This window comes from Streptomyces sp. NBC_00286, assembly GCF_036173125.1.
In the GTDB taxonomy this organism is placed as follows: Bacteria; Actinomycetota; Actinomycetes; order Streptomycetales; family Streptomycetaceae; genus Streptomyces.
In genome coordinates this window covers 3317070-3543349 of sequence record NZ_CP108054.1, presented here as the reverse complement: position 1 = coordinate 3543349, position 226280 = coordinate 3317070, and the positions used below count along the sequence as shown (strand labels likewise).

Below are 226280 nucleotides of genomic sequence, written 5' to 3'. Positions count from 1 at the left end.
GCATCTGTCCGCGCCGCCGCTGCGCACCGCGGACGACGTGTTCCTGCTGGCCGCCGAGCGCCCGGACATCGGAACGACGCGACAGCGCCTGCAGGAACTCGCTGAACTGGCTGAACTCGCCGATCCCAAGCGCCTCCTGTCCCTCCGTTACGGCGGGACGACGCCGACCCGTCGAATCACCGGCGTCGACGTCTCGGCCTCCTTCCTCGGTCGGCGCACATTCACCCGGTACGACGCCGAAGACGTCGTAGGCCAGGCCCTGGCGCGACGTCTCGGCGTCCCCTACCACTCTCGCCGTACGGGAACCGCGCCCCCGCCGGGAGGCTGCGGCTGGCGGCTGACCCTGGACGGTACGCGGGCCACGCTCATGCTGCGCCTCGACGACCGACCACTGCACCGCCGCCCGTACAAGCAGCACACAATCCCGGGCACCCTGCACCCACCGCTCGCCGCCGCCATGGCCGTGCTGGCCGACATCCGCCCCGGCCACACCGTCCTCGACCCGTGCTGCGGCGCCGGCACCCTGCTGATCGAGCCGGCACTGGCCCAACCCGACGCCCGCTTCCAAGGCTTCGACCTGTCCACGAACGCGCTCACCGCGGCCCGAGCCAACGCCGCCGAACTGCCCATCACCATCCGCCGCGCCGACGCCGCCCGCCTCCCCCTCCCCGACAACTCCATCGACCGCGTCCTGTGCAACCCACCCTGGGGCACCCAGGCCCCCGCCCGCGGCCTGCTCGCCACCGCCCCCTCCCGCTGGTGGACAGAACTGCGCCGCGTCCTCACCCCCGACGGCACAGCCGTACTCCTCCTCCCTCACCGCGAGGACCTGACCACCGCCATCCGGCACGGCTTCATCCCCGTACACATCCAACGCCTCCGCCTGTCCGGAGCCCAGCCCTTCCTCGCACACCTGACGCAGACGGACGCAGCCCGAGGCCGCCCGTCTCGCCAACGACCCGCAGGAGAAGGCCCAGTACGCTCCGGGCGCGGACCCGTGAGTGTCGCCGGTCGGGGCGGCGGGAAGAACCGCAGGCTCAACCGCCAGCACCCACCGTCGTGACCGCCGGAGCTGAATTCGAGGCCGGCGTGTCCTCAACGCTCGAGAGGATGCAAGCAGAGGAGGGTCGCTTGATCCTCGCTGTACTCCGGGTAGGCGAGCAGGTCCCCGGTGGGGCAACCCGCCTCCGACGGTTCTGTGACACGAAATTGCGCGTCGGACGAGCTGCAGGACACGGTCTTCAGGTCCTGGTCGCTCCAGGAGCCGTCGTTGCGGGCGCACGATCCGACCGTGAGCGGTTCCGGCCGGTCGTCTCCCTTGACCAGACCGATGACGAACAGCACCGGAACGGCCGCCACCACCACGGCCACCGCTGCCGCCACCGCTGCCAGCGGCACGGCGGCGATCAGCCCCGCCGGACGCTTCATCACCGGCTTGCCCGGATCAAGCGGCGGTCGCCAACTTGGACCCTGCGGCTCGGGTATGCGGCGCAAGGCGGACAGGGCGCCGAGGTTCATCAGCAAGGTGATGGGCGTGATGAAGGCGGACAGAGCACCCCACCAGCCCTGCAGCAGAGTGTCCGCCTGCATCTTCCGGAAGACGGCCAGCCCGCAGGTCCGGCAGAACACCCCCTCGCGCCGCAGGAAGCGCATGATCACGATGATGCCTTGGTGGCCGCGAATCGTTACGGGCGCCGCGGGCCCGGCCCCGCACACCTCGCACACGAGAGCGGGAGGTCCGCCCATGGGTGCCGCCCCGGCGTACGGCTGCGGCGGATACGGATACGCCGGGTACGGAGCGGAGGACTGGTGAGGAAACGCGGGCCCGCCCTGAGCCGAGTACGGTCCTCCGGGAAACGGAGGAGGGGATGCGGGCGGCGGTGTGCTCATCGATATCTCCGTAAGGTGATCAAGCGGAACCGACGAAGCACCCTAGCCCTTCGAGCTCGGGCTCCGGTCCGTCAGAGCAGGTGATCCGCCTTGCCCGCTTTGATGTCGCGGATGAGCGTGCGGAGGGCTTCGCGGGTGTCGGTGAGGTAGGTGTCCTCGGCGCCGGCTATGGCGATGTAGGCGTTGTCCTGGTCATCGGTGCCGATACGGAAGCAGCTGGCTCCCTCCCCGCAGAAGGGTTCTTCCCACGCGATGTGGTCCATCGGGCTTCTCCTCACAGGCTGCTGGCGATGTCGCGGATGAAGTCGCGCGAGGCCTCCGGTGAGAGGGCGATGCGCTCCATCCAGTCGAGGTGTGCACGGTACTTGGCCAACTGCGCTTCTTCGCCGAGGAATTCCGGCCCGTGTGCCCTGTCGACCTGGGCGGTGTCCAGCTGCGGCACGGGACCTTCGAGGTAGTTGACGGTCTGCCCGGCCCCAGGGAAGGTGCCCGCCGAGAACGGGATGACGAGCAATCGGACCGCCGGGCGCTCGGACACGGTGAGCAGGTGGTCGAGCTGGGCGCGAGCCACCTTGGGGCCGCCGAACTGCATGCGCAGCGCGGCCTCGTGAACGATGCCCACGTACTCGGGCGGGTTCTCGCCCTCCAGTACCTGCTGTCGCTCGGCACGGAAGGCGAGACGCAGGGCGATCTCATGCTCGGGCAGCGGCGGCAGCACGGCCCGGAAGAGTTCGAGGGCGTGGTCGCTGGTCTGGAACAGGCCCGGGACGTGCGCGGTGTGGGCGGTCCGCATACGTACGGCGTACGACTCCAGCTCGGCGATGTCCAGCAGGCCGGGGGAGAGGGAACCCCGGTAACGCTCCCACCAGCCACGGGCGTTGCGCCCCACCATGTTCACCAACGCCTCCACGTACGCCTGGTCCGAGCAGGCGCAGTTGCAGGCCAAGGTGCGTAGCCGCTCGGGGCTGATGGTGCGGATGCCGGTCTCGATATTGGAGATCTTCGCCCGGTCGAGCCCGAGCAGCCCGGCGGCTTGATCCGCCGTCATTCCCGCGGCCGTCCGCATCCGGCGCAACTCGCTGCCCAGACGCCTTTGACGCTCCGTGGGAGTGGTCCTCGGTGGCATGGACTTCCTTCCGTGATGGTCGCCAGCAGTCTGCCGCCCATCAGTACTGGCGGACCACGAACGGGTCAATTTCTTCGACTAAGTGGCAATGAAACCAAACTCTGCCCTACGTTGAGTAACGCGCAAGCTACTCACGGCAGTTGGAAGCGCATCGCCGAAGCCTGCCTGCGACGGGCCACCGACCGCCGCCACACCCCTTCCCTCACCTCATCCACCCGGAACGGAGTCCCCGCATGCCCGAAACCACCCCGACCCCCGCTCCCACACCCACTCCCACCTGGGAATGCCACCTCCACCTGACCAACAACCCCCGAGCCCCACGCATCGCCCGCCGCACGATCCGAACGGCCCTCCTCGACTACAACTGCTCCCTCGAACTGACCGACACCGCAGAGCTGTTGACCTCGGAACTGGTCTCGAACGCGGTAAAACACTCCGACGGCCCGGTAACCGTCAGACTCCGCACCCGCGCCGGAGTCGTACGCATCGGAGTCATGGACGACCACCCAGAACTCCCCGCCCCACTGCCCTGCACCCCCGACGAGGACTTCGGCCGGGGCCTGTACCTGGTGGACACCTTGGCGGACTCCTGGGGCCGCTACCCCATCACCGACCCTTCCCGAACGCCCGGTTGGAAGGTGGTGTGGTTCGAACTGGCCGCTGACCACTGGTAGGTAGTTCTGCGTGCAGCGCCAGAACCCGTGATCTGTGACGTTCCGTAACAGTGGAGCGGTCGGTAGAGCTGGTGCGGCTCCCCATGCAGTCACCTGAAAACTCTTCTCGCTTCCGCAACCCACGTCGCTGCCTCGGCGTCCAACTTCATGACGGTCGGCTGCGGATCACCCGGGAGAGCACGTGGCGAAGAAGGGCCAGACGACGGACGCGGCAAGGGAGAAGGACCGCGAAAAGTGGATGGCGCGTTTCCAAGTACGGCTGGCCATGCAGCCGGGCGTGGACCGGGCAGTCGTGCTCCAGGCGGTCAAGGACGTCACGGCGCATTGCGCGGATACGGGAGAGCACCCGCAGACCGCCTTCGGTGATCCGGACACCTACGCCGTGCAGGCCGCCGCGCGGCTGGTGCCGGCGGACCGCGCGGCGCACGCGAGGCGGCACAACGCCGTGGTGGACGCGTTCAGCTCGGTACTCAAGAGGGCCAGGGATGTCCCCGGTCTGTGATTCCAATCGTTGTTCGGGCAGCCGGGAGCCCGGCGGCGGCAGGCGCATGCGGCCTACTTGAACGGGATGTTGAGCCAAAGACCGCGGTGGCGCAGGACTTTGGCGGCCGCATCCCCGCCAGTAGCTCGCGGAAAGTGTCGGCCGCCTTGCCCTTCCAGTGCGAGGAGTGCAGCTGGCGCATGCCCCCGCCGACCTTGTCGAAGGCCTTCTGGAAGTCCTTCAGGTGCTTGGCGCTTTCGCGGATGCGTCCCGGGTTGCCGTGTACGAGTTCGTTCGCGTCCTCGGTCTGGCCGAGTTGCTGCTCGCCGGGGGTGGCGCCCAGGGCCGAGGCCGCTGTTGAACGCGTCGCGCCAGTCGGCCATCAGCCGGCGTCCCCGCGCTGCTGACCTTCGGCGCCCTGCGGTCCGTCGGCGCCCTGCGGTCCGTCGGCCTGGGCCTCGGCGGCTGCCGCACGCTCCTCGGGTGACGGACCGACCTGCCGGTCCACCAACGCCTCGTACTCCTCGTCGTTCAGGCCGGTCAAGCCCTGGATGTCGACGGGGAGCACATCCGACGTCATCACGTCACGGGGGGCGTCCTTCCAGCCCTGCTTGCTGTTCTCCCACGCCTGATCGAAGGACTCCCCGCTGTAATCCGGGTCGGCGAGCGCGTGGTTCCTCGCCAGGTCACCCCAGCCCATCTGCGTGACTTCCCCGTTCCCATCAGCCGCTTCGTGTACGTCCCTGGGGTCGCCGTCCGCCGCGTCCAGCGCGGCCCCGTCCGGCACGATCCCCCGCACCGGTGGAAACAGCGCCCCTCGCCCTCACTCCCGACATCCAGCGCCACCCCGCACGGCACCGGCATCGCGGGAATCGCCGCATCCAGCAACCGGGCGCCCAGAACACGGTCGTGCGCCCACTCCTGTGCCCCTTCACCCCGTGCGATGGCGAATCGGGCAAGCGTCGACTCATCCGAGAAGGCGTAGATCCACCGGATACCGCCGAACTCCGCGGTCAGCGGGGAGCTGTCCTCCCCGAGCGGCAACAGCACGGCCGTACGCCGGAATTCGCCCAGCAGGGCGGCGGCTTCGCGTCGGCGGAGGCGGCTTGCCTGGTCCTGCTCTGGCTCCTGTGCGCGCGATTGCTCCTCGGCCCGGTCCAGGCCCTGGCCCTGGTCCTGGTCCTGCGCCGGAGCGTCGGCCGTGGTCGTACGCGCGGGCGTGCCGACGGTCGTGCTCGCGGGCGTGCCAGCGGCCGCGCTCACAGACGCGCTCCGCTCGTACTCGCGTCAACGTCCTCTATGTAGTCCCAGATCCGGGACCTACGTATATGTCCCGCCCCCGCGCCGTCTCCCCCGTGATCAGACATGAGTGCGATCATGGCATCGCCCCGTTACCGAACGCAACGCGGCCAACCCGTCCCGGGGACCTCAACGCGCCCGCTATACGGCCGAGTTGAGGCATATGCGTCTCACGCTGTGTCGATCACCCTGCACCTTCGGTGAGTTGATCTCGGAGATTCGGTGTTGATCGGGCCATGCCGTGGATATGGTTCTGCTGCAAGACGACGTCACAGGGGCGATCTGAGGCGGTGGTCGTCCACCCCGCCGCAGTGGACGGGGTGGTGTGCAGCGTGCCGACCGCGATAGCAGTCACCAGTTCCGATCTGGTGCTCCCAACGCACGACCGGCAGACGCCGCCCGCCGCCGTCCAGCCCCTCGACAGCCTCGAAAGCTCCCTCACGGGCATGCACGGGCTCATCGAGCAGCACGGATATGTGATCGCGTTATACCCGGCGTCCGTCTCCACCGACGTCATCCGGAGACTGCACGCCGTACGTTCCGTACTCGAGAGCGACCGCATCGCCGTCCTCGGCATCGATCTGCCGCCGCTCGGCCTCGCCCTTCTCGCCCAGCAGCTCCGCCAGCTCTCCGTCTGCGACTTCAGCCCGGGCGTGCTCGCCTCCTCCGCACGGCTGCTCGCCCACTACATCTACTCCGGCGCCCTGCTCGGCTCCGTGGCCAAGCTCGACCGGATCCCGGTGTCCCTGAAGTCCCACGCCAAGTCGTGGGTGCCGGGCGCCCAGTTCGCCGTACTGGCCAATCCGCGGCCTCAGCTCATACGGCTCGGACAAACGGAAGAGAAGCTGGCCGGGCCCGAGTTCGGCACGCGGATGCTCATCGCGCCCGGGCAGCTGCCAGGCGACTGGATCACCACGACGCTCGCGCCCGCCTGGCGCGTACAGGGCGTCGCCACCGTGCCGCTGCCCGCCGAGTCGGCGCGCTGGTGGGGCACGGGGAAGGTCGCCGAGTTCGCCGCGGGACTGCACGACGTGTCCGTGCTCTACCAACTGGTCTCGTCCGTACGGCGCGAGGAGTGCCACTGGTGCGGCCTGGAACTCATCGGCGACCGATGCGGTTTCTGTGCGGCACCTTTGCTCCCGCCGCCGGAGCTTCCAAACGCCGCCGGACGGGCAGTTTCTTCTGTACGCGCCTTGCCACGAGGCACTACGTAAGTCACGTACGTACATCTGAACAGCCAGAGCCACAGCACCACGAACAGACCCTGAGCACCAGGCACGACCGCTAGACCCCCGCTGTCCCCGCCCCGATAGAGGTTGCCCGCGTCATGCTGCATCACCCTGGGGGACAACCCCCAGACCCCCGGCCGGAAAGGCATGGCCCGCTCAACTACCCGGTACGTCCCTACGAGGTGAGCTTTCAGTGAACTCACGCCAGCGCCGAGGCGTCATCCTGCTGGTCCTCTCGGTCCTGTGCGCCGTAGGCGCCTTCGCCGGAGTCCTCTCGGTGATCCGCGACGTGAACTCGAAGGTCGGCCCAGAGGTCGCGGCGTACCGCCTGAAGAGCGATGTCGCGCCCTACCGGGAGTTGTCGGCCAGCCAGTTCGAGAAGGTCTCGATGCCCGAGCGGTGGCTGTCCTCGACCGCCGTCACCGACCTCTCCGAGATCCGCGGCAAGATCGCGGTCACTCGGCTTGAGAAGGGCTCCCTGCTCCAGCAGGACATGATCGTGGAGCGGCCCGAGCTGGAAGCCGGCCAGCAGGAGATCGCGATCATGATCGACGCGGCGACCGGTGTGGCGGGCAAGATCAACCCGGGTGCGCGGGTCAACATCTACGCCACCTTCGAGGCCGAGAACGACAACGGCAAGGACCAGTCGAAGGTCATCGTCGAGAACGCCAGGGTCATCGACGTCGGCAAACTCACCGCCCTCGATCCCTCCCAGAACAGCGACGACCGCCGCCGCACCGCGACCGAGGCCGTCCCGATCACCTTCGCCCTCACCACCGCCGACACCCAACGCGTCGCCTACGCCGAGTCGTTCGCGACCCATGTACGCCTCGCCCTGGTCGCGGGCGGCTCCGACACCGTCGTCGCACCCGACGACCGCTCGTACACCCTCGACGAGGACAAGTAGGAGGCCGTGATGCGCTCAGCCCTCACGAAGGCGTCCACGACGGGGTGCCGATTGCCCACGAAGGCGTCCCCGAACGCATCCGCTGCATCCGCGGATGCAGCCCCGAAGGTGTGCCGATGACCATCCGCATCCTCCCGGCCGTCGGCGACATCGACTCGGCCCGCGCCCTCTCCACGCTGCTGAGCCAGCTCCCCGACGCCGAACCCGCCGCGCCGGTCCCGGACACGACGGCGCTCCTGGACACCCTGGCGCAGCTCGCGTCGGAGTCCCTGGACGAGTTGCCCGAGGTCGTCCTCGTCCATGAGCGGATAGGTCCGATGTCCGCGCTGGACGTCATCCGCGATGTGGTGATGCGGTTCCCGGCGGTCGGGGTCGTCCTCATCACCGCCGACACCAGTACGGGCGTACTGACCGCGGCGATGGACTCCGGCGCCCGCGGCATCATCGGCCTGCCCCTCGGATACGACGCCCTCGCCGAACGCGTCCAGGCCGCCGCCGCCTGGTCGCTCGGCATGCGGCGCCATCTCAGCAGCGGTACGCCGGAGCTGTACGCGGGGCCAGGGGGCACCGTCGTCACGGTCACCGGGGCGAAGGGCGGTGTGGGCGCGACGGTCACGGCGGTCCAACTCGCCCTCGCGGCGAGGGCATCGGGCCGTACGGTCGCCTTGCTGGACTTCGATCTCCAGTCGGGCGACGTGGCCTCGTACCTCGACGTGCAGTTCCGCCGATCCGTGGCCGACCTCGCCGGGATCAGCGACATCAACCCGCGCGTCCTCCAGGACGCCGTCTACACCCACGACACCGGGCTCGGGCTGCTGCTGGCCCCGGCGGAGGGCGAACGCGGCGAGGAGATCACCGACCGGGCGGCCCGCCAGGTCCTGCAGGCGCTGCGTACCCGTTACGAGATCGTGGTCGTCGACTGCGGCGCCCAGATGAACTCCGCGACCGCCGCCGCCGTCGAACTCGCCGACCAGGCCCTCCTCCTCGTCACCCCGGACGTCGTCGCCGTCCGCGCCGCCAAACGCATGGTCCGCCTCTGGGACCGCCTCCAGATCCGCAAGGCCGAGGAGACCCTGACGGTCGTCAACCGCGCCTCACGCGGTACGGAGATCCAGCCGTCCCTCGTCGAACGCGTCACCGGCACGAAGGTGGCTCACGTCGCGGTACCCGCCGCCTTCAAGGAACTCCAGTCCGTGGTCGACGCCGGCCGCATGCAGGACCTGGACGCCCGCTCCACGGTGAAGCAGGCGCTGTGGGCCCTGGCGGGCGAACTGGGTCTGGTGGCCGTCAAGGAAGGGGGCGGCGGCAAGCGCCGCAAGACCTCCTCGGACCGGGGTGCGCTGGCTCTGCGCCGCAAGGGCGGCGACCGGGGCGCGGTGACGCTGGAGTTCGCCGGGATGTTCCCGCTGCTGCTGGTCGTGATGACGATCCTTTGGCAGTGCGTGTTGTACGGCTACACGTACTCCCTGGCCGGGAACGCGGCGGATGAGGCGGCGCGGGCGGCTACGGCGGCGGCTGCTTCTGGGGCGGGGGCGGAGGGTGCTTGTGCGGATGCGGGCCAGGAGCACCTGCCCAACGCCTGGCAGGGCGCCCAAATCGGTTGCACGCAGGAAGGTGACGTCTGGAGGGCCAGCGTCAGAGCCGAAGTCCCGCTCTTCTTCCCGGGCTTCGACGCGGGCTGGACGGTCCAGGGCGAGGCGGGTGCGGCCGTGGAGGGGGAGGACGACGGATGAACGTACTCCGGAAACTGTGCAGGCGAGCCAGGGATGACCGTGGCGTCTCCATGCTGGAGTTCGCCGGCTTCCTGCCCATCCTGCTGCTCGTAGGGCTGGCCGCCATCCAGCTGGGCCTGGTCGGATACGCCGCCAACCAGGCCGGATCCGGCGCGCGCGCCGCCGCACGGGTCGCCTCACAGGGCGAGGCGGGCGAGGCGGCCGGGTACGCCGCGATGAGCGACTGGCTCGACGCGACCGTATCCGCTCCGGAAGGAGGCGGCGACACGACCACCGCCACGGTGACCGTGCAGGTCCCGCTGCTCATCCCGTTCGTAGGGGAGGGCTGGCAGGTGGAGAAGAAGGCCACGATGCCCAACGATGACGATGACGGCTGACCCTCGTACGGAACGACCCTCCCCCGGAAGGGAGTTGAAGACATGAGCCTCAAGGCCCGTATCGCCGCCCCCGAAGAGGGCGGAGCCGGCCGCGAGGACGGCCACCTCGTCGCCGTCTACCGTGCCAAGCTGCTCGAAGAGATCGACCTGGCTGAGATGTCCAGCCTCGCGGCGGCCGAGCGACGCATGCGCCTTGAGCGAGTACTCGGGCACATCATCAGCCGCGAGGGCCCGGTCCTGTCGTCCTCCGAGCGGTCACAGCTCATACGGCGGGTCGTCGACGAAGCGCTCGGGCTCGGCGTACTCGAACCCCTGCTCGCCGACGCGTCCATCACCGAGATCATGGTCAACGGACCCGACTCCATCTTCGTGGAGCGAGCCGGACGCGTGGAGCAGCTCCCCCTCCGCTTCGCCTCCAACGAGCAGCTCATGCAGACCATCGAGCGCATCGTGTCGACGGTCAACAGGCGCGTAGACGAGTCGAACCCCATGGTCGACGCCCGCCTCCCCACCGGCGAACGCGTCAACGTCATCATCCCGCCGCTCGCCCTCACCGGCCCGACCCTCACGATCCGCCGCTTCCCCCGCGCCTACACGCTCCCGGAGCTGATCGGCCTCGGCTCGCTCGACGAGCAGATGCTCATGCTGCTCGCGGCCTTCGTCCGGGCCCGCTTCAACGTCATCGTCAGCGGCGGTACGGGCACCGGCAAGACCACCCTCCTCAACGCCCTCTCCGGCCTCATCCCGGCCCACGAGCGCATCATCACCATCGAGGACTCCGCCGAACTCCAGCTCCAGCAGGAGCACGTGATCCGCCTCGAGTCCCGCCCCCCGAACGTCGAGGGCAAGGGCCAGATCACCATCCGCGACCTGGTCCGCAACTCACTGCGTATGCGCCCCGACCGCATCATCGTCGGTGAGGTCCGAGGCGGCGAGACCCTCGACATGCTCCAGGCCATGTCGACCGGCCACGACGGTTCGCTGGCCACCGTGCACGCGAACTCCGCCGAAGACGCCCTCATGCGCCTCCAGACCCTCGGCTCGATGTCCGAGGTCCAGATCCCCTTCGAGGCGCTGAAGGACCAGATCAACTCGGCCGTGGACGTGGTCGTCCAGCTCGCCCGCCACGCGGACGGCTCCCGCAAGGTCACCGAGATCGCCCTGCTCATCTCGCACGGCCGCGAACAGTTCCGTATCGCCCCCGTCACCCGCTTCGTGCCGCGCCCCACCGGCCCGGATCGCGTCGTCCACGGCCACTTCGAGCATCTCCCGCTGCCGCGCCCGGTCGCCGAGAAGCTGTACGTCGCGGGCGAGCCGCTGCCGCCCGCCTTCCGCGTGGCCGAGGCCATCGACGTACTCCAGACGAGGCAGGCCATCGGATGACCCCCACCACCACGACTGAGAGGAGCGAGCCATGAACAACCCCACCCTGCTCGCCCTCGGCGCCACCGTCCTGTGCGGCACACTCGCCGTCGCGGGCGTGCACACGTACGCGTCCGGTCGCGCCCAGCGCCAGGCCCTCGTCGACCGTCTCTCCGGCGGTCCGCTCCGCAGCGCCGCGGGCCGCGCCCGCCGTTTCGCGGCCGTCGACCGCCGACTGCGCCACACCCGCCTGGGCCGTGGCATCCATATGCGGCTCTCGGCCACGGGACTCGACCTGACGGCGGGCGAGTTCTTCACGTACGTCACTGCCGTCGTCGTAGCGCTCTGGCTGATCGCGGCCGCCGCCCTGGCCCCCTTCTTCGGCCCCATCGCGGCAGCGATCGGCATCTGGGGCTCCGCGATCTTCCTCAACTGGCAACGCCAGAAGCGCATTGAGGCCTTCATCAACCAACTCCCCGACGTGGCCCGCCTCCTGGCCAACGCCTCCGCCGCCGGCCTCGCTCTTCGTACGGCCCTGGCGATGGCCGCGGAGGAACTGGAGGCCCCGGCCGGTGAAGAACTGGCCCGCGTTGCCGACCAGTTGAGCCTCGGCCGCTCGATCGACGACACCCTCGGCGAACTCGCCGAACGCCTCCCGTCCCGCGAACTGGTCGTCCTGGTCACCACCTTGGTCCTCTCCAACAAGGCGGGCGGCTCCGTCGTCAACTCCCTCCGGAACCTCACCCAGACCCTGGAGGACCGCAAGGAAACCCGCCGCGAGGTCCGCACGATGCTCTCCGAGGTCAACGCCACCGCTTTCACGGTCCCGCTCCTGGGCCTGGGCTCGCTGTTGCTCATCAACTCCTCGAACGAGGGCGCCCTGGCCCGGGTGACCGGCTCCCCGGTAGGCCAGATCCTCGTCCTCATCGCCATGGGCCTCTACACGGTCGGCTTCTTCGTCATCCGCAAACTCGGCAAGATCGAAGTGTGAGGGGGGAGTTACGTTGCTGGCCTTGCTCCTCGCTCTCCTGTCGGGCCTCGCCGTCGCGGGCCTCCTCTTCGGCATCCGTATGCTCCGCGCGGAAGCCAAGCTCCCCGGCGACCTGGCCCTCGCCCTGGAAGTCGGTTCCACCCGCGTCTCCCAGGCCGACTCCGCGGTCGACCGCCTCGGCATGCGCTTCGCGCCCCTCGTGCTCCGCTTGATGGGCCCGCGCCGCGTCGACGCCAAACGCCGCCGTATCGACATGGCGGGCAACCCCGGCGGCCTGACCCTGGACCGTTACGCGGCCCGCCGGGCGGTCTACGGCATCTTCGGCGTCGTACTCGGACTGGTCTTCTACACCAACGGACAGCTCCTGTTCGCCGCCCTGACCCTGGCCTTCGGCCTGCTGGCCGCCGACGCCCTCATCTGGCAGGCCATCCGCGACCGCAAGGAGGTCATCGACCGCACCCTCCCCGACTTCCTCGACGTCCTCGCGGTCGTGGTCTCGGCGGGCCTCGGCTTCCGCCAGGCCCTGGACCGCGTGGCAGACCACTACGAGGGCCCATGGGCGGACGAGCTGAGAATCACCCTGCGCCAGATGGACATGGGCGTAAGCCGCCGCCAGGCCTTCGACGAGCTGCGCAAGCGCAACTCGTCGGAGCAGGTGGCCCAGTTCGTCTCGGCGTTGCAGCAGGGCGAGGAGTTGGGTTCCCCCATCGCGGACACCCTGATCCAACTGGCCACGGACATGAGGCGAACGGACGCCCAGAACTCCCGCCGCAGGGCAGCGAAAACGATCCCCAAGGCCACGATGGTCACGCTGGTCTTCATGCTCCCGGCGACGATGATCCTGATCGCGACGGGGATGTTCTTGGGGTCGGGGACTAACTTCGGCTCGATTTTGGGACGCTGAGATGGCAGGGGCTTGGGAACGCGCGCAGGAGTCTTGGCTAGCCCTTGCTAGTGGGCTGGGTGGTGCGCCCCGTAAGGGGCGCGGGGAACTGCGCGACCAGCCACGACGGACCCGAAGCGTCCGAACTGCCCTGCTTTTTCAGGGGCGCGGGGCTGTGACATTTGCGGCTCCGCCGCGTGGGCGCGAACAGCCCCAACGGACCCGCAGCGTCCAAACTGCCAAGCGAGCCGCAGGCTATTTCGCCGAGGACGCGGCAGCACCAAGCGTCCGCCTCCAGCTCAACGCCCTACAGGCCCTATGCCGCCAGGCATTCGCGGTCCGCCTGACCCTGATCGCAATCGGCGCCCCCTTCGCGATGGCCAACGCGACACAAGGCCCACCCCGCTACGGCGTACTAGCCGCGGCCGTACTCGGAGTCATGGGCTCATACGCCATGCTCCGAGACTGGGACCGCTTCGCCCCGCGACTCCTCGCCCACCCCACCCTCATGGCCGTGGACCTGATCTTCGGCGCGATCCTCCTGCTGACGGCATCCCCGGCCTCCCCCCTCGCCTACGCAGCCGTCTGCACCCCCCTCCTCTCTGGCCTCCTCTACGGCTGGCGCGGCTCCGGCATCTTCACCGGCCTCCAACTCATCGTCCTGCTCACGGTGTTCAGGGCCTGGGAACACCGCCCCGGCACCGGAGCCAGCACCCTCCTCATCGCCGGCTTCTGCATCGCGGCCGGCATCATCGGCGTAACCCTGCGCAATCTGATGTTCCACTTCGGCACCGCCAGCCAGGCACTGGCGGAGGCCAACTCACGCCTCGCGGTGGCGGAGGCCGTCGAGTCCGAACGCGCTCGCCTGGCCCGCGAGATGCACGACTCGGTGGCCAAGACCCTTCACGGCCTGGCCCTGGCGGCCGAGGCCCTCGCGGTCTCCGCCGACCGCGACACGGATCCACATGCCCTGAAGGACCAGGCGGCGACGGTGGCGAGCGCGGCCCGCCGAGCCGCGGCGGAGTCCCGCGACCTCCTGACGGACCTACGCCACCACACAGCCCTGTCGACCCCACCCACAGACCTGCGAACCGAACTGACGGCAAGACTGGACGACTTCGCATCCCGTACGGGCATCAGGGCGACCCTCGCCTACCGGGCAGCCCCCACCCTCGTACTCCCTCCCGGAGCCCCGCACCACCTCCTCGCGATCCTCTCGGAGGCACTGGAGAACACGCACCGGCACGCGACGAACGCGACGGACGCGACGGCGGTGGAGGTAACCCTCGATGTCGAAGCCGATGTCGACGCCGAAACCGACGCCTCGACCCTGCACCTGTCCGTACGAGACGACGGAACCGGCACGTCCGTATCCCTCGATGACGTACAACACCTGGCGAAATCCGGCCACTTCGGTCTGCTGGGAATGCTGGAGCGCGCAACGTCGATCGGCGCGGGCATCGAACTGCGCCAAGGCGAGCACGGAGGCACGGAGGTCAAGGTGGACCTCCCCCTGAAAACCTCGGGCACTCCGCTGCCCGTACCCCCCTCACACACGCCCCAAGAGGAGGCCGCACATGCCTGACCAGGCACTTCCCGGCCCGCCCTTACGAGTGCTCGTGGCCGACGACAACCCGGTCGTACGGGCGGGCCTCGCCGCCCTGCTCGACGCCCACCCCGACATCCGGGTCGTCGCGCAGGCGCCGAACGGAGCGGAGGCGGTCACGTACGCGACCAGTCACTGCCCGGACGTGGTCCTGCTGGACGTACGTATGCCCGGCACCGACGGCCTGACCGCGCTGCCCTCGCTGGCGCGCCTGGCGCCGGTGATGATGCTGACGTACAGCCGCGAACCCGAGGTGGTCGCGGAGGCGTTGCGCCTGGGTGCGGTGGGTTATCTGGTCCACGGCGAGTTCACGGCAGAGGAACTGATCACGGCGGTACGGGACTTGAGGGACCGTAGGCCTACGTTCACGGCGTCCGCCGCGGCTGTCGTTTCGGACGTACCTGTCTCGAATTCGGCGGTCCCCGAATCCGCCTCTGAAACTGTCTCGGAATCGCTCAGCGTTTCGTACGAACCGAACGAATTCCCTTCGCACATGCAACCAGTTATGGCACAGTCGTCGAAGGCCCGACTCGCCTACGCGGCGGGGCTCCACGGCCGCGACGACAACGGACGGGATTTCGGACTGAGTTCACGGGAGGTGGAGGTCATGGATCTCATCGCGGCCGGCATGAACAACCGCCAGATTGCCGCCACCTGCTTCATCAGCGAGAAGACCGTCAAGAACCACATCAACCGCATCTTCGCAAAGCTGCACAGTTCTTCGCGCAGCGAAGCGATCGCTTATTGGCTGGGTACGGCTCACGGGGGGTGGAACCGATGACTCCAGACTCGGGAAGTTGGGTCCCTGGGCCCACCCGGAGTGGGCGGGGTGTCACGTACGGTGCGCGGGACGGTAGTGGTGTTGTTGGACGGGAGGACAGCGGCCATGGTGGCGAAGATGTCGATGCACGGCGTCAAGCGCGGGCTCGGGACGTGGAGGCGGACCGTTGTCTCCCGGATGCGGGGGAGCGAGCGGGATCGCGGGGCGGGGTTCGTGGAGTATGCGGGGCTGATGATTCTGATTGCGGGGATCTTTACGTTGATCGACCAGTTGGGGTTGGACGGGTTGATCTCGGGCGCGATCGGCGACGCCGTCGACCGCGTGATCGGCGGCGGTGGCTGAGCAGTAGCAACCTTCGCAGCGACAGAGGGCAGACTCTCCCGATCTACATTTGGCTGACGGGGATTCTGCTCTTCGCTGCGTTCGCCCTCTTTGCGTTCGCCCAGGCAGCGTCCGCGCGGAATGGAGCTCAATCCGCGGCGGACGCTGCTGCGTTGGCGGCAGCGCAGGCGGATCGGGATGAGCTGATGGAGGGCCTTGAAGGCGCCATCGGGGTCGACGACAACTGGCTGGACTGGCTCGACCCGGATGAGGCCACGGGCGTCGGAGCTACCGCTGCGGCTCAGGAACTGGCCGCCGCCAACGACTCGACCCTCCAGGGCGGTGCCCAGCCCACAGAGGTGAACGGCTTCCCTGGATACGAGGTGGAGATCCAGACGAACTACACGGTCGGGGAGTCGCTCATCCCGGGCACGGAGACGCAGCAGGCGACGGCTCAGGCCACGGCCGTCATCGCACCGCGCTGCGACTTCGAGGCACCCGACGACCCCCTGGACGTCGTCGAACTCGACTGTGGCGGCGATGTCATCGAGATCGACCCCGAAGATTTCATTTCGAACGACCTACCCGACGCGTCCGTGCTGTTCTCTGTGTATCTGGCCGAGTGAAAGGAAGCCGGACCAATGGCATTTCGGCACACCATGAAGGGCCGCACGGTGCTGACCGCGGTGGCGATCACGTCTGGGCTGGTCCTCACGGTGGCCGGCTGCGGCGGGGGAGGCGATGAAGAGCCGAAGTCGGATTCGTCTGCTTCCTCCTCCTCCAAGGACAGCGGTGGAGACCAGAAGCAGTCCCAAGCACCGTCTGCGGACCAGGCGCTGGCGACTGCGAAGGACGGCGACATAACCGTCACCATCACCTCCGCTGTGCGGGAGCAGGGCGGCTTTGTCACCGTGTCGGGTCAGGTGGTGAACGGCGGTAGCGGCTCATGGCTGGGCGCCGAGTGGCAGAGCGACGAAACAGAGTTGGCGGGCAACGGCGGCTCCCTGTCTGGCGCGAGCCTGGTGGATGCGGAGGGCAAGAAGAAGTACCTCGTGCTGCGGGACACTTCCGGACGCTGCCTCTGCACAAAGTTCACGAGGCTGAGGGCGGGTGATTCGGCAACCTGGTACGCCCAGTTCCCGGCTCCTCCCGAAGGCACCAACCAGGTCTCTTTCCAGGTAGGTGGCATGCCCCCGGCTGACCTCGAACTCTCCGAGGGCGAGTAACCATGCCCCTCCCCTCATCCCTACGGATCACCGCAACCACAGCTACCGCCCTCACCGCCCTCGTCTTCATGACCCCCCTGACCCCCGTGTACGCCGACGAAGGCGACCCCAGCGAACCCCCGGGCAGCGTCACCGCCCCCAAAGCACCGGAGGTGGACGCCAACAGCCCCGGCCTGAAGCTCGCCGACGGTGCGACGCTCGCGCCCGCGCGGGTGCTGGACATCAAGTCGGTCGTCGAAGACCTGGGTGGCGAGGAACGTCGCGAGGACACGAACGAGGACGTGACGTTCGCGCTGCAGGCGGAGGTGCTGTTCCCCAAGGACAGCTCGAAACTGAACCCCGAGGCCCGGTCACGTATCCAGGCGATCGCGGATGAGATCAAGGCGCAGAAGGCGACGAAGGTCCGCGTCTTCGGCTTCACGGACAACCTCGGCTCGTACGCCCACGGCGTGACCCTCTCCAAGAACAGGGCCGAGGTGGTCCACGACGAACTGGCAGCCGCCGGCCTGGGCCCGGACGTCACCTTCGAGGTACGCGGCTACAGCGAGGACTACCCCATCGCCGACAACACCTCAGAACAGGGCCGCCGCAAAAACCGCCGCGTGGAGGTGACGTTCCCGAAGGGCGACTGAGAGTCATTCGTAGTGGTAGCGGGCCTGGAGCACGATCACCTCGCCGTCCCGGGGGAGGTAGATCAATCGGTGTTCGTCGGTAATGCGCCTGGACCAGGCCCCCGCCAGCGCGTGCTTGAGTGGCTCGGGCTTGCCGATGCCGTCGTAAGGGTCGCGGAGCGTGTCGTCGATGAGGCGGTTGACGCGCTTGAGGACTTTCCGGTCGGCGGTCTGCCAGTGGACGTAGTCCTCCCACCCTTGCGGGGTGAAGGCGAGCTTCACGGGCGGTCCTCGTCAGCATCGTCACGGATGAGCTCGCGGCTCTCGTACTCGCCGTCCAGGGCGTTCTGGTAGGAGCGCAGCAGACGGCGCGCGTTCGCGGGAGAGCGCAACAGGTACGCGGTCTCCCGGAGGGCCTCGTATTCCTCGGCTGCGACTAGGTACGCACTGCCGTTCTTGGAGACGATCTCTATGGCGCTCTGGTCACCGTTGACCTCTTCGATCAGCGGAAACAGCCGACGACGAGCCTCGCTGGCGGTGATGGACATGGAACCGCACCTCCTCAGCAGTGGTACAAGAAACGGTACCATCATCGATGGCGGGGCGCCCTCCCGCTGGAACACTTCCTGAAGGTCGACCAGGGGGACGCGTGATGGCCGGACACATGAGGTACAAGGCGCTGCGGGCTCGCCGACTGGAGGAGCAGAGCGAGGAGGTCGCCGCGCAGCTCAAGGCTCAGAGGGCCTACAGGCTTCAGGGTGATCTTGCCCAGATCTTCTACGACCGGCGTAAGGAGCTGGGTTACTCCCAGTCGGAGGCCGCATCCCGCTGCGGCATCACTCAGGCCAAGATGTCGATCATCGAGGGGGCGGGCGCTCACCCGACCCCCGCCCTGCTGGAGAAGATCTCCTGTGGGCTGGAAGCGTCCATCACGGTCGTCCATCACCGGGAGAAGGACCACGAGATCAGCCTCGTTCCCGAGGCGGCAGAGGACGCTGCGTGACGTCAACGGGATAAGGGCCAGGCTCGTCAGGTGCGAGTCGGATGTCGACCAGGTGACCTTCACCGGGCATCGCACCGACGCGGCTTGAGGGCCGCCGCGTGGAGGTGACGTTCCCGAAGGGGGCGTGACCGAGTGGCCCATGCGGCCGACGTCCCTCTCTGACGGGCCGGTGACGAGCCGACGGCCGTTACAGTTGCCGTCGCTCGACCTGCTCGATCACCGCCTGTACGACCGCCATGATCTGCGAGTCGCGATCGGCCAGGGGGAGCACGCGGTCGAGGTGGCCCGGGGCATCGACTACCCGTACCTGCTCGCGGGTGTGCTGGAAAGGCTCGCCCGGCTGCGGGCTGCGGGCTGCGGGCTGCGGGCTGCGGCGGGAGACGACACCGCTGCGAGACACCTGGCCGACGAGGCGGCTGCCGTTCCTTGTGGGGCAAACGACCGGCACACTCAGCGACCGAGCCGGGCTACTGTGCCCGTCATACAGGGCTGACACCGGCCGTGGCGGGCGCGCATGAAGCCGCTCTGGCATGTCCGGCTGTGTGGTCGGTCATTTCTGGAAACCATCGACTGTTCCAAGCTGCCGTATCGGACAGCTCTCGTTACCAGTGAGGTAGTAGTAGTGCACAAGGGACGTATCGTGTTCGCGGCTGCTCTGGCCACCATGGGGCTCGGGCTTACGGCCTGCGCCGGCGACGGGGGAGAGCCGGTGGCGCAGGATTCGCCGGCGGCGTCAGCCCCGGCCCCGGCCTCGTCCGCGCCGAGCAGCGAGAGCCCGGCTGCCGACAGCGGCGACGACAGTGCCCCGCCGGCCGAGGGTGACGTCGCCGCGCCGGGCACGGAACTCAAGGTCGGCGACAGGGCTGTCCTGCCCTTCGAGTACACGAGCGAGAAGAAGGGCACCATCGCCGTAACCGTCACGGCGATCGAGAAGGGCGCCGAGGCCGACATGGCCGCCTTCGGTGAGAAGGCGAAGGGAATGACGCCCTACTTCATCAAGATGAAGGTGGAGAACGTCGGCGGCACCGACCTGGCCTACGCGTCGCTGAAGCTGGACGGTGTGCTGGAAGGTGGCGCCGGGACGGGCGTCGTACTGTTCGGTGACATTCCGGGCAAGTGCGACCGCGAGGCCGCGCCCACCGAGTTCACCACCAAGGGTGCGTCGTACGAGACCTGCGCGCTCAGCGCCACGAAAAGCTCGCCCATCATCGGCGCCGCGTTCAAGGAGGGCGACGCGTACCGCGACAGCCCGGTCGTCTGGACCAACTGAGAATCGGCGCCGCCTGCACCTCGCTGGCCCGACCGCTGCAGCCGGTCCAGGTCGCCCTCGCCCGGTTGACCGGCCATGTCGTCCGGGCCGATTCCGGACTTCCGGCAGTGGCGACTGTGGTGCCGCCGCTGCCGGAGACGTCCTGCAACCCTCGGCCACGTCAGCGCATCCAGCCCGGTGACTCGACGCCCCCGAACTTGTTCCAGGCAAGGCAGTAGGCCCGCGACTCGGGGCCCACGTCGTCCCAGGCGTTGAGGAGCGCTTCAAAGAATGACCGAGGCGGTTCAGAGCCCTGCCCGGGTGAACGTCAGGTGCGTGACTCCGCTGGGCGAGGAGGTGGCCTCGACCTCGTAGTCCTTCTCGAGGTCCTCCAGTCCGTCCCAGAGGCGTGAGCCGCGGCCGAGCAGGATCGGGACCACCACGACGTGCATGTGGTCGATGAGCCCGGCGGCGAGGAAGCCGCGGATCACGGTGGCGCCGCCACCGATGCGTACGTCCTTGCCGTCCGCGGCCTCGCGAGCCGCCTCGAGCGCCTTGGCGGGCGACGTGTCGAGGAAGTGGAACGTCGTGCCGCCCTCCATCTCGATCGACGGGCGGGTGTGGTGGGTCAGGATGAAGGTGGGTGTGTGGAAGGGCGGGTTGGGCCCCCACCACCCCTTCCACTCCGGGTCCTCGTGCCATCCGGGGTAACCGAACTTCCCGGCGCCCATGATCTCCGCGCCGATCCCGGGCTCGAACCGCCGCGCGAAGGCGTCGTCGAGACCGCGGCTCCCGCCGGGTTGGCGGGTCATCTCGTGCCAGAACCCGGTGGCGAACATCCACTCGTGCAGCCGCTCCCCGGCGTGGCCGAACGGCGCGTCACGGCTCTGAGGCTCACCGGTGCCGAAGCCGTCGAGCGAGACGGCGAAGTTATGGACGCGGGCGAGTGACATGGCTGGCGACTCCTGTCCTTCTGCCGGACGAGATTGTGTCCCTACGGTAGACGTCGCGAGCCTGCTCTGCCGCTCTATACGGGCCTACGCCGGTGCCAGCCCAGCGGCACCCCGGAACCGGAGAGCGATTCGGTGATCGCCTGTTGGGCACCTCGCTAATGTGCGGGTCTCATTGTCAAGCTCCGGGACGTTGCACTTCATCAGTCGACCGGCCGGGCCGGTTCGATCACTCGCCGAAGCCGTCATCTGGAGCGTCGGTTGCCGGGGGTGTGCACTCGTGGCTTGTGATCCAGTGGCCGGCACCCTTCAGGAGGGACGCGGAGTCGTCCTCGGTCCAGAAGGTAAACGTGACGCCTGTCGCCTCGACCCGCAGGGCGAGCTGTCCGGGCGGTTGGTGGAGCGTCACGGGACTCAGGCGGCAGCCGATTGCGTCGAGCTCCGCCGTAACTTGATGGAGGGTGAGATGCCCGGCGAACGTGGCGAGCGTCGTCGTTCCCGGCACCGGAAGCTCGATGGCGTCGCGCCAAGTCTGCACACTGATCAGCGTGATGCGACGGCAGCGACAGACGCAGAACTCGGCGTCTCCATAGGAGAACAGATGGGGCCAACGCCGCCGCTTGCTCACGCGACCGATAGCCCACGGCGGTCCGAGCGTCGCAGCGATCTCGTTGAGCGTCGCGCCGCAGCGCAACGGCCCGATGGCCGCGGTGGAGCCGAACTCGGCCAGGGAGCGAAGGGCGGTCACGCAGCGGAGCGTGTCACCTGACCTGCTCGGACGTCCACTGAGTTGATCCCGCTCCCGGGGGTTGGCTGGGTCGCAAACGTGGACTCAGCCGACCTTCTCATCGAGGCGCGAGTTCAACCACGCGCGGGGGCCTGCCTGTTCGTGTACCAGAAGCCCACGTAGACGATGACGCTGAAAGCCACCGTCGGCCAGAGCTGCCAGCCGCCGTCGAGCGTGGCAAAAGGGAGAGAGCGAGTGCTCAGTCGTGCGGGACTTCCTCGTTCACCGTCTCCCTGAAGCGCCCCGAGCCCCGGTTGCCCGCCGCCTCCGCGCGCAGGCCCGCCTCCCAGGCGATCCGGGCGGCCCGGCGCTGAGACACGTCCGGGTAGTCCTCGGGGTGCACCTTGATGTAGCCGCGACGGTCGGCGGGGTACGTGCGCAGGGCCTCGCGCAGTTTCTCCTCCTGCTCGTCCTGTGTGGTGTGGTTGCGGGTGACGGTCTTGTACACCTTCCGCATCCCGGCCGACGGTTTCCTGTCGTCTCGTCGCTTCGCGGTGTCGGATCCGCGCCAGGTCATCCAGCCGACGGAGCCGAGTGCGGCGAGGGCGAGCGCTCCAGCGCCGATCAGCTCACCGGTGGCGTCCACGTCGCCCAGTGTCCTCGGTGCGAGCTCGCCCTCGGGATCCTCGATCACGGTCAACACCTGGCCGACGTCGTACGGGTCCGATGTCAAGTTCATCTCCGGCCCTCGGACCCGAGTGCCGTTCTGTCTCTCAAGGGTGTAGAGGGAGTGGGGACCTTCGCGTCCCGCAGCGGGGGTGGTCCGTTCCTTCGCCACCGTGGCTGTGACCCTCTCGCCGCGCACCTGAAGGGTGAGGTTGTCGCGCGCCACGTCGGTGGCCATCGCGCAGATCACCGACAGGATCACGATGAACAGCGCCGGATACTCACTCGACTCTTTGGCCCCCAGCTTGTGGATCAGCAGGCTGAGCAGCACAAGGTGCACGATCCACATGAGAAGCAGGAGCATGAACCCGGCATGATCCATCAGCAGGGACATGCCCGCTATCACGGCGAGCACGTAGCAGCCGATCCCGACTGCCAGCGCGATGGGGTGCCACGTACGCCTGTCCCGAGTCTCACCCTCCGTATCGGCGCTCATGCTTATCCCTCAATAGATGCCGCCTCCGCCGCGCATTGGTCGGCTCTATCGGCGCCCTGAAATCCCTCCGTGAACCGAAGACTCCGGAGCACGTCGGCCATGATCGGGGCGTAGCACTTCTCCCAGTGACCGACGTTGGGCGTGGAGAAGGCGAGGAGACACATGCGTCGGCCCTCTCCTTCGGCCTCGGGCGGGATCGGGGTGATGGCATGAAACTGGGCGGTGAGTACCTCGATTGCCTCACCGGTCGGTGAGAAGACGGGAGGGAGCCCGTAGCTCTGGCCCCCGGTGAAGACCGCAGTTGGTCCGCACGGCGTATCGATCACGGAGCCCGTCCATTCCGGTCCCCGTGATTCGAGGACACCTCGCAGGGTTCCGCGTGCTGCAGTGGCGGGGTCGGATCCGTAGGGGAAGTCCAGGACGGCGACGGCCAGCGTGCCCATTGACGGCTCACCGTGGAAGGAATGGAGGCAGTTGGCCGCGTACACCACACCGACTTCGTTGAGGAAGCACGAGATCTTTTGCAGCGCCTGCGCCATCTCGTTGAGCTGTTCCTGGTCGGGGGTGCCCATCAGAGATGTGTGTGCATTGTGCCTGTTCACCTCGGACCAAGCGGTCTCGAAGTCTGCGCCCAGGGGTATCTCTTCGAACTCGGCTGGTACCGAGAGGCTGACTCGCATCACGGCCCGCCTTCCTGACCAGGCTGCCGATCAGCAGGACCGTTCGGGTGTGGGGGCGGAGGCGGGGGCGGACCCACGTGCCCGTGCCGCTGTTGATCGTAGAGCCGTATCAGCTGCCGGTTCTTCTCATACCAACGTGTCAGCCACCGGGGAATCAAGACGGCCACCACAGCCAAGCAGACCGCCACCATCGACAGGATGATCACTCCGCCCAGCGAGCCACGCGCCACCCATGCAAGGGCGAGGAACCCAAGACTGAGCAACGCGGTCAGGACGACAAGGCCCTTGGCCCCGCTGGCTTCGTAAGCGGCGAGACGCCGCCGTACCGCTGCGATCTCGATGGCCGACTTGAGGCTGGTCGTGCCCGGCTGGGGACCAGGAGCTGCCCATGGGGCCAGGAGCGGACCGCCCGCGCGCAGCCGGTCCACAGTCTGCTGTGCACGTCGGCGAGCCGTCGGTGAGTCGTTGCGTTCATAGATCAGGCGCATCGTGCTCTTGCTCGGCGTCTCGGTCGCGTAGAGGTCGTAGCCGAACTCGAAGGCGAACGCCGTGATCTTGTCGGAGGACATGGCCTCGAAGCCACCGAGGAGGAACTCGGCACGGCCCCGGCCGTCGAATTGGGCCAGGATCTCTGCATCTTTCACCGTGCGATTCACCTTTCTTGCCTAGCTGCCCGGTCCTTCTCGCTGCCAGCCTTCCAGGCGTTCTCGAACGCGACAAGAAAGGGTCCCGCCCCGCCGGGGGTAATGAGTTCTAACTTCTGGCGAGTGTTTTGCGGGGCGAAGTAGCCAAGTGCTGTCGGATCGGCCATGAAAGCAGCGACGGTGTCCACCAGGCCGAAGTTGGCCGCAGTGTCCCCCGCGCGGCTGGCAGCGATCGTCTTCGAGACGCCTTTGAAGGCACCTCCGAATGGCAGCACACCGAGAGCGTCCTGGACCAGCGTCCGGTTGGAGACCACGGAGTCGCCACCGACCGACCGGGCGGTGGTGTGCAACCCCAGTGCGCCAAGTGCGAAGGCGCCTGAGCCGACCCCGATTGCTGTTGCGGCGCTGGCGACCAGGGGGCCGCCGGGCCGGTCATCGGGGAGAAGAGGAGGAGTACGAGCGAGATCGAGGCCAGCACGGCGCTCACGGTCGCGAGCACGTCACCGAGTGCGGCAATGGAGTAGGCGTGTTCCGAGAGCCACTTGACCGCTTCGGACACGGCCACGCTGACCGCCGCGGATATGACGTCGTCGAGTTTGCCCAGCGCCTTGCCGATGTCCACGATGGCGTCGCCCAGCTTGTCCAGCGCGCCCGGCTCGTCCGGTGCGATGTCCATTGCCTTGTCGAGGCGCCGCGCGATGGCCTGGCCCTCCAGGGCGTAGTCGCTCGCCAGCTTTCGGGCTTGTGCCCGTATCTTCTCGAGTTCCGCGTCCGCCGTGCTGGCCGCCAGCTCCGCGGAGGATCTGTCCTTCTCCGTTTTCTCCCGCTTGCGTGCTTCAGCGTCGTCCTTCGGCGGCAGGTCGATCAGCGGTTTGGGCGGCAGCCCGGACAGCCTCTCCTTCGCCGCTCGCTGTGCGTCACGGGCATCCTGCGCCCTGCCCTCCAGCACCAGCGCCCTGCGTTGCCAATCCGGCATCGCATCCGCCCATTCGCCCAGTGCCTTCGCCGCCCTGCTGAAGGACCGTTTCGCCGCATCCACCTTGGGCCGGAAGTCGTCGTCGAACTTCTTCCGGAACTCCTCGGCGTGGCGCCCCTTCCAGTCACCCTCGCCCGTGCCGTGCAGGACGTCCGATATCTCGTCCAGCGCCTTGGCGGTCCGCTTCACGATGGCGGCCACGTGCTTGGCCGTATGAGGCTCACCCGGGCACGGGACGAACTCGAGGGCCGGGAACTGGTCTTTGAGAGAAGAGGTCTGCGTAGGCGAGGCCCACGCGAACGGGTCGCTCATCAGCGGTCCTCACGCGACTTGCGCAGCTCGCGCTCGAGTTTGTCGTCCATCTCCTCGAACGCCCTCTGCATCTTGTCGAGGGTCTTGACAGCCGAACCGGAGAATTTCTTGATCTGCTTGATCCCGTACGACCACTCGTCCCCGAAGTCGTTCATGCGCGTGGCCAGTTCGGTGACTCCCATGGCGTTCCCGTCGACCTCGTCCATCTCCCGGCCGGGGCGTTCCATGATGTCGCCGATGCGCTTGATGTTGCTCCGGACCCGTTCGAGTACGGCGGAGTCGATGTAGATGTCGCTCACTGTGCCCCCGTCAGCGGTCTAGCGGTTGATGGACTGGATCTCCTGGACGTTCATGTCCTGGGTCGTCTCGAACGTGCCGTTCGGCAGGTCGCCCGCCGCACCGCCGGAGCCTTCCCAGGAAATCTCCCAGGTGACAGATGCCGTCAGCTGATACGGCTCTCCGCTGCTCGCGCGCAGGTAGGTGAGGCCACACGGTGGCGTCTTGCCGGCGTCGCCCTTGGTGTACGGAGTGCCGATCGAGCCGTCGTCGTTGATCTCGCAGTCGCCGGAGGCCGGGAAGGTCTGGGCGTCCTCGGTACCGGGCTCCAGATGCAGCGCGACCGGCTTCGCGGTGGTCTCTGCCCACACACCGGTGTTGGGGAGTTCGGCGCGGACCTTGACGTCCTTGAAGGTGGCCTTGTCCAGCCACACCCAAGTAGGCAGGTTCACTGTGGACTTGGCTTCCGGCTTCAGCTCGACGTCGGTGCCGGGGACGTGGATCTTGTCGTAGGCGTATGCGGCGAGGACGTCCGGGGTGGGAGCGCGCTCGTCATCGGGGATGGTGTTGGCGTCCTGCCAGAACAGCGTGCGCTCGCAGTCGTACGCATCGATGTCGTTCGCCATGTTCTTGTTGACGACCCCGCGCCAGAACATTCCGTCCTTGCCGACGTTGAAGTTCTTGTAGCCCTCTTCGCCGTCGCTCTGCTGGTCGCCCTTTTCGTAGTGGTTCACCATCAGGTCCTCGCCCCAGCTGAGCGAGGGAGTGACGCGCACCAGGTCCCCGCCCTTCTTGAGCTGTTCCACGCCGTTCTTCAGCTGCTGAGGCGTCGCGACCGGCTCGTACCAGCAGGGTGGGGGTGTCCAGTTGGGGTCCACCGGGGCGAGTCCCTTGGAGGAACTGCCCGACTTGCCGCCGCTGACCTGCGTGACCTTGATGCTGGTGGCGTCGGCCCTCGCAGTGAGCATGTTGCCGGAGGACCCGCCTGAGGGGCCCTGCGGAGGCGGGGTGGGAGCCGCGTCGTCGCCCTCGCCATAGCCGTATGCCGCCGTGGCGGATGTCATCATCGCAACTAACGCCGCTGACACCAGGTAAAGGGCCCTACTCGTCCTCTTCACTGGCCACACGCTCCCCGCTCGGTCTCCACTGAACGGGTCTTCCACACGCCCTCGGAGGTTTTCTCCAGCGTCGTGCGGTACTGAAGGTACGGACTCACGTCGGCGGGCGTACCCACGACCTTGTTCGTCTTACGGTTCTTGGTGGACGCCTCGCCTTCATCCACGCAGTAGAAGAGCACACCCAACCCCTGGCTGTTCAGGCGAACCTGGGAGTCGAAGACCCTTGCTTTGCCGATCAGGCTGTCGTCAGCGTCCACATAGCCCTTGATCCACTTCTGGGAGGACTCCAGGGCGGCGCCCGAGTTGTAGAAGGCCACGTAGTCGGCATCGGGGTCGGCTTCGATGATCGCCGCGTGGTTTGCCCGCAGCGCTTCCTTGCCGTCGTCCATGATGGCCTGCAACTTCGGGTCGCTGTTCGTCCAGCCCTCGAAGTTCATCTGGAACGAGTCCGGCAGCTTGATCTCCGGCTGCCCGGCACCACCTGGCAAAGCGGACGCACTGGCCTCAGTGGAAGCCTTTCCACCTCCTTGATCCGCGCCCTCGATCTTGTTGGAGGCTGAGTCATCACCCCCTCCCGAGCTACAGGCGGTCAGCAGCAGGGCCGCGGATGCGGTAAGCGCGGCCGTCACGAGCCGGGCAGGGCGGTTCACAGTCAACTCCGTTGAGGTGGGGGGTAACTCAAGCAAACCAACGCTATCCGTGACCGCATGGTGACACCAGGGCGGGGCCTGTTAGCCGATGGGGCAGATGAGATAGAGCACCACAAGACGGACTGGGATCAGAGCAGATGGTCGGCCTTCCCGGCCTTGATGTCGCGGATGAGGGTGCGGAGCGCTGCGCGGGTGTCCGTGAGGTAGTGGTTCTCTTGTCCGGCGAGGGCGATGTAGGCGTTGTCCTGGTCGTCGGTGCCTATGCGGAAGCAGTTGTTGCCTTCGCCGCAGTACGGGTCTTCCCAGTTGATGCCGGTCACGGTGTCTTCCTTGAAGTTCAGAGTTCAGAGTTCGCGGGCGACATTGCGGATGAGGTCGCGCGAAGCCATGGGCGGCAGCGCTGCGTTGACCATCCAGTCCAGGTGGGCACGGTACTTGGTGAGCTGCGTCTCGGCGCCGGTGAATTCCGGCTCGTGTGCGGAGTCCAGCTGGGCGGTCCAGTTAGGGCACGGCCTCGTCCGCGTACAACAGCGCGTGCCCGCACCCGGAACCCCCGCCGCGCGGGTTCCGGGTGCGGGCATCTCAGTGCGCGCTCTTGGGGGGGCGCTGCTCAGGCAGCGTGTCCCTCGAAACGGAACTCGGGGCTGGTGCGTGGGTCGATTCGTGCACCTGACTCAAGTGCGGTTGCCAGTTGCTCGAGGAGCTCGAGAGTCGGATCGACCCCGCTCTCTTCGATGGACTCGATGTTCTCTTCGGACATCCCGGCCCGGCGCGCCAGTTCAGCAGTGCTCCAGCCCAGGGCCGAGCGCCGGTCGTAGACCGCCTGGGCGAAGTCCATCCGCCGCCCCGCGGCGCGGTATGCGGGGTCTTCGCGGTGCTCGGACGGGACCTTCCACGTGGTGTGGTATCCGCTGCTCATCAGGCCTCCTCGCCCCTACTGTAGACGCCGTGTTCGCCCGCCGGAGGGTGCTCGGCCTCGCAGCGCTTTCGTGCTCTTTGCGCTCTCAGGACTTCGTCAGCCTCCCGCATCCTCGTCTTCCGGAAAACCGTGAGCAGCACTGCCCTCCGGCCGGGAGCCAGCCAGTACGTCACGCGGAATGCACCGATGCGCAACTCGCGCAGCCCGTCGCCGAGGTGGCTCGCCAAGGGAAACGGCAGAGCCGGACCGTCGGTCGCGAGTCGATCGGCGAATCGTTCGGCGGCCCTGTAGTCCGGAGGCGTGAGCGCCTCCAGCCACGCCCGCACCTCAGGCTCAATTTCGATTGTGTAGAGGTCGGGCGGTTCCGGCACTTTCGCTCCGTTCGTATTGGGCTTACGAGTCTTCGTGCTGGCGGTCAGCCATGCCCGGGCGCCTGGCCGACGCCCGGGCATGGTGGGAGGCCGCCCGACAGCTACTGCGTCCGACAGTGCGGGCATCCGCACGGCGGGTATGCCGACGTACGCGGCACCGGGCCGGTACGAGCACCGGCCAGGACCTCGACTTCACCCCGGTCCTCGGTCACGGCGCCCTCAGCGTTGACCTTGTAGACGCGGAGAGTGATGCGGGAGCGCCGGCGAGGGGTTCCTGGGAGTTCCAGTGGGTCGGTCATGGGTGGGTAGTGGTCGGCGCAGTCGGGGCAGGCGTAGACGTTGAAGCCGGGGCCTGTTGCTGCGTGTACCTCGTGGACGAGTACCGGTTCGCTTGTCGTGCGGTGGCAGCGGGCGCACATCCGCATGGCGGGGCGCGTCATCGGGTGGCTGCCGGTACGCGGATGCCGTGGATGTGGGTGGGGCCGACGTCGATGCCGAGGGTGGCGAGGTAGAGGGCGCGGCGGCGTTCGCGTTGGCGGCGGTGTTCGGCAGCGTCCAGCACGTAAGGGCGTACGAGACGGGACGTACTGCCGTCGAGCAGGTCGGTGAAACGGGGCGGCGGGGCAGGGAGGTATCGCAACGGTGGCAGCGAGCCGAGGCGGTGACGGCCTCGGGGGCGGGGCGTGCAGATGCTCAGCATCCAGGCCAGGAGTCGGAGAGTAAGGTCCAGCACGTCGGCGCTCCTTCGAAGCGTTCGGCCACGCCCCGGGACGGCCGGAATCCGTCGCCGGGGTCTTCAGGTTCTGGAGGAGCAACTTAGCTCGACTTGTATCGCTACGTATAGAGACGTATCTCAATGACAGAGACCTTATCTGTATGAGTAGCTTCCTGATCATGAACTTCCAGCCGGACGCTGAAATCGATCACGAGGGACCGGTTACGCCCTACCAGCAACTTGCGGGCATCTTGCGTGCCCGTATCGCGCGGGGCGACTGGCAGCCCAACCGGGCCATCTCCAGTGAGACCCAGCTCGTGCAGCAGTACGGGCTCGCGCGTACGACCGTCCGGCGCGCGATCGCGGTGCTTGTCGAGGAGGGGCTGGTCTTCACCGTTCCGCAGCGGGGAACGTACGTAGCTCCGCAACCGGAGGCCCCCGACGACGAGTGACCCGCAAAGCGTTGTGGCGATGCGCGATTCACCGACAGGGCCTGTGCGGTCCCGGAGTCGGCGTCCGTCGCCGCCACATGCCGCCCATTCCCATCGGTGTAATCGTCATCTCCCTTGGGGAGCAAGTGAGTTGAACATGCGGGCGGCTACGCCGCGATTGCGCCACACCAGCACGCCGGCGCGCGGCGCAAAAGCAGTTGTTCCTGTCGCGATCTCGGGTTAGGAAGAGGTCATGACTGCTCTCGGTGCCGTGTTCCGCCCCCAGTTGCCGCCCGAAAAGCTGCGAGACGTGGTTCGTGTCGCCGATGCTGCGGGGCTCGAGGAGCTGTGGTTGTGGGAGGACTGTTTTCTGGAGAGTGGGATCGCCACCGCTTCCGCCGCGCTTGCCTGGAGCGAGCGGCTTCGGGTCGGGATCGGGCTGTTGCCTGTGCCTCTGCGGAACGTTGCCGTCACGGCCATGGAGACAGCCACCCTCGACCGGCTGTTTCCCGGTCGCTTCACGCTGGCCGTCGGGCACGGGGTGCAGGACTGGATGGGGCAGGTGGGGGCGCGGGCCGAGTCGCCGGTCACGTTGCTGCGTGAGTATCTCGATGCGCTACGGGCCCTGCTGCGCGGCGAGCGCGTCACCACCGACGGGCGGTACGTGAAGCTGGATGACGTCGCGCTTGACTGGCCGCCGCCCACCGCCCCCGAAGTCCTCGCCGGGGTCACCGGCCCCCGCTCCCTGCGCCTGGCCGGCGAGGCCGCCGACGGCACGCTGCTCAGCGAGGCCAACCCGCCCGAGGCGGTACGCAAGGCGCGCGGGCTCATCGACGAGGGCCGCGCGGCGGCCGGTCGTACCGACCCGCACCGCGTCGTCGTCTATCTCCTCACCGCCACCGGGCCGGACGCCGTCGCCCGCCTCAAGGCCGAACAGTCCGTCGCCGGCCTGGACAAGGTCCCCGACCTGGGAGTCGCGGGCGACGCCGGTACGGTCGCCAAGGCCGTACAGCGCCTGGTCGACGCCGGTGCCGACACTGTCATCCTCGAGCCCACTGGCGACGAACCGGACCCCGAGGGCTTCGTCCGCTTCGCGGCGGAGGAAGTACGGCCACTCGTTCTGTAGGGCAATTACCCGTGGGCCCATGGGGCAGCTACGAGCCGTGACGCGGGAGTTCCGTCGTCGTGGCCGGAAAAATCCAGTCGTCGGCCGAGACGACCCGCTGCCACGATCAGCCTCATGAGCCAGTCAGCCCACTCAACCCCGTCACCCACCACCTTCGAAGACCTCGTCGCCGAAGCCGAAGCCGCCCCCACCGAGGGCTGGGACTTCTCCTGGTTCGAGGGGCGGGCCACCGAGGCGCGTCCGTCGTGGGGTTACGCGCGGGCCATGGGGGAGCGGCTGGCGAAGGCCGAAGCCGCGCTCGACATTCAGACCGGTGGCGGCGAAGTCCTCAACTCGGCGGACCGGCTCCCGCCCCTCACCGTCGCCACCGAGGGCTGGCCGCCGAACGTCGCCAAGGCCACCGCCCTGCTCCGCCCGCGCGGCGCGGTCGTCGTCGCGTCGCCGGAGGACGCCCCGCTGCCGTTCGCGGACGAGACGTTCGACGTGGTCACGAGCCGGCACCCGGTCGCCCCGCAGTGGGCGGAGATCGCGCGTGTCCTCAGGCCGGGCGGTACGTACTTCGCCCAGCACGTGGGCCCGAGGAGCGCCTACGAAGTGGTCGAGTACTTCCTCGGTCCGCAACCGCAGGGGCAGAGCGCCGACCGCCACCCCGACCGCGAACGCGCCGACGCCGAAGCCGCCGGGCTGGAGATCGTCGACCTGCGGGCGGAACGACTGCGGATGGAGTTCTACGACATCGGGGCCGTCGTGCACTTTCTGCGCAAGGTCGTGTGGATGGTGCCCGGCTTCACCGTCGACCAGTACCGGGACCGGCTGCGCACCCTGCACGAACAGATAGAGGCGGAGGGCCCGTTCGTGGCCCACAGCGCCCGCCAGCTCATCGAGGCCCGCAAGCCGTGAACCGGGGGCTCAGGTCTCGTCCCGCAGGCCCAGCCGCAGGTGCTCCACGTGATGCAACGCCTGGTCCAGCAGTTCGGCAACATGGTGGTCGTGCAGCGCGTACACGATCGACCGCCCCCGCCGCTCACCCGTGACGAGCCCGAGGTTCCGCAGCAGCCGGAGCTGATGCGAGCAGGCGGACTGCTCGAGGCCCGCTGCCTCCGCGAGTTCGCCGACCGCGCACGGGCCTTCCTGGAGGCGGGCCAGTATGCGCAGCCGCGAGGGCGTGGCCAGGGCCTGGAGCGTGGCGGCGACGTCCACGGCGCCTACGGCGTCCAGACGTTCGCGGGTGCTCTTCTCATCGACTCCGTGGCCCATGACGTCATCGTAACGACGCGGCCGGACAAGCGGCCGAAACCGTCGCGACGGTCGAGAAGTGGTCGAGAGGTGGTCGACAAGCGGGCCGGCTATGCGTGCGGGCCGACTGTCACCTTCCCCACCACCAACTCCGCACTGGCCCCGAGGACTTCACCCACCCGGTCCACCTGCTCCCTCAGCTCCCGCCGCTGCGCCGCGCTCAGCCGCCCCAGGGCCTCCACCGTCACCGTTGTCCGCTTCCCCTGCCGCCGCTGGTGCCAGACGCCGGCGACCACGCCGTCGACGAGCAGCACGGGATAGTTCCCCGCCTGGCCGCCCGCCAGGGCCCGCTGGTACGCGGCTCCGGGGAACATCCGCTCCCGGGGCTGCGCGGCGATGGTGTACGCGTCGAAGTACGGCAGCAGGCGTACCCCGCGTACGCCCTCCGAGGGGAAGCCGGTGTCGCCCGCCACGACCCAGGCGGGCGACCCCTCGAAGTCGACCTCCTCGATCCCGCCGGAGGCAGCCAGGGCGGCGAACAGATCGGCGGCCCAACTCTTCGGCCCGGCAACCCACTTGGCGAAATGCTGAGGGGTCGCCGGACCGTACGCGTGCAGATAGTGGCGTACGAGCGTGGCGAGGGCCTCCTGCGCAGGCAGCGGCTCGAAGCGCGGCGGGCGGGTGTACGTGGCCTTGCGGCCGCGGTTGGGGGCGAAGCACAGGGCCCCGGACTGGCCCGCCCGGTGCATCACCTGGCGCCAGCGGGGCCACTTGCCCTGGAACGCCTCCATCACCAGGTCACCGGCCCAGGGCCCGGTGCGCGCGACGACCTCCTCCGTCAGTTCGTCGATGGTCAGCTGCTTCCCGGCGAGGGCGTCACCGATCGCGGTGACCACCTCGTCCTCCTGCGCGGGCGTCATCCGCACATCCTGCGGGAATGGGCTCGGGCCCTCGGGGATCGCGGTCAACGCGGCGCTCCAGAAGGGGAGTTCTGCGGATGCGAGGAGGTGGATCGTGCCGCGCGGGCCGTACGTCTTCACCACGCTGCGGTCGTCCCACAGGGCCGCGCGTACGTCCTGCCGGGTGGCGCCGTCGAGTCGTAGGCCCACGGAGAGTTCGGCTGCGGAGAGGACCTGGGCGTGGGTGGCGAGCAGGGTGGCTACGACCTCGGCGGGTGGTGTGCCGGGTGGTGCGGGCGTACGCAGCAGTTGTCGCTCATAGCGGCGGGCGCTTGCCTCGTCCCAGGTGATCCTCGGTGTCATGGTGGTGACGCTAGTCCCGAATGAGGTCAGTCTGTCCTCTTTGTGCGCGCTGCGCGTGAGCGGGACCTGGAAGGCTCGCTCAGAAGTCCCGCACGGTGACCCGCACCCCGAGCCGCAGGCCCCACCCCTCCATCGCGCCGGCTTCCGCCTCCAGCACATGCCGGGCCCGGAACCTGGGCCGTCCGATACGTCCCGGACGCATCGTCCGCACCGCCAGGACCCGTAACTCCCGGTCCAGGTAAGCGACATCGATCGCGAACCGCATTCCCAGCGTGTGCACCGCGCTCGCGGGCGTCAGCAGGAGCGCACCGTCGATTCCATCGCGGCCGAGGAGGCCGCGGCGTCGGGCGCGGCGGGACTCGGCGAGTTCCAGGGGGATGGGGGTCGGGGTGTCCGGGGTGGTGAAGGTGGGCATGGCTGCGAAGTTAGCGACTGGCGTCAAGTGGGGTTCGTGGGCGGTTCACCCTTGTGGAGGACTCCGGAGAACATGGCACCGAAGACCCCGCAAGCGGTCAGAAACCCCTGAATTCCTCCTCATCCCACTCGTTCTCCTTGGATTCCGTTGTGATTCGGCCATGATCAGGCCCTGAATGAACGTCTCCGCACTCACCCCGGCGTTGTCGGATGGTTTCGGAGAGTAGTTATCTCATGCAGATGCACGCAGCAGCACTTACGAAGGGTTATGGTGGAACCCCCCCCTCGGGCCGGTCCGTCTCCCCCCCACGGACCGGCCCGTTTTTTGTCCGCATCCGGGTGGGGCTGGGTGTTGTCGCCCCCGCCGCCCTTACCCGCCCCATCCCGGGGCGCTGCCCCGCGCCCCGCTGGGGGCTCCGCCCTCAGACCCCCTTCGGGGCTCCGCCCCGGACCCCGTCAAGGGGTGCGCCCACGGGCACCGCTCGGGGCTTCGCCCCGGACCCCCCGTCGGCCTGGACGGCCTCGTCCTCAAGCGCCGGACGGGCTGGTTGGTGCGGGCCTGCGCTGGCGAGGCTCGGCCGCGCCGTTTTAGACCGCGGGCGGTCGGCCCCGACCCCGGCGGCAGTCAGCGGCTGCGCCCACGGGCCCCGGGTGGGGCCGCGCCCCGGGGATCCGCTCGGGGCTTCGCCCCGGACCCCCCGTCGGCCTGGACGGCCTCGTCCTCAAGCGCCGGACGGGCTGATTGATGTGGGCCTGCGCTGACACGGCTCGGCCGCGCCGATCAGACCTCGGGCGATCGGCCCCGGCCTGCGTCAGGGGCTGCGCCCATGGGCCCCGAGCGGGTATCCGTCCACGGGCCGCGCGCAGGGCGGCGCCCCCAACCCCATCAGCCTGAACGGCCTCGTCCTCAAGCGCCGGACGGGCTGATTGGTGCGGGCCTGCGCTGACACGGCTCGGCCACGCCGTTCCAGACTTCGGGCGATCGGTGCCGCCGCGCGGCTCGGGGCTGCGCCAAACCCGGACCTCGGGCGATGGCCGCGCAAAAATCAGCCCCTTGGGGGCACCTCTGGGGGAACCTCCCAGCGGTAGCTGGGGGAGTTTGAGGAGCGGGGGCCCGGGGGCTGGCCCCCGGAACGGGGTCCGGGGCGGAGCCCCGTGGGGGGTCTGGGGCGCAGCCCCGAGGGGGTCTGGGGGCGCAGCCCCCAGCGGGGTCCAGGGGCGGAGCCCCTTGGTATGGGACGGGTAAGGGCGGCGGGGGCGGAAAACCGCCCCTCGGCCCACGCGCAGGGCGCACACCCGGGTATCCCCAGCCCCCACAGCGGTAGGGTGTCGCCCTCGGGGGATCGCCATCTGCACGGAGGGGCTGACTAATAACGTGAACCTGCGCGACAACCTGCGCCGCTTGCTGCTCAGGGTCTACACACGCAGGGTGGAGGTCCACCTCGACCACGACCAGGTGCCCAAGCACATCGGGGTCATCATGGACGGCAACCGCCGCTGGGCGAAGGCGGCGGGGAGCACCACGGCCCAGGGTCACCGCGCCGGCGCGGACAAGATCGAGGAGTTCCTCGGCTGGTGCTCGGAGACCGACGTCGAGGTCGTCACCCTCTGGCTGCTGTCCACGGACAATCTGGACCGGCCGCAGGAAGAGCTGGTCCCGCTGTTCGGGATCATCGAGAACGTCGTCCGCACGCTCGCCTCCGACGGCCGCTGGCGCGTCCACCACGTCGGTACGGCGGACATCCTGCCCTCGCATGTGCAGACCGCCCTCAAGGAGGCCGAGCAGTCCACGGCCCATGTCGACGGAATAGTGGTGAACGTCGCGATCGGCTACGGCGGCCGCCAGGAGATCGCCGACGCCGTCCGCTCGATGCTCCTCGACCACGCGGACAAAGGCACCTCGATCGAGCAGCTCGCCGAGAGCGTCGACGTCGACATGATCGGCAAGCACCTCTATACGAGCGACCAGCCCGACCCCGACCTGGTGATCCGCACCAGCGGCGAACAGCGGCTGTCCGGTTTCATGCTCTGGCAGACGGCGCACTCCGAGTACTACTTCTGCGAGGTCTTCTGGCCGGCCTTCCGCAAGGTCGACTTCCTGCGCGCCCTGCGTGACTACGCGGCGCGACACCGGCGTTACGGAGGCTAGGCGCTCCGCTGGATATGCGGTTCGTTCGCCGCGGGCCGGTGAGGGCTGGTCGCTCCCCACTCTCGGCTTCTCCCCACTCTCGGCTTCTCCCCAACTCTCGGCTTCTCCCCCACTCTCGGCTTCGCTCGAGCGGGGGGACCCCCATGAGCGGGGGCCCCATGAGCGGGGGAACCCCCATCGCGGCGGAGCCGCAAAGTGTCACGCCCCGCGCCCCTACGGGGTGCCGATGAAACGCTGCGGGGGCGCCACCCGTGACGTATGTCATCTGGAGTTAACGCGCTCGCCGTCATATGCCGTGGCATGGCCGCGCCTCATCCAGGGCATAAGCCTTCCAGGTCGACACCCGAACCACGGGTGTCGTATCTCAGCGGACGGCACGGGGCCGTCCGCCCGGGAGGCCCTTTGCACCAGCCCGACCGTGCGGTCAGTACGGACGAAGCGGAGGGCCGGTCCTCGGCCCGTGCATCGGTGCCAGAGACCGGTCCAGTTCCTCTCCGTCGCTCCCCGACCTCATCCGAGGGGGTACGTCCTTCCGTGGTGACCAGCACAAAGCGCCGTATGCCAGACCGGCGCACCTATGTTCTCGACACCAGCGTCCTGCTGGCCGACCCGCACGCCATGAACCGCTTCGACGAGCATGAAGTAGTGCTCCCCGTCGTCGTGGTCACGGAACTGGAGGCCAAGCGGCACCATCCCGAACTCGGTTACTTCGCCCGGCAGGCCCTGCGTCTGCTCGACGACTACCGCGTGAAGTACGGCCGCCTCGATGCCCCCATTCCCATCGGGGACCTGGGCGGGACGATCCGTGTCGAGCTCAACCACTCGGACCCCAGCGTGCTGCCCACGGGCTACCGCCTGGGGGACAACGACTCCCGCATCCTCGCGGTCGCCCGCAATCTGCAGGCCGAGGGGTTCGATGTCACGGTCGTGTCGAAGGACCTGCCGCTGCGCATCAAGGCGTCCTCCGTCGGCCTCCTCGCCGAGGAGTACCGCGCGGAGCTCGCCGTCACGGACTCCTCCGGCTGGACCGGAATGTCCGAACTGACGCTGCCGGGCGAGCAGGTGGACATCCTCTTCGAGGAGGGGCATGTCTTCGTCCCCGAAGCCGCCGAGATGCCCGTGCACACCGGGCTGACGATCCACTCCGAGCGCGGCAAGGCACTGGGCCGGATGACGGCCGAGGGCAACGTCCGTCTCGTACGCGGCGATCGGGAGGCCTTCGGCATCAAGGGGCGCAGCGCGGAGCAGCGTATAGCGCTGGATCTGCTGCTCGACCCGGACGTCGGGATCATGTCGATGGGCGGCCGGGCCGGCACCGGCAAGTCGGCGCTGGCCCTGTGCGCGGGCCTGGAGGCCGTGCTCGAGCGCCGGCAGCACGAGAAGGTGATGGTCTTCCGGCCGCTGTACGCGGTGGGCGGGCAGGAGCTCGGCTATCTGCCCGGCACCGAGGCCGAGAAGATGAGCCCGTGGGCGCAGGCGGTCTTCGACACGCTGTCGGCGGTCACCAGCCGCGAGGTCATCGAAGAGGTCACCGCGCGCGGCATGTTGGAGGTCCTGCCGCTCACGCACATCCGCGGCCGGTCCCTCCACGACGCGTTCGTGATCGTGGACGAGGCTCAATCCCTCGAGCGGAACGTCCTGTTGACCGTTCTGTCCCGGATCGGGGCGAATTCACGGGTCGTTCTGACCCATGACGTGGCCCAGCGGGACAATCTCAGGGTCGGCCGGTACGACGGAGTCGTCGCCGTCATCGAGAAGCTGAAGGGGCATCCGCTCTTCGCGCATGTCACCCTCACCCGGTCCGAGAGGTCCCGGATTGCGGCACTGGTGACGGAAATGCTCGAGGACGGGCAGATCTGACCGAAGTGCTCAACTTCATAGCGGTTACGCGCTAGTTGGCGCCGTCCAGCAAAGGCACTGAGCCTAGTTGGGCGGCGCCTCGGCATGTGCGGGTTTCCGAATATCTCCTGGGCCAAACAAGGTGTGACCTTTCACACGCACCACAGAATTGCCTCCCGCCGTCGGGTTACGGCAGAGTCTCAGTCCTGTCAGGCCCCGCATACGACACACCTGTACCCCCAGCGGTACGGCACAACAGAAGTACCCCCAGAACTCCATAACGTCGTCGTATGCCGCCCGAGCACCAAGCGGCGCTCCCCGCAAGGGAGTTGCCCACCGGGCCCGCGCCTCCCGTGACCCCGCTGTTGGGAGGCCAGTGCCAGGGGCACGATTGCGTCCGCCAGGGTCACCGCGGCGGGCGATGCTGGAAGGAAACCGTGTGAGCCGGATTTCGGTCCGGGGATTCGCAGTGGCCTCGGCCACCGCGGTCACCACTGTCGGCAGTGTTGTCGGTGTTGCCTCGGGTAATACCACGCAGGCCCCGTCGGAAGACGCCGAGGCACTCGTCGGCAGCTCGACGCTCCTCGCGGACATCCCCGCGGGCCAGCAGGCCCAGGTGCAGACCGCATCCCTGACACAGCAGGCGGACTCTCAGGCCATCGCGGCGGACACCACCGCCAAGAAGGACGCCGAGGCAGCCGCGCGCAAGAAGGCAGCCGAGGACGCCGTCGCCAAGCAGAAGGCCGCCGAGAAGGCCGCGCAGGAGGCGAAGGAGCGGGAGAAGGCCCGGCAGGAGGCTGCCAGCCGCTCCGCGACGCGTGACTCGTCCAGCTTCGCGCCCCAGGCGTCGTACAGCGTCGCGGATGTCCAGGCGATGGCACGGCAGATGGTCCCGGCGGACCAGTTCCAGTGCTTCAGCGACATCGTGGAACGCGAGTCGAGCTGGAACTACAAGGCTGACAACCCCACCTCCGACGCCTACGGTCTGATGCAGGCGCTGCCGGGCTCCAAGATGTCCTCGGCCGGCGCGGACTGGGCGACCAATCCGGCCACCCAGATCAAGTGGGGCCTCAGCTACATGGACAGCCGGTACGGCAGCCCGTGCGGGGCCTGGAGTTTCTGGCAGGCCAACAACTGGTACTGAGCCGATTGCCGCTCAACCTCGCGGAGCCCCTCACCGTCCTTCGGTGAGGGGCTTCCGGCATGTACGGTCGGAGCCGAAAACTCCAGGGGGGAGTGGTGGGCGGCTCAGGGGGAAGAGGACGGATCATGTCGCGAGTGCCTGGGTGGCTCGGCCGCGTCGGTGCCGGGTTCACCCGCCTGGGAGAGCGCCTGGAGGAGCGGCGCCGAGCCGAGGCCGAGAAGGACATCCAGGAGGACTCCGAGGCCCCCGCTCCCGAGCACGTACCGCCCCCGCCTTCGTACGCCCCTGCCGTCGCCCCTCCCCGCCCCGATCCCGCGGCGGCCGTGCCGTGGGGGATGCGGGTCGCCGCCGAGGCCGGCTGGCGGCTGCTCGTCCTCGCGGGCACCCTCTGGGTGCTGATGCGGATCATCAGCGCCGTACAACTCGTCGTACTCGCCTTCGTGGCGGCGCTGCTCATCACCGCGCTGCTCCAGCCCACGGTGGCCCGGCTGCAGCGGCACGGGGTGCCGCGCGGGCTCGCCACCGCGCTCACCGCGATCCTCGGCTTCGTCATCATGGGGCTCATCGGATGGTTCGTGACCTGGCAGGTCATGGAGAACATCGACAACCTCTCCGACGAGATCCAGGACGGCATCGACGAACTGCGCCGCTGGCTGCTCAACAGCCCCTTCCATGTCACCGAGGACCAGATCAACGACATCGCGCAGAACCTGCGCGAGGCGATCAGCGAGAACACCGACGAGATCACCTCGGCCGGCCTGGAAGGCGTCACGGTCATCGTCGAGGCGCTGACCGGCATCCTCCTGACGATGTTCTCGACGCTGTTCCTGCTCTACGACGGCAAACGGATCTGGCAGTGGACGCTCAAGCTCGTCCCGGCCGCCGCCCGCCCCGGCGTCGCGGGCGCGGGCCCACGCGCCTGGCGGACACTCACCGCCTACGTACGCGGCACGGTCCTTGTGGCCCTGATCGACGCCGTCTTCATCGGTCTCGGCATCTTCTTCCTCGATGTCCCGATGGCCGTGCCGCTCGCAGTGTTCATCTTCCTGTTCGCGTTCATCCCGCTCGTCGGCGCCGTCGTGTCCGGGGCGCTGGCGGTGGTGGTCGCGCTGGTGACGCAGGGCGTCTTCACGGCCGTCATGACCCTGGTCGTCGTACTGGCGGTCCAGCAGATCGAGGGCCACATCCTGCAGCCCTTCATCCTGGGCCGCGCGGTACGCGTCCATCCCCTCGCGGTGGTGCTTGCGGTCGCGACGGGTGGCCTGGTAGCGGGGATCGGCGGCGCGGTGGTGGCGGTACCACTGGTCGCCGTGACGAACACGGTGGTCGGCTACCTGCGCGCCCACTCCCGAGAGGCGTCGCTACGGCACTCTCCGGCGCCGCACGGGGCAACGGCGACGGACGCGGCGCCCGGGGCGGGCCCGCGGCCGACTCCGCCGCCGACTCCGCCTCCGGCAGGGACTCCGGCTGCGGCCCCGGCGGAGGCGCCGCCTTCGGATACGCCGCGAGCGGAGTAGCTCTCGGGGCTACTCCGCTGGGCGGCCTCGGTGAAGTCCGGTGCGGTACGGCGCCCCGTAAGGGGCGCGGGGCTGTGACATGTGCGGCTCCGCCGCGATGGGGGGTCCCCCGCTCATGGGGGAGGAGCCGAGAGCGGGGGAGCGACCAGCCCCCACCGGCCCGCGGATTTTGTCACCGTTCTTCCAGCGGAGCGCTAAGCACCGCCTCCGCGTCCAGCGTGACCGCCACCGCCTGGACCACCGCCGCGATCTTGAACGCCTCCTGGATCGTCTCGCGGTCCACGCCGGCCTTGCGGAGCGCCCGCTCGTGGGAGTCGAGGCAGTCGCCGCAGCCGTTGACGGCGGACACGGCGAGGGACCAGAACTCGTGGTCCGTCCTGTCGACCCCCGGGTGACCGAGAACGTTCGTACGCAGTCCGGCCCGCAGGTTCCGGTACTCCGGATCGGAGAGCAGATGCCGGGTCCGGTGGAAGACGTTGGTCATCGCCATGGTCGCGGCGGCGGACTTGGCGGCCGTAAACGCCTCGGGAGACAGCGCCGCGGCGGCTTCCCGAGCCGCCTCACGCAGCACACGGGGCGAGCGCGAGGCGATCGCGCAGGCCAACACCGTGCCCCAGAGCCGCTGTTGGGGCAGCGGGCTGTCGCCGATCACGGAGTCGAGGTTCCGCCGCAGGTCTTTGGCGTAGTCGGGAATCGCGGACGTCAGCGCCTCGAGAGCCATGCGGCAACACTATGCCGGAGGGGCTGATTTCAGCCCCTCCGGCACTTTGGGAAGCGGGTCCAGGGGGCGGTGCCCCTTGTAGCTGCTCGGTGCGCTGTCCCTCCGGCCGTATTTCCGCCGCTCCGGCTTTTGGGGAGCGGGGAGGGGGGCAGGGGGCGGTGCCCCTGTACCTACTCGGCGCGCGGCCCCTCCGGCCGTATTTCAGCCCCTCCGGCTTTTGGGGAGCGGGGGACAGGGGGCGGCGCCCTTGTGGCTGCTCGGTGCGCTGTCCCTCCGGCCGTATTTCCCGCCCCTCCGGCTTTGCGGGAGCGGGGGTACAGGGGGCGGTGCCCCTGTACCTACTCGGTGCGCGGCCCCTCCGGCCGTATTTCAGCCGCTCAGGCGTTTGAGGAGCGGGGGTCATAGGGGGCGGAGCCCCCTATATCACTCCGTGCGCAAGCCCTCCGGTCGCATCAGCCGCAGCAGCGGCGGCAGGCTGAACAGCGTCACCACGAGGACGACCCCCGCGCCGATGCCCGTCATCGCGAGGACGCTCGGCCAGTCGACGCGTACCGAGGCGCTCGACATCTTCAGCAGGACCGCACCGAGGGTCAGACCCACCGCCGAGGCGAGGGCCAGGCCGAGTGCGATCGGGATCGCCGTCTGCCACAGTACCGACAGGCTCAGCGTGCGGCGCCGGGTACCGAAGGCGACCAGGGCGGAGAGGAGCTTCTTGCGCTCGCGCAGCTGCTCCAGTTGGGAGACGAGCAGGCTCGCGCCGATCAGGAGCAGGACGCAGGCCGCGCCGACGAACAGGCCCGTACGGATGGACGCGAAGCGCGGGGACTGAATGGTCGCGGACATGGTCATGGGGACCGCGAGCGGGTCGAACCGGGCAGCCGTGTTCCGTACGTACTCGCGGGCGTCCGGCACCGACGAGTCGAGCCTGAGGTAGACCCCGCCGGTGAGGGCCGGCGCGGCCTTCGTGGGCAGGGCGCCCGGGGTGGCCAGGATGCCCTCGCGCCCCCACCCTGACGGGTCATTGCCCTCTGTGGCCTGCCTGATGCCCTCGGGCAGAGCCCAGACGACCTCCTTGCCCGGGGAGTCGCCGTACGACGGGTCGATGTAGAGCTTCCGGCCGGGCTTGCCCAACAGCGGCACCCCCGTGTCCTGCTCGGCGTTCTGGACGGTGAAGACGTCACCGTCGCGGCATGAGGGCAGCTTGGCCACCTCGCGCAGCGCCGCGCAGTCGCCGACAGTCAGGTTCGCGGAGTTTTCGGGGTCCTTCCGCCGGTCGGCCACCGAACCGTCGGACAGGGCGAGCGTGTGCCGTACGCCCCTGGTCTGTTGGAACTGCCGGTCGGCCTCGGCGATGGGGACCTCGCTCGGCAGGCGAACCGACATCTGGGCGCGCGTGGTGTCCTGGCCAGAGTCCTTCGTGTAGTCGCCCTCGATGCCGGCGAACAGCATCTGCAGGGCGATCGCGCCGGCCACCGCCACGGCGATGCCGTTGACCATGCGGGCCGCCGTGCCGCTGCTCAACTGCAGGCGCCGTACGGCCAGTTGCCAGGCGACCGGGCCGGAGCCGAGCCGTGCGACGACCGCTTCCACGATCCAGGGCAGCAGCGCTGTGATGCCGACCAGCAGGAGGATGACACCGGCGGTCACCATGTACTGGTTGAACTCGCCGTTGTCCCGGCCTTGCCCGACCATCGGGTAGAGCAGCGCGAGTCCGGCCAGCGGCAGCAGCAGCCGCCACCACAGTCGGCGCCGCGCGGGCCGGGTCGTGCGCACCACGCCGAGTGGCTCGATGACGACCCCGCGCAGTGCGAAGAGGGTCACCAGGACCGCGGCCGCCGGAACGGCCACCGCGACCAGCAGGGCCAGTGCCGGAGTGGGGTTGAGATAGCTCGGGAACACGCTGACGGTGTAGACCTCGACCGAGCCCGCGATCTGACGTCCGATCAGGAAGAATCCGGCACCGAGGACCAGCCCGAGCACCGCGCCCGCGAGCGCCTCACCGGCGGCGATCCGCCGGGTCATCCGGCTGTCGGAGCCCACCAGCCTGAGAGCCGCGAGCCGCCGGTCGCGCCGCTCGCCGCCGAACCGTACGGCCGCGGCGATGAACACGGCGACCGGCATCAGCAGCACTACGAAGACCACGAGGATCAGAAGGAGCAGGACGGGGTCCATCGCTTCCGGCTCCTGCTGGGGCCCGAACCGGTCGATGCGAGCCACCCCGTTACGACTGCCCGGGTCGGTGAGTCCGTCGGAGCCCCGGTAGAAGGAGAGTTCGGCCGGGCCGATCACCCCGCTCTCGCCGATCGTGCCGACGATCCGCTGCGGCAGCCGCTCCCGCAGCAGCTTTCCGGAGTCGGACTCCAGAAGCTCCTTCAGCGCGGGGGAGACCACCATTTCGCCGTCCGCCGGGAACTCCTCGAGGCCGGGCGGCAGCGGGGCCCGCGGCCCTTCCGGCTTCAACTCCCGCCCCCGGACGTCCTTTTCACGGAAGGTCGTATTCGAGTGCGCGATCAGGAGCGAACGGTCCGACCTGGGCACCCCGGTGAGGGTGTCGCCGTAGTGGAGGTCGCTGCGAGCGTCCTCCCGGTCCTGCCGCACCGCCAGCGCGTTCGGGATCGCGGTGGTCAGTAGCAGCAGTGCCACGCCGAGCCCGACGCCGGTGGCCGTCAGCAGGGCCCGGACCCACCCCTCACGTCCGCCGGTGAACGCGAACCTGACCCCCAGGCCCAGGTCACGGGCCCACCCCCGCAGGTTCATACGATGCGCTCCATATCCCGCGACTTCCCGTCCCGTACGACGATCTCGCGGTCCGAGTACGCGGCCACGCGAGCCTCGTGCGTGACGAGGACGACAGCGGCGTTGGCGGACCGGGCGGCGTCCGTAAGCAGGTCCATGACACGCTCACCGTTGAGGGAGTCGAGCGCGCCGGTGGGCTCGTCGGCGAACAGCACACGCGGGCTGGTGACAAGGGCGCGGGCGACGGCGACGCGCTGTCCCTGGCCACCGGAGACCTCGCCGGGCCGCTTGCCCTTGAGGTCGTCGACCTCCAGGCGCTCCATCCACTGCAGGGCGGTGCGCTCGGCCGCCTTGCGGCTGGTGCCGTTCAGGCGCAGCGGCAGGGCCACGTTCTCCACGCAGCTCAACTCCGGTACGAGCTGGCCGAACTGGAAGACGAAGCCGAACTCCGAGCGCCTGAGCGCGCTGCGCCGGGCGTCGTTCATCGTCGTCATCTCCTGGCCGTCGTACGTGATCGAGCCCGAGTCGGGCATCACGATCCCGGCGAGACAGTGCAGCAGGGTCGACTTTCCGGAGCCGGACGGGCCCATCACCGCGACGACTTCGCCGGGGTGGATGGAGAACTCCGCGCCGTCCAGCGCGGCGGTCGGTCCGTACGTCTTGCGCAGGTCGACGGCCGCGAGCAGGGAACCTTCGGGGGTCATCGGATCACCGCCTCGGCGAGTTTGTCGAGGCGGGCGGCGGTGAGTTCCAGCCACCGCAGATCGGCCTCGAGGTGGAAGAGGGCATGGTCGCAGATCAGCTGGTCGGCGAGATCGCCTTTGCGCTTGCGGTCGGTGAGGATCCGCATCATGCGCAGATGCTCGGAGCGCTGCGCGTCGAGGATCTCGACGGCATTGCGGTCCGTGAGCAGCGCGAGGACGACTTTGGTGTAGAGGGTCGACTGGAGATACGGCTCGGGCTTCTCAGGCGTCCCGAGCCACCGCTGGACGTCGGTGACGCCCGCCTCGGTGATCGCGTACCGCTTCCGCTCCGGACCGTCGCCCGCCTCTACGCCGTCGACCTCCACGAGGCCGTTCTTCAGCAGCCGCGACATCGTCGAGTAGACCTGGCCGTAGTGCAGCGGCCGGTCGTGACCGAACTTCTCGTCGAAGGCCCGCTTCAGGTCGTAGCCGTGACGCGGTCCCGACTCCAGGAGCCCCAGAAGGGTGTGACCGATGGACATGCGGAGCACACTACACACCGCGTATACACCGCGTGTATACGCGCCGTGTGTAGACCACGGCAGGGCGTACGGGAGTGCAGGTCGGGGCCGATTGTCACGGTTCTGCTACACGGGGCGGGGGCATCCTCGAGGGGCGAGAGGGTCCGAACCGTCCGGTGCGAGACGGCTCACACGCAGGGGTGCAGGGCAACCTTCTTCCGCTTTCGGCCGTCGATTCCTTTGGGGTCGTTGTTGACGGGTGCTGATTGTCACGTCCGGAAAAGACCGGATCGGCAGTCCTATGTCACAACGCGTGGTGTTAGTTTGCTGAGCTGACTTGAATGGTGCACCTGTGTGACGCGTGAGTTGAACGGACACTGAAGGCGAAGCGGAGCGGATCGGACCCATGGGAAGAGCGGAAGAGAGACGGGCGCGGCAGGGCGGTGGCCGCCGCCGCGCCGCCCCGAAGCGCTCCGCCGAGCGCAGCGGCATACGCGGCTTCTTCACCTGGAAAAAGGTCCTGGGCTCGTTCTTCGGCCTCTGCCTGCTCGGTATGGCTGCCTTTGTCGTGATGTATCTGCTCATCGACGTGCCCCAGGGCAGCAAGGCCGCGGCGGCGGCGCGGCAGCAGAGCAACGTTTACCAGTACAGCGACGGCTCGATCATGTTCCGTAAGGGCGAGGTCAACCGAGAGATCGTGGAACTCGCCGAGGTTCCCAAGCCCGTCCAGAAGGCCTTCGTGGCCGCGGAGAACAAGACCTTCTACAACGACGGCGGCGTCGACTTCAAGGGCACCACCCGCGGTCTGATCAACACCCTCTCCGGCAAGGGCAAGCAGGGTGGTTCGACGATCACGCAGCAGTACGTCAAGAACTACTACCTCGAGCAGGACCAGACCATCACGCGCAAGCTCAAGGAACTGGTCATCTCGCTGAAGGTGGACCGCACGACGTCCAAGGACGACATCCTCGCGGGCTACATGAACACCAGCTACTACGGCCGTAACGCCTATGGCATCCAGGCCGCGGCCCAGGCGTACTACCGCGTCGACGCCAGCAAGCTGACGGTGTCGCAGGGCGCCTACCTCGCGGCGGTGTTGCAGGCTCCGAGCCAGTACGACTGGACGGAGGCCACGGACACGGGCAGGGAACTCGTCAAGCAGCGCTGGGCGTACGTACTGGACAACATGGTCGAGATGAACTGGCTCGACCCCGCCAAGCGCGACAGCCTGAAGTTCCCCGTGCCCAAGGAGCCGAAGGGCGCGCCGGGTCTGGAGGGGCAGAACGGCTATCTGTGGGACGCGGCCAACAGGGAGCTGCGGAAGCAGCTCATCGCCCAGGGCACGGCCAGTGACGCGGACGAGGCCCAGAAGATGGTCGACGCGGGCGGCTGGACCATCAAGCTGAACATCGACAAGAAGAAGCAGACGCAGCTCGAGAAGGCCGTCAAGTCGCAGCTCACTCGCAAGCTGGACCCCGAGAAGCGCAAGGTCGACGCCGACGTCCAGGCCGGAGCCGTCTCCGTCGACCCGAAGACCGGCAGGGTCGTCGCGCTGTACGGCGGCGTGGACTACCTGAAGCACTACACGAACAACGCGACCCGTACCGACTACCAGCCCGCCTCCACCTTCAAGCCGGTGATCCTCGCCGCCGCCGTGGAGGAGGAAGCCGAGACGCAGGACAGCATGCCGATCACGGCGGACACCATCTACGACGGCACCAGCAAGCGCCCCGTCAAGGACGACGGCAAGAAGGTCGGGTTCTCGCCCCCGAACGAGGACGACGTCGACTACGGCGACGTCACCGTGCAGACGGCGATGAACAAGTCCATCAACTCCGTGTTCGCGCAGATGGGCGTCGACGTCGGCATGGACCAGGTCATGAAGACCGCGAGCGATCTCGGCATGGACGACGCGGACCTGCAGGCCGTGCCCGCTCAGACCCTCGGCTCGATGGGCGCGAGCCCGATGGAGATGGCCGGGGTGTACGCGACCCTCGCCAACCACGGCAAGAAGGTCACCCCCTCCCTGATCAAAAGCGTCGAGCACAAGGACCGTACGGTCGACCTCCCGGAGCCGGTCGGCGACCAGGTGATCAGCCGTGAGGCCGCCGACACGGTCAGCTCGGTCCTTACCGGAGTGGTCGACGACGGTACGGCCAGGACGTCGGTCCGCGAGAACCCGGCGCGTGACGGCCAGCAGGTCGCCGGCAAGACGGGTACGTCCGACTGCAACAGGTCGGCCTGGTTCACCGGCTACACCCCGGAACTCGTCACCTCGGTGGGCCTGTTCGGCCAGGCGGCGAAGGCGGGCACCACGCGGTGCGAGAAGGACAAGCCGGCGGTGAAGGTCAGCGAGGGCGGCCAGGTCACGCTGTCCGGCGCGGCCGGCGGTGGCCGGGTCAACGGCGGTGGCTACCCGGCCGCGATTTGGGCGGCGTACACCTTCAACGCGATGGGCAACGTCACCAAGTTCGACCTGGAGACGGAGCAGGGCTCGGGCGTCCAGCCGACGTTCACCCCGCCGCCCCCGGAGCCGTCGCCGAGCCCCGAGGAGCCGTCGCCCGAGGAGCCCGCGCCGCAGCCCCCGTCCCAGCCGGAGCCGCCGGCGCCGGAGCCCAGCGCGGATCCGCCGTCGGACGAGCCCATCGAGCCGCCGTCGCCGGAGGAGCCCAGCCAGGACCCGGTCCCGCCGCCCGAGCCGCCCCCGGAGGACGGTGGCGGCGGAGACGGCGGCGCGGATACGGGCCCGGTCAACCCGTAGCGAAAACGGTGCCCCGCGCCTCTTCGGAGGCGCGGGGCACTGCTGTGTCCGCCCCAGCAGTGACCGCCGCTCCCAGCAGTGAACGCCGCTCACTGGCTGTCGGCAACGCGGGGACGCCGCAGGGCCACGCGGATCGCCGCGTTCACCCAATATTCACCCAAATGTCGCCATAACGGGACCGTTCGGTGGCACGAGCCTATGGTTGATCACATGTTTAGCCCGTTCCCGGCGGCGGCTCCATGCGGCACGCAGATGAAAGGTTGGACGAGCCATGGATCGTTCACTTCGAGAGCTCGCCGAGCGCACGGTCGGCACGCACGACTTCATTGTGGGCCTCGCGCGCGAACCGAAGGTCAATCTGGCCCGCCCCGACCACGCCACCGGGATTTCCGAAGCCGAATCAGAGGCGGAGTCTCCCGCCGACGGCTGCGCGTCGCTCTATGAAGCTATACGTGACATGAGTTCGTACGGCTCGGAAGTGGAAGCGGAAAGGTGCAGAGGTGGCGATGACGGAATTCCGCGCCGCCGGTGAGGAGGGTGTATTCGGCGAGGAGCTGAGTCGCGAAAACACGGCTCGGTGAGAGTGGCCGCCGTCGGGTGGGGGCTTTCATGAGCACGGGAAACCAGAGAAACGTCTCGTACCCGGAGGAACCCAGCGGGCGCACCTTAGGGGACAAGTACTTCAAGGAGTTCGTGAAGCTCGTACACCTGAGCGTGCGGAGCTGGTGGTGGGGCGAGCCGCTGTTCGCGTCCTTGGGCGGGGCGGGGGGCGCCTGGCTCGGACATGACGGTGACCTGCCCATCGAGGAGGCGCTGGGTGTCGCCGTCTCCATGGTGGGCGTCATCATCGGGTCCGTGTTCGCCATCCTGGCGATGATCACGCGCGCCTGTGACAACACCTTTCTGCGCAAGGCGAGAAAGGCGCGCATCCTGCCCATCACCAATTACCTGTGGCCGTTCTTCACGGTGATCGCCATGGGCATCCTGTCCACCATCTGCCTTCTGGTGGTGGCTGGAGTTCCCGAAGAAGCACCGACGCCTCTACGCATGATGGCCGGGGGACTGGCGGGATTCTTCGTCCTGTGGACGCTGGCCAGCCTTCCTCCCGCCTTGGGGGTGCTCATCGTGTTCACCCGCCTCGTTGAGAAAACCTCCGGCATAAGCGAATGAAGGAACGTGAGGGAGGGCGGCGGAAACGACGGCGGTGCGGGGACGCGCAACGCGACTCCCGCACCGACGGATGTGCCAGGTATTCCCCTCGTCATTCTTCGACGAGGAGGTCCAGATAGACGTATCGACCGTCGAGGGTGATGGTGCCGTCGCCGTAGGCGGAGCGGTATTGGCCCGTGCCGCCGATCCACTCGGACAGGCGAACGATCGTCACCACCCACGGGGCGGCCCGCGCCGCACGGCCAGACGCGTACGTGCGGAAGGTGTCCTGGATGCGCTGAGGGCGGCACCCCGGTCGTCGGCCGACCGGGGAACCGCCCCTACGCCCGTACCTCCTGCGCCGCTACGAAGCGGACGGCACCCCGAGTTCGAACCAGACCACCTTGCCCGCACTGAGCCGGGTCGCGCCCCAGCGCTTGGCCAGCTTGTTCACCAGGTACAACCCGCGTCCGCCCTCGTCCGTGGCGCGCGCCTGGCGCAGGCGCGGGAGCTGGGGTACGTCGTCGCCGACCTCGCAGCGCAGTACGTCCGTGCGCAACAGGCGCAGTGAGATGGGCCGTGAGGCATAGCGCACGGCGTTGGTGACGACCTCGCTGACGAGCAGCTCCACGGAGTCGCTCATGTCCTCCATGTCCCAGCGGGACAGCGCGCGCCGGGCGAGCCGCCGGGCCCGGCCGGGTGCCGTCTCCTCGGGGTCCAGATGCCAGTACGCGACGTCGCTGGGCGCGATGCCGTCGAAGCGGGCGGCGAGCAGCGCGATGTCGTCGTCCCGGTCGCCCGGGCCGAGCATGTCGAGGACCTCGTCGCACAGCGCCTCGAGCGGCGGCGAATGGTCCGCACCGGTCAACTGCGCGGTGGCGGCGAGCCGTTCGCGCAGCTGCTCTATCCCGGTCCACACATCACGCAGCCGGGACTCCACAAGACCGTCGGTGTAGAGCAGCAGGGTGGCCCCGGCGGGCGCGTCCAGTTCGACCGCCTCGAAGTCCACACCTCCTACGCCGATGGGGGCGCCCGGCGGCACCCGCAGCACCTCGGCCCGGCCGCCCAGGTGCAGCAGTACGGGCGGCGGATGGCCGGCGTTGGCGATGGTGATCCGGTGCGCGACCGGGTCGTAGACGGCGTACAGGCAGGTCGCCATGCGGTCCGTGCCCAGGCGCTGGGCCTGCTCGTCGAGGTGGTGCAGCACCTCCTGCGGCGGCAGGTCGAGCCCGGCGAGGGTCTGCGCGGTCGTGCGCAGCTGGCCCATGATGGCCGCCGAGGTCATGGAGTGGCCCATCACGTCCCCGACGACGAGGGCGACCCGGCTGCCGGGCAGCGGAATCGCGTCGTACCAGTCGCCGCCGACTCGCGCCGTCTCGGCCGCCGGGAGGTAGCGCGAGGCGAGCCGCACGCCCGTCGGGCGCGGCAGCGTCTCGGGCAGCATCGTGCGCTGCAACTCGTCGGCGATGTATGCCTCGCGGCCGTACAGCACCGCCTTGTCGATGCCGAGCGCGCTGTGCGTGGCGAGCTGGGCCGCGACGAGGAGATCGTCCGCCTCGAAGGCCGGCCGGTCGGGGCGGCGCAGGAAGAGCGCCGCGCCGATCACGCGCCTGCGACCGCGCAGCGGGGCGAGGATCGCGCGCTGGCCGCCCGGAACGGTCAGCTCCTCGCCGATCAGCTCGGGCAGCGCGGCGCGGGCGGCGGGCGCGTCCGCGAAGACGGGCCGTACGCCGCGCAGCACCTCGGCGAGCGCGCCGCCCGGCCGTACCTCGCACAGCTCGGAGGTCGCGCCGAGGTCGGGCTCGCTCTGCAGGGCGGGCAGCAGGAAGCCCTCGGTGTCCCGGTCCTCCGGGATACGGTCCGTACGCCGCAGCCGCAGTACGACGGGCCCGGTGGGCCGCTCGTCGCCGACCGGCAGCGGGTCGCGCAGATAGACGAGGATCGCGTCCGAGTAGGTCGGCACGGTGGCCCGGCACAGGCCCATCACGATCTCGTCGAGGTCTATGCCGCGGGCGATCCGCCGGGTGGCGGCCCCCACGAAACGCAGCCGGTCGCCGTCCCGCCGCATGGGCATGGGCGTACCGGGCGCCGGGCCCTGCCCCTTACGCCGGTCCGGCACGGCGGGCGCTTCCGACTGCGCCGGAATGGACCCCGGCACCGGGCGCGGCCGGTGCGGATCGGGTTCGGCGGCCGACGGCTGGGCGTGCTCGGGACCCGCCGACGCGGACGCGGGCGTCCCGGCCGGGCCGTGGCCGCCCGAGGGAGCGGGCGTGCCGTGGCCGCCCGCAGGCGTACCGGTGGCGGCGGAGCGGGCTTCGGCGGAAGCTGGGGAGCCCAGCGGACCGCTCTGTGCCGGTAAAGCGTTGGAACCGCAGCCCGGGGCGGGCAGCTCCGGGGTACGCAGCAGCGCCCCGCGGGGGTCCGCGGGGGCGGTGGGCCCGGCAGCTCCTGGCTGGTGGCCCTCGTGGGAGTTGGGGTGCTCCGTCACGCGTGTCGAATCCATCCGTCCGGGGCTGCGCGCCATGGCGGTTCGTCCCGCAGGAATGCCGATACCCGGATTACGTGCCCCAGGAACGGAATTCCCGCATGCTCAGACAGCCTCTCAGGGCCGGACCCGGCCGACGACGCCGACAGGGACAGCCCGTCCAGCCGTTTCCCAGCCGTACGACCGTACCCCTCGTACCCCTCGCTCACGTCCTGCCGCCCCTCGGTGACGTACGGTCAAGCCCAGCGCATGCCGCGGGAGTTGTTGCTGCTGTGCAGCCCTTGCGGAGGACGATCCTACGGTTGTACCACGGGGGCGCAACAAGGGTCTCATGTGGACACATGAGTGGGCGTACGGTCCCAGTCATCGGGCAACGACGGCACGGACCAGGCCGGATCCGGGCGCCAGTGCTGCCAGCCGTCCGAGAACGGCGGGCCCCAGGCGCGGATCACCTCCACCGCGGACCGCCCCGCCTCCCGTACATCTTCGGCCAGTTCCAGATCCATCAGACCGTCCCGCTGAGCCTGCGCGAACTCGTCCTCGTCGCGCCAGCCCCAAGTCCGGTCCGGGTACACGCAGATGTCCAGGAAGTGGTCCTCGGAGTCGACCCCACCGGCCCATCTGACCAGCGGTTCCTCCAAGTTGACGTACCAGTTCTTGAACTTCCAGCCCGGCTCCCAGAACAGCCACACCGACCACGGCTCACCGGGCCGCGCCAGCTTCAGCACTCCCGTGCCGAACCAGCGGTCGCGCTGTACGGTCCGCGGCCTGGTGTAACGGGACTCCAGCGGCTCCACATGCAGGGGCGTGCCGTCGGCGATCACCGGCCGCACGCACTGGGTGCCGGGTGCCATCCATACGGCGAGCAGCTCGGCGTCGTCCCGTACGACGGTCACCGGACGGCAGATGTGGACGCGTGGGCCGCCGTTCTCCCGGTACCGCCACAGGATCTGACTCCCGGGCGCCCAGAACGCCGCCGTTCCGCCCGTCTGCACGTCTGCCACCGCTCCACCCTCTGTCATGGCCGGATTTTAGGTGCCTGGCACATACGACGCTGCGGCGCGCGTCACGGTTCGCGCGTCTGGCCGCAAGGTGTTACGGCCGCGTCATACCCAGGACATCCAGCGCCGCGTCCAGCTGATCGAGGGTGAGATCGCCGCGCTCGACGTATCCGGACTCCAGGACGACCTGGCGGATCGTCTTGCGCTCGGAGAGGGACTTTTTGGCCACCTTCGCGGCCTCCTCGTAGCCGATGTATTTGTTGAGCGGCGTGACCACGGACGGCGACGACTCGGCGTACTCGCGGACCCGTTCGCGGTTCGCGGTGATCCCGTCCACGGTCCGGTCGGCGAGCAGCCGGGAGACGTTCGCCAGGAGGCGTACGGACTCCAGGACGTTCTTCGCGATGACCGGAAGCATCACGTTGAGCTCGAAGTTCCCGGCCGCGCCCGCCGCGGCGACGGTGGCGTCGTTTCCGGTCACCTGGGCGGCGACCATGAGCACGGCCTCGGGAATGACCGGATTCACCTTGCCCGGCATGATCGACGAACCGGGCTGGAGGTCCGGGAGATTGATCTCGGCGAGGCCGGTACGCGGCCCCGAGGCCATCCAGCGCAGATCGTTCGCGACCTTGGTCAGACCGACCGCGATCGTCCGCAACTGCCCGCTCGTCTCGACGATCCCGTCCCGCGCGCCCTGCGCCTCGAAGTGGTTGCGCGCCTCGGTGAGCGGCAGCCCGGTCGTCCGCGCGACCTCGGCGATCACGGCGGCGGAGAAGCCGGGCGGGGTGTTGATGCCGGTGCCCACGGCCGTTCCGCCGAGCGGCAGTTCGGCGAGCCGCGGCAGCGAGGCGCTGAGCCGCTCGATGCCGTACCGCACCTGGGCCGCGTATCCGCCGAACTCCTGGCCGAGGGTGACCGGGGTGGCGTCCATGAGGTGCGTACGCCCCGACTTGACGACGTCCGCGAACTCCTCGGCCTTCCGCTCCAGCGACGCGGCCAGGTGTTCCAGGGCGGGCACGAGGTCGCGGGTGACGGCGGCGGTGGCGGCGATGTGGATGGAGGAGGGGAAGACGTCGTTCGACGACTGCGAGGCGTTGACGTGGTCGTTCGGGTGCACGGCACGGCCGAGCCGCTCACTGGCGAGGGTCGCGATGACCTCGTTGGTGTTCATGTTGGACGAGGTCCCGGACCCCGTCTGGAACACATCCACCGGGAAGTGCTCGTCCCACCGCCCCTCGGCGACCTCGCCGGCCGCGTCCTGAACGGCCTCCGCGATGTCCTTGTCGACCACGCCGAGCTCGGCGTTCACCTTCGCGGCGGCCGCCTTGATCCGGGCGAGGGCTTCGATGTGCGCGCGCTCGATGCGCTGGCCGGAGACGGGGAAGTTCTCGACGGCGCGCTGGGTTTGGGCGCGCCACTTGGCGTGTGCGGGGACGCGGACTTCGCCCATGGAGTCGTGCTCGATGCGGTAGTCGGTCATGGGGGGTATAGCGCCCCCGCCGCCCCTACCCATTCCCGTCCCCTGGGGCTGCGCCCCAGACCCCACCAGGGGCTGCGCCCCGGATCCCGGCCAGGGGTTGCGCTGCTGGGACTCGCTCGGGGTTGCGCCCCGGATCCCGGCCAGGGGTTGCGCTGCTGGGACTCGCTCGGGGTTGCGCCCCGGATCCCGGCCAGGGGTTGCGCCCTTGGGCCCAGTCCTGGGGCTCTGCCGCAGAGCCCTTCGGGGCTTCGCCCCGGGCCCCGTTCGGGGGCCAGCCCCCGGACCCCCGCTCCTCAAACGCCGGAGTTGCTGAATTAAGCCCGTCCGGCGTTTGAGGACGAGGCCGCCAGGCCGATGCGGGGTCTGGGGCGGCAGCCCCAGCGGGGTCCAGGGGTGGAGCCCCTTGGTATGGGACGGGTAGGGGCGGCGGGGGCGGAGAACGCCTAGGCCAGCCCCGGGCCCCGTACCGGAATCGACGTGAACGTCGGCGCCGGCGCCGGGTCCTTGAAGAAGTCGTTGCCCTTGTCGTCCACCACGATGAACGCCGGGAAGTCCTCGACTTCGATCTTCCAGACGGCCTCCATGCCAAGCTCCTCGTACTCGACGACCTCGACCTTCTTGATGCAGTCCTGGGCAAGCCGGGCGGCCGGCCCGCCGATGGAGCCGAGGTAGAAGCCCCCGTGGGCGCCACACGCGTCAGTGACCTGCTGCGACCGGTTCCCCTTCGCCAGCATCACCTTGGACCCCCCAGCCGCCTGGAACTGCTCCACATAGGAGTCCATACGGCCGGCCGTCGTCGGCCCGAACGACCCGGACGCGTACCCCTCCGGAGTCTTGGCCGGCCCGGCGTAGTACACCGGGTGGTCCTTCAAGTACTGCGGCATCGACTCGCCCGCATCCAACCGCTCCTTGATCTTGGCATGCGCGATATCGCGCGCCACGACCAGCGGCCCGGTGAGCGAAAGCCGGGTCTTCACCGGGTACTTGGTGAGCTCCGCGAGGATGTCGTCCATCGGCCGATTGAGGTCGATCTTGACGACGTCACCCTCCTCGGAGAGGTGCTCGTCCGTCGTGTCCGGGAGGAAGCGCGCCGGGTCCGTCTCCAGCTGCTCCAGGAAGACACCGTCCGCCGTGATCTTCGCCGTCGCCTGACGGTCGGCCGAACAGGAGACGGCGATCGCCACCGGACAGGACGCACCATGCCGGGGGAGGCGGACGACGCGTACGTCGTGGCAGAAGTACTTGCCCCCGAACTGCGCCCCGATCCCGATCCGCTGCGTCAGCTCGAAGACCTTCTGCTCCAGCTCCTTGTCCCGGAAGCCGTGACCGAGCGGCGAGCCCTCCGCCGGGATCTCGTCCAGGTAGTGCGCGGAGGCGTACTTCGCGGTCTTCAGTGCGTACTCGGCGCTCGTACCGCCGACGACTATGGCGAGGTGGTACGGCGGACAGGCGGCCGTGCCCAGCGAACGGATCTTCTCCTCCAGGAACTTCATCATGGAGGCCTCGTTCAGGACGGCCTTCGTCTCCTGGTAGAGGAACGACTTGTTGGCGCTGCCGCCGCCCTTCGCCATGAACAGGAACTTGTAGGCGCCGCCGTCCGTCGCGTACAGCTCGATCTGGGCGGGGAGGTTGGAGCCGGTGTTCTTCTCCTCCCACATGGTGAGCGGGGCCATCTGGGAGTAGCGCAGGTTCAGGTTCAGGTATGCGTCGTAGATGCCGCGGGACAGGGCCTTCTCGTCCTCCCCTTCGGTGAGGACGTTCTGTCCGCGCTTGCCCATGACGATGGCGGTGCCGGTGTCCTGGCACATGGGGAGGACGCCCGCGGCGGCGATGTTCGCGTTCTTCAGGAGGTCAAGGGCCACGAACTTGTCGTTCGACGATGCCTCCGGGTCGTCGATGATGCGGCGCAGCTGGGCGAGGTGGGCCGGTCGCAGGTAGTGCTGGATGTCGTGGATGGCCTCCTCGGCGAGCTTGCGCAGCGCCTCCGGCTCGACCTTGAGGAAGGTGCGCCCGTCGGCCTCGAAGGTGGAGACACCCTCGGAGGTCACCAGCCGGTAGGGGGTGGTGTCCTCTCCCTGGGGGAGCAGATCGGTGTACGCGAACTCAGGCATCTCGCCCATTCCTCACTCGACAGACAGCCGACATGGCAGCCGCTGGCCTCCGTTGGCAGCGCCCACCAGCGTAGAACCTGCGTCTGACAGTGCGCTTGTGAGGTAAGGCTCAGTTCGTCGTCCACACCCCTAGTCGCGATCTATCGCGTTTGGGTACGCTGCTGTCGTGGACCTACAGAAGCGCCCCACCCAAGAGCCCTCGTCTCAGACCGAGTTGCGCGCCTCCGACGCCGACCGCGACCGCACCGCCGACATTCTGCGCGAGGCCCTCGCCGAGGGGCGTCTCACCGCGGACGAGCACGCCGAGCGGGTCGAGGAGGTCTACCGCGCCAAGACCGTCGGCGAACTCGAACCGCTCGTCCGCGACCTCCCCGGCGAGCACCGGACGCAAGCCCCGCGTGCGTACCAGCCGCCGCCCAACCAGCCCGCTCCGGGCGCGGTACCTCCGGTCGCCGACGAGAACGTGGTGGCGGTGCTGAGCTCCGCGACGCGCAAGGGTCGGTGGCGAATAGGTCGCCGCACCCATGCGTACGCCATCTTCGGCAGTATCGAGATAGACCTCAGCGAGGCGATCTTCGAGCACCGGCAGGTCGTCATCAAGGCCGTCTCGGTCTTCGGCAGCGTGGAGATACGCGTCCCGGAGAACGTCTCGCTGCGCGGCAACGGCGGCGGTGTGCTCGGCAATTTCGAGGTGCGCACGCTGGATTCGGGCGAACAGGACGCACCTGTTGTTTATGTGGACGGACTTGCTCTTTTGGGGCATATTGAGGCAAAGCCCAAGCGCGGCAAGGTGGTTGAGGACATCCTCGACCGTGTGAACGACAAGTTGCGCAAACATCTGGGGCATTGACGGTCGCGAATTCGAAGGCTGTTCGGCGGCAGCTCGGGGGCATTTCGGCGGCAAGCGGAGCGAACTGATCCGCTCGTACCCGCTCGGACCTGCGAAGAACTCCCGTGCTTCGGAACTCAGTGCATAGGCGCGCGCACAGCGGGTAGGCCTTGTCGCATCGTCGCTCGCTCGCGAAGCCGTCGTCAGGAGTAGACCGTGCTGCATCCGCCGCATCAGTCCCTGCAGGTCGCTGCCGTTCCGCCCCAGGGGGCCGCGGTACGTGAAAGGGACCAGGACGCCCCGTGGCATACGGAGGCCGTGTGCCGCCGCGACGAGGCCGGGCTGTTCTTCGCACCCTCGAAAGAACCCACAGCGGCCCGGCTGTCCCGCGAGGACGCGGCGAAGCGGGTCTGCGCACGCTGCCCGGTGATGGTCGAGTGCCGCGAACACGCATTGCTGCAACCCGAGCCGTACGGAGTGTGGGGCGGCCTCACCGCCGCCGAGCGCCGCGTGGTCCTGGCCCGACGCCGGCGCCGCGACCTCGAACTGAAGAAGGCGGCTCGCTCCACTGCGGGACAGATAGCGGCCGCTGGATAGTCGGACATGTGAATGGGGCGTCCCTCCGCACAAGGGGCGCCCCATTTACGTACGTACGACCGCTTGGGTGCGTACGGCTGCTGCTTCTGACTTCTAGTTCGTTCTACTTCGCCTTGTCGAAGTCGATCGTGCTGTACGCGCGCAGCTTGCTCAGCCGGTGCTCGGAGGTGATCTGGCGGACCGTGCCGGACTTGGAGCGCATGACGATCGAGTCGGTGGTCGCGGTCTCGGCGCGGTAGCGGACGCCACGCAGCAGCTCGCCGTCCGTGATGCCGGTCGCGACGAAGAAGACGTTCTCGCCGGAGACCAGGTCGTCCGTGAACAGGACGCGGTCGAGGTCGTGGCCCGCGTCGACGGCCCGCTGCTTCTCCTCGTCGTCCTTGGGCCAGAGCTTGCCCTGGATGGTGCCGCCCAGGCACTTGACCGCACAGGCCGAGATGATGCCCTCGGGCGTACCGCCGATGCCCAGCAGCAGGTCGATGCCGGTGCCCTCGCGCAGGGCCAGGATCGAGCCCGCGACATCGCCGTCCGAGATCAGCTTGATGCGCGCGCCGGTCTCGCGGATCTCCTTGATGATGCCCTCGTGCCGCGGCCGGTCGAGGATGACGACGGTGACGTCCTCCGGTGTGGACCGCTTGGCCTTGGCGACCCGGCGGATGTTCACGGACACCGGGGCGTTGATGTCGACGAAGTCGGCTGCCTCGGGGCCGGTGACCAGTTTGTCCATGTAGAAGACGGCTGACGGGTCGAACATGGTGCCGCGGTCGGCGGCGGCCAGCACGGCGATCGCGTTCGTCATGCCCTTCGCGGTCAGCGTGGTGCCGTCGATCGGGTCGACGGCGATATCGCACTCGGGGCCGGTGCCGTCGCCGACGGCCTCCCCGTTGAACAGCATTGGCGCCTCGTCCTTCTCGCCCTCCCCGATGACGACGACGCCGTTCATCGAGACGGTGGAGACGAGGGTGCGCATGGCGCGTACGGCGGCTCCGTCGGCGCCGTTCTTGTCACCGCGGCCGACCCAACGGCCGGCGGCCATCGCGGCGGCTTCGGTGACCCGGACGAGTTCCAGGGCGAGGTTGCGGTCGGGGGCCTCGGACGGGACCTCGAGCTCGGACGGCAGGTGGTGATGGTTCTCGGTCATCGGAGCGCACCTTTCTGATACGAGACAAAAACTGCGCCCGTAGGGCGTCCCTGGAAGGGCGGTGGTGGGAGACGGGTGGGCGGCCGGTGAGGGTTCTCGGCGACTCTATCCTCAGTCCGACAAAATGAGCAGGGGCCCCCACGGATGAGCAGACCAGTACACCTGCGACGATGAGGGCGTGGCAGGTATGAAAGGCAAGCAGACGGTCCGGGACATGGTGCTCTCCCTGGGCCTGATCGGAATCGTCGCGGGAGTCATCTACCTCTTCATTCCCCATGACGAGTCCGAGCCTCCGCTCAAGCGGGTGGACTATCGCGTGGAGCTCCTCACGGCACGCCGCGCGGCCACCTATCCGGTGGCGGCCCCGGAGGGCCTGTCCAAGGAGTGGACGGCGACGTCGGTGCGGTTCGAGGGCGACAACTTCGACGCCTGGCATCTTGGCTTCCACGATCCCGACGGGGAGTACGTGGCGGTCGAGCAGTCCACTCAGAAGCCGTCGACGTTCATCGACGAGGCCGGGCAGGGCGCTGAGGAGACTGACGTCACCGAGCGCATCGGGGGGCGGACCTGGACGCGGTACGAGGGGCCCAAGTACGACGCCCTGGTTCTGCGGGAGGAGGGGGCTACGACGGTGGTTACGGGTACGGCGTCGTTTGGGCAGCTTATGAAAATGGCTGCGGCGTTGAAGATGTCCTGACGGTTACTGGGGTTCGTCGCCCGATTCCTCGGCCGCGTCTTCGGCTGAGGACTCCGCTTCCTCTTCGGCCAGCGCCGCGTCCAGTCGCTTGCGTGCGCCGTCCAGCCAGCGGCGGCATACCTTGGCGAGTTCCTCGCCGCGCTCCCAGAGGGCCAGGGACTCCTCGAGCGTCGTACCGCCCGCCTCCAGGCGACGTACGACCTCGATCAGCTCGTCCCGCGCCTGCTCGTACCCGAGTGCCTCGTCCACCTTGCTGGTCATGCGCCCACCTTATGTTTCCACTCGGACAGTGCTGTGCTCTCCTCGGGGGCGCGGCATCCGACGGCGACTCCGCCGCGGGCCGGACCCTGGGGCAGGCCCACGTTTTCAGTCGGCCCGGACCACCGTGAACTCGCCCTCGGCCACCCGCGCCCGCAGTGGTTCCTCGGCCGCCACCTCGTCAGGGGTGCGGACCACGTGGCCGTCGGTCTTCTGTAGGACCGCGTAGCCGCGGCGGAGGGTCGCGGCGGGGGAGAGGCCCACCACGCGCGCGTGCGTGTGCGACAGCTCCGAGTCGGCGCGGTCGAGGAGGTGGCCGAGGCAGCGTCGGGCGCGGTCCAGCAGTGCGGCTACCTGGTCCTCGCGGTCGTCGATCATGCGGTGGGGGTCCTCTATCGAGGGCCTTGCCAGCGCGTTCGCGAGGCCGCGCTCCTCGCGCTCGATGAAGGACATGACGCTGCGGCGCGCTCGGTCCTGGAGGAACCGCACCCGTTCGTACTCCTCGCCTACGTCCGGCACGACCTTCTTGGCCGCGTCTGTGGGTGTTGACGCGCGCAGGTCGGCCGCGTAGTCCAGCAGGGGGTTGTCCGGCTCGTGGCCGATCGCCGAGACCACGGGCGTACGGCAGGACACGACCGCCCGTACGAGCTGCTCGTCCGAGAACGGGAGCAGGTCCTCTACGCTGCCGCCGCCGCGCGCCACGATGATCACGTCCACGTCGTCCAGCGCGTCCAGCTCTTTTACGGCCTGGATGACCTGGGGTACCGCGTGTACGCCCTGCACGGCGACGTTGCGTACCTCGAAGCGGACGGCCGGCCAGCGGTGTCGTGCGTTCTCCAGTACGTCGCGCTCTGCGGCGGAGGCTCGTCCGCAGACCAGGCCGATGAGCTGGGGGAGGAAGGGCAGTGTCTTTTTGCGTTCGGGGGCGAACAGGCCTTCGCTGGCCAGCGTCTTCTTCAACTGCTCCAGGCGGGCCAGCAGTTCGCCTACGCCTACTGGCTTTATCTCGGCTGCCCGGAGGGAGAGCTGGCCTCTGGGCGCGTACCACTCGGGCTTCGCGTGGACCACTACGCGGGCGCCCTCGCTGACGATGTCGGCCACCGCGTCGAATACCTGGCGGTAGCAGGTGACGCTCACGGAAATGTCGTACGACGGGTCGCGCAACGTCATGAAGACGACGCCCGCGCCCGGGCGGCGTGACAACTGTGTGATCTGACCCTCGACCCACACGGCGCCCAGCCGGTCGATCCATCCCCCGATGAGCCGTGACACCTCGCCGACGGGGAGCGGGGCGTCCGCGGATGTGTTCACAGCCATGCGCCCGAGAGTAACGGGCTGGACTGACAACCTCCGGGGGTGGGCGCCGGGCGCCTGTGGGGCGTTGGGGGTCGGGGCCGCGCCGGGGGTGTCCGTCCTCGGACCGGCGCGCGTTGCTGTCGGCTGGTAGAGGGTGCTCGGGGTGGCGCGCCGGCCGCTGCGGGCGCACACCCCCGCCCCGTCCCCTTCCCGCCGTGGGCGGCCTCGGGGCCATGGGGGTGCGCCTCCATGCCCCGGGGGCGCGCCCCCGGCTGTGTGCAGCGGCGATCTTTGGGTGCTGGGCGCGGCCTTACGATGGTTGGCATGACTGCTTCTACTGGCCGCCGTGTCCTGCTTGCCGCCCCCCGGGGCTACTGCGCGGGTGTGGACCGCGCCGTGATCGCCGTCGAGAAGGCCCTGGAGCAATACGGGGCCCCTATCTATGTCCGCCACGAGATCGTCCACAACAAGTACGTCGTGCAGACCCTGGAGAAGAAGGGGGCGATTTTCGTCGAGCAGACGGCGGAGGTTCCCGAGGGGTCGATCGTCATGTTCTCGGCGCATGGTGTTGCGCCTGTCGTCCATGAGGAGGCGGCGGAGGGAAAGCTCGCCACCATTGATGCCACGTGTCCGCTGGTCACGAAGGTTCACAAGGAGGCTGTTCGGTTTGCCCAGGATGACTTCGACATCCTTCTGATTGGTCACGAGGGGCACGAGGAGGTCATTGGTACCTCTGGTGAGGCGCCTGACCACATCACGCTTGTCGATGGGCCGAAGGACGTTGCGAATGTGGAGGTTCGTGATCCCTCCAGGGTTGTCTGGCTCTCGCAGACCACTCTGTCCGTGGACGAGACCATGGAGACGGTCGATGCCCTGAAGGAGAAGTTCCCGCAGCTCATCTCCCCGCCGAGTGACGACATCTGCTATGCCACGCAGAACCGGCAGCTTGCCGTGAAGCAGATGGGTGCCGATTCCGATCTGGTCATCGTGGTCGGCTCGCGGAACTCCTCCAACTCCAAGCGGCTCGTGGAGGTCGCCAAGCTCGCGGGTGCGCGTGAGGCGTATCTCGTGGACTTCGCGGACGAGATCGACGAGGCCTGGCTGGAGGGCGTCACTACGGTCGGCGTCACCTCGGGTGCGTCCGTGCCAGAGGTGCTGGTCGAGCAGGTCCTGGAGTTCCTTGCGGGACGCGGCTTCGAGGACGTGGAGATCGTCAAGGCCGCCGAGGAGTCCATCACCTTCTCGCTTCCCAAGGAACTGCGCCGCGACCTGCGGGCTGAGGCGGCGGCCCTGGTGGCGGAGCGGACGGCCGAAAAGTAGGCGGAAGGTACGGCTGAGAAGTGACTGTCAGTCGTACGTCGTAACGTGGGCCCATGCAGATCTTCGGCGTGGACATCGGTGGATCAGGGATCAAGGGCGCTCCCGTGGACCTGGAGCAGGGCGACCTTGCGGCTGAGCGGCACAAAGTGCTCACCCCGCACCCCTCGACCCCTGACGCGGTGGCCGACGGTGTGAAGGAGGTCGTCGGTCACTTCGGCTGGACGGGGCCCGTCGGGGTCACGTTCCCGGGCGTGGTCACCGGCGGCGCCACCATCCGTACGGCCGCCAATGTGGACAAGGGCTGGGTGGACGTCGACGCGCGTGAGTTGCTGAGCGAGCGGCTCGGCGGGCTCCCGGTGACGATCCTGAACGACGCGGACGCGGCTGGCGTGGCCGAGATGCGGTTCGGTGCGGGGCGTGACCGTCAGGGCACGGTCATCGTCCTCACCTTCGGTACGGGCATAGGCAGCGCCCTTTTCGTTGAGGGCGTCCTCGTGCCGAACACTGAGCTGGGGCATCTCGAACTGCACGGCCACGATGCTGAGAAGCACGCCTCCACCAAGGCCAAGGACGACCACGAGCTGAGCTGGGAGCACTGGGCCCGGCGCGTCCAGAAGTATCTCGCCCATGTGGAGATGCTGTTCTCGCCCGAGCTCTTCATCATCGGGGGCGGCGTCAGCCGCAAGTCGCACAAGTTCCTGCCGCTGATCGAGGGCATCAAGGCGGAGATCGTTCCGGCGCAGTTGCAGAACAATGCGGGGATCGTGGGGGCGGCCATGCGGGCGGCGAAGGCGGGGTAGCGGCTGGGGGGAGGGGGCTCCTCCGGCTCGTACGACTGTGGCGGGCCGTCTCGTACGACTCTGGAGTTGCTCGTCGGTGACGTGGGCGGGCCGGGCTGTTGCAGGAGACGGGGCGTGGGGCCTCGGGCTCGCGTCTCAGGCCGTGCGGCGTCTGGGGTGAGCTTGGGCCGGGCGCCTCTTCTGGGCCGGAGGCCGCGGGGACTGGGCTGCTGCCCGGCGCTGGGCCGCCCGTCGGCTCATCATGCGTACCTTGCGGACGGTCACGATGAGGCCGGCGATCAGTGTGCCGCCGTACAGCCAGCCCGCGTGCATCGCGAGGGCGGTGAACAGGCCCATCAGCCCGTCCCAGAAGCCTCCGTCGCTGTCGGCGATGGGCAGCAGGCCGAAGGCGAAGGCGATGGGCACGGCGATGGGTGCGGTGACGAGGTCGGCTCGGCGTACCCAGATTGCGGTCAGGGCGCAGACCGGCAGGAACAGCACCCCGTAGACGAGGAGTGACGATCCGAACAGCAGGCGGATGAGCAGGGCGAGCGCGAACATCGACGCGAGGCAGAACAGGCCACTGCCGAGGCCGGTGAGCCGCGGGTTCGGCATCCTGCGTACCGCCCGTACCAGCGGGGACACGGGCAGCGGGCCTCGGGCGGCGCCTGGTCGGAACTGCTGGGGCGTACGGGCTCCGCCGCGCGCTGCCTGCGGGGGAACGGGCGGGCCGCTTCGCGGTCGCGACGGCGGCCGGGGCTGGTGCCGGGGCTGAGGGGGACGCGTGCTGTGTTGCTCCACTGGTCCAACTTAGGTCGGTTTATGTGTCGAATTGCTGCCGGGACACGCGCTTTGATCGACCTTGGCCATGCGTTCGATACGTCGCCGGTCCGGGGTGTCGCACGCCGTAGACTGGTGGATCGGTCCGCCCGGGTCTCCTCCAATCTCAGTTACGGGAAGTCGCAACGTGTCGCTCACGATCGGAATCGTCGGTCTGCCGAATGTCGGCAAGTCGACCCTGTTCAACGCCCTGACCAAGAACGACGTGCTGGCGGCCAACTACCCGTTCGCCACGATCGAGCCGAACGTCGGCGTGGTCGGCGTCCCCGATGCCCGGCTGGCGAAGCTGGCCGAGATCTTCGGTTCGCAGAAGGTCCTCCCCGCCACCGTCGACTTCGTCGACATCGCGGGCATCGTGCGCGGCGCGAGCGAGGGCGAGGGGCTGGGCAACAAGTTCCTGGCGAACATCCGTGAGTCCGACGCGATCTGCCAGGTCATCCGTGCCTTCAGGGACGAGGACGTCGTACACGTCGACGGCAAGATCTCCCCGAAGGACGACATCGAGACGATCAACACCGAGCTGATCCTCGCGGACCTGCAGACCATCGAGAAAGTCCTGCCGCGCCTCCAGAAGGAGTCGCGGATCAAGAAGGACGTGGCGCCGAAGGTGGCCGCGGTCGAGGCGGCCAAGGAGATCCTGGACGCCGGTCAGACCCTGTTCGCCGCGGGCATCAAGCAGGACTCGGACCAGGAGGCCCTCCTCCACGACCTGCACCTGCTCACCGTCAAGCCCTTCCTGTACGTCTTCAATGTCGACGAGGACGAACTGACCGACGAGACCTTCAAGGCCGAGCAGCGCGCCCTGGTCGCCCCCGCCGAGGCGATCTTCCTCAACGCCAAGCTGGAGGCCGACCTCGCCGAACTCGACGAGGAGGACGCCCTGGAGCTCCTCCAGTCCGTCGGCGCCGAAGAACCCGGCCTCGCCACACTCGCCCGAGTCGGCTTCAACACCCTCGGCCTCCAGACCTATCTCACGGCCGGCCCCAAAGAATCCCGCGCCTGGACCATCAAGAAAGGCGCCACGGCCCCCGAGGCCGCCGGAGTCATCCACACCGACTTCCAGAAGGGCTTCATCAAGGCGGAGATCATCTCCTTCGAGGACCTGGTGGAAACGGGCTCGGTCGCCGAGGCGCGCGCCAAGGGGAAGGCGCGTATGGAGGGCAAGGATTATGTGATGCGGGACGGGGATGTGGTGGAGTTCCGGCACGGAGGAACCTCTGGAAGCGGGAAGAAGTAGTCCCCCGCAGGAGAGAACGACGGCTGACGATCCTCTGAACCTTGACGAGGCCGGCGAATGGGCTGGCCTGTGGTGGCTGCCGGACGACCCTGACGAGCAGGTTCCGGGCGTGCTCCGGTATGACCCCGAGAGCGGCCTCTCCCTCTCGTTGATCGGCGCGTTCGAGGACCGCATCACGTCGAAGGGGTGACCGCGTACCACGAGGGCACCAGGACGTGGGACGTCATCCACGGCGCGGCCGAGCAGCGCGAGATCACCCTCCTCGGCTGCGTCCCCACCGGCGGGAAGCGGACCATGTTCGCGCGGGTGAAGAGCCCCGACAAGCAGACCGTGGCGGCGACGACAGCGATCATCGGCGCGCACGTCAGCGGCGAGGAAGACGCCGCATTCTCCGCGGCCGGGGTCTCGGTCGAAGACCTGGGGCTCTGGGCGGCATCGTCCGTGTTCGAGGGCTTCCTCGGTGCTCCCGGCGGAAAGATCGACGGGACCGGGAGCATCTCCGTGAAGCCGGTCGCTGCGCAGTCGGTCGCGGTCGACGGGACCGAGTACCGCCTGATGCACACGCACACGCTGCCGTCCTTCGACCAGCGCAAGGGCGGAACCGTCGGACGTATGCGCGACACCGCCTCTGTCCGAGCGGTCCCGTCCGAGCCGTTCGCCCTGAGCGCGGCTCTGGAGACTGCCAGCCTGGTGCAGGACCTGATCGCCCTGGCGACGCACCGCGCGGCCGGCGTCATCCGGCTCCGGCTGGAGGTGGCCGGGACCGAGTCGGTCCTGCCGAACGGCCGGCCCGTGCCGCGCCGGCACGCGGACGTGCTCTACTCGCCCGCCGCGCTTGGCCACCACGACGCAAAGGCCGCGGACCACCGCCGCGTCTTCTTCACCTGAGAGTCGCTCCCGTTCAAGGAGGTCGTGCCCCGCTGGTGCGAGGCGCACGGCCGCCTGCAGGCGGCGACCAACATGATCCTTGGCCTGCGCTACGCGCCGGCCAGCTTCGTCGAGAACAACCTCCTGACGGCGGTGGGCGCTGCCGAGGTGCTGCACCGCGGCCTGCGCATCGACGAGAAGCCGTTCCCCAAAGCGGAATTCAAGGAGATGCGCGAGGCGATGCTCGCGCAGGTGCCAGAAGAGCATCGCGACCGGTTCCGGGGTCCGCAACGACCCGACGCTCCGGGACCGGCTCCACGCGCTCGCCGAGCGCCCCGACCAAGAAGCGATCGCGCTCCTCATGCCGGACATTGGCCACTGGGCGAGGAGGACGACGCGGGCGCGCAACGACCTCGCGCACGAGGGCAGGACGCCGAACCATTCCTTCGAAGAACTGATCGCCATCGTCGAGGTGACCACTGCGGTCGTGATCCTCAACGTGCTGCACGAGCTCGGTCTGCCGGCCGGGCGGCAGCGGGAGATCGTGCAGGAGCACCCGCAGTTGAGGGCGACGTCACGGACCGCGGGCGAGCGGCTGGCGGCCCCGCAGTCCGAAGCAGAGCGGTGTTCCGAGTCTGCGCTATTGGGGGATGGTGAGCAGGATGCGGCCGTGGCCACCGCCGGCGCCGACGTGGTCGTGGGCCTTGGCGATGTCGTCCAGCGGGTGACGGTCGCCGACGGCGACGGTGAGGGCGCCGACGGCGGCTGCGGAGGTGAGGTCGCGGGTGGCCTGGCGCTTGGCCTCGGCGGGGAAGTCGTCGCTGCCGAGCAGCCGCAGGGTGACGTTGTTGAACAGTAGAGGCCAGAAGGGGATCTCGGTGCGGTCCGCGCGGGTGGCATAGGCGGCGATGACGGCGTTGTTGGCGGCGACGGCGTTGTCGAGATCGGCGTTGTCGGACAGCGCGACCTTCGCACGGGTGGGACACCAAGCAACGAAGGTCCGACAAGCGCAGTGGTCACACCTCTTCGGAATCGCTTTCAAGCGGGCTCGTCTTGGCCCGCAGCCATGCCGTCAGCCGGCGGACGCGTACGTCTTGCTCGGGTGGTTGACGACTGAGGAGGTGGTAGCTGGTGCCGTCGGGGACGAAACCGAAGGGTGCGACGAGTTGCCCTCGCTCCAGGTCGTCGCGGACGACGGCATACGGGGCGATCGCGACCCCGACGCCGGCCGCGGCAGCCTGGAGAGTCAGGTAGAAGTGCTCCAGGGTCTGCTGGGAGGCGGGCTCTGCTTTCATGCCGGTGATGCCTCGCCAGTCGTCCCACGCCTGCGGTCGTGTACCGGTGTGCAGAAGGACTACCTCCGATATGCCGGCGCCGGTCAGGCGGGCCGCGAGATCGGGCCGGCAGACGGGTCCGATCCTCTCTGCGAACAAGCGGGTCCGGCTCACCTTTTCGGGAAACGGGAAGTCGTCTCGGCGGATCGCGAGGTCGATGTCGTCCCGCTCGAAGAAGACGGGGCCGCCGCCTGCGGACAGATGGACGGTGACGTCCGGCACGTTCACGGCCAGATCGGGCAGCCGGGGAATGAGCCACCGCATCAGGAGTGTGGGCTCGCACGAGAGGGTGAGCGGTCCTGCGGGTGTGCGCCGTGCGATCTGCCGGGCGGCCGCATCGATCTGATCGAGTGCGTCTCTGACGACGGCCGCCAGCTGGCGCGCCTGCAGGGTCGGGCGCAGGGCGCGTGTCTGCCGCTCGAACAGCGATATCCCAAGGGACCGCTCCAGGTTCTGGACCTGTCGGCTCACCGCGCCGTGCGTCACATGCAGCTCCTGCGCCGCCGCGGTCATGCTCGCGTGCCGGACGGTCGCTTCGAAGGGCAGCAGAGTATTCAGAGGAGGTAGACCCGACCATCGCATACGTGAATTTTACTCACAGGTCTCGTGAGAATGAATCGCTTGTCCAGCTCTTTTGCCTGCCTGACTATTGATCCAGTCACGGAAACGCTGACCAATGGAGAGGTGGGGCATGACATTCCGCAACGACGAGCGGTCGGGCATCGCCATCCTGGCGGATGACCTCACCAGCGCCGGGGACGGTGCCGCGCCGTTCCGCCGGGCCGGGCACGACGCCCGGATCCTGCTCACTGCCCCAGCAAGCGTGCCGCGGCACGCCGTGGGCGTGAGCGCGGTCGACCTGGGGAGCCGGGTGCTGGACGAGAAGGCCGCCGCTTCGCGTACGCGGCGGGCGGCCCGCCTGTTCGCCGGCTCTGAGTTGCTCTTCAAAACCGTGGATTCCACCCTGCGCGGTCATATCGCGGCAGAAGTCCGGGCCGCATGCACGGGATCGCGGAGGCGGACCGTCGTCATCGCCCCGGCCTTCCCCGCGGAGGGCAGAGTGACGGTGGAAGGGGTCCAGTACGTGCGGGGCGTACCGGTCCACGAGAGCGACTTCGCACGCGACCCGGTACACCCTGTGCGGTGCTCGGACCTCGCGACGCTGTTCCCGGAGGCCGTTGTGGCAGGGCCGGGCCGGGCGGCCGAGCTGCCCGAACTGATCGGCAACGGTGGCCTGATCGTCTGCTCCGCAGCGGGTGACGACGACCTCGACCGCCTGGTGGCAGCGGTGCCGCGCCTCGACAATGTGCTGTGGGTCGGCTCCCCAGGGCTGGCGGCCGCCCTGGCCCGAAGGTGCGCACGCGCTGCCGGCAGCGCTACTTCGGTGCCTGCGCCCGCCCGACGCCCACTGATCGTCGTCGGCAGTGCCAACGCGGCGACCCGGCGGCAGCTGGCCGCGCTCTCCGCCCGGGCGGATGTCCAAGGGATCACCGTCAGCGGCGATCCGGCCACGGCAGTGGAGACGCTGCGCGGCCTGACGGCCCCCGTCCTCACCCTCCAAACACCCGACGAACGCCACACGCCACAGACCGCGCAAGCACTCGCCCGCTCTCTGGCAGCAGTCGTCCAGGCTCTCACCGAAGAGCACACGATCGACGCGCTCATCGTCACCGGGGGAGAAACGGCCGCGACCGTGCTCCAGACCCTTGGTGCCACCGGCATCGGCCTGCTCGACGAACCCGAACCCGGCGTCGCCCGCGGAACGCTCCTCGGGCAGCTCCCCCTCCCCGTGCTGATCAAGGCGGGCGGCTTCGGCGACGACGCCACGCTCCTGCGCCTGTGCCACCTCATCCGACATCCCCTCGACCCAGGAGAGCACGCATGACCCCGATCGCCATCACCATGGGCGACCCCTGCGGAATCGGCCCCGAGGTCACCCTCAAGGCGTGTGCCGACCCCCGGCGCACCGTGCCGGTTGTCGTCATCGGTGACGTGGGCGTCCTCGCCCGCGCCGACCGGGTCGCCGGAACGGGCCTCACCCTTCGCCCCGTCGCATCCGTCGATCAGGCGGCGTTCGCGCCCGGCACGGTGGACGTCCTCACCGAGGACGGCCTTCCGGCCGACCTGCGCTGGGGCACACTCGACGCCCGCGCGGGAGCGGCGTCCTTCCAGTACGTCCGCCGCGGTATCCAGCTCGCGATGGCCCACGAGGTACGGGCCCTGGTGACCGCGCCGATCAACAAGGAAGCGCTGCGCATGTCCGGCGTGCCCTACCCCGGGCACACCGAGATCCTCGCCGACCTGTCCGGCACCAAGGACTACGCGATGATGATGGCCACCGACGAGCTGCGGACCGTCCTGGTCACCGTGCACCAGTCCCTGCGCACCGCGATCGACGCGATCACCACCGCACGCGAACTCGACATCATCCGCCTCACCCACCGCACACTCCAGCGCGGCGGCCTGCCCGCCCCTCGCATCGCCGTCGCCGGCCTCAACCCCCACGCAGGGGAGAACGGCCTTTTCGGCCGCGAGGACCTGGACATCATCACCCCCGCCATCGAGGCCGCTCAGAGCGAAGGCATCCAGGCCAGCGGACCCTGGCCCGCCGACACCGTCTTCATGCGAGCCCGCGCCGGAGCCTTCGACGCCGTGGTCGCCCAGTACCACGACCAGGGTCTGATCCCCGTCAAGTACCTCGGGATCGAACACGGCGTCAACATCACCATCGGTCTTCCGTTCGTCCGCACCAGCGTCGACCACGGCACCGCCTTCGACATCGCCGGTCTGGGCACGGCCGACCACACCAGCCTGCTCACCGCCCTGACTCACGCCGACCGCCTGTCCTCAGGGGCACCGGCCCGCCCCTGACCCACCGACTCACATCAACCCGGAACAAAAACCGGAACAGAAAGCCGAAGGACACCGTGGACTTCATCTTCATGCTCACTCGCGACGACCGCACCGTCACCGACTGCCTCGAGGTCCTCGACACCATCAAGGACCTCGGCATCACCCACATCGGATTCAAGGACATCGGCGTCGACCGCGACACCCTCACCCAACTGCACGCCCGCATCAAGGACATGGGCGCCACCACCTACCTCGAAGTCGTCAGCACCGACCGGGACCAGGCACTTGCCTCCGTACGGACAGCCACCGAACTCGGCGTCGACTGGCTGATGGGCGGCACCTGGATCGAGGAGACCCTCGATCTCCTGCAGGGCACGTCCATCGGCTACCTGCCCTTCGCCGGAGAACCCCTCGGGCACCCCACCCGCCTCGCCGGCGACCCGGACCGCATCGCCGACGACTGCCGACAGGCGGAAGCGGCGGGCTGCGCCGGCGTCGACCTTCTCGCCTATCGCGCCACCGATGCCGACCCCCTCGACCTGGTCCGCGCCGCCCGCGCCGCCACCACCGGCCGCCTGGTCATCGCAGGCTCCATCACCAGCACCGACCAGATACAGGCACTCGCATCAGCTGGAGCCGACGCCTTCACCATCGGATCCGCCGCCTTCGACGGCTCCCTTCAGCCCCACGCAGGAACCATCCGATCCCAACTGGCCCCCGTGGTGGGTCTGTAGCGAGAGCCGCCCCCGGGAGCCCAGAAGAAGCGACCGAGCAAGGTCACGGGCGGGGTGAGGTCGAGTCACACGGCCATCGGATGAATCTCTTGACTCCCCCCTAAGCCGCTGTCACTCTGTGCCGAATACCAGCATGCTGTACCACATTGTGGCACGATGGAAAGGGTCCGGGGCTGGGGTGGATCCCCGAACCCGGGACGCCTGCGAGCGTTGGGGCCCCAGGGCGCGCCCCCTTCAGTCGCTACCAAGCATCCTCACGCTCGGGGCCCAGTTGTGGCCCGGCGATACGAAAGGAAGTCCTGTGTCAGCTGGGAAGAAGCGTGTCGCCGTGGTCGGTGTGGGAACGATGGGCAGCCAGGCCGCTTGGCGGCTGGCGGCCCGGGGTGCCGAGGTCGTCGGCTACGACCGCTTCGCGCCCGGCCACGACCGCAGCGCCGCAGGCGGTGAGACCCGGGTCTTCCGCAGCGTGCAGACCCACGACAGCCGCTATGTGCCGCTCGTCCGGCACGCCGACCTTCTCTGGAAGCAGTTGCAGGCGGAGACCGGACGGGAGCTGCGCCGCCTGACCGGAGCCCTGGTCATGGGGCCGGCCGACCACCCCGAGATGCGTACCGTCATGGACGGCATCGCCGAGCACGGCCTCGACCACGAGGTGATCGACGCCGAGGCGATGGCCAAGCGCTTCCCACAGTTCCGCGTCGACGAGGGCGACCTGGTGCTCCTCGACTCCCACGCGGGCTTCATCCGCCCCGAGCTGACGGTCCAGACCGCGGCCCGACGTTCCGAGGAACTGGGCGCCCAAATCCGCCGCTACACCCCGGTGCGGGAAGTCACTCCCGTCCCCGGCGGAGGCGTGGAGATCCGCACCGACACCGACACCGAGCGCTTCGACGCCGCCGTCGTCACCCCCGGCCCCTGGGTGGGCGACCTGCTGCCCGACCTGCCGTGGGAAGTGAACGTCTACCGCGCGATCAGCGCCTGGTTCCTGCCCCACGAGGACCACCCGGCAGACGCCGGGCGTCCCGCCTTCATCCGCTGCGGCGACATCCCCTTCTACGGCATCCCGTCCCCGGACGGCCTGACCGTCAAGCTCGGCCTGCCCCAGCCCCACCACAAGCCCGTGGACGACCCGAACCGCCTGAACCGGACCGTCGCACCGGAGGAACTGGAGTCCTTCACCACGGCGGTGCGGCGCCACCTGCCCGGCCTGAACCCCGATCCGGTGCGCCTGTCCGTCTTCATGGAGGGCTACACCGACAGCACCAGGCCGCTGGTCGGCCCCCTGCCGGGCTGTGACGACATCGTCCTGCTGGCCGGCTTCTCCGGCCAGGGCTTCAAGCTCTCGCCCGCCATGGGCGACATCGCCGCGGACCTCGCCCTGGAAGGCCGCACCTCCCAGCCGATCGACTTCATCACCACAAACGGCCGCACCGCGGCCTGAGCCCGAACGAGGAAAGCCATGACGCTGACCATCGGCCCGCTGAGGGCCGAGCCCGGCCAGAAAACCCGCGGGAGCCTGCCCGCCGACCTAGGCACCACGACAGTGGAGGTGCCCCTGATCCTCGTCAACGGATCCCGACCCGGCCCCAGGGTCGTCATCACCGGCGGCGTCCACGGTGGCGAGTTCATCGGCGTCGACGCGGCCACCCGCCTGGCCGGACTGCTGGAACCGGACGACATCGCCGGCCAGGTCGTGATCTGCCCCGTGGCCAACCCCCCGGCCGTCTACGGGGGCAGGCTCAACATCTCCCCGCTGGACGGCGTCAACATCAATCGCGTCTTCCCCGGCGACAAGGACGGCGGCCCCACCGACCGGATGGCGGCCTGGCTGTTCGAGCACCTGATTGACGGCGCCGACGCTTACGTGGACCTGCACAGCGGCGGCATCGACCAGCATCTGCTCGACTTCGTCGGTTACCGTCTGACCTCCGACGACGAGCTGGGCGGGAAGATCAAGGCGATGGCCCACGCGGTCGGATACGACCGGGTCATCTTCGGCACCAGCCCGGACGGCGGCAACAGCCACGCCGCGGCGAACCGGCAGGGTGTCCCCGCGATCCTCGTCGAGACCGGGCAACTCGGTGACCGTGACCCCGCCACCGTGCGCAGGCTGCTCGACGCGCTGTACCGGCTGCTGCACCACCTCGGCGTCATCGAGGCGCCGCAGCACCTCGCACCGGTGACCGTGCAGCCGCGCGACTGGATCTGGACGGGCGAGGTCGAGTCTCCGGTCGCAGGCCTCTGGTACCCGGACGCGGCCACCGGTGACGAGGTGACCGAGGGGCAGACCATCGGCCGCATCATCGACCCGGTCGACGGCGCCGAGCACAAGGTCGCCGCCGTCTCCACCGGAACGATCATCTACTGCATGAACGGGCTCTCCGTCCGCCCCGGCACGCACCTCGCCGCCATCGCCACCCCCCACGACTGACGGGCCTCCTATCCGCCCACTGAACCGCCCCCATCCCACTGAGCTGGTCCCCATGCCCTACTTCCACAAGATTTGTCATGACTAATGCCCAGATCGGTCGTAGAGCGCTCCTGCGCGGAGCAGGCGGCCTCGCCGCCCTCGCCGCCGTGCCTTCGCTCGCCGCCTGCGACACCGGCACCAGCCGCGTGTCGTCCGAATCGGGTAAGGGTGGCGGGAAGACGGTGGTCGTCCGCGACAGTGGCGGTTCCTATGGTGCGGTGCCGCCTAGGGCTTCCTTCAGGGGACTCCACGTGCCCAAGCGATCGCCCATGACGGGCACGCCACACAGGGTCGGGAGCTCCCCCCGTGCTCCCGACCCGACCCGTCCCCCGTGGCCCGCCCCCCCGTTGTAGATGGGTGCCGCATGCGTTCCCCCGTTTTGGATCGCACGCGGCGCCCATCTACTTTATTTTACGGGCGCTCCCTCAGCATGCCGAGGTGCCTTCGGCTTGTCAATCAGACTTTACGTACTCGCGCCGCTATCCGCCTCCGTAAACTTGGGTGCACAGTGGAGGCGCGCAGTGCAGGCGTGGCCGCGATGAGCGACCAGTGTTGTCGACGGTGTCAGCGGCAAGGGGTGATCGGGTGGAGAGCCGGAGTCCGGCGAGCGGGCGCACCATCGCTCAGAAGCTCGACCACCTGATCGGCACGGTCCATCCCGCCGACCGGGGCCCGCTCAGCTATATGGAGATCGCCGAGGGGATCCGCACGAAGGCCGGGCCGGACGGGCCGACGGTGTCGCATGCCACGATCCAGAAGATCCGCAAGGGCGAGATCGTCGATCCGAAGGTCAGCACCCTCACTGTGATCGCGGGCTTCTTCGGCGTCCCCGTGACCTACTTCTTCGACGACGCGGTGGCCGAGCGGGTCGACGCCAAGCTCGCCCGGATCAAGGAACGGGTCGAGCTGACCCGGGCTCAGCGGGAGCTGGTGAAGATCCTTGAGGACAGTGACGTACGGGATGTCGCGCTGCGTATGAACGGCCTGTCGGCCGGCAGTATCCAGGCGATCCGCGGAGTCATCGATCAGGCACGCAAGCTGGAGGGGCTGCCCGAGCCGTCGCCCGGCCGCGCGCGGGACGCGAAGTCCTGAGGGACCACGTGCACTGATCGGACGCTCATACCGCAAGGACCCCCGAGGGCCTGGGGCCCGGGACGCCTGGTGCGCGAGGGAACGCGAGGTCCTGAGGCCCGGGATACCTGGTGCACGAGGGACGCGAGGTGCTGGGCGGTCGGCGCGCTCCGTGCTGAGGTGCGAGCTGCCCGCGGCCGGAATGCGCCGGTGCGCGGGGCGGTCGCCTCGGCGTGACTTGAGCGTCTGCACACCATCGCTTAGGCTCGCGCGGACATCTGTTCGCTCCGTTTGGCGGACAACGCTTCGGCGGAATGTCATGGACACCCGGGACGTACGGCCAGCCAGGATCTGCTCGGCCAGCGAGGACCGCATGTACATCACGCGCCGCCGCGCCCGTTGCGAGGCCGCCGCCGACGTGGTCGCCATCCCGCGCCCCTTCGACCTCGACGCCCTGTGCGAGGGCATCGCCGCCCAGCGCGGCCGTCCGTTGCGTCTGGTCGCCCTGGAAGGCGCCCCGAACAGCAGCATGCCTTGCGGGGTCCTGGTGGCCACTGAGAGCGCTGACCTCATCTTCTACGAGCCGGCGACCAGCGCCCTGCACAAGCTCCAGATCGTGCTGCACGAGCTCGCACACCTGCTCCTCGGCCATGGCGGGCCGGACTCCGAACGGCCCGCGTACGCCACCCGGTTGCTGCCGGGCGCCGAGGACGGCCAGGGCGACGGGGGCGCTGAAGAGGACGAGGACGAGGATCTCGGGATCGACCTCGACCAGGTGCTGCACATCCTCGGGCGCACGAGCTACAGCGACAACGAGGAGAAGGACGCCGAACTTCTCGCGACGATTCTCAGCCACCGCATCCTCGATCGCGAAGCCACCACGAACCCCGTGCTGGAACGGCTCGGCGATGCCCTCGGCCACCCCATCCGCACCTCCTCGGACACTCCCCGGGACCACAGATCGTGAGGGCGCGCGTATGACCACCGTGGTTCTGGTCCTGCTGTGGACGGTCGCCGTCTGGCGTGCCCCCTCGGCCGTACGGTCGTCGAAACAGCGAACCCTGTGGGTCGCCTTCGCCGCGCTGACGCTCGCCATGACCCTGCGCACCCCGGCCGTCATGCACGCCATCGACGGCGGCACGGGCATCAACAACCTGTCGACCCTGTTCAAGCACTACTTGGGCATCACGGCGGCGGGCGCCGTCCTGGAGTTCGTCTACGTCATATCCCGGCCCTACAGCCGCACCGGAGTACGGCGCCGGATGGCCGCCACCGGGGCGACCATGGCCGTGCTGACCATCCTGTTCGCCCTGGTACCGCGCCGGACCGAGGCCGAGGACTTCTTCGACCGCGCCGCCGGGTCCGTCCCGGCCACCGCCTACCTGCTCGTCTGGTTCGCCTATCTGGGCACCGCGATGGCCATGGCCACCTGGCTCTTCTCGGGCTCCAGCCGGCTCGCGGGCGCGGGCTGGCTGCGCACCGGCCTGCGGCTGCTCGGCGCGGGTACGGCGGCCGGGGTGGCGTACGCGCTGGCCCGGGCCGTCTACCTCGTACTGCGCCTCACCGAGGTGACCGGACCCGGCAGCGACGCGGACGCGAGCGCGGTCACGGACGTGATGAAGCACGCCGCCATCGGCCTGATCCTCGTCGGCAGCTCCGTACCGGCCGTCGGAGTGGCCTGGCGGGCGGCTCGGCACTGGCGGTACCTGCGCGCGCTGCGCCCCCTGTGGCAGGACCTGACCGAGGCCGTCCCCGAGGTCGTGCTGGGCGAAGAGCTGCGCCGCCAGGAGCTGCGGATGCGGCTGCACCGCCAGGTCGTCGAGATCCGCGATGCGATCCTCGCTCTCCAGCCGTACGTCTCGGCTGCCCAGCGGGACGCCGCCGAGGCCGCCGTGCCCGCGGGGCGGCGGGATCTCGCGGAGGCCTGCTGGATCGAGACCGCCCGCCACGCCAAGCTCGCCGACCGGGCCCCCGACGACGCCGTCCAGCGCCGCGCCTTCGGCTCCGCGGGCGACGACGCCGCCGACGCCGACCTCGATCTCGAAGCCGAGGCCCAGTGGCTGGAGCGGATCGAGGTGGCCCGGGCCGACGACACCGTACGGGACTTCGTCCGTGCCCACAGCGCGTCCGGGCACAGCGCGGCCGGACATAGCCCGTCCGGACATAGCCCGTCCGGGCACAGCACGCACGACAGCGATCTCGCCTCCCAGCAGAAAGCCCCCCAGTGACCAGCACACCAGCGACCAGCACACCAGCGACCAGCACCGAACCCGGTTCCGCCGCACCGCCGGAGTCCCGCGCCGCCCGGCTCGTCACCGACCACCTCGAGCCGAAGAACTGGATCCTCGCCGTCACCCTGCTCGTCGGCTGGCACAGCGACGGACTGGCCGGGGTCGGCTGGGGGCTGTTCGGCGCGCTGTTCGCGGCCGTCATCCCGGTGCTCTTCATCAAGCTCGGTATCCGGCGCGGCACTTGGGCCGACCGTCACCTCGGCAAGCGGCAGCAGCGGCTCGTGGTCATGGTCTTCATCATCTGCTCGGTCTCCACCGGAACCCTGCTGATGAGCGTCCTGGACGCCCCCTCGGCCATGATCGCGCTCATCGCGGCGATGGTCAGCACACTGGTCGTCCTCATGGCCATCACCTTCACCTGGAAGATCTCCGTCCACGCCGCCGTCTCCTCCGGCAGTATCGCCATCCTCGCTCTCGACTACGGTCCTTGGCTGCTGGCCGTCTACCCTCTGGTCGCCCTCGTCGGCTGGTCCCGCATCGCACTGCGCGACCACACCCCGGCCCAGGTCGTGGCGGGAGCGGTGCTGGGCGCGGTGGTGGCGGGGGTGACGTTCGGGCTGCTGCGGTGACGGGAGCATCACGGGAGGCGCAGTTTCGTACCGAAGTCGCCCCCTGATCTGCATTTGTGCAGGTCAATGGGCGATTCGCTGCCTGGACCCCTGCGTGCCCGGCCCCCGGCCGACGCATGACCGCCAGCAGCGGCGGCCGGGACCGTGTCCTGCTCGGAAGTCACACGGCGACCCTCGTCAGACCGAGGCGGCCCGGCCCTCCGTGCTCGCGCGCAGATAGCCCGAGTTCGCCACCTGACCGAGGTAGGTCAGCCGGGTGTCCGTGGCCATGTGCTTGTCGTAGGCCTCTTTGATGCCGGGCCACTTGGGGTGCCCGAAGTCGTCGAGTACGACGATGCCGCCGGGCGCGACGATCTGCTCGGCCCATGCCAGATCCGCGAGGACGCCGGGGGCGGAGTGGTCGCCGTCGATGATGATCACTCCGTAGGAACGGTCGGAGAGCAGGGCGCGTACCTCGGGGTCCTCGGAGAAGCCCTGCTGGATGCGGGCCGCGGTTCCGGCCGTGCCCGCCAGCGCCAGATTGGTGCGCACCGCGGGCCCGCGCACGGGTGTGCCCGTCGGGTCGCCCCGCTCGGTGGTGCCGGGCTGGAGCTGCAGGCCGGCGAGCGGGTCGACGATCGTCAGGCTCGGGTCGCGGCCCGCGCGCTCCATCATCCGGATCAGGGCCGCGCCGAACATTCCGTACAGGGTGCCGATCTCCAGGATCTCGTCGTTCGGCGGGTCGAGCAGCGGTACGGCGGCGAGCTTGCCGCAGATGTTCATGGTGCCGCCGGCGATCCGGCCGACTCCGAGCGCTTCCAGGGCGGTGAGCAACCGGAACGCCTGGGCGATATTGCGTTCCGCGTCGTCGCTGTCCCCGGTCATCAGCGCCAACTCGTCGATGCCGCGCTTGAGATGGACGTCGGCGGGGAGCCGCGACACTCCGCGTCCTGTTGCGTTGAACAGCAGCTCGAGGGGCTGCTGGCGCCGACGCAGCGCCGCCAGCTCGCGCTGCAGTTCCCCGTCGGGGTCCCTGATGGAGCGGCGGATCCGGCGCTCGATGCGCTGATCGATGAGGTCGGCGATCGGACGCAGGGTGCGCCTGGCGGCCTTGGTGGTGAGAAACCCTCGCATGGCTCTGTATCCCTCACAGGTAGAGGAGGAGCACCGCGTACATGTGGGGGAACAGAAGGTGTGCACGCCTTCCCCGTACGACAGTGGAGCGGGCGGCACAGTAGGAGCGTTCGAAGGACAGTAGAACGTAAAACGTCCACAGATCAAGCACCGCAGACAACGGCGTTCAGGCCAGGAAGAGGGGATGGTCCTCGGGCTACAAGAGGGTTACGGCATCAGGTCGTCAGGGTGGGCGGGGACCGGAAGCTCCGTCCTCGTTGGGCAGGAATCGGGCCGGCAGCGCCCAGCTTCGGCAAGGGATGGCGGGCCAGGCGGGCAGAGCGAGCCGTAGTCATTCACCGACCAGGTGACACAGCGTCAGACCTGAGGCACTAGTCTCGCGGGATGCGCGTAATGACCTGGAACGTCTGGGGTCGGTTCGGGCCGTGGCGCGAGCGGGCTCCGCTCATTCTGGCGATCCTGGAGACGCTGCAAGCCGACGTGGTGTGCCTGCAGGAGACGTGGAGCACTCAAGTTGGAGACCAGGCCAACGAGTTGGCAACGTCACTTGGTCTTCACGCGGTCTTCGGCCGGAGTCGGATGCCACGGCCCGAATCAGGTGACTCCGAGCATGTCCTGTGTGGCCTGGCGGTGCTCGGGCGGTGGCCAGTCCTCAGGCACCGACTGCACGTCTTGCCCGACGGGCCCGAGGGCAGCCCACCGGAACACGGTGCGCCTTCGGTCGCACTCGTGGTCACCTTCGACCACCCGGCCGGCCCGCTGCACGTCGTGACCGCCTGCCCCGACTGGCAGGCCGAACGTGAGGGTGCCAGGCTCGCCCAGAACCGCACCCTGGCAGCACTCCTCACCGACCCGGCTCTCGACGGACCGCTGCCGGTCATTCTTGCCGCCGACCTCAACTCGCGGCCCGACACACCGGAGTTCCAGCCCTTGGCCCAGGCTCTCGTCGATGCCTGGGCCACCACACATCCCGGTGAGCCGGGGTACACCTTCACCACTGACAACCGGTTCGTCGGCCCCGACGAGTGGCTGGCCGACGGACGAATCGATCACATCCTCGCCCGCTCCGGAACCCCCGGCCATCCCCTCGCCTTCCTTGCCACGGCGCTGGCCGGCACCGGCGACCCGGCCCCATCAGATCACTACGCCGTGGTAGCCGATCTCGACGGGTGACTACGGCGCCCCGTGTGAACCGCACCGCGCACCGCGCGGCGCCGAACTGGCGCTGCAGCACGCCGAGTTGGTGCCACAGGGCCAGGACGTCGTCGGCGCTGGATCAAGCCGTAGACGGCAGGCATACGACCCGACCCGTCAGGAATCGAATGCGTCCTCCCGAGTCTCCGGCAGGGCCAGCAGGCACAGGAGGCTCAGCAGGCAGAGGCCGCCTGTGTAGAAGCCCAGTACGAGTGGGGAGTCCCACTGGCTGTTCAGCCAGGTGGCGATGCTTGGGGCGAAGCCGCCGCCGAGGGTGTTGGCGAGGATGAAGGTGGCTGAGGCTCCGGTGTAGCGCAGGCGGGCGGGGAAGAGTTCGGCGAGGAAGGCCGCCATGGGGGAGAACATCAGCGCCAGCAGCATGAGGCCGATGGCGTAGGCGCCGGTGATCAGCAGGGCGTTGCGTGAGCTCAGCGAGGCGTACATCGGGACGGCCCACAGCACGCTGCCGATGGCTCCCGTCAGCATGACGGGGCGGCGGCCTATCCGGTCGGCCAGTCTGGCGGCCGGGAGGGTGAGGGCGATTCCGGCCGCCGCGCCGATGCTCGCCGCGGTCAGCATGGTGTTCCGGGAGATGCCGAGTGCCTGAGGCGCGTACGACAGGCTGTAGACGATCGTGAGGTAGTAGACGGCCGAGCCGCCGATCGCCGCGCCGGTGCCGAGCAGGAGCCGGCCGGGGTGCTGCTTGAGGAGCGTGCCGAGCGGGAAGCGGGACACGGGTGCGGGTGTCGTAGCGCCGGCCGCCGAGCTGAACACAGGTGACTCGGAGACCCTCGACCGCACCCACAGGCCGATCCCGAAGAGCACGATGCTGAGCAGGAACGGGATCCGCCAGGCGCCGTCCGCGAAGCCGTCCTGGCCCGCGATGTTGAGGGTGGGCAGGATGACGGCGGTGGAGAGGAGGAAGCCGAGCGACGGGCCGACGTTCGGGATGGCCGCGTACAGCGCTCGGCGTCCGGGGGGCGCGTGCTCCGCGGCGAGCAGTACCGCTCCGCCCCACTCGCCGCCCATGCTCACGCCCTGGAGCAGACGGAGCGTCACCAGCAGTACGGGAGCGAGGAGTCCGGCGGACTCGTACGTCGGCAGCAGTCCGACGCCGACCGTCGCCACGCCCATCAGCAGCAGCGAGAGGACCAGGGCCCGGCGGCGGCCCAGCCGGTCACCGATCGTGCCGAACAGTACGACGCCGAGAGGGCGGGAGAGGAAGGCCGCGGCGAACGTGAGGAACGCGGCCAGGGAGGAAGCGGTGGGGTTGTCGGAGGGGAAGAAGGCGGGTCCGAGGACGAGCGCGGCGGCGGTGCCGTACACGGCGAAGTCGTAGTACTCGATCGTGGTGCCGATCAGGCTCGCGACGGCGACCCGCGGCGCCTCGCCCTTCGCTGCCGCCGATGGTGCCTCGGCCGGTCTGGAGCCGGCGGACTCGGGAACGGTCTTCGACGTTGAATCGGGCATGGGGGGGTTCACTTCCGGTACGCCCGGAGCGAGCGAACGGTCCGGGTTCCAGGGGGACGGCCTCGCATGCAACACGAACCAGAGTGCGCCTGTCACCCTAATCCGCGGAATTCAATTCCAACAAGGATGACGCCACGTCCGATTTACCGAACAGGGCCGCCGAGGTCTACGCGGGATGCACGGAAGAATAAGCAGCCATTGACTCGTGGCTGACACGTGGCATCAACAGATAAGGCCTCGATAGGTTGCGAGCAGGGTAGAGCGCGATAGGGCGCAGTGCGCATACGGCGCGCTGCGCTCACCTTCTGGGCATTTAGTGCACAAACCGCTACGAACACCACACCTCGGCGCCGTCAACCCCCTCATTCCTGTCAATTCGCTGTCAATATTCATGCGGCTTGCGGCATAGAAATTCTTCGGCGGTCACATCTTGCCAACCGGCGATCACCCGTGAATGCTTACGCGGGACCAAACTTGAAAGTTCTACGACCATCATTTTTCGGACACCGGGGCCCCAAACGGGATGATGCTGTTCGACATTCCGAAGAGTTCAATCCAAGCCGCTGCCGGACCTTTTCCATGCAGCCTTTGGGCTGGGAAGGTGCATTATCCATGCTGAAAGCTGGCAAGCCATTGCGTCTGCGCAGACTGTCGCTGGCGGGTGATAACCGGTACCTGTTCGTCCCGCTCGACCACAGCGTTTCGGACGGCCCGCTCGTACCCGCCGGCCAATGGGACGATCTGTTGCGGGCGCTGGTCGGCGGAGGGGCCGACGGGATCATCGTCCACAAGGGACGGGCCCGGGCCCTCGCACCGGAGATCCTCAAGAGCTGCGCGCTCGTGGTGCACCTGAGCGCCAGTACCGCCTGCGCGGCCGATGTCGATGCCAAGGTGCTGGTCGGCGACGTCGAGGAGGCGCTGCGGCTCGGCGCGGACGCGGTCAGTGTCCATGTGAACATCGGCTCGGACACCGAGAGTCGGCAGCTCGCGGACCTGGGGGCGGTGGCCCGCTCCTGCGACGACTGGGGAATGCCGCTGATCGCGATGATCTACCCCCGGGGTCCCCGGATCGACAACCCGCGTGATCCCGCACTCCTCGCCCATCTGGTCAACGTCGCCGCGGACTTGGGTGCCGACATGGTGAAAACCTCGGTCGCCCTGCCGCTCGACCGGATGGCCGAGGTGGTGGCCCACAGCCCCATCCCAGTTCTGGCCGCCGGAGGGCCGCCGGACGGCTCCGACCTCATCGAGTACGGCAAGGCGGTGATGGCCTCCGGCTGTCAGGGGCTGGCGGTCGGCCGCCGGATCTTTTCGGCCCCCTCACCCGCCTCTCTGGTGGCCGGGCTAGCGGCGGTCGTACACGGCCGCGGCGGTGACGGCGGCACGCCGGGTGACAACGGGCAGGCGACGCGTCCACCAGACGGAACGACAAACGATGGCAGAGGCATGACTCACTATTCGACGATCGTGGCAGGTGTCGCATGAGGTTCGCGTGGATCGATCTCCGTGAAGTTCCACGGCCGCAACTCCAAGCGGTGGTGGACGCGGCCGTCCACACCCGGATGGCCGGAGTGCTGGCCACCGATGCCGAGCTGCTCGGGACGCTGCCTCCGACCATCACTCGGGTGCTGGTCTCCGCGGGTCCGGCCGCGGCCGGCGCGAAGAAGCCGAGTGACAAGAGCACCGGCGGCTCGAAGGATGCCAAGGGCGCCGAGGGCGCCAAGGAGGCGAAGTCCTCGGCCGCCGCCACCTCCTCGGCTCCGGCCTCCTCCCCGGCCGGAGCCGGAATCGACGTTCTGCTACGGCATTTCAGTACCCAGGAAGAGCTGGACACGGTCGCCGCGGAGCACCGTGCCAGTGGCGCCGAGGGTGCGACCGTCGCCGGTTTCGTCGATGTACGGGACGACCGCACCCTGCAGCTCTCCTGCGCGGGTGCCATGGCGTTGCCGTACACCGTCATCCACTTCGCCGATCCGACCAAGATCCCGCTGGAGATCGTGCTCGCGGCGGCCGAGCCCGCCGAGGGCAAGCTGGTGACCGTCGTCGACGACCTGGAGGAAGCCGGGATCGTCTTCGACGTTCTTGAGCGTGGCTCGGACGGCGTCCTCTTCTCGCCCCGCAGCGCCGACGAGGTGTTCGCGCTGGCGCGGCTGCTGGAGGCCACCACACCCCAACTGGAGCTGTCCACGCTGACGGTGGAGAGCATCCGGCACGTCGGGCTCGGCGACCGGGTCTGCGTGGACACCTGCTCGCACTTCGATGAGGACGAGGGCATCCTCGTCGGCTCGTACTCCTCCGGGTTCGTGCTCTGCTGCAGCGAGACCCATCCGCTGCCGTACATGCCGACCAGGCCGTTCCGGGTCAACGCCGGTGCCCTGCACTCGTACACGCTGGGGCCCGACAACCGCACCAGCTACCTGAGTGAGGTCGGCTCCGGGATGGCGCTGCTGGCGGTCGGCGCCGACGGTCGGACGCGGCGGGTCGTGGTCGGCCGGGCCAAGCTCGAATCGCGGCCGCTGCTTGAGATCCGTACCCATGCCGAGAACGGGCAGCTGGTCAGCCTGACCGTGCAGGACGACTGGCATGTACGGGTGCTCGGCCCGGGCGGGAAGGTCCTCAACGTCACCGAACTGCAGACCGGTGACGAACTGCTCGGCTATCTGGCCCGGGACCAGCGCCATGTGGGCCTGCCCATCGGCGAGTTCTGCAAGGAGGTCTGATGGGCGAGCTCGCGGACCTCGTGGATGACGTGGACGACGAGATGGGCCCTTTCATCCAGCGGCTGTTCGATGCGCGGGACGACGGACTGCCGTACCTGACGCATCAGCAGGAGACCGTCACCCGGGCCGAGTTGCGGGAACGGGTCGGCAAGCAGGCCGCCGTGTTCGCCGGGTACGGCATCGGTCCGGGCAGCACCGTGGGCCTGCGGACACCGCCCAGCTTCACCCAGGTCGAGGTGCTGCTCGCGCTGTGGCGGCTGGGCGCCCAGGTGCTGCTCTTCGACTTCCGGCTCAAACCGGCCGAGGTGGAGGCGCTCTGCGCGACCTGCCGGCCGCAGTTCATGGTCAGCGCCGGGGTCAACGTCCGGGCTACGTTCGGTTTCCGGCCCGACTACGAGGTCGTCACCGAGTGCTACGGCACCGGCTGGGCCGCCACCACCGGACACCGGCTGGTTCAGTTCAGCTCTGGCTCCACCGGGCGGCCGAAGGTGATCGGCAGGACCGCGCGTTCGCTCGCCGCCGAGGTGGAACGGTTCGCCGCGATTCCCGGGATGCCGGGGGAGGGCGACCGGCTGCTGCTGCTCAGTTCGACCGCGCACAGCTTCGGTCTGATCGCCGGGCTGCTGCATTCGCTGGCGGCCGGGGTGTCCGTGGTCTTCGCGCCCCGGGTCTCGGCGCGCGACATCCTGCGTACCGCCGTGGACCACCGGATCACCGCTCTGTTCGGGGTGCCGATGCACTACGAACTGCTCGCAGCCGCCATCGATCCTCCCGAACTGCCCGAGCTACGGGTCGCGGTGTCGGGCGGCGAGTTGATGCCTCCGGCGGTGGCGGCGCGGTTCGCCGAGCGGTACGGCGTGCCTGTCGGCGAGTCGTACGGGACCACGGAGACCGGGGTGGTCGCCATGGACGCCGGCGGCTCGCTGCGGCCGTCGGTCGGGCGGGCCACGCTGGGGGTGGTGGTGCGGGAGCACAAGGGCGAGCTGGATGTCGCGCTTGAGGAGTCGCCGTACCTCTTCGACTCGGGTGGCCGCCAGTACGAGGACGGGTGGCTGCACACCCGGGACCGGGCCACGGTGGACGGCACCGGAGCGGTGCGGGTGCACGGGCGTGCGGACTCCCTCGTCGTGATCGGGGGGCTCAAGGTGGATCTCACCGAGGTCGAGAACGTGCTGCGTGACCATCCGGCGGTTGAGCAGGCGGTTCTCGTCCATGAGGGCATGACCGAGGCGTTCGTTGCAGTGGCTGTCGGCCATGAGCCTCCCTCCGGCGAGGAGTTGCTGCGGTGGTGCCGGGAGCGGCTGGCGGACTACAAGCTGCCGCGGGTGGTGCGGGTTCTGGAGGCTTTGCCTCGTACGTCCAACGGGAAGCTGGTGCGCAACGCGGCGGCGCTGCGCTCTGCTGGGTGAGTTGGGGTGTTGCCGGTTGTTTGTTGTCTGCGGGTCCGTTGCGGCTGGTCGCTCCCCCACTCTCGAATTCGCTCGTGCGGGGGGACCCCCATCGCGGCGGAGCCGCAAATGTCACAGCCCCGTGCCCCTAACGGGGCGCTCCCCTCGGCGTCCGCGTGAACGGGCACGCCCCTGCGGCCGCACGACGGGGCGCGCTCACTCGGCGGAGCCGCACAGCGTCACTGCCTTGAGCCCCATCCGGTCGCTCAACTCACTTACCTGAACCGTTCAATGGAGATTCTGATCATGAGTACGTCAACCTTGGAAGACGAGATCCGCGAGTTCATCCTGACCTCTGTCATCGACGAGATGAACATCCTGACCAGCCGTGACGGCATCACCGACGAGAGCCCGGTGACCGTCGGCGGGCTGGATGTGGACTCGCTGAGTCTTATCGAGCTCACCCTGCGGCTGGAGTCGCGGTTCGGTGTGGAGATTCCGGACACCGATATCGAATCCCTGGCCTCACTGACCCTCGGCGGACTTGTCGCCGAGGTCGTCCGGCGCGGTGCGAAGGCATGAGCGCGGGGGCCACGGTGAACGACGCGGACTCCTCGGTGTCCGCCATCACCACCGACACCGTCCGGGAGCTGTTGTCGGACCGCAAGATCTTTCCCGGGCTGCCCGACGACCTCGGCGAGGATGCCGAACTGGTCTTGGATTCCCTCGGGTTGGTGTGGCTGCTGCATGTGGTGGAGGAGCGCTACGGCCTGGTCGTGGAGCCCACCGACGAGGACATCGCCGGGCTGACCTCGCTCCGGCGGCTCACCGAGTTTCTGCGCGCCGCCCAGACGGGCCGGGCGGAGGAAGGCGGCCGCGATGAGCGCTGAGGTGACGGTGACCGGATTCGGCGTACGCACCGCGTTCGGTACGGGCGCCGAGGCCCTGCGGCGTGGGGTCTTCGCGGGCGTCCCCTCGTTCGCGCCCACTACGAGGTTCGACACCGGCCCGTACCGTACGGCGATGGCGGCCGCCGCCCCGGACGGACCCGACGCGGTCGAGGACTGGGCGCTGCGGCACGCACTCGCCCAGTGCGGCGCGGAAGCCCTCGACATGGCCGGCCTCCGCCCGGGCACGGAGGCGGCGGTCCTGCTCGGCGTCGCCGGCGACCACACCAGCGTCACCCGCTACTGGCGAACCGCTGCCGAGTCCTCGTCCCCAACGCCCTTGCCGGACGGACCGGACGGGCCGGGCGACCCGAACGGTCCGGGCGGTGCGGACGCCCCGGGAGGTCCGGGCAGTGCGGACGGCTCGAATGGCCCGGGCGGTGCGGACGGCCCGTCCGGCCGGAACGGCACGGACGGCACGGACGGCACGGACGGCACGTACGGCACCAAGGACCGGTACGCCGACGCCGTCCCCGCCCACCTGGCCGAGTTGCTGGCCGGAGGCCTCCGCCTCACCGGGCCTCGGCTCACCTTCACCAATGCCTGTGTCGCCTCCGCCGCCGCGATCATCCACGCCTGCCGGCTGATCTCCTCCGGCCGGATCGATACGGCGGTCTGTGCGGGCGGATATCTGGTGGAGGAGGAGACGTTCGGCAAGTTCGACTCCGGTCGGGCGTTGTCGCGTGACGGCATGGTGCGCCCGTTCAGCGCCGACCGTAGCGGGCTGCTGCTGGGCGACGGCGTCGCGGCCGTCGTGCTGGAGTCCGCCGAGCACGCCCGGCGCCGCGGTGCCCGGCCGCTGACGACCATCGCGGGCTGGGGCGCGGCCACGGACGCGCACCACATCGCTCAGCCGCACCCGGAGGGAGCCGGCCTGGCCCGCGCGGCGCGGCAGGCGTTGCGGCTCGCCGGGGACCCGGACGGCGCGTCCCTCGGCTATGTCAACGCCCATGGCACCGGCACCAAGTACAACGACGGAGCCGAGACCCGAGGACTGCGAGCCGCCTTCCCGGAGCACGCCGAGTCGATACCGGTCAGCTCCACCAAGAGCACCACGGGCCACCTTCTGGAGGCGGCGGGCGTCGTGGAGTTCGTGATCACGATGCTGGCCCTGATGGACGGCGTACTGCCGCCGACCGCCGGATACGGCCGCCCGGACCCGGAGTGCGACCTGGACTACGTACCGAACCAGCCGCGCCAAGCCGACCCGCGCCGGGCCCTCAACATCAACGCCGCCTTCGGGGGCGCCAACACCGCACTCGTCCTGGAGCGGCCATGACGACCGAGAAGACGGTACTCCGCTCGCCCCTCGGCATCCTCGCGACCGCCACCGCGACCCACGGCACCGGGCGGTCCGAGCCCGACGAGGCCACCGGGGCCGATGCGGACATCCCGCTCCCGCGCCTCCCCGGCTTCGTGGAGTCGGCCTTCAGCCCGCTGGCCTTCGACGTCAGCAGGCAGTGCCTCACCGAACGGCCCGGCGACGGCGCACGTACGGCCGTAGTGCTGGCCACGTTGATGGGGGACACCACCACCGCGGACCTGGCCAGTCAGCGCATGGTGTCCGGGCGGGTCCACAACCCGCTGCTGTTCATGCAGGCCACCGCCAATGCCGTACTGGGCTATACGAGCCAGGAGTTCGGGATCACGGGGCAGACGTTCAGCCTCTCCACCCTCGACGACCCGGTGGCCGAGCTACTGACGATGGCCGATCTGCTGCTGGAGGACACGGAGTTGGACCGGGTCCTGGTGCTGGGCGTGGAGCTGGGCGGCAGCGAGCGTCTGGCCGCCATGTATCGGGAACTGGTCGCCGACAGCGGCCGCCCGGCCCCGGTCCCGGACCTGCCCGCGACCGCCGGCCTGGCGGCGGCGGTGCTGCTCGGCCGTCCCGGAGGCGAGGCACCGGTGTCGGTCCGGTCGGCCGAGGCGTACGACGCCGACGGGACAGAGGCGGCCGGGCATCCCGGAAGCATCCAGGGCCTGTTCGACCTGGCCGCCGCCCACCGGCGACTGCTGCGGGACGGCGGCAGCCAACTCCTGGTGACCGAGCCCCGGTCGCCCGCATTCATCCTCACCGCCGCCACCGAGTAGGGAACGAGACGGAGAACCATGCTCATCAGTAGGCAGGAGCGGGCACGGATCTGCTCCGACACCGAACTCGGCGCCGGTAATGTGCTGCACCGTCTGAAGGCGTACGACCGCCCGCTCGACGAGCCCGTACTGCGGACGGACGGCACCTGGCAGGCACCGGACGGCAGCCGCCCCGACGTACTGACCCTGCGTCAGCTCTGCGAGGCCGTCGAGACGTATGCCGGCTGGTACGCCGCCCACGGCGTGCGGCCCCGCGACCCGGTCGCCGTGCACTCCCACTCCAGTGCCGAGAACGCGGTGAACTATCTGGCCCTGACGTCTCTCGGCGCGATCCCGTCGCTCGTCAACGGCAACCTGCGCCCCGAGATCGCCCGCGAGTACGTGCGCCGTCAGGGTGCGGTGGGCGCGTTCACGGACGCCGCGCACCACTCCGTGCTGTCGGGCCCGGAGTCGGGGCTCGGCTTCTGCGTGACCGCCGACGGGATCGGGCCGGAGTTCCGCGAGCGGCTGCCGATGTCGTACCCGTACCGGCACGACCCCACCGACCCGGTGATCATCTCGCACTCCTCCGGTACCACCGGCATGCCCAAGGGAGTGCCGCACAGCCACCGGACGCTGATGTACTCGCAGGTACACCGGCTGCGCTACTCCACCGGAGCCGACATGGCGCGCACCCTGGTGGCGCTGCCGGGGCCGCACAACGCCTCCATCGCGACTCTTCTGTACTGCCTGCTGCTGCGCGCGGACATCAAGCTGCTCTCCAGCCAGCGCGGCACCGAAGTGCTCGACGCCATCGAGGAGTTCCGGCCGAGCACGGTACTGGCCTTCGCCGGAACCTTCGGTGAGATGGCCGGGGAGGACCTGGCGGCCCGTGACCTGTCCAGTGTCGAGGTGTGGTTCAACACCGGAGACGCGGCGCACGAGGCGCACATCCGGGCCCTGGTGCGGCACGGCGTTCGCGAGGAGATCAGCAGGGACGGCGGGGTTCTGCGCCGCAGCCGGGTCGAGGGGTCCGTCTTCATCGACGGGCTCGGCTCCTCCGAAGTCGGCCACTCGCTCTTCCACAACCGGCACACCAAGGACACCTCCGCGTACTCGCGCTGCATCGGCAAGCCGTTCAGCTTCGCCGAGGCCGCCGTGCTCGCCGAGGACGGCACCCCGTTGCCGCCCGGGGAGATCGGCCGCCTCGGCCTGAAGTCGCCGACGATCACGCCCGGTTACTGGAACGACTCGCTGACCTGGAACCGGATGCGGCTGGGCGGCTACTGGCTGCCCGGCGACCTCGCCTACCAGGACGAGGAGGGCAACTTCTACCACCTGGACCGGGCGACCGACGCCATCCGGACCCGCGACGGAATCCTGTTCAGCACCCGCACCGAGGAACTGCTGCTGCGGGAGCTGCCCGAACTGGCCGACTGCACCGTCGTCGGGGTCGCCCCCGAGGGCGTACGGGCGGACTGGGACGGCGACGGAGAGGCCGAGGCCTACGCACTGCTCCAGCTCACGCACGACGGCGACGGCGACAACGCCAACGACGACACCAACGGCGATGACCGCAATGAGGCGTGGACCGAGCGGGTCAACGCGGTCCTGTCGGGCGCCGGATTCCCGCCTGTGACCCGCGCTGTGCCGATGAAGCCCGAGGACGTGGCCAAGGGCGCCACCGGCAAGGTTCTGAAGCGCGTGATGCGCGACCGCTTCGCCGCCAAGGAACTCACGGAGCACGCATGAGTACGGAAACGGGTGCCGGCGAAGTCAACCACCGCGCCCGGGCATCGGAGGCGTACCGGCTGTGGTGGCAGCACGACGCCAACTGGTACCAGGGCGTGGCCGAGCGGTTCGGGCAGCAGGCCGCGAACGAGATCAACGCCGAGGCGATGCGCAAGGTCGCCCTCAAGGTCGCGCAGCAGGTCGCTCGCCGGAGCGGCCCCCTCCCCGGCAGCGGTGACAGCGGCAAGGACCTGGAGGAGCTGCGCCGCCGCTACGACGACTGCGGGGACCGTATGTTTCCGCCGGAACTGCGCAACGCGTCCACCGAGGTGGAGGGCGACGACCTGATCGTGCTCACCTTGCGGCGGAACTTCGCCATCACCATGGTGCGGATGTCCGGTTCGCTGGAGGGCTACCGGTGCCCGTGCACCGACATCCACGCGGGCTGGTCCGAGGGACTCGGCGTGACCCTGACGGAGAACCGGGCCGAGAGCTGTCTGCGGGACGGGGACAAGGCGTGCCGACTGCTGATGCGGGTCGCCACCCCCGTCGTCCCGCCCGTTACGGAGGATTGAGCAGTGCGTGTACTTGTCACCGGGGCCACCGGTGTGATCGGACATCCGCTGGTGGGCGCGCTGCGGGCGCGGGGCCATGAGGTGACTGCGCTGGTGCGTCAGGGGTCCCGGGCGCGGGCCCCGGAGGCGGACCAGGTCGTGGTCGCCGACGCCCTCGACCGCGAGGCCGTGTTGTCGGCGGTGTCGGACGCGCGGCCCGAGGTGGTCGTCCACCAGATGACGGCGTTGCGGGCGATGCACGACGACCCGCCGGGGGCCTTCGCACTGACCCGGCGGTTGCGCACCGAGGGCACCGCTCACCTCGTCGAGGCGGCGCGGGCGGTCGGTGCGCGGCGGTTGGTCGCGCAGTCCATCGCCTTCGCCGCGGCCCCGGCCTCGGTTCCGGTCGTCGACGAGGACGCGCCGCTGTATGTGGACGCCCCCGACCCCGGCTGGGCCTCCACCGTCCAGGCCGTCGCCGAGTTGGAGCGGCTGGTGCTGGGCAGCGGTCCGGACCTCGCGGGTGTGGTGCTGCGGTACGGCTCGCTGTACGGGCCCAAGACCGCGTACGCACGGACCGGCGGGACCGCGCAGGCGGTGCTGGCCGGGCGGTTCCCGTTGCCCGGGGACGGCGCCGGGATCATGTCGTTCCTGCATGTCGAGGACGCCGTCGCGGCGACGGTGGCGGCCATCGAGTCGGACGCCACCGGGGTGTTCCACGTGACGGACGACGACCCGGCCCCGGCCGCGCAATGGCTGCCGCACTACGCCCGTACGCTGGTCGGCCCGTCCCCGCGGACGATCCCGGCGGAGCTCGCACCCCGGATGCTCGGCTGGTACATGACCCATCAACTCACCGCGGCACACGGCGCGTCCAACGACCGGGCCCGTACGACGCTGGGCTGGAAGCCGCTGCGGCCCAGCTGGCGGGACGGGCTGGGCGGGGAATGACCGAGCCGGCACAGAGTGAGCCGGTACAGAGCGGGCCCGGTGACGCCCTCGTCATCTGTGTGATCGGTGCCGGTCCACGCGGGCTCTCGGTCCTGGAACGGATCTGCGCCAACGCCGACGGCATCGCCGGGGCCACCCGTCCGGTCGTGGTCCACCTCGTCGACCCGTACCCGCCCGGCGCGGGCGCGGTATGGCGTACCGACCAGCCGGACGAGCTGTTGATGAACACGGTCGCCTCCCAGGTGACCCTGTTCACCGACGACAGCGTGGACTGCGCGGGGCCGTCGGTGCCGGGGCCCAGCCTGTACGAGTGGGCGCGCATGGTCAGCCAGGGAGCGTTCGCCGAGGGCTGCCAGGACCGGGTCCTGGACGAGGCGCGGCGGCTCGGCCCGGACACCTACCCGACCCGGGCATTCCACGGCCATTACCTGAAGTGGGTGTTACGACACCTTCTGCGCACCGCTGCTCCCCGAGTGACGGTCCACACGCACCGGGCGATTGCGGTCGCGCTGGACGACGCCCCGGACGGGCGGCAGACGGTGACACTGGAGGACGGCGGCCTGCTGTCCGGGATGGACGCGGTGGTCCTGGCCCTCGGCCACGGGGAGCTGACCCCGAGCCAGGAGGAACGGGAGCTGCGCTCCTTCGCCGACCGGCACGGCCTGGCCTATGTGGGTCCCGCCAACCCGGCCGACGCCGATCTGAGCGGCATCCCGCCGGGCACGCGGCTGGCGTTGCGCGGTCTCGGGCTGAACTTCTTCGACCAGCTGGCGCTGCTCACCGAGGGCCGCGGCGGCACGTTCAAGGAGAGCCAGTCCGGACTCGTGTACCTCCCGAGCGGCAACGAGCCGGTCCTGTACGCCGGTTCGCGGCGCGGTGTGCCGTACCACGCGCGGGGCGAGAACGAGAAGGGCGCACTCGGCCGCCACCATCCCCGGTTCCTGACCCCGGAGGTCATCGCCGGGCTGCGGCGGCCGGCGGACGGCGGGCAGCCCGTCACCTTTCGCCGTGACATCTGGCCGCTGATCGACCGGGAGGTCCGCACCGTCTACCACGAGGCGTGGATCCTGGCCGCCCACGGGCCCGGGGCCGCCGATGAGTTCGTACGGTCCTGTCTTGCCGGGGCCTGTCTTGCCGGGGTCAGTCTTGCCGGGGCCGGGGAAGCGGCCCTGCTCGACCGGTACGCGGTGCCGCCCGGCGAGCGGTGGGACTGGCAGCGGATCGAGCGTCCGTACGGCGAGCGGACCTTCGCCGGCCGGGACGACTTCCGGCACTGGCTGCTGGACCACCTGCGGCGGGATGTCGCCGAGGCCCGGCTGGGCAATGTGAGCGGGCCGCTGAAGGCCGCGCTGGACGCCCTGCGGGATCTGCGCAACGAGATCCGGCTGGTGGTCGACCACGGCGGTGTCTCCGGTGAGTCGTACCGTGCCGAACTGGACGGCTGGTACACGCCGTTGAACGCGTTCACCTCGATCGGTCCGCCGGCCTTCCGGATCGAGCAGCTGATCGCGCTGATCGAGGCCGAGGTGCTGCACATGGTCGGTCCGGGGATGCGGGTGCGGCCCTCGGCGCGCGAAGGCGGTTTCCTCGTGGACGCGGAGCTGGTGTCCGCGCCCGAGGTGCCGGTGAGCGCACTGGTCGAGGCGCGGTTGCCCGTCGTCGATCTGCGGCGGAGCACGAATCCGCTGCTGCGGGGACTGCTGACGGCCGGCCAGTGCGGCCCGTACCGGCTGACCGGCTGGGAGACGGGCGGACTCGCGGTGACAGGGAGCCCGCCCCGGCTCGTGGACGCGGCGGGCCGGGCGCATCCGCGCCGGTTCGCCTTCGGGGTGCCGACGGAGGGCGTGCGCTGGGTGACGGCGGTCGGCATCAGGCCGGGCGTCGGCTCGGTGACGCTGGAGGACTCGGACGCGATCGCGCGGGCGGCTTTGCGAATGGCGGGGAACGAAGAGGCGTCGCCCGCCAGCACTTTGACCGTACGTCAGACAACAGGCGCAGGGGGCCGAAGAACGTGAACGGGATGTCCGTGGGCACCGATGCGGGTCTGCTCGCCCCGACCTGGGCGGGCACGCCCGTCGCGGCCGAGGTGACCGACGAGGCATGGCTGCAGGCGATGCTGGACGCCGAAGTGGCGCTGGCCCGGGCCCAGCACGCCGTCGGGCTGACGCCCGCCGCCGCGGTGGAGGCGATCGCCTCGGTGGCCCACGCGGACCGCCTCGACCTGGTCGCCCTGGCCCATGCGGCCCGGGCCGCGGCCAACCCGGTCGTCGCGCTGGTGAGCGCCTTCACCGAGGTGGTCGCCGCCAGTGACGCGGCAGCCGCCGAGTACGTACACCGCGGGTCGACCAGCCAGGACATCCTCGACTCGGCGGCCATGCTGGTCGCCCGCAGAGTGCTCGGCCTGATCGCCGCCGACCTGGAACGCACCGGCGCCGCCCTGGCCGCGCTGGCCGACACCCACCGCCACACCGTCCTGGCCGGGCGCACCCTGGCCCAGCACGCGGTGCCCACCACTTTCGGCCTCAAGGCAGCGGGCTGGCTCCAACTCGTCGCCGACGCCCTGGCCCGGGTCCGTACGGTCGCGTCCGCGCTGCCGGCCCAACTCGGCGGCGCGGCAGGCACCCTGGCCGCGTACCGGGAGTACGCGGCCTTGGACGGCGGGGTGGGTGAGGGCGGCGTCGAGTTGCTCGGCCCGTTCGCGGAGGCCCTGGGTTTGGCCGAACCGGTGCTGCCGTGGCACACCGTGCGCACGCCGATCGCCGAACTGGGCGCGGTACTCCAGCTGGTCACCGGAGCGCTCGGGAAGTTCGCGCTCGACGTGCAGACGCTGTCCCGTACCGAGATCGGCGAGGTGTCCGAGCCCGCGGCCGCGGGACGCGGGGCCTCTTCGGCGATGCCGCAGAAGCGGAACCCCGCGCTCGCCACGCTGATCGTGACGGCGGCCCGTCAAGTGCCCGCCCATGCCCTCGTACTGGCGCAGTGCATGCTCGCCGAGGACGAGCGGCCCGCCGGAGCGTGGCACGCGGAGTGGCAACCGCTGCGGGAGGCGCTGCGGCTGACGGGCGGGGCCACACACACGGCCGTCGAACTCGCGGAGGGGCTGATCGTCCACCCCGAACGGATGCTCGCCAATCTCGAACTGACCGGCGGCGCCATCGTCACCGAACGGCTGACGGTGGCGCTCGCCCCGGTGCTCGGCAAGGTACGGGCGAAGAAACTGCTGACCGCCGCCTCGGCCGAGGCCGCCGACACCGGGCGCACGATCGGCGAGGTGCTGTCCGGCCATCCCGAGGTGACGGCCCGGTTCACCCCCGACCAGCTGTTCGAACTGCTCGACCCGGCCCGCTACACGGGCGCCGCCGCCGCACTGGTCGACCGGGCGCTGCGCGGATACGGGCGGACGCCACCGGGGTGTTCCACGTGACGGACGACGACCCGGCCCCGGCCGTGCAATGGCTTCCGCACTACGCCCGCACGCCGGCCGGCCCGTCCCCTCGTACGATCCCGGCGGAGCTCGCACCCCGGATGCTCGGCTGGTACATGACCCATCAACTCACCGCGGCACACGGCGCGTCCAACGACCGGGCCCGTACAGCACTCGCCTGGAAGCCGCTGCGGCCCAGCTGGCGCGACGGGCTGGGCAAGGGGTAACTGGGTCGTCTCCCTCAGGACGAGTCCCCGTAGCGGTGGGCAATCGCGGACGCGCGGTCGCGCAGCGACGTACGCAACGACTGCGGGGACAAGGCTTCCGCGTCCATGCTGAGCTGCCACAGCGCCCATTCCGCGTGGCGGGAATCCTGGAAGGTCACCTCCAGCCGCAGCCAGCCGTCCGCGTCGGGTTCTTCCGCGCGGACGGCCAGCGCGGTGTCCAGCAGTTCCTCCCGCCGGGCCGGGTTCACCCGTAGCAGCACGGTGATGTGGTCGCCGCCGGAGAGGAACCGCGCGGAGCGTTCCCGCCAGATCCGGTCCAGGTCGACCCGGTTCGGTCGCTGTGCCGGTTCGGGGAGTTCTTCGGCGGCCAGCACCCGCGACAGCCGGTACGTGCGGTCCTCGCCGGATCGCGTCGCCAGCAAGTAGGCACGGTCGCGCACGGTGACCAGGCCGATCGGGTCCACTGTGCGCCACTGGGGTGTCTGGCCCGTGGCCGCGTAATGGATGCGCAGCTTGTGTCCGGCGAGCACCGCGCGCCGTACCTCGATCATCGTGGTGTCGGGCACCTCCTCGGTGACCAGCCGACGCGAGAGCAGATCGGTCTCCGGGTCTACGAGAAAACGCTGGGCCGCGTCGCTCGCGGTGGCCCGGTGGCTCTCGGGCAACGCGTCGACCACCTTCCGCATGGCCGAAGCGAGCGCCGAGCCGAGGCCGAACACCAGCTCGCCGCGCCCCGATCCGGCGGTCAGCAGGGCGAGCGCCTCGTCGTGATTCAGACCTGTGAGCTCGGTCCGGAAACCGGGCGCCAACGCGAAACCGCCGTGCCGCCCGCGTTCGGCATAGACCGGGACGCCGGCCGTGGACAGCGCCTCGATATCGCGCAGCACCGTACGGGTAGAAACCTCCAGCTCACGGGCCAGCGTGTCCGCGGTCAGCCGACCGCGCTGACGCAGCAGCAGGACCAGGGAGACCAGCCGGTCAGCGCGCATGCGCGAACTTTATCCAAATACGTGACGGTGGATGTCATGTTTTGTTGCGAAGCTCGTCCACACGACGTCGAAGCCGACGGCTACCGAGCCAATGGCCGCGTACGCACTCCCCCCACGCATCGAAACGAGCCGAAACGAATCGAATGGAGCTGACGTGGCAGTGGAACGAACGGCGGTCAACCCGGTGGCCTGGTCGGTGGAAATGGGCTTCAACCAGGGCGAGATCGTCTCCGGGCACACCCGCACCCTGTACATCTCGGGCCAGACCGCGATGAACGCCGACGGCAAGCCCGAGCATGACGGCGACATGGCGGCGCAGTTGGCGCTCAGCATCGACAACCTGGAGGCCGTGCTCACCGAGGCCGGCATGTCTCTCGCGAACCTGGTCCGGCTCAACGTCTACACGACCGACGTCGATCTGCTCCTCCAGCACTACGGCGTGCTGGCGGCCCGGTTGGGCGCCTCCGCGGTGGCACCGACCATGACGATGCTCGGGGTGACGCGGCTGGCGATCCCCACCCTGTTGGTCGAACTCGAGGGAACCGCCGTCGCGTGACGCGACTTCCGCCAACTGCCTTGCCGGGCCGCCCCTTTCTGTGAGTTCTGTGTGAGTCCTCGGCGGGGTGGACGCCGTGGCGTGGTCTTTTCCGGCGGGTGCGGTCTTCGGCTCCCATGGAGCGTTCAGACTCGTGCAGGCCAGGCCCAGACCGGTGGGTGAGCCTGCGGTGGTGCGTGCGGTGATCGCGCGCACCACCGCACACCACCATCGGTTCTGGAGGCTTGATGATCGACGTTCGCGGGCTGACCAAACGGTACGGCGATGTCCTCGCCGTGGACGGGCTGACCTTCGCCGTCCGCCCCGGTGAGGTGACCGGATTTCTGGGGCCCAACGGGGCAGGGAAATCAACGACGTTACGCATGATCCTGGGCCTGGACGCGGCCAACTCCGGCACCGCCACCGTGAACGGGCGGCCGTACGCCGAGCAGCCCGCGCCCTTGAAAGCGGTCGGGGCGCTGCTGGACCCGGGGGCGGTGCTGCCGAGCCGCACCGCGTACCACCACCTGCTGGCGCTCGCGGCCGGCAACGGCATCCCGCGAGGCCGGGTGGACGACGTACTCGCGGAAGTCGGCCTGGAGAACGTGGGCCGGCGCAGGGCCGGGACGTTCTCGCTCGGGATGCGGCAGCGGCTCGGGATCGCCGCGGCCTTGCTGGGTGATCCGCCGGTGCTGGTCTTCGACGAGCCGCTCAACGGGCTCGACCCGGAAGGCATCGTATGGATCCGTTCGCTCATGCGGCGGATGGCCGCCGAGGGGCGCGCCGTGCTGATGTCGAGCCACCTGATGAGCGAAATGGAACTCACCGCGGACCATCTCATCGTCATCGGCCGAGGCCGTCTGATCGCGGACATGACGATGAAGGCGTTCATCGAAGCGCACTCCGACCGCGAGGTCCTGGTCCGCAGCCCCCGGATCACCGAGCTGCGCCGGATGCTGGCCACGGCCGTGAACGTACGCACGGATGGCCCGGACGGACTGCTGGTGACCGGTCTGGAACCGGCTGAGATCGGGGCGCTGGCCGCGGCCGGCGATGTGGAGTTGCACGAACTGACAGCACGTCAAGTGTCCTTGGAGCAGGCGTTCATGGACCTGACGCGCGACGCGCAGGAATTCCGGACGGAGAGGGCGGAGACGGCGGAGTCGGCGGAGAAGCCGGAGACGGTGGAGAAGCCGGAGCAGGCGGAGACAGGGGTGGGCCGATGAGCAGGATGGCCACGCGGGCCCGGGTGAGGGTCACGCGCACGCAGTTGAGGGCACGGGGCGGTGCGCTGGCGCGATGGCGACGGCCGCGCCGTTCGCCCGCGGTCCCGAAGCCGACCGACCGGGCGTCGTTCCGGCACTGTCTGCACGCCGAGTGGATCAAGATTCGTACGATGCGGTCGACCCTGTACGTGGTGCTGGGCACCCTCGCGTTCTGTGTGGGCCTCGCCGCGCTGAACGGCACGTCCGCCGGGACCGAGTACGCGGACATGACGCCCGCGGACCGGGCCACCTTCGATCCTCTCGCCGTCAGTCTGCGCGGGTACCTGCTGGCTCAGATCGCGCTCGGTCTCCTCGGCGGTCTGGTGATCACCGCCGAGTACGGTGCCCGCACGATCGTCGGCACACTGACGTCCGTACCCCACCGGGGCCGGGTGCTGGCGGCCAAGGCCGTGGTGCTTGTGGGGGTGGCGTTGCCGGTCGGGGTGCTGGTGTCGCTCGCCGGGTTTGTCGTCGGGCAGGCGTCGCTGGCCGGGGCGGACGCGCCGCATCTGGGACTGTCCGACGGGCTGGCGCAGCGCGGCATCTGGGGCGGCGGCCTGTACCTGGCGCTGGCCGCGCTGTTCGGACTGGCTATCGGCACCGTGATCCGCAGTACTACCGCGACGGTGACGACGCTGTTCGGCGTGATGTTGATCGTGCAGGCGTTCGCGCCGGCGCTGCCCGGAGCGGTCGGTGACTGGGTGACGAAGTACTGGCCGCCCATTGCCGGGGGCCAGATCATCACCGGTTACCGTGATCCGGAGCTGCTGGGGCCCTGGCCCGGGTTCATGGTCATGGCGGGGTGTGTGGTGGGTCTGCTGACGGCGGCGTTCATCGTCTTCCGCGAGCGAGACGCCTAGCCGGCTGGGAGAGCGGTAATGGACCTGCGGGCCGGTGGGGGCTGGTCGCGCCCGCGCGGCGGAGCCGCACATCGATACAGCCCCGCGGGGTGCCTCCGGCGGTGGGGCGGCTGCGGGTCCGTTGTGGCTGGTCGCTCCCCCACTCTCGGCTTCGCTCGAGCGGGGGACCCCCATCGCGGCGGAGCCGCAAATCGATGCGGCCCCGCGCCCCTTACCGGGCGCTCAGCGGGCGGTAGTAGGGGAGATTGGGGCGGGACGATCGGTCGGGGACGGGACGTATGACGACATCGCAACGGCTGCTGCTGGTGGAGGACGAGCCGACGCTGCGTGAACTGTTGTCGGCGAGCTTGCGGCTTGCCGGCTTCGACGTGGTTTCGGCCGCGACCGGCGCGGAGGCGCTGGACGCGATGGGGGTCCCCCCGCTCGAGCGAAGCCGAGAGTGGGGGAGTGACCGGCGCCCCGACCTGATCGTCCTGGACGTGATGCTGCCCGACGTCGACGGTTTCGAGGTCGTACGCCGGCTGCGTGAGCGGCATCCCGCTCCAGGAGCCGGTCACCCGCCGGTGCTGTTCCTCACCGCACGCGACGCGGCCGAGGACCGGATCAGCGGGCTCAGGGCCGGCGGGGACGACTACGTCACCAAGCCGTTCAACCTCGAGGAACTCATCCTGCGTATCCAGGCAGTGTTACGCCGCACCAGCGGCCGCCACCCGGACGGCCGGCTGATCGTCGGCGACCTGGAACTGGACCCCGACAGCCACCAGGTGACGCAGGGCGGGCAGCCCGTGCAGCTGTCCCCGACCGAGTTCAACCTCCTGCGGGTGCTCATGGAGAACGCCGGGCAGGTGCTGTCGAAGCCCCAACTCCTCGAACTGGTCTGGCACTACGACTTCGGCGGCGACGACAGCATCGTCGCCTCCTACATCAGCTACCTGCGCCGCAAGATCGACGCAGGCGAACCGAAGCTGATCCACACGGTGCGCGGCACCGGCTACGTACTGCGCAGGCCCCGGCCGTGAGCGCGTGGCGGTTACGCGGCCGGGGCGGACGACTCTCGCTGCGCGGCCGACTGGTGATCATCTCCCTGTCGCTGCTCGTGGTGGCCCTGCTCGGCAGCAATGCCCTGCTCGTCGCCCTCCTTCAGCGCAGCCTGGTCCAGCAGTTGGACGACCGGCTGCACACCGCGGCCACGGTGGCGGCGCGTCTGCCGGATGTGCCGGACCTGTCCGAGACACCGGGCGATACGGCACCACAGGTGCGCGACACCGTGGAACGCGAACTGACCGGAGACGTCCATCTCGCCTACCTCGCCCCGGACGGACACATACGGCGCATCCTTCGGCCGGCCACCGGCAGCGCACCCGAGCTGCCGACGCTCGACGCGGCCGCGGTCGACGCACGCGACGGTCAGCCCTTCGAGGCCCCGGCCGAGAACGGCGGCGCTGCCTGGCGAGTGATCGCCGCACCCTTGCGCGCGCCGGATGACGAGCGGCAGGGGCAACGCGCAGTGGCCGCGCAAGGCAGCGGGAGTGTCGTCGTCGCCGGCTCACTCGCCCAGGTAAACGCTACGATCCGTCAACTCGGCGTCCGCGTACTGGTCATCGACTCCCTGGTGCTGGCGCTGCTCGGCGGGGTCGGCTGGTTCGCCGTACGCGCCGGGCTGCGCCCGCTGCGCCGGATCGAGACCACCGCCGCGGCCATCGCGGGCGGCGACCTCTCCAGCCGCGTACCGACGCCGGCCTCGACCCGAACCGAACTGGGCCGCCTGTCCGCCGCCCTCAACGGCATGCTGGACCGGATCGAGGAAGGCGACGCCGCACGGGCCGCCACCGCCGAACGCATGCGCCGCTTCACCGCGGACGCCAGCCATGAACTCCGTACGCCCCTCTTCGGCATCAAGGGCTTCACCGAGCTGTACCGGATGGGCGGCATGCCCGAACGTACCGACGTCGACGCCGCGATGAGCCGTATCGAGCGCGAGTCCGCCCGGCTCGTCCGGCTGGTCGAGGACCTGCTGCTGCTCGCCCGCCTCGACGAGGACGCCGCCGCCGCGGATCTGCCCCTCCGGCTCACCCCCATGGACCTGCGCACCCTGGCCGCCGACGCCCTGCACGACCTGCGGGCTCTCGACCCCGGCCGCCCGGTCTCCCTCACCGGCCCGGGCGGCGGCCCGCCCGGCGGGGCACCGGTCCTGGGCGACGAAGCGCGACTGCGCCAGGTCACCTCCAACCTCGTCGGCAACGCCATCGCCCACACCCCGCCCGGCACCCCGGTACGGATCGGCGTCGGCACCCAAGACGGCCTGGCGGTCCTGGAGTTGTCCGACGAGGGCCCCGGAATGTCGCCCGAACAATCCGCCCGCGCCTTCGACCGCTTCTACCGCGCGGACACCGCCCGAGGCCGAGCAGAGGGAGGCGGAGCGGGCCTCGGCCTCGCAATCGTCGATTCCCTGGTGACAGCCCACCACGGCCGGGTGGAGATCAGCACGGCCCCGGGCGCGGGCGCCACGTTCCGCATCCTGCTGCCGCTGCATCCGTAGCGGGACGGCGATCTCGTGGCGCCAGGCCTGTTCAGGTGACCAGGCCTTGGCGGTAGGCGTACACGACGGCTTGGACGCGGTCGCGGAGGTCGAGTTTGGTGAGGATGCGGGAGACGAAGGTCTTGACGGTCTCCGGGCTGATCACGAGAGCTGCGGCGATCTCGCTGTTGGAGAGGCCGTCCGCGATGAGGCGAAGGACCTCCAGCTCGCGGGGAGTGAGCGGGATGTCGTGCGAGGTGCCCTCGGCGGGGCGGATGCGGGAGGCGTATCTGCCCACGAGCCGGCGCGTCACCTCGGGGTCCAGCAGCGCCGCGCCCGTGCCCACGGTCCGGATCCCGTGGAGCAGTTGGGCGGGTGGTGCGTCCTTGAGCAGGAATCCGCTGGCCCCTGCGCGCAGGGCCTCGTAGACGTACTCGTCCAGGTTGAACGTGGTCACCACGAGCACCTTGACGGGATGCGGCACCCCGGCACCGGCCAGCAGGCGGGTGGCCTCGATGCCGTCGAGTACCGGCATGCGTACGTCCATCACCACGACGTCCGGGTGCACCTGGCCGGCGAGGTCGACCGCGGCCTGCCCGTCCCCGCACTCGCCGGCCACCTCGAGGTCGGGCTGAGCGTCGATGATCGTCACCAGCCCGGTGCGGATCAGCACCTGGTCGTCACAGACCAGGACCCGGATCGGCGCGGTCACGACGGGCTCCCCGCAGGTATGCGCGCCCGTACGACGAAGCCACCGGCCGTCTGCCGGCCCGCGCTGAAGTCGCCACCCAGGACGTCGACCCGTTCGCGGAGACCGGCGAGGCCCCGCCCGCTGCCGCCGGGGGAGGCGGCCTGCGAGCCGGAACCGTCCGTACTGACCTCCACGGTGATCTCCCTTTCGGCGTGGCGCACCTGAACCGAAGTGCGGCTGCCGTGAGCGTATTTGAGGGCGTTGGTCAGAGCCTCCTGCACGACCCGGTAGGCCACGAGTTCGGCGCTGCCGGTCGATTCCGGCGGCGTGCCCTCCTCGGTGAATTCCACCGGCTGCCCGGCCCGGCGCGTCTGCTCCACGAGGGTGAGCAGTCGGCCGACGGCCGGCGTCCTGGCCTCGGCATGGTGGTCGCTGCCGTGGTCGGGGTTGAGCAGATCGAGCAGGTGCCGCAGGTCGGTGATGGCCCGTCGGCCGGTGTCGGTGACGGTGGTCAGGGTCTGGTCGAGGCGATCGGGCGCGGCGGTCAGGTAGCGCGCCGCCTCGGCCTGCACGACCATCGCCGTCACGTGATGGGTCACGACGTCGTGGAGCTCGCGGGCAATGCGGGTGCGTTCGGCGGTACGGGTGTCCTCGGCGACACGGAGGCGGCGTTCGGCCTCCGCGACCCGGGTGGAGCGCAGCCATGACCCGATGCCCCACGCGAGGACCAGCGCCAGGTAGAACATCACGAACCCGCTCAGCGGCTCGCCCGAACCGAGCCGGGAGAGCGCGACCGCCAGCAGCACATACGCCACGGAGAAGAGGAGCGCGGTGGTACGCCGGTGCCGTTCCAGATGGGCCCCCACGCTCAGCAGCGCGATGGGCAGCGCGGTGCCCGCGAGCGAGTGGTAGCCGCGGAGCTGGTCGACGGCGAAGCCGAGCGACACCAGGGTGAGACAGACGACCGGCCACCGCCGGCGCACGGCGAGCGGGAGGCATTCGAGGGCGATCGCCATGACGGCCAGCGCGTCGAAGGGACGGTCCGGCACGCCGCCGAGCTGCGTCCCGCGGGTGTAGAACGCCGGCAGGAGCGATGCGGAGAGGCACAGTACTCCGAGCAGGAGATCCCGGACCGTGACGTCGGACCGGCGCCACCAGTCCGGGACCCGTCGAAGGCTGATCATCGGGGGAGTTTCGCGGTGGCGTCGATCCGCTCGGCGCGCCGACGGCGGGGCACCACATGGCCACGCCGGTAGGCCAGCCACATGAACACGACCGTCGCCAGTACGCAGAACAGCACCGAGTACACACTTCCCTCCGGGCCGAAGTCTCCGCCGGTGAGCAGCACCGGGCCCGAGGTCGCGGAGTCCAGCAGTCCCTGGGGGGTGTCGTTGCCCGAGACCTCGGTGCTGAAGATGCCGGACGCGGCGAAGTTCCAGCCGAAGTGCAGGCCGATCGGCACCCACAGCTTGCGGGTGGCGACGTACGCGGCGGTCAGCATGCCGCCTGCCTCGATGGCGATGGCGGTGGCGCCCCACAGGCTGGCGTCAGGGTTGAGCAGGTGCGACAGACCGAACAGCGCACCGGTCAGCACCAGCGCGATCCACGTGCCGATGCGTTCTTCGGTGATCCGAAACAGGACGCCGCGGAAGATGAGTTCCTCCGTCACCGCGGCGGCGGCCATGAAGCCGAACAGCCCCACCGCGCCCGTCACCGAGCCCAGGCCGTCGACCTCGTAGTACCCGGAGGTGAAGAGGTTCACCATGACGGCCCCGAACAGCGCGGCGCCGATCAGCGTTCCGCGGACTGTCGCGGTCGCGGACCCCTCCAGGGCCACCTCCGTGGACGGGCGGTGCTCGGTCCGCCGTACCACCCACCCGTAGACAAGCACCGCGAGCACGGCTGTCGGGACGCCGACGACCAGTTGGAGCCACGGTTTGTCCTCCGCCGCGGCAAGCCCCTGACCACCGAGGAAAGCGACCGCCGCGACGGCCACGAGTTGCCAGACCAGCCTCATCAGAACTCCTACGCAAGATCCGCGACGGAGTGCCGCGGGCTGCGCAGAACGCTATGGATTCGACGGCCCGGAATCGTCACCACTCGGTGGACATCTGCGCGTAGCTCGCACGGGGGACAGACCCCACGGACCGGCCTGCCGCCGGCTCGTCAGCGGGTGAGCAGCAACGCGTCACCCACCGCCCGCTTGGTGCCGTCCGACGGCGAGTTGATCACCTTGCGGTGAGGATCTGCTGGACCTGCCGGGCCCGCCGGAAGGTGTCGTCCGGGACCGGCAGCCACGCGTAGAACCCGCCCAGATACTGTTCCATCTGCTTGTGGTGCGCAGATGATCGTGCGGAGCGGACGACCTCCAGGTCCGTGACCTCGTACTTCACGCCGGCTGCCGCAGGCCGGCCAGCGTCCTGCGGGCGGCGTGCGGCGGCGTCAGGTGTCGTAAACCGTGGAGCGATGTCCGACGTGGACGATCCACACCACCAGTTCTCCGTTGTCGATGGTGTAGACGACCCGGTAGTCCCCCACTCGCAGGCGGCGGCGATCAGGTTGGGACACGAGGGCGGTGGTGTTGAAGCCGAGGGGGTCGCTCTCCAGTTCCGTTAGTTTGGCGAGAATGCGAAGGGCCATTTCGCGGGGGATCTTCCGGAGCTCAGCCTGCGCCTCGGGGCGGAAGACGGTGCGGTATTCACTCACTGCGTGCCAGCGTCTCCTTCATCACGTCCTCGATTGGGACGCCGGCCGAGCGATTCGCCATACGCTCGTCGATGATCCGGTTGATCTCTCGCTCTTCCCATTGCTGGTACTGACGAAGGACATCAATCGAAACGACGGCGGCGACTTGCTTGCCTCGCCGTGTGATGACTGTGGGTTGGTCGTCGCGGTCGGCCCTCTCGACAACCTCGGCCAAGTGCGCGCGGACATCACGGATGGACTCTATGGGCATCTGCGTCATGCGCCCAAAGGTACCGAATGTTCCGTGTGTACACAACAGTGGCACTGGTGGGATGGCCGCGCCCAGCCCAGGGGATGGTGGTCCGTCGCGGACGTACCGCCGCCTCCAAGACCACCCCGCCACTGTCAGTCCCCCATGGAAAGATGTGCCTCCACCGCGGCAGACAGCACACAAGCGGTACAGAAGCGGCACAAGTACGGGGCAAAAGGGGCGGCATGGCAGTCGGTGAGGGGGCGGACAGCGGCCCCGTGTTCGCGCCTGTGGGGCGGAAGGCGCGGCAGGTTCTGGCGCGAGGCGAGCGGCTGCACAGCGACGCTCGGGCCGTGCTCGACGATCACCGGCGGGCGGTCGAGGAGATCCGGGCCGCCCTCACGCCGATCCAAGCCGACCTTGTCGTCGAGGAGTTGGCGGGGATTCCCGTTGCGCGGCTGAAGGATGCCACCGAGGGGCGGTTGCGGATTGCGGCCCTGGAAGCGGCCGGGATCGGGTCCGTGCGGGAGGTGTACGAGGCGAGCCGGTTCGAGTTGCGGCAGATTCCGGGGGTCGGGGCGCAGACCGCCGATCAGGCGCTTGCCGCGGCGCGGCAGATCGCGCGGGCGGTCGAGGAGACCGTGTCCGTACGGATCGATGTCGATCACCCGGAGCCCCGCACCACCGCTCTCGTGATCGCGCTCCGCCGGCTCGTCGAGGCCGGCCCCGAGCTGCGCCGCGCCGTGGACGCCGCCGAGCGCCTCGACCGGAAGCTGAAGGTGCTGCTTCCGGCGGCCCGGCCCGCCGGCGGGCGGCTGCGGATGGCGCTGACCAGGAAGGCCCGGCGGGAGAGCGCGCTCGTCGCGGTCGCGGAACTGCATCAGCTGACGGCCGATTCCAGGGACGTACGATTGCTGCTGGCGCAGGCCTCCACCGATCTGCTGCGCGAGTCCGCCTCCGAGGCCGAGGCATGGGTCGACTTCGAGCTGCGTTCCACGGAGTACTACAGCCAGCTCGCCGAAGTCGCCGGCAGCGCTCCCGACGTGGCGGCCGCCGAGGGCTTCCTGCCGGCGGAGGTTGCCGAGCGGGTGCATGCGCAAGGCCTCGACGACACCCACCGTCGGGTCTCGCTGCGCGGCTACCAGTCCTTCGGCGCACGGTTCGCACTCGCACAGCGGCGCGTGGTGCTCGGCGACGAGATGGGGCTCGGCAAGACGGTCCAGGCCATCGCCGTACTGGCGCACCTGGCGGCGCACGGGCACAGCCACTTCTTGGTGGTCTGCCCGGCGAGCGTACTGATCAACTGGACCCGCGAGATCCGCTCGCGCAGCACCCTGCGGGCGGTGCCCGTGCACGGTCCCGAGCGGCGGCGCGCGTACGCGGAGTGGAGCGAGCGCGGCGGCGTCGCGGTCACCACCTTCGACGTGCTGCACAGCCTGCCCACGCCGGACAGAGCGACCGCACCCCCGGCCGCACTCGTCGTCGACGAGGCCCACTACGTGAAGAATCCGGACGCCCGCCGTTCCCGCGCCGTCGCCGCCTGGACCGACCGGTGCGAACGGGTCCTGTTCCTCACGGGGACGCCGATGGAGAACCGCGTCCAGGAGTTCCGTACGCTCGTCCGCTACCTCCAGCCCGAGCTGGTGCCCCAGATCCAGGGAGGCGACGCGGTCGCGGGCCCGCACACCTTCCGCAAGTCCGTCGCCCCCGCCTATCTGCGCCGCAACCAGCAGGACGTACTCACCGAACTGCCCGCGCTGCTCCAGGTCGACGAGTGGGAGGAGTTCAGCGCCGCCGACCAGGATGCCTACCGCGAGGCGGTCGCCGCCGGGAACTTCATGGCGATGCGCAGAGCCGCGTATGCGAACGCCGAGCAGTCCGCGAAGCTGCAACGCCTGCGCGAGCTGGTGGCCGAGGCGGCCGAGAACGGACTCAAGGTGGTCGTGTTCTCGTACTTCCGCGACGTACTCGCCGTCGTCCAACAAGCCCTGGGCGACGGCGCGTTGGGACCACTGGCCGGTGGCGTACCTGCCGCTCGCCGACAGCAACTCGTCGACGAGTTCACGGCCGCCTCCGGCCACGCCGTGCTGCTCTGCCAGATAGAGGCCGGCGGCGTCGGCCTCAACCTCCAGGCGGCGTCCGTCGTGATCCTGTGCGAGCCGCAGGTCAAACCCACCCTGGAGCACCAGGCCGTGGCCCGCGCCCACCGTATGGGCCAGGTCCGCCCGGTCCAGGTGCACCGCCTCCTCGCCACGGACAGCGTCGACGACCGCCTGCTGCGCATCCTGGAGAACAAGTCCCGCCTCTTCGACGCGTACGCCCGCCGCAGCGACGTCGCCGAGGCGACCCCGGACGCCGTCGACGTCTCGGACGGCACCCTGGCCCGCCGCATAGTCGAGGAGGAGCAGCAGCGCCTGGCCGCCTAGGCGCTCCGCTGGATGCCGTTCGTTTGCTGCGGGCCGGTGGGGCTGGCCGCTCCCTCACGCTCGGCTTCTCCCCCACTCTCGGCTGCGCTCGAGCGGGGACCCCCATGAGCGGGGGACCCCCATGAGCGGGGGACCCCCATGAGCGGGGGACCCCATCGCGACGGAGCCGCACATGTCACAGCCCCGCCCCTTTGGGGCGGTGACGAACCGCACCGGACTCGCCGGATCCGTTCAGCGGATCCTCAAACTCCCTTACTTCGCCCGGCTCATCGCCCTTCGGCGCGATCCGCACGTACCGCGCTTTCGTGCTCGGCTCGTACGGCCGCCACCGCGACGGATGCCTGGAGGAGGGAGAGGAACGCGGCCGCGAGAAGAGGGGCGAGCGGACGGCGAGGGGTCACCGTCCGACTCTGCGGCGGCGGACGCCCCGGCACGGCACGCGCGCCGGGGCATCCCACGTACGGAGGCCGGAGCGGTTCCGGGCCGCCGGGGTCAGCCGATGCGGTCGGCCGGGCCCACCTCCAGCCATGTGCTGTGATTCTCCCCTGTGGATGTGCCGCTCGACTCCAGCATGTGGCCGGTCTCCGGGTCGATGACGCAGCGGACGGTTTGCCAGAAGAAGGTCCGCTTGCCCCCGTCGGCAGGGTGGACGATGACCTTCAGCGCTTTCGTGATCGCGGTGCCCGAGCGGCCCCTGCCGTCCTTGACCCCAGGGGTCAGCGTCACCCCGGGGGTGTCCGCGATGACGCGGAAGAGCGCGGAACGCAGCTCGGGGCTCGCGGGCGACGACTCCAGCAGATGCACGACCTCGTAGAAGCGCACCGCGGGGTCCTTCGCGAAGCGTGCTGCCAGCGCGTTCGGGTCGGTGGGCAGCTTGTCGAGTTCGGGCCAGATCAGGTGCCGGCCACCCACCCGCCACTTGGCGTGGTTCTCGGCCCACTCGCGCGCCTTGCCGTTCGCGTCCACGATCCAGGTGCGACCCGCACGGTCTACGTACCAGGTCTCCGCCCTCTTCTTGCCGCCCTTCACCGTCTCGGCATGGACCCTCCAGTACTTCGCCTGTGTCGCCGGGGCGTCTTCCGAGACCTCCGCCATGTCGTTCAGGAACGCCGAGGCCGCCGAGGCTGTCGAAGCCGGCTTTCCGCCCACGTTCAGCACGGGGTAGGCGACGGTGCCGACGGCGATCGCGGCCACCGCCGCCGCGGCGATCAGAACGCGGCGGCGGCGCGTGATGCGGGAACGCCGGGGGGCGGCGCCCGGTTCTCCGAGGGGGCCGGGGGTGGCGAGGACGACCACCGGCCTGTCGGGCGGCGGCGCGAGCGCGGCCGTCGGTCCGTCCCGGCGCGCGGCGGCGGGTACGACCTCCGTGCCCGTCTCCGGGACGTCAGGCACGGCCATGGTGTCCGAGGCGCGCGACAGCCGGGCGTCGCGCTCGGCCGCCTGCGCCAGCAGCGTCCGTACGGCCGTCGTCTTCTCCGCGGACGGGGGCGTCACCCGCCCCGCCAGGATCAGTTCGTCCGCTCCGGGAAAGTCGAGAAAGTCGTCGTGCTCGCTCATGCCAGGTCTCCAGTCAGTTTGAGAGGGGTGCCCGCGCGCATGCGGTTACGGGCCCGGTGGAGCCGGGAGCGGGCCGTCCCGGCGGGTATGCCGACCACGGCGGCGGCCTCCGTGGGCGTCAGCTGCTCCCAGGCGACCAGGAGGAGCAACTCCCGTTCGTCGGAGGGAAGTCGGGCGAGCTGGGCGCGCAGCCGGGGTGCCACGGCCGCCGCGTCGAGACGGTTGTCCACCGCCTCCCACGGGTCGTCGTGTGGGGCGGTCCCCTGCAGGCCGGGCCGGGCCGCCGCGGTGCGTCGCCAGTGCGCGGACAGTACGTTTCTGGCCACTCCGAACAGCCAGGCCCGCGCAGGCCCCCGGCCTGCGTCGAACCTGCTCCGCGTCGCGTACGCCTGAAGCCACAGCTCGGCGAGCAGATCGTCGGCGGCGCCGGGCGCGCGGCGCGCGAAGTAACCGTGCAGTGCCGCCGAGTGGCGTACCACCAGCGGTTCGAAGGCTGCCGGGTCCCGCGCCGCGCGGGCCAGCAGCTCCTCGTCGTCCAGGTCCGTGGTCACGAGACCTCCGTCTCCGGACCGCCGGTCGGCGGTCTCGTCCCTACTTGGCGGAACCCGCCGACAGCGTTCGCGCTCAGCTGGAAGGGCGGCATGCACCACCCCTGTTCGCGCCCCTCCCGCAGAAGCCATCCGGCACTGGAGTCATATGCGCAGGTTAGATGCGCCGTTTGGTGACGTTGTGTCATGACCGGTGGATGGCGCCTGCGTTACGTCCGTGCAGGGCCCTTGTGCAATTCCTGTGGAAGCCTCAATCTTTCGGCTGACGCACAGGGTTGTCACCGAACTTGGCATGACCCTGTCTTCTTTTGCGTGCCCGCACCAGCCCGCACCACCTGCGTGTGCTCCACCGGCACCACCCCCCACCAACGCGCCACCGATTGAGGAGGATCCCTCAGATGGCAGTGATGCGTCATGCCCGCCGAAGACTTGCCGGAATCGCCACCGGAATCAGCGCGACAGCCCTCGTCGCCGGCCTCGTCACCGCTCTCCCCGCCCAGGCCGCAGCGGCACCCGTCGGCCCCGTCCAGTACGCGGGCGCACCCGGGACGATCGCGAACAGCTACATCGTCACCCTCGACGCGGACGCCGCGAAGGCCGGTTCCGCCGAGGGCAGGGCACTCGCCAAGGAGTACGGCGCGACGATCGAGCGTACGTACAAGAAGGCGCTGAACGGTTACGCCGTCGAGGCCACCGAGGACGAGGCGAAGAGGTTCGCCGCCGACCCGGCCGTCGCCTCCGTCGTCCAGAACCGCACCTTCACCATCAGCGCGACCCAGCCCAACCCGCCCTCCTGGGGCCTGGACCGCATCGACCAGGCGGCCCGCCCGCTCAACCAGAGCTACACCTACGACGACACCGCCGGCGAGGGCGTCACCGCCTACGTCATCGACACCGGTGTCCGCATCTCCCACACCGACTTCGGCGGCCGGGCCGTCAACGGCTACGACGCCGTCGACAACGACAACACCGCCCAGGACGGCCACGGCCACGGCACGCATGTCGCCGGTACGGTCGGTGGCACCGCATATGGCGTCGCCAAGAAGGCGAAGATCGTCGGCGTCCGCGTGCTCAACAACTCCGGGCAGGGCACGACCGCGCAGGTCGTCGCGGGCATCGACTGGGTGACGAGCAACGCCGTCAAGCCGGCCGTCGCCAACATGAGCCTCGGCGGCCCCACGGACACCGCGATCGACGCCGCCGTACGCAACTCCATCGCCTCCGGCGTCACTTATGCCGTGGCGGCCGGCAACGAGTCGACGAACGCCTCGACCCGCTCGCCCGCCCGCGTCACCGAGGCGATCACCGTAGGCGCCACCACGAACACCGACGCCAAGGCCAGCTACTCCAACTTCGGCACCGTACTGGACGTCTTCGCGCCCGGCTCCTCCATCACCTCCACGTGGAGGACGAGCGACAGCGCGACGAACACCATCTCCGGTACGTCCATGGCGAGCCCGCACGTGGCCGGAGCCGCCGCCCTCTACCTGGCGGACAACCCCACCGCCACCCCGGCTGCCGTCCAGACCGCCCTGGTCAACTCCGCCACCACCGGAGTCGTCACCAGCCCCGGCACCGGCTCGCCCAACCGCCTCCTGCGCGTAGGCAGCGGCGGCGACACCACCCCGCCGCCCACCGGCTCACGCTTCGAGAACGGCGACGACTACGCGATCAGCGACAACGCCACGGTCGAGTCACCGCTCACGGTCACCGGCGTCACGGGCAACGCACCCGCAGCCCTCAGCGTCCCGGTCAGCATCGTCCACACGTACATCGGCGACCTCCAGGTCCAGCTGATCGCCCCCGACGGCACCGCCTACACGCTGAAGGCCTACGGCGCGGGCGGCTCCACCGACAACATCAACACCACATACACCGTGAACGCCTCCTCGGAGACCGCGAACGGCACATGGAAACTCCGGGTCAGCGACAACGCGGCGCAGGACACGGGGCGGATCGACTCGTGGGCCCTGCAGTTCTGAGCCCTGATCAGTAACGCACCTTCAGTAGCTCATCATCAGTAACCCCCGTCCTCGCGGTACGGCTTCGGGTCCGTGACCCAGCCCGCCGCGAGGACGAGGCGCGAGGTGCGGTGGACGGCGAGGAAGGCGAAGGGACGGTCGAAGGCGGCCCTGATCGTGGTAGTCACATGGCCGGGATCCAGTCGCGCGCTGCCGGGTGCAGCGGCGACGGCCGTGACCGCCGCCGCGCGGAAGCCAAGGGCACCGAACCTCGCCATGGTGGACTGCTGGGCCGATCCGATGGCCAGCGGGGAGCCGCTGATTCCGGGGAAGTGCCCGTACGCGGTGTCACGCGCCGTCGTGAGACCGAACAGCTTGTGCAGCTCCAGCAGATCGTGGTGCGCCGCCATGTCGTACGCCATCGTCGTGACGTCGAGAGTCGGCAGCCGGGGGCTCATGCAGCGTTCCTTGTCGACGCGCAGGCCGGGTCCCGCTTCGCCGTACGGGAGTTGAGAGCCGGATGTGACCGGGTGCCCGTGGTTGAGGAGGCTCACGCCCGCACTCAGCACCTGCCCCGGAGTCATCCGCTCCTCGCCGAGCAGGAGATGGACGTCGATACCGGTCGTGCCCGGCACCTTCAGCTCGGTGACGAATCCCTCCGGTGTGTCCGCCACGCCGATCGGGTCCAGCAGGACGCTGCTACGGCGCAGCCCCAGGAGCGTACGCCCATACCACGGTCCCGCCTGCGGCCTCACCGGCCACTCCTCGAAGGGGTGCTGCCATTCCGTACGCATGGCCAGCGCACTCGCCAGGACCAGCTCGGTGTCCGGCGTCAGCACAACCGGCATACGCTCGATCAAGCCACCGGTCCGCTGCACCGACCACGCGTCAAGGGCGGCGTGATCGGCCCCCTCGTCCCCCGTGAGCACCCCGTGCGTCTGCGCCGGCAGCCCTTGCGCCCACGCCTCCCGCAGCTCCAACGTCCGCTTCGTCCACAGCCCAAGGGCCGAATCCAGCCCCCGCATCCCGCCCAGGGCCCCCATCAACTCCCGCCCCGCGGCCGCCGCTTCCTCGGCCGGCAGCCCCACCGCCTCGGCCAGCTCCGCGCGCGCCGCACCACCGGCACCGTCCGCCAGAAAGGCGAGCAACGGCCAGACTCCGGCGGCCGAGAAGACCGTGTCGCCACTCGCCGCCCCGGCCCACCGCGCCGTCAGCCCGTTGACCGCGCCGACCGTCGTCCCGGCCAGCACACCTGACGCGCTCGTCATCCGCGTTCCGCCCCCCTCAGCCCCACACATACGATGCGCCTGTCGTACGTCAGTTCCCGCACCGCTCGGACGAGGAGCACGGTACTAGTGGCCATACCTCCGCCCCCTGGGCCCCAGCAGCCCCCAGGCGGCCAGTACCCGCCTCCACCAGGCCCGTACGGCGCGCAACCCGGCCCCGGACAGGGACCGTACGGCTACCAACCCTGGGGCCAACACCCCCCGTACGCCCCCTTTCCTCCCCCTCCCGCTTCCCTCAACGGCTTCGCCATCGCCGCACTCGTGCTCGGCATCCTCTGCTTCCTCCCGCTGATCGGGCTGATCCTCGGCCTCATCGCGCTGGTGCAGATCAAGAAGAAGGGCGAGCGCGGCAAGGGAATGGCGATCGCCGGCGTGATCCTCTCCTCGCTCGGCACCGCCTTCCTCGTGTTCGCGTTCGCGAGCGGCGGGGCGGCCAAGTTCTGGGAGGGCTTCAAGGAAGGCGCACGGGAGGGCGCGACCTTCTCCGTCGACAAGGGCGAGTGCTTCGATACGCCGGGCGGCTCGTTGGAGGGCATGGCGTACGACGTCGAAAAGGTGCCGTGCGCGGGTAAGCACGACGGCGAGGTCTTCGCGAACTTCCAGATGGACGACGGCGATTACCCGGGAGACGCCGCCATCAACCAGGCCGCAGACGACAAGTGCTACACGCTCCAGCACGCATACGCGATGGACTCCTGGGCCGTGCCGGAAAACATCGCCATCTACTACTTCACCCCCACCCGCCAGAGCTGGGACCTGGGCGACCGCGAGATCAGCTGCCTGTTCGGCAACACGGACGCGTCGGCGGGCCTGACCGGCTCACTGCGCAACGACGAGACCACGCTCGACGCCGACCAGCTCGCGTACCTGAAGGCGGATCAGATCCACAACGAGGCAATGGAGTCGGCGCCCGCGGAGGCGTACCCCGAGGACGACCTGCCCGGTCACAAGCAGTGGGCGACACGCGTCTCCGGCGCCCTGACCGAACAGGTGGACATGCTCCGCGCCCACGACTGGGACGCCGAAGCCCAGGGCCCGGTCGCCACGCTGGTCAAGGACCTCGACACGGCCCGGAAGGAATGGCAGCAGGCCGCCAAGGCCACCGACCCGGACACCTTCTACGAGCACTACGAGAAGGGCGCGACCCTCACCGACCCCCAACAGGCCGTCACCGCGCGCAAGGCCTTGGGCCTGGCCACGGACCCGCCGAGGTACTACGAGGACGGAGAAGACGCCGGAGGCGGCGGCGCCGAGGTGTGACGCTCGGCCATATCGGAGAGAAAGCCCCTGGTAAAGACCCACCCTGCCCCGCTTCATCACATCGAGTGATTCTCTGGCCTTTACTTGCTCGGTACAACCCTCGGTTGCCACCCTGTTGCTGTCTGTACAACCTGATGGGAGCGGCCAGTGGCATTCGGTGAGCAGCCGGCGTACCTCCGCGTCGCGGGTGATCTCCGCAAGAAGATCGTCGACGGCTCCCTGCCACCCCACACCCGGCTCCCGTCCCAGGCCAGAATCCGCCAGGAGTACGGGGTTTCGGACACGGTCGCCCTGGAGGCCCGCAAGGTGCTGATGGCCGAGGGCCTGGTCGAAGGCCGCTCGGGATCCGGTACGTATGTCCGCGCGCGTCCCGTGCCGCGCCGCATCGCCCGCTCCGGGTACCGGCCGGAGACCGGCGCCACGCCCTTCCGCCAGGAGCAGGCCGATGCCGAGGCGCGCGGCACGTGGGAGTCGCACAGTCGGCAGGCCGAGGCGAGCGCCTCGATCGCCTCGCGGCTGGCCATCGCTCCGGGCGATCGCGTGATGTGCACGCAGTACGTGTTCCGGGACGCGGGGGAGCCGATCATGCTCTCCACGTCGTGGGAGCCGCTCGCCGTAACCGGCCGTACGCCCGTGATGCTCCCCGAGGAGGGGCCCCTCGGGGGCATGGGCGTGGCCGAACGCATGGCGGCGATCGACATCGTTGTGGACAACGTCACGGAGGAAGTGGGCGCGCGGCCGGGGCTGGCCGAGGAACTCGCCGCCCTCGGCGGCGTTCCCGGCCACGTGGTGCTGATCATCCAGCGGACGTTCTTTGCCTCCGGCCGGCCGGTGGAGACGGCGGACTTGGTGGTACCTGCTGACCGGTACCGGGTGTCTTATCACCTGCCGGTTCGGTAGCTGGGCTACCTCACCGGAGGGTGGGTCTGGGAGCCCACGGGGGTGGTGGGTTCGGTTCATGGGCGACTGCGGGCCCATCGTGGGTGGTCGCGTATTCCCCAGTCCCGCCCCTTCCCGGCTGTGACAATTTGCGGCTCCGCCGCGTGGGGGGTGGGGGGGCTGCGCCCCAGGCCCCGCTGCCTCCGGCGGGGCGGATGGGGCGCCTTCGGCGGGTGGGTGGGTTCTTGGGGTGGGTGGGGAGCCTGCCGCGGGTGGGTGGGGTGCCTACCGGGGTGGGGGGTGACAGTGGTGTCGCGGCTGCGGGTGCGTTGGGGCTGGTCGCGCAGTTCCCCGCGCCTAAAGGCAAAAGCCTGCGACTGCCCGTGGCCGGGAAGGCGCCCGCACTCGAGCAGCCCGTGGCCGGAAAGGCGCCCGCACCCGGGCAGCCCGTGGCCGGGAAGGCGCCCGCACCCGGGCAGCCCGTGCCCGGAAGGCGCCCGCGCCCCGAGCATGCCCGCGGTCCGAAAGGCCGCCGGGGGGGAGCCCGCGCCCCCATGGCCCCGCAGCCGCCCACGGCGGCAAGGGGACGGGGCGGGGGTGTGCGCCCGCAGCGGCCGGCGCGCCAACACCGGCACCCCCTACCAGCCGACAGCAACGCGCGCCGGTCCGAGGACGGACACCCCCGACGCGGCCCCGCACCCACCACGAACCCCAAGGGGCGCGGGGCTGTGACATATGCGGCTCCGCCGCGTGGGCGCGACCAGCCACACTCAACCCGCAGCCGCCCCACCGCCGGAGGCACCACGCGTGGGCGCGACCAGCCACAACGGCGCCGCCAGCCGACAATGAACCCAACCGCCCAACCGCCGGAGGCACCCCGCGTGGGCGCGACCAGCCACAACGGGGCCGTCAGCCGACAGCGAACCCAACCGCCCAACCGCCGGAGGCAACCCGCGTGGGCGCGACCAGCCACAACGGCGCCGTCAGCCGACAGCGAACCCAACCGCCCAACCGCCGGAGGCACCCCGCGTGGGCGCGACCAGCCACAACGGCGCCGTCAGCCGACAACGAACCCAACCGCCCAACCGCCGGAGGCAACCCGCGTGGGCGCGACCAGCCACAACGGCGCCGCCAGCCGACAACGAACCCAACCGCCCAACCGCCGGAGGCAACCCGCAATCCACGAACCCAATCTGTTAAAACCCATGCGCGCAGCGTGAAGGTTAGGCGTAGGCTCGGGCATATGCGGATTGCGGTTTCCTTAAGGGGCGGGTCAGAACGCGGAGCGCGACGCAGAGGGGGAGCGCGATGAGCGACAGCGGCACCAGCACCCTGCCCTGGCTCGTCGTGCGGCGCGACGACAACGGCAACCGCTACACCGTCAGCCGATGCGCCACCAGGATCGAGGCCGAGAAGATCGCGGACCGTCTCGACCGCCACGGCAAGAACCACAGCCACAACCACAACAACAACCACCTGTACTTGATCGAGCGCATCGAACAGAGCAACGGCGGCGACCCCCAGAACCGCCGAAACGGCACCCCGTAGGCACCCCATAAACTCCACCGCATGACGGAACGGACCGTGGTGGTAGGAGCCGCCGTACTGAGCGACGACGGCCGCCTACTCGCCGCCCGCCGCAGCGCACCCCCGGACCTGGCCGGCCGCTGGGAACTCCCCGGCGGCAAGCTCGAACCCGGCGAGACCCCCGAACACGCCCTCGTACGCGAGCTGCGCGAAGAACTCGGCGTAGCGGCGGAGCCGGTCACGCGCATCCCGGGGGAGTGGCCCCTGAAGCCCCCGTACACCCTCCATGTCTGGACCGCCCGCCTGCTCCCCGGCTCCGCCGACCCCAAACCCCTTGAGGATCACGACGAGTTGCGCTGGCTGACTCAGGACGAGATCTGGGACGTCGACTGGCTGGATCAGGACGTACCGGCCGTCATGGAGGTAGCCCGCCACACCTGGGCAGCCCCCGCACGGGAGGCGTGAGCCCTGCCCCAAGGGGTACGCGGATGCCGCCACACCTGTGACATACACAACGCCGCACGCTGACGCGCGCAAGCGCAGGAGGCCGTGCGCGCGGGCCGCTGGGCCCGCGCCGGCACGCCACGGGGCCCAGCGGCCCCGTGCGACGCAGGCACGCGCCTCGTACGCCACGCAGGCACGCACCCCAAGCGTCACGCGGGCACGCGCCCGACACGCGCAAAAGGCCCCCACACGCCCTGCGTGCCACAGCAAGCCCCACCGCACGGTACTGCGCCCCGCATACCGGGTATATCCCCATTAACCCCACGAAACCGGACTGCATCCGCTTCAAGCCCGGGAGTGATCCGCGTGATCCACACCGATGGCAAAGTTGCCGAGTGGACCTTCCCCGCGGATCCAGGCTCCGTAAAAACCGCCCGTTCCTTCGTGCGCAGCCAGCTGCACGCCTGGGGCCTCGATTCCCTGGGTGACGTGACCGCGCTGTTGGTCAGCGAGCTGGTCACCAACTCCCTACAGCACGCCATGGGCCCCATCGACGTACGCCTCGTACGCCCCACAGGCCCCCGCGGCGGCCTGCTCGTGGAAGTGTCCGACCCCCTGCCGGACCTCCCGCACGAGCGCGCCGCGCACGCCGATGACGAGGGCGGACGCGGTCTCCACCTGGTGGCGTGCTCCTCGCGGCGCTGGGGAACCCGGCCCGGTGCGACGGGCAAAACGGTGTGGTTCGAACTGGCCCCGCCGGGCTGAACGCGAGCCGCTCGCGAGCCGCTCGCAGGCCGAGCGGATGCGCTTTGCGAGCCGACGGGGACGGTGCGGAACTGTCCGGTCCTGAGGGCTTACAGAAGTCAGTGATTCGACGGGGTGCGCCCTGGTTAGAAGACTGGGAGTGTGTGTCGCGGCCGGTCCTAAATACATCGGGACCGTGCTGTGATCGTGAACACCGTGTTGTGCGGCGCCGTACTGCTGGATACTGCGGGCAGCCGCCCCCGGTGACCGATGCCGGACGCGGTGAGCTGGAGGGGACGGTTCGCGTGAGCGAGATACCAGCGAAGGCCACGGAGACTTCGGAGTCCAAGGAGTCGAGGGAGTCCAGGGAATCCATGGACTCCGCGGCTCCGGGGGGCGGCGCGATGGCCGTCGGCGCGACGACCGCCGGCGCCATGGCCGCCGGTGCGTCGGCCGACGCACCGCTCGGTGGCGTCGACGGCGAGATCGACGGCGTGGTGTGGCAGAGCAGCCCACCCGGCTCGATCTACGACTACATCAAGGTCGCCTCGTTCTCGATCGGCCCCGACGGCCTCGTCGACCAGTGGAGTCTGCGCGCGGAGAAGCTGTTCGGCATCAAGTCCGAGCGGGCCGTGGGCATGGACCCCATCGAAGCCTTCGTCGACCCCGATCTGCGCGAGCGCGGCCAGCGGAAGATGGCCGAGATTCTCGACGGCCGGGAGTGGACGGGTGTCGTGCCCTTCCGGGTGCCGGACGACGCGGAGTCCGGTGCGGGTATGGAGGGACTCGCGGAGGTCTACGTCATGCCGACGCGCACGGAGGAGGGCGAGCGAGCCGCCCTGTGCATCGTCGTGGACGTCCGCACCCTGCGCGGAATCGAGACGGATCTCGCCGCCGCGCAGGCGGTTTTCGGCCAATCTCCGTTCGGCTTTCTGCTGATCGACACGGAGTTGAGGATCCGTCGGGCCAACGAGCGGTTCGCCATGGTCTTCGGCGGCACCGTGAACGACCACCGCGGACGCGGCGTCAGGGACTATCTGGTCCCCCACGAGGCCGAGCGGGTCTCCGCGACGCTGCGCCGCGTCCTGGAGACGGGCGAATCCGTCTCCGACATGCAGGTCACGGGCACCGTGCCCGGCTCCCCCGAGCGCCGGAACTGGTCCGTCAACCTCTATCGCGTGGAGAGCGGTGCGGGCCGGGCGATCGGTATCGCCTGGCTGGGTATCGATGTCACCGCGCGCCGCGCCGCCGCCCGAGAGGCCGCCGCCGCCCGGCGCAATCTCGCCCTTCTGAACGAGGCCGGTGCGCGCATCGGCAACTCCCTCGACCTGGAGACCACGGCCCGCGAACTCCTCGACGTGGCCGTCCCCGGCTTCTGCGACCTCGCCTCCGTCGACCTCTACCAGGGGCTGCTCGCCGGCGACGAGACCCCGCCCGGGCTCGCCGACGGCAGCGCCGAGCTGCGCCGGGTCGCCGTTGCCAGCGCCGTCTCCGACGCGCCCTTCATCGGTGGACCCGAGCCGGTGAACGTAGGCGCCGTTCACCACTTCGCATTCAACTCGGAGTGCGCGGACGCCCTGCGCACCGCCCGCCCGAAGACCGTTCCGGGCGAGGAGGGTGGCCTGATCCAGTCCACGCTCGCCGTTCCGATGGTCGCGCACGACACGGTCGTCGGCTTGGTCCAGTTCTCCCGTACGAAGGGCAGCGAGCCGTTCGGGGAGCGGGACCGCGGGCTCGCGGTCGAGCTGGCCGCCCGCGCCGCCGTCTGTATCGACAACGCCCGCCTGTACCGGCGCGAGCACCAACGCGCGTTGATACTCCAGCGCTCCCTGCTGCCTCCGGGCGACCCGGAGGCCTCAGGGCTGGACATCGCGTGTCGCTACCTCCCCGGGAACGCGGCGACGGAGGTGGGCGGCGACTGGTTCGACGTCATCGAACTCCCCGGCCACCGCACGGCGTTGGTCGTCGGCGACGTGATGGGCCGCGGACTGCGCGCCGCCGTCGCCATGGGTGAACTCCGTACGGCCGTACGCACCTTGGCGCTGCTCGACCTCGAACCCGCCGAGGTCCTCTCGGCGTTGGACGAGATCGCCCGCGGCCTCGGCACACCCGGCGGCATCCAGCAGGCCACCCGCACCGCGGGCCGCCAGTCGCAGCGCGACGCCGACCTCTCCGAGGTGTACCTCGCCACCTGTGTGTACGCGGTCTACGACTCCGTCACGCGCCGCTGCACCTTCGCCAACGCGGGCCATCTGCCGCCCGTACTGGTGGAGCCCGGCGAGAACGCGCTGATGCTGGACGTGCCGCCGGGCATGCCCCTCGGCGTCGGCGGCGAGCCCTTCGAGGAGGTGGAAGTCGAGCTTCCCGAAGGTTCTCTTTTGGCGCTCTACACGGATGGACTGGTCGAATCGCGCGATCACCCGCTGGACGAGGGCCTGCAGGCGTTCGTGGGCGCCCTGACCGACGACCCGTCACCCGGTCCCCACTCGGCGGCGCGGCGCGCCAACACCTCCCGGTCCCTTGAGGACGTCTGCGACCACGTCCTCAACACCCTCGACACCCATCACGGCGAGGACGACATCGCGCTGCTGATGGCCCGTGTCCAGGGGCTGCCCGCCGAGTCCGTCGGCGACTGGACGCTGCCGCGCGAGCCGCGCAGTGTGGGCCGGGCCCGCGAGTACGCCCGTGGCCAGCTCCTGAGCTGGGACCTCGAACCCCTCGTCGACACCGCGGAGTTGCTGGTCAGCGAACTGGTGACCAACGCCCTGCGCTACGGCGAGGGCGAGATCAGGCTCCGGCTGCTGCTCGACCGCACGATGGTCTGCGAGGTCTGGGACGCCGGCCTGGTCCAGCCCCGCCGCCGCCGCGCCCGCGACACGGACGAGGGCGGCCGGGGCCTCCAGCTCGTCGGGCTGCTCAGCGCGGCGTGGGGCTCGCGCCGCACGCCGCGCGGCAAGACGGTCTGGTTCGAACTCCCCCTGCCGAACGGCGACACAGGCCTCGCAGACCCGGCAGAAGCCTTGCTGAGCCTGTTCTAGGAGCGGCTGAGCGGTCTGGGGGAAGTGTGGCACCCAACAGGGGGACCGCCCACTTCCCCGAGACCGCTCAGAGGTCCAGGAGTCAGTCCAGGAGGCCTAGGAGGTACGCCTCCTGATCTTCGACCCCAGCCAGACCAGCGGATCGTACTTGCGGTCAACCGCCCGTTCCTTCAAGGGGATCAGGGCGTTGTCCGTGATCTTGATGCCCTCGGGGCAGACCTCCGTACAGCACTTGGTGATGTTGCAGTAGCCGAGGCCGTGTTCGTCCTGGGCCGTGCTCTTGCGGTCAAGGCCGCTTTCGGACGCCGCGTCCAGCGGATGCATGTCCAGCTCCGCCACCCGCATCAGGAACCGGGGCCCCGCGAACGCCGGCTTGTTCTCCTCATGGTCCCGGACCACGTGACAGGTGTCCTGGCACAGGAAACACTCGATGCACTTGCGGAACTCCTGCGACCGGTCCACATCCTCCTGCATCATCCGGTACTCGCCGGGCCCGAGGTCGGCGGGCGGCACGAAGGACGGCACCTCGCGCGCCTTCGTGTAGTTGAAGCCGACGTCGGTGACGAGATCACGTACAACGGGAAACGCCCGCAAGGGAGTCACCGTGATCGTCTCCTCGCGCGAGAACACCGACATCCGCGTCATGCACATCAGCCGCGGCCGGCCGTTGATCTCCGCCGAACACGAACCGCACTTGCCCGCCTTGCAGTTCCAGCGCACGGCCAGATCCGGGGTCTGGGTCGCCTGGAGGCGGTGGATGATGTCCAGCACCACCTCGCCGTCGTTGACTTCGATCTTGAAGTCCTCCAGGCCACCGCCCTCGGCGTCCCCGCGCCACACCTTGAAGCGGGCCTCATAGCTGCTCACTCGTACAGCTCCTCTTCGGCGAGGTACTTGACCAGCTCTTCCTTGTCGAAGAGGGCGAGCAGGTCCTGGCGGATGGGCTCGGTGGTCTCGCGGACGAGCCTGATCTGGCCGCGTACCGGATCGGTGGCCGCCAAGCCGCCCGTGGGGTCGGTCGGCTGGCAGAGCAGGTTGATCCGCCGCCACTCCCGCTCCATCGTCGGATGGTCCTCACGGGTGTGGCCGCCGCGCGACTCCGTACGCTCCAGGGCGGCGCGCGCCACGCACTCGCTGACCAGCAGCATGTTGCGCAGGTCGAGCGCGAGGTGCCAGCCGGGGTTGAACTGCCGGTGCCCCTCGACCCCGGCCCGCCGCGCCCGTACGCGCAGATCCGCCAGCTTCTTCAGCGCCGACTCCATCTCCGCCTCCCGGCGGATGATGCCGACGAGGTCGTTCATCGTCTGCTGGAGCTCCTGATGGAGGGTGTACGGGTTCTCCGGCGGCCGTCCGGCCTCCTCCGCACCCGCCTCGGGGCCCTCCGCCGAGAACGGCCGCAGCGCTTCGGCCGCCGCCGCGTCGATCTGGCCGTCGTCCACCGCGGGCCGCTCGCCCAGACCGGCCGCGTACTGAGCCGCGTGCAGCCCGGCCCGCCGTCCGAACACCAGCAGGTCGGAGAGCGAGTTGCCGCCGAGCCGGTTGGAGCCGTGCATACCGCCCGCGACCTCCCCGGACGCGAACAGCCCCGGCACCCCGCGCGCCGCCGCCGTGTCCGATTCGACCGCGATCCCGCCCATCACGTAGTGGCAGGTCGGCCCGACCTCCATCGCCTCGGCGGTGATGTCGACGTCGGCGAGCTCCTTGAACTGGTGGTACATCGACGGCAGCCGCCGCTTGATCACCTCGGCGGGCATTCGCGTCGACACATCGAGGAAGACCCCGCCGTGCGGCGAACCACGGCCCGCCTTGACCTCCGCGTTGATGGCCCGCGCCACCTCGTCACGCGGCAGCAGTTCGGGCGGACGCCGGTTGTTGTCCGGGTCCTCGTACCAGCGGTCGCCCTCCTCCTCGGACTGCGCGTACTTCTCCTTGAACACGTCCGGGATGTAGTCGAACATGAACCGCTTGCCCTCGGAGTTCCGCAGCACCCCGCCGTCCCCGCGCACCGACTCGGTGACGAGGATGCCCTTCACGGACGGCGGCCAGACCATGCCCGTCGGGTGGAACTGCACGAACTCCATGTTGAGCAGGGGCGCCCCGGCAAGCAGCGCCAGCGCGTGTCCGTCCCCGGTGTACTCCCACGAGTTCGACGTCACCTTGAAGGACTTGCCGATGCCACCCGTGGCGATCACGACCGAGGGGGCTTCGAGGACGAAGAAACGGCCGGACTCCCGCTCGTAGCAGAAGGTCCCCGAGACCCGGTCCCCGTCCTTGAGGACCCGGGTGACCGTGCACTCTTGGTAGACCTTCAGCCGCGACTCGTAGTCCCCGGTCTCCTTGAAGTCCTCCTGCTGCAAGGACACGATCTTCTGCTGGAGCGTGCGGATCAGCTCCAGGCCCGTACGGTCGCCGACGTGCGCGAGCCGCGGGTACTCGTGCCCGCCGAAGTTGCGCTGGGAGATCCGCCCGTCCTTCGTACGGTCGAAGAGGGCGCCCCAGGTCTCCAGCTCCCAGACGCGGTCCGGGGCCTCCTGCGCGTGCAGCTCGGCCATCCGCCACTGGTTGAGGAACTTGCCGCCGCGCATGGTGTCGCGGAAGTGGACCTGCCAGTTGTCGCCGGAGTTCACGTTGCCCATGGCCGCCGCGATGCCGCCCTCGGCCATCACCGTGTGCGCCTTGCCGAACAGCGACTTGCAGATCACGGCCGTACGCGCGCCCCGCTCCCGTGCCTCGATCGCGGCCCGCAGCCCTGCGCCGCCCGCGCCGACCACGACGACGTCCCACTCCTGCCGGTCAACTACGGGCATCAGAACAACCTCGGATCGTCAAAGGCACCGGACGCGACCAGATACACGTAGAAGTCGGCGAGCGCCACGCTCACCAGCGAGGCCCAGGCGAGCAGCATGTGCCGGGCGTTGAGCTTGCCGACCCACTGCCACATCCGGTAGCGCACGGGGTGCTTGGAGAAGTGTTTGAGCTGCCCGCCGACGATGTGCCGGCACGAGTGGCAGGAGATGGTGTACGCCCAGATCAGCACGATGTTGACCAGGAAGACCAGGGTGCCGAGACCCATGTGGCCCCACTCGTAGTGCTCGTCGCGGAAGGCGAGCACGGTGTCGTACGTGAGGATGCCGGCGACCAGGATCGCGGCGTAGAAGAAGTAGCGGTGGATGTTCTGCAGGATCAGCGGGAAGCGGGTCTCGCCGGTGTACTTCTTGTGCGGCTCGGCGACCGCGCAGGCCGGAGGTGAGGCCCAGAAGCCCCGGTAGTAGGCCTTGCGGTAGTAGTAGCAGGTCAGCCGGAAGCCCAGCGGGAAGATCAGGATGAGCAGGGCGGGGGACAGGCCCCACCAGCCACCGAAGATCTCCCAGTTCGGGCCCGCCCGCATCGGCTCGCAGTTCTCCGCCAGACACGGCGAGTAGAACGGCGAGACATACGGCGCCGCGTAGTAGTCGGTGTTCGCGAACGCCCGCCACGTCGAGTAGACGATGAAAGCCAGCAGACCGGCCGCGGTGGCTGCGGGCTGCAGCCACCAGCGGTCCGTCCGCAGATGCTGGGCGGCGATCGCGGCGCGCGTGGGAGTTCTTACGCCGCCGCTGTTCAGTTCGGGTTCCGTACCAGTGGCCAAGGGGGTGGACTCCAGTCGGATCAGGGTGCGTGCCGGTCGCGGGCGCCGAGACCCTCGTCGTCCGAGTCCGTCCACAGAGTGCTGTCGTACGGGGTGTCGGGGATGGACACGAGGTCGGGACGCCGCGGTGTCTTGAGGCCGGGGGCGGCCTCGCGCAGCAGCGCCACACTCTCGCGCAGGTGGTCGGCGTCGGTGCGCACACGGCGCATCTCCAGACCGCCACCGATCTGCTGTTCCAGGCGCCCCACTGACCGGTACAGGTCGTCGAGAGCGCGCTGGACTGTTGTCAGGTCGTCTTGCACGGACATGGCGTGCCCTCACTTCCACGGACCCTGTGGTCCAAGGCGGCAACGTTCATGCGCCTGCGAGTGTCGCGCGTCACATCGGCCCCTGTGAAGGGATCTGCATGGATTAACCGATCGTGTCGCGTATTCACGCCACACGCGCGCCCCCGCCGTCGGCAGTGCGCCCTTTGCTAGGCCGCATGGGTGAGCTTTCGCGTACCCATCGCCGTGGCGCCTCTGTGACCCGGGGGCCAGCCCCTTCAGTAGGGCGATAGATCTGATCAACTCCATAATACGGCCAAACGTGATCTAACTCACCAAACGCGACAATCCGCGTGTTCCGCCCCAGTGATCAACCCGTGCGTTCAGCCACGTGATCAGAACCGCCCCGGAGGTATCAGTCATGTCCCACCACGGCGTCGGACCGCGCGCGGCCATGCGCTCGGTCGCGTTCCTCACGGCGGGCGTGCTCGCGGTGCCCTCTCTCGCCGCGTGCAGTGAGGAGGACCCGGCCACCCGGCGACCCCTCGCCGGTCAGGACATCGCCCCCGCGGAACGCGACCGGATCGCCGACGGCGGCACTCTGCGCTGGGCCGTGGACACGGTCCCGGCGACCCTCAACACCTTCCAAGCGGACGCCGACGCCACCACCTCCCGGGTCGCCGGCGCGGTCCTGCCCTCGATGTACCGGATCGACCAGCGGGGCCGGCCCGAGCGCAACCCCGACTACCTGGAGTCCGCGGAGATCATCGAGCGCGAGCCCCAGCAGGTCGTGCTCTACAAGCTCAACCAGCAGGCAGTCTGGAGCGACGGCCGCGAGATCGGCGCCGCCGACTTCGCCGCCCAGTGGCGCGCCCTGTCCGGCAAGGACACCGCGTACTGGACCGCCCGCAACGCCGGCTACGAACGCATCGAGAAGATCGAACGCGGCGACAGCGACCTCGAGGTACGGGTCACCTTCAGCAAGCCGTACGCGGACTGGCGCTCGCTGTTCTCGCCGCTGTACCCGAAGGACGTGATGGGCACCCCGGACACCTTCAACGACGGTGCCCGCCGCAAGCTGAAGGTCACCGCCGGTCCCTTCAGGATCGACAAGATCAACCGCAAGGCCGGCGAGGTCCGGCTGGAGCGCAACCCGCGCTGGTGGGGCCACAAGCCCAGGCTCTCCGAACTGGTCCTGCGCGCCGTACCGCGCAACAAGCGCGCCGCCGCGCTCGCCGCCGGCCGGCTCGACCTCGCCGAGATCGACCCCTCCGCGGCCCGGCGCATCACCACCGCCGCCGACGCCAAGGGCTCCGCCGGGGCGCCCTTCGCCCACGGCCCCGACACCGAGCTCACGCCCGCGCAGGCGCTGCGCTCCTGGGCGATCGCGAACGGCTCGGACGAGGAGGCGGCCGACGAGGAGACCACCGCCCGCGAGCGGCGGAACAAGGCGCTCGCGAAGTACCGCGAGCAGCAGTTGGCGCTGCGCCGTTTCGAGGTCCGCAAGTCCCTGGAACCCGTCTACACCCAGCTCGCCCTCAACGGAGCCGAAGGCCCGCTTGCCGACGAACGCGTCCGCCGAGCCGTGGCCCGCGCCCTCGACCGCGACGAGCTCGCCAGGGTCGTACTCCAGCCTCTCGCCCTGCCTGCCGAACCCGTCGGCAGCCACCTCGCCCTCGCCGGACAGGCCGCGTACGCCGACAACAGCGGTGCCCTCGGCGAGCAGGACACCGAGGAGGCACAGGCGCTGCTCGCGGACGCGGGCTGGAAACGGGGCGGGCCCATCAAGGAGAAGAAGGGGGAGAAGGCGGCGAAGGGGGCCGGCAGCGAGGCCTCCGAGAATTCGGGGGGCTCCGAGAAGTCCGACGACGATACGTACGTCGTGGGGGAGGACAACAAGCCCGGTGCGGCGTACGACCCGGCCTCCGGCGAGGCGTCGTACGGCGAAGTTTCCGAAGGCTCCGATGGCTCTGAAGGTTCCGGCGACGACGGCAAGCCCGCCGAGTACGGCACCTCCGCCGTGCTCGCGCCCGCGCCCATCGCCCAGCTGCGCACGGCGCTCCTCGACCAGGCCGCCGCGCAGGACGAGAAGGCCGACGGGTCCGACGGGTCCGACGAGTCCGACGAGGAAAACCAGGAGCTGGCGCAGGAGGGGGAGGTCAAGCGCGGCGGGGCGTCAGGGGCGTACGCGCCGAAGGGCACCGCCGCTCCCGCAGGTGCCGCGGCCGGGCCGCTGGCCAAGGACGGCAAGCCGCTGTCGCTGCGCTTCGTACTCCCCTCGGGACCGGGTACGGAGTCGCTGCGGGCGGTCGGTGAGCGCATCGCGCGGATGCTGGACGACATCGGCATCCGTACGGAGATCTCCAAGGTCTCCGACGCGAGCTACTTCAAGGACCACATCGCCTCGGGCCAGTACGACCTGGCGCTCTACTCCTGGCCCGCGTCCGCCTTCCCCGCCACGGACGCCCGCCCCATCTACGCCAAGCCGGTACCGGCCGCGGACGGCTCCCTCAACGTCGAGCAGAACTACACGCGCGTCGGCACCGACCAGGTCGACCAGCTCTTCGACCAGGCCGCCGCCGAACTGGACGAGAGCAAGTCCCGCTCCCTGGTCCGCAAGGCGGACGCCCGCATCTGGGCCGCCGCCGGCTCGATCCCCCTCTACCAGCGGCCCCAGCTTGTCGCTGCCCGGAAGAACCTGGTCAACGCGGGCGCGTTCGGCTTCGAGACACCGGTGTACGAGGACATGGGCTACCTCAAGAAGGGCACAAAGCGGACGTCCTGAGTCGGCGCCCGACCCGTCCCCCACTTCCGCGTATGAGGGGCTGTGGGACCTGCTTCCCACAGCTCCCCTTACGATGGGGTAAGGCCGTGGCATGTTCCGCCCGGCAGGGCCCGCGTAAACAAGATCTGCGCGTCGGCCGTTCACTCACCCCGGGAGAAGCGCCTCACTATGGCCACGCGCCACGACATTCGTAACGTCGCCATCGTCGCCCACGTCGACCACGGCAAGACCACACTGGTCGACGCCATGCTCAAGCAGGCCGGCTCCTTCGCCGCGCATGCCGCCGAGTCGCTCGACGACCGCATGATGGACTCGAACGACCTGGAGCGTGAGAAGGGCATCACGATCCTCGCCAAGAACACGGCGGTGAAGTACCACCCGAAGGCCGGCGGCGACGTCATCACCATCAACATCATCGACACCCCCGGCCACGCCGACTTCGGCGGTGAGGTCGAGCGCGGTCTGTCGATGGTCGACGCGGTGGTCCTGCTCGTCGACGCCTCCGAGGGCCCGCTGCCGCAGACCCGTTTCGTGCTGCGCAAGGCGCTGCAGGCCCGGCTGCCCGTCATCCTGTGCATCAACAAGACGGACCGCCCGGACTCCCGTATCGACGACGTGGTGAACGAGGCGTACGACCTCTTCCTGGACCTCGACGCCGACGAGGACCAGATCGAGTTCCCCATCGTCTACGCGTGTGCACGCGACGGAGTCGCCTCGCTGACAAAGCCGGAGGACGGCACCGTCCCGGCGGACAGCGACAGCCTGGAGCCGTTCTTCTCCACGATCCTGGAGCACGTCCCGGCCCCGGTGTACGACGAGGAGGCCCCCCTCCAGGCGCACGTCACCAACCTGGACGCGGACAACTTCCTCGGCCGTATCGCGCTGCTCCGCGTCGAGCAGGGCGAGCTGCGCAAGGGCCAGACGGTCGCCTGGATCAAGCGGGACGGCAGCGTCAGCAGCGTACGGATCAGCGAGCTGATGATGACCGAGGCGCTGACCCGCAAGCCCGCCGAGAAGGCAGGCCCCGGTGACATCTGCGCCGTCGCCGGTATCCCCGACATCATGATCGGCGAGACCCTGGCCGACCCCGAGAACCCGGTCGCGCTGCCGCTCATCACGGTCGACGAGCCGGCGATCTCGATGACGATCGGTACGAACACCTCGCCGCTGGTCGGCCGTGGCGGCACCGGCAAGGGCGCCGACGCGAAGACGGCCGTCAAGGACCGCAAGGTCACGGCCCGTCAGGTGAAGGACCGTCTGGACCGCGAGCTCGTCGGCAACGTCTCGCTGCGCGTGCTGGACACCGAGCGTCCTGACGCCTGGGAGGTGCAGGGCCGCGGTGAGCTCGCGCTCGCGATCCTCGTCGAGACCATGCGCCGTGAGGGCTACGAGCTGACGGTCGGTAAGCCGCAGGTTGTCACCAAGGAGGTCGACGGCAAGCTGCATGAGCCGGTCGAGCGGATGACGATCGACGTCCCCGAGGAGCACATGGGCGCGGTCACGCAGCTCATGGGTGTCCGCAAGGGCCGGATGGACAACATGTCCAACCACGGCTCGGGTTGGGTCCGCATGGAGTTCGTGGTGCCGTCCCGGGGCCTCATCGGCTTCCGTACGGAGTTCCTGACGAGCACGCGCGGCACGGGCATCGCGCACTCCATCCACGAGGGCCACGAGCCGTGGTTCGGCGCCCTCCAGACCCGTAACAACGGGTCGTTGGTCGCCGACCGCGCCGGCGCAGTCACCGCGTTCGCGATGACGAACCTTCAGGAGCGCGGCGTGCTCTTCGTGGAGCCCGGCACCGAGGTGTACGAGGGCATGATCGTCGGCGAGAACTCGCGCGCCGACGACATGGACGTGAACATCACCAAGGAGAAGAAGCTCACCAACATGCGGTCGGCCTCGGCCGATTCGTTCGAGGCGATCGTCCCGCCGCGCAAGCTCTCCCTGGAGCAGTCCCTGGAGTTCTGCCGCGACGACGAGTGCGTCGAGGTGACCCCGGAGGCCGCCCGCATCCGCAAGGTGAAGCTGGACGGCCGGGAGCGCGCCCGCGCCGCGAGCCGCGCCAAGCACGGCTGACGCTCCTTCACCGAGGGCTGCTGAAAGGCCGGTTGACCCGGTTCTCCGCTGCGAGGAGAGCCGGGTTTCCCGCGTGCCCTCAAACCCCGTGCGGCGGAGGTATTGGCGTGATCACATGGGCGTGCTGTCCGCTCACTGTCAGCGGCGTTCGACTATCGGAGAGCGATCGATCAAGTTTCGGACATGTAAACAGAAAACACTCCCTGTATGTCCGTTATGGGGGAATTCCGTCTCACCTGTCAAGCGCGATGAGGTGTCAGTCTTCGCAATTTTTGCTCAAAATATTGACGGTAGGGAGATCCCTATGTCTTCCGGGCTTGACGCGCGTTGACTCCCTTGGCGAAAGTTCCCCCAAACCACAGAACCTGCCGGTATCTGTGCTGCGCTCAACTTTCCGTCCCCCGGGGGAAGAACACACATGACAAGTCCAACCAAGGCCGAGGGCCCCGGCCCGTCGGTCGCCTTGGACCCTGAGCTGTCGGCGACCACCGAGGCCGTCGTGCCCAAGAAGCTTGAGGGCCGTTCCCCCGGCCAGCTGATGTGGCAGCGCTTCAAGCGGGACCGTACCGGGATGTTCTGCGCCGGGGTAGTGATTTTTTACTTCGTGATCGCGCTGTGTGCCCCGCTGCTCACCGCGATCAGTGGCACCAACCCGTACACGCTGTACGGCCAGGACCCCACCTACGCGGACGACCCCGTGCTGGACGACTTCGGTCTGCCACTCGGCTATCTCGGCGGCGTCTCCGGGGATCACTGGTTCGGCGTCGAACCGCAGCTCGGCCGCGACCTGTTCGCCATGCTGGTGTACGGCATGCGCACCTCGCTGTTCATGGCGCTGGGCGTGACCACGCTGCTGATGGTCACTGGCGTCATCATCGGCATGGTAGGCGGCTACTTCGGCGGGCGGACCGACTACTGGCTCGGCCGGGTCACCGACTTCTTCCTCTCGTTCCCGCAGCAGTTGTTCTTCATCGCCTTCATGCCCGTCGTGACCTCGTTCTTCGTGGACCCGCGGGAGGAGACCCCCACGTACTTCCGCGCGGTGGCGATTCTGATCGTGCTGTGGCTGCTGGGCTGGATGGGCATGGCGCGCATCGTCCGCTCCACCGTGCTGTCCCTGCGTGAGCGGGAGTTCGTCGAGGCCGCCAAAGTCTCCGGCGCGTCGCCGGGGCGGATCGTCCGCAAGGAGATCCTGCCGAACATCGTCTCGCCGATCCTCATCCAGTTCACGTATCAGCTGCCCAGCGTCATCCTCACCATCGCCTTCCTCTCCTTCGCCGGGGTCGGTTTCGTCGAGCCGACTCCGGACTGGGGACGGCTGTTCGCCGCCGGCGCCAAGTACGCCGAGCAGGACCCGGCGTTCATGTTCTTCCCGGGCGTGGCGTTGGTGATCTTCATCCTGTGCTTCAACCTCCTCGGAGACTCCGTACGGGATGCCTTCGACCCCAAGTCCGGGCGCTGATCGTCCATTTGTGGGGGGTGAACTGCCGCCCCCTCGTCGGCCTACCAGCCGCGTCAGGCAGTACTCATGGATAACAACCGACAGGTAGGTGCTTACACCGCATGAAGTCGCTCACCTCGCGCAGAGCGCGCGCCATAGTGGTCGCGATCGCGGCCGGATCACTCGCGCTCACCGGCTGCTCGGAGAACAAGGGCACGGACTCCAAGGAGAACACCGCGGACGACCAGAAGGCGGCCGCTGCCCAGTCGAAGCCAGTCACCTACGCCGACGCGGCAGCGTCGACCGGCCCCGCCGAGGAGGTGCCCGGCGCCAAGCCCGGCGGCACCATCCAGGTCTACCAGGAGGCGGGCCTGTCCCACATGGACCCGGGGCAGATCTACGTGTCCGACGCCGGCCAGGTCGCCAACCTGGTGTTCCGCGGTCTGACCAACTTCGAGGAGGACGGAAAGGGCGGTGTCGCCGTGGTCGGTGACCTCGCCACCGACTCCGGTCAGTCCTCCGACGACGGCAAGACCTGGACGTTCAAGCTCAAGGACGGCGTCAAGGACCAGAACGGCAACGAGATCACCTCGGCCGACGTCCGCCACACCATCGAGCGCACCTACGCCGAGTTCATCTTCGACGGACCGACCTACCTGCAGACCTGGCTGAGCGGTGCGGACTACCGCAAGGCCCTGCCGGACGGTGGCTTCGGCAACAAGCACCTGCCGGATGACGTCCTGGAGACCCCGGACGACAAGACGATCGTCTTCCACTTCGACGTGCCGCGTCCGGACCTGCCGCAGACGCTCGCCATGCCGGGCTACTCCATCGTTCCGGAGGAGACCGACACGAAGGAGAAGTACGACAAGGCGCCGGTCTCCCTCGGCCCGTACAAGATCGCCGAGTACAAGGTCGGCAAGTCCCTCAAGCTCGTCAAGAACGACCAGTGGGACCCGAAGACCGACTCCGTGCGCCACCAGTACGTGGACGGCTTCAACATCGACTTCGGTGTCACCGAGTCGACGCAGACCAAGCGTCTGATCGCCGACCAGGGCGACGCGAAGAGCGCCATCCAGCTCACCGGCAGCGTCGAGGCCACCTCGATCCAGGACGTCATCAGCGCCTCGTCCGTCAACCAGCGCACGATCAAGGGCTACCAGCCCTACGTCCAGGTGCTGAACTTCAACCTGGACCGGGTCAAGAACAAGAAGGTCCGCGACGCCATCACCTACGCGGTGAACTCCAAGTCGCTCATCGCCGGTGAGGGAGGCGCGTACGGTGGCGACGTCGCCCCCAACCTGTTCGCCCCGACCCTGCCGGGCTACGAGCCGAACTACGACCCGTTCGAGCGTCTGAAGAACCCGAGCGGCAACATCGAGAAGGCCGAGGAGCTCCTGAAGGACGTCCCGGCCGCCGAGAAGAAGCTCGTCTTCGCCTACGCCAACTCCGAGGCCGGGCAGAAGCGCAAGGTCGCCGTCGAGGACGCCCTGACCAAGATCGGCATCGACGTCGTCGCCAAGGAGATCGACCAGGCGAGCTACTACGAGCAGATCGGCAAGATCAAGAACCCGTACGACATCTACATCAGCGGCTGGGGCCAGGACTGGCCGTCGCCGGGCACGGTCGTCACGCCGGTGTACGACGGTGACCAGATCGCCGACGGTTCGCCGAACTACTCGCACATCAACGACGCGAAGGTCCAGGAGCTCATCAAGAAGGCCGTGACCCAGGAGCCGACCGAGGCCGAGAAGACCTGGCAGGAAGCGCACCACCGCATCCTGGAGGAGATCAACCCCGCCGCTCCGCTGTGGTACACCAAGCAGATCCAGCTCTACGGTTCGAACGTCGGCGGTGCCCGCTACAGCACCGAGTCGAGCTACATGGACGTCACCCGACTGTTCCTGAAGTCGTAACTCTCTACGGCTGATCGCGAGGGTGCGCACCAGGCGGAGCGCACCCTCGCGGTTCCGTGAAACCGCCCTTCCGTCTCCGCAGAGAGCAGCCTCCCCGCCATGCTTCAGTTCATCCTCCGGCGCTTGGTCGGTGCCTTCGTCACCCTGTTCCTCATCGGTGCCGTCACCTTCTTCCTCTTCGTCGCCGCGCCATCCGACTACGCGTCTCTGGCCTGTGGCAGGGACTGCTCCCCAGCGAGACTGGAGGACATCCGCGAGGCGCTCGGCCTCAACCTGCCCGTCAGCCAGCAGTTCTGGGACTTCATGTCCGCCATCGTGGTGGGCCGTGACTTCCCGGACGGCCACTGCCCGGCTCCGTGCCTGGGCCAGTCGTTCTACTCGGGCGACCTGGTCTGGGACACGATCATGGACCGCTTCCCGCTGACCATCTCGCTGACGATCGGCGCCATGTGCGTATTCCTGACCGTCGGCATCGGCGCGGGAATGCTCGCCGCCTACCGGCGCGGATCCGTGGTCGACAAGGTCGCCACCGGTACGTCCATGGTGCTCAGCTCGTTCCAGATCTACTTCCTCGGTCCCATCGTGCTGCTGATCTTCGTCTACAGCACCGGCTGGGTGGAGGACCCCAAGTACGTGCCATTCACGGACGATCCGTTCGGCTGGCTCGCCGGGCTGTGGATTCCCATGGCCGTGATGGCCACCATCTTCACCGCCCAGTACACGCGTATGGCGCGCGCCTCCCTCATCGAGCAGCTCGCAGAAGAGCACGTGCGCACCGCCCGGGCCAAGGGCATGCCGAAGCGTTACGTCTTCTTCCGCTATGCCTGGCGCGGTTCGCTCATCCCGATCGTCACCGTCCTCGGAATCGACCTCAGCTCGCTGCTCGGTGGTGGTGTGGTCACCGAACTGACCTTCTCCCTCCAGGGCATCGGACGCCTCGCAGTGGACGGCGCGGTCAACAAGGACCTCCCGCTGACGATGGGCGTCATGCTGGTCGGAGCCTGCGTCATCCTGATGCTGAACATCCTCGTCGACATCGTGTACGCCTGGATCGACCCGCGCGTCCGGCTCTCCTAGGAAGAACCAACCACCGTGACCACACTGACCAAGACCGAGGACGCCCCGGCCCCGACCGGGCCGGAGACCTTTCTCTCGGTCCGCGATCTGAAGGTGCAGTTCTCCACCGAGGACGGCATCGTCAAGGCGGTCGACGGCCTCTCCTTCGACGTCGAGCGCGGCAAGACCCTGGGCATCGTGGGCGAATCCGGCTCCGGCAAGTCCGTCACCAACCTGACGATCCTCGGCCTGCACAACCCCCGGTCCACGACCGTCGACGGCGAGATCGTCCTCGACGGCAAGGAACTCGTCACCGCCACCGATGCCGAGCTGGAGAAGCTCCGCGGCAACAAGATGGCGATGATCTTCCAGGACCCGCTGACGGCCCTGTCGCCGTACTACACCGTGGGCCGGCAGCTCTCCGAGCCGTTCATGAAGCACACCGGCGCCTCCAAGAAGGAGGCCAAGGAGCGGGCCATCGAGATGCTGACGAAGGTCGGCATCCCGCAGCCCAAGGAGCGCTTCGCCGACTATCCGCACCATTTCTCCGGCGGTATGCGCCAGCGCGCGATGATCGCCATGGCGCTGATGTGCGACCCCGACCTGCTGATCGCCGACGAGCCGACCACCGCGCTCGACGTGACCGTACAGGCGCAGATCCTCGACCTGCTCAAGGATCTGCAGCAGGAGTTCGGCACAGCGATCATCTTCATCACGCACGACCTGGGCGTCATCTCCAACATGGCCGACGACCTGCTGGTGATGTACGCGGGCCGGGCCGTGGAGCGGGGCGCCGTCCGGGAGGTCCTCCGCGAGCCGAAGCACCCGTACACCTGGGGGCTGCTCAGCTCCATGCCGCGCCTGGACGGCAACATCCACGAGATGCTGACGCCGATCCCCGGCACCCCGCCCTCGCTGCTCAACCCCCCGTCGGGCTGCCCCTTCCACCCGCGCTGTACCTTCACGGACAAGGTCGCGGGCAATCGCTGCACCGACGAGCGACCCCCGCTGGCCGACGGCCGCGCCGCGGCCTGCCATCTGACGGCGGAGCAGAAACAGACCATCTTCATCGACCAGATCCAGCCCCGGCTGCGCTAGGGAGAACCGAGACATGAGCGACAACCTCACCCTCCCCGCACCACAGGGCTCCACCGGGACGTCGGCCGAAACGCTGCTCGAGGTCGAGGGCCTGACCAAGCACTTCCCGATCTACGGCGGCTTCCCGATCAAACGGAAGGTCGGCGCGGTCCAGGCCGTCGACGGGGTCGACCTGACCGTCGGTGTCGGCGAGAGCGTCGGCCTGGTCGGCGAGTCCGGCTGCGGCAAGTCGACCACCGGCCGGCTCATCACCCGGCTCCTGGAGCCGACCGCCGGCAAGATCACATACGCGGGCCGGGACATCACGCACGCCTCGCGCAGGCAGTTGGCCCCCGTACGGTCCGAGATCCAGATGATCTTCCAGGACCCGTACTCCTCGCTGAACCCGCGGCAAACCGTCGGCACCATCATCAAGTCGCCGATGGAGGTCAACGGCATCGAACCGGAGGGCGGCCGTGAGAAGCGCGTACGCGAACTCCTGGAGCTCGTCGGCCTCAACCCCGAGCACTACAACCGTTTCCCGCACGAGTTCTCCGGCGGTCAGCGGCAGCGCATCGGCGTGGCCCGAGCCCTCGCCCTGAACCCGAAGCTGATCGTCGCGGACGAGCCGGTGTCGGCGCTGGACGTGTCGATCCAGGCGCAGGTCGTGAACCTGCTGCAGAAGGTCCAGAAAGAACTGGGCATCGCCTTCCTCTTCATCGCCCACGACCTCGCCATCGTGCGTCACTTCACGCAGCGCGTCGCCGTGATGTACCTCGGCAAGGTGGTGGAGGTCGGCGACCGCGACTCGATCTACAACCGCCCCCGGCACCCCTACACCCACGCCCTCCTCTCGGCGGTCCCCGAGGTAGCCACCGAGGACTCCGAGGACCGCGAACGCATCCGCCTCGCCGGCGACGTACCCTCCCCGATCCACCCCCCGTCCGGCTGCCGCTTCCGCACCCGTTGCTGGAAGGCCCAGGACAAGTGCGCCAGCGAGGAACCCCCGCTGATCCAGCTCTCCGGCAACCGAGGCGGCCACCTGACGGCCTGCCACTTCCCGGAGGAGCCGACGACGGAGGCGCGAGACGAGGACGTGGTTCTGGACCCGGCCCTGAAGGCACTCGAGGCGGACGCCACCGAGGGCTCCTCCGCGAAGGTCACGAAGGCCTGACCCAGGCATTCGTCGGGAGGCGGTGGCGTACGCACGAAAATGTGACAGTCCCTGGGGGGACTGGCACATTCCCGCGCGCACCGCTGCCGCCCGGAGGGCGAACCGTTCGCGCGCAAGGGCGCCCGTCGGGACGCGGTTCACCGTGTACTGGTACTGGCCGGTGTCCAGCGCAGGGTCATGTCGGGCAGGTTCTCCATGTTCCGGTGGCCATCGCTCGTGTCGACGACAGTGAAGCCGTGGAGGTCGTAGAACGCGCGGGCATCGGTGTTCTGCTGGAAGACGTGCAGGGACACCCCGTCAGGGCTGTGCCGTTTGATCTCGTCGAGCAGCAGCGTGCCGATGCCCTGGCGGCGGACGTCCGGTCGCAGATAGAGGTGCTCGAGCATGTCCCCCTCGAGAGCGGCATAGCCGAGGATTTCTCCACCACGCACCGCCACCCACGTCCGGCACGACTTGAGCAGGACATCCTCGATCCACCGGGCGACCTGGTCGTGACTGCGCTTCTGCGGCGGCAGGTACGGCATCGTCACCACCCGAGAGGCCATGTGGATACGAGCAATCACCGCCGCGTCCGCCGCCTCCGCGAGCCTGATCTCTGTCACGCCGACATCACTCACGGCGGGAACCTACAGGGCCGGCCGAAACGCAAGCCAACGGATAAACCGGTGGCCCAGCCCCGACCGAATATGTGATGCACGCCATGTCGGCTCGGCTCTAGGGTTGCGCCCATGCCGACGACTGCCTCGCCGCTGTCCGCGTATCCCCCCTTGAACGTGCAGGTGCACACCCCCCGACTGTCCTTGCTGGGAGCGACAGATGAGCTCCTGGAGCGCCTGGTCCCGACGGTCCGCAAGGGAGTAGCCACGGGGCCGCCCTGGCCCTTCGACGACCCGATGTCCCTCTATGAGGACAGCCCCGAACGCGAGTGGCGCTGGCTCCGGAGCGTGTGGTCGGGCCGAGGCCGGGTCAGTGCCGGCTTCTGGCGCCTCTACTTCGTCGTGGTCATCGACGGCGAGCCGGTGGGGATGCAGGACCTGATCGGCACCGACTTCGGCACGTTCGGAACGGTCTCCACGTTCTCCTGGCTCAGCCCCGACGTGCGCGGCGGCGGCTTCGGCAAGGAGATGCGCCAGGCGGTGCTGCATCTGGCCTTCGAGGGGCTCGGGGCCCGCGAGGCGACCAGCGACGCGTTCGTCGACAACCACGCCTCGAACCATGTCTCCCAAGCTCTCGGCTACGTCCCGAACGGCGTCAGCTGGGACACCCGGCGCGGCGAGCCAGGCGAAATCAAATGCTGGAGGCTGACGCGCGACCAGTGGATCGAGCGTCGACGCGACGACATCGAACTCGTCGCCGTCGCCGACTGCCTGCCAGTCCTTGGAATCGACCCGTCACCGCAGAACTGATCCGGTCTTGCCGTAGCGGCGAAAGGCGGAGGTCTCCACCGTCCAGGGGCCGAAGGGCACGGCGTCTCCGAAGATGTACGGGTCCTTGTGCTGGTAGCGGTCCTTGCACGGGTCGGAGTGCACCTCAATGGTGGTGGCGCAACTCGTGTGGCGGAAATCAACGTTCAGCGAGCCCGGCTCCGACACCTGTGTCGAACTCGCCCTCGCCCCCACCGGCACCGTGCACCTCCGTGAGAGCGAAGCTCCCGGTGCCGTCGCCAACGCCGCTCCGTCTGCCGTCGCGGCGCTGCTCGACGGGATCAAAGGTGGGATGCTGCCGTCCCTTCAAAGGCGGCCCAGCCACCGTGCGCCGTAACTGGCCGCTCGGGGTCAAGGCATAACCCCGTCGCGGAATTGGCAGATGCTGGCCACTCCTGACCGTGGAAGGTCCCCGGTCGTAACCAGCTGAGCCGCTTTGTCGTGCGGCAGCGTGAGGACGTCATGAGTGCGGCCATCCAGCTCGTGAGCGCGCCGTGAGCGCGACGACGGCCGTAAGCGCGTACCTGGCCCGAGGAGGATCTATGAGTGCACGGCACGCCGAGACACCGCATGCACCGCTGCCGCACCTCAGGACCGTGGCCGACATCCGCGCCGCGCTCCGGGACGGGCGGGGTTTCCCAGGCGACGCCGAGAGTTTTGAGGCCGACCTCGCTCGCGCCCTCGACACTTCCACGGCCACCGACCTCCACCAGGTCGCCGACGTCATCAAGACCTATGCCGGCAGCATCCGCGCCTTCAGCGACCCCGAGTTCGACGATGCGCTGCAGGAGGGGCTCGACCTCATCGCCGAGATCAAGAAAGGCAGCCGGGAGTGAGCCGAGCCACTGCTGCTCCGTCCGCCCTCGTGGCGCTTCTTGTCGGAGTCAAGTCCGGTGTGATTCGGCGGAGTTGATCCCTGCGATCAACCGCTCGAACCGTCGCCGACCAGTCCGCCGTAGCGTCACAGCAGCGTGGGCTTGCCGTCCGGAAGTCCCGTAGGGAGTCGACCGGCGGAGCTGCCTCGGGTGTCGAAGCCGCCGTCGATGGCATCCAGGTAGGCGTCCATGGCGGCATCGTCCTCGGGGGTGGCGGCGAGCGAGATGTCGTCGGGCGCGCTCTCCTCGGCAGCGCGGCTGACCGCGTCCACCTCCGCGAACCGGTCCCGGATGCGCTGGCACCGCGCCACCTCGGCGAGTGCCGCCGTGCGTAGGAATGCGGAGAGACCGAGACCGTAGTCGGCCGCGGCCTCGCGGATCGCGGTGTCCTCACCAGGGCCGACGGGGTGATGCGGTGTTTCGCCATGCTTCCACCGTAGGGCGCTCTCGCGAACGGCGTCTGTTCGGCGGTCGCACGCGTCCTCACGTACACGTCCGGAGAGGAGCGGGCCGAACCGGACCGGTTAATCGTTCGACAGGGAGACGGCGACCGGGGAATGCTCGCCTCGGCAACAACAAGCCGTCTGAAGGAGCCAGTTGAACCCCGTCATCCGCCACATCACTTTCGACTGCACCGGAGATCCGTACGATCTCGGGCTGTTCTGGAGCCAGTTGCTCGGGCGGCCGCTGGCCGACGACGACAAGCCCGGCGACCCTGAGGCGCTCATCGCGGACCCCTCCGGTGGTCCGGGCCTGCTGTTCGTCCGCGTGCCGGAGCCGAAGACCGTCAAGAACCGGGTGCATTTCGACCTGCGTCCGCAGGGGCGCACCCGTGCGGAGGAGGTCGAGCGGGCGATCAGGCTCGGGGCCCGGCTGGTCGCGGACCACACCCGGCCGGACGGCCGGGGCTGGGTCACACTGGCCGACCCTGAGGGCAACGAATTCTGTGTGGAGCGGGGCGAATTGGGTTAGACGTGGCTGGTGCTGTGACCGAATGGTTCGCTGCCGACCGGTGGGCGTGTGCCCCTCTGTCGGTTGGATGTGACGTCACTTTCAGCGGGTGCTGGGAGGCGCAGCTGCCTGCAAAGGATGTCTTGCAAAGAAATCGTTGCAACGCATCCTCCGCATCTTCGGGTCCCGTACAGTCGGCATAGCGGCACAAATGGGCATCAACTTCGTTAACACATAAGCAACTTCACTGACCCGATACCGATATACGGACGCGTCAGTCTGAACAACGTACGGCCGTGCGGGTGCCGTAGACCGGCCGGGGCGCGCCATGTCTCCCCGGCCGGTCGCCCCTTTTTGCGCCTAAACCGGCGCCGCTCTCGCGGACCTGGTTGGTGCTTCGTCGTGGTTCCTCAATTGATGGTTGCGGTGCTCGGCGGATTCTTGCAGCTCAGCCCAGCTTCAAAGCCCGGCGTAGGAAGTCCACCTGTAGCAGCAGCAGGTTCTCCGCCACCTGTTCCTGTGGGGTCATGTGCGTGACTCCGGAGAGTGGCAGCACCTCGTGGGGGCGGCCGGCGGCCAAAAGCGCCGACGACAGGCGCAGGCTGTGGGCCACCACTACGTTGTCGTCGGCCAGGCCGTGGATGATCATCATCGGGCGGGCGGGTTCGGCTGCGCCTACCAGCCCGTTGTCGTCGATCAGGGAGTTCGCGGCGTAGACCTCGGGCTGGCGGTTCGGGTCGCCGAGGTAGCGCTCCGTGTAGTGGGTGTCGTACAGGCGTTGGTCGGTGACCGGGGCGCCCACGACGGCCGTGTGGAAGACGTCCGGGCGGCGCAGCACCGCGAGGCCGGCGAGGTAGCCGCCGAAGGACCAGCCGCGGATGGCGACCCGGTTCAGGTCCAGCGGGAAGCGTTCGGCGAGTGCCTGGAGCGCGTGGATCTGGTCGTCCAGGACGATCGCGGCCATGTCGTCCTTGATCGCCTTCTCCCAGGCGGGCGACCGGCCGGGCATCCCGCGCCCGTCCGCGACGATCACCGCGAAGCCCTGGTCGGCGAACCACTGGGAGGTGAGGTACGGGTTGTGCGCCGCCAGCACCCGCTGACCGTGCGGGCCGCCGTACGGGTCCATCAGGACCGGCAGCGGACCGCCGGTGTGGTCCTTGGGGAGCAGGACGGCGCACGGCACCCGGCGCTCGCCCGCCTCCGTGAGGCTCACGCGCGGGCTCAGTCCGGGGTCTTCGGCGTACGAGGCCACAGTCGCCGCCGCCTTGCCCTCGTGCAGCACCCGCACCTGGGCGCCGGGGCGGTCGGGAACGGCCGAGACGAGCACCGTCACGGGGCCGGAACGGACCGCCGAGTGCACCCCGGGCTCCTGCGAAAGGCGTTCCACGCCAAGGTCGTTGACCCGGTAGACGTGAACCTCACCGATCTCGGGCGTGGCCGCCGCCTCGCCCGCCGACGCGGACACCAGCACATCGTCGTCCGAGACGTCGAGCACCGCCCGTACGTGCAACTGCGGCCCCGTCAGCGGACGTTCCCCCACCGCGAGCACCCGCGCCCCGCCCTCGTCGGCGATCCGCACGAGGTGTCCGCCGGGGCTCCAGCACGGCACGCCGGGGAAAAGATCCAGCCATTGTGGATCTTCGTCCGCGTGCACCATCCGGGTCGCCCCGGTGTCGGGATCCACGGCCAGATAGAGCTGGCTCCGCTGGTCCCGCGCCTGTACGAGGAGGAGCGGGGCCCCGGCCGCTGACCAGTGCACTCGTGCCAGATAGGGGTAGCGTGCCCGGTCCCACACGACCTCCGTACGCGCCCCGTCGAGGGCGAACACGAAGAGGCGTACGTCCGCGTTGTCGGTTCCGGCCGCCGGGTACGCGACCTGCTGCGGCGCCTGTTCCGGCCGCGCGGGGTCGGCGATCCACCAGCGGCGTACGGGCGCGTCGTCGGCCCGCGCGACCAGCAGCCGGTCCGAGTCGGGCGACCACCAGAAGCCGCGCGAACGGCCCATCTCCTCCGCCGCGATGAACTCGGCGAGGCCGTACGTCACCGTCTCCGACTCGGGTTCGGCGAGCGCCCGGTCGCTTTCACCTTCGGCGCCTACGACGCGCAGGGCGCCCCCGGTGACGTACGCCACGAGCCGTCCGTCGGGGGACGGGCGCGGGTCAAGTACCGGACCGGGAACGGGCAGTTCACGTGCCGTACCGGCGCGCAGTTCGGCCGTGAAAAGCCGCCCGGACAACGCGAAGGACGCCAACTCCACCGCCGTGTCCGTGGCATAGCCGACGATGCCCGCGCCGCCCTCCCGGCTGCGCTCCCGGCGCGCTCTCTCCTCGGCCGACAGCCGCTCGGTGGCGCCGCCGAGCAGCGCCTGTGGGTCGGCGGCCATACGTTCCTCGCCGTCCGCCACATCGAGGACCCACAGCACATTCGCCCGGTCCGTACCCGAGCGGGACCGCAGGAACACGACCCGGGAACCGTCGGGCGCCACGGTGAAGGCGCGGGGCGCGCCGAGCGTGAAGCGCAGGGTGCGCGCCTGCCGGCGTGGAAAGGAGAGAGGCTCGGTGGTCATGCCCCGACCATATTGGCCATGCGCCCCCTTGTGCGGCCGTGCGCCGATCGATGCGCACGGATGGATAGTTATGATCAATGGCGCTGCCTGGGTATGAACCCGCTGGCTGCCGTACTGACCCGTACTGACCCGACGCGTCCCTGGGAACCTTGGAGGTGAACCGCCGTGGCACTCTCGATTTCGGCGGTGGTGCTGCTGGCGATCATCGTCTTCCTGCTGGTCAAGAAATCGGGACTGAAGGCCGGTCACGCGGTCGTCTGCGTCCTGTTCGGCTTCTATCTGGCCAGCTCGACGATCGCGCCCACGATCAGCGAGGTGACGAACAACATCGCGGGCATGATCGGGGACATCAAGTTCTGAGCGGCCTCATGAGCCGCGCCTCATAGGCATGCGCCGGGGCCCTGTGGGGGCGGGGCCCCGCCTCTGGCCGACCCGAACGCCGCCTATGCCAGTGCCGGGCAGTTCGGCGAGGTCCTGGCCGAGGAGATCGTCCGCGACCTCCAGTCCGCCCTGAACGAGTTCACGGCCATCGCCCGCGTCCTGGGCGGCGAGGTCGACGTACCGGAGGCCGAGGTCGAGTAGTCGGGGCGGCGAGTCAGCCTTCGGACGCGTACGGCACGAAGTCGGCCCACGCCTTCGGCGACAGCGCGAGCTGAGGGCCGTTGGTGTTCTTGGAGTCGCGGACGTGGACGGTGCCGGGGGTGGTGGCGAGTTCGACGCAGGTGTCGCCGTCGGGGCCGCTGCTGTAGCTGCTCTTGAACCATGCCAGGTCGGAGGCGTCCCTGGCGGAGGTGTTGCGGATCATGTTTCTCCCAGCAGTTGCTCAATGAGGGCCAGCGACTCCCCAGGTGGAAGAGCCTGCGCCCGGATGGTGCCATAGCGCAGTTCAAGGATGCGTAGCTGCCTGAGGTCGGAGACCGGACGGCTGTTGAAGGCACCATCGGAACGCCCAACAGCCGTACCGTCCTCGAACTTCAGCAACTCGATCCTGCCGCTCATGCCGGGGTGCGCCGCACTGTCCATCGGCATCACCTGCAGTGTGACGTTACTCAACCGTCCCACCTCCAGCAGGCGTTCGAACTGCTGTCGCCGCACCATTGTGCCTCCAACGTTGCGACGCAGAGTTGCTTCTTCCAGGACGAAACCGAGGGCGGGTGCGGGCGACCGCTCGAAGACGGACTGCCGGGCCATACGGGCGGCTACTCGTCGTTCCAAGTCCTCCGGTGAATAGGCCGGCTGCCACGATTCCAGCAGGGCTCGCGCATACTCGGACGTCTGCAGCAGACCGGCGATGTTGCTGCACTCGTACACGCCGATCTCGACCGCCTTGGCCTCCAGGTTCCCCAGCTCCCGAACCCGCTTCGGGTACCGGACCTTCTTCACGTCCTCCCACGTCGCGGCAATGAGCCCGCCGGCCTCCAGCACCTCGTCGGCTTTGATCAGGTACTCCTGCCGGACCCGGATGAGGCCCGCGCCGACCTGGCGCTGGCCACGCTGTCCGACCATCACTCACGCGAAGGATCCGGACGTCGGTGGGATAGTCAACTACCCGACGCTAAAGCGGCGGGCTTGCACAACGGGCATCACTGGCGGTGATGCGTCGTTTGCGTCCAGTCCCACTCCGAGGTGTCCGGGGTGGGGCAGGGGCCGTTGACTGGGCCCCGCGTCGCCACAACTCCCACGCGCGTGCGCGGATGTTGCGGGAGCCGTTCCGGTCCGCGTGATCAACGAATCCGCAGTTCCGGCACGCGAACCAGGCCTGGGAGACCCGGTTCGCTCTGTCGATGTGGCCGCATTCGGCGCAGGTGCGGGAGGTGTACGCCGGATCGACGCGCACCACCGGTACCCCCGCACGGCGGGCCTTGTACGCGATGAACTGTCCCAGCTGGGCGAAGCCCCAGCTGTGCAGGGTGGCCCGTTGGGGCTTTCGAAGCCGTACCCGCTCGCGGATCCCTGTGAGGTCTTCCAGGGCGATCCCGCGACCGGTGCGTTCTGCCTCGGCCACCACATGTTTCGCGATCTTGTGGTTGATGTCCTTCGCCCGCCGCGCCTCCTTGCGCCGCCGCTTCTTCAGCCGGCGTTTCGCGGACGGGGTGTTCTTCTTCTGCAGCTTGGTGCGGAGTTTCCGTTCCCGGGCCCGGATGCGGTTGAGTTCGCGTCCGGCCAGCATCTCGCCGTCCGAGGTGGTGGCGATGTTCACGATGCCCAGGTCGATGCCGAGGAAGTCCACCGGGTCGGTGTTCGGCTCGGCCGCGGGGACCTCGCAGGTGGCGTTCAGGAACCACATGCCGTCCCGCTCCAGCAGGTCGGATTCGCCCTGGCGGTACAGCGCCAGGGTGGCCAGCTGCTCGGGCGAGGCGGTGAACGCCACATTCTTGACCCGCCCGGAGACCGTCCAGATCGACACCGTCCGGTCCGGGATCTGCCAGGACAGCATCCGGTCGTCGTAGGGCTGTGCGCCGTGGGGGCGGAAGGCGATCGGCTTCTCGGTCGCCCGCCGGTAGCGTTTCGAGCCGGGCCGGCCCAGGTTTCCGGCCTTCAGGTTCGCTTTGAGCGTGGTGTACGCGTCGCACGTCTTCTTGATGACGTGCTGGGCGGCCTGCGCGCCCAGCTGCCACCGGGTCTTCACCTCGCTGTAGGCGAGCTTACGCAGCGCGAAGTTGTTCTTCACATCCTTTTCGAAGGCGAGGCGGCTGGCCCAGGTGGCGGCCTCGTTGCAGGCGTGCAGGGTCGCCTCAAGTGCTGCCGCCTGTACGGGCGTCGGCAGCAGCTTCACCTGCACCACCAGCTTCACAACCGGGACGCTACCCGGCCACCCTGGGCCTTGCATTCGAACACGGGAAACTCTCGCCTGCCCGCCTGCCCGCCTGCCCGCCTGCCCGCCTGCCCGGCTCTCCGCGCCAGACGCCGCCTCGGTGCTCCGCACCGCTCGTGCGAGGATGCGATTCCTCCCGGGCGTGAACGCCCGGGGTTCCTCGCAAGAATCCGCTGAAGGCCCTGTCCACTGCTCTGCAGGACGTGTCCGAAGCAGTCGCAGACCCCATCATCGAATTCACCGCACAAGGCCTGAGCGGCAACCGCCGGGCCGGAGAACTCTGGAGGAACCTGGTGGCCGTGGACCTCTCCTTCTACAAGTCGTACATCTCCGAAGAGATCCGCGACGAGGGGCGTGCCCAAGGGCGTGTCCAAGGGCGTGTCCAGGGGCGTGCGGAGGACATCCTGCTCGTCCTGGCGGCACGCGGCCTCGACGTCCCCGACGAGATCCGCGAACGCATCGTCGGCTGCGACGACCCGGACCTCCTCCGCCGGTGGCTCACCCGAGCCGTCACCGCGTCGTCCGCCGAAGAGATCTTCATCGAAGAAGACGTCTGATCCTCGCGCGCCCAAGCCCGGAACTCACCGGGTTTGACGGCTCCCGCATCCGGATGGACGTGATCCGGAAACGGAGAGGGTCGGAATCAGCCACCTTCGTCCGAGCTGGCTCGACCGGCTTGACTGACCCCCGTGCGGCTCGGGAACGGTGATCGTCGTAGAGATCGTGACGATGAGTTGCCGGGGGTCACGGTGCGACGGGGCAATGTCGGTGACGGGCAGCCTGGAAGCCTCGTACGAACGGGGCCCAGGGAGCCGCGTACCGCTGTGGCTCATAGGGTGGGCCCATGACGGAACTGCCCGGCCGCCGATTGCTCCTGGTGCACGCGCACCCGGACGACGAGTCGATCAACAACGGCGCGACCATGGCCCGGTACGCGGCCGAGGGCGCCCACGTCACCCTGGTGACCTGCACGCTGGGCGAGCGCGGCGAGGTCATTCCGCCCGAGCTCGCCCATCTGACCGGCGAGGCTCTCGGCAGCCATCGCCGCACGGAGCTCGCGGCCGCTATGGATGCCCTCGGTGTGCGCGACTTCCGCTCCCTCGGCGGCCCCGGCCGCCACCAGGACTCCGGGATGATGGGCCTGCCCGACAACGACGACCCGCGCTGCTTCTGGCAGGCGGACCTCGACGAGGCCGCCTCGGAACTCGTCGGCGTGATCCGCGAAGTGCGGCCGCAGGTGCTGGTCACCTACGACCCCAACGGCGGTTACGGCCACCCCGATCACATCCAGGCCCACCGCGTCGCGATGCGCGCCGCGGATCTGGCCGCCGAGCCGGACTTCCGCCCGGATCTCGGCACACCGTGGGCGATCACGAAGATCTACTGGAACCGCGTACCGCGCTCCGTCGCCGAAGAGGCCTTCGCGCGTCTGAAGGACGTACTGGACGAACTGCCCTTCCCCGCCTCCGCCGCCGTCGAGGATGTGCCGGGTGTGGTGGACGACACCCTGATCACGACGGAGATCGACGGCACGGCGTACGCCGCCGCCAAGGCCGCCGCGATGCGCGCGCACGCCACGCAGATCGAGGTCGTCGAGCCGTGGTTCGCGCTGTCGAATCAGCTCGCGCAGCCGATTTTCCTCGTGGAGTACTACGAGTTGGTGCGGGGGGAGCGGGGTGGGGCGGCTTCTGGGGCGTCGGAGACAGACCTGTTTGCGGGGATTTCGGGGATTTCGGGGACTTCTGAGGTGAGTGCGCGATGAGTACGGCGAACAGGGCGAACAGATCGAGTGCGCGCAGCTCCGGCTCCGGTGGTGCGGGGAGCATGCTCGCGCAGCCGTTGGCGCCGCCCTCGGGGGCCCGAATTGCCGCCTACCTGGGGCTGTTTGCGCTGGGTGCGGTGGTCGGGGCGGCCGGGGGGCTGGTCCAATCCGGCTGGTTCCCGGGCGGGTTGCTGCTCGCGCTCGCCGGGGCGGCCGGGCTCTTCCTGGGCGGGGCGCGGGCGCTCGGCAGCCGGGCCGGGGCGGTGGCGCCCGCGGCCGGGTGGATGGTCGCCGTCATCCTGCTCACCGCCAGCCGCCCGGAGGGCGACTTCCTCTTCGCCGCGGGAGCCGGGTCCTACCTGTTCCTGCTCGGCGGGATGGCTGTTGCTGTGATGTGCGCCACCCTTGGTGTGGGGCGGCAACCACCTGGCTCTGCCGCCCGACTTGGCAAGTGACGTACTACTTCGCCGCAGAAAGCGCGTGGGGGTCCGGTGTGGGTTTCCTCAGCGGTCGCCGGATAAGCGCCAGAGGTGGCCAGTATGGTGGTGCGCGCCGCCGAGCCGCCCGAAACGAGGTTGAGGTCGAGTACACGGGCGGCGGAGCCAATCGGGAGAACCTGCCTTGAGTCGTGAAACTGACAGTTCGTCCTCCGGGCCCAACGGGCGCGGCGGAACCGCCTACCCGTCGGGTACGCCGCCGTACGGGACCCCTACGGGTTCCGAAGACGGTGCCGACGCGGGGCGTTCCGCCGGTGAACGGCCGGAGGAGGTCAAAACCGAGACCACGCTGACGACGCGGATCCGGATCAACATCCCTGGATCCAGGCCCATTCCGCCGGTCGTCGTGCGGACGCCCGTCGCGGACGCCGAGAAGTCCGACAACGGCTCGAAGAGCACGAACGGTGCGAACGGGTCGGCCGGCTCGGCGGGTTCGGCCAGACCGGCTTCGGTTGCGGCCGATCCGGGGCCGAGTGCTTCCTCGGGTGCGCCCAAGTCCCCGGAACCCGCGCCGTCTTCCGGCTCCGGCGCTGCCGCCGAGGAGAAGACGAGCGACTGGTTCGCTCCTCGTAAGTCCGGTGCGCCCAAGGGCGGTCAGGGCGGTGGCTCGACCAACGGGGCGGGCGCCTCCGGCGGTTCGGCGGGTACGGGCTCGGGTGCCCCGGGCGCTACTGGCCCTCGTCCCGGGAATGCGGGTACGCGTCCCAGTGGAGCGCCTCGGCCCGGTGGCGCGAACGGTACGAACGGTGCGGGGCTGCCCGGCGCGGGCGGCACCAGTGCTGTGGCGCCGGGGCATGGTGGCGGTACCGGGTCCTTCGACGTGTCCGGTGTGCTGGCGGCGGGACCGCTGGGGGCCACCGGTAGCGGGAGTGGTTCCGGGAACGCGAAGGGTGCGAACGGGGCCGGTGACGACGCCTCGCGGCGCGATGATCTGCCGTACTTCTCCGAAGGCGGCCGGAGCGGCCAGGGTGGTCCTGGCGGACCGGGCGGACCGGGCGGACCGGGCGGTCCCTCCGGGCCGACCGGTGGACCGGTCACCGGGGACGGCCCGATGGCGGCGCCTGGTGGTGCCGGGCGGCCGGGCGGCCAGGGAGGACCTGACAGTTTCGGTGGGCCTGGAGGGATCGGGGGCCAGGGAGGTTCCGGGAGCCATAGGGCTTTCGGTGGACCGAACGCTACTGGCGGACCGGGCGAATCGGGTTCTCCGGCCGGTGACCCTGGTCGTCGCGGGGGTCCGGGTGGCCCTGGTTCCCTGAGTGGTCCGAATGGTCCGAATGGTCCGGGCGGTCCCGGTGGACCCGGCAGTCCGGGGCGGCCTGGGGGTCCCCGTTCCCTGAGTGGACCGAGCGGTCCTGGTGGCCCGAACGGGCCTGGCGGATACGGTGCTCCGGCCGGTGGCCCTGGGGGTTCGGGTGGTCCCAGTTCCCTGAGTGGTATGAGCGGGCCTGGTGGCCCGAACGGTCCTGGCGGTTCCGGCGGTCCGGGGCGGTCCGCGGGCGCCGGTGGCCCTGGTTCCTTGAGCGGGCCGAATGGTCCTGGTGATCCCAACGGTTCTGGTGGCCCGAACGGTCCCGGTGGCTCCAGCGGTCCCGGGCGGTCCGCGGGCGCCGGTGGCCCTGGTTCCCTGAGTGGGCCGAATGGTCCTGGTGACCCCAACGGTCGTGGTGGTTCGAACGGGCCTGGCAGCCCCGGCGGATCCGGTGCCCCGGCCGGTGGCCCCGGGGGCCCGGGTGCTCCCGGTTCCCCGAGTGGCCCCGGCGGCCCGAACAGCCCCGGCGGCCCGGGCGCCCCGGCCAGCCCTGGCAGCGGCCCCGGCGCATCCGGCACCCCAACCGGCACCCCCGCCGCCCCCGGCGCCGGCATGAGCGACGACACCGCCATCCTCACCCCCCAAAAGCCCGCCCCCGAACCCCCCGGCTACGGCGGCGGCCCCGGCGAGAACGTCTCCGGGCACACGCTGACCAGCGGCATTCCCGTCGTACCGGCGCACCAGAACCCGTTCGGGCCCGGTGCGCCCTCCGACGGACCGATGCCGCACCAGCCCCCGAAGCTGCCCGAGCCGGTCTCGCCGACCGTGCCCGCGGCCTCGAAGCCGAAGAAGAAGGGGCGCAGCAAGCTGGTGCTCCTGGGGGTCGGCGTGGTGGGCGTCGCCGGTATCGCGTACGGCGCCGGGCTGCTCATGAACCACTCCGATGTGCCCAAGAACACCACCGTGCTCGGTGTCGACATCGGCGGCGGCACCCGCGACGAGGCCGTCAAGAAGCTCGACGACGCCTTCGGGAAGAAGATGGACCAGCCGTTGAAGCTGTCCGTCGACGGCGAGACGGTGTCGCTGCAGCCGGACCAGGCAGGCCTCCAGTTCGACACCCAGGCCACGGTGCGGTCCGCCGCGGGCGCGGACTACAACCCCGTGTCGGTGATCGGTTCGCTGTTCGGCGGCGAGCGCGTCGTCGAACCCGCGATGCCCGTCGACGAGGAGAAGCTGCGGGCCGCACTGGAGCGCGCCGCCGGCGGCGCCGGAACGGCGACAGAGGGCACGATCAAGTTCGAGGGGGGCAAGGCCGTCCCCGTGTACGGCAAGGCGGGCAAGGGCATCGCCGTCGCCCAGTCGACGAAGGCCGTCGAGGAGGCGTACCGCAGGCAGGTGGCGACCGGCGATCCGGGCGCCGTTCAGGTTCCGACCACGACGAAGGAGCCCACGGTCACGAAGGCCGAAGTCGACCGGATGATGAAGGAGTTCGCGGAGCCGGCGATGTCCGAGCTCGTCACCGTTCAGACCGACGCGGCGAACAGCATCCAGTTCGGACCCGTTTCACTGCCGAAGATCCTCGGTTTCAAGGCCGTCAAGGGCAAGCTCGTGGAGACGTACGACCTCGAGGCGCTCGAGGAGGCGTACGGCACGACCTTCGACGGCGTGCAGATCGAGGGCGCGAGCGGGAAGCGTGAGGTCATCCCGCAGGACGTCGCCAGCGCGCTGGGCAAGGCTCTGCGCGGAAAGACGCCCGAGGAGCGCATCGGAGTCATCGACACCAACCCGAGCTGACCGCTTCGGCGGAGTTCAGTTGAGCATCGCGCGGGCCGCGCGCGCCTGTTGGCGCACGCGGTCCGCTGCGGGTTCGTCGACCGGGGCCACGATGTCGGCGTACGCGTCGAGTTCGGTGGCGCCCGCAAGGAAGTCGCCGTGTTGGACGAGCAGTTGAGCGCGGTCGTAGCGGAGGCGCGCGGGGTGGGACGGGAGCAGTAGCGAGAGGTCCACGGCCCACAGGGCGACGTCGCCGCGTTCGGGGCGGGCGGCGGCCCAGGCGCGAATGTTGTTGAGGATGCGCAGGACGACGTCGAGCGGGTCGGCGGGGGTGAGCATCGACGGGTCGAGGGGCGCACCGGTGGCGCCCGCGACGAGCAACTCCGCGTCCGAGCCGGTCAGTACGCGCCCGCCGTCGAAGGGGTCGGCCAGCACCTGCTCCTCGAAGTCAGTACCGGGCGAGGCTCCTTGACGACCGAAGCCCACCACGAAGTGGCCGGGGAGGGCGACCCCGTACACATGCGCGCCCGCCCTGCGTGCGACCTCCATCCACACGACCGAGAGCAGGATGGGCAGCCCGCGGCGCCGCCGCAGCACCTCGTGCAGGAGCGAGGACTCCAGCCGCTGGTAGTCGCCGGCCGTGCCGCGGAACCCGCAGTGCCCGCCGAGATGATCGGCCAGCGCCGTGGCCCAGGCCTGAGGCCCGCCCGGCCGGAACGGCAACTCCCCGGCCAGCCGGTCCAGTTCGATCTGCGCGGCGTCCATCCCCGCCTCGTCGAGCGTTCCGTCCGCCTCGGCCCCGATGAGCAGGCACAGCGTCGCGAGATCGGGCCGCTCGGCCCGCGCCTCATCGGCGAACCACCGCCGCCACGCGGCGCTCCGCTCCGGCCCGGGAGGATGAGGTCGACCCATAAATGCCTCGTGCCCTTTCACACCGATCGCTACCGCCGCGCGGCTCCAACCACCAGTCTCACCGCACCACCGACCTCCGTCGCGCTACGGCTGCCGGTAGTGGTGGTACGTGTGATGCGCCGCGAGCCCCATCCCCCCGTACAGCGCCCGCGCCCCCGCGTTCTCCGTCTCCACCTGCAGCCAAGCCGCCGAAGCGCCCTCGGTCAGTGCCTGCCGTGCCAGGGCGCCCATCACCATGGTGGCCAGTCCCTGGCGGCGGAGGGACGGATCCACCTCGACCGCGGCGAACCCGGCCCAGCGACCGTCGATCACACAGCGGCCGATCGCCGCCGGGGACCCCGGATCGTCGCCGGGCACCGTCGCGAACCACACCGAAGGCCCGCTGCCCAGCACCTTGAGGGCCACCTCGCTCATGCCCTTGCGCTGGTAGCGGCAGAGCCACGCCTCGTCCGCCGTACGGGAGAGCAGCACCGGACGCCCAGGGTCCGGAAGATCACCGAGCGGTGCCAGCGCGCCCGTCCACAGCTCGGCGCTCACCTCACGCGTCCACCCCCGCTCCTCCAACTGCGCACACAGCAACTCCTGCGTGCCCTCGGCACCGGTCGCGGTCTGGACGTACGCGGGCAGACCACGGGCCGCGTACCAGTCCCGTACGAGCGACAGCGCCTCGTCGAGCGGTACGCCCGGGTCGCCGAGCGGCAGCACCGAGTTCGCCCGCCGGGTAAATCCGGCGGCGGCCCGCAGCTCCCAGTCACCGAGACGTTCCCGCTCCACCGGCTGCCAGCCTCGTGAGGCGATCCGCGCCAGCTCCTCGTACGACGCTGAAGGGCCCCGGCGCCGGGCAGGTGCCGAGGGGACCACCTTGCCCGCGACCAGCGACGCCTCCGCGATACGGACCCGTTCCCCGGACCGTCGTGTGATCAGCAACACGCCGGCGTCCCATGATGTGAGAACGCCAACCGTGTCGGTGAACCTCTCACCCTTGGGGGCGTCTTCGTTCAGCTGCCGTACCGAGACACGTTTGCCCACGTCAGCAGGGGTGACACGAACTTCGAGCCGTATATGCGAGGAGAAATCCACAGCTCAGTACAACCCTCCTGTTCGGATCATGCCCGGGAACGGAGATACTAGGTGCGGGCATCGACGACGCCGCGCTCCCGCGCGCCAGGCGGCGGAGCCTGAGGAGGCCCGCCAGCGCCCTACCGAGGAGGAACGACAGCGTGACCTACGTCATCGCGCAGCCTTGTGTCGACGTCAAGGACAAGGCGTGCATCGAGGAGTGCCCGGTCGACTGCATCTACGAGGGCTCCAGGTCCTTGTACATCCACCCGGACGAATGCGTCGACTGCGGAGCCTGCGAACCGGTCTGCCCGGTCGAGGCGATCTTCTATGAGGACGACACTCCCGAAGAGTGGAAGGACTACTACAAGGCGAACGTCGAGTTCTTCGACGAGCTCGGCTCGCCCGGCGGCGCCAGCAAGCTCGGCCTGATCGAGCGCGACCACCCCTTCATCGCAGCGCTGCCGCCGCAGAACCAGTAAGCGGCGCCCGCATCCGCGCCGCCTCGGTCCCGTACGCCCTGATCACCTTGATCGTCGTACGGGACCGAGGCGTTTGCCCAAGCGGCAAGAGCGAAAAGAGCGGCCGAGCGCCCAGGCGCAGCCCGAGCAGAAAGTGAAACCCGTGTCCGCAGTCTCCGACCGGCTTCCCACCTTTCCCTGGGACAAGCTGGAGCCCTTCAAGGCGACGGCCGCCGCCCACCCGGACGGCATCGTCGACCTGTCCGTCGGCACCCCGGTCGACCCGGTGCCCGAGCTGATTCAGAAAGCTCTGGTGGCGGCGGCCGACTCGCCCGGCTATCCCACGGTCTGGGGCACACCGGAACTGCGGGACGCGATCACGGGCTGGTGCGAACGGCGACTGGGCGCGCGTGGCCTCACCCACCGAGGCGTCCTGCCGGTCGTCGGCTCGAAGGAACTGGTGGCCTGGCTGCCGACCCAGCTGGGCCTCGGCCCGGGGGACAGGGTGGCGTATCCGCGCCTCGCCTACCCGACGTACGAGGTCGGGGCCAGGCTGGCCCGCGCGGACCACGTCTCGTACGAGGACCCGACTGAGCTGAACCCGGAGGGCCTGAAGCTCCTCTGGCTCAACTCTCCCTCGAACCCCACCGGCCGCGTCCTGTCCAAGGACGAGCTGACCCGGATCGTCGCCTGGGCGCGCGAACACGGCATCCTCGTCTTCTCCGACGAGTGCTACCTCGAGCTGGGCTGGGAGGCCGACCCGGTCTCGGTCCTGCACCCGGATGTGTGCGGCGGCTCGTACGAGGGGCTCGTGTCCGTCCACTCGCTCTCGAAGCGGTCGAATCTCGCGGGCTACCGGGCCGCGTTCCTGGCCGGCGACGAGGCGGTCCTCGGCGACCTCCTCCAGATCCGCAAGCACGGCGGCATGATGACGCCCGCGCCGACCCAGGCCGCGGCGGTCGCAGCTCTCGGCGACGACACGCACGTACGGGAACAGTGCGAGCGTTACGCGGCCCGCCGTACGGCCCTGCGCGAGGCCCTGCTGCGGCACGGTTTCCGCATCGAGCACAGCGAGGCGAGCCTGTACCTCTGGGCGACGCGGGACGAGTCCTGCTGGGACACGGTGGCCCACCTGGCGGAGCTGGGCATCTTGGTCGCGCCGGGCGACTTCTACGGGCCGGCGGGCGAGAGGTTCGTCCGGGTGGCGCTGACGGCGACGGATGAGCGGGTATCGGCGGCAGCGGAACGTTTGGCTCGGGGTGCGCCCCGGTAGGGGCGCGGGCGGTGTCAATATGCGGCTCCGCCGCGTGGGCGCGACCAGCCCAGAACCACCCGCGCGTACCCACTGCCGGTAGGCGCCTGGCACAGGCGGAGGGGTCCAGGGAACTTCCCTGGACCCCTCTGCCGTACGAGCGTGCTGTCAGCCGAGCGGCAGCGTCTTCGCGCCGGGGAGGCCGCCCTTGGTGAGGCCGTCGGCCTGCTTGACGGCCTTGCCCGTGGTCTTGACGGCCTTGCCGGTCGTCTTGTCCGCGCCCGGCACGGCCTGGTTGCCGGCGTCGCCCGCGAGGTCGGTGGCGGACTGCGTGGCACCGTCGACGGTGGTGCCCGCGTTGTCCAGCGAGGACACCCCGCCGAGGTCGGGGGCGGCGGGCAGTTGGGGCGCCGCGCTGGCGGAGCCGGCCGCACCGACCCCGGCAGCCGCTCCCGCTGCGACGAGCAGCGCGGTACGGGCGATCCGGCGGGTCAGGGGGAGGGACATGATGCTCCTTAGACGGGGAGAAAACAGGTGAAGTGTGCGACCGGGCCCGGGAGTTGGCGGTGGCCGACTGGATGTCGGCCGACTGGCTGCAGCTGATCGTTCCGGGCTCGGACGCAGTGACTACCGCTCGAAGTCCGCGAAGGTTGCGGTGGCCCGCCGTAAAGAGTTGGCAATGCGTCGCATTATCGGCTGCGGAGAAATCCGGGCAAAGAACACCCGGTGCGAAAGTCTGCTGAATCCTTACCGCCCTTGACTCCCAAGGGATTCGGTCGATTCGCGCGTGGGCGTACGAAGTCCCGTGCGCGCCGTGGACATGGCGCGCACGGTGTCCTCCGAACGGGTGAGGACGCGTACTACCGCCCCGTGACGACGCGGACTTCGTCCGTGGAGTTACGGGACTTCGAGGCCTCTGCGCGCCACTCGCTGCGGGTGTGCCCGGCGATCCAGACCCGACCCGCGTACGAGACCCGCTTGATGTGCAGCGCGGAGGCGTTGGCCACCGCCCAGTGCGCCAGCCCCCAGCCGCGCTGTCGCTGCCCGCCCTTGGTGGCCGGGGCGTCGGGGACCGGGATGGTCACGGTGCGGGGGTTCGCGGGACCGCCCGCGCCGGACGACGCATCCGACGGAGTGGCGCCCGTCTCCGGCCCCAACTTCCGCTCCGCGCCCGCCGCTTGGAACATGTCCTGCCCGAAGTCCCGTACCAGCGCGGCGCGCACCGCATCCGGACCGACCTGCCGGCGTTGCTCGGGCCGCATGTCCGGGCGCCCTTCGCAGGTGAGCGTGCCCGCCGCGCGCCCCGTCAGTGCCGCGGCCAGCAGGCCGGCGTCCGTTTCATGCTTCGCGTACGCGTCCGGGAAGCCGCTGCGCTGTACGCGCTGGGCGGCGACCGTGAGCGGCAGCTCCGCGTAGTCCGGCACCTTGGCCAGGTGCTCGTAGAACTCGCTCGCCGCGTACGCCGGGTCCATGACCTGCGTTTCCGTGCCCCAGCCCTGCGAGGGCCGCTGCTGGAACAGGCCCAGCGAGTCCCGGTCGCCGTGGTCGATGTTGCGCAGGCCGGACTCCTGGAGCGCCGTCGCGAGGGCGATCGTGACGGCCCGCTCGGGCATGCCGCGGTTGGTGCCGACCACCGAGATCGTCGCCGCGTTCACCGCCTGCTCCGCAGTGAACTCGTACTCGTACGACGCGCCGTCGCCTCTGTCCGAGACGACCGTGCACCGGGGAGCGCCCGTGCCCCCGGAGACGTACTGGAAGGTGAGGTACGCCGCGAGGGCGAGCAGCATCGCGAGGGCCGTTCCGAAGCGGGGGAGGCGGCGGCGACGGACGTTACTGGTGGGTTCGCGCACGCTTATCAAGGTAGCGAAGGGCGCGGGGTCGGATGACCGGACTATGGACATTTGGTCAACAGGCTGTGGGGGATGTCTCAAAGCAGTCGACGTGGGGGCGGTCCGTGCCGTCGCGCTAGGGTCGACCGTATGGCTGACACCCCGCTTGACCTCAGTGTTGACGCCGCCCGGCTCACCGCGCGGCTCGTCGATTTCCCCTCGGAGAGCGGCAGCGAGAAGCCCTTGGCGGACGCCGTCGAGACCGCGCTGCGTGCCCTGCCGCATCTGACGGTCGACCGGTACGGCAACAACGTCGTCGCCCGTACGAATCTGGGGCGGGCCGAGCGCGTGATCCTCGCCGGGCACATCGACACGGTGCCGATCGCCGGCAACGTGCCCTCGCGCCTCGACGACGACGGCGTGCTATGGGGCTGCGGCACCTGCGACATGAAGGCGGGTGTCGCCGTGCAGCTGCGGATCGCGGCCACCGTGCCCGAACCCAATCGAGACCTCACATTCGTCTTCTACGACAACGAAGAGGTCGCCGCTCACCTGAACGGTCTGAAGCATGTCGCCGAAGCCCACCCGGACTGGCTCGAGGGCGACTTCGCGGTGCTGCTGGAGCCCTCGGACGGGCAGGTGGAGGGCGGTTGCCAGGGGACGCTCCGGGTGCTGCTGAAGACGCGCGGCGAGCGCGCCCACTCGGCGCGCAGCTGGATGGGCTCCAACGCGATCCATGCGGCCGCCCCGATCCTCGCCCGCCTGGCCTCGTACGAGCCGCGCTATCCGGTCATCGACGGGCTGGAATACCGCGAGGGCCTCAACGCCGTCCGGATCGAGGGCGGAGTGGCAGGCAATGTCATCCCCGACGAGTGCGTGGTGACCGTCAACTTCCGCTACGCGCCCGACCGTAGCGAGGAGGAGGCGCTGGCCCACGTACACGAGGTGTTCGCGGACTGCGGGGTCGAGGAGTTCGTCATCGACGACCACAGCGGGGCGGCGCTGCCCGGCCTGTCCCACCCGGCGGCCGCCGCGTTCATGGAGGCGGTCGGCGGCACCCCGCAGCCCAAGTACGGCTGGACGGATGTCTCCCGCTTCAGTGCCCTCGGGATCCCTGCCGTCAACTACGGCCCTGGGAACCCGCACTTGGCGCACAAGCGGGATGAACGGGTCGAAACGGGGAAGATTCTGGCGGGGGAGGAGCGGCTGCGGGCCTGGCTGACGTCCTGACCCGTATCCAAATCCAAGGTCCTGTGCTTGAGGTCTTGTATCTCAGGTCCCGTATCTCAGGTCCTGCCCCGTACCTGAGGGCGGTTCACGGCGGACATGCCGACGTACCCCCTCCGTAACCCGCGTAGACCTACGCTGGGGTGGAACCACCCTTCCCCAGCTCTCGGCTCCGCTCGAGCCGGGGAGACCCCAATCCCGGAGGGAGCGGACATGGCCACTGGCGACCCGGAGGGCAAGAAGCAGCCACCGGAGGAACAGCAGCTCGGCCCCGTGCTGCGCAGGCGCGGCCAGGTGCAGGCGAGCACGACGGACCAGCGGCTGCTGGACGCGGGCGGGCCCTCGGACTGGGTGCACACCGACCCCTGGCGAGTGCTGCGCATCCAGTCGGAGTTCATCGAGGGCTTCGGCACGCTGGCCGAACTCCCGCCCGCGATCAGCGTGTTCGGCTCGGCTCGTACGCCGGCCGGGTCGCCGGAGTACGAGGCCGGGGTCGCGCTCGGCCGGGGCCTGGTGGAGGCCGGGTTCGCGGTCATCACGGGTGGTGGGCCGGGTGCCATGGAGGCCGCCAACAAGGGGGCGTGTGAGGCGAAGGGCATCTCGGTCGGACTCGGCATCGAGCTGCCCTTCGAGCAGGGGCTGAACCCGTACGTCGACATCGGCCTCAACTTCCGCTACTTCTTCGTGCGCAAGATGATGTTCGTCAAGTACGCGCAGGGGTTCGTGGTGCTGCCCGGTGGCCTCGGCACGCTGGACGAGCTCTTCGAGGCGCTGACTCTGGTTCAGACCCAGAAGGTCACGCGCTTTCCCATCGTGCTCTTCGGTACGGAGTACTGGGGCGGGTTGGTGGACTGGCTCAAGAACACGCTGATCGCGCAGGGGAAGGCGTCGGAGCAGGATCTGCTGTTGTTCCATCTGACGGACGACGTGGATGAGGCGGTGGCGTTGGTGTCCAAGGAGGCGGGCAGGTAGGGCGAGGGGGGTTTCTCGCCCCGGCCGCCCTTACCCGTCCCATACCAAGGGGCGCTGCCCCTGGGACCCTGCTGGGGGGCTCCGCCCCTGGGACCCTGGGGGGCTCCGCCCCTGGACCCCGCTGGGGCTGCGCCCCCAGCCCCCTCGGGGCTCCGCCCCTGCGACGCCGATCGGGGCTGTGCCCCAGACCCCCCGCCACGGGGTGGGAGTGACACTGCGTGTCGCGGCTGCGGGTTCGTTGTGGCTTGTCGCGCAGTTCCCCGCGCCCCTCAAGGGGCGCTTCTGCGCAGCTCAGCTACTCAGGCGGGCCGGCACACTTCAGCCCGTCCGGCGTTTGAGGACGAGGCCGTTCAGGCCGATGCGGGTCTGGGGCGGCAGCCCCAGCGGGGTCCAGGGGCGGAGCCCTTGGTGGGGTTCGGGGCAACGCCCCGAGGATGGGACGGGTAGGGGCGGCGGGGGCGAAAAACCCTCCCCGGCGTCACCCCGCCAGGGCTACGCCAGCCCTCGCCGGGCAACCGCCGGTGGCCGGTGGCCGGCGATCGCCGCGACCATGTCGAGGATCTGGCGGGTCTCCGCGACCTCATGGACGCGGTACACCCGCGCCCCCAGCCACGCCGAAACGGCCGTCGTGGCAAGGGTCCCAAGGACCCGTTCCTTGACCGGCTTGTTCAAGGTCTCGCCGACAAAGTCCTTGTTGGAGAGCGAGACCAGCACGGGCCACCCCGTGGAAACCATCTCGCCCAGCCGCCGCGTGGCCTCCAGACTGTGCCGAGTGTTCTTCCCGAAGTCATGCCCAGGGTCGATGAGCACAGACTCCCGCGGCACCCCGAGCGAAACCGCCCGCTCGGCCAGCCCAAGGGTGACCCGCAAGATGTCGGCCATGACATCGTCGTACGCCACCCGATGCGGCCGCGTACGAGGCCGCGCACCCCCCGCGTGCGTACACACCAGCCCTACCCCGAACCGCCCGGCGACCTCCGCGAGCCGCGGATCGACCCCGCCCCACGCGTCGTTGAGCAGATCCGCGCCCGCCTCGCAGACCGCCTCGGCGACCTCGTGCCGCCAGGTGTCGACGCTGATGATCACGTCGGGGAACCGACGCCGCACCTCGGCGACGAAACCCACCGTGCGTCGCGCCTCCTCCTCGGCCGTCACCTCCTCCCCGGGACCGGCCTTGACCCCACCGATGTCGATGATGGCAGCACCCTCTGACATCGCCTCTTCCACGCGCGCGAGCGCCGGCTCGTCGCGAAAGGTGGCCCCTTGGTCGTAGAAGGAGTCGGGGGTCCGGTTCACGATCGCCATGATCACCGGCTCATGCGCGTCGAATTCGCGCCCGCCCAGCCTGAGCATCCCCTGTGACCTCTCCCAGTCGTTCGCAGTGGTCGCCGTTCCGCCACCTGGATCGGCCGCCTGCGACCCTAACTGTCAGAGTCGCATGGCACGATCGGAGCCTGACAGTTTCCGTGTCGACGCGTACCGCGTCGGCAACAGCCGGTGGCAGCCGGTGACAGAGCGTGGGGGACCGCAGCGATGTTCATGTTCTTGTTCCTGGTCGTCGCCCTCGTCGTGGTCGTCGCCGCGGTGACCCTCTCCGTGGTGGGCGGCGGCGACAGCACCGCCCTGCCCGAGGCCCCGCCCGAGCGCCTCGTGGACCCCCTGCCCCTGGACCGCCCGCTGCATCGCGGCGACGTGGAGCTGCTGCGCTTCCCGGTGTCCGTCCGTGGCTATCGCATGGCGGACGTCGACGACGCCCTCGGCCGCCTCGCCGCCGAGCTCGCCGAGCGCGACGCCCGGATCGCCGACCTGGAGGCCGCGCTGGCCGGAGCGAGAGCGGACCGGGACACCTCCCTGGAGCAGCACCCGGAGGATGACCACCGGTGAGCGAGGCACTGAAAGGACCCGACGGAGCGCTGCGCTGCCCCTGGGCCCTGTCGACCGAGGACTACGTGACGTACCACGACGAGGAATGGGGCCGCCCGGTCCACGGCGACGACGCGCTGTACGAGCGGTTGTGCCTGGAGGCCTTCCAGTCGGGCCTGTCCTGGATCACGATCCTGCGCCGCCGCGAGGGTTTCCGCGCGGCTTTCTCCGGCTTCAAGATCGCCGAGGTCGCCGCCTTCACGGACGCCGACAAGGAGCGGCTCCTCGCCGACCCCGGGATCATCCGCAACAGAGCCAAGATCGAGGCGACACTCGCCAACGCGCGCGTGCTCGCCGACTGGCCCTCCGGGGAGCTGGACAAGCTGATCTGGTCGTACGCACCGGACCGCGCCGCACGTCCCGCTCCGAAGACCCTCGCCGACGTCCCGGCGGTCACCGACGAGTCGACCGCCCTCTCCAAGGCCCTCAAAAAGCGAGGCATACGCTTCGTGGGCCCGACGACCGCGTACGCCCTGATGCAGGCGTGCGGACTGGTCGACGATCACCTGGAGGCGTGCGTCGCACGCCTCCAGTAGGCGGTGTCGGCGCAGGTCACCGCCCCACGTACGTCGGCTTCTCCTTGTTGACGAAGGCCTGCACCGCGATCGCGTGGTCCTCCGAGGAGCCCGCCCGCGTCTGCAACTCGTCCTCCTTGTCCAAGGTCTCCGCCAAGGAGTGCGTCAGCCCGTAAGCCACCGACTCCTTCAGCGCCGCGTAGGCCACCGTCGGCCCCTCGGCCAGCGCCCGCGCCACCTTCTCGGCCTCGGCGCGCAGCTCGGCGGGCGGCACGAGCCGGTTCGCGATGCCCAGTTCGTACGCCTCCTGGGCCTTGATGCTCCGCGGGAAGAGCAGCAGGTCGGCGGCGCGCCCGGGGCCCACGACCCGCGGCAGGGTCCACGAGATGCCGGAGTCCGCCGTCAGGGCCACCCCCGCGAACGACGAGTTGAAGGCCGCCGTGTCCGCCACGATCCGGTAGTCCGCCGCGAGCGCGAACCCGAAGCCCGCCCCGGCCGCCACCCCGTTCACCGCGGCGACCACGGGCTTCGGCGCTCCGGTAAGGGCCCGCACAATCGGGTTGTAGTGCTCCCGTACGGTGCTCATGGTCTGCCCCGAGCCGGCCTCCCGGTCGGCGGCCAGCAGCCCGATGTGCTCCTTCAGGTCCTGCCCGACGCAGAACGCCCGGTCACCGGCGGCGGTCAGCAGCACGGCCCGTACGGCGTCGTCGGATGCCGCTGACTGGACCGCGTCCCGGAGGGCGACCTTGGTCTCGATGTTCAGCGCGTTCATCGCCTCGGGGCGGTTCAGCGTGATCGTCGCGAGTCCGTCGCTCACCTCGTAGAGCACGGTGTCAGCCATGGTGGGTCCCCTCCGGTGTCGCGGCTTTTTCGTCGTCTTCGTAGCGTCTCGTAGTCGTCCGAGGACAGCATGGCGTAGATCATGAGCAGGGTCTGCGTTCAGAGATGTGACCTGCGTCAAAGAATTCCGGCGCCCGAAAGTCGATGCGGTGGCGCAGTATCGCAGTCACATCGCCGAATTGAGTGGTTTTGCTCAAGCGCGTTGCGCAAGCGATGCCGACTGATGTTGGTCATCGGGTCCTGAGATGCGGGATAATGGCCTGGAAGCAATGTGTTCGATGCCGGTGACGCGTGTCCTGGAAGAAGGACGTGTGCCCTCGAAGGGGCCGTCGGCGACGATGAGCTGGTTTCAGGAAGGGGAACGAGCATGGCGGCCATGAAGCCGCGGACGGGTGATGGCCCGCTCGAGGTGACCAAGGAGGGGCGGGGCATCGTCATGCGCGTTCCGCTCGAAGGCGGCGGTCGGCTCGTCGTCGAGCTGACCCCTGACGAGGCCGACGCGCTCGGCGACGCCCTTAAGAAGGTCGTCGGCTGACGCGGGAGCGACAGAACGTTTTGAGCCGCCCCGGCGCCGCGAATTGGTGCCGGGGCGCTGTCGTTCCAGGTCTACGACCCGTAACCAGGCCTACGGCACGTAACGGCTCAGCGCTTGACGGCGCACAGCAGGCCGTCGCCGACCGGCAGGAGCGAGGGTACGAGGTCCTGGTTCTCGCGGACCGTGCGCAGTAGCTCGCGCTGGCGCAGTACCTCTGTCGGCTGTGGGCCCGAGTCCACTGTCCGGCCGTTTGAGAAGACGCCCTCGAAACAGACAAGGCCGCCGGGGCGCAGCAGGCGCAACGATTCAGCGAGATAGTCGAGATATTCCAGGCGGTCCCCGTCGCAGAAGACGAGGTCGTATCCGGAGTCCGCGAGCCGGGGCAGGACATCCAGGGCGCGGCCCGGAATGATGCGCGCGCGATTACTGGCGAAGCCGGCGGCGCGGAACGCCTGCCGGGCGAACTGCTGGCGCTCCGGCTCCGTGTCGACGGTGGTCAGTACACCGTCCGGCCGCATGCCGTGCAGCAGATGAATTCCGGAGACTCCGGTTCCGGTTCCGATCTCCGCCACCGATTTTGCGCCCACGGTGGCGGCGAGCAACCGCAGCGCGGCGCCGGTGCCGGGCGACACCGAGCGCAGCCCTGCCTCCTGGGCCCGGTCCCGGGCCCAGCGCAGCGCGTCGTCCTCGGCGACAAAGGCGTCGGCGAACGCCCAGCTCGTCTGCCGGTTGCCGCTAATGACCCTCTCCCGTCCCCGTGGTTGCCTGGGCGTGACTGTATCCGTTGCCGTCGGGAACCCGCAGATGGGACCGGGCGTTTAAAGGGGTGCGGAACGACGCGGGGGGTAGCCGATGGACAAGGACACCGAGCAAGTGCTGACGCAATCGCGGAAGCGCGTATCAATTTCTCGTAAAACCGCTTATCCGGAGCTAACGGGCGAGGTGGCTATGGTAGGGGCTCCACTGGACACCACCAGAGCCGACAGGGGAGGTGCGGCTGCGCCTGGGGATCGAGGAGGGGTGCTGAGGCGCCTGCTCAGATCCGCGGGTGAGCCGAAATCCGTGACCGACACCGCTGACAAGTACCGTGCTGCCGATTCCGCTCAGACCGCGACCTTCACGTCCGACGCGGACTCGCAGGCGTGGACTCCGCCCACCTGGGAGGAGATCGTCAGCATGCACAGTGGCCGGGTGTACCGGCTCGCCTACCGCCTGACGGGCAATCAGCACGATGCCGAGGACCTGACCCAGGAAGTCTTCGTCCGGGTCTTCCGCTCCCTGTCGACCTACACGCCCGGCACCTTCGAGGGCTGGCTGCACCGCATCACCACCAACCTCTTCCTGGACATGGTGCGCCGCAAGCAGCGCATCCGGTTCGACGCGCTCGGCGACGACGCGGCCGAGCGGCTGCCCAGCCGTGAGCCATCCCCCCAGCAGGTCTTCAACGACACGCACTTCGACGCGGACGTCCAGCAGGCGCTCGACACCCTCGCACCCGAATTCCGTGCCGCGGTCGTCCTGTGTGACATCGAGGGGCTTTCGTACGAGGAGATCGCCGCGACCCTGGGCGTCAAGCTCGGCACGGTCCGCAGCCGGATCCACCGCGGCCGATCCCAGCTCCGCAAGGCCCTCGCCCACCGGTCGCCCGAGGCCCGCGCCGAGCGCCGTGGCCTCGTCGTCACCGGGGTGCCCGCTCTGGGAGGAGGGGGCGCGACCGCGTGAGTGGATCACGTCCTACGCCGGCAGAGCAGCACCTGGGAGACCGACTCTCCGCCCTGGTGGACGGAGAGCTCGGTCATGAGGCGCGTGAGCGCGTCCTGGCCCACCTCGCGACGTGCGCGAAGTGCAAGGCCGAGGCAGATGAACAGCGACGACTGAAGAACGTATTCGCGGAAGCGGCTCCACCACCGCCCTCCGAGAGCTTCCTGGCCCGCCTCCAGGGGCTGCCCGGGGGAAGTGACGGGGACGGGGGCGGCTCCCGGCTGGGCGGAGGATCCTTCGGGTCGTCCGGCGCTTTTGGTGTGCGGCACGATTCGGGTTTCGGTGTGCGGCACGACCCCTTCGAGTATGTGCCGAGCGGTCCGCATGCCGCCGTGCTGCCCTCGGAGCAGCGCGGGTTCCGTATCCATGACATCAGCAGACGCGAGGCCGATCGTTCGGCCTCACGCGGGCTGCGCTTCGCGTTCGTGGCGGCCGGGGCCGTATCGCTGGCTGCGGTCGCGCTCGGCGGGGTGTCGACCGGTGTGCCCGACAGCACGGAAGCACGGGCCGGGTCCGGCTCGGGCAGCAATGTGACCCCGGCGCGTACGCCGGGCACGGGCGCGGCGACCACTCCCGAGCAGCGCCGCCGCGGCTTCGCGCCGCTGCTCGCCCAGGGGCAGCGTTCCTTCACGGCGGAGCAGGTCGCGCCGACCGCGGTGTCCGCGCCGCTGCTGCCGGGAATGCCCCCGCCTGCCGGTCAGCAGGTCGCGCGTCCGCCGCACGCGCTGACCGCGCCGGTGGTGGGCGGTGCAGCCGCGATGTCCCCGCTCATACGTCCCCTCGAGACGCACCCGCCGGTCACGCTGACCTCGTGGGCGACGACCTCTCAGTTCGCGACGCCCGGGCTTTCGGCCATCGTGCCGCTGCCCGAGTCGTCCGCCTCCCCCTCGCCTCCCACCGCCCGCTGAACCCGCCCTCTGCGCGGCGGCCGGCGAACCTGGTTGAATCCAGGGATGGGCCGCGCCCACCGGAGGGACCCGGGGCGCGGAGTCGACAATCCGCGGCGCCGCCGACGCGCCGTGCTGCGGGCCAGGTGTGGGGAGAGCATGGACGAGGGGAAGCACTCCGCTTCCGCGGGGGACGGGACGAATCCAGCCACGCCTGACGGCGCCCCGACCCCGCTCGGGCACCCGGAGAACGCCACGAGCGGACTCCGCCGGGAGAACACCGAGGGCGACTTCGAACTGGAACGGCCTGCGGGCGCCGCGCCTGTACGTGGCGCGGGCGACGGTGAGCCGTCCGTGGTGGCGTACGGGGTGGGCGGTGCGCCGGAGGGTGGTCCGGTGTCTGGTGGCTCCGCGTCTGGTGAGCGGGCCGAGCCTCTGCGCGGCGCGGATTCGTCCGGGGTGGCGTACGGGGTGGGCGGCGCGCCGGAGAGCGGCCGGGGCTCCGGTGGCTCCGCGTCCGGTGAGCGGGCCAAGCCCCTGCATGATCCGGATCCGTACAGCACGCCTCCGTATGGAGAGCCCGGGCCCTACGCGCCCGCGCCGCCGGTCCAGCATCCGGGGACGACTCCCGCGCGGGGCACGGCCGTTCCGGCGCCGACACCTGGGCACGGCACCGGCACGCCTGGGCCGACCACCGGCACCGGCGTGCCTGGCGCGGGCCCTGCCGTCCATGGCACCGGCACTCCCGGAGCGGCTCCTGCCGTCCATGGGGGCGGTGTGCCTGGAGCGGGCCCAGCCCATGGCGCCGGCACACCCGGCACGACCACCGGCCATGGTGTGCCGGGACAGGCGGCGACTCCGCCGCAGAACGGTTCCGTCGGCCCGGCGGCTTCCACGCACGGCGTCGGCGCGCCTGGCGCGGGCCCTAACGTCCACGGCACCGGCACTTCCGGAGCGGGCGCCACTGCCCACGGAACTGGCACGTCTGGAGCGGCTCCTGCCGTCCCCGGCACCGGCGTGCCTGGCGCGGGCCCTGCCGTCCATGGCACCGGCACTCCCGGAGCGGCTCCCGCGGTCCATGGCACCGGCGCGCCCGGAGCGGCTCCCGCGGTCCAGGGCACCAGTGCGCCCGGAGCAAGCCCAGCCCACGGCGCCCACATACCCGCACCCGCACCTGCCCCCGCAGCGCCCGTACCTCGCCCAGCCCAGGCCCCTGCCCACCACCCGAGCCCGAGCTCGGCCTCGGGCCCCCAAGCCCAATCCCCGCAATCCCTCCAAGCCCCAGCCCAAGTCCCCCCACCCACTCAAGCCCCCCAACCCCCAACCCCCTGGCAGCACTACGACCCCTGGGCCGCCGCCCCCCTCCAGCAGAACGGTGCCGGCGTCGACAGCGAGAGCCGGCGGCGTAAGCGCGTCCGGCGGTTGCTGGTTCTCGGAGCCGTACTCATCGCGCTGCTGGCCGGAGGCCTCGGCGGCGCGGTAGGGGCGTATCTCGAGCGGAATGGGGGGATCGAGAACGTCGAGTTGCCGCAGGCCGGGACGGAGGCCAAGGGGCGGGCGCCGGACAGTGTGGCCGGGATCGCGGCCAGTGCGTTGCCCAGCGTGGTGACCCTGCATGTGAGCGGGGCGGATGCGCAGGGCACGGGCACCGGCTTCGTGCTCGACGAGCGCGGGCACATCCTCACCAACCACCATGTCGTGGATGCCGCCGGAGCGAGCGGCGACATCTCCGTGACGTTCAGCGGGGGCCAGAGCGCCAAGGCGAAGCTGGTCGGAGGCGACACCGGTTACGACCTCGCCGTGGTGAAGGTGAGCGGCGTCAGCGGCCTCAAGCCCCTGCCCCTCGGCAACTCCGACAACGTCCAGGTCGGCGACCCGGTGGTGGCCATAGGCGCACCCTTCGACCTCGAGAACACCGTGACCTCCGGAATCATCAGCGCCAAGGAACGGCCGATCACCGCCGGCGGCCAGTCGGGCGACCGCAGCGACGTCTCGTACGTCGACGCCCTGCAGACCGACGCCCCGATCAATCCCGGCAACTCGGGCGGCCCCCTCGTCGACTCCAAGGCCCGCGTCATCGGCATCAACAGCGCCATCCGTTCCGCCGACAGCGGCTCCGACCTGGAGAGCGGCCAGGCAGGATCGATCGGCCTGGGCTTCGCCATCCCCATCAACCAGGGCAAGCGGGTTGCCGAGGAACTGATCAACACCGGCAAGGCCACGCACCCGGTGATCGGTGTCACGCTCGACATGGACTACGCGGGCGACGGCGCCCGCGTCGGCACCAAGGGTGGCGAAGGCGGCTCGCCGGTCACCAAGGGCGGCCCCGGCGACCGGGCCGGCATCAAGGCGGGCGACGTGATCACCGAGGTCGATGGCCGGCCCGTCCGCTCCGGCGAGGAGCTCATCGTCAAGACCCGCGCCCACCGCCCCGGCGACCGCCTGGAACTGACCGTCGAGCGCGACGGCAAGGAGCGGAAGATCAGCCTCGTCCTCGGCTCCGCCGACGGCGACTGACCGGCAGTGGACGGGGCGGACGGGGCCCCAGAGGGGACAACAACAGACGGGAACCAACAGGAACCCATCACAAACTGACAGGAACGGCAGGAGTAAGACGCCGGGACAGTACCGGACAGACAGGAACGGCGGGTACCGTGGATCCGGCCCGGACCACGGAAGAATCCCGCCGAGGCCGAGGACATCCCAAGGAGCTGCAAGGTGTTCAATGACATAGGAGCCCTCGAGCTGGTGGCGCTCGTTGTCCTTGCTGTGCTCGTCTTCGGCCCGGAGAAGCTCCCGAAGATGATCCAGGACGTCACGCGCACCATTCGCAAGATCCGCGAGTTCTCGGAGAGCGCCAAGGCGGACATCCGTGAGGAACTGGGCCCCGAGTTCAAGGACTTCGAGTTCGAGGACCTCAACCCCAAGACGTTCATCCGCAAGCAGCTGGACAACGATGACCTGGGGCTCAAGGAGATCCGTAACGGCTTCGACCTGAAGAAGGAGATGGCCGAGGTCACGGACGCTGTCCACGGCCGCGACTCAGAGTCCGCCGTGTCTTCCTCCACCTCGCCGTCCTCCGGCGGCACCGTCGACATGACGAAGAAGCGCGAGCAGCTCGAACCGGCCGAGCGCCCGCCATTCGACGCGGACGCGACCTGAGGCGTACGGGCCTCAAGGCGCACGCGTACGTATCTGAGGCATACGGGCTTCAAGGCGCACGCGTACGTATCTGAGGCGTACGGGCCTCAAGGCGCACGCGTACGTATCTGACGTGTACGGGCCCGAGGCGCACGCCCCCTCAGCCGTTTGCTCCCGAGCTACAAGAACCCCGTACCACCGAGTTCTCCCTGCTCACAGCGGCGCGAGCGGACGCGTACCCGCCCCACCCGCCGACCGGTTTCACAGCTCGCTGTCGACCTGTGGCTATCCTGCCTAGTTGTTGTGCGGACCGGAGGGACGCCCGATGGGGGGCGGGCCGTTTCGGTCCGACGAGAGCGAGGAGGCGTCCGGGCAATGGAGACGACAAGTCGGGTAGGCGCGCAGGCGTCGGACGCGGAGGGCGGACAACGACCCGTGCCCTCCGCCCGGGGCACGGTCGACGGCTACCTGCTGGCGCCCTTCCCGTGGTACGGCCTCGACGAGGCCTTCACGGGACCGCGCTGGCTGATGAAGGTCGGCACCTCGGCCGATGGCGCCGTGGAGCACGGCTCGATCGGGCACGGCGACGAGCCGTCCGTACGCAGTGAGTCCACGACGGACGACAAGGAGCGCTTCGCGGTGGTGGTCACCGTCGCGTCCAGCCCCGTGCGGCGCAGCGCCGACGGCACCGGGCTCCTGGAGGCCACCTCGGTGTCCTCCGCGGCCTGGCTCGCGGGCGTGGGACTGCTGAACTGCACCTGGCCCGGTCAGATGGACCACACCCTGCGCGACGACTGGCTGGACCAACAGACCGAGACGGCGTGGGTCCTCGCGGACGACCTGACCGGTCCGGACTGGTCCAGCCTCTCGCTCCCCGTGGACGGCGTTCCGGCGTCCTTCCACTACCGCGAGTCCGAGTTCGGCTGGGTTCTCGCGGGCTCCACGCAGCAGGGCGTCCACCTGGGCGCGTACGGGCGCGGGATGAGCGCGTACGGTCTGGGCTTCTCGGTGGTCAAGGACATCACCGCGTACGTCTAGCCAGTACGTGGGTGGGGGCGCCGTCTCGCGAGACGGCGCCCCCACCCACGTAACGACGTCAGAACTTGTTGCGCGGGGTGATCCCCAGCGACATGCCCGACAGCCCGCGCTGGCGTCCCCCCAGCTTGCCCGCGATCGAGCGCAGGGCCGTGCCCGCCGGGGAGTCGGGGTCGGTGAGGACGACCGGCTTGCCCTCGTCGCCGCCTTCGCGGAGGCGGACGTCGATCGGGATGCTGCCCAGCACGGGAACCGTCGCGCCGGTCGTCCGGGTCAGGCCGTCGGCGACGGCCTGACCGCCGCCCGTGCCGAAGACGTCGACCATCTCGCCGCAGTGCGGGCAGGGCAGACCGGACATGTTCTCCACCACGCCCACGATCTTCTGGTGGGTCTGGACGGCGATGGAACCGGCCCGCTCGGCGACCTCCGCGGCGGCCTGCTGGGGCGTCGTCACGATCAGGATCTCGGCGTTCGGCACCAGCTGCGCGACCGAGATCGCGATGTCGCCCGTGCCCGGCGGGAGGTCCATGAGGAGGACGTCCAGGTCGCCCCAGTACACGTCCGCCAGGAACTGCTGAAGTGCGCGGTGGAGCATCGGGCCGCGCCAGACGACCGGTGCGTTGCCCGGGGTGAACATGCCGATCGAGATGACCTTCACGCCGTTCGCGGACGGCGGCATGATCATGTTCTCGACCTGGGTGGGATGCCCGTCGGCGCCCAGCATGCGGGGCACGGAGTGGCCGTAGATGTCGGCGTCCACGACACCGACCTTCAGTCCGTCCGCCGCCATCGCCGCCGCCAGGTTCACGGTCACGGACGACTTGCCGACGCCGCCCTTGCCGGAGGCGACCGCGTACACGCGCGTGAGCGAGCCGGGCTTGGCGAAGGGGACCTCGCGCTCGGCCTGCCCGCCGCGCAGCGCGGAGGCCAGCTCGCGGCGCTGCTCGTCGCTCATCACGTCCAGCGTGACGTCGACGCGCGTGACACCGTCGACCGCCTCGACCGCCCTCGTCACGTTGTCCGTGATCGTCTGGCGCATGGGACAGCCGGAGACGGTCAGGTACACGGTGACCGCGACCGCGCCATCCGCCCCGATCTCCACCGATTTGACCATCCCCAGTTCGGTGATGGGTCGCTGGATCTCGGGGTCGTTCACCGTCGCCAGCGCTGCGCGCACCGCGTCTTCCGTAGCCATACGACCGATGGTACGGCGCTTCCACCCACCCTCGGAAAGCCTGTCAGCGGTCGCTTACGTCACGTCCGCGCGGGTGTTCCGCCGGGAATGCGCCCCGTCCGTTCGGCAGCCGGTCCTCCAGTTCCCTGACCAGGTCCTCGAGTTCGGAGCGGATCCAGTCGCGGGTGGCGACCTCACCGAGGCCGGTGCGCAGCGCGGCGATCTCGCGGGTCAGATACTCGGTGTCCGCGATCGACCGCTCGTTCTGCTTGCGGTCCTGTTCGAGATTGACCCGGTCGCGGTCGGCCTGCCGGTTCTGGGCGAGCAGGATCAGCGGGGCGGCGTACGAGGCCTGGAGCGAGAGCATCAGGGTCAGGAAGATGAACGGGAACTCGTCGAAACGCAGGCCGTTGGGCGCCGCGACGTTCCACAGCACCCACATGATGACGACGACGGTCATCCAGACGAGGAACCGTCCGGTGCCGATGAACCGCGCGATCCGCTCCGACAGCTTGCCGAAGGCCTCCGGGTCCCACTCGGGCACCAGCCTGCGGCGCGGCGGCAGCGGCTGGTCGAGCCGGATGCGCGGGCGTGCGGTGACGCCCATGGGGACCCGCTCGCGGGGGTCGCGCTCAGGAGCCATGCGAGACCCCCTGAGCCTCCACGTCCAGATGGAACTCCGTCTCGCGCCAGTCCTCCGGCAGCATGTGGTCGAGTACGTCGTCCACGGTCACCGCGCCGAGCAGCGAGCCGCTCTCGTCGACCACGGGCGCCGCGACCATGTCGTACGTCGCGAAGAAGCCGGCCACCACCGGCAGCGCGTCCTCCGGTCGGAGCGCCTGGAGATCATCGTCGAGAAGCGCGCTGACCAGCGTGTACGGGGGGTCGCGCAGCAGCCGCTGGAAGTGCACCGTGCCGAGGTACTTGCCGGTCGGCGTCTCGTCGGGCGGGCGGCACACGTACACCTGGGCGGCCAGCGCGGGGGAGAGGTCGGGGTTGCGGACCCGGGCCAGCGCGTCGGCGACCGTCGCGTCCGGCTGCAGCACGATCGGCTCGGTGGTCATCAGACCGCCGGCCGTCCGCTCCTCGTACGCCATCAGCCGCCGTACGTCCGCCGCCTCGTCCGGGCGCATCAGCGTGAGCAGCCGCTCCTTGTCCTCCTCCGGTAGCTCGGCCAGCAGGTCGGCCGCGTCGTCGGGGTCCATCGCCTCCAGGACATCGGCGGCGCGCTCCTCCTTGAGCTTGCCGAGGATCTCGATCTGGTCGTCCTCCGGCAGCTCTTCGAGAACGTCGGCGAGCCGGTCGTCGTCCAGGGCCGCGGCCACCTCCGCGCGCCGCTTGGCCGACAGATGGTGCAGTACGTTCGCGAGGTCGGCCGGACGCAACTGCTCGAAGGTGGCGAGGAGACTCTCGGCGCCCTGCCCCTGCTCCTCGAGCGAGAACCCGGTCACCGCGGACCACTCGACGGTCAGCGTCTCCCCCTTGGACCGCCGGAAGGTGCCGCCCTTCCCCTTGCGTACGAAGACCCGGTCGATCTCCCAGTCGCGGCGGGCCGGCAACTGCTGGACCGACACATCCAGAACCGTCACCTCCTCACCGGACTCGACGAGATGTACGCGTCGGTCGAGCAGTTCCCCGATGACGAGCCGTTCGGTGGGCCGCTGCTCGAAGCGCCGTACGTTCAGGACGCCGGTGGTGATGACCTGGCCCGACTCGATGCCGGTCACCCGCGTCATCGGCAGGAAGATACGGCGGCGCGTCGACAGCTCGACGACGAGGCCGAGCAGTCGGGGCGGGCGCTGCCCGACCCGCAGCATGGCGACGAGATCGCGCACCCGGCCCACCTGGTCGCCGTTCGGGTCGAAGACGGCGACACCGGAGAGGTGCGAGACGAAGATCCGGGGAGCGCCAGCGGCCATGCCGCACACCTCCTCCCTGCTCACCGATCTCTTATCGATATATCCGTATTTGCGGGCTTCAGGCTAGCCCGTACCGACTGGACCCGCCCCGGCGGCGGACCTGTACGGACTGCCTCCGGAGTGCGTGGACGGCACAGGTACGCTGCCGTACGCCGCCCAGGACTCCCGAACGAGAGGTGCCCCCACCCGTGACCGTATTTCCCCAGGGCCGTAGCCACCGGGCCGCACTCATCAGCGCCATGTGCGCACTGGTCGTGACGGGGACAGGACTGACGGGGTGCGGCGCCGAGGACCCGAACGCGGGCACCAACGGGGTCGGCAAGCTCCCCGCCGACGAGATCCAGGCCAGGACGAACAAGGCGGCCCGGGGCGCGAACGCCGTCCACCTCTCCGGCTCGGTCGTCAGCAACGGCCGTACGTACAAGCTCGACATGCGCCTCAAGGCCGACGGCGGCACCGGTTCCGTCACCACCCAGGACACGACCTTCCGGCTGCTGCGCGTCGGCGAGCACCTGTTCCTGAAGGCTGACACGGACTTCTGGGCGGACGAGGAGGACAAGGGCGGTGAGGGCGCTGAGGGCAGCGGAGGCAAGGACAGCGACGCGGACGCGGAGGCCGCCGAAAAGCTCGACGGCAAGTACGTGAAGGTCCCGCAGGGCGACCCCGCCTACCAGCGCTTCACCGGCTTCACCGACAAGGACGTCCTCCTCGACGGCCTCCTCACCCTCCACGGCACCCTGGCCACGGACGGCCACCACGAACGCTTCGGCATCCGCACCATCCGCATCACCGGAGACAAGGGCTCAGGCGGCACCCTGGACGTCTCCCTTGAGGGCAAGCCCTACCCCCTACTCCTGGCCCGAGCAGGCAACGCGGGAACGATCCGCCTGACGGACTGGGGCAAGGACTTCCCCCTGGAGGAACCGGAGAAGAACGAGATGGTGGATTACGGGCAACAGCTACCGGAGTCGTAGGGGCAGGGCCCCGAAGGGGCGCGGGGAACTGCGCGCGCAACCACAATCCGCCCGCAGCGTGCACACACGCCCCGCCGCCTCAGGGGCGCGGGGCTGTATCAATGTGCGGCTCCGCCGCGCGGGAGCGACCAGCGCCCCGTTAGGGGCGCGGGGAACTGCGCGATCGCCACGACGCACCCGCAGCTTGGAACCGGTCTGCCGACGCAGCTAACGGCGCTTGCGCCCACGGAACAGCAACCGTTGCAGCCCCGCAGGGATCGGCTGCCGCGTAGTCGCCGGCGAAGGCGCCGGCACAGCCGCAAGCGACCCGTCCGGCAACGGCGCCGTACCCCCCGTCGGCTCCAAGCGGAGCACCCGGCACTCCCGAGCCCACCGCTCAGTCATGGCCTCACCATCCGGCGCATTCAACCGCTTGCCCTTGAGCTCGCCGACCACGGCGTCCCACTCAGGCGACCCGGGAGCGAGCTCCACGACCCTCGCCACCCACGAAACCAACCGCCCGCCCTTGTCCTTGCTGCGCACGGTCACCACCGCCTCGCCCCCATCGACGAGCCCCGGCAGCGGCTGCTCCCCGCCCCCGTCGCCGACCAGGCACACCGCCCCGTCGAACCACACATGCCACAGCGCCCGTTCCGGCACCGGTGCCCCATCACCCCGCACCCACACGAGCGCGGACTTCTTGGAGGCCTCCTCGACGAGGGCCTGGCCGAGCAGCTCATCCGTCATGGCAGCAAGGGTATCCAGCCCACTCACACCAGTCCGGACCGCTCACCGCAGTCCGGGCCCGCTCACAGCCACCCGTTGCGCTTCAGCGTGCGGTGGATCGTGAAACAGATCCCCACCGTGATGCCCAGCACCAGCGGGTACCCGAACTTCCAGCGCAGCTCCGGCATGTAGTCGAAGTTCATGCCGTAGACGCCACACACCATCGTCGGTACGGCGATGATCGCCGCCCACGACGTGATCTTGCGCATGTCCTCGTTCTGCGCGACCGAGGCCTGCGCGAGATTGGCCTGGAGGATCGAGTTGAGCAACTCGTCGAACCCGACGACCTGCTCCTGGACCCGGGCGAGGTGATCGGCGACATCACGGAAGTACTTCTGGATGTCGGGGTCCACCAGCCGCATCGGCCGCTCGCTCAGCAGCTGCATGGGCCGCATCAGCGGGGACACCGCCCGCTTGAACTCCAGTACCTCACGCTTGAGCTGGTAGATCCGCGCCGAGTCGACACCGCGCGCGGTCCCGCCCTTGCGCCCCGGCGAGAACACCGCCGTCTCGACCTCGTCGATGTCGTCCTGCACGGCGTCCGCGACCGCGATGTACCCGTCGACGACATGGTCGGCGATCGCGTGCAGCACGGCCGACGGCCCCTTGGCGAGCAGCTCGGGGTCGTCCTGCAGCCGGTGCCGCAGTGCCCGCAGCGAGCCCTGCCCGCCGTGCCGCACCGTGATGAAGAAGTCCCGGCCGGTGAAACACATCACCTCGCCGGTCTCCACGATCTCGCTGGTGTCGGTGAGTTCGTCGTGCTCGACGTAGTGGATGGTCTTGAAGACGGTGAACAGCGTCTCGTCGTAGCGCTCCAGCTTGGGCCGCTGGTGGGCGTGCACCGCGTCCTCGACGGCGAGCGGGTGCAGCCCGAACTCGCTGGCGATGACGGCGAATTCGTCCTCCGTGGGCTCGTGAAGACCGATCCAGGCGAAGCCGCCGTCACGGCGCACCTGGAGCATCGCCTCGTGCGGCGTGAGGGTGACGGGGAAGGGGACGCGGGCGCCGTCGCGGTAGATGGCGCAGTCCACGACAGCCGAGTTCGTCCCGGCCTCGCGAGTGCTGTCGTACGGGCCGCCGTCCTTGCGCAGCGAGGGGCGGACCGCGGCGCGCAGGTCTCGGATCATCGACATGGCAGGCTCCTTCGCGTAGAAGCCGCCCGGCAACGGTTGGAACTGCCCGGAATGGGGACGTCCTGACTGGGGTCTCCGGCCTTTGAAAGCCGGGATGTTTGGCACGTCCGCAAAGCGGGGAGCACCGCACCGTCGCGGTGGCAGCTTCGCTACTGATACAGATCAGACAGATCAGACAAAAACGAAGTGCTCTTCCGTCGTGCACCGACACGCATGACGCGAGTACGGGAGGCGGCAGCCAATAGAGCTCGGATTATGAGAACTCAGCAGCCGGAAGAGCGGGTAGTACTACACGGTCGACTTCGATCCATGGAGCCCCACCTCCTCCGGCCGGTCCCCCGTAGGGGAGATCCATCCCCCGTGGGGGAGTTTCCGTGCGTCGAGACTCGAGAGCGACGCTTCTGCGTGCTGCCCCGACCAGCGGCCAAGACTATCAGCCCACCGGCCTGTCAAGCCGCCGCTTCGCCTTTGTCGCTCCCGGAAACCAGGGCAGAAGTCCCCAAAAAGGCGCAGCCTATGCTCACCGTATGGCTGATGTTCTTCCTTTGGTGGAGGCCCGGTTGCGTACCGCACTGGGCGAACCGGACGCGCGCGCAGCGGTCACCTTCCTCGGCACGGACCGCATCGAGGTGCTCCGCTTCAGCGGCGGAGCCGCCGGGGAAGAGATCGTGCGCTACGCCACGCTCGGCATGTCCGCCCAGCCGATGACGGACCCCACGGCAGCCCTCGCCGACCCGGTCAAGGGCCCGCGCGCCGAACTCGTCCTCTCCGTACGCGCCGGCGTCGCCGACACCGACAAGGTGCTCCGCCCGCTTGCCGTACTGGCCGCGTCTCCGCAGGTGGAGGGCCTGGTCGTGGCCCCCGGAGCCTCGCTCGACGTCGGTGAACCCCTGTGGCCGGGCGCCCCGTTCACCTCCGTACTGGTCGCCGAGCCGGGCGGCCTCGTCGAGGACCTGGAGCTGGACGAGCCCCTCGATCCCGTACGTTTCCTGCCGCTGCTTCCGATGACGCCGAACGAGGCGGCGTGGAAGCGGGTGCACGGCGCGGCGGCCCTCCAGGAACGCTGGCTCACGGGCGGAACCGACCTGCGCGATCCGTCACGCAAGTCTGTGTCTCTCGACTGAACCCAACCTTCCGCTGGAATCGTCCAGTTGGGAATGTCACACTCGTTCAATCGGCGGCGACGGGGCTCGCCGGACGGGTGATCGTCCTTGACGCGGCGACAGCCGGGGAGGACCGTTGGGGCCTATGAGGGGCGAACCCAGTTGCCCGAAGTGTGGTGGCCGGGTCAGGGCTCCCGGACTCTTTGCCGACTCCTGGCAGTGTGATGTGCACGGACCCGTGCACCCACTGCAGCCCGTGATCCCGCCCAGCGTCGAGGCCCTCAGCGTCGTGGTGCACCGTGCGCGCGTACCGGTGTGGATGCCATGGCCCCTGCCCGTCGGCTGGCTCTTCACGGGTGCGGCTTTCGCGGGCGACGACCGCAGCGGCGGCCGTGCCACCGCCGTGGCCTGCTCGGGCCCGGGCCCGCTCGGCGGCGTAGGAGAGCTGGTGCTCGTTGCCGAGGAGCTCGGCGTGGGCCTCGGCGCGCGCTACGCGGGAATCGACGGCCCGGACCCCGGCCCGTACATGAACGTCGAGAAGCCGGCCCAGGCGAAGGTCCTCGCGGCGGGCCGCCCGACCCCCCTCTGGCTGGTCTCCGGCACCCCCGACGACCGCGCCGTCTTCGCCGGAGAGGCCCGCGGACTGTGGCTGTGGGCGGTCGTCTGGCCCGAGCAGTCGGGCCTGCTGATGTACGACGAGCTCGTACTGACCGACCTGCGGGACGCGGGCGCGGAGGTGGACCTGCTGCCGTGCGGGGCGCTGTCGCCGCGCATCCTGGAGCCCTAGCTAGGCCCTGTCTCCCCGATCTTCGCGGGCGCACGACGCCTGGCACGGCTCCCCCACGCTCGGCTTCGCTCGCGCGGGCGGTGCCCCCACCGCCGCACGGCCGCATCACCCAAGTACGTCCAGTACGAGGGCGATGCGGCCGCACGCCGATGCTCCCCCACTGCCTGAAGGGCGTGGGAGGTGCCCCCAGCACCAGACGCCGCGCGCTGATCCGCGAAGATCGGGGAGCCAGGACCTAGAGGACTCGGGCCGGGACGGGTGCGGCCCCCGTTACCCTGGAGTGTCCCTTCCGCCCGGTCAGAGCCTGGAGTCCTCGTACGTGCGCATCGATCTGCACACCCACTCCACCGCTTCCGACGGTACGGACACGCCCGCCGAGCTGGTGCGCAATGCCGCCGCGGCCGGTCTGGACGTCGTCGCGCTGACCGACCACGACACCACCCGCGGACACGCGGAGGCCATCGCAGCGGTCCCGGAAGGCCTCACCCTCGTCACCGGAGCCGAACTCTCCTGCCGCCTCGACGGCGTGAGCCTGCACATGCTGGCGTACCTCTTCGATCCCGAGGAGCCCGATCTGCTGCGTGAGCGTGAGCTCGTACGCGACGACCGGGTGCCGCGGGCCCACGGCATGATCCGTAAGCTCCAGGAGCTGGGCGTGCCGGTGACCTGGGAGCAGGTGGCGCGGATCGCGGGCGACGGGTCCGTGGGGCGGCCGCACATCGCGACCGCGCTGGTCGAGCTGGGCGTCGTGCCCAGCGTCTCCGACGCCTTCACACCCGACTGGCTCGCCGACGGCGGCCGGGCCTACGTCGAGAAGCACGAGACGGACCCCTTCGAGGCGATCCGGCTGGTCAAGGCGGCGGGCGGCGTGACCGTCTTCGCGCATCCCGCCGCTTCGAAGCGGGGCCAGACCGTGCCGGAATCCGCGATCGCCGAGCTCACGGCGGCCGGACTCGACGGCATCGAGGTCGACCACATGGACCACGACCCGGCGACCCGGTCCCGACTCCGCGGCCTGGCGGCCGACTTGGGGCTGCTGACGACGGGCTCCAGCGACTATCACGGCAGCCGCAAGACGTGTGTACTCGGGGAGTTCACCACGGACCCCGAGATCTACGGGGAGATCACGCGGCGGGCCACCGGGGCGTTCCCGGTGCCGGGTGCGGGCGGGGCCGCGGGAGTCTGACCCTCTCCTGTCCCGGGGGCTCTGCCCCTGCCTGTCGCACCCCTTCCCACACCAAGGTTCCCCGTGTTCGACCTCGCCGTCTTCGGCTCACTCTTCCTCACGCTCTTCGTCATCATGGATCCCCCTGGGATCACCCCGATCTTTCTCGCGCTGACGTCCGGACGGCCGGCGCGGGTGCAGAAGCGGATGGCGTTCCAGGCCGTCTGCGTGGCCGGCGGTGTGATCACCGTGTTCGGGCTGCTCGGGCACCAGATCCTGAACTACCTCCATGTGTCCGTGCCCGCGCTGATGATCGCGGGCGGTCTGCTGCTCCTGCTGATCGCCCTCGATCTGCTCACCGGCAAGACGGACGAGCCCAAGCAGACCAAGGACGTCAACGCCGCCCTCGTACCCCTGGGCATACCGCTGCTCGCGGGACCGGGCGCGATCGTGTCCGTCATCCTCGCGGTGCAGAAGGCCGACGGCGTCGCGGCGCAGACGGCGGTGTGGACGGCGATCCTCGCCATCCATGTCGTGCTGTGGCTGGTGATGCGCTACTCGCTGCTGATCATCCGCGTCATCAAGGACGGCGGCGTCGTCCTGGTGACCCGGCTCGCGGGCATGATGCTCTCCGCGATCGCCGTGCAGCAGATCATCAACGGGGTCACTCAGGTGATCAAGTCCAGCTGAACAGAGCCGAACACGCAGAACCCCCGTACGGCATCGATGCCGTACGGGGGTTCTGAAGTGTGCTGTCGGGCGTCCGCGCGTTACGAGGCGGGGGCTTCGGCCGGGCGGATCAGAATGCGCTGGCCGATGGCGGCGGCCTGCTGCACGATCCGGTTGACGGAGGCGGCGTCCACGACGGTCGTGTCCACGGCGGTGCCGTCGACGTCGTCGAGGCGCATGATTTCGAAGCGCATACGGCTTCTCCCTTCGTCTGGTCATCCTCCTGAAGGAGAACTACTGGTAGGTGGAACATGGGGCGTCTGTGCCACGGGTTCCACAACGAGTCAACGGGATGCTGATGACAAACATTCCCTACGCTAAATAAATTTTTCGCACGCCTAATTACTTGGTGATACTGGACCGCTTGTGTTCACACAGTGACGTCCTGCGACAATGAGGCGCATATGAATGACGACTTCGCGGGAACCGACGCTCTGGCCGCCCTCGGTGCGCGCCTGGACCGCACGAACGAGCTGCTCCAGCGCGTGCTCGCCGAGGTGGCCAAGACGCCGTCGACCCATGCGATCTTCGTCGACGCCGGTTATCTGTACGCGGCCGCCGGGCGGCTCGTCGCCGGTACGGAGGACCGCCGGGCCTTCGATCTGGATGCCGAAGGCCTCATCGAGGCGCTCATCGACAGGGCGCGCACGATCTTCGCGGACAGCAGGCTGCTGCGCGTCTACTGGTACGACGGCGCGCGTCGCCGCATCCACACGGCGGAACAGCAGTCCATCGCCGAGCTGCCCGACGTCAAGGTCCGGCTGGGCAACCTCAACGCCAACAACCAGCAGAAGGGCGTCGACTCCCTGATCCGCAGCGACCTGGAGTCACTGGCCAGGCATCGCGCCATCAGTGACGCCGCCCTCATCGGAGGCGACGAGGACCTGGTCTCCGCGGTCGAGGCGGCGCAGGGGTACGGCGCGCGGGTCCACCTCTGGGGCATCGAGGCACCCGAGGGACGCAACCAGGCGGAGCCGCTGCTCTGGGAGGTCGACAGCCAGCGGACCTTCGACCTGGAATTCTTCAAGCCGTACGTCTCCCGCCGGACCGCCGCCTCCTACGAAGCCTCGGCGGGGGCGCGGCCCACCCGGGAGGACGTGCGGTTCGTGGGGGCGCAGGTCGCCGCGCAGTGGCTGGGCGCGCGGGGGCGGGAGGCACTGGCGGATCTGCTGCCCGGACATCCGTATCTGCCCGGGCCCGTCGACCAGGACCTCCTGGTTGAGGCGGAGGGCCTGCTGCAGTACTCGCTACGCGGCCAGGCGGATCTGCGACGGGCCTTGCGGGACGGGTTCTGGGGGCACTTGCAGGCGCAGTACTGAGCCTTTACGTGGTTTGGTCGGTCTGCTTCCAGAAGGCGGCCAGGGCTTCGGCCGTTTCCAGGGGGCGGTCCGTGTTGGGGGAGTGCTCGGCTCCGCGTACGACCGTGCGGTGGGCCTTGAGGCGTACGGCCATGTCGTCCAGGAGCGGCACCGGCCAGGTGCCGTCCTCTTCGCCCGACAGGACGTGAAAGGGGATCGGTACGGCGGCCAGCTCGGCGACGCGGTCCGGTTCCGAGCACAACTGGCGCCCCGCGGCGATGAGTTGAGCGGGGCTGTTGCCGAGCCAGCGTTGCCTGAGCACTTCGAGGTCATCGAGTCCGGCGTCCAGGTCCTGCTGGTCGGCCGCGTCCTCCGGAGGCTCCAGTGCCTGGATCGCGTCCCACACCTGCGCCATGTCCATCACGGCGAGAGCGTCCCGCAACAGCTTGACCCGTAGCTGCTGCGAAGCGGAGATCTCGGCCGGCCCCGAGGCGATGAGCGTGAGCGAGCGGAAGCGGGCGGAGTCCAGCAGTACGGCGGCCCGGGCGACCTGTCCGCCGAACGAGTGGCCGACGAGGTGCACGCGTTCCTGCGGCGTCTCGGTGACCGCCTCGACCTGGGCGAGTACGTCCCGCGCCAACTCACCTTGCGCATACGGGGCTTCGTCGTCTCTTGGGCCCGGCGTCTTGTACTGGCCGCGTCCGTCCACGGCGACGGTCCGGTATCCGGCCGCGGCCAGGGGTTCGTGCAGGGAGATGAAGTCCTCCTTGCTGCCGGTGAACCCTGGCAGCAGCAGCGCGGTTCCCTTCGCTTCGACGCCGGGCGCCACGGGGGCGTCGATCACGGCGAACTCACCGCGCGCGGTGCCGAGCCGATACGCACGGGCGCCGGGCGGGGGGACAAAGGTGGCGGGCCTGCTCATGAGGAGGAGGCTAGCCAAGGAAGCTGTCGAGCGGGTTGCAGGGCGGCGTGACTTTTAGCGCTTCCGGAATGGCGACGGCCCGACCTCAAGTGCTGGGGCCGGGCCGTGGGAGAGAGGCTCGCTCTCGGTGGCTGCTGCCTCGGCCGGGTTGCGGGGTGGCGTGACTTTTCGCGCTTCCGGAATGGTGACGGCCCGGCCCCAAGTGCTGGGGCCGGGCCGTCGGAGTGAGGCTCAGCTCTCGGTCGCCTCGGTGGCTGCTGCCGCCTTCTTGCGGGTGCGGCGGCGGGGCGCCGCCTCCGGCGCATCGGCCTCGACGGGCGTGGCCGCCGCCTTACGGGTGCGCCGGGGCTTGGCCGGGGCCTCGTCCGTGACCGACTCGGCCGCCTGAGCCGGGATACCGGCCTCCGCAGCCTTACGCGTACGGCGGCGGGGCTTCGCCTCGGTCGCCTCGACGGTGTCCACGGCTGCCTCAGCAGCGGCCGCGGTCTTGCGGGTGCGACGCGGCTTCGTCTCCGTCGCCTCGACCGCTGTGCCCTCGGCCGTGTCCAGCGCGGCCTGTGCCGCCTTGCGCGTACGGCGGCGCGGCGTGGCCGCCGGCTCCTCCGTCGCGGTCGCCTGGGCCGGGATGCCTGCCTCGGCGGCTTCGGCGACCTTTCGCGTACGGCGCCGGGGCTGCTTTGCCTCGGTCGCCTCGGCGGTGTCCACCACTGCCTCGGCCGTCGCCTTGCGGGTCCGGCGCGGCTTGGTCTCCGCCACCTCGACGACCGTGCCGTCCGCTGTGTCCACGGCGGTTTCGGCGGCCTTACGGGTGCGACGGCGGGGCTGGGCCTGGGTCGGCTCGGTCACCTCGGTTGCCGTGGTCGTGCCTTCGGCGATTTCCACGGCCTTACGGGTGCGACGGCGGGGCTGCGCCTCGATCGTCTCGGCCACCTCGGTCGCCACGGTCGCGCCTTCGGCCGTTTCCGCGGCCTTGCGTGTGCGGCTGCGGGGCTTGGTCACAATCGCCTCAGCGGCCTGCGTGGCCTCCTCGACGACGGTGGCCGCCGACTCGACGGTTTCCACGGCCTGCGCCGTCTCCGCCGTCTTGCGCGTACGACGCCGACGTGTCTTCGGCTCGGCCGACTCCACAAGCTCGGCTGCCGGCTCGGTGGCCTCCGGCGCGGTGCCCTCCACCGTGGCGACGGCCGTCTCGGCCGACTCCCCGGCACGGGTCCGGCGACGGCGCCGCGGGCTGCGCGCCTCGGCGGCCGGAGCCTCAGCGGTGGCCGCCGAGTCCGTGCCGTCGACCGGCGCACCGTTGCGCATACGGCGGCGTCGACGCGGCGTACGCGCCGGGCGCTCACGCTCGCGCTCGCGCTCGGGAGCCGCGGAACGGCCACCGCGACCGCGCGCGCCACGCCCGCCGGTCTCGCCGAGGTCCTCGACCTCTTCGGCCGCGAGCCCTGCTCGGGTGCGCTCGGCGCGCGGCAGGACGCCCTTCGTGCCCGCCGGAATGCCCAGCTCCTCGAAGAGGTGCGGGGACGTGGAGTACGTCTCCGGCGGATCGTTGAAGCCAAGCGCCAGCGCCTTGTTGATGAGCTGCCAGCGCGGGATGTCGTCCCAGTCGACGAGCGTGATCGCGATGCCCTTGGCGCCCGCCCGCCCCGTACGGCCGATGCGGTGCAGGTACGTTTTCTCGTCCTCGGGCGACTGGTAGTTGATGACGTGCGTAACGCCCTCGACGTCGATGCCGCGCGCGGCCACGTCGGTGCAGACGAGCACATCCACCTTGCCGTTGCGGAACGCCCGCAGCGCCTGCTCACGCGCGCCCTGGCCGAGGTCGCCGTGGACCGCGCCGGAGGCGAAACCGCGCTGCTGCAGCTGGTCGGCGAGGTCCGCCGCCGTCCGCTTCGTACGGCAGAAGACCATCGCGAGCCCGCGGCCGTCGGCCTGGAGTATGCGCGAGACCAGCTCGGGCTTGTCCATGTTGTGCGCGCGGTAGACGAACTGCGCGGTGTTCCGGACCGTCTGGCCCTCGTCGTCCGGCGCCGTGGCGCGGATGTGCGTGGGCTGCGACATATAGCGGCGCGCGAGACCGATGACCGCGCCCGGCATGGTCGCCGAGAACAGCATCGTCTGACGGCGGGCCGGCAGCATGTTGATGATCTTCTCGACGTCGGGCAGGAAGCCCAGGTCGAGCATCTCGTCGGCCTCGTCGAGGACGAGCGCGCGCACATGCTTGAGGTTGAGCTTCTTCTGGCCCGCGAGGTCGAGGAGACGGCCCGGGGTGCCGACGACGACGTCGATGCCCTTCTTGAGGGCCTCGACCTGCGGCTCGTACGCCCGGCCGCCGTAGATGGCGAGAACGCGTACGTTGCGGACCTTGCCCGCGGTGAGCAGGTCATTTGTGACCTGGGTGCACAGCTCGCGGGTGGGGACCACTACGAGTGCCTGCGGGGCGTCGGTGAGCTGCTCGGGCTGGGCCCGGCCCGCCTCGACGTCCGCGGGGACGGTGACGCGCTCGAGGAGCGGGAGGCCGAAGCCCAGCGTCTTGCCGGTGCCGGTCTTGGCCTGGCCGATGACGTCGGTGCCCGAAAGGGCGACCGGGAGCGTCATCTCTTGGATGGGAAAGGGGTTGATGATGCCGACGGCTTCGAGCGCCTCGGCTGTCTCGGAAAGGATTCCGAGCTCTCGGAAAGTAGTAGTCAGGGTGCTGCCTCTTCTGTGTACGCGACACGAGGCGAGCGCGGGGGTCGTTGAACCGTGCCGGGGACGTCGGCCGCTTGAAAGGCGGGCCTTGGTGGCACGGGACCACTGCCGACGCTCGAGCGCTCTTGCCGCTGAGGGTCTCTCCGGACGCCGTGCGCACTGTGCCGTACGGACGAGGAGAGCTGTCGGGTCGGAGCCGATCGGGCCACCGACCGGGCATCCTCATTCATATGGCCCGTTGAGATACGTAGATCAGCTCAGCGGGCTCATTACCACCATACCCCGGAATCGCGCATATGCGATGGTCGATTTGGTCACGTAGTGGTCGTCACACTGGCTGACCAGGGACTTACGCCTCGCTGTGAGCGGGCTATTGTGCGCTTTATGACGACGCCCGACAACACCGCCGACACTGCCGCCGACAGCTCCGCCGAACACACCGGAGTCGCCGCCCAGGACTGGACGAAGGCCTCCGTCGATCCCCAGTACCGCGCCGCGGTCGTCGACCTGCTCGGAGCGCTCGCGTACGGGGAGTTGGCGGCGTTCGAGCGGCTCGCGGAGGACGCCAAGCTGGCGCCGACGCTCGCCGACAAGGCGGAGCTCGCGAAGATGGCCTCGGCGGAGTTCCACCACTTCGAGCAGTTGCGGGACCGGCTCGCCGCGATCGGGGCGGAGCCGACGGAGGCGATGGAGCCGTTCGTCGCGGCACTCGACGGCTTCCACCGGCAGACGGCGCCGTCGGACTGGCTGGAGGGCCTGGTCAAGGCGTACGTCGGCGACTCGATCGCCAGCGACTTCTACCGCGAGGTCGCGGCACGGCTCGACTCCGATACGCGGGCGCTGGTCCTCTCCGTACTCGACGACACGGGGCACGCGAGCTTCGCCGTCGAGAAGGTACGCGCCGCAATCGATGCGGACCCGCGCGTGGGCGGACGGCTTGCGCTGTGGGCGCGAAGGCTGATGGGCGAGGCGTTGTCCCAGTCCCAGCGGGTGGTCGCCGACCGGGATGCGCTGTCGACGATGCTCGTCGGCGGGGTCGCGGACGGGTTCGATCTCGCGGAGGTGGGGCGGATGTTCTCGCGGATCACGGAGGCGCACACGAAGCGGATGGCTGCGTTGGGGCTGGCCGCCTGAGCACCGGGTTCGACTGCGGGTGTGTGGGGGCTGGTCGCTCCCCCACTCTCGGCTGCTCCCCCACTCTCGGCTTCGCTCGAGCGGGGGGACCCCCATGAGCGGGGGGACCCCCATGAGCGGGGGGACCCCCATCGCGGCGGAGCCGCATATGTAACAGCCCCGCGACCCTGACGGGGCGCGCTTCAGTGGGCGTCCGTTGGTTCGGAGCCGTCAGGAATCCCTGTCTACACCGTCGCCGAGTGGCGGCGGAGTCTTCCCGCCGGGCGGAGGAGCAGGGAGACGGACGCCGTGGCTACGGTCGCCGCGCCGATGAGCGTCAGCAGTAGGGTTCCGCTCAGCGCGCTGTTGGTGAGGAACGCGCCGAAGAGGCCGCCGGCTGCGCCCGTTGACAGGACGAGGCGGCCGGCCGGCAGGCGGTGCGACAGGCGGTGCATGGCCAGCCAGGCCACTGCCAGACCGAGGATCACGGAGCCGAGCGCTTCCAAGAACATGGTGGGGTCCCTCCCGCACGGCCGTGTGCATTTCGGTCGTAGCCCGTCTTACCCGTGGCCCCCGGAAGGCAATCCTTCCCTGTGGGTGATCTGTGCTCCGTCTGAGGGGATCGCGTGAGAGCGCATGAGCCTGAAAGTGCGGTTCCGCGCAAGGGCCGACATGAACAAGGGCCCCGTGGCCTGAAGCCACGGGGCCCTGTCGCGACGTAACTACAGCGCGCCGAAGCCCACCTTGCGCGGGGCCGGCTCGCCGATCTCGACGTACGCCAGACGGTCGGCCGGGACCAGGACCTTGCGGCCGTGGTCGTCCACGAGGCTCAGCAGCTGCGACTTGCCGGCCAGCGCTTCGGACACCGCCCGCTCGACCTCCTCGGCGGTCTGACCGCTCTCCAGAACGATCTCGCGAGGCGCGTGCTGCACGCCGATCTTGACCTCCACGGCTATGTCCCTCCGACGGTCACTGATGTGCGCGTTCGTCCGCGCCGTACGCAGCACACATTAGCCCGGTGAGGGGACACACACGCTGCGTCCAAGAACGCCAGGAGCGAACAGCGGACGGGAACAAAGGGATGGCCCCCGCCGCTCGCGAGCCGTCAGTGGTGCTCGCTGCCGTGCAGCGGGAAGCCTGCGATGCCGCGCCAGGCCAGCGAGGTCAGCAACTGCACCGCCTGGTCGCGCGGCACGCTGCGGTCGCTGTGCAGCCAGGAGCGCGCCACCACCTGTGCGAGTCCGCCCAGCCCCGAGGCGAGGAGCATCGACTCCGCCCTCGAGAGGCCGGTGTCCTCCGCGATGACGTCGCAGATCGCCTCCGCGCACTCGAATGTGACCTTGTCCACGCGCTCCCGCACCGCGGGCTCGTTCGTCAGATCCGACTCGAAGACCAGCCGGAACGCGCCGCCGTCGTCCTCGACGTACGCGAAGTACGCGTCCATCGTGGCCCGTACGCGCTGCTTGTTGTCGGTCGTCGAGGCCAGGGCGCCCCGCACCGCCTGGAGCAGGGACTCGCAGTGCTGGTCCAGCAGGGCCAGGTAGAGGTCGAGCTTTCCCGGAAAGTGCTGGTAGAGCACCGGCTTGCTGACTCCCGCGCGCTCGGCGATGTCGTCCATCGCGGCCGCGTGATATCCCTGCGCGACGAACACTTCCTGGGCTGCGCCGAGGAGCTGGTTACGTCGGGCACGGCGCGGCAGGCGTGTGCCCCGCGGGCGCGCCGCCTCTGTCTGCTCGATGGCTGTCACGCCGCCTCCCAAAATCGTCCACGTGCGGTGTGCGCCGCGCGGCCATCGTACTTTTCAGTAACCGTGCTGTGCGCGGTGCGAAGGCAGAATTTCACGGACCGGACGCCGCTGAAAACAGGGCAGAGCACATCAAATACGGGCATTCCTGGCAGTCCAGCCCCCGGTGACCGCCTCCGAGCGGTCACCGGTCATCGTGCCGTTTCCGCCTCACCGGTGGTCGTCCGCGTCTTCGGCGTCTTCACCGGTAGTCGTCCTCGTCGAGTTCGACGATCCTTGCCTGCTCCGCGCGGTCCGCCTCGTTCGCGTCGGCCAGGTTGCCCGCGTTTGCGCCGGTCAGCGGCTCGTCACGGTGGGGTGCGAGCTCCGCGTGCTGTTCGGCGGCGTCGGCCTCGGGGGCCTCCACGTCGAATTCGGTGGATTCGGTGGTCGTGGAATCGGCTTCGTCGAGAGTCTCGGGGTCGTTGGGGTCGACGGTCATGGAGTCCTCTTCCCGAGCGGTGCGAGTGCCTGCTTGCACAAGTACGTGTGCCCTCGTTCAGGAAGCGTATGAGAGCGCGGATCGAGTCGCTACGCGATCCCAGGGCGGTCCGTCGCGATACAGCCGGGTTCACGGAATTCGATGGGGACTTGTGATGGCGAACACACGATCCACCACGTGATCGTCTCGTAACATTGCTCCATGTCTTCGACCGAACTGCCGTCCGTCCTCGCCACCTCTGTCGCGCCGAAAGTCGGTGCCGTCAGGGTGGCGGCGGGGGAGCGGCTGCGCTCGGTCGGGTTGCCCGGGATCACGCTGACGATCCGGTCGAGACCGCCGGCCCGTGAGGGGCTGCCGCCCGCGCTGTATGTGCATGGGCTGGGCGGTTCCTCGCAGAACTGGTCGGCGCTGATGCCCCTCCTGGACGGCCTCGTGGACAGCGAGGCCGTTGATCTGCCGGGCTTCGGCGACTCGCCGCCGCCGGACGACGGCGACTACTCGGTGACCGGGCACGCGCGCGCGGTCATCCGCTATCTCGACTCGGCCGACCGCGGCCCCGTGCACCTCATCGGGAACTCGATGGGCGGCGCGGTCACGACGCGCGTCGCGGCCGTACGCCCCGATCTCGTCCGGACGCTCACACTGGTGTCGCCCGCGCTGCCCGAGGTCCTGGTGCAGCGCTCGGCGGTGCCGACAGCCCTGCTGGCGCTGCCCGGGGTGGCGAGCGCCTTCACCCGCTTCACCAAGGATTGGTCCGCCGAGCAGCGCGTACGGGGCGTCATGGCGCTCTGTTACGGCGATCCGACCATCGTGACCCCCGAAGCGTTCCGCAACGCGGTCGAGGAGATGGAGCGGCGGCTCGCCCTCCCGTACTTCTGGGACGCCATGGCGCGCTCGGCCCGCGGCATCGTGAACGCGTACACGCTGGGCGGCCAGCACCGGCTGTGGCGTCAGGCCGAGCGGGTGCTCGCCCCGACGCTGCTCATATACGGCGGCCGTGACCAGCTCGTCTCGTTCCGCATGACCCAGCGCGCGGCCCGGGCTTTCCGCGATTCCCGGCTGCTCACGCTGCCGGACGCGGGGCACGTGGCGATGATGGAGTACCCCGAGACCGTGGCCACCGCCATCCGGGAACTTCTCGCAGACACCGGCGAGTTGGCCGACGCCGACAGCGCGACGACCGGCACCATGAAGACCGGAACAACGAAGAGTGCGGGGAGCTGAGGCGGCGCGTGGGACGTCACAGCCGACGTGGGTCGGCCCGCAAGGGCGACACCACCGACACCCCGGTGGTCGCGGGAAGCCGCCCGGAACCGGCCACCGGACGCCGCCGGGCTCCCTCTGGGCCGCAACCCCAGCCGCAGCCGCCACCGACGAGGGGCGGCGGTCCCGGCACTCCGGCGGGTGGGGTACCTCGGCTGCCTGATGGGTGGGTGCCGCGGCCGGACGCGCAGGGGGTTCCGCGCTTCCCTGACGGGACGCCTGCGGGCGGAGTTCCGCGGTATGCGGATGGCACACCGGCTCGTGGCGTTCCGCAGTACGCGGACGGCACTCCGGCGCATGGGGTTCACCGGCTGCCGGACGGTACGCCCGCGCAGGGGGTTCCGCGGTTGCCTGACGGATCGCCAGCTCACGGCGTACCTCGGTTCTCTGACGGTACGTCGGCTCATGGCGTCCCGCGGCTTCCTGACGGGACGCCCGCTCATGGCGTTCCGAGGTACCCCGATGGCACGCCTGCTCACGGTGTCCCCCAAGTCCGCGGTGCGCATCCCGAGCAGCGGGAATCCGGCGGTGGCTGGGGGGTGTTCAGCGGGGCGCCCGGATACGGCGCGCCTCAGGGGGCGTACCCGGGGAGACCGGGCGCATCGCAGGCCGAGGGGCCCGGGCCCGCCATACCGCAGCAGCGGCAGGCGCCGCATCCCGCGCAGGGTCCCCGCCAGGACTACGTCGACGCCTTCGAGCGGGACGACAACGTCTTCGCGTCGCGTACCGGCGACCAGGCCCTCCGCTCGGACCCGTACTACTCCGCCGTCGACTCCACCGACCGGTACCTCGACCCCGCGGAAACCGAGCACAAGGCGCCCTCGGAGCCCTATCTTCCGGATGCGCCCTCGGAGCCGTATCTGCCGGAGAAGGCCAAGGGCGGCAAGGGCTGGACCTTCACCGGGGTCGCGGCCGCCGCCGTCACCACCGTGCTCGCCGTCGTCGTGGCCGGGCAGGTGGTCACCGACGGGCGCGAGGACACCTCCGCGCGCCCGCCGACCGTGGGCGGCGCGGACCGGGAAGCCAAGGACGCCGCGGCGCGCGGCGACACCAGGCCGACGCCTCCGTCCGAGGTGGAGGGCGCGACTCCGCCGTCGTACGCGCAATTGGTGGCGAAGAAGTACCCGCTGGCCGCGAACCTCAAGGGCGGCGGGGAATTCGAGGCGATCCGCGGTGTCGACCAGGCGCCCGGCACGGGACAGAAGATCACCTACCGCGTCGACGTCGAGAAGGGCCTCGGCCTCGACGGCACCCTCTTCGCGCAGGCCGTGCACAAGACTCTGAACGACGAGCGGAGTTGGGCCCACGACGGGGCCCGTACCTTCGAGCGGGTCTCCACCGGGCAGCCCGACTTCGTCATCACGCTGGCCAGCCCCGGCACCACGGCGGTCTGGTGCGCCAAATCGGGCCTGGACACCACCGTGGACAACGTCTCCTGCGACTCCGCGGCCACCGACCGCGTGATGATCAACGCGTATCGCTGGGCTCAGGGCGCCCAGACTTACGGCGACAAGATGTACGCGTACCGGCAGATGCTGATCAACCACGAGATCGGCCACCGGCTCGGCTACGGCCATGTGACCTGCGACAAGGACGGCGAACTCGCGCCCGTCATGCAACAGCAGAGCAAGTTCCTCGAGCACGACGGAATCCGTTGCCGGGCCAACCCCTGGCCGTTTCCCGGGGCTTGAGACGCTTGCGGCACGTACGCGATTGATCTCTTAGCGCGACGAAACGCGATTCGCACGGGAAAGTTACGACCGTTCACCCCTTTTGGTGGCGCGATGGACAACCGTCCATCGCGCCACGGTCATGTCCGCGTACGTTCGTCCCGCTGTGAGTCGCCGGGCAACGGCGGCTCCCCATACGGAAGATCAGGGGTGCACTCGTGCGCATCGGACTGCTTACGGAGGGTGGCTATCCATATCTGAGCGGTGACGCCAGGCTCTGGTGCGACCGGCTTGTACGCGGGCTCGGGCAGCACGACTTCGACGTCTACGCGCTCAGCAGGAGCGAGCGACAGCAGGGCGAGGGCTTCGTCGAGCTGCCGCCCCAGGTGGGCCGCGTGCGCACGGCGCCGTTATGGACCGCGGGCGATGACGGCGTGGCGTACGGCCGCCGGGCGCGGCGGCGGTTCGCCGAGTGCTACGGGGAGTTGGCGGCGGCGGTCTGTGCGGGGGATGCCGTTATGGAGGGCGCTGCATCGGCCTCAGGGGATGGCTCATTGGATGTGGCGGACCGTTTCGGCAGTGCGTTGTACGGGCTTGCCGAACTCGTCCGGGATGCGGGCGGCGGCCTGACCAGTGCCCTGCGTTCCGAAACCGCTGTGCGTGCCCTCGAGAGCGCCTGCCGCGCGCCCGGCGCATTGCGCACCGCGCGCGGGGCGCGCGTCCCGGATCTGCTCACCGTCGCCGACCGGATCGAGCGCACCCTGCGCCCCCTGTCGCTCGACTGGTACGGCGAGCAGGACGGACTCGGCTCCGTCGACCTGTGCCACGCCACGTCCGGGGGAGCCGCGGCCCTGCCCGGGCTGCTGGCCCGGCACTTCTGGGGCGTGCCGCTGTTGGTCACGGAGTACGGCGTGCGGTTGCGGGCGCACTACTTGGACTCGCGCGAGGAGTCAGGGCCGGTGCGGGCGCTGCTCGCGGCCTTCCACGGCCGGCTCGCGGCCGAGATGTACCGGCAGGCCGCCCTCATCACGCCCGGCAATACGCACGCCCGCCGCTGGCAGGAGCGCTGCGGCGCCGACCGCGCCAAGCTCCGTACGGTCTATCCGGGCATGGAGGCCTCCCCCTTCTGGGAGGTGGGCGAACGAGCGGACTGTGCCGATCCGGACACGCTGGTCTGGGTCGGGCGGATGGAGCCCGACAAGGACCTCGTCTCGCTGCTGCACGCCTTCGCGGCGGTCCGCAAGGAACGGCCGAGGGCGCGGCTGCGGATCATCGGCGCGCCTGTCGAGGGGCCGGCTGGGGCCGCGTATCGGGCGGACTGCAAGATGCTGGCCGCGCGGCTCTTCCCCGATGAGGTGGGAGGCGTACGCGAGATCGGTGGCCGTCCGGGGTCGCGGGTGCCGCCTGTGTCGTTCGAGGAGATCGGCGGGCCGGAGGTGCCGAGTCTCGCGGAGGCGTACGCGGCCGGGGCCGTGGTCGTGCTGTCGAGCGTCGTCGAGGGCTTCCCGAACGGCCTTGTCGAGGCGATGTTCTGCGGGCGCGCCACGGTGTCCACGGACGTCGGCGCGGTCGTGGAGGTCATCGGCGGTACGGGTCTGGTGGTGCCGCCGCGCAATCCGCGGGCGCTCGCCGAGGCGTGCGTCGCCCTGCTGCGCGACCCCGAGCGCCGTGCACTCCTCGGCGCGGCGGCACGCGCGCGTGCCCTCGAACTGTTCACCGTCGAGCAGAACATCGCGGCGTTTCATGGCATTTACCTGGAGATCGTCTCGCACAGCCCGGTCCGCCGAGCCGCCACCGATGAACCGCTGCCCTTCGCGGTACCGGCCGAGGCCCATGTGCGGGCTCGCTGGGCCGAGTCCGGAACCCGGCCTGCGTCGGTGAGCGGTCCGCGGTGGGCCGTGGGGGTTGCGGGGGCGGCGGGCGCTCTGCCGGGATCCGGGGCTGCGGGTGCTCGGCTGGGTTCTGGGGCGGCGGGGGTTGCGGCGAGGTCCGGGGCGGCGGGCGCTCTGCCGGCATCCGGGTCGGCGGGCGCTTGCCCTGGGTCCGGGGCGGCGAGTGCCGGTTCCGGCGCGGCGCAGGAGCCGGTTCCCGCCGGGAAGGGGACGCGATGAGCGGGCGGCAGCGCGACGTGGACCTGCCGGGGGCGCCGGGCGGTGCCGCGGTGCGGGATGCGGTCGCTTCCGATGAGGAGTGGCTGGTGACGGCTGGAGCGCTGAGCGCCCCGGATATCCCGGGGGCGCGGGCCTCGTCGGACGAGTCCAGCAGCCAGGTCGCCGTGGACCCCGTGAAGGCGCTGATGCACCGTCACCGGGAGCTGTGCGAACGGGCCGTGGATCCGCTGGAGATCGCGGCCGGTTTGGAGGCGCACGGGGTGACCGACCGAACCGTGGCCCGGTTCCGGCACCGTGACGTGTTCTCGCTGGCCGAGGAGATCTACGCGCGCGTGCCCCGCGACGGCGAGACCAGTCCCAGCGCGCCTGCCGTCAACCTCCCCAAGGCGCAAGTCAGTTGGGCCGTGCTCACCCTGCTGCCGGGCGCCGTATGCGCGGCGGCGGTGACTGGGCTGCGCCTCACCGAGGCCCGGCTGCACCTCGCCGTCACGGTCGCCGTCCTGGGCGTACTCGCCATCGCCCTGTGCCTGCGCCTGGCCCTTGGCCGCGGCCCCCTGCACGCCCCGCGCGCGGGGCGCACGACAAAGGGCACGTGCGCGTGGATGTGCTGGCTGCTCGCATACGCCCTCCTCGGCGACGGTCTGCTCGGCGCCGCCCTCGCGGGTGGCCCGTACAGCTGGCCGAACGGTGACGCTGACAGCCCCTGGCCCCTGCCCGTCGCGTCGGTGACGGCCCTCTCCCTGGCCTGCGCCCCGGCCGCTTGGTGCGCCCACCTCTTCGCCGTGCGCGCCCGGCGCAGACTGGCCGCCGGCCGAACTCTCAAGGAGTTCGCCGCCTCCGTACGCCCTCTGCTCCTGGGCGTGTTCGGGCTGTTCCTCTGCGCCCTGGGCGGCCTGCTCGTGCTGTGCGAGACCCTGCTGGACGAGCCCGCCGATCCCGCCGCGTACGCCGGAATCGGCGCCCTCGGCGCGCTCCTGCTGCTCGCCCGGCTGCTCACCGTGCGCGGCTTCCGGCACGCCCCGGCCGTCGTACTGGCCGCCGCCGGTGCGGCCGAGGTGACGGCTGTGGCGAGCGTCTTCGCGGGCCGCCTGCCCGGCTGCTCGTTCCTCGCCGTTCCCATCGAGACCGTGACCGCCGCATGGGGGCCCGGTGTCGTGCCGGCCCTCGTATGTGGGGCCGCGGCGCTCGTACTCCTGGTCCACGCGACCAGGACCCTCACCCGGGCCTCGGCCCACGCGTATGACGGTGGGGCGCCGTGAACCACACCCCGGGCCCGCCACCCGGCCGCCGTGCCGAGCCCGGCCCTCCGGCGGGGCCGACACCGCGGCCCTCCCTGACGAACCATCGCAACACCCTTGAAGGAGACACAAGATGATCACCCTCCGTATCGGAGAATCCACCCCGGGAGCCGCCCGATGAGGGTGCTGCTGATCGGAGCCAACGGATTTCTGGGCCGGTACGTCGCCGACCGACTCCTCGCCGACCCGGCCGTGCAGCTCACCGCGCTCGGCCGGGGCGACGACGCGGATGTACGGTTCGACCTCTCCAGCGGCAGCCCGGGCGCACTGACCCGCTTCCTGGACGCGGTGCACCCCGGCGTCGTCATCAACTGCGCCGGCGCCACCCGAGGCGGCGCCCGCGAACTGACCCGGCACAACACCGTCGCCGTCGCCACCGTCTGCGAGGCCCTGCGCCGCAGCGGCTGCGGCGCGCGCCTCGTGCAGATCGGCTGCGGCGCGGAGTACGGCCCCAGCCAGCCCGGCTCCTGCACGGCCGAGGACGCGACGCCGCGCCCCGGCGGCCCGTACGGCGTCAGCAAGCTCGCCGGCACCGAACTCGTCCTGGGCTCCGGCCTGGACGCCGTCGTCCTGCGGGTCTTCTCGCCCGCCGGACCCGGCACACCCGCCGGCTCGCCCCTCGGCCGCCTCGCCGAGGCCATGCGTCGCGCCATGCAGTCCGGCGACGGCGAACTGAAGGTGGGCGGACTCGGCATCCAGCGCGACTTCATCGACGTACGCGATGTCGCGCGCGCCGTCCATGCCGCCTCCCTCTCCGCCGCACAGGGCGTCATCAACATCGGCTCCGGACGTGCCGTACGCCTCCGGGACGCAGCCGCCGTCCTCGCGCGCGTGGCCGGCTACGGCGGGGCGCTGCACGAACTCGACGCCCCGCCCGGAATCGTCAGGCCATCCATCGGCCACCCCCGCTCCGAATCCGAGCACACGGCCCCGGCCGCTTACCCCTATCCCGACGGCTGCGGCAGCTGGCAGCAGGCCGATGTGCGCACCGCACGCGACCGGCTCGGCTGGCGGCCCCGGATCCACCTCGAAGAGTCCCTCGCCGATATCTGGATGGAGGCGGCATGCCGCATCTGACCCGCACCGCGGTAGGCACCGCGAGCACCGACATACGCTTCGGCTTCGGCGTCCCCGGCTATGCGCACCCCCTCGTCGCCCCTCTCGAATGGGGCCAACTCACCCGCCCCGGCACTCCCTTGCACTGGGTCGTCCTCAACGTCGCCGACGGTCCCGGCATCCGGCCCGACCCGCACTGCCTCGCCGCGGCGGGGCGACTGCGCAACGCGGGCGTCCGGGTCCTGGGACACCTCGATGTGAGATACGGCGCACGCACCTTCGGTGAGCTGATATCGGAGGCGCACCGGTATCTCGACTGGTACCGCGTGGACGGCTTCTATCTGGACCGCTGTCCCACGGACCGGACAACGCTCCCCGAGATGAGCCGTACGGCCACGACCCTGCGCGCCTTCCTCGGCGAAGGCCATATCGTCCTCGGGCACGGCTCCCACCCGCATCCCGGATATGCCGAGTTCGCCGACCAGTTGGTGACCTTCTGCGGGCCCTGGAGCGAATACCGCTGGTCGCAGGTGGCGGAGTGGACCGCCGACCACCCGCCCCAGCGTTTCTGCCACTTCGTGCACAGCGTGCCCCGCGGGCATCTCGACGAGGCGCTGCGCATAGCTCGCTGGCAGGGCGCCTCGACGATCTACTTCACCGACCGCACGGATCGCGGCGGCCGGGTCGACCCCTGGGCGACCATGCCCGGCTACTGGGACGAAATCGTCTCGCGGGTCGGAACGGGTGTCTCGGAATGAAGAGGGGCGTGGCAGTGTTACGCGAAGAACAACCGTAGTGATTGACCGACCAACGGAGTCCCCGTGTCGCTGCCACCCCTGGTCGAGCCCGCTTCTGAGCTCACCGTAGACGAGGTCCGCAGGTACTCCCGCCACCTGATCATTCCCGACGTGGGGATGGACGGGCAGAAGCGGCTGAAGAACGCCAAGGTGCTCGCCGTTGGCGCCGGCGGCCTGGGCTCGCCGGCCCTCATGTACCTGGCCGCGGCGGGCGTCGGCACGCTCGGCATCGTGGAGTTCGACGAGGTCGACGAGTCCAACCTGCAGCGTCAGATCATCCACAGCCAGGCGGACATCGGCCGCTCCAAGGCCGAGTCGGCCCGCGACAGCGTGCTCGGCATCAACCCGTACGTGAACGTGATCCTTCACGAAGAGCGGCTCGAGGCCGAGAACGTGATGGACATCTTCAGCCAGTACGACCTGATCGTCGACGGCACCGACAACTTCGCGACCCGCTACCTGGTCAACGACGCGTGCGTGCTCCTCAACAAGCCGTACGTCTGGGGCTCGATCTACCGCTTCGACGGCCAGGCCTCCGTCTTCTGGTCCGAGCACGGCCCCTGCTACCGCTGCCTCTACCCGGAGCCCCCGCCGCCGGGCATGGTCCCCTCCTGCGCCGAGGGCGGCGTCCTCGGTGTGCTGTGCGCGTCCATCGGCTCCATTCAGGTCACTGAGGCGATCAAGGTCCTCACCGGCACCGGCGAACCGCTGGTCGGCCGCCTGATGATCTACGACGCCCTGGAGATGCAGTACCGCCAGGTCAAGGTCCGCAAGGACCCCAATTGTGCGGTCTGCGGCGAGAACCCCACCGTCACCGAGCTCATCGACTACGAGGCCTTCTGCGGCGTCGTCTCCGAGGAGGCCCAGGAGGCGGCCGCCGGCTCGACGATCACTCCCAAGCAGCTCAAGGAGTGGATCGACAACGACGAGAAGATCGAGATCATCGACGTCCGCGAGATCAACGAGTACGAGATCGTCTCGATCCCCGGCGCCAAGCTGATCCCGAAGAACGAGTTCCTCATGGGCACCGCCCTGGAGACCCTGCCGCAGGACAAGAAGATCGTCCTGCATTGCAAGACGGGTGTCCGCAGTGCGGAAGTCCTCGCCGTGCTCAAGTCCGCCGGTTTCTCCGACGCGGTGCACGTCGGTGGCGGCGTGATCGGCTGGGTCAACCAGATCGAGCCCGAGAAGCCGGTGTACTAGACGCAGGCTCAGGCTGTGCGGAGAGGGGTCCGGCACCGGGTGTGCCGGGCCCCTTCCTGCTGTGCGAGCTCCTGTCGCCCGGTGGGCTACGACTCGCAGACCTTCCCGTCCTCCGGCACCTTCCCGTCCAGCAAGTACGCGTTCACCGTGCCGTCCACGCAGGAACTGCTCCCGTACGCCCCATGCCCCTCGCCCTTCCAGGTGAGCTCGATACCAACGTCCTTGCCCAGTTCGTCCGCCATCTTGCGGGCACCCTCGTACGGTGTCGCCGGGTCGCCGGTGTTGCCCACGACCAGGACGGGATCCGCTCCGGGCGCGCTGACCTCCGGGGTCTCGTGCTGACCGGCCACCGGCCAGTTGTGGCACCAGCCGGCCGTGTCCCAGCCCATGAACTCGCCGAACACGGGCGAAATCTTCCGGAACTGAGGGAGCAGCTTCTTGGTCTCCTCGGGCGTCGGCCGCTCCTTGTCGTCCAAGCACGATATGACCCGTTGTGAATGCGTCGTCGTGCCGTAACGACCCGTCGCGTCACGCTCGTTGTAATTGTCGGCGAGGGCCAGCAGCTCCGAACCGTCACCCTGCTCCGCCGCATCCAGTGCGCTGGTGAGGCCGGCCCAGGTCTGCTCGCTGTAGAGCGGCAGCACGATCCCGGTGAGCGCCAGCGTCTGTGTGAGCTTGCGGCCGCTCGATGTCGGCAGCGGCTCGGCGTCGATCCTCTTCAACAGGTCAGCGATCTTCTGGGAGCCCTCTTCGGGGTCCTGACCGGTGGACTTGAGGTAGTTGTCCAGGGCGCGCTGGAAACCGCGCGTCTGGTTCTTGGCGTGGCCGACCGTGCCCGCGCTCGGGTCGACGACCGCGTCCAGCACCAGGCGGCCTACGTTCTTGGGGAACAAGTGGGCGTAGACACCGCCCAGTTCAGTGCCGTACGAGATGCCGAAGTAGTGCAACTTCTGGTCGCCCAGCACATGCCGCATCAGGTCCATGTCGCGGGCCGTGTCGGTCGTCGAGACATGTGCCATGAGCGGGCCCGCCGACGCCTCGCAGCCCTTGCCGAAGTCGGCGGAGTCCTGGAGGTAGGAGGCCTCCTCGGCCGCGGTGTCCGGCGTGGAGTCGACCGACTCGGCGGCCTGGATCTCCTTGTCGCTGCGACAGCGCACGCCCTCGCTGGCCGCGACTCCGCGCGGGTCGAAGCTCACCAGGTCGTACCGCTTGTGCAGTTCGGTCGTCAGCGCCGCGTACGACGGCATCGTGGAGACGCCCGAGCCACCGGGACCGCCGAAGTTGAACAGCAGCGAGCCGATGCGTGAGTCCTCGTCTGTCGCCTTGGCGCGGATCAGAGCTATACCGATCGTCTCGCCCTTCGGCCTCTCCCAGTCCAGCGGGACTTTGAGCGTCGAGCACTGCCAGTCTTCGCCCGGCGCGGGGCCGTCCGAAGTGGCCTTGCAGCTGCCCCAGTCGAGCTTCTGTGAGGTGAGCGAGGCCGGAAGCTCCCCCGTCGGGCCTGACGGCGCCGCGGTCGGTGGGGCGCTGGCCTTTCCGTCGTCCTTGCCCTCGTCGGACGAGCCGCCACCGCACCCCGCCGCAAGCCCGGTGACCAGCACCGCGGCAGCGGCCAGTGCCGTGGATCGTACGAAACGCACCATGTGCCCCTTACCCCCTCGCAAGTCATCCGCACGAGCCGCGAATGACGGTCCGGCCATAGTAGGCAGACCGCGATTCAAGCCGCGTAAGCCTGTGGATAACCCTGTGACCTGCGTTTTTAGGAGCAAACCAGCCCAGTCGACGGAACCCTGCCGTCCAGCAGATAGCCGTTCACAGCCTCACGCACGCACTTGTTCCCGCTGCCGTACGCACCATGCCCCTGGCCTCGGTACGTCAACTCGACGCCGACGCCCTTGCCCAGCTCGTCCGCCATCCTGCGGGCGCCCTCGTAGGGGGTGGCCGGGTCGCCTGTGTTGCCGATCACCAGGATCGGTGCCGCTCCGGGGGCGCTCACGTCCGGGTCGTCGGCGGCTCCCGGCACGGGCCAGTCCGTGCAGCCGAGCAGACTCCACGCCACATAGTCGCCGAACAGGGGAGAGGCCGCGCGGAACTGCGGAAGCTTCGCCTCTACTTCGGCGGTGGTGTAACGCGCCTTGTTGTCCGCGCAGTTGATGGAGACGTTGGCGGCGACGCTGTTGCTGTATTCGCCGTTCTCGTTCCGTCCGTTCAGCGCGTCGGACAGCAGCATCAGAACCGTGCCGTCACCGGCGTACGCCTGCTGGAGCCCATCGGTGAGGTACTGCCAGTAATCCCGAGAGTAGAGCGACTGCAGGATGCCGCTGGCGGCGACGGACTGGGTCAGCTCGCGTGGGAAGACGCCCGGGACCGGCCGGCTGTCGAGGTCTTTGAGCAGTCGGGCGATCCGGTCCTTGACGCTCTGCGCGGTGTCGCCGATCGGGCATGCGTCCTGCTTCGAGGCGCAGTCCTCGGCGAAGTTGTCGAGCGCGAGCTGGAATCCCTTGGCCTGCCCGAGCGCACCCTCCTCCGGGTTCCGCGTCGGATCCACGACTGCGTCGAAGACGGCCCGTCCCACTTTCTTGGGGAACAAGTGGGCGTAGACACCGCCCAGTTCGGTGCCGTACGAGATGCCGAAGTAGTGCAGCCTGTCATCGTCGAGGACCTGCCGCACCAGGTCCAGATCGCGGGCCGCGTCGGTGGTGCGCACGTGCGGAAGGAGACTTCCTGAGTTCTTCTCGCAGGCCGAGTTAAACGCTTTCGTGTCCTCCAGGAGCGTTCTCCGCTCGGCGGCGTTGTCGGGGGTGGCGTCCTGTTGGAAGTACTCGTCGAGCTGCTCATCACTCTGGCACTCCACGCCCGCGCTGCCGCCGACCCCGCGCGGGTCGAAGCTGACCAGGTCGTAGCGGGTGCGCAGGTGCGCGAACTCCTTGGCGAACGCGGGCAGGGTGGCCACCCCCGAGGACCCGGGGCCGCCGAAGTTGAAGATCAGTGAGCCGATTCGATTCGCCTTAGTGCCGCTGGTCTCCGCCCGGATCAGCGCGAGCCCGATCGTGTCTCCTTGGGGCTCGTCCCAGTCGAGGGGCACCTTCAACGTCGCGCACTGCCACTTGTCGCCGTTCGGCAGAGCGGACGGGGCCTCTCCGCCTCCCTGGGCCTTGGACGGTGCCGGGCAGTCCTTCCAGCTCAGCTCCTGCGCTGCCAGGTCCTCGTCCTTGTCGCCGGCATCAATGTCGCACCCGGCGACTGTCACGGACAGCACAAGGAGGGCGGCCAGGGCAGCGGCGCGCAGCCGGAAAGGATTCGGCATGCTCCCATCCTGAGGCCGCGGGGGACGGGACGCTCGGGGCGCAGGCTGTGCGGGTGAGCGGATGGATGTGCGTCCAGGGTCGTCGGTGACGAGCGACATGCCTAGGGCAGGATGCGCCGGGCAGGCCCTATAGCGCGCCCTTACGTGTCAGATGGTTGAAGAACAGCCACCCGGGCAGCACCGGCAGCCACAGCGTGAGCAGTCGGTAGAGCAGCACAGCGGGCGCCGCGACCTCCTTGGGCAGACCGACGGCGATCAGGCCGAACGTGAGGGTCGCCTCGACCGCGCCCACGCCACCGGGCGTCGGAGCGGCCGAGCCCAGCGCGTTGCCGGCGAGGAAGACGACGGCGACGCTGGCGAGGCTGAGCGTGGGCGTGTTCTCGCTGCCGAATGCCCGGATCGACGCGTCCAGGCACATCACGAAGCAAGCCGTCAGCAGCACCATGCCGCCGATACCGGTGATGAGCTTCTGCGGTCGCTGGAGCACGTCGAGCATGCGGGGCACGACACCCGCGAAAAGCGACCGCACGCGCGTGACGACGAATTTCCGCAGGAACGGAATCGAGGTCATCACCAGCACCAGCACCGCGACCGTCAGCAGACCTGCGATCACCGTGCGCGACGGCGACAGCGATGGTGTCTTCTCCGTGCCCGTCAGATAACCGAAGGCGAGCAGCAGCAGGATGTGGCTGCCCAGGCCGAACAGCTGTGAGGCACCGACACTCGCGACCGCCAGGCCCGGCCGCACTCCCGCGCGCTGCAGGAAGCGCGTGTTGAGGGCGACACCGCCCACCGCCGCGGGCGCCACGATCTTCACGAAGGAGCCGGCGACCTGCGCCGCGACGGTCCGTAGGAAGGGCACCCGCTCGGGCACGAAGCCCAGCAGGCTCATGGCTGCCGCGAAGTAGCTCAGCGCCGAGAAGAGCACGGCCGCGGCGACCCAGCCCCAATCGGCATTGTCGAAGATCGTGCCGAACTCGAAGTGCGTGAGCTGCGACAGCAGGAAGTACGCGCCGATGGCACCGGCGATGAAGCTGATCAGCGTGCGCGGCCGGATGCGCTCAAGGCGGGCCGGTTCGACCGGCGCCTGCGGCCTGATCAGCAGCACCTGGTGACGGATCTGTGTGAGCAGATCCTCCTCGCGTGCCTCCTCCAGAGCCTCGTCGATCGCCCGCTTCTCAGAGCGCTTCTCGGCCCGTACGGCCTTCTTGTCGGGCTTTTCCAGTACGACGGGCCCGGTGGCTTCCTCAGCCTCCTCGTGTGCGCGCCCCGGCCTGGCATGCCGAGAGGCCTCCAGCACGGCCTCACGCTCCCGCTGAGCCCGCTCCCGGGCGAGTTTTCGCAGCGTCGCGCGCGTGGCGCGCGTCAGCGCGATGGGCTGCAGCATCGGCAGGCAGTCGGCGACCGTGTCGGGGCCGAGCACCTCGACCGCCGAGGCCACCGCACGCTCCGCACCGACCCGCAGCGCCAGCGTGGTCACCAGCTGGGCGATGTCCATGCGCAGCAGCAGCTCACCGGCCGCGATCTCGCCACCGCGCAGATCGGTGAGGATCACCGTGCCGGAACGATCCACCAGAATCGCGTCGCCGGCCAGCCTGCGGTGCGCGATGCGCCGCGACTGCAACGCCTGCACCTGATGCCAGGTGTCACGCAGCAACTCGTCGGTGATCTCCTCGTCCGGCAGCGAGTCCAGGGTGCGCCCGCCGGTGTGCTCGTAGACGAGCATCACGGCGTCCGGGCCCAGTTCGGAGGTGGCGATCAGCTTGGGCGCGTTGGCCCCGGCGGCGATGGCCGCGTACGCGAGAAGCGCCTCCTGCTCCAGCGCCTGGCGCAGCGACTGGAGGCTGCGACGCGTGGTGATGCCCCGCAGCGTCAGACGCCGCCACACGCGGTAGAAGAAGCCCTGCGCCTGCTGCTCACGGTCGACCACCGTGACGTCCAGCGGCCGGCCGTCCTCCAGCGTCACGAAGTACCGCCGCCCGCGGTCGCCGCCCTCTGTGGACTCCGGTGTCTCCTCGCGGGAGGCACTCACCGGATGGAAGCCGACATGCCGCAGGCCCGCCATCAGCGTCCGCCCCGTCGGCCGAACGTTCGGTGAGCCGACCGCGTACAGCGTCCCGTACGCCACGCTCCAGCCGATGAGCACCGTCAGGATGATCGAGAAGGGTGTCGTGTAGCCGGTGACCAGCATGGAGAAGGCGTCGAGCAGCAGTACCACCCACAGCACCGCACGCCAGCGTGGCCGCCGTGCCATGCCGACCGCTGTCATGTATGCGATGACCGGTGCGAGATAGCCGTGCACCGGGTCGGTGAGCGCGTGGATGTCTTGCGGCAAGGGCTGCGTGAGCGCCTTCTTGATCGAGTCCGGGGCGGCCTCGGCGACCCACAGATCGGTGGCGAGCGTCACCCCGTGCGCGAGGACGGCGGCCAGGACGCCGTCGGCGATACGCAGTCCGTCCCGCTTGATCAGCCGTTCGATGGCGAAAGCGACCGGCACCAGGAGGATCGCGATGCTCGACGCGAGACCCGCGACCTCGCTCAGCAGGTCGGGCGCCTCGTCGGTGCCCTTGTTGATGTCCTGGGCGAGTCCCGACGTCGTGCCGTGCGCGAACGCGGCGATTCCCAGCACCACCGCGACCGCGAGGATGCCCACCAGGAGGCGCATCAGATCGGAGGGACGGTGCACGCGCGCGGGGAGCAGCGGTTCGTCGCCCTCGACCGCTTCGGAGTGGGCGTCGTCGGCTTCGGGGTCCGGGGCGTCGGCGGCCGGGACGCCCTTCTTCTTGTTCGCGTTGTTCGCGTCCGAGGTGCGTTCGCCCTTCTTGTGCGCGTCCGAGGTGTGCTCGTCCGGCTCGTCGACGGTGTCCGGGCGCGACGAAACCTCAGCGGTGCCCTTCGCGTCTTCGGCGTGCGCACCCTGCTGTTTCATCGTCTCTTCTTGATCTCGTATCACCGGTCACCGCCCGCATGATGGTGGCACGCCCCACCGACACGGAGGGGCATCAGGGGGCAGTGCGGGGGCGCACAGTCTGCCCGAAGTGCCGCTCCCGGGCGAGGTTTACGCCTGGTCACCGCCCCGTCACGTTGTCGGTGGGGTGCGGCAGGATGGGGCGGATGAGTGAGGAGAGCCTTCCGGCGGACGCCCTGCCGGACTACGCGGAACGAGTCCTTGAGGTGGCCGAGCTGATCCCGCCCGGCCGCGTCATGACGTACGGGGACATCGCCGAGTGGCTCGGGGAAGGGGGGCCGCGTCAGGTCGGCCGTGTGATGGCCCTCTACGGAGGAGCGGTTCCGTGGTGGCGGGTCATACGCGCGGACGGCGTACTGCTCCCGGGGCAGGAACTGCGAGCTCTCGGCCACTACCAGGCGGAGGGCACGCCCCTGAAGGAGGCGAGCAGAGCCTCCGAGGGCCACCTGCCGCGCGTCGACATGAAGCGAGCGCGGTGGGACGGCGAGCATCGCGCAGAACATCACACTTGACAGCTTCCGCCATCGGACGCCCAAACGGGGGATCAGCAGCCTGTACGGGGGAAATTGGGCACGTCCGTGGCATGGCGTACGTTCGTGATGCGGGGGACACAAGCGCCCTGAGGGATGGGAGGGAAGAAGCGGAAGACCCCCTTCCGCTGTTCTCGCGGGCGTAGCGTCAGCGGCGCGCATCCCCCTCACCACGCGGCCACCGCCGCCCACCCGCGGCAGTAAGCCAACCAGCACACCCACCAGGACCGGCGAACCACGTGAGCTCCTCTTCCTCCACCAGGCGCCTGTCGCACCACCAGGGGCGGCAGGGGAACCGTGGCGCTTACCGACTGGTGCGTACCCCACCGGTCCAGGTGGATCCCCCTCTGCTTGACGCAGCGCAGCGGGCGGTGGTTGACCACAAGGGGGGCCCGCTGCTCGTTCTCGCAGGTCCGGGCACCGGAAAGACGACAACACTCGTGGAGTCCGTGGCCGCCCGGATCGGACGCGGCACGGACCCCGAGCGGGTCCTGGTGCTGACGTTCAGCCGCAAGGCCGCCGTCGAGCTGCGCGACCGCATGGCGCTGCGCATAGGAGCGGCCCGCGCGCCCCAGGCGACGACGTTCCACTCCTTCTGCTACGCCCTGGTCCGCGCCCACCAGGACAGCAACCTGTTCGCGGAGCCGCTCCGGCTGCTCTCCGGCCCCGAACAGGACGTGGCCGTGCGGGAACTCCTCGCCGGCCAGCCCGACCTCGAGCGGCTCGGCCTCGCCCATGTGCGCTGGCCGGACGAGCTGCGCGCCTGCCTGACGACGCGCGGCTTCGCCGACGAGGTCCGCGCGGTGCTCGCCCGCAGCCGCGAACTGGGGCTTGGTCCGGACGCCCTGGACTCGTTCGCCTCCCGCATCGGCCGCCCGGACTGGCGCGCCGCGGCCGCCTTCCTCGCCGAGTATCTCGACGTTCTCGATATGCAAGGAGTGCTCGATTACGCGGAACTGGTGCACCGCGCGGTGCTGCTCACCCGCCGTCCCGAGGTCGCCGCACGGCTCGCCGCGCAGTACGACGCGGTCTTCGTCGACGAGTACCAGGACACCGATCCGGCTCAGGTACGGCTCCTGCACGGGCTCGCGGGCAATCGAGAGGGGCAGCCCACAGGGCTTCCGCAGAAGGGCGGTGGTGGGCGAGGGGCCGGCCGCACCCTTGTCGCCTTCGGCGACCCCGACCAGTCGATCTACGCGTTCCGGGGCGCCGACGTGAACGGCATCCTCGAGTTCCCGGAGGCTTTCCCGCGCGCGGACGGCACTCCGGCGCCGGTGGAGGTCCTGAGGACGTCACGCCGGTCGGGCGCCGGGCTGCTGGCCGCCACGCGCCTGGTGACTCGCCGCATGCCTCTAACCCGCCTCCCGGCGGAGAAGGTCCGCGCCCACAGGGAGCTGACTCCCGTAGGGGACGGTGGCCGCGTCGAGGTCTACACGTACCCGACGCCCGGCACAGAGCTGGACAACATCGCGGACATCCTTCGCCGCGCCCACCTGGAAGACGGCGTGCCCTGGGGCGAGATGGCCGTCCTGGTACGCGCCGGGCACCGCACCATCCCGACCGTCCGCCGCACCCTCACCGCGGCCGGGGTCCCCCTCGACATAGACGGCGATGACCTCCCCCTGCGCCATGAACCAGCGGTGGCGCCTCTGTTGACGGCTCTCAAGGCGGTGGCCGAGGCGGCGCTCCGGGACGGAGCCGGGGCAGCCGAGCGGGCCGGAGCCACAGCCGAGGCGGGCGCCGACGGAGACGGGGCTGCTGTGGGAAATGACACTCCCGCGCGCGCGGACACCGTCACTGCTGCTCCCACCGACGATGCCTCGGAGTCGGAGTCGGAGTCGGAGTCGGAGTCGGAGTCGGAGCCGGAGCCGGAGCCGGAGCCGGAGGCTGGGCCTGGGGCCGCCGTCGCTTCGGAAGCGCCCTCGCTCGACACCGAGACCGCGTTCACCCTCCTCGCCTCCCCGCTGGCCGGTATGGACGCCGCCGATCTGCGCCGCCTGGGCCGTGCGCTGCGCGAGGAGGAGCGCGCCGGAGGCAACCTCGTCCCGCCGCCCTCGGACGAGTTGCTGGCACGGGCACTGGCCGAGCCGGAGAGGCTGGTCGCACACGACCCCTCGTACGCGCGCGGAGCCCAGCGTCTGGGCGCTCTGCTGCGCAAGGCCCGTGAGCGCCTCGCCGGCGGTGGCACGGCCGAGGAGGCGCTCTGGGACCTGTGGGACGGCACACCGTGGCCTCAGCGCCTGCAGCGGGCCGCCCGGCGCGGCGGCGCGGCCGGGCGCAACGCGGACCGCGACCTCGACGCCGTGTGCGCGCTGTTTGCGACGGCTGCACGCACCGAGGAACGCACGGGTGGCCGCGGCGCCCTCAACTTCCTGGAGGAGATCGAGGCCGAGGACATCGCCGCCGACACGCTCACCCGCAGGGCCGTACGCCCCGAGGCCGTGCGCCTGATGACGGCACACCGCTCCAAGGGCCTCGAGTGGCGCCTAGTGGTCGTTGCGGGTGTACAGGAGGGACTGTGGCCGGACCTGCGCCGTCGCGGCTCCCTCCTGGAGGCCGACCGCATCGGACGCGACGGCCTCGCCGAACCGCTCACCCCCGGAGCACTGCTCTCCGAAGAACGCCGTTTGTTCTACGTGGCCGCCACGCGCGCGCGTGAACGTCTCGTCGTCACCGCCGTGAAGGCCCCCGCCGACGACGGCGACCAGCCGTCCCGTTTCCTCACCGAACTCGGCGTCGAACCCAAGGACGTCACCGGCCGCCCCCGCCGCCCTCTGTCTGTCGCTGCCCTCGTCGCAGAGCTGCGCGCCACGATCGTCGATCTCCGCGTCTCGGACACCCTCCGGGAGGCCGCCGCCCGCCGCCTGGCCCGGCTCGCCGCGCTTGTTGACGAGGACGGCCGCCCTCTCGTGCCGTCCGCGCACCCCTACCGCTGGTGGGGCATGTACGAGCCGACCGAGAGCAAGGTTCCGCTGCGCGACCGCGACCAGCCCGTCGTGCTCTCCGGGAGTGCCCTCGACCAACTCGCCAACACCTGTGCCCTCCAGTGGTTCCTCGGTCGCGAGGTGAAGGCCGACGCCCCCGCGACCGCAGCCCAGGGCTTCGGCAATGTGGTGCACGTCCTGGCCGACGAGGTCGCCTCCGGACGCAGTCCCGCCGACCTCGCCGTCCTCATGGAGCGCCTCGACTCCGTGTGGAACGCGCTCGCCTTCGACGCGCCCTGGAAGTCGGCGCAGGAGAAGGAGCACGCGCGCGTGGCGCTCGAACGCTTCCTGAAGTGGCATGTGCTGGACCGTGCGGGCCGTACGCCGGTGGCCAGCGAGCACGACTTCGACGTCACCCTCGAAGCGGGCTCCTACGAAGTGCGCATCCGCGGCTCCATGGACCGCGTCGAGCGGGATACCGAAGGCCGCGCCTACGTAGTCGACTTCAAGACCGGCAAGCAGGCACCGACCGCCGCCGACGTGGCTCATCACCCCCAACTCGCCGTCTATCAGCTCGCCGTACGCGAGGGCGCCGTCGACGAGGCCTTCGAAGGCGAGCGCCCCGAGCCTGGCGGCGCCGAACTCGTCCAGCTCCGCCAGGGCGCCCCCAGGAAGGACGGCGGCGAGACCCTGCCGAAGGTGCAGGCCCAAGAGCCCCTCTCCGGGGAGTGGATCGGCGACCTCCTCGCCACCGCCGCGGGCAAGGTCCTCGACGAGCGGTTCACACCGACCACAGGACAGCACTGCACGCACTGCGCGTTCCGGGCATCGTGCAGCGCACGGCCCGAGGGCCGCCACGTGGTCGAGTAAGCCCGCACCCTCAGGAGCCGCACCCTCAGGCGCCGCGCCGTCAAGCGAGACCTGGAGTGACAAAGCGCACCACGCGTGCTGACCAGCGCATCCTCCGGCCCGGCGGCCGATGCGCACCCCACTGTCAGTGGCCGCGGCTAGCCTCTCTGAGGTGTCCGCACGTATCACCGATCCCGAGCAGCTCAAGGAGCTCCTCGGCATCCCGTTCACCCCGGAGCAGACGGCCTGCATCACCGCACCGCCCGCCCCGCAGGTGATCGTGGCCGGAGCCGGCTCCGGCAAGACCACGGTGATGGCCGCGCGCGTGGTGTGGCTGGTCGGCACCGGGCAAGTAGCCCCCGAACAGGTCCTCGGCCTGACGTTCACCAACAAGGCGGCCGGCGAACTGGCCGAGCGCGTACGGAAAGCCCTCATCAAGGCGGGCGTCACCGACCCCGATGTGATCGACCCGGACAATCCGCCGGGCGAGCCCGTCATCTCCACGTACCACGCCTTCGCGGGCCGCCTCTTGACCGACCACGGCCTGCGCATTGGGCTCGAACCCACCGCCCGCCTCCTCGCCGACGCCACCCGCTACCAGCTCGCCGCCCGCGTCCTGCGCGAGGCCCCGGGGCCCTACCCGGCGCTCACCCGCTCCTTCCCCGACCTGGTCAGCGACCTCCTCGCGCTCGACTCCGAACTCTCCGAACACCTCGTACGGCCCGAGCAGCTGCGCGCGTACGACGCCGCGTTGCTGCGCGATCTGGAGAGCGCCAAACTCACCAACGCCGACCTGCGCAAGGTCCCGGAGACGGCCGCCGCACGCCGTGAACTGGCCGAACTGGTGGGCCGCTACAGAGCGGCGAAGCGTGAACGCGACCTCCTCGACTTCGGGGACCAGATCGCCCTCTCCGCGACCCTGGCCCGCACCCGGCCCGAGGTCGGCGACATCCTGCGCGACGAGTTCCGGGTGGTCCTGCTCGACGAGTACCAGGACACGTCGGTCGCCCAACGCATCCTCCTGGCGGGCCTGTTCGGCGGCGGCACCGGCCATCCCGTGACCGCCGTAGGCGACCCCTGCCAGGCGATCTACGGCTGGCGCGGCGCCTCCGTCGCCAACCTCGACGACTTTCCCGAGCACTTCGCGCACGCCGACGGCCGCCCCGCCACCCGCCAGGCGCTCAGCGAGAACCGCCGCAGCGGCGGCCGGCTCCTCGGCCTCGCCAACGGCCTCGCGGAGCCCCTGCGCGCCCGGCACGCGGGCGTGGAGGCCCTTCGCCCCGCTCCCGGTGCCGAACGCGACGGCATGGTGCGCTGCGCGCTGCTGCGCACCCATGCCGAGGAGCTGGACTGGCTCGCCGACTCCATCGCCCATCTCGTACGCACCGGAAAGGCGCCCGGCGAGATCGCCGTCCTGTGCCGCACCGCGACCGACTTCGCCGAGATCCAGGGTGCGCTGGTCGCCCGCGACGTCCCCGTCGAGGTCGTCGGTCTCTCCGGGCTGTTGCACCTCCCTGAAGTCGCCGACCTCGTCGCCGTCTGCGAGGTCCTCCAGGACCCGGGGGCCAACGCCTCCCTGGTCCGCCTCCTCACCGGCCCGCGCTGGCGCATCGGCGCCCGCGACCTCGCCCTCCTGGGGCGCCGCGCCCGGCTTCTCGTGTCCCACGCGCGCGTGGGCGCCGACGACGACCCGGACCGCCGGCTCGCCGCGGCCGTCGAAGGGGTCGACCCGTCCGAGGTGATCTCGCTCGCGGACGCCCTCGACACCTTCTTGGAGACCCCTCTGGGAGGCGACGGGGACGACGACGGGCTGCCCTTCTCGCCGGACGCGCGCGTACGGTTCGCCCGGCTCGCCACCGAACTGCGCGACCTGCGCCGCTCACTGGCCGACCCGCTGATGGACGTCCTGCACCGAATCCTCGCCACCACCGGCCTGGAGGTGGAACTCTCCGCGTCCCCGCACGCCCTGGCCGCCCGCCGCCGGGAGACGTTGTCCAACTTCCTCGACATCGCAGCGTCCTTCGCAGCCAACGACAACGAGGCCACCCTCCTCGCCTTCCTGGGCTTCCTGCGCACGGCCGCCCAGTACGAGAAGGGCCTCGACAACGCCCTTCCGGGCGGCGAGAACACCGTCAAGGTGCTCACCGCCCACAAGTCCAAGGGCCTGGAGTGGGACGTCGTCGCGGTCCCCGGCCTGGTCACCGGCACGTTTCCCAGCACCCAGGGCCGCGAGAAATGGACCGCCCAGGGCAAGGTCCTGCCCCACGAACTGCGCGGTGACGCCGACACGCTGCCCGACATCGGCGCCTGGGACTCCAGAAGCATGAAGGCCTTCCACGAGGCCATGAAGGACCATCAGCACACCGAGGAACTCCGCCTCGGCTACGTCACGTTCACCCGCCCCCGCTCCCTGCTCCTCGGCTCCGGCCACTGGTGGGGCCCCTCCCAGAAGAAGCCCCGCGGACCGTCCGACTTCCTGCAGGCCCTGTACGAGCACTGCGCGGCCGGACACGGCGAGATCGAGGCCTGGGCGGACGAACCCGAAGAGGGCGAGGAGAACCCGGCGCTTCACGAGGCCACCGGCGATCACGCCTGGCCCCTCCCGCTGGACGACGCGGCACTGGCCCGACGACGAGCAGCCGCGGCCACGGTGCTGACGTACCTGGAGTCCGAGCATCCCCACGAGGCGGCCCACCCGTCGGCTCACGACGCCCCAGCCCCGTACGATGATCCGGACTGGCCCCCTCCGCCCGAGGAGGACGAACCCCCTTACGGGGACGGTGACTTCACCGGCGAGGCTCCGTATGCCGATGACGCTCCATACGCGGACCAGGCTCCGTACGACGACGAGGCCCTCCCTGAGGACACCGAATTCGCGGACGGACTCGACGAAGAAGCGGACCGTCTCTACGGAGAAGCCGAATTCGCGGACGAGCCCCCGGGCACCCCGGAGTCACGGCCCCGGAACCGACCGAGGATCCCGCGCCCTACTCCTGCCCTCGACGCCCGCCCGCACCCACCTGAGACCGCGTCCCTCACCCCCGAGGAAGCCCGCACCATCGCCTCCTGGGACCGCGACCTGGACGCGCTCACAGGAGAGCTCCTGCGCGCCCGCGCGGGCGTTACGGACGTACCCCTGCCGATCTCCCTGACCGCTTCCCAGATGATGCGCCTGGCCGCCGACCCGGACGCCTTCGCACAGGAACTCGCACGCCCCATGCCACGCGCCCCGCAGCGCGCCGCGCGCCGCGGCACCCGCTTTCACGCCTGGGTGGAGGCCCGCTTCGAAGAACTGCGGCTGCCCATGCTGGAGCCGGAGGAACTGCCCGGAAGCGAAGCGGAGATCGCGGACGAACGCGACCTGGAGGTACTCAAGGACGCCTTCGAACGCACCCCGTACGCCCACCGCACGCCCTACCGCGTAGAAGCCCCCTTCCAGCTCGAGATCGCCGGACGCGTCGTACGAGGCCGAATCGACGCCGTCTACAAGGAAGGCGACGGCGACGAGACGACGTACAAGATCGTCGACTGGAAGACCAACCGCAACCGCACCGCCGACCCCCTCCAGCTCGCCCTCTACCGGCTCGCCTGGGCCGAGCAGCACGGCGTTCCCCTGGAGTCCGTCAAGGCCGCCTTCCTGTACGTGCGCGGCGGCGAGATCGTACGGCCCGAGAATCTGCCGGACCGGGCCGCACTGGAGCGGCTGCTGCTGGAGGAGCCGTCCTCGGACGAACCGCCGGACCAGCATGTCAGTGCGGCCGGATAGGCTCGCCGACATGAGCAAGATTTCGGACAGCGCCGTCCGCCCGTACATCGAGAACCACCGCGCCGCCCTACTTGGCGACCCCACCGAGTGGCTGCACATCCCGTCTGTGCCGGCCCGGCACGAGCGCACGGCGGACATACGACGCAGCGCCGACAGGCTTGCCGCGAAGCTCCGGGCGACCGGCTTCCCGACCGGCGAGAGCGGCGCGGGCCCCGCCGCAGACCTCCGGGACGTCCTCGCCGCCCCCATGCCCCGCGGAGCGGCCTAGCTGGACAACAGGCGCGATGCACACTGAAAGAGCCCGCCGAACGCCGCCGAGTCCTGCCGCACGTCCCGCTGAAATACCCGTTCCACCGGGGGAGTTGGAAGCACCCGTGACCACCTGGACCGATCACACCGCCGACCGTCCCATCTCGCTCACCGCCCCGAGCGGCATCGACCGGGCCGCCCATCACCGGCTCGACGAGGCCTGGCTCGCCGCGGCATGGAGCCACCCCACAACCCGCGCGTTCGTGGTCTCCGGCGGCCAGGTCCTCATCGACGAGACGGAGGACGGCACCACCGAACTCGTCATGACCCCCTCCTTCGAAGCCCCCCTCACCGAGGCACACCGCTACTTCCTGGGCACCGACGACGATGGAGTCAGCTACTTCGCACTCCAGAAGGACACGCTCCCCGGCCGCATGGACCAGTCCGCCCGCCCCGCCGGACTGCGCGAGGCAGGCCTGCTCCTGTCACCCCGCGACACAGGACTCATGGTGCACGCCGTCGCCCTGGAGAACTGGCAGCGCCTGCACCGCTTCTGCTCCCGCTGCGGCGAACGCACCGTGATCGCCGCAGCCGGCCACATCCGCCGCTGCCCCGCCTGTGGCGCCGAGCACTACCCGCGCACCGACCCGGCCGTGATCATGGCCGTCACGGACGACGACGACCGCATCCTGCTCGGCCGCCAAGTGCACTGGCCCGAGGGACGGTTCTCCACCCTCGCCGGCTTCGTCGAGCCCGGCGAGTCCATCGAGCAGTCGGTACGCCGCGAGGTCCTGGAAGAGGCCGGCGTCACCGTCGGCGAGGTCGAGTACATCGCCAGCCAGCCCTGGCCCTTCCCCTCCAGCCTCATGCTGGGCTTCATGGCCCGTGCCACCTCGGCGGACATCGACGTGGACGGCGACGAGATCCACGAAGCCCGCTGGTTCTCCCGCGAAGAACTACGGGCCGCCTTCGAGTCCGGGGAGGTGCTCCCTCCCTACGGCATCTCGATTGCGGCCCGCCTCATCGAGCTCTGGTACGGAAAGCCCCTGCCGAAACCGGGCACGGCCCTCTAGACCTGTCCGGAATCAGACGCCGAGCGCCTGCTTCACCTGGGCAAGGCTGGGATTGGTCATCACGACCTCGGCGGCACCGCTGGAGGGCACCACCTGGACCGTCGGGACCGTCTGGTTTCCGCCGTTCGCCTTCTCGACGAACGCCGCGGACGCGGGGTCCTGCTCGATGTTGATCTCGGTGTACGCGATGCCCTCACGGTCCAGCTGCTTCTTCAGCCGCTGGCAGTAACCACACCACGTCGTGCTGTACATCGTCACAGTGCCCTGCATGTCTCGCGCGCTCCTCTGATGGCTCGGGGATCAGGTCGTTCAGAGAGGGAACGTACGCGACCGGAGCGCCATTCCCGCCCGGGGTATGCCCCGCAACGTGACGCCTGCCGCATTAGTACGACTATCAAGGCCTGCCTGTGGACAACCGGCACAGCCGTCATCGGCGACCTGGCAGCATGGCCGTGTGACAGCAGCAACGCACTCCACCCTCTTCCCTCAGGCACCGGACTCTGCCGACGCGGTGCTCGAAGGCCTCGACCCCGAGCAGCGCGAGGTCGCCACCGCCCTGCACGGGCCGGTGTGTGTACTGGCAGGAGCCGGCACGGGCAAAACCCGGGCGATCACCCACCGCATCGCCTACGGAGTGCGCGCCGGGATTCTCCAACCCTCCAGTGTGCTGGCCGTCACCTTCACCAACCGTGCCGCCGGCGAGATGCGCGGCCGGCTCCGCCAACTCGGCGCCTCCGGAGTGCAGGCACGCACCTTCCACTCCGCCGCCCTACGCCAACTCCAGTACTTCTGGCCCAAGGCGGTCGGCGGCAGCCTGCCACGGCTCGTCGACCGGAAGATCCAGCTCGTCGCCGACGCCGCAGCCGCCTGCGGAGTCCGCCTCGATCGGGGCGAACTACGCGATCTCACAGCCGAGATCGAATGGTCCAAGGTCACCCAGACCATCCCCGCCGACTACGCGGCCACGGCCGCCAAAACCGGCCGGGAAACCCCCCGCCGCCCCAGTGAGATCGCCCAGCTCTACGCCGCCTACGAGGACGTCAAACGCGACCGCGGCGTCATCGACTTCGAAGACGTCCTCCTGCTGACCGTCGGCATCCTCCAGGACAGGCACGACATCGCCAACGAAGTCCGCGCCCAGTACCAGCACTTCGTGGTCGACGAGTACCAGGATGTCAGCCCTCTACAACAGCGCCTCCTGGAACTGTGGCTCGGCGAACGCGACAGCCTGTGCGTCGTCGGCGACGCCAGCCAGACGATCTACTCGTTCACCGGTGCAACCCCGGACCACCTCCTGGACTTCCGCACCCGCCACCCCGGCGCCACCGTCGTCAAGCTGGTCCGCGACTACCGATCCTCGCCCCAGGTCGTCCACCTCGCCAACGGCCTGCTCGCCCAGGCCCGCGGCCGCGCCGCCGAACACCGACTGGAGCTGATCTCCCAGCGCGACCCGGGCCCCGAGCCGGTCTACACCGAGTACACCGACGAGCCCACCGAGGCCGAGGGCGCCGCCCGACGCATCCGCGACCTCATCGCCTCCGGAGTCCCAGCGAGCGAGATCGCCATCCTCTTCCGCACGAACGCCCAGTCAGAGACCTACGAACAGGCCCTCGCCGACGCCGGGGTGCCCTACCAACTGCGCGGCGCCGAGCGCTTCTTCGACCGCCCGGAAGTGAAGAGAGCCATCCACCGCCTGCGCGCCTCAGGCCGCTTCGGAAGCAATGACGCCCTCCTGGACGACGCCGAGGACCTGCCCGGGCAGGTACGAGCCGTGCTGTCGGGCGAGGGCTGGACCAGCGAGCCGCCAGCAGGATCCGGCGCCGTCCGCGAGCGCTGGGAGTCACTGGCCGCCCTGGTCCACCTCGCCCAGGACTTCGCCGCCGCCAAGCCCAACGCCACACTCGGCGACCTCGTCGCGGAACTCGACGAGCGGACCGCCGCCCAGCACGCCCCGACCGTCCAAGGAGTCACTCTCGCCTCCCTCCACTCCGCCAAGGGCCTGGAGTGGGACGTCGTCCTTCTCGTCGGTGTCGCCGAAGGCATGATGCCGATCTCGTACGCAAAGACCGAAGAACAGATCGAGGAGGAGCGCCGCCTTCTCTACGTCGGCGTCACGCGTGCCAGACAACACCTCTCCATCTCCTGGGCGCTGTCCCGCTCGCCCGGAAGCCGCCCCAACCGCCGCCCCAGCCACTTCCTCGACGGACTGCGCCCCGGCTCCTCCGCCGCCCTGACCCGCGGCGGCGCCGGCGGCTCCGGTGGCATCGTGCACGGCGTCGCCGGCGGCGTAGAAGGCGTAGTGCGGCGGATGACCCGTCAGCCCGCCCGCTGCAGGGTCTGCGGTCGCACCCTCACCGACGCCGGTGAGATGAAACTGATGCGCTGCGACGACTGCCCCTCCGACATGGACGAGGGACTGTACGAGCGGCTGCGCGACTGGCGAGCGGCCCAGGCGCAGCGCAGCGGCCAACCGGACTTCTGCGTCTTCACGGACAAGACACTGATGGCCATCGCAGAAGCGGTACCGGCCACTCCGGCTGAACTTGCCCGCATCCCAGGGGTCCGCGCCCGCAAGCTCAACCGCTACGGAACCGAAGTTCTGGCTATCTGCGCAGGTCAAGAGTATGAAGAGGAAGACGATGACGACTGACGCAAACTCGTCGAGAAAATAGTTTGCGCATGCCCCAGGAATCCCCATAGGTTCTTAAGCACGGAAGCGGCGGCCTTCTCCAAGGCCCTGGTTCCGTGCTGTACTTAATAACCGTCGGACCGGCTCACCCCGGTCCCCTGAGACGCCGAGAGGAGGCGAATCCAGTGATCAGCATCAGCACCAGCTCCATCAGCACCGTCAAAATGACCGATCGCTCGGTCGCCTCCACGTGCCTGCTCGACGTCTCGAACCTGGGCACCGGTCTGTCCGGCATTCCTGCCGTCCGGTCGGCGTCCGCCGTGTCTCTCGCGGGTCTTCCCGTCCGTGAGGGCAATGAGCGACCGATGAAGGCACTGGAAGCAGTAGAGGCGCAGGCGCAGGCCTATGCCTTTGCGGCCGCCGGTGCCGGAGCCGCCAAGCAGACGCACCACACGATGTGGGCCTTCCGTGGGCCTGAACCCTGGAGTGATCCAGCCTGATCGGCGATCAGGCCGGCGCCTTCAGGGCCGCGGAACCCCACCCGGGATCCGCGGCCCTTCTGTTTGTCCCCGACCAGGGACGACAGAGCGAAGGAGCCTCGGGACAAGAAAAGAACCCGGTACCAGCCGCCAACCGGCCAACCCGGCCGGCACGACCAGACGAGGAAGACGAACCGTGCAACTCGAAGCGCACGCCCCGTCCGTACCGCCTTCCGAAACGATCCCCCCGCCCGGCCCCACGGAGGACTCCACCTTGACTCCGCTCACTGCGCTCACCGCGCTCGACGACGCCATCGAGAACCTCGGCGTACCCGTCCCCTGCCGCTCCAACGACCCGGAGGTCTTCTTCGCCGAGTCTCCGGCAGATGTCGAGTACGCCAAGTCCCTCTGCCGCACCTGCCCGCTGATCGAGGCCTGCCTCGCCGGCGCCAAGGAGCGGCGTGAGCCCTGGGGCGTCTGGGGTGGCGAGCTCTTCGTCCAGGGTGTCGTTGTCGCCCGGAAGCGGCCGCGTGGCCGCCCGCGCAAGAACCCGGTCGCGGCATGACCACCACAGGAACGATCGATCGCCCCCTGACGCACGACCCCAAGGATCAGGCCCCGATGAAGCCGTCCAACAGCGAGCCCGCCGGCTCCGCGATTCCAGACTTCACCACCACCGGCGCGAACGACTCGCGTCAGAACAGGACCCGAGAGATGCAACTCATCCAAGAAGCCCTGGCTCGTGCGCATATGCACGAGCGGCAGCGCACGGCCGAGGCCGAGCGCCGGGCGATCCGCCTGGCGACGGCCCGCCGGATGCAGCGCCGCGCCGAGCGCGCGTCGCTGCGCGCTCGCCGCGCCCTGGCCATGGCGGTCATGCAGTAAGGCTGCGTTGACGCGACAGCCGAAGCAGCCGCAACGGCTTCGGCGTCGGCAATGGCAGTAGAGGTCAACCGCTGATCGCGGGGGCCGGTCCGTTCGGACCGGCCCCCGCGATGTTTTGTGCTTCCCTGGGGGCCCCTCCCCCCCCGCCCCCTCCCCACCCCCGTCAATCCCCGGCCCCACGCACCTACACGCAACAGCCCCCACCCGACGTCCGACCCTCACGCCTCGGCCGCCGACTCCCCCTCCTCCAGGGCTGCTGCGTCCTCCGGCACGAAGCCCGGCAGCCACTCCTCGAGTTCCTCTCGGAGCCGTACCGTCGCGCCCAGTTGGCACAGCACGCCGATAGTGCTCAATGTCACACGGTGTATCAGCAGATACGCCGGAGGGAGGTTGAGCTGCTTGCCGAGCTGGTACGCGGGGGAGCGGGGGTCGCCGATTCGGGCGGCCTGGCTGCGCATCCAGCCTCGGGTGAAGGTGAACTCGTCGACCCTGGCCGGCTCGATGATGGGGAGCAGGTAGTCCAGGACGGCGTCCGGATCGAGCTCTATCGACTCCTTGACGAAGCCCTCCTCGCAGAGCAGCTCGTAGACCGTTTCGGCCTCGCCGTCGAGGGTCATCCGCAGTGAGTCGCCGATGGTCGCCGGCAGGCCGCCGGGGAGGCGGTCCACCGTGCCGAAGTCCAGTACGCCCAGACGCCAGCCGTCCATACCGTCCTTGCCGTCGGGGTCGCCGGACTCGTCGGGCAACAGGCGGAAGTTGCCGGGGTGTGGGTCGGCGTGCAGCAGGCCAGTGCGGGCCGGGCCGGAGAAGAGGAAGCGGGCGAGGAGTTGTCCTGCACGGTCCCGCTGCTCCTGCGTACCGTCGGTGATCACCTCCGACAGGGGGATCCCGTCGATCCACTCGGTGACCAGCACCTGCTCGCACTGGTGGACCACGGCCGGCACCAGTACGTCCGGGTCGTCCGCGAACTCCTCCGCGTGCGCCCGCTGGGCCTGGGCCTCCAGGCCGTAGTCGAGTTCCTCGGACACCCGGTCGCGCAGCTCCGCGATGAGCGGTTTGACGTCCATCCCCGGAATCAGCGGGCCCAGGAGCCTGGCGAAACGGCTGAGTTGGTTCAGGTCGGAGAGCAGTGCTTCGCCCGCCCCCGGATACTGCACCTTGACGGCGACCTCACGGCCGTCGTGCCACACCGCGCGGTGCACCTGTCCGATGGAGGCCGCCGCGGACGGTTTGTCCTCGAATTCCACGAACAGGTCGCGCCAGTTCTCTCCCAGCCGTTCCTCGAGCACGGTGTGCACCGTGCGGGTCGGCATCGGTGGCGCGGCCTCCTGGAGCTTTGTGAGTGCAGCGCGATACGGACCCGCGACCTCCTCGGGCAGCGCCGACTCGAAGACGGACAGTGCCTGCCCGAACTTCATCGCGCCGCCCTTGAGCTCGCCGAGCACCTTGAACAGCTGCTCCGCCGTGCGCTGTTGCAGCTCGCGGCCCACGATCTCCGCCGACTTCCCGCCGATCCGTTTGCCGATGCCCCATGTGGCCCGCCCGGCGAAGCCGAGCGGTAGGGCGGCGAGCTTGGCGGTCCGGGTGACCGCCTTCCGGGGAAGATCAGACATGCGCCCTCCAAGTACCGGACAGCCGAGCCGCTTGCGGCTGTTGCCCGGCCATTGTCTCGTGCGGCCTCTCGTCCTCCGAGGTCTGCTCCCCCATAGCTTTCTCCGCAGTCCCGCAGGGGCATGCCGGATGCGGCCAGACGGGGCGTGTCTGCCAGTCGAAACCGGGCACCGACGCCTCCCAGCGAGCATCCGCGCTGGACGGCAATTCCCCGTCCAGAAAAGCGAGTGCGTGTCCCGCGGCCAGCCCGGCGACCGTGGCCGAGAGTGTCAGATCGCACGCCTGTACCTGACGGGTCTGCCCGGAGCGCCACTGTGCGACCAGGCGCGGCCAGCTCGGGTCGCGGTCGGTGCGGGCCCGGTCCAGACAGCCCGCGCACGCCGTGTCGCCGGGCAGGACCAGCGGGCCGACGACTCCTGTGCCCTCCACGACCCCGGCGTACAGATGCGGTGTCCCAGATGCGATCAGCGGCTCGGCGATGGCCGGGTCAGGGGCGTGGACGGCCAGGCCGTCCCGTGGCGCGAGGATCACCAGGGAGAGTCCCGGCTCCTGTTCGTCGGGCGGTGACTGTGCGCAGCCGCGCCGCGGTGGGCGGCTCGGAGTCGCCCGGCGTACGGCCCTGCGTGCCGCGTCTTCCCTGCGCTCTCCGATGGAGTCGACGGGCAGACCGCCCGGTGCGACGTCCCAAGGCTCGACAGAGCCGCCGTCGCGTACGCCGACATGGCCCACGCCTGCGCCCGCCAGCGCGCACGCCAGGGTCACACCCACCCGGCCCGCGCCCCACACCTGCACGCGTAGGGAACTGCGGGCCGCCAGCCGGCGCATACCCTCGCCCGGGCTGGGCGCGACCAGTGACAGGGAGGCGAGGTCGGCCCGCAGCCGGTCCAAGGCCGCTTTCTTCTCGCGCAGGGCGTCCGCGTCCGGGCCGCCGCCCGTCGCGTCGTCCAGCAGTCCCGCCCGGGCCAGCTGCTCCACGAGCCCGTCGACATGGCCGTCGGGCAGACCCATGCGCTTGCCTTCGTCGCGTAGGAGAGGAAGTCCGCGTGTTCCGTCGAGCAGGGTCAGGAAGCTGCTCGTCGCCGTGTCCATCGGGCCGAGCACCATCGCGTGTGCCGGTGCCATCCCGAACTGCACGGTGTTCAGATCGCGCCAGGCGCGCCGAAGCGCGGGTTTCACCATCGGATGCATGACAGACCCCCGTACGTCCCCGTTGTGCCGGTGGTGCTCGTCCTGCTCCGCCGGTCGATTGGTTGCCAGCATGCACGCATCGGCTGCCGGGTGCGGAAAGTTATCCACAGGCTGGGGGTATTCGTCGTACAAATCAGGCGTACGGAGTAGGGGCAAACCGGGCGCGCAGGGCGCGGATCGGCATCGAACCGTCCCGGAGGCGGGACTTCCAGCATGCGCAACGGGTACCGTCGGGGCGTGTCCGCCGACCCACTGAACCGCGGAAAACCACAGCGCAGCACGACGAGCGAGCCGCCGAGCGGCCCGGGGACGAGCGCGATCGAGGTCCGCCGGAGCACTCGCCGACGCAGAACGGTCTCCGCGTACCGCGAGGGCGATCGTACCGTCGTGCTGATCCCCGCCCGGATGTCCGAGGCGGAGGAGCAGCGCTGGGTGGGCGTCATGCTCGACAAGCTCGCCGCCCAGGAGAACAAGCGGGTGCTCGGCGACACCGAACTCTCCGAGCGTGCCGCCCGGCTCTCCGACCTGTACTTCGACGGCCTCGCCCGGCCCTCCTCGGTCCGCTGGGTCACCAACCAGAACACCCGCTGGGGCTCCTGCACCCCGGCAGAGGGCAGCATCCGCCTTTCGCACCGCTTGCAGGGCATGCCCGAGTACGTCGTCGATTACGTCCTCGTCCACGAGCTCGCGCATCTGCTGGTGCCCGGCCACGGGCCAGGCTTCTGGCAACTCCTCGAGGCCTATCCGCGTACCGAGCGGGCCCGCGGCTATCTCGAAGGGGTGGTCGCCGCCGACCGGCTGCCGCATCTGCCCGCCGCGCGCGAGGAGTAGGGCCCGGCGCCGCGACTGTGCTGGTACGGGCCGGAAGCACGGATTGTGTACCGGGTCTGTACCGGCTTCGTCCGCGGCCGGATTTTGCCGTTAGCCTGACGCGCGACGCACTCGCATCGGGATGGGGGACGGTCGTTACGCATGGCCAGGGAATTCCAACGCGGCCACAAGGCCAAGATCAGTGACCTCACCGCGGGCACCGATCTGTACGTAGGCGTGCAGATCACCGGCCCCGGACTGACCTTCGACATCAGCTGCTTCGGTCTGGACGCCGATGAACGGCTTTCGGACGACAGGTACTTCGTCTTCTTCAACCAGCCGAAGACTCCTGAAGAGTCCATTCAGCTCCTGGGAGCGCAGGCGGGGGACACGGAGTCCTTCCGTGTCACGCTCGACAAGATCCCGCCGCAGATCCAGAGGCTGTCGTTCACGGCGACGCTCGACGGCGCCGGGCAGTTGTCGCAGATCGCCCCCGGATATCTCCGAATCGTCGCGGGCGGCGAGGAGGTGGCCCGGTACTCCTTCGACGGCGGCGAGTTCTCCACCGAACGAGCTGTGATGCTGGGCGACTTCTACCTCAAGGACGTATGGCGGTTCGCGGCGGTCGGGCAGGGCTTCGACGGCGGACTCGACGCGCTGCTGAAGAACTTCGGCGGCGAGGTCGCCGAGGAGGAGCCGACCGCCGCACCGCAGCCGCAGGCCGCCGCACCGTCCTTCGCGCCGCCCGCCCAGGCCACCGCGCCGCCCGCGTTCGGCGCCCCGTCGGGCCCTGCCACGCCGGCCCCGGCTCCCGCGCCGCAGCCCGCCCAGGGCTTCGCGCCGCCCCCGCCGCAGGCCCCCGCACCTCCGGAGCCCACGCCGCCGGTGCACGCCGCGCCGACCATCGCCGCGCCCATGACCCCGCCCGGCGCCGCTCCCGCGCCTTACGGGCAGCCGGCGCCGCCCCCGGCGCCCGCTCCCGCGCCTTACGGGCAGCCGCCGGCCCCGAGCGCGCCTCTGCCGCCCGGCTACGGACAGCCTCAAGCACCTCAAGCACCTCAAGCACCGCAGGCCCCGGCTCCGCCGCCCGGCTACGGTCAGCCGACCCCGCCTCCGGGGTACGGCCAGCAGCCGCCGTTCGGCCAGGTCCCGGGACAGCCCGGTGCGCCGGGTGCTCCGGGCGCGCCTGCCGGGTACGCGGTGCCGCAGGGCGCTCCCCAGGGCGGTGCCGGTGTCGCCGCGGCGCTTCAGCCGTACAAGGAGGCGCCCACCGGCCAGCGCTGGACCCAGCAGAACAAGAAGATGGTCCGTGTCGACCTCGGCATGGGCGGTGACCAGCCCGTGCTCGCCCGACAGGGCAGCATGGTGCTCTACCAGGGCAAGGTCGACTTCAGCTACAAGAGCGCGGGATTCTCCGGCCGGATCGTGGGCAACGCGACCGGCCAGGAGATGCAGCTGATGCGCTGTTCGGGCAAGGGCCAGGTGTTCCTCGCCGAGAAGTCGGCCATGCTGCACCCCATCGAGCTGCAAGGGGACGCCATCTGCGTCTCCGCGGAGAACGTTCTCGCGTTCGACGAGACACTCCAGTACGAGGTCCGCCGCATCGAAGGACACGGCATCCCCGGAGGCGCGCTGTTCACGATGCAGTTCCAGGGGACCGGAACGATCATCGTCAAGACTCAGGGGGCGCCCGTGGTGCTGCCGGTCACGCCGACGACGTTCGCCGACTGCAACGCCGTAGTCGCCTGGTCCGCTGCGTCCCAGGTGGTCGTCTCCAGCCAGGTGCGGATGCGCCGCAACGCCTACCCGGGCGACAGCGGGGAGAGCGTGAACCTGCAGTTCCGCGGCGCGCCCGGCAATTTCATCGTCGTCCAGCCGTACGAGGTCTGAGGGAGCCCGTCACATGAACCAGCAGCTCGCGGGCTTCGCCCCGGCACCCGTTGCCGCACGCATGGAGAACCACGGCAACCACATGCTCAAGGTCGCCATGCAGAGCGGAAGCGACCTCCTCGCGCGCGTGGGGTCGATGGTCGCCTACGAAGGCTTCGTCCAGTACGAGCCCAATCCGCCGGCCGTGCGCCAGATCGCACGCGACTGGGCCACCGGTGAGGGCGCACCCCTGATGAAGTGCTCCGGAGACGGACTGCTCTATCTGGCCGACTACGGAGCGGACGTCGTCGTCATCAACCTCAACGGCGACGGAATCTCCGTCAACGCCACCAACCTGCTCGCCTTCGACGCACACCTCCAGTGGGGTGTCGAACGCGTCAAGGGACTGGCGAAATTCGCCGGACAGGGCCTGTGGAACACCAAGATCTCCGGGCAGGGCTGGGTCGCGCTGACCTCCCGGGGCAAGCCCATCGTCGTCGACTGCGGCGGCGGGGAGGACGAGACGTACGTCGACCCGGACGCGCTCGTCGCCTGGTCCCCGAACCTCAAGGTGAAGGGCAAGCGAACCTTCAAGGCGGGGTCGCTGATCGGGCGGGGCAGCGGAGAGGCGTTCCAGATGGCCTTCTCCGGACAGGGCATCGTCGTCGTCCAGCCCAGCGAGGACAGCACCGACCGCCTCCGAGTCCGGGGCTGAGGGGGAGCCACACATCATGCAGAGCCCGCTTTTCGCCTACAACGAGCAGCAGACCCAGGAGCGCTACAGCCTGCAGAACAAGCAGATGCTGCGCGTCGCCCTGGAGGGTCACGACGACGTGCTCGCCCGCAAGGGCACCATGGTCGCCTACCAAGGTCTGGTGGAGTTCGACGCCGAATACCAGAGCGCCGGCCAGCGACGCTCCCGCGCGAACACCGGAGAAGGCCTGGACCTGATGCGCTGTCACGGACAGGGCACCGTCTACCTGGCCAACCTCGCCCAGCACATCCATGTGGTGGACGTCGACCACGACGGCCTCACCGTGGACAGCAGTTACGTCCTGGCCATGGACTCCTCGCTGCACCACGAAGTGATCGCCGTGGACAGCCAGTACGGCATCTCCGGCTCCGGCAAGTACCAGCTCAACATCTCCGGACAGGGCAAGGTCGCCCTGATGACCTCCGGGATGCCGCTGATGATGCAGGTCACCCCTGACCGGTACGTCAACTGCGACGCCGACGCCATCGTCGCCTGGTCGACGAGTCTGCGTGTACAGATGCAGGCCCAGACACACTCCTCCGGAGTGTTCCGGCGTCGGGGCAACACCGGTGAGGGCTGGGAGCTCAGCTTCATGGGCCAGGGTTACGTACTCGTCCAGCCCAGCGAGCTGCTGCCGCCGCAGAACGCGACGATCGGCTCCGGCCTCGGCGCCCAGTACGGGGTGGGCCAGCAGGGGGCCCGGGGGCAGAACCAGGGCAACGTCTGGAGTTGAGCCTCCCAGGAGGCAGTTGTAAGGGGCGGCCGCCATTGCGGCCGCCCCTTACCGTTTCAGAGCCTGGCCCGCGTGGCCTCGAGCAATCGCACCACGGAGTCGTCCGCCACGCTCGCCACCTCGTCGTACGCGAACCAGCGCAGGTCGAGCGACTCGTCGCTGATCTCCTGGACCGCGGCGACCGGCGCCAGCACCGCGTACTGCACGTCGAAGTGACAGTGGCACGGCGGCGGGATCGGATGCCGGTCGAGCCGTACGGGCCCGCCCGGGAGCAGCGTCAGACCAGTGATGCCCGACTCCTCCCCGGCCTCACGCAGGGCCGCAGCCTCCACAGTCGCGTCCTGGGGCTCGCAATGGCCGCCCATCTGCAGCCACATGCGCAGCTTCTTGTGCAGCGTCAGCAGCACACGCCGCTGCTCCGGATCGATGACCAGGGCACTCGCCGTGATGTGCCCGGCCCCGCAGGCCTTCCACATGCCGTCCGGATGAGCCTCAAGATGATCAAGATACGCCTGGCGCAGCTCTTCCTGGCCCTCGTAGCCCTTCAGTACGAGGACCGCGTCGTCATGGAGGCTCACTCGGCGCCGTCGCCCTTGTCGTCGTCCTTCTTGTCGCCGCGCTCGTCCTCGCCCTTCTTGAGGTTCGGCTTCTCGGCGGAACCGCTCGCAGCCTCCCCGAGCATCTTGTCCAGCTCGGAGAAGTCCATTTGCTCGCGGTGCACGAAGCCGTCCGGGTCGTCCAGGTCGGAGGCGGTCGGCAGCATGTCCGGGTGCGCCCACAGGGCGTCCCGGCCGTCGACACCGCGCGCGTCCGTGAGCGAGGCCCACAGCCGCGAGGCGTCCCGCAACCGGCGCGGGCGCAGCTCCAGACCGATCAGCGTGGCGAAGGTCTGCTCGGCGGGACCGCCCGAAGCACGGCGGCGCCGCAGCGTCTCACGCAACGCGTCCGCGGACGACAGACGCGGCTTCGCCGCCGCGTGCACGACCGCGTCCACCCAGCCCTCGACGAGCGCCAGCGCCGTCTCCAGACGGGCCAGCGCCGCCTTCTGCGCAGGCGTGTCCTCCGGCTGGAACATGCCCTGCTGGAGCGCGTCCTGAAGCTGCTCCGGGTTGGACGGGTCGAGCTGGCCGACCACGTCCTCCAGCTTGGCCGTGTCGACCTTGATCCCGCGCGCGTAGCCCTCGACCGCCCCGAACAGGTGCGAGCGCAGCCAGGGCACATGCGCGAACAGACGCTGGTGGGCGGCCTCGCGCAGGGCGAGGTACAGCCGGACCTCCTCCTTCGGTACGCCGAGGTCCTTGCCGAACGCCTCGATGTTCACCGGAAGCAGGGCGGCCCGGCCGGCCGGGCCGAGCGGCAGGCCGATGTCGGTCGAGCCGAACACCTCGCCCGCGAGCACGCCGACGGCCTGCCCGATCTGCGTACCGAACATGGCGCCGCCCATGGAGCGCATCATCCCGATGAGCGGGCCCGCCATGGCCTGCATCTCCTCGGGAAGCACATCGCCCATGGCCGCGCCGACGCGCTCGGCGACCGGGTCGACGAGCTCCTTCCACACCGGAAGGGTCGCCTCGACCCACTCCGCGCGGCTCCACGCCACCGCGGAGCCGGCGCCGGACGGCAGGGACGTCGCGTCGTCCAGCCACAGGTCGGCCAGGCGCACGGCCTCCTCGACTCCGGAGCGCTCGCCGGGGCCGACACTGGAGTCCTTGCTGCCGTCAGGGGCGCCCTGGGACACCGTCTGACGGGCGATCTGCTTGGCCATGTCCCAGTTCACCGGGCCGCCCTCGTACGAGAGCATCTGGCCCAGCTGCTGGAACGCGGCGCCCAGATCATTGGGGTTCATGGAACCGAACATCGCGGCGAGCGGGTTGTCGGCGCCGGGTCCGCCGGCTCCGGGGAACCCGAAACCGAACGGGTTGGCCGGTCCCTGGCCACCACCGCTCTGCTGGTCCTTCTTCTTGCCCTCGTCGCCGTCGTCCGGCTCCTCCGGCGGAAGGCCGAATCCGAATGGGGTGTCACTCACGGGATTCCTCGGCTGGTAAGGCCGCCGGTTCTCTCCGACGGCACGGTTGCCCGACAACACCACCCAGCGTAGACACCGCGGCCGGTTCGGGCCTCGATGCTTCGCCGACTCCTGGGCTGCGGCAGGATGGATGCCACCTGGTACGTACGCATCACGCGCGTTCTTACTGAAGACAACCGCTGGAGACGCCCGGTGAGTTCCCCAGATCCACAGGTTCGCGCAGCGCGAAACCCCTCAACCAGTCCGACCGTACGCGGTCCCGTAGTCGCGGTCACCGGTGCCGCCGACGGTATCGGCGCCCTGCTCACCGAGCGGCTCGCCGCCAGCGACGAGATCAAGCAGGTCATCGCCATCGACGAGCGGCGCGGTGAGTGCGCGGACGCCCAGTGGCACATCCTTGACGTACGCGACCCGGTGATCGCCGAAAAGCTGCGCGGCGCGGACGTCGTGGTCCATCTGGCGCTCGATCTCGACCTGGAGACCGACCCGGCGGCGCGCACCGCGTACAACGTGCGGGGCACCCAGACCGTGCTCACCGCCGCCGCGGCGGCCGGGGTGCATCGGGTGGTGCTGTGCACCTCGGCGATGGTCTACGGAGCGCTGCCCGACAACGAACTGCCCCTCTCCGAAGACGCAGAACTGCGCGCCACCGCGGAGGCCACAGGAGTCGGCGACCTCCTGGAGGTCGAGCGGCTCGCGAAGCGGGCGCCCCGCGCGCATCCCGGGCTCAACGTCACCGTCGTACGGCCCGCCGTGCTCGTCGGAGGCACCGACACCGCCCTCACGCGCTACTTCGAGTCGCCCCGGCTGCTCGTCGTCGCCGGGTCCCGGCCCGCCTGGCAGTTCTGCCACGTCGAGGACCTGTGCAGTGCCCTGGAGTACGCCGTCCTGGAGAAGGTCGACGGGGAGCTGGCCGTGGGCTGCGACGGCTGGCTGGAGCAGGAGGAGGTCGAGGAACTCAGCGGGATCCGCCGGATGGAGCTGCCCTCGGCCGTCGCCCTGGGCGCCGCCGCCCGGCTCCACCGGATCGGGCTCACACCCTCGCCGGCCGGAGACCTCGCCTACACGATGTACCCCTGGGTGGTCAGCGGGAGCCGGCTCCATGACGCCGGATGGCGCCCGCAGTGGACCAACGAGGAGGTCCTCGCCGAACTCCTGGAGGAGGTCGCCGGGCGGCACACGGTGGCCGGACGCCGCCTCGGCCGCAAGGACGCCACCGCCGCCGGAGCCGCGGGCGCGACGGTCGCACTGCTCGGTACGGCCGCTGTGGTCCGCCGGGTGCGGAAGGCCCGACGGCGCATCTGACGCACGTACACGTCCCAAGGCCGTATGCCCGGAGGAACTGCGTTCCGCGTTGTCAGTGGCGTGGTGCACGATGGGCGTATGGCGACTATGAGTGATCACCCCGGTGAGCAGGGGGCGCAGGATCCCGTCAAGCTGTTGGCGATCCGGGAGACCGCCCTCTCCGTGGACGAGGTCTTCCGAGCCGTCGGGGACGACGCCTCCGGTGGGACCGCGCTGTTCGTCGGGACCGTCAGGAACCACGACGGGGGAGCGGACGTCGACGCGCTCGGGTACTCCTGCCATCCCAGTGCCGAGGCGGAGATGCGGCGCATAGCCGAGAAGGTGGTCGCCGAGTATCCGGTGCGGGCGCTTGCGGCCGTTCACCGGGTGGGGGACCTCAGAGTCGGGGACCTTGCCGTCGTCGTCGCCGTGTCCTGCCCCCATCGCGGCGAGGCCTTCGAGGCCTGCCGCAAGCTGATCGACGACCTTAAGCACGAAGTGCCCATCTGGAAGCACCAGAAGTTTTCGGACGGTACGGAGGAATGGGTGGGTGCCTGCTGACCGGTGTGCCTGCCGACCCGTGCGCACGCGCGCGTTCCGGTTGCGTAACCGCACCCCCGCCGTGAGCGTTGGACACGGGCATGGTTAATCTGCTGATCAGTCAGTTGCGGTTGCTTCACGGGGTTGGGAGGTCGGCATGGCGGCGCTCGCCTGGTTGCTGATTCCGTTTTTGGCCGCGATCGGTGCCGGACTGTGGGGCACCTGGGTCGGTCGTAACCGCAGGTCCATCGGAGACGGCACCGAACTCGCGGGCTATATGCGC

General features: G+C 69.7%; 221 protein-coding genes and 4 pseudogenes (2 of these 225 cut by a window edge). 132 read left to right on the top strand and 93 right to left on the bottom strand.

Going from position 1 to position 226280, the window contains the following annotated elements:
• Positions 1-1063, top strand: the 3' portion of a protein-coding gene (locus OHT21_RS16035) for a methyltransferase domain-containing protein (RefSeq protein ID WP_328768994.1). Its footprint begins 122 nt before the window's first position; only the last 1063 of its 1185 coding nucleotides appear in the window; its start codon lies off the left edge, out of view; the stop codon is at positions 1061-1063.
• A gap of 32 nt (positions 1064-1095) precedes the next feature.
• On the opposite strand, the gene OHT21_RS16030 is transcribed toward OHT21_RS16035, so the two are convergent.
• The 3 genes from OHT21_RS16030 to OHT21_RS16020 form a co-directional block, all read right to left on the bottom strand.
• Positions 1096-1653: an LppU/SCO3897 family protein gene (locus OHT21_RS16030; protein WP_328768993.1), complete on the bottom strand. Its 558-nt coding sequence runs from the start codon at positions 1651-1653 to the stop codon at positions 1096-1098.
• Between the two features lie 308 nt (positions 1654-1961).
• Positions 1962-2153 carry a hypothetical protein gene (locus OHT21_RS16025; protein ID WP_328768992.1) on the bottom strand — a complete coding sequence of 64 codons (192 nt, stop codon included), beginning with the start codon at positions 2151-2153 and terminating at the stop codon, positions 1962-1964.
• Between the two features lie 11 nt (positions 2154-2164).
• The gene (locus OHT21_RS16020) at positions 2165-3016 is read right to left on the bottom strand and encodes a helix-turn-helix domain-containing protein (RefSeq protein ID WP_328768991.1); all 852 of its coding nucleotides are present in this window, start codon (positions 3014-3016) and stop codon (positions 2165-2167) included.
• Positions 3017-3249: 233 nt separating this feature from the next.
• Here OHT21_RS16020 and OHT21_RS16015 point away from each other — a divergent pair, with 233 nt between their 5' ends.
• Together OHT21_RS16015 and OHT21_RS16010 are read left to right on the top strand one after the other, a co-directional pair.
• Complete coding sequence (locus tag OHT21_RS16015; RefSeq protein WP_328768990.1) at positions 3250-3690, top strand: ATP-binding protein; 441 nt, start codon at positions 3250-3252, stop codon at positions 3688-3690.
• Between the two features lie 181 nt (positions 3691-3871).
• Positions 3872-4192: a hypothetical protein gene (locus OHT21_RS16010; RefSeq protein ID WP_328768989.1), complete on the top strand. Its 321-nt coding sequence runs from the start codon at positions 3872-3874 to the stop codon at positions 4190-4192.
• Here the strand turns inward: OHT21_RS16010 and OHT21_RS16005 are convergent.
• Complete coding sequence (locus tag OHT21_RS16005) at positions 4161-4514, bottom strand: putative T7SS-secreted protein (protein WP_328774099.1); 354 nt, start codon at positions 4512-4514, stop codon at positions 4161-4163. The genes OHT21_RS16010 and OHT21_RS16005 overlap by 32 nt on opposite strands.
• A 39-nt stretch (positions 4515-4553) precedes the next feature.
• A complete protein-coding gene (locus OHT21_RS16000; protein WP_328774461.1) occupies positions 4554-4958 on the bottom strand; it encodes a hypothetical protein in 405 nt (134 codons plus the stop codon).
• 14 nt (positions 4959-4972) lie between these two features.
• Here OHT21_RS16000 and OHT21_RS44680 point away from each other — a divergent pair, with 14 nt between their 5' ends.
• From OHT21_RS44680 to OHT21_RS15930, 14 genes are all read left to right on the top strand, one after another.
• Positions 4973-5476, top strand: a complete 504-nt coding sequence (locus tag OHT21_RS44680; RefSeq protein ID WP_443050374.1) for a hypothetical protein — start codon at positions 4973-4975, stop codon at positions 5474-5476.
• Between the two features lie 314 nt (positions 5477-5790).
• Positions 5791-6684: a hypothetical protein gene (locus tag OHT21_RS15990; RefSeq protein ID WP_443050640.1), complete on the top strand. Its 894-nt coding sequence runs from the start codon at positions 5791-5793 to the stop codon at positions 6682-6684.
• 208 nt (positions 6685-6892) lie between these two features.
• Positions 6893-7606, top strand: a complete 714-nt coding sequence (gene cpaB, locus OHT21_RS15985; RefSeq protein WP_328768988.1) for a Flp pilus assembly protein CpaB — start codon at positions 6893-6895, stop codon at positions 7604-7606.
• A gap of 116 nt (positions 7607-7722) precedes the next feature.
• Positions 7723-9339, top strand: a complete 1617-nt coding sequence (locus tag OHT21_RS15980) for an AAA family ATPase (protein ID WP_328768987.1) — start codon at positions 7723-7725, stop codon at positions 9337-9339.
• Positions 9336-9716: a TadE/TadG family type IV pilus assembly protein gene (locus tag OHT21_RS15975; protein ID WP_328768985.1), complete on the top strand. Its 381-nt coding sequence runs from the start codon at positions 9336-9338 to the stop codon at positions 9714-9716. Before OHT21_RS15980 ends, OHT21_RS15975 begins: the two co-directional genes overlap by 4 nt.
• A 42-nt stretch (positions 9717-9758) precedes the next feature.
• Complete coding sequence (locus tag OHT21_RS15970) at positions 9759-11099, top strand: CpaF family protein (RefSeq protein WP_328768984.1); 1341 nt, start codon at positions 9759-9761, stop codon at positions 11097-11099.
• Positions 11100-11130: 31 nt separating this feature from the next.
• Entirely contained in the window at positions 11131-12069 is a 939-nt protein-coding gene (locus OHT21_RS15965; RefSeq protein ID WP_328768983.1) for a type II secretion system F family protein, read from the top strand.
• A gap of 13 nt (positions 12070-12082) precedes the next feature.
• Positions 12083-12973 (top strand): DUF5936 domain-containing protein, encoded by an 891-nt coding sequence (locus tag OHT21_RS15960; RefSeq protein ID WP_328768982.1) that lies wholly within the window; start codon positions 12083-12085, stop codon positions 12971-12973.
• A 154-nt stretch (positions 12974-13127) separates the two neighbouring features.
• Entirely contained in the window at positions 13128-14537 is a 1410-nt protein-coding gene (locus OHT21_RS15955) for a sensor histidine kinase (protein ID WP_443050373.1), read from the top strand.
• Positions 14530-15339: a response regulator transcription factor gene (locus tag OHT21_RS15950; RefSeq protein WP_328768980.1), complete on the top strand. Its 810-nt coding sequence runs from the start codon at positions 14530-14532 to the stop codon at positions 15337-15339. The genes OHT21_RS15955 and OHT21_RS15950 overlap by 8 nt, the downstream gene beginning before the upstream one ends.
• A 105-nt stretch (positions 15340-15444) precedes the next feature.
• On the top strand, positions 15445-15681 hold the full coding sequence (locus OHT21_RS15945) for a hypothetical protein (RefSeq protein ID WP_328774097.1): 237 nt from the start codon (positions 15445-15447) through the stop codon (positions 15679-15681).
• 53 nt (positions 15682-15734) lie between these two features.
• A complete protein-coding gene (locus OHT21_RS15940) occupies positions 15735-16286 on the top strand; it encodes a pilus assembly protein TadG-related protein (protein ID WP_443050639.1) in 552 nt (183 codons plus the stop codon).
• A gap of 15 nt (positions 16287-16301) precedes the next feature.
• Positions 16302-16886 carry a hypothetical protein gene (locus OHT21_RS15935; protein ID WP_328768978.1) on the top strand — a complete coding sequence of 195 codons (585 nt, stop codon included), beginning with the start codon at positions 16302-16304 and terminating at the stop codon, positions 16884-16886.
• A 2-nt stretch (positions 16887-16888) separates the two neighbouring features.
• The gene (locus OHT21_RS15930) at positions 16889-17518 is read left to right on the top strand and encodes an OmpA family protein (protein ID WP_443050372.1); all 630 of its coding nucleotides are present in this window, start codon (positions 16889-16891) and stop codon (positions 17516-17518) included.
• Positions 17519-17521: 3 nt separating this feature from the next.
• On the opposite strand, the gene OHT21_RS15925 is transcribed toward OHT21_RS15930, so the two are convergent.
• Both OHT21_RS15925 and OHT21_RS15920 read right to left on the bottom strand, forming a co-directional pair.
• The gene (locus tag OHT21_RS15925; protein ID WP_328768977.1) at positions 17522-17779 is read right to left on the bottom strand and encodes a Txe/YoeB family addiction module toxin; all 258 of its coding nucleotides are present in this window, start codon (positions 17777-17779) and stop codon (positions 17522-17524) included.
• Entirely contained in the window at positions 17776-18045 is a 270-nt protein-coding gene (locus tag OHT21_RS15920; protein ID WP_328768976.1) for a type II toxin-antitoxin system Phd/YefM family antitoxin, read from the bottom strand. Before OHT21_RS15920 ends, OHT21_RS15925 begins: the two co-directional genes overlap by 4 nt.
• A 104-nt stretch (positions 18046-18149) precedes the next feature.
• On the opposite strand from OHT21_RS15920, the gene OHT21_RS15915 reads away from it, so the two are divergent.
• A complete protein-coding gene (locus OHT21_RS15915) occupies positions 18150-18500 on the top strand; it encodes a helix-turn-helix domain-containing protein (protein ID WP_328768975.1) in 351 nt (116 codons plus the stop codon).
• A 187-nt stretch (positions 18501-18687) separates the two neighbouring features.
• On the opposite strand, the gene OHT21_RS15910 is transcribed toward OHT21_RS15915, so the two are convergent.
• The gene (locus OHT21_RS15910) at positions 18688-18900 is read right to left on the bottom strand and encodes a hypothetical protein (protein ID WP_328768974.1); all 213 of its coding nucleotides are present in this window, start codon (positions 18898-18900) and stop codon (positions 18688-18690) included.
• A 264-nt stretch (positions 18901-19164) separates the two neighbouring features.
• On the opposite strand from OHT21_RS15910, the gene OHT21_RS15905 reads away from it, so the two are divergent.
• Positions 19165-19770: a hypothetical protein gene (locus tag OHT21_RS15905; RefSeq protein ID WP_328774094.1), complete on the top strand. Its 606-nt coding sequence runs from the start codon at positions 19165-19167 to the stop codon at positions 19768-19770.
• A gap of 284 nt (positions 19771-20054) precedes the next feature.
• Here the strand turns inward: OHT21_RS15905 and OHT21_RS15900 are convergent, their stop codons facing one another.
• From OHT21_RS15900 to OHT21_RS15830, 15 genes are all read right to left on the bottom strand, one after another.
• Entirely contained in the window at positions 20055-20702 is a 648-nt protein-coding gene (locus OHT21_RS15900) for a dihydrofolate reductase family protein (RefSeq protein ID WP_328768972.1), read from the bottom strand.
• Positions 20703-20928: 226 nt separating this feature from the next.
• Entirely contained in the window at positions 20929-21447 is a 519-nt protein-coding gene (locus OHT21_RS15895) for a hypothetical protein (protein WP_328768971.1), read from the bottom strand.
• Between the two features lie 238 nt (positions 21448-21685).
• Positions 21686-22588 (bottom strand): hypothetical protein, encoded by a 903-nt coding sequence (locus tag OHT21_RS15890; RefSeq protein WP_328768970.1) that lies wholly within the window; start codon positions 22586-22588, stop codon positions 21686-21688.
• Positions 22589-22590: 2 nt separating this feature from the next.
• The gene (locus OHT21_RS15885) at positions 22591-23271 is read right to left on the bottom strand and encodes a hypothetical protein (protein WP_328768969.1); all 681 of its coding nucleotides are present in this window, start codon (positions 23269-23271) and stop codon (positions 22591-22593) included.
• On the bottom strand, positions 23268-23912 hold the full coding sequence (locus OHT21_RS15880) for a hypothetical protein (RefSeq protein WP_328768968.1): 645 nt from the start codon (positions 23910-23912) through the stop codon (positions 23268-23270). The genes OHT21_RS15885 and OHT21_RS15880 overlap by 4 nt, the downstream gene beginning before the upstream one ends.
• A gap of 109 nt (positions 23913-24021) precedes the next feature.
• Positions 24022-25200 (bottom strand): hypothetical protein, encoded by a 1179-nt coding sequence (locus OHT21_RS15875; protein WP_328768967.1) that lies wholly within the window; start codon positions 25198-25200, stop codon positions 24022-24024.
• Positions 25200-25499 carry a hypothetical protein gene (locus OHT21_RS15870; protein WP_328768966.1) on the bottom strand — a complete coding sequence of 100 codons (300 nt, stop codon included), beginning with the start codon at positions 25497-25499 and terminating at the stop codon, positions 25200-25202. The genes OHT21_RS15875 and OHT21_RS15870 overlap by 1 nt, the downstream gene beginning before the upstream one ends.
• An 18-nt stretch (positions 25500-25517) precedes the next feature.
• Positions 25518-26543, bottom strand: a complete 1026-nt coding sequence (locus OHT21_RS15865; protein ID WP_328768965.1) for a hypothetical protein — start codon at positions 26541-26543, stop codon at positions 25518-25520.
• A gap of 47 nt (positions 26544-26590) precedes the next feature.
• Complete coding sequence (locus OHT21_RS15860) at positions 26591-27082, bottom strand: hypothetical protein (protein WP_328768964.1); 492 nt, start codon at positions 27080-27082, stop codon at positions 26591-26593.
• Between the two features lie 290 nt (positions 27083-27372).
• Positions 27373-27564, bottom strand: a complete 192-nt coding sequence (locus tag OHT21_RS15855; protein WP_328768962.1) for a hypothetical protein — start codon at positions 27562-27564, stop codon at positions 27373-27375.
• Positions 27565-27588: 24 nt separating this feature from the next.
• A complete protein-coding gene (locus tag OHT21_RS15850) occupies positions 27589-27825 on the bottom strand; it encodes a hypothetical protein (protein ID WP_328768961.1) in 237 nt (78 codons plus the stop codon).
• A gap of 29 nt (positions 27826-27854) precedes the next feature.
• Entirely contained in the window at positions 27855-28163 is a 309-nt protein-coding gene (locus OHT21_RS15845; protein WP_328768960.1) for a helix-turn-helix domain-containing protein, read from the bottom strand.
• Positions 28163-28534 (bottom strand): type II toxin-antitoxin system RelE/ParE family toxin, encoded by a 372-nt coding sequence (locus OHT21_RS15840; protein ID WP_328768959.1) that lies wholly within the window; start codon positions 28532-28534, stop codon positions 28163-28165. The genes OHT21_RS15845 and OHT21_RS15840 overlap by 1 nt, the downstream gene beginning before the upstream one ends.
• Before the next feature lie 101 nt (positions 28535-28635).
• Positions 28636-28974, bottom strand: coding sequence for a hypothetical protein (locus OHT21_RS15835; protein WP_328768957.1), 339 nt, complete (start codon positions 28972-28974; stop codon positions 28636-28638).
• Positions 28971-29267: a hypothetical protein gene (locus OHT21_RS15830; RefSeq protein ID WP_328768956.1), complete on the bottom strand. Its 297-nt coding sequence runs from the start codon at positions 29265-29267 to the stop codon at positions 28971-28973. Before OHT21_RS15830 ends, OHT21_RS15835 begins: the two co-directional genes overlap by 4 nt.
• 143 nt (positions 29268-29410) lie before the next feature.
• Here OHT21_RS15830 and OHT21_RS15825 point away from each other — a divergent pair, with 143 nt between their 5' ends.
• The 3 genes from OHT21_RS15825 (at position 29411) to OHT21_RS15815 (ending at position 31706) form a co-directional block, all read left to right on the top strand.
• Entirely contained in the window at positions 29411-29701 is a 291-nt protein-coding gene (locus OHT21_RS15825; protein WP_443050371.1) for a GntR family transcriptional regulator, read from the top strand.
• 232 nt (positions 29702-29933) lie between these two features.
• Positions 29934-30806 carry an LLM class flavin-dependent oxidoreductase gene (locus OHT21_RS15820; RefSeq protein WP_328768955.1) on the top strand — a complete coding sequence of 291 codons (873 nt, stop codon included), beginning with the start codon at positions 29934-29936 and terminating at the stop codon, positions 30804-30806.
• A gap of 114 nt (positions 30807-30920) precedes the next feature.
• Positions 30921-31706 (top strand): class I SAM-dependent methyltransferase, encoded by a 786-nt coding sequence (locus tag OHT21_RS15815; RefSeq protein ID WP_328768954.1) that lies wholly within the window; start codon positions 30921-30923, stop codon positions 31704-31706.
• A gap of 9 nt (positions 31707-31715) precedes the next feature.
• On the opposite strand, the gene OHT21_RS15810 is transcribed toward OHT21_RS15815, so the two are convergent.
• From OHT21_RS15810 to OHT21_RS15800, 3 genes are all read right to left on the bottom strand, one after another.
• Positions 31716-32063, bottom strand: coding sequence for an ArsR/SmtB family transcription factor (locus OHT21_RS15810; protein ID WP_328768953.1), 348 nt, complete (start codon positions 32061-32063; stop codon positions 31716-31718).
• Positions 32064-32152: 89 nt separating this feature from the next.
• A complete protein-coding gene (locus OHT21_RS15805) occupies positions 32153-33304 on the bottom strand; it encodes a winged helix DNA-binding domain-containing protein (RefSeq protein WP_328768952.1) in 1152 nt (383 codons plus the stop codon).
• Positions 33305-33383: 79 nt separating this feature from the next.
• On the bottom strand, positions 33384-33719 hold the full coding sequence (locus tag OHT21_RS15800; protein WP_328768951.1) for a DUF192 domain-containing protein: 336 nt from the start codon (positions 33717-33719) through the stop codon (positions 33384-33386).
• A gap of 1374 nt (positions 33720-35093) precedes the next feature.
• Here OHT21_RS15800 and OHT21_RS15795 point away from each other — a divergent pair.
• The 4 genes from OHT21_RS15795 (at position 35094) to OHT21_RS15780 (ending at position 40367) form a co-directional block, all read left to right on the top strand.
• Positions 35094-35867 carry an isoprenyl transferase gene (locus tag OHT21_RS15795; RefSeq protein WP_328768950.1) on the top strand — a complete coding sequence of 258 codons (774 nt, stop codon included), beginning with the start codon at positions 35094-35096 and terminating at the stop codon, positions 35865-35867.
• 534 nt (positions 35868-36401) lie between these two features.
• Entirely contained in the window at positions 36402-37727 is a 1326-nt protein-coding gene (locus OHT21_RS15790; RefSeq protein ID WP_328768949.1) for a PhoH family protein, read from the top strand.
• Between the two features lie 400 nt (positions 37728-38127).
• Positions 38128-38850, top strand: a complete 723-nt coding sequence (locus OHT21_RS15785; protein WP_328768948.1) for a transglycosylase SLT domain-containing protein — start codon at positions 38128-38130, stop codon at positions 38848-38850.
• Between the two features lie 125 nt (positions 38851-38975).
• Positions 38976-40367, top strand: coding sequence for an AI-2E family transporter (locus tag OHT21_RS15780; RefSeq protein WP_328768947.1), 1392 nt, complete (start codon positions 38976-38978; stop codon positions 40365-40367).
• Positions 40368-40539: 172 nt separating this feature from the next.
• Here the strand turns inward: OHT21_RS15780 and OHT21_RS15775 are convergent, their stop codons facing one another.
• The 4 genes from OHT21_RS15775 to OHT21_RS15760 all read right to left on the bottom strand — a co-directional run bounded on the left by OHT21_RS15775 (position 40540) and on the right by OHT21_RS15760 (position 45049).
• Positions 40540-41088 (bottom strand): carboxymuconolactone decarboxylase family protein, encoded by a 549-nt coding sequence (locus OHT21_RS15775; protein WP_328768946.1) that lies wholly within the window; start codon positions 41086-41088, stop codon positions 40540-40542.
• A gap of 423 nt (positions 41089-41511) precedes the next feature.
• Entirely contained in the window at positions 41512-43845 is a 2334-nt protein-coding gene (locus tag OHT21_RS15770) for an ABC transporter permease (RefSeq protein ID WP_328768945.1), read from the bottom strand.
• Positions 43842-44528, bottom strand: a complete 687-nt coding sequence (locus OHT21_RS15765) for an ABC transporter ATP-binding protein (RefSeq protein WP_328768944.1) — start codon at positions 44526-44528, stop codon at positions 43842-43844. Before OHT21_RS15765 ends, OHT21_RS15770 begins: the two co-directional genes overlap by 4 nt.
• Entirely contained in the window at positions 44525-45049 is a 525-nt protein-coding gene (locus OHT21_RS15760) for a PadR family transcriptional regulator (protein WP_328768943.1), read from the bottom strand. Before OHT21_RS15760 ends, OHT21_RS15765 begins: the two co-directional genes overlap by 4 nt.
• 385 nt (positions 45050-45434) lie before the next feature.
• Here OHT21_RS15760 and OHT21_RS15755 point away from each other — a divergent pair, with 385 nt between their 5' ends.
• The 3 genes from OHT21_RS15755 (at position 45435) to OHT21_RS15745 (ending at position 48959) form a co-directional block, all read left to right on the top strand.
• Positions 45435-47789 (top strand): transglycosylase domain-containing protein, encoded by a 2355-nt coding sequence (locus tag OHT21_RS15755; protein WP_328768942.1) that lies wholly within the window; start codon positions 45435-45437, stop codon positions 47787-47789.
• Positions 47790-48060: 271 nt separating this feature from the next.
• Positions 48061-48321 carry a hypothetical protein gene (locus tag OHT21_RS15750; protein ID WP_328768941.1) on the top strand — a complete coding sequence of 87 codons (261 nt, stop codon included), beginning with the start codon at positions 48061-48063 and terminating at the stop codon, positions 48319-48321.
• A 77-nt stretch (positions 48322-48398) separates the two neighbouring features.
• On the top strand, positions 48399-48959 hold the full coding sequence (locus OHT21_RS15745) for a hypothetical protein (RefSeq protein WP_328768940.1): 561 nt from the start codon (positions 48399-48401) through the stop codon (positions 48957-48959).
• Positions 48960-49050: 91 nt separating this feature from the next.
• Here the strand turns inward: OHT21_RS15745 and OHT21_RS15740 are convergent, their stop codons facing one another.
• From OHT21_RS15740 to OHT21_RS15720, 5 genes are all read right to left on the bottom strand, one after another.
• A complete protein-coding gene (locus OHT21_RS15740) occupies positions 49051-49173 on the bottom strand; it encodes a hypothetical protein (protein ID WP_328768939.1) in 123 nt (40 codons plus the stop codon).
• A gap of 129 nt (positions 49174-49302) precedes the next feature.
• Positions 49303-51441, bottom strand: a complete 2139-nt coding sequence (locus tag OHT21_RS15735; protein ID WP_443050370.1) for a SpoIIE family protein phosphatase — start codon at positions 51439-51441, stop codon at positions 49303-49305.
• A gap of 311 nt (positions 51442-51752) precedes the next feature.
• Positions 51753-52445: a cytidylyl-2-hydroxypropylphosphonate hydrolase gene (gene fomD, locus OHT21_RS15730; protein WP_328768937.1), complete on the bottom strand. Its 693-nt coding sequence runs from the start codon at positions 52443-52445 to the stop codon at positions 51753-51755.
• Between the two features lie 73 nt (positions 52446-52518).
• Positions 52519-53904, bottom strand: a complete 1386-nt coding sequence (locus OHT21_RS15725; protein ID WP_328768936.1) for a class II fumarate hydratase — start codon at positions 53902-53904, stop codon at positions 52519-52521.
• Between the two features lie 443 nt (positions 53905-54347).
• Positions 54348-56015 carry a fumarate hydratase gene (locus OHT21_RS15720; protein ID WP_328768935.1) on the bottom strand — a complete coding sequence of 556 codons (1668 nt, stop codon included), beginning with the start codon at positions 56013-56015 and terminating at the stop codon, positions 54348-54350.
• 166 nt (positions 56016-56181) lie between these two features.
• Here OHT21_RS15720 and OHT21_RS15715 point away from each other — a divergent pair, with 166 nt between their 5' ends.
• On the top strand, positions 56182-56865 hold the full coding sequence (locus OHT21_RS15715) for a DUF1707 SHOCT-like domain-containing protein (RefSeq protein WP_328768934.1): 684 nt from the start codon (positions 56182-56184) through the stop codon (positions 56863-56865).
• Between the two features lie 195 nt (positions 56866-57060).
• A complete protein-coding gene (locus tag OHT21_RS15710; RefSeq protein ID WP_328768933.1) occupies positions 57061-57441 on the top strand; it encodes a WhiB family transcriptional regulator in 381 nt (126 codons plus the stop codon).
• Positions 57442-57544: 103 nt separating this feature from the next.
• Here the strand turns inward: OHT21_RS15710 and glpX are convergent, their stop codons facing one another.
• Positions 57545-58582 (bottom strand): class II fructose-bisphosphatase, encoded by a 1038-nt coding sequence (gene glpX, locus OHT21_RS15705; protein ID WP_328768932.1) that lies wholly within the window; start codon positions 58580-58582, stop codon positions 57545-57547.
• 178 nt (positions 58583-58760) lie between these two features.
• On the opposite strand from glpX, the gene OHT21_RS15700 reads away from it, so the two are divergent.
• Entirely contained in the window at positions 58761-59279 is a 519-nt protein-coding gene (locus OHT21_RS15700) for a DUF4245 domain-containing protein (RefSeq protein WP_328768931.1), read from the top strand.
• Positions 59280-59282: 3 nt separating this feature from the next.
• On the opposite strand, the gene OHT21_RS15695 is transcribed toward OHT21_RS15700, so the two are convergent.
• Entirely contained in the window at positions 59283-59540 is a 258-nt protein-coding gene (locus tag OHT21_RS15695) for an exodeoxyribonuclease VII small subunit (protein WP_328768930.1), read from the bottom strand.
• 105 nt (positions 59541-59645) lie between these two features.
• The gene (gene xseA, locus OHT21_RS15690; protein WP_328768929.1) at positions 59646-60854 is read right to left on the bottom strand and encodes an exodeoxyribonuclease VII large subunit; all 1209 of its coding nucleotides are present in this window, start codon (positions 60852-60854) and stop codon (positions 59646-59648) included.
• A gap of 294 nt (positions 60855-61148) precedes the next feature.
• On the opposite strand from xseA, the gene OHT21_RS15685 reads away from it, so the two are divergent.
• Complete coding sequence (locus OHT21_RS15685; RefSeq protein ID WP_328768928.1) at positions 61149-62153, top strand: 4-hydroxy-3-methylbut-2-enyl diphosphate reductase; 1005 nt, start codon at positions 61149-61151, stop codon at positions 62151-62153.
• A gap of 53 nt (positions 62154-62206) precedes the next feature.
• Positions 62207-62953, top strand: coding sequence for a polyphosphate--glucose phosphotransferase (gene ppgK / locus OHT21_RS15680; protein WP_328768926.1), 747 nt, complete (start codon positions 62207-62209; stop codon positions 62951-62953).
• Positions 62954-63088: 135 nt separating this feature from the next.
• Here the strand turns inward: ppgK and OHT21_RS15675 are convergent, their stop codons facing one another.
• Positions 63089-63547, bottom strand: coding sequence for a DUF6542 domain-containing protein (locus tag OHT21_RS15675; RefSeq protein WP_328768925.1), 459 nt, complete (start codon positions 63545-63547; stop codon positions 63089-63091).
• A gap of 352 nt (positions 63548-63899) precedes the next feature.
• On the opposite strand from OHT21_RS15675, the gene ychF reads away from it, so the two are divergent.
• From ychF to OHT21_RS44670, 4 genes and pseudogenes are all read left to right on the top strand, one after another.
• A complete protein-coding gene (gene ychF, locus OHT21_RS15670) occupies positions 63900-65009 on the top strand; it encodes a redox-regulated ATPase YchF (RefSeq protein WP_328768924.1) in 1110 nt (369 codons plus the stop codon).
• Complete coding sequence (locus tag OHT21_RS44675) at positions 64960-65199, top strand: hypothetical protein (RefSeq protein WP_443050369.1); 240 nt, start codon at positions 64960-64962, stop codon at positions 65197-65199. The genes ychF and OHT21_RS44675 overlap by 50 nt, the downstream gene beginning before the upstream one ends.
• Positions 65196-65897 (top strand): hypothetical protein, encoded by a 702-nt coding sequence (locus OHT21_RS15665; protein ID WP_328768923.1) that lies wholly within the window; start codon positions 65196-65198, stop codon positions 65895-65897. Before OHT21_RS44675 ends, OHT21_RS15665 begins: the two co-directional genes overlap by 4 nt.
• A gap of 139 nt (positions 65898-66036) precedes the next feature.
• Positions 66037-66390, top strand: a pseudogene (locus OHT21_RS44670) (HEPN domain-containing protein); the annotation flags it as partial.
• Between the two features lie 126 nt (positions 66391-66516).
• On the opposite strand, the pseudogene OHT21_RS15660 reads toward OHT21_RS44670, so the two are convergent.
• Positions 66517-66846: pseudogene (locus OHT21_RS15660) on the bottom strand (NADPH:quinone reductase); the annotation flags it as partial.
• Between the two features lie 46 nt (positions 66847-66892).
• Complete coding sequence (locus OHT21_RS15655; protein WP_328768921.1) at positions 66893-67792, bottom strand: LysR substrate-binding domain-containing protein; 900 nt, start codon at positions 67790-67792, stop codon at positions 66893-66895.
• 109 nt (positions 67793-67901) lie between these two features.
• Here OHT21_RS15655 and OHT21_RS15650 point away from each other — a divergent pair, with 109 nt between their 5' ends.
• The 9 genes from OHT21_RS15650 to OHT21_RS15610 all read left to right on the top strand — a co-directional run bounded on the left by OHT21_RS15650 (position 67902) and on the right by OHT21_RS15610 (position 77198).
• Positions 67902-69095 (top strand): four-carbon acid sugar kinase family protein, encoded by a 1194-nt coding sequence (locus OHT21_RS15650; protein WP_328768920.1) that lies wholly within the window; start codon positions 67902-67904, stop codon positions 69093-69095.
• Positions 69092-70081, top strand: a complete 990-nt coding sequence (gene pdxA / locus OHT21_RS15645) for a 4-hydroxythreonine-4-phosphate dehydrogenase PdxA (protein WP_328768919.1) — start codon at positions 69092-69094, stop codon at positions 70079-70081. Before OHT21_RS15650 ends, pdxA begins: the two co-directional genes overlap by 4 nt.
• 56 nt (positions 70082-70137) lie before the next feature.
• Positions 70138-70797 (top strand): HisA/HisF-related TIM barrel protein, encoded by a 660-nt coding sequence (locus OHT21_RS15640; protein ID WP_328768918.1) that lies wholly within the window; start codon positions 70138-70140, stop codon positions 70795-70797.
• A gap of 301 nt (positions 70798-71098) precedes the next feature.
• Entirely contained in the window at positions 71099-72238 is a 1140-nt protein-coding gene (gene solA, locus OHT21_RS15635) for an N-methyl-L-tryptophan oxidase (protein ID WP_328768917.1), read from the top strand.
• 18 nt (positions 72239-72256) lie between these two features.
• A complete protein-coding gene (locus OHT21_RS15630; protein WP_328768916.1) occupies positions 72257-73228 on the top strand; it encodes a succinylglutamate desuccinylase/aspartoacylase family protein in 972 nt (323 codons plus the stop codon).
• Positions 73229-73852: 624 nt separating this feature from the next.
• Positions 73853-74359: a helix-turn-helix domain-containing protein gene (locus tag OHT21_RS15625; protein ID WP_328768915.1), complete on the top strand. Its 507-nt coding sequence runs from the start codon at positions 73853-73855 to the stop codon at positions 74357-74359.
• A gap of 298 nt (positions 74360-74657) precedes the next feature.
• Entirely contained in the window at positions 74658-75305 is a 648-nt protein-coding gene (locus OHT21_RS15620) for a hypothetical protein (RefSeq protein WP_328768914.1), read from the top strand.
• 10 nt (positions 75306-75315) lie between these two features.
• Positions 75316-76566, top strand: coding sequence for an MAB_1171c family putative transporter (locus OHT21_RS15615; RefSeq protein WP_328768913.1), 1251 nt, complete (start codon positions 75316-75318; stop codon positions 76564-76566).
• Complete coding sequence (locus OHT21_RS15610; protein WP_328768912.1) at positions 76563-77198, top strand: phosphatase PAP2 family protein; 636 nt, start codon at positions 76563-76565, stop codon at positions 77196-77198. Before OHT21_RS15615 ends, OHT21_RS15610 begins: the two co-directional genes overlap by 4 nt.
• A 177-nt stretch (positions 77199-77375) precedes the next feature.
• On the opposite strand, the gene OHT21_RS15605 is transcribed toward OHT21_RS15610, so the two are convergent.
• Positions 77376-78311, bottom strand: coding sequence for a class I SAM-dependent methyltransferase (locus tag OHT21_RS15605; RefSeq protein ID WP_328768911.1), 936 nt, complete (start codon positions 78309-78311; stop codon positions 77376-77378).
• 384 nt (positions 78312-78695) lie between these two features.
• Here OHT21_RS15605 and OHT21_RS15600 point away from each other — a divergent pair, with 384 nt between their 5' ends.
• On the top strand, positions 78696-79484 hold the full coding sequence (locus OHT21_RS15600; protein ID WP_328768910.1) for an endonuclease/exonuclease/phosphatase family protein: 789 nt from the start codon (positions 78696-78698) through the stop codon (positions 79482-79484).
• Positions 79485-79622: 138 nt separating this feature from the next.
• On the opposite strand, the gene OHT21_RS15595 is transcribed toward OHT21_RS15600, so the two are convergent.
• The gene (locus OHT21_RS15595; protein ID WP_328768909.1) at positions 79623-80975 is read right to left on the bottom strand and encodes an MFS transporter; all 1353 of its coding nucleotides are present in this window, start codon (positions 80973-80975) and stop codon (positions 79623-79625) included.
• A gap of 612 nt (positions 80976-81587) precedes the next feature.
• Between OHT21_RS15595 and OHT21_RS15590 the strand changes: the two genes are divergently transcribed.
• The 13 genes from OHT21_RS15590 (at position 81588) to OHT21_RS15530 (ending at position 94987) form a co-directional block, all read left to right on the top strand.
• Positions 81588-82460 carry a 2-amino-3,7-dideoxy-D-threo-hept-6-ulosonate synthase gene (locus OHT21_RS15590; RefSeq protein ID WP_328768908.1) on the top strand — a complete coding sequence of 291 codons (873 nt, stop codon included), beginning with the start codon at positions 81588-81590 and terminating at the stop codon, positions 82458-82460.
• Positions 82457-83695: a 3-dehydroquinate synthase II family protein gene (locus OHT21_RS15585; RefSeq protein ID WP_328768907.1), complete on the top strand. Its 1239-nt coding sequence runs from the start codon at positions 82457-82459 to the stop codon at positions 83693-83695. The genes OHT21_RS15590 and OHT21_RS15585 overlap by 4 nt, the downstream gene beginning before the upstream one ends.
• The gene (locus tag OHT21_RS15580; protein ID WP_328768906.1) at positions 83695-85104 is read left to right on the top strand and encodes a class I adenylate-forming enzyme family protein; all 1410 of its coding nucleotides are present in this window, start codon (positions 83695-83697) and stop codon (positions 85102-85104) included. Before OHT21_RS15585 ends, OHT21_RS15580 begins: the two co-directional genes overlap by 1 nt.
• Positions 85105-85389: 285 nt before the next feature.
• The gene (locus OHT21_RS15575; RefSeq protein WP_328768905.1) at positions 85390-85665 is read left to right on the top strand and encodes an acyl carrier protein; all 276 of its coding nucleotides are present in this window, start codon (positions 85390-85392) and stop codon (positions 85663-85665) included.
• On the top strand, positions 85662-85973 hold the full coding sequence (locus OHT21_RS15570; RefSeq protein WP_328768904.1) for an acyl carrier protein: 312 nt from the start codon (positions 85662-85664) through the stop codon (positions 85971-85973). Before OHT21_RS15575 ends, OHT21_RS15570 begins: the two co-directional genes overlap by 4 nt.
• Positions 85963-87309 (top strand): beta-ketoacyl-[acyl-carrier-protein] synthase family protein, encoded by a 1347-nt coding sequence (locus tag OHT21_RS15565; protein ID WP_328768903.1) that lies wholly within the window; start codon positions 85963-85965, stop codon positions 87307-87309. The genes OHT21_RS15570 and OHT21_RS15565 overlap by 11 nt, the downstream gene beginning before the upstream one ends.
• The gene (locus OHT21_RS15560) at positions 87306-88121 is read left to right on the top strand and encodes a hypothetical protein (protein ID WP_328768902.1); all 816 of its coding nucleotides are present in this window, start codon (positions 87306-87308) and stop codon (positions 88119-88121) included. Before OHT21_RS15565 ends, OHT21_RS15560 begins: the two co-directional genes overlap by 4 nt.
• Before the next feature lie 18 nt (positions 88122-88139).
• A complete protein-coding gene (locus OHT21_RS15555) occupies positions 88140-89852 on the top strand; it encodes a class I adenylate-forming enzyme family protein (protein ID WP_328768901.1) in 1713 nt (570 codons plus the stop codon).
• Complete coding sequence (locus OHT21_RS15550; protein WP_328768900.1) at positions 89849-90406, top strand: hypothetical protein; 558 nt, start codon at positions 89849-89851, stop codon at positions 90404-90406. The genes OHT21_RS15555 and OHT21_RS15550 overlap by 4 nt, the downstream gene beginning before the upstream one ends.
• A 3-nt stretch (positions 90407-90409) precedes the next feature.
• Complete coding sequence (locus OHT21_RS15545; protein WP_328768899.1) at positions 90410-91336, top strand: NAD-dependent epimerase/dehydratase family protein; 927 nt, start codon at positions 90410-90412, stop codon at positions 91334-91336.
• Positions 91333-93351: an FAD/NAD(P)-binding protein gene (locus tag OHT21_RS15540; RefSeq protein WP_328768897.1), complete on the top strand. Its 2019-nt coding sequence runs from the start codon at positions 91333-91335 to the stop codon at positions 93349-93351. The genes OHT21_RS15545 and OHT21_RS15540 overlap by 4 nt, the downstream gene beginning before the upstream one ends.
• Before the next feature lie 5 nt (positions 93352-93356).
• Positions 93357-94760, top strand: coding sequence for a class-II fumarase/aspartase family protein (locus OHT21_RS15535; protein ID WP_328768896.1), 1404 nt, complete (start codon positions 93357-93359; stop codon positions 94758-94760).
• A complete protein-coding gene (locus tag OHT21_RS15530; RefSeq protein WP_328768895.1) occupies positions 94757-94987 on the top strand; it encodes a hypothetical protein in 231 nt (76 codons plus the stop codon). Before OHT21_RS15535 ends, OHT21_RS15530 begins: the two co-directional genes overlap by 4 nt.
• Positions 94988-95001: 14 nt before the next feature.
• Here the strand turns inward: OHT21_RS15530 and OHT21_RS15525 are convergent, their stop codons facing one another.
• Complete coding sequence (locus OHT21_RS15525; RefSeq protein WP_328768894.1) at positions 95002-95976, bottom strand: helix-turn-helix transcriptional regulator; 975 nt, start codon at positions 95974-95976, stop codon at positions 95002-95004.
• 160 nt (positions 95977-96136) lie between these two features.
• On the opposite strand from OHT21_RS15525, the gene OHT21_RS15520 reads away from it, so the two are divergent.
• The 5 genes from OHT21_RS15520 (at position 96137) to OHT21_RS15500 (ending at position 101175) form a co-directional block, all read left to right on the top strand.
• Entirely contained in the window at positions 96137-96532 is a 396-nt protein-coding gene (locus OHT21_RS15520; protein WP_328774092.1) for a RidA family protein, read from the top strand.
• 227 nt (positions 96533-96759) lie between these two features.
• Positions 96760-97737: an ABC transporter ATP-binding protein gene (locus tag OHT21_RS15515; protein ID WP_328768893.1), complete on the top strand. Its 978-nt coding sequence runs from the start codon at positions 96760-96762 to the stop codon at positions 97735-97737.
• On the top strand, positions 97734-98636 hold the full coding sequence (locus tag OHT21_RS15510; protein WP_328768892.1) for an ABC transporter permease: 903 nt from the start codon (positions 97734-97736) through the stop codon (positions 98634-98636). Before OHT21_RS15515 ends, OHT21_RS15510 begins: the two co-directional genes overlap by 4 nt.
• A gap of 278 nt (positions 98637-98914) precedes the next feature.
• On the top strand, positions 98915-99655 hold the full coding sequence (locus tag OHT21_RS15505; RefSeq protein ID WP_328768891.1) for a response regulator transcription factor: 741 nt from the start codon (positions 98915-98917) through the stop codon (positions 99653-99655).
• Complete coding sequence (locus tag OHT21_RS15500; RefSeq protein ID WP_328768890.1) at positions 99652-101175, top strand: sensor histidine kinase; 1524 nt, start codon at positions 99652-99654, stop codon at positions 101173-101175. The genes OHT21_RS15505 and OHT21_RS15500 overlap by 4 nt, the downstream gene beginning before the upstream one ends.
• 31 nt (positions 101176-101206) lie before the next feature.
• Here OHT21_RS15500 and OHT21_RS15495 read toward each other — a convergent pair whose 3' ends face one another.
• From OHT21_RS15495 to OHT21_RS15470, 6 genes are all read right to left on the bottom strand, one after another.
• Positions 101207-101866: a response regulator transcription factor gene (locus tag OHT21_RS15495; RefSeq protein WP_328768889.1), complete on the bottom strand. Its 660-nt coding sequence runs from the start codon at positions 101864-101866 to the stop codon at positions 101207-101209.
• Positions 101863-103029, bottom strand: a complete 1167-nt coding sequence (locus tag OHT21_RS15490; protein WP_328768888.1) for a sensor histidine kinase — start codon at positions 103027-103029, stop codon at positions 101863-101865. Before OHT21_RS15490 ends, OHT21_RS15495 begins: the two co-directional genes overlap by 4 nt.
• Complete coding sequence (locus tag OHT21_RS15485) at positions 103026-103862, bottom strand: CPBP family intramembrane glutamic endopeptidase (protein ID WP_328768887.1); 837 nt, start codon at positions 103860-103862, stop codon at positions 103026-103028. Before OHT21_RS15485 ends, OHT21_RS15490 begins: the two co-directional genes overlap by 4 nt.
• Positions 103863-104073: 211 nt before the next feature.
• The gene (locus OHT21_RS15480; RefSeq protein WP_328768886.1) at positions 104074-104238 is read right to left on the bottom strand and encodes a hypothetical protein; all 165 of its coding nucleotides are present in this window, start codon (positions 104236-104238) and stop codon (positions 104074-104076) included.
• A gap of 49 nt (positions 104239-104287) precedes the next feature.
• A complete protein-coding gene (locus OHT21_RS15475) occupies positions 104288-104551 on the bottom strand; it encodes a type II toxin-antitoxin system RelE family toxin (RefSeq protein WP_328768885.1) in 264 nt (87 codons plus the stop codon).
• Complete coding sequence (locus tag OHT21_RS15470) at positions 104544-104810, bottom strand: type II toxin-antitoxin system Phd/YefM family antitoxin (RefSeq protein WP_328768884.1); 267 nt, start codon at positions 104808-104810, stop codon at positions 104544-104546. Before OHT21_RS15470 ends, OHT21_RS15475 begins: the two co-directional genes overlap by 8 nt.
• Positions 104811-105025: 215 nt before the next feature.
• On the opposite strand from OHT21_RS15470, the gene OHT21_RS15465 reads away from it, so the two are divergent.
• Positions 105026-107206 carry a DEAD/DEAH box helicase gene (locus OHT21_RS15465; RefSeq protein ID WP_328768883.1) on the top strand — a complete coding sequence of 727 codons (2181 nt, stop codon included), beginning with the start codon at positions 105026-105028 and terminating at the stop codon, positions 107204-107206.
• Between the two features lie 266 nt (positions 107207-107472).
• Here the strand turns inward: OHT21_RS15465 and OHT21_RS15460 are convergent, their stop codons facing one another.
• The 3 genes from OHT21_RS15460 to OHT21_RS15450 form a co-directional block, all read right to left on the bottom strand.
• Positions 107473-107607, bottom strand: a complete 135-nt coding sequence (locus tag OHT21_RS15460; protein ID WP_328768882.1) for a hypothetical protein — start codon at positions 107605-107607, stop codon at positions 107473-107475.
• 91 nt (positions 107608-107698) lie between these two features.
• The gene (locus OHT21_RS15455) at positions 107699-108763 is read right to left on the bottom strand and encodes a CU044_5270 family protein (RefSeq protein WP_328768881.1); all 1065 of its coding nucleotides are present in this window, start codon (positions 108761-108763) and stop codon (positions 107699-107701) included.
• Entirely contained in the window at positions 108760-109314 is a 555-nt protein-coding gene (locus OHT21_RS15450) for an RNA polymerase sigma factor (RefSeq protein WP_328768880.1), read from the bottom strand. The genes OHT21_RS15455 and OHT21_RS15450 overlap by 4 nt, the downstream gene beginning before the upstream one ends.
• Before the next feature lie 395 nt (positions 109315-109709).
• On the opposite strand from OHT21_RS15450, the gene OHT21_RS15445 reads away from it, so the two are divergent.
• Positions 109710-111293, top strand: coding sequence for a S8 family peptidase (locus tag OHT21_RS15445; protein WP_328768879.1), 1584 nt, complete (start codon positions 109710-109712; stop codon positions 111291-111293).
• 35 nt (positions 111294-111328) lie between these two features.
• Here OHT21_RS15445 and OHT21_RS15440 read toward each other — a convergent pair whose 3' ends face one another.
• Positions 111329-112540, bottom strand: coding sequence for a serpin family protein (locus tag OHT21_RS15440; protein WP_328768878.1), 1212 nt, complete (start codon positions 112538-112540; stop codon positions 111329-111331).
• Between the two features lie 279 nt (positions 112541-112819).
• Here OHT21_RS15440 and OHT21_RS15435 point away from each other — a divergent pair, with 279 nt between their 5' ends.
• The 6 genes from OHT21_RS15435 to OHT21_RS15410 all read left to right on the top strand — a co-directional run bounded on the left by OHT21_RS15435 (position 112820) and on the right by OHT21_RS15410 (position 120450).
• A complete protein-coding gene (locus OHT21_RS15435; RefSeq protein ID WP_443050368.1) occupies positions 112820-113818 on the top strand; it encodes a DUF4190 domain-containing protein in 999 nt (332 codons plus the stop codon).
• A gap of 147 nt (positions 113819-113965) precedes the next feature.
• A complete protein-coding gene (locus tag OHT21_RS15430; protein ID WP_328768876.1) occupies positions 113966-114718 on the top strand; it encodes a GntR family transcriptional regulator in 753 nt (250 codons plus the stop codon).
• Between the two features lie 1287 nt (positions 114719-116005).
• On the top strand, positions 116006-116245 hold the full coding sequence (locus OHT21_RS15425) for an SPOR domain-containing protein (protein WP_328768875.1): 240 nt from the start codon (positions 116006-116008) through the stop codon (positions 116243-116245).
• A 21-nt stretch (positions 116246-116266) separates the two neighbouring features.
• Positions 116267-116689 carry a (deoxy)nucleoside triphosphate pyrophosphohydrolase gene (locus OHT21_RS15420; RefSeq protein ID WP_328768874.1) on the top strand — a complete coding sequence of 141 codons (423 nt, stop codon included), beginning with the start codon at positions 116267-116269 and terminating at the stop codon, positions 116687-116689.
• Positions 116690-117025: 336 nt separating this feature from the next.
• Positions 117026-117433 (top strand): ATP-binding protein, encoded by a 408-nt coding sequence (locus OHT21_RS15415; RefSeq protein ID WP_328768873.1) that lies wholly within the window; start codon positions 117026-117028, stop codon positions 117431-117433.
• A 284-nt stretch (positions 117434-117717) separates the two neighbouring features.
• Positions 117718-120450, top strand: a complete 2733-nt coding sequence (locus OHT21_RS15410) for a SpoIIE family protein phosphatase (RefSeq protein WP_443050367.1) — start codon at positions 117718-117720, stop codon at positions 120448-120450.
• A 96-nt stretch (positions 120451-120546) separates the two neighbouring features.
• Here the strand turns inward: OHT21_RS15410 and OHT21_RS15405 are convergent, their stop codons facing one another.
• From OHT21_RS15405 to OHT21_RS15390, 4 genes are read right to left on the bottom strand one after another with little or no spacing between them, the layout of a single operon-like run.
• Positions 120547-121317, bottom strand: coding sequence for a succinate dehydrogenase/fumarate reductase iron-sulfur subunit (locus tag OHT21_RS15405; RefSeq protein ID WP_328768871.1), 771 nt, complete (start codon positions 121315-121317; stop codon positions 120547-120549).
• The gene (locus OHT21_RS15400; RefSeq protein ID WP_328768870.1) at positions 121314-123257 is read right to left on the bottom strand and encodes a fumarate reductase/succinate dehydrogenase flavoprotein subunit; all 1944 of its coding nucleotides are present in this window, start codon (positions 123255-123257) and stop codon (positions 121314-121316) included. Before OHT21_RS15400 ends, OHT21_RS15405 begins: the two co-directional genes overlap by 4 nt.
• The gene (locus OHT21_RS15395) at positions 123257-124078 is read right to left on the bottom strand and encodes a hypothetical protein (RefSeq protein ID WP_328768869.1); all 822 of its coding nucleotides are present in this window, start codon (positions 124076-124078) and stop codon (positions 123257-123259) included. Before OHT21_RS15395 ends, OHT21_RS15400 begins: the two co-directional genes overlap by 1 nt.
• A gap of 20 nt (positions 124079-124098) precedes the next feature.
• Entirely contained in the window at positions 124099-124386 is a 288-nt protein-coding gene (locus OHT21_RS15390) for a hypothetical protein (RefSeq protein WP_328768868.1), read from the bottom strand.
• A gap of 379 nt (positions 124387-124765) precedes the next feature.
• Here OHT21_RS15390 and OHT21_RS15385 point away from each other — a divergent pair, with 379 nt between their 5' ends.
• The 7 genes from OHT21_RS15385 to OHT21_RS15355 all read left to right on the top strand — a co-directional run bounded on the left by OHT21_RS15385 (position 124766) and on the right by OHT21_RS15355 (position 135869).
• Positions 124766-127129 (top strand): ABC transporter substrate-binding protein, encoded by a 2364-nt coding sequence (locus OHT21_RS15385; protein WP_328768866.1) that lies wholly within the window; start codon positions 124766-124768, stop codon positions 127127-127129.
• A 168-nt stretch (positions 127130-127297) separates the two neighbouring features.
• Positions 127298-129205: a translational GTPase TypA gene (typA, locus tag OHT21_RS15380; protein WP_328768865.1), complete on the top strand. Its 1908-nt coding sequence runs from the start codon at positions 127298-127300 to the stop codon at positions 129203-129205.
• Positions 129206-129623: 418 nt separating this feature from the next.
• Positions 129624-130667: an ABC transporter permease gene (locus tag OHT21_RS15375; protein WP_328768864.1), complete on the top strand. Its 1044-nt coding sequence runs from the start codon at positions 129624-129626 to the stop codon at positions 130665-130667.
• A 101-nt stretch (positions 130668-130768) separates the two neighbouring features.
• Entirely contained in the window at positions 130769-132562 is a 1794-nt protein-coding gene (locus OHT21_RS15370; protein WP_328768863.1) for an ABC transporter substrate-binding protein, read from the top strand.
• A gap of 99 nt (positions 132563-132661) precedes the next feature.
• The gene (locus OHT21_RS15365; protein ID WP_328768862.1) at positions 132662-133639 is read left to right on the top strand and encodes an ABC transporter permease; all 978 of its coding nucleotides are present in this window, start codon (positions 132662-132664) and stop codon (positions 133637-133639) included.
• Between the two features lie 15 nt (positions 133640-133654).
• Entirely contained in the window at positions 133655-134716 is a 1062-nt protein-coding gene (locus tag OHT21_RS15360) for an ABC transporter ATP-binding protein (protein ID WP_328768861.1), read from the top strand.
• Positions 134717-134729: 13 nt separating this feature from the next.
• Positions 134730-135869, top strand: coding sequence for an ABC transporter ATP-binding protein (locus OHT21_RS15355; RefSeq protein WP_328768860.1), 1140 nt, complete (start codon positions 134730-134732; stop codon positions 135867-135869).
• A gap of 137 nt (positions 135870-136006) precedes the next feature.
• Here the strand turns inward: OHT21_RS15355 and OHT21_RS15350 are convergent, their stop codons facing one another.
• Entirely contained in the window at positions 136007-136486 is a 480-nt protein-coding gene (locus OHT21_RS15350) for a GNAT family N-acetyltransferase (RefSeq protein ID WP_328768859.1), read from the bottom strand.
• A gap of 111 nt (positions 136487-136597) precedes the next feature.
• Here OHT21_RS15350 and OHT21_RS15345 point away from each other — a divergent pair, with 111 nt between their 5' ends.
• A complete protein-coding gene (locus OHT21_RS15345; RefSeq protein WP_328768858.1) occupies positions 136598-137275 on the top strand; it encodes a GNAT family N-acetyltransferase in 678 nt (225 codons plus the stop codon).
• Here the strand turns inward: OHT21_RS15345 and OHT21_RS15340 are convergent.
• Positions 137261-137407, bottom strand: a pseudogene (locus OHT21_RS15340) (Uma2 family endonuclease); the annotation flags it as partial. The gene OHT21_RS15345 and the pseudogene OHT21_RS15340 overlap by 15 nt on opposite strands.
• Here OHT21_RS15340 and OHT21_RS15335 point away from each other — a divergent pair.
• Positions 137403-137630 (top strand): DUF397 domain-containing protein, encoded by a 228-nt coding sequence (locus OHT21_RS15335; protein ID WP_328768857.1) that lies wholly within the window; start codon positions 137403-137405, stop codon positions 137628-137630. The pseudogene OHT21_RS15340 and the gene OHT21_RS15335 sit on opposite strands and share 5 nt — an antisense overlap.
• Positions 137631-137835: 205 nt before the next feature.
• Positions 137836-138129, top strand: coding sequence for a DUF6247 family protein (locus OHT21_RS15330; RefSeq protein WP_328768856.1), 294 nt, complete (start codon positions 137836-137838; stop codon positions 138127-138129).
• Between the two features lie 125 nt (positions 138130-138254).
• Here OHT21_RS15330 and OHT21_RS15325 read toward each other — a convergent pair whose 3' ends face one another.
• Positions 138255-138479 (bottom strand): hypothetical protein, encoded by a 225-nt coding sequence (locus OHT21_RS15325; protein WP_328768855.1) that lies wholly within the window; start codon positions 138477-138479, stop codon positions 138255-138257.
• A gap of 286 nt (positions 138480-138765) precedes the next feature.
• Between OHT21_RS15325 and OHT21_RS15320 the strand changes: the two genes are divergently transcribed.
• Positions 138766-139140, top strand: a complete 375-nt coding sequence (locus tag OHT21_RS15320; RefSeq protein ID WP_328768854.1) for a VOC family protein — start codon at positions 138766-138768, stop codon at positions 139138-139140.
• A 427-nt stretch (positions 139141-139567) separates the two neighbouring features.
• Here the strand turns inward: OHT21_RS15320 and OHT21_RS15315 are convergent, their stop codons facing one another.
• A complete protein-coding gene (locus OHT21_RS15315) occupies positions 139568-141685 on the bottom strand; it encodes a S9 family peptidase (protein WP_328768853.1) in 2118 nt (705 codons plus the stop codon).
• Between the two features lie 165 nt (positions 141686-141850).
• Between OHT21_RS15315 and OHT21_RS15310 the strand changes: the two genes are divergently transcribed.
• Complete coding sequence (locus OHT21_RS15310) at positions 141851-142045, top strand: hypothetical protein (protein WP_165342426.1); 195 nt, start codon at positions 141851-141853, stop codon at positions 142043-142045.
• A gap of 235 nt (positions 142046-142280) precedes the next feature.
• On the opposite strand, the gene OHT21_RS15305 is transcribed toward OHT21_RS15310, so the two are convergent.
• From OHT21_RS15305 to OHT21_RS15295, 3 genes are read right to left on the bottom strand one after another with little or no spacing between them, the layout of a single operon-like run.
• Complete coding sequence (locus tag OHT21_RS15305; RefSeq protein WP_328768852.1) at positions 142281-142490, bottom strand: DUF397 domain-containing protein; 210 nt, start codon at positions 142488-142490, stop codon at positions 142281-142283.
• Positions 142487-143191: a DUF5753 domain-containing protein gene (locus OHT21_RS15300; RefSeq protein WP_328774091.1), complete on the bottom strand. Its 705-nt coding sequence runs from the start codon at positions 143189-143191 to the stop codon at positions 142487-142489. Before OHT21_RS15300 ends, OHT21_RS15305 begins: the two co-directional genes overlap by 4 nt.
• Positions 143192-143240: 49 nt before the next feature.
• A complete protein-coding gene (locus OHT21_RS15295; protein WP_328768851.1) occupies positions 143241-144479 on the bottom strand; it encodes an RNA-guided endonuclease InsQ/TnpB family protein in 1239 nt (412 codons plus the stop codon).
• Positions 144480-144673: 194 nt separating this feature from the next.
• On the opposite strand from OHT21_RS15295, the pseudogene OHT21_RS15290 reads away from it, so the two are divergent.
• The 3 genes and pseudogenes from OHT21_RS15290 to OHT21_RS15280 form a co-directional block, all read left to right on the top strand.
• Positions 144674-145057 (top strand): annotated as a pseudogene (locus OHT21_RS15290) (hypothetical protein); the annotation flags it as partial.
• Between the two features lie 287 nt (positions 145058-145344).
• Positions 145345-146262 carry an N-acetyl-1-D-myo-inositol-2-amino-2-deoxy-alpha-D-glucopyranoside deacetylase gene (gene mshB, locus OHT21_RS15285; protein ID WP_328768850.1) on the top strand — a complete coding sequence of 306 codons (918 nt, stop codon included), beginning with the start codon at positions 145345-145347 and terminating at the stop codon, positions 146260-146262.
• Positions 146259-146717: a DUF6113 family protein gene (locus OHT21_RS15280; protein WP_443050366.1), complete on the top strand. Its 459-nt coding sequence runs from the start codon at positions 146259-146261 to the stop codon at positions 146715-146717. The genes mshB and OHT21_RS15280 overlap by 4 nt, the downstream gene beginning before the upstream one ends.
• A 222-nt stretch (positions 146718-146939) precedes the next feature.
• Here the strand turns inward: OHT21_RS15280 and OHT21_RS44665 are convergent, their stop codons facing one another.
• Positions 146940-147347, bottom strand: coding sequence for a hypothetical protein (locus OHT21_RS44665; protein ID WP_443050709.1), 408 nt, complete (start codon positions 147345-147347; stop codon positions 146940-146942).
• Between the two features lie 343 nt (positions 147348-147690).
• On the opposite strand from OHT21_RS44665, the gene OHT21_RS15275 reads away from it, so the two are divergent.
• The gene (locus OHT21_RS15275; protein WP_443050638.1) at positions 147691-149802 is read left to right on the top strand and encodes a hypothetical protein; all 2112 of its coding nucleotides are present in this window, start codon (positions 147691-147693) and stop codon (positions 149800-149802) included.
• A 15-nt stretch (positions 149803-149817) separates the two neighbouring features.
• Here the strand turns inward: OHT21_RS15275 and OHT21_RS15270 are convergent, their stop codons facing one another.
• On the bottom strand, positions 149818-150693 hold the full coding sequence (locus tag OHT21_RS15270) for a transglutaminase-like domain-containing protein (RefSeq protein WP_328768848.1): 876 nt from the start codon (positions 150691-150693) through the stop codon (positions 149818-149820).
• 84 nt (positions 150694-150777) lie between these two features.
• A complete protein-coding gene (locus OHT21_RS15265; protein WP_328768847.1) occupies positions 150778-151773 on the bottom strand; it encodes a GNAT family N-acetyltransferase in 996 nt (331 codons plus the stop codon).
• A 140-nt stretch (positions 151774-151913) separates the two neighbouring features.
• Between OHT21_RS15265 and fdxA the strand changes: the two genes are divergently transcribed.
• Both fdxA and OHT21_RS15255 read left to right on the top strand, forming a co-directional pair.
• Complete coding sequence (fdxA, locus tag OHT21_RS15260) at positions 151914-152234, top strand: ferredoxin (protein ID WP_018089397.1); 321 nt, start codon at positions 151914-151916, stop codon at positions 152232-152234.
• A gap of 142 nt (positions 152235-152376) precedes the next feature.
• A complete protein-coding gene (locus OHT21_RS15255; RefSeq protein WP_328768846.1) occupies positions 152377-153486 on the top strand; it encodes a bifunctional succinyldiaminopimelate transaminase/glutamate-prephenate aminotransferase in 1110 nt (369 codons plus the stop codon).
• A gap of 147 nt (positions 153487-153633) precedes the next feature.
• Here OHT21_RS15255 and OHT21_RS15250 read toward each other — a convergent pair whose 3' ends face one another.
• Both OHT21_RS15250 and OHT21_RS15245 read right to left on the bottom strand, forming a co-directional pair.
• A complete protein-coding gene (locus tag OHT21_RS15250; RefSeq protein WP_328768845.1) occupies positions 153634-153972 on the bottom strand; it encodes an ATP-binding protein in 339 nt (112 codons plus the stop codon).
• A gap of 353 nt (positions 153973-154325) precedes the next feature.
• Entirely contained in the window at positions 154326-155315 is a 990-nt protein-coding gene (locus tag OHT21_RS15245; RefSeq protein WP_328768843.1) for a heavy metal transporter, read from the bottom strand.
• A gap of 129 nt (positions 155316-155444) precedes the next feature.
• On the opposite strand from OHT21_RS15245, the gene dapE reads away from it, so the two are divergent.
• Positions 155445-156524, top strand: coding sequence for a succinyl-diaminopimelate desuccinylase (gene dapE / locus OHT21_RS15240; protein WP_328768842.1), 1080 nt, complete (start codon positions 155445-155447; stop codon positions 156522-156524).
• 210 nt (positions 156525-156734) lie between these two features.
• Positions 156735-157493 carry a TIGR00730 family Rossman fold protein gene (locus OHT21_RS15235; RefSeq protein WP_328768841.1) on the top strand — a complete coding sequence of 253 codons (759 nt, stop codon included), beginning with the start codon at positions 156735-156737 and terminating at the stop codon, positions 157491-157493.
• Positions 157494-157985: 492 nt separating this feature from the next.
• On the opposite strand, the gene folP is transcribed toward OHT21_RS15235, so the two are convergent.
• The gene (gene folP, locus OHT21_RS15230; RefSeq protein WP_328768839.1) at positions 157986-158846 is read right to left on the bottom strand and encodes a dihydropteroate synthase; all 861 of its coding nucleotides are present in this window, start codon (positions 158844-158846) and stop codon (positions 157986-157988) included.
• A 180-nt stretch (positions 158847-159026) separates the two neighbouring features.
• Here folP and OHT21_RS15225 point away from each other — a divergent pair, with 180 nt between their 5' ends.
• Together OHT21_RS15225 and OHT21_RS15220 are read left to right on the top strand one after the other, a co-directional pair.
• Positions 159027-159377 (top strand): DivIVA domain-containing protein, encoded by a 351-nt coding sequence (locus OHT21_RS15225; RefSeq protein WP_328768838.1) that lies wholly within the window; start codon positions 159027-159029, stop codon positions 159375-159377.
• On the top strand, positions 159374-159952 hold the full coding sequence (locus tag OHT21_RS15220) for a DNA-3-methyladenine glycosylase I (protein ID WP_328768837.1): 579 nt from the start codon (positions 159374-159376) through the stop codon (positions 159950-159952). The genes OHT21_RS15225 and OHT21_RS15220 overlap by 4 nt, the downstream gene beginning before the upstream one ends.
• Positions 159953-159968: 16 nt before the next feature.
• Here OHT21_RS15220 and OHT21_RS15215 read toward each other — a convergent pair whose 3' ends face one another.
• Positions 159969-160772 carry an enoyl-CoA hydratase/isomerase family protein gene (locus OHT21_RS15215; RefSeq protein WP_328768836.1) on the bottom strand — a complete coding sequence of 268 codons (804 nt, stop codon included), beginning with the start codon at positions 160770-160772 and terminating at the stop codon, positions 159969-159971.
• A 366-nt stretch (positions 160773-161138) separates the two neighbouring features.
• On the opposite strand from OHT21_RS15215, the gene OHT21_RS15210 reads away from it, so the two are divergent.
• On the top strand, positions 161139-161306 hold the full coding sequence (locus OHT21_RS15210) for a DUF3117 domain-containing protein (RefSeq protein ID WP_003966491.1): 168 nt from the start codon (positions 161139-161141) through the stop codon (positions 161304-161306).
• Between the two features lie 107 nt (positions 161307-161413).
• Here OHT21_RS15210 and OHT21_RS15205 read toward each other — a convergent pair whose 3' ends face one another.
• Complete coding sequence (locus OHT21_RS15205) at positions 161414-162112, bottom strand: O-methyltransferase (RefSeq protein WP_328774089.1); 699 nt, start codon at positions 162110-162112, stop codon at positions 161414-161416.
• A gap of 214 nt (positions 162113-162326) precedes the next feature.
• On the opposite strand from OHT21_RS15205, the gene sigE reads away from it, so the two are divergent.
• The 5 genes from sigE to OHT21_RS15180 all read left to right on the top strand — a co-directional run bounded on the left by sigE (position 162327) and on the right by OHT21_RS15180 (position 168133).
• Positions 162327-163028, top strand: a complete 702-nt coding sequence (gene sigE / locus OHT21_RS15200; RefSeq protein ID WP_165341134.1) for an RNA polymerase sigma factor SigE — start codon at positions 162327-162329, stop codon at positions 163026-163028.
• Complete coding sequence (locus tag OHT21_RS15195; protein ID WP_328768834.1) at positions 163025-163975, top strand: anti-sigma factor family protein; 951 nt, start codon at positions 163025-163027, stop codon at positions 163973-163975. The genes sigE and OHT21_RS15195 overlap by 4 nt, the downstream gene beginning before the upstream one ends.
• A gap of 816 nt (positions 163976-164791) precedes the next feature.
• Positions 164792-166471, top strand: coding sequence for a trypsin-like peptidase domain-containing protein (locus OHT21_RS15190; protein WP_443050636.1), 1680 nt, complete (start codon positions 164792-164794; stop codon positions 166469-166471).
• Positions 166472-166672: 201 nt separating this feature from the next.
• Complete coding sequence (locus OHT21_RS15185) at positions 166673-167116, top strand: sec-independent translocase (protein WP_328768833.1); 444 nt, start codon at positions 166673-166675, stop codon at positions 167114-167116.
• A 354-nt stretch (positions 167117-167470) separates the two neighbouring features.
• Positions 167471-168133, top strand: a complete 663-nt coding sequence (locus tag OHT21_RS15180; RefSeq protein WP_328768832.1) for a hypothetical protein — start codon at positions 167471-167473, stop codon at positions 168131-168133.
• Between the two features lie 58 nt (positions 168134-168191).
• Here OHT21_RS15180 and OHT21_RS15175 read toward each other — a convergent pair whose 3' ends face one another.
• The 3 genes from OHT21_RS15175 to OHT21_RS15165 are packed head-to-tail and all read right to left on the bottom strand — an operon-like array spanning position 168192 to position 171223.
• Positions 168192-169325, bottom strand: coding sequence for an Mrp/NBP35 family ATP-binding protein (locus OHT21_RS15175; RefSeq protein ID WP_328768831.1), 1134 nt, complete (start codon positions 169323-169325; stop codon positions 168192-168194).
• Positions 169326-169368: 43 nt separating this feature from the next.
• Positions 169369-169947, bottom strand: coding sequence for a DUF1003 domain-containing protein (locus OHT21_RS15170; protein WP_328768830.1), 579 nt, complete (start codon positions 169945-169947; stop codon positions 169369-169371).
• Positions 169937-171223, bottom strand: a complete 1287-nt coding sequence (locus tag OHT21_RS15165) for a magnesium transporter MgtE N-terminal domain-containing protein (protein ID WP_328768829.1) — start codon at positions 171221-171223, stop codon at positions 169937-169939. The genes OHT21_RS15170 and OHT21_RS15165 overlap by 11 nt, the downstream gene beginning before the upstream one ends.
• Positions 171224-171411: 188 nt before the next feature.
• On the opposite strand from OHT21_RS15165, the gene OHT21_RS15160 reads away from it, so the two are divergent.
• Positions 171412-172197: a hypothetical protein gene (locus OHT21_RS15160; RefSeq protein ID WP_328768828.1), complete on the top strand. Its 786-nt coding sequence runs from the start codon at positions 171412-171414 to the stop codon at positions 172195-172197.
• A gap of 207 nt (positions 172198-172404) precedes the next feature.
• On the opposite strand, the gene OHT21_RS15155 is transcribed toward OHT21_RS15160, so the two are convergent.
• Positions 172405-172923, bottom strand: coding sequence for a hypothetical protein (locus tag OHT21_RS15155; protein ID WP_328768827.1), 519 nt, complete (start codon positions 172921-172923; stop codon positions 172405-172407).
• A 62-nt stretch (positions 172924-172985) separates the two neighbouring features.
• On the bottom strand, positions 172986-174095 hold the full coding sequence (locus OHT21_RS15150) for a magnesium and cobalt transport protein CorA (protein WP_328768826.1): 1110 nt from the start codon (positions 174093-174095) through the stop codon (positions 172986-172988).
• Positions 174096-174622: 527 nt separating this feature from the next.
• Between OHT21_RS15150 and OHT21_RS15145 the strand changes: the two genes are divergently transcribed.
• From OHT21_RS15145 to OHT21_RS15130, 4 genes are all read left to right on the top strand, one after another.
• Positions 174623-175219, top strand: coding sequence for a suppressor of fused domain protein (locus tag OHT21_RS15145; protein WP_328768824.1), 597 nt, complete (start codon positions 174623-174625; stop codon positions 175217-175219).
• Between the two features lie 124 nt (positions 175220-175343).
• Positions 175344-175985, top strand: coding sequence for a DUF6758 family protein (locus OHT21_RS15140; protein WP_328768823.1), 642 nt, complete (start codon positions 175344-175346; stop codon positions 175983-175985).
• A 319-nt stretch (positions 175986-176304) separates the two neighbouring features.
• Positions 176305-177171: a PHP domain-containing protein gene (locus tag OHT21_RS15135; protein ID WP_328774087.1), complete on the top strand. Its 867-nt coding sequence runs from the start codon at positions 176305-176307 to the stop codon at positions 177169-177171.
• 63 nt (positions 177172-177234) lie between these two features.
• The gene (locus OHT21_RS15130) at positions 177235-177840 is read left to right on the top strand and encodes a MarC family protein (RefSeq protein WP_328768822.1); all 606 of its coding nucleotides are present in this window, start codon (positions 177235-177237) and stop codon (positions 177838-177840) included.
• Between the two features lie 80 nt (positions 177841-177920).
• Here OHT21_RS15130 and OHT21_RS15125 read toward each other — a convergent pair whose 3' ends face one another.
• Positions 177921-178073, bottom strand: coding sequence for a hypothetical protein (locus OHT21_RS15125; protein WP_328768821.1), 153 nt, complete (start codon positions 178071-178073; stop codon positions 177921-177923).
• Positions 178074-178283: 210 nt separating this feature from the next.
• Here OHT21_RS15125 and OHT21_RS15120 point away from each other — a divergent pair, with 210 nt between their 5' ends.
• Entirely contained in the window at positions 178284-179198 is a 915-nt protein-coding gene (locus OHT21_RS15120; RefSeq protein ID WP_328768820.1) for an NYN domain-containing protein, read from the top strand.
• Between the two features lie 4 nt (positions 179199-179202).
• Here the strand turns inward: OHT21_RS15120 and OHT21_RS15115 are convergent, their stop codons facing one another.
• A complete protein-coding gene (locus OHT21_RS15115) occupies positions 179203-180099 on the bottom strand; it encodes an alpha/beta fold hydrolase (protein WP_328768819.1) in 897 nt (298 codons plus the stop codon).
• A gap of 231 nt (positions 180100-180330) precedes the next feature.
• Positions 180331-182694: a DEAD/DEAH box helicase gene (locus tag OHT21_RS15110; RefSeq protein ID WP_328768818.1), complete on the bottom strand. Its 2364-nt coding sequence runs from the start codon at positions 182692-182694 to the stop codon at positions 180331-180333.
• 468 nt (positions 182695-183162) lie between these two features.
• On the opposite strand from OHT21_RS15110, the gene OHT21_RS15105 reads away from it, so the two are divergent.
• Positions 183163-183921 (top strand): ferritin-like fold-containing protein, encoded by a 759-nt coding sequence (locus OHT21_RS15105; RefSeq protein WP_328768817.1) that lies wholly within the window; start codon positions 183163-183165, stop codon positions 183919-183921.
• 224 nt (positions 183922-184145) lie between these two features.
• On the opposite strand, the gene OHT21_RS15100 is transcribed toward OHT21_RS15105, so the two are convergent.
• From OHT21_RS15100 to OHT21_RS15085, 4 genes are all read right to left on the bottom strand, one after another.
• A complete protein-coding gene (locus tag OHT21_RS15100; protein ID WP_328768816.1) occupies positions 184146-184412 on the bottom strand; it encodes a hypothetical protein in 267 nt (88 codons plus the stop codon).
• Between the two features lie 210 nt (positions 184413-184622).
• Positions 184623-184850, bottom strand: a complete 228-nt coding sequence (locus OHT21_RS15095; RefSeq protein WP_033319983.1) for a DUF3107 domain-containing protein — start codon at positions 184848-184850, stop codon at positions 184623-184625.
• 155 nt (positions 184851-185005) lie between these two features.
• Positions 185006-185647, bottom strand: coding sequence for a TetR/AcrR family transcriptional regulator (locus OHT21_RS15090; protein ID WP_165341618.1), 642 nt, complete (start codon positions 185645-185647; stop codon positions 185006-185008).
• A 238-nt stretch (positions 185648-185885) separates the two neighbouring features.
• The gene (locus OHT21_RS15085; protein WP_328768814.1) at positions 185886-186125 is read right to left on the bottom strand and encodes a hypothetical protein; all 240 of its coding nucleotides are present in this window, start codon (positions 186123-186125) and stop codon (positions 185886-185888) included.
• Between the two features lie 201 nt (positions 186126-186326).
• Here OHT21_RS15085 and OHT21_RS15080 point away from each other — a divergent pair, with 201 nt between their 5' ends.
• From OHT21_RS15080 to moeZ, 7 genes are all read left to right on the top strand, one after another.
• Positions 186327-187349: an alpha/beta hydrolase gene (locus OHT21_RS15080; RefSeq protein ID WP_328768813.1), complete on the top strand. Its 1023-nt coding sequence runs from the start codon at positions 186327-186329 to the stop codon at positions 187347-187349.
• A gap of 578 nt (positions 187350-187927) precedes the next feature.
• The gene (locus tag OHT21_RS15075; RefSeq protein ID WP_443050365.1) at positions 187928-189079 is read left to right on the top strand and encodes a DUF3152 domain-containing protein; all 1152 of its coding nucleotides are present in this window, start codon (positions 187928-187930) and stop codon (positions 189077-189079) included.
• 197 nt (positions 189080-189276) lie between these two features.
• On the top strand, positions 189277-191169 hold the full coding sequence (locus OHT21_RS15070; RefSeq protein WP_328768810.1) for a DUF3492 domain-containing protein: 1893 nt from the start codon (positions 189277-189279) through the stop codon (positions 191167-191169).
• Entirely contained in the window at positions 191166-192428 is a 1263-nt protein-coding gene (locus tag OHT21_RS15065; RefSeq protein WP_328768809.1) for a hypothetical protein, read from the top strand. Before OHT21_RS15070 ends, OHT21_RS15065 begins: the two co-directional genes overlap by 4 nt.
• A gap of 156 nt (positions 192429-192584) precedes the next feature.
• Complete coding sequence (locus tag OHT21_RS15060) at positions 192585-193544, top strand: NAD-dependent epimerase/dehydratase family protein (protein WP_328768808.1); 960 nt, start codon at positions 192585-192587, stop codon at positions 193542-193544.
• Positions 193532-194281 (top strand): spherulation-specific family 4 protein, encoded by a 750-nt coding sequence (locus tag OHT21_RS15055; RefSeq protein ID WP_328768807.1) that lies wholly within the window; start codon positions 193532-193534, stop codon positions 194279-194281. Before OHT21_RS15060 ends, OHT21_RS15055 begins: the two co-directional genes overlap by 13 nt.
• A 63-nt stretch (positions 194282-194344) precedes the next feature.
• Positions 194345-195523 carry an adenylyltransferase/sulfurtransferase MoeZ gene (moeZ, locus tag OHT21_RS15050; RefSeq protein ID WP_328768805.1) on the top strand — a complete coding sequence of 393 codons (1179 nt, stop codon included), beginning with the start codon at positions 194345-194347 and terminating at the stop codon, positions 195521-195523.
• Positions 195524-195609: 86 nt separating this feature from the next.
• Here the strand turns inward: moeZ and OHT21_RS15045 are convergent, their stop codons facing one another.
• From OHT21_RS15045 to OHT21_RS15035, 3 genes are all read right to left on the bottom strand, one after another.
• Complete coding sequence (locus OHT21_RS15045; RefSeq protein ID WP_328768804.1) at positions 195610-197166, bottom strand: alpha/beta hydrolase; 1557 nt, start codon at positions 197164-197166, stop codon at positions 195610-195612.
• A 116-nt stretch (positions 197167-197282) separates the two neighbouring features.
• Complete coding sequence (locus OHT21_RS15040) at positions 197283-198830, bottom strand: alpha/beta hydrolase (RefSeq protein WP_328768803.1); 1548 nt, start codon at positions 198828-198830, stop codon at positions 197283-197285.
• 127 nt (positions 198831-198957) lie between these two features.
• Complete coding sequence (locus OHT21_RS15035; protein ID WP_328768802.1) at positions 198958-201759, bottom strand: lysylphosphatidylglycerol synthase transmembrane domain-containing protein; 2802 nt, start codon at positions 201757-201759, stop codon at positions 198958-198960.
• A gap of 185 nt (positions 201760-201944) precedes the next feature.
• Between OHT21_RS15035 and OHT21_RS15030 the strand changes: the two genes are divergently transcribed.
• From OHT21_RS15030 to nudC, 5 genes are all read left to right on the top strand, one after another.
• Positions 201945-202310 carry an MGMT family protein gene (locus tag OHT21_RS15030; protein WP_328768801.1) on the top strand — a complete coding sequence of 122 codons (366 nt, stop codon included), beginning with the start codon at positions 201945-201947 and terminating at the stop codon, positions 202308-202310.
• Between the two features lie 257 nt (positions 202311-202567).
• The gene (locus OHT21_RS15025; RefSeq protein ID WP_328768800.1) at positions 202568-206122 is read left to right on the top strand and encodes an ATP-dependent helicase; all 3555 of its coding nucleotides are present in this window, start codon (positions 202568-202570) and stop codon (positions 206120-206122) included.
• Positions 206123-206273: 151 nt separating this feature from the next.
• Positions 206274-209867 (top strand): ATP-dependent DNA helicase, encoded by a 3594-nt coding sequence (locus OHT21_RS15020; protein WP_328768799.1) that lies wholly within the window; start codon positions 206274-206276, stop codon positions 209865-209867.
• A gap of 10 nt (positions 209868-209877) precedes the next feature.
• The gene (locus OHT21_RS15015) at positions 209878-210135 is read left to right on the top strand and encodes a hypothetical protein (RefSeq protein WP_328768798.1); all 258 of its coding nucleotides are present in this window, start codon (positions 209878-209880) and stop codon (positions 210133-210135) included.
• 106 nt (positions 210136-210241) lie between these two features.
• Positions 210242-211189 (top strand): NAD(+) diphosphatase, encoded by a 948-nt coding sequence (nudC, locus tag OHT21_RS15010; RefSeq protein ID WP_328768797.1) that lies wholly within the window; start codon positions 210242-210244, stop codon positions 211187-211189.
• Between the two features lie 12 nt (positions 211190-211201).
• Here nudC and OHT21_RS15005 read toward each other — a convergent pair whose 3' ends face one another.
• On the bottom strand, positions 211202-211459 hold the full coding sequence (locus OHT21_RS15005) for a mycoredoxin (RefSeq protein WP_328768796.1): 258 nt from the start codon (positions 211457-211459) through the stop codon (positions 211202-211204).
• A gap of 184 nt (positions 211460-211643) precedes the next feature.
• On the opposite strand from OHT21_RS15005, the gene OHT21_RS15000 reads away from it, so the two are divergent.
• The 4 genes from OHT21_RS15000 to OHT21_RS14985 all read left to right on the top strand — a co-directional run bounded on the left by OHT21_RS15000 (position 211644) and on the right by OHT21_RS14985 (position 215182).
• Positions 211644-213839: an ATP-dependent DNA helicase UvrD2 gene (locus tag OHT21_RS15000; protein WP_328768795.1), complete on the top strand. Its 2196-nt coding sequence runs from the start codon at positions 211644-211646 to the stop codon at positions 213837-213839.
• Positions 213840-214003: 164 nt separating this feature from the next.
• Positions 214004-214318 (top strand): hypothetical protein, encoded by a 315-nt coding sequence (locus OHT21_RS14995; protein WP_328768794.1) that lies wholly within the window; start codon positions 214004-214006, stop codon positions 214316-214318.
• A gap of 175 nt (positions 214319-214493) precedes the next feature.
• The gene (locus OHT21_RS14990) at positions 214494-214862 is read left to right on the top strand and encodes a WhiB family transcriptional regulator (protein WP_328768793.1); all 369 of its coding nucleotides are present in this window, start codon (positions 214494-214496) and stop codon (positions 214860-214862) included.
• The gene (locus OHT21_RS14985) at positions 214859-215182 is read left to right on the top strand and encodes a hypothetical protein (RefSeq protein WP_328768792.1); all 324 of its coding nucleotides are present in this window, start codon (positions 214859-214861) and stop codon (positions 215180-215182) included. Before OHT21_RS14990 ends, OHT21_RS14985 begins: the two co-directional genes overlap by 4 nt.
• A 218-nt stretch (positions 215183-215400) precedes the next feature.
• Here the strand turns inward: OHT21_RS14985 and OHT21_RS14980 are convergent, their stop codons facing one another.
• Positions 215401-216795, bottom strand: a complete 1395-nt coding sequence (locus OHT21_RS14980; RefSeq protein ID WP_328768790.1) for an ABC1 kinase family protein — start codon at positions 216793-216795, stop codon at positions 215401-215403.
• Entirely contained in the window at positions 216788-217981 is a 1194-nt protein-coding gene (locus OHT21_RS14975) for a TOMM precursor leader peptide-binding protein (RefSeq protein ID WP_328774086.1), read from the bottom strand. The genes OHT21_RS14980 and OHT21_RS14975 overlap by 8 nt, the downstream gene beginning before the upstream one ends.
• A 237-nt stretch (positions 217982-218218) precedes the next feature.
• On the opposite strand from OHT21_RS14975, the gene OHT21_RS14970 reads away from it, so the two are divergent.
• From OHT21_RS14970 to OHT21_RS14955, 4 genes are all read left to right on the top strand, one after another.
• Entirely contained in the window at positions 218219-218812 is a 594-nt protein-coding gene (locus OHT21_RS14970) for a M48 metallopeptidase family protein (protein WP_328768789.1), read from the top strand.
• A 141-nt stretch (positions 218813-218953) separates the two neighbouring features.
• Positions 218954-220681, top strand: a complete 1728-nt coding sequence (locus tag OHT21_RS14965; RefSeq protein WP_328768788.1) for a TerD family protein — start codon at positions 218954-218956, stop codon at positions 220679-220681.
• Between the two features lie 13 nt (positions 220682-220694).
• On the top strand, positions 220695-221375 hold the full coding sequence (locus tag OHT21_RS14960; protein WP_328768787.1) for an AIM24 family protein: 681 nt from the start codon (positions 220695-220697) through the stop codon (positions 221373-221375).
• 16 nt (positions 221376-221391) lie between these two features.
• On the top strand, positions 221392-222147 hold the full coding sequence (locus tag OHT21_RS14955) for an AIM24 family protein (protein WP_328768785.1): 756 nt from the start codon (positions 221392-221394) through the stop codon (positions 222145-222147).
• Between the two features lie 56 nt (positions 222148-222203).
• Here the strand turns inward: OHT21_RS14955 and OHT21_RS14950 are convergent, their stop codons facing one another.
• Both OHT21_RS14950 and OHT21_RS14945 read right to left on the bottom strand, forming a co-directional pair.
• Positions 222204-222725 carry an NUDIX hydrolase gene (locus OHT21_RS14950; protein WP_328768784.1) on the bottom strand — a complete coding sequence of 174 codons (522 nt, stop codon included), beginning with the start codon at positions 222723-222725 and terminating at the stop codon, positions 222204-222206.
• Positions 222722-224173, bottom strand: coding sequence for a zinc-dependent metalloprotease (locus OHT21_RS14945; protein ID WP_328768783.1), 1452 nt, complete (start codon positions 224171-224173; stop codon positions 222722-222724). The genes OHT21_RS14950 and OHT21_RS14945 overlap by 4 nt, the downstream gene beginning before the upstream one ends.
• Before the next feature lie 192 nt (positions 224174-224365).
• On the opposite strand from OHT21_RS14945, the gene OHT21_RS14940 reads away from it, so the two are divergent.
• The 3 genes from OHT21_RS14940 to OHT21_RS14930 all read left to right on the top strand — a co-directional run.
• Positions 224366-225478 (top strand): SDR family oxidoreductase, encoded by a 1113-nt coding sequence (locus tag OHT21_RS14940; protein WP_165341103.1) that lies wholly within the window; start codon positions 224366-224368, stop codon positions 225476-225478.
• Positions 225479-225556: 78 nt separating this feature from the next.
• Positions 225557-226018, top strand: coding sequence for a molybdenum cofactor biosynthesis protein MoaE (locus tag OHT21_RS14935; protein WP_165341104.1), 462 nt, complete (start codon positions 225557-225559; stop codon positions 226016-226018).
• Between the two features lie 136 nt (positions 226019-226154).
• A protein-coding gene (locus tag OHT21_RS14930; protein ID WP_328768782.1) for a hypothetical protein crosses the window boundary here: on the top strand, positions 226155-226280 show its 5' portion. 84 nt of this gene lie beyond the right edge of the window; 126 of the gene's 210 nt are visible here — the first part of the coding sequence; it begins with the start codon at positions 226155-226157; the stop codon falls past the right edge of the window.

Coding starts and splice junctions, on each gene's coding strand:
- OHT21_RS15570 (WP_328768904.1), top strand. CDS start 85,662: ATGAGCGCGGGGGCCACGGTGAACGACGCGGACTCCTCGGTGTCCGCC.
- OHT21_RS15015 (WP_328768798.1), top strand. CDS start 209,878: ATGAGCAAGATTTCGGACAGCGCCGTCCGCCCGTACATCGAGAACCAC.
- OHT21_RS15800 (WP_328768951.1), bottom strand. CDS start 33,719: ATGCCCACCTTCACCACCCCGGACACCCCGACCCCCATCCCCCTGGAA.
- folP (WP_328768839.1), bottom strand. CDS start 158,846: ATGCTCAGGCTGGGCGGGCGCGAATTCGACGCGCATGAGCCGGTGATC.
- OHT21_RS15900 (WP_328768972.1), bottom strand. CDS start 20,702: ATGTCACTCGCCCGCGTCCATAACTTCGCCGTCTCGCTCGACGGCTTC.
- OHT21_RS15370 (WP_328768863.1), top strand. CDS start 130,769: ATGAAGTCGCTCACCTCGCGCAGAGCGCGCGCCATAGTGGTCGCGATC.
- OHT21_RS15390 (WP_328768868.1), bottom strand. CDS start 124,386: ATGTCCGTGCAAGACGACCTGACAACAGTCCAGCGCGCTCTCGACGAC.
- OHT21_RS15970 (WP_328768984.1), top strand. CDS start 9,759: ATGAGCCTCAAGGCCCGTATCGCCGCCCCCGAAGAGGGCGGAGCCGGC.
- OHT21_RS15145 (WP_328768824.1), top strand. CDS start 174,623: ATGGCTGATGTTCTTCCTTTGGTGGAGGCCCGGTTGCGTACCGCACTG.
- OHT21_RS15120 (WP_328768820.1), top strand. CDS start 178,284: ATGAATGACGACTTCGCGGGAACCGACGCTCTGGCCGCCCTCGGTGCG.
- OHT21_RS15345 (WP_328768858.1), top strand. CDS start 136,598: ATGCCGACGACTGCCTCGCCGCTGTCCGCGTATCCCCCCTTGAACGTG.
- OHT21_RS15550 (WP_328768900.1), top strand. CDS start 89,849: ATGAGTACGGAAACGGGTGCCGGCGAAGTCAACCACCGCGCCCGGGCA.
- OHT21_RS15950 (WP_328768980.1), top strand. CDS start 14,530: ATGCCTGACCAGGCACTTCCCGGCCCGCCCTTACGAGTGCTCGTGGCC.
- OHT21_RS15235 (WP_328768841.1), top strand. CDS start 156,735: ATGGCCACTGGCGACCCGGAGGGCAAGAAGCAGCCACCGGAGGAACAG.
- pdxA (WP_328768919.1), top strand. CDS start 69,092: ATGACCCCGATCGCCATCACCATGGGCGACCCCTGCGGAATCGGCCCC.
- OHT21_RS15030 (WP_328768801.1), top strand. CDS start 201,945: ATGAGTGAGGAGAGCCTTCCGGCGGACGCCCTGCCGGACTACGCGGAA.
- OHT21_RS15505 (WP_328768891.1), top strand. CDS start 98,915: ATGACGACATCGCAACGGCTGCTGCTGGTGGAGGACGAGCCGACGCTG.
- OHT21_RS15060 (WP_328768808.1), top strand. CDS start 192,585: ATGAGGGTGCTGCTGATCGGAGCCAACGGATTTCTGGGCCGGTACGTC.
- OHT21_RS14955 (WP_328768785.1), top strand. CDS start 221,392: ATGCAGAGCCCGCTTTTCGCCTACAACGAGCAGCAGACCCAGGAGCGC.
- OHT21_RS15280 (WP_443050366.1), top strand. CDS start 146,259: ATGAGTACGGCGAACAGGGCGAACAGATCGAGTGCGCGCAGCTCCGGC.
- OHT21_RS15930 (WP_443050372.1), top strand. CDS start 16,889: ATGCCCCTCCCCTCATCCCTACGGATCACCGCAACCACAGCTACCGCC.
- OHT21_RS15215 (WP_328768836.1), bottom strand. CDS start 160,772: ATGGCTGACACCGTGCTCTACGAGGTGAGCGACGGACTCGCGACGATC.
- OHT21_RS15425 (WP_328768875.1), top strand. CDS start 116,006: ATGAGCGACAGCGGCACCAGCACCCTGCCCTGGCTCGTCGTGCGGCGC.
- OHT21_RS15815 (WP_328768954.1), top strand. CDS start 30,921: ATGAGCCAGTCAGCCCACTCAACCCCGTCACCCACCACCTTCGAAGAC.
- OHT21_RS15535 (WP_328768896.1), top strand. CDS start 93,357: ATGTCCGTGGGCACCGATGCGGGTCTGCTCGCCCCGACCTGGGCGGGC.
- OHT21_RS15445 (WP_328768879.1), top strand. CDS start 109,710: ATGGCAGTGATGCGTCATGCCCGCCGAAGACTTGCCGGAATCGCCACC.
- OHT21_RS15575 (WP_328768905.1), top strand. CDS start 85,390: ATGAGTACGTCAACCTTGGAAGACGAGATCCGCGAGTTCATCCTGACC.
- OHT21_RS15170 (WP_328768830.1), bottom strand. CDS start 169,947: ATGGCTCCTGAGCGCGACCCCCGCGAGCGGGTCCCCATGGGCGTCACC.
- OHT21_RS15875 (WP_328768967.1), bottom strand. CDS start 25,200: ATGAGCGACCCGTTCGCGTGGGCCTCGCCTACGCAGACCTCTTCTCTC.
- OHT21_RS15525 (WP_328768894.1), bottom strand. CDS start 95,976: ATGCGCGCTGACCGGCTGGTCTCCCTGGTCCTGCTGCTGCGTCAGCGC.
- OHT21_RS16030 (WP_328768993.1), bottom strand. CDS start 1,653: ATGCGCTTCCTGCGGCGCGAGGGGGTGTTCTGCCGGACCTGCGGGCTG.
- OHT21_RS15470 (WP_328768884.1), bottom strand. CDS start 104,810: ATGACGCAGATGCCCATAGAGTCCATCCGTGATGTCCGCGCGCACTTG.
- OHT21_RS15110 (WP_328768818.1), bottom strand. CDS start 182,694: ATGACGCTCCCGGTCGCCCTTTCGGGCACCGACGTCATCGGCCAGGCC.
- OHT21_RS15735 (WP_443050370.1), bottom strand. CDS start 51,441: ATGGATTCGACACGCGTGACGGAGCACCCCAACTCCCACGAGGGCCAC.
- OHT21_RS15035 (WP_328768802.1), bottom strand. CDS start 201,759: ATGAAACAGCAGGGTGCGCACGCCGAAGACGCGAAGGGCACCGCTGAG.
- OHT21_RS15555 (WP_328768901.1), top strand. CDS start 88,140: ATGCTCATCAGTAGGCAGGAGCGGGCACGGATCTGCTCCGACACCGAA.
- OHT21_RS15775 (WP_328768946.1), bottom strand. CDS start 41,088: ATGGCTCTCGAGGCGCTGACGTCCGCGATTCCCGACTACGCCAAAGAC.
- OHT21_RS15720 (WP_328768935.1), bottom strand. CDS start 56,015: ATGCCTGAGTTCGCGTACACCGATCTGCTCCCCCAGGGAGAGGACACC.
- OHT21_RS15615 (WP_328768913.1), top strand. CDS start 75,316: ATGACCACCGTGGTTCTGGTCCTGCTGTGGACGGTCGCCGTCTGGCGT.
- OHT21_RS15600 (WP_328768910.1), top strand. CDS start 78,696: ATGCGCGTAATGACCTGGAACGTCTGGGGTCGGTTCGGGCCGTGGCGC.
- OHT21_RS15115 (WP_328768819.1), bottom strand. CDS start 180,099: ATGAGCAGGCCCGCCACCTTTGTCCCCCCGCCCGGCGCCCGTGCGTAT.
- OHT21_RS15455 (WP_328768881.1), bottom strand. CDS start 108,763: ATGAGCGAGCACGACGACTTTCTCGACTTTCCCGGAGCGGACGAACTG.
- OHT21_RS15440 (WP_328768878.1), bottom strand. CDS start 112,540: ATGACGAGCGCGTCAGGTGTGCTGGCCGGGACGACGGTCGGCGCGGTC.
- OHT21_RS15155 (WP_328768827.1), bottom strand. CDS start 172,923: ATGACGGATGAGCTGCTCGGCCAGGCCCTCGTCGAGGAGGCCTCCAAG.
- OHT21_RS15975 (WP_328768985.1), top strand. CDS start 9,336: ATGAACGTACTCCGGAAACTGTGCAGGCGAGCCAGGGATGACCGTGGC.
- glpX (WP_328768932.1), bottom strand. CDS start 58,582: ATGACCGAGAACCATCACCACCTGCCGTCCGAGCTCGAGGTCCCGTCC.
- OHT21_RS15675 (WP_328768925.1), bottom strand. CDS start 63,547: ATGCCGAACCCGCGGCTCACCGGCCTCGGCAGTGGCCTGTTCTGCCTC.
- OHT21_RS15100 (WP_328768816.1), bottom strand. CDS start 184,412: ATGTTCTTGGAAGCGCTCGGCTCCGTGATCCTCGGTCTGGCAGTGGCC.
- OHT21_RS15180 (WP_328768832.1), top strand. CDS start 167,471: ATGGAGACGACAAGTCGGGTAGGCGCGCAGGCGTCGGACGCGGAGGGC.
- OHT21_RS15175 (WP_328768831.1), bottom strand. CDS start 169,325: ATGGCTACGGAAGACGCGGTGCGCGCAGCGCTGGCGACGGTGAACGAC.
- OHT21_RS14985 (WP_328768792.1), top strand. CDS start 214,859: ATGACCACCACAGGAACGATCGATCGCCCCCTGACGCACGACCCCAAG.
- OHT21_RS15150 (WP_328768826.1), bottom strand. CDS start 174,095: ATGTCGATGATCCGAGACCTGCGCGCCGCGGTCCGCCCCTCGCTGCGC.
- OHT21_RS15490 (WP_328768888.1), bottom strand. CDS start 103,029: ATGATCAGCCTTCGACGGGTCCCGGACTGGTGGCGCCGGTCCGACGTC.
- OHT21_RS15375 (WP_328768864.1), top strand. CDS start 129,624: ATGACAAGTCCAACCAAGGCCGAGGGCCCCGGCCCGTCGGTCGCCTTG.
- OHT21_RS15560 (WP_328768902.1), top strand. CDS start 87,306: ATGACGACCGAGAAGACGGTACTCCGCTCGCCCCTCGGCATCCTCGCG.
- OHT21_RS15780 (WP_328768947.1), top strand. CDS start 38,976: ATGTCGCGAGTGCCTGGGTGGCTCGGCCGCGTCGGTGCCGGGTTCACC.
- OHT21_RS15365 (WP_328768862.1), top strand. CDS start 132,662: ATGCTTCAGTTCATCCTCCGGCGCTTGGTCGGTGCCTTCGTCACCCTG.
- OHT21_RS15935 (WP_328768978.1), top strand. CDS start 16,302: ATGGCATTTCGGCACACCATGAAGGGCCGCACGGTGCTGACCGCGGTG.
- OHT21_RS15850 (WP_328768961.1), bottom strand. CDS start 27,825: ATGCCCGCACCCGGAACCCGCGCGGCGGGGGTTCCGGGTGCGGGCACG.
- OHT21_RS15695 (WP_328768930.1), bottom strand. CDS start 59,540: ATGACCAGCAAGGTGGACGAGGCACTCGGGTACGAGCAGGCGCGGGAC.
- OHT21_RS15065 (WP_328768809.1), top strand. CDS start 191,166: ATGAGCGGGCGGCAGCGCGACGTGGACCTGCCGGGGGCGCCGGGCGGT.
- OHT21_RS15685 (WP_328768928.1), top strand. CDS start 61,149: ATGGTTGGCATGACTGCTTCTACTGGCCGCCGTGTCCTGCTTGCCGCC.
- OHT21_RS15755 (WP_328768942.1), top strand. CDS start 45,435: ATGGGAAGAGCGGAAGAGAGACGGGCGCGGCAGGGCGGTGGCCGCCGC.
- OHT21_RS15785 (WP_328768948.1), top strand. CDS start 38,128: ATGCTGGAAGGAAACCGTGTGAGCCGGATTTCGGTCCGGGGATTCGCA.
- OHT21_RS15630 (WP_328768916.1), top strand. CDS start 72,257: ATGACGCTGACCATCGGCCCGCTGAGGGCCGAGCCCGGCCAGAAAACC.
- OHT21_RS15315 (WP_328768853.1), bottom strand. CDS start 141,685: ATGACCACCGAGCCTCTCTCCTTTCCACGCCGGCAGGCGCGCACCCTG.
- OHT21_RS14935 (WP_165341104.1), top strand. CDS start 225,557: ATGGCGACTATGAGTGATCACCCCGGTGAGCAGGGGGCGCAGGATCCC.
- OHT21_RS15825 (WP_443050371.1), top strand. CDS start 29,411: ATGAGTAGCTTCCTGATCATGAACTTCCAGCCGGACGCTGAAATCGAT.
- OHT21_RS15125 (WP_328768821.1), bottom strand. CDS start 178,073: ATGCGCTTCGAAATCATGCGCCTCGACGACGTCGACGGCACCGCCGTG.
- OHT21_RS15540 (WP_328768897.1), top strand. CDS start 91,333: ATGACCGAGCCGGCACAGAGTGAGCCGGTACAGAGCGGGCCCGGTGAC.
- OHT21_RS14965 (WP_328768788.1), top strand. CDS start 218,954: ATGGCCAGGGAATTCCAACGCGGCCACAAGGCCAAGATCAGTGACCTC.
- OHT21_RS14975 (WP_328774086.1), bottom strand. CDS start 217,981: ATGCATCCGATGGTGAAACCCGCGCTTCGGCGCGCCTGGCGCGATCTG.
- OHT21_RS16025 (WP_328768992.1), bottom strand. CDS start 2,153: ATGGACCACATCGCGTGGGAAGAACCCTTCTGCGGGGAGGGAGCCAGC.
- OHT21_RS15965 (WP_328768983.1), top strand. CDS start 11,131: ATGAACAACCCCACCCTGCTCGCCCTCGGCGCCACCGTCCTGTGCGGC.
- OHT21_RS15485 (WP_328768887.1), bottom strand. CDS start 103,862: ATGAGGCTGGTCTGGCAACTCGTGGCCGTCGCGGCGGTCGCTTTCCTC.
- OHT21_RS15725 (WP_328768936.1), bottom strand. CDS start 53,904: ATGACCGACTACCGCATCGAGCACGACTCCATGGGCGAAGTCCGCGTC.
- OHT21_RS15515 (WP_328768893.1), top strand. CDS start 96,760: ATGATCGACGTTCGCGGGCTGACCAAACGGTACGGCGATGTCCTCGCC.
- OHT21_RS15585 (WP_328768907.1), top strand. CDS start 82,457: ATGAGGTTCGCGTGGATCGATCTCCGTGAAGTTCCACGGCCGCAACTC.
- OHT21_RS15055 (WP_328768807.1), top strand. CDS start 193,532: ATGCCGCATCTGACCCGCACCGCGGTAGGCACCGCGAGCACCGACATA.
- OHT21_RS15770 (WP_328768945.1), bottom strand. CDS start 43,845: ATGAACCTGCGGGGGTGGGCCCGTGACCTGGGCCTGGGGGTCAGGTTC.
- OHT21_RS15650 (WP_328768920.1), top strand. CDS start 67,902: ATGACATTCCGCAACGACGAGCGGTCGGGCATCGCCATCCTGGCGGAT.
- typA (WP_328768865.1), top strand. CDS start 127,298: ATGGCCACGCGCCACGACATTCGTAACGTCGCCATCGTCGCCCACGTC.
- OHT21_RS15605 (WP_328768911.1), bottom strand. CDS start 78,311: ATGCGAGGGTTTCTCACCACCAAGGCCGCCAGGCGCACCCTGCGTCCG.
- OHT21_RS15765 (WP_328768944.1), bottom strand. CDS start 44,528: ATGACCCCCGAAGGTTCCCTGCTCGCGGCCGTCGACCTGCGCAAGACG.
- OHT21_RS15270 (WP_328768848.1), bottom strand. CDS start 150,693: ATGGGTCGACCTCATCCTCCCGGGCCGGAGCGGAGCGCCGCGTGGCGG.
- OHT21_RS16015 (WP_328768990.1), top strand. CDS start 3,250: ATGCCCGAAACCACCCCGACCCCCGCTCCCACACCCACTCCCACCTGG.
- OHT21_RS15005 (WP_328768796.1), bottom strand. CDS start 211,459: ATGCAGGGCACTGTGACGATGTACAGCACGACGTGGTGTGGTTACTGC.
- OHT21_RS15335 (WP_328768857.1), top strand. CDS start 137,403: ATGGTGGTGGCGCAACTCGTGTGGCGGAAATCAACGTTCAGCGAGCCC.
- mshB (WP_328768850.1), top strand. CDS start 145,345: ATGACGGAACTGCCCGGCCGCCGATTGCTCCTGGTGCACGCGCACCCG.
- OHT21_RS15595 (WP_328768909.1), bottom strand. CDS start 80,975: ATGCCCGATTCAACGTCGAAGACCGTTCCCGAGTCCGCCGGCTCCAGA.
- OHT21_RS15810 (WP_328768953.1), bottom strand. CDS start 32,063: ATGGGCCACGGAGTCGATGAGAAGAGCACCCGCGAACGTCTGGACGCC.
- OHT21_RS15580 (WP_328768906.1), top strand. CDS start 83,695: ATGGGCGAGCTCGCGGACCTCGTGGATGACGTGGACGACGAGATGGGC.
- OHT21_RS15865 (WP_328768965.1), bottom strand. CDS start 26,543: ATGATGACATCCGCCACGGCGGCATACGGCTATGGCGAGGGCGACGAC.
- OHT21_RS15140 (WP_328768823.1), top strand. CDS start 175,344: ATGAGGGGCGAACCCAGTTGCCCGAAGTGTGGTGGCCGGGTCAGGGCT.
- OHT21_RS15750 (WP_328768941.1), top strand. CDS start 48,061: ATGGATCGTTCACTTCGAGAGCTCGCCGAGCGCACGGTCGGCACGCAC.
- OHT21_RS15805 (WP_328768952.1), bottom strand. CDS start 33,304: ATGACACCGAGGATCACCTGGGACGAGGCAAGCGCCCGCCGCTATGAG.
- OHT21_RS15510 (WP_328768892.1), top strand. CDS start 97,734: ATGAGCAGGATGGCCACGCGGGCCCGGGTGAGGGTCACGCGCACGCAG.
- OHT21_RS15330 (WP_328768856.1), top strand. CDS start 137,836: ATGAGTGCACGGCACGCCGAGACACCGCATGCACCGCTGCCGCACCTC.
- OHT21_RS15385 (WP_328768866.1), top strand. CDS start 124,766: ATGTCCCACCACGGCGTCGGACCGCGCGCGGCCATGCGCTCGGTCGCG.
- OHT21_RS15565 (WP_328768903.1), top strand. CDS start 85,963: ATGAGCGCTGAGGTGACGGTGACCGGATTCGGCGTACGCACCGCGTTC.
- OHT21_RS16020 (WP_328768991.1), bottom strand. CDS start 3,016: ATGCCACCGAGGACCACTCCCACGGAGCGTCAAAGGCGTCTGGGCAGC.
- OHT21_RS44675 (WP_443050369.1), top strand. CDS start 64,960: ATGTGGTGGAGTTCCGGCACGGAGGAACCTCTGGAAGCGGGAAGAAGT.
- OHT21_RS15250 (WP_328768845.1), bottom strand. CDS start 153,972: ATGTCCCTCCCCCTGACCCGCCGGATCGCCCGTACCGCGCTGCTCGTC.
- OHT21_RS15210 (WP_003966491.1), top strand. CDS start 161,139: ATGGCGGCCATGAAGCCGCGGACGGGTGATGGCCCGCTCGAGGTGACC.
- OHT21_RS15820 (WP_328768955.1), top strand. CDS start 29,934: ATGACTGCTCTCGGTGCCGTGTTCCGCCCCCAGTTGCCGCCCGAAAAG.
- OHT21_RS15920 (WP_328768976.1), bottom strand. CDS start 18,045: ATGTCCATCACCGCCAGCGAGGCTCGTCGTCGGCTGTTTCCGCTGATC.
- OHT21_RS15655 (WP_328768921.1), bottom strand. CDS start 67,792: ATGCGATGGTCGGGTCTACCTCCTCTGAATACTCTGCTGCCCTTCGAA.
- OHT21_RS15590 (WP_328768908.1), top strand. CDS start 81,588: ATGCTGAAAGCTGGCAAGCCATTGCGTCTGCGCAGACTGTCGCTGGCG.
- OHT21_RS15400 (WP_328768870.1), bottom strand. CDS start 123,257: ATGCCCGTAGTTGACCGGCAGGAGTGGGACGTCGTCGTGGTCGGCGCG.
- OHT21_RS15890 (WP_328768970.1), bottom strand. CDS start 22,588: ATGAGCGCCGATACGGAGGGTGAGACTCGGGACAGGCGTACGTGGCAC.
- OHT21_RS15225 (WP_328768838.1), top strand. CDS start 159,027: ATGTTCATGTTCTTGTTCCTGGTCGTCGCCCTCGTCGTGGTCGTCGCC.
- OHT21_RS14960 (WP_328768787.1), top strand. CDS start 220,695: ATGAACCAGCAGCTCGCGGGCTTCGCCCCGGCACCCGTTGCCGCACGC.
- OHT21_RS15905 (WP_328774094.1), top strand. CDS start 19,165: ATGGGGCTCGGGCTTACGGCCTGCGCCGGCGACGGGGGAGAGCCGGTG.
- OHT21_RS15165 (WP_328768829.1), bottom strand. CDS start 171,223: ATGGCCGCTGGCGCTCCCCGGATCTTCGTCTCGCACCTCTCCGGTGTC.
- OHT21_RS15085 (WP_328768814.1), bottom strand. CDS start 186,125: ATGACCGTCGACCCCAACGACCCCGAGACTCTCGACGAAGCCGATTCC.
- OHT21_RS15845 (WP_328768960.1), bottom strand. CDS start 28,163: ATGAGCAGCGGATACCACACCACGTGGAAGGTCCCGTCCGAGCACCGC.
- fomD (WP_328768937.1), bottom strand. CDS start 52,445: ATGACAGAGGGTGGAGCGGTGGCAGACGTGCAGACGGGCGGAACGGCG.
- OHT21_RS15620 (WP_328768914.1), top strand. CDS start 74,658: ATGGACACCCGGGACGTACGGCCAGCCAGGATCTGCTCGGCCAGCGAG.
- OHT21_RS15305 (WP_328768852.1), bottom strand. CDS start 142,490: ATGATCCGCAACACCTCCGCCAGGGACGCCTCCGACCTGGCATGGTTC.
- OHT21_RS15465 (WP_328768883.1), top strand. CDS start 105,026: ATGGCAGTCGGTGAGGGGGCGGACAGCGGCCCCGTGTTCGCGCCTGTG.
- OHT21_RS15355 (WP_328768860.1), top strand. CDS start 134,730: ATGAGCGACAACCTCACCCTCCCCGCACCACAGGGCTCCACCGGGACG.
- OHT21_RS15420 (WP_328768874.1), top strand. CDS start 116,267: ATGACGGAACGGACCGTGGTGGTAGGAGCCGCCGTACTGAGCGACGAC.
- OHT21_RS15040 (WP_328768803.1), bottom strand. CDS start 198,830: ATGCCGAATCCTTTCCGGCTGCGCGCCGCTGCCCTGGCCGCCCTCCTT.
- OHT21_RS14980 (WP_328768790.1), bottom strand. CDS start 216,795: ATGTCTGATCTTCCCCGGAAGGCGGTCACCCGGACCGCCAAGCTCGCC.
- OHT21_RS15835 (WP_328768957.1), bottom strand. CDS start 28,974: ATGACGCGCCCCGCCATGCGGATGTGCGCCCGCTGCCACCGCACGACA.
- OHT21_RS15980 (WP_328768987.1), top strand. CDS start 7,723: ATGACCATCCGCATCCTCCCGGCCGTCGGCGACATCGACTCGGCCCGC.
- ppgK (WP_328768926.1), top strand. CDS start 62,207: ATGCAGATCTTCGGCGTGGACATCGGTGGATCAGGGATCAAGGGCGCT.
- OHT21_RS15745 (WP_328768940.1), top strand. CDS start 48,399: ATGAGCACGGGAAACCAGAGAAACGTCTCGTACCCGGAGGAACCCAGC.
- OHT21_RS15915 (WP_328768975.1), top strand. CDS start 18,150: ATGGCCGGACACATGAGGTACAAGGCGCTGCGGGCTCGCCGACTGGAG.
- OHT21_RS15080 (WP_328768813.1), top strand. CDS start 186,327: ATGTCTTCGACCGAACTGCCGTCCGTCCTCGCCACCTCTGTCGCGCCG.
- dapE (WP_328768842.1), top strand. CDS start 155,445: ATGGCTGACACCCCGCTTGACCTCAGTGTTGACGCCGCCCGGCTCACC.
- OHT21_RS15760 (WP_328768943.1), bottom strand. CDS start 45,049: ATGTCCATCGGTCACACCCTTCTGGGGCTCCTGGAGTCGGGACCGCGT.
- OHT21_RS15945 (WP_328774097.1), top strand. CDS start 15,445: ATGGTGGCGAAGATGTCGATGCACGGCGTCAAGCGCGGGCTCGGGACG.
- xseA (WP_328768929.1), bottom strand. CDS start 60,854: ATGGCTGTGAACACATCCGCGGACGCCCCGCTCCCCGTCGGCGAGGTG.
- OHT21_RS15300 (WP_328774091.1), bottom strand. CDS start 143,191: ATGGTCGGACAGCGTGGCCAGCGCCAGGTCGGCGCGGGCCTCATCCGG.
- OHT21_RS15045 (WP_328768804.1), bottom strand. CDS start 197,166: ATGGTGCGTTTCGTACGATCCACGGCACTGGCCGCTGCCGCGGTGCTG.